Raw genomic sequence first — 223,991 nt, forward strand, 5'->3', positions numbered from 1 at the left:
ATGACGATGCCGGCCGACCCCGTCGAGGACCTCTGGTCATCCGTACTCGGACTCCTCGCCGAGGACCCCCGCATCACGCCGCAGCTCCACGGGTTCCTGAACCTGGTCGAGCCGAAGGGCGTGCTCGCCGGCACCCTGTACCTCGAGGTCCCGAACGACCTGACCCGGGGCATGCTCGAACAGCGCATCCGCATCCCGATCACCGAGGCGGTGGCGCGCATCGGGGACGACTCGGTCGCGAACTTCGCCATCACCGTCAACCCGGACATGGCGTCGGAGCCGCGGGTGGACCCGAACGTCCCCGAGTACGCCGAGCCCGTGCAGGAAGCCGTCGAGCAGAGTGCCGCGCCGCGCCAGTACATCGAGGCGCCGTTCGTCCCGAGCCAGATCGACTCTCCCGGCACCAGCGGTCGGCCCGAGTCGCGACTCAACCCGAAGTACAACTTCGACAACTTCGTCATCGGCTCGTCGAACCGGTTCGCACACGCGGCAGCGGTCGCCGTGGCCGAGGCACCGGCCAAGGCCTACAACCCGCTCTTCATCTACGGGGACTCCGGGCTGGGCAAGACCCACCTGCTCCACGCCATCGGGCACTACGCCGAGAGCCTCTACCCGGGGATCCGCGTCCGGTACGTGTCGAGCGAGGAGTTCACCAACGACTTCATCAACTCGATCGCGAACAACCGCTCGAACCAGTTCCAGCAGCGGTACCGCGACATCGACATCCTGCTGATCGACGACATCCAGTTCCTGCAGGGGAAGGACTCCACGCAGGAGGCCTTCTTCCACACGTTCAACACGCTGCACGACCACAACAAGCAGGTCGTCATCACGTCCGACGTCGCACCGAAGCACCTGACCGGGTTCGAGGACCGGATGCGATCGCGCTTCGAGTGGGGCCTGATCACCGACGTGCAGGCGCCCGAGCTCGAGACGCGCATCGCGATCCTCCGCAAGAAGGCACAGTCCGACCACCTGCAGGTGCCCGACGACATCCTCGAGTTCATGGCGTCGAAGGTGTCGAGCAACATCCGCGAGCTCGAGGGCACCCTGATCCGGGTCACCGCGTTCGCGAGCCTGAACCGGACGGCCGTGGACATGGCCCTGGTGCAGACGGTCCTCAAGGACCTGATCACCCTCGACGAGGACAACGTCGTCGCGCCGACGGACATCATCAACCACACCGCGGAGTACTTCAAGCTCTCCGTCGACGACCTGTACGGGTCGTCCCGCTCCCAGGCGATCGCCACGGCACGACAGATCGCGATGTACCTGTGCCGTGAGCTGACGAGCCTGTCCCTGCCCAAGATCGGGCAGCTGTTCGGCAACCGCGACCACACCACGGTGATGTACGCGAACAAGAAGATCACCGAGCTGATGAAGGAGCGTCGGTCGATCTACAACCAGGTCACCGAGCTCACCAGCCGCATCAAGCAGGACCGCCGTTACCGCTGAGATCGGCCCGTTCCCGGCCCCATCCACCATCTGAGACGGTTCCATGGGCCGGACTTCTCACAGTGTGGATAGCCTGTGGATAACTGTGGAGGACACGCCGCCCGGTTGTACACAGGTGGGGGGTCACCTGTGGAGACTGGGGATGGAAGTGGATAGATGAGATTCATTCATCCCGTTAACGCTCACACACCGCTCACAAGTCACAAGCGTGTAGTTCCCTACTGCGGAGCGGGATGCACAGGGTTATCCACAGTGTGCACAGGCGTTAACACCATTACTCCTGGTTAACGATCAATCTCCGCGGGACAACCTTGTGGACGGCGGGATGACAAGAAATCCGGCCCCCGTCCGCCTGTGCCAGAATGGGGCGGCCGGACAGTCCAAGCCGATCGACAGGGGTTCCAGCTGTGAAGTTCGAGGTCAACCGGGACGTCTTCTCCGAAGCCGTCTCCTTCGCAGTGAAGCTCCTCCCGCAGCGCACGACCCTCCCGATCCTCTCGGGCGTCCTCATCCACGCCGACGGAGATCGTCTGACGCTCTCGTCGTTCGACTACGAGGTGTCGGCGCAGACGTCGATCTCGGCCCAGATCGACGAACCGGGCACGGTCCTGGTCTCCGGTCGACTGCTGAACGACATCGCGAGCCGGCTGCCGAACGCCCCCGTGTCGTTCACCACCGAGGACGCCAAGATCTCCGTCTCCTGCGGGTCCGCGCACTTCACGCTGCTGTCCATGCCGGTGGAGGAGTACCCGACGCTGCCGGAGATCGGGCCGCAGACCGGTGTGATCCCCGGCGACGCGTTCTCCGAAGCGGTGTCCCAGGTCGCCGTCGCGGCCAGCCGCGACGACGTCACCCCTGTCATCACGGGCGTGCAGCTCGAGGTCGGCGACAACGACCTCTCCCTCATCGCGACGGACCGTTACCGCGTCGCCGTCCGCACCATCGCGTGGGACTCCGGCCGAGTCGGCTCGGACCCCCTGCACGCACTCGTCCCGGCCCGCACCCTGCAGGAGGTCGGCCGCACGTTCGGTTCGGCGTCCACGGTGTCGGTCTCGATCAGCGGCAACTCCGACCGCGAGCTCATCGCGTTCCACGCCGACGACAAGACCGTGACGTCGCTGCTCATCAAGGGCAACTACCCGCCGGTCCGCCGGCTCTTCCCCGAGACCGTCAACGACCACGCGGTGATCAACACCGCGGAGCTCGTCGAGGCGGTCCGACGGGTCTCCCTCGTCCTGGAGCGCGAAGCGGCGCTCCGGTTCTCCTTCACGGTCGACGGGCTCACGCTCGAGGCGATCGGATCCGAACAAGCGCAGGCGTCAGAGTCGATCAGTGCGTTGTTGACCGGCGAGGAAACGGTGGTCTCGTTGAAGCCCGCCTTCCTCCTGGACGGGCTGAACGCGGTGCACTCCGAGTTCGTCCGCATCTCCTTCACCAAGACGGAGAACCCCAACAAGCCGGGCCCGGTGCTGATCACCGGCCAGACTTCGCAAGAGGCCGCAGCGACCGATGGATACCGGTACCTGCTGCAGCCGAACCTGCTGCTGCGATAGGCGCAACAGGCAACCTGCGCTGGCGCACACCACCGGCAGCATCAGCGCGACGACGAACAGAAGAGGAAATCATGCACATCGGTCTTGTCGGCCTTGGTCGCATGGGCAACAACATGCGTGCCCGTCTCCGCAACGCAGGGATCGAGGTCACCGGGTACGACGCCAACCCCGCCGTCTCGGACGTCGCCGACCTCGGCGCCCTCGCCGCTGCCCTCCCGGAGGGCAAGCGTCTCGTGTGGGTCATGGTCCCGCACGGCAAGATCACCGACGACGTGATCACCGACCTGGCCGGTGTCCTCGGCGAGGGCGACCTGGTCATCGACGGTGGCAACTCGAAGTGGCTGGACGACACCACGCACGCCGAGCAGCTCGCTGCGCGCGGCATCCGCTACATGGACGCCGGCGTCTCCGGTGGTGTCTGGGGCAAGGACAACGGCTACGGCCTGATGGTCGGCGGTGACGCCGCCGACGTCGAGTTCGCGATGCCCGTGTTCGACGCGCTGCGCCCCGAGGGTCCCCGCGAAGAAGGCTTCTCGCACGCTGGCCCGATCGGCGCCGGCCACTACGCGAAGATGGTCCACAACGGCATCGAGTACGCGATCATGCAGGCGTACGGCGAGGGCTACGAGCTCCTCGAGGCCAAGGACCTGATCACCGACGTCCCCGCCGTGTTCGCCGGCTGGCAGCGCGGAACGGTCGTCCGTTCCTGGCTGCTCGACCTGATGGTGCTCGCGCTGAACGAGGACCCGAAGCTCGACGAGCTCGAGGGCTACGTCGAGGACTCGGGTGAGGGCCGCTGGACGCTCGAAGAGGGCATCGAGCTCGCCGTGCCGATGCCGGCGCTCTCGGCGTCGATCTTCGCGCGCTTCGTCTCGCGTCAGGGCAGCGCCTCGCCGACGATGAAGGCCGTCGCGGCGCTCCGCAACCAGTTCGGCGGTCACGCCGTCAAGAAGTCCTAGGACTTCCCGGGGGAACCCGGACTCGGCCCGCGTGCACGTCGACCATCTCCAACTGACCGACTTCCGGAACTACCGGGAGGCGGACGTCGACCTCGCACGCGGGCCGAACCTGTTCGTCGGGCGCAACGGACAGGGCAAGACCAACCTGGTCGAGGCGATCGGGTACCTCTCCACCCTCGGCTCGCACCGCGTCCCCACCGACGCAGCGCTCGTCCGTCAGGGATGTGACGCCGCGATCGTCCGGGCTCGTCTCGCGCACGAGGACCGCAGCATCCTCGCCGAGGTGCAGATCAACCGCACCGGTGCCAACCGTGCGCAGGTGAACCGGTCGGCGATCAAGCCACGTGAGCTGCCGCGCTACTGCACGAGCGTGCTCTTCGCTCCGGAGGACCTGGCGCTCGTCCGGGGCGAGCCGGCCGGGCGACGCCGGATGCTCGACGAGCTGCTCGGCCAGATCGCACCGCGGATGCAGGGCGTGCTCGCCGACTACGACCGCACGCTCCGGCAGCGGAACACCCTGCTGAAGTCTGCTCGTGCCACCGGCGCGAAGGCGAACGCCCTGTCGACGCTCGACGTCTGGGACGACCGGCTCGTCGGACTCGGCGCCGAGATCGTCGCGGCGCGTGACCACCTGACCCGGCGGCTCGCACCCTTCGTGGCCGAGGCCTACGCGACCGTCGCCGGCGAACACCACGACGCCTCGATCACCGGAGTCCTGTCGATCCGCGGTGGCGACCCCGAGTCCGCGGCAGCCACCGACCCCGTGCTCGGGACCCCCGACGAGCCCGTCACGGTCGCGTCGGCTGCCGAAGCGTTCGCGGCCGCCCTCGAGCGTCGTCGCCGTGACGAACTCGACCGCGGGCTCACCCTCGTGGGACCGCACCGGGACGACGTTCTGTTCCAGCTCAACGGGTTACCGGCTCGCGGGTACGCGAGTCACGGCGAATCCTGGTCCTTCGCGCTCGCCATCCAGCTCGCGAGCGCCTCGATCCTGCGCACCGAGTCGAACCTGGGCGACCCGATCATCATCCTCGACGACGTCTTCGCCGAACTCGACGAATCGCGGCGGGAACGGCTGGCGAACGCCGTCGCCGACTACGAGCAGGTCCTCATCACGGCTGCAGTCTTCGGTGACGTGCCCGGGAAGCTGGCGGCGCATACCGTGCGGATCGAGGCGGGCACGATCGTGACCGACGAGGCGGACGCGGCCCGGGCCTCCAGTCCGGCGACGGACGGGACCGACGCGATCGACGCGACGGACGGGACCGACGCGATCGACGCGACGGACGGGACCGACGCGACCGTCGCGGACAGCAAGACGGACCCGACCGAAGCCGACGTCTGATGCCGAAGCCCCGCAAGCCCACCGAACCCTCGCAGGTGTACCGCCACCTGCGCGCGGTGTTCGGCGACCCGTCCAAGCGCGGCACCGATGCCCGTCGCCGACGTGCCCGCGAGTTCGACGCCGACACCGTGCCGTACGGGCGCGGCCGCGAGCCGAAGGGCCTCGCGGACATCGTCGGTTCGCTCGCCCAGGAACTCGGTTGGACCGAACCCCTCGCCCGCTCCGAGCTCTTCGTGGACTGGCCGAGCGTCGTCGGCGAGGAGCTGGCGAAGCACTCCCGACCGGTCACCATCGAGGACGGCGCACTCGTCATCCGGTGCGACTCGACGGCCTGGGCGACCCAGCTCCGACTGATGCGTGCGACGGTCACGACGACCATCGCGGAACGGCACCCCGAAGCCGGGGTCGAGTCGATCAGGGTTTCCGGCCCGGACGCCCCCACGTGGAAACGCGGCCCCAGGACGGTCCAGGGGCGCGGTCCTCGCGACACCTACGGTTGAGCCGACGAAATCATCCTGGAGTGCCAGAAAAGCCCGTCTGCGGGGCAGATGAGCCCTCGAAAGAGGGGGCTCTGCGGTAGACTGGGAGGTGCAGTGCGCGGGCGTTCCGCGCGCAGGCAGGAGCACGCTCGACATGGCAGCAGAATCTGAAGACGACCGGCAGAACCCGCTCGGCGCGGAGACCCCGCAGAGCGAACCGTCCTACGGCGCAGACCAGATTCAGGTGCTCGAGGGGCTCGAGGCCGTCCGCAAGCGCCCGGGTATGTACATCGGTTCGACCGGCCCTCGCGGCCTGCACCACCTGGTCCAGGAGATCGTCGACAACTCCGTCGACGAAGCCCTCGCCGGGTACTGCGACACCATCGACGTGAGCATCCGTGAAGACGGTGGCGTCCGCGTCGTCGACAACGGCCGTGGCATCCCGGTCGACGTCCACGCGGCCGAGGGGGTCTCGACCCTGCAGGTCGTCCTCACCGTCCTGCACGCCGGCGGCAAGTTCGGCGGTGGCGGCTACGCCGTCTCCGGCGGTCTGCACGGCGTCGGTTCGTCCGTCGTGAACGCGCTGAGCTCCGAGCTCGACGTCGAGGTCCGTCGCCAGGGCCACGTCTGGCGCCAGAGCTACACCGACGGTGTCCCCGTCGCGCCCGTCTCCAAGGACGAAGAGACCGACGAGACCGGCACGACGATCACGTTCTGGCCGAACGCCGAGATCTTCGAGTCCGTCGTCTTCGACTACGAGACCCTGCGCACGCGGTTCCAGCAGATGGCCTTCCTGAACAAGGGCCTGCGGATCAACCTCCGCGACGAGCGCGCCCCGGAAGAAGGGGAAGAGGCCCGCAACGACACGTTCATGTACGAGCGTGGTCTCGCCGACTACGTCGAGTACATCAACGCGCAGAAGAAGGCCGACCTCGTCCACCCGGACGTCATCGGCTTCGAGTCCGAGGACCCGGAGCGCAAGATCGCACTCGAGGTCGCGATGCAGTGGAACACCTCGTACCAGGAGAGCGTCCACACCTTCGCGAACACGATCAACACGCACGAGGGCGGCACCCACGAAGAGGGCTTCCGTGCCGCGCTCACGACCCTCGTCAACCGCTACGCGCGCGACACGAAGATCATCAAGGAGAAGGACGACAACCTCACGGGTGACGACATCCGCGAAGGGCTGACGGCCGTCATCTCCGTGAAGCTCGGCGAGCCGCAGTTCGAGGGGCAGACGAAGACCAAGCTCGGCAACACCGAGGCGAAGTCGTTCGTGCAGCGCGTCGTCGGCACCGAGCTGACCCACTGGTTCGAGAGCAACCCGACGCAGGCACGCGACGTCGTCCGCAAGGCGATCCAGGCGTCGCAGGCGCGGCTCGCTGCCCGCAAGGCGCGCGAGACCACCCGCCGCAAGGGGCTGCTCGAGTCGGGCGGCATGCCCGGCAAGCTCAAGGACTGCCAGTCGAAGGACCCGACCGTGTCGGAGATCTTCATGGTCGAGGGCGACTCCGCCGGCGGTTCCGCCGTGCAGGGCCGCAACCCGATGACCCAGGCGATCCTGCCCCTGCGCGGCAAGATCCTGAACGTCGAGAAGGCCCGGCTCGACCGCGCCCTCGCCAACCAGGAGATCCAGTCGATGATCACGGCGTTCGGTGCCGGCATCGGTGAGGACTTCGACCCGGACAAGGCCCGGTACCACAAGATCGTGCTGATGGCCGATGCCGACGTCGACGGCCAGCACATCACGACGCTGCTGCTCACGCTGCTGTTCCGCTACATGCGTCCGCTCATCGAGCACGGCTACGTGTACCTCGCGCAGCCGCCGCTGTACCGCCTGAAGTGGTCGAACTCGGCGCACGAGTACGTGTTCAGCGACCGGGAGCGCGACGCCCTGATGCAGGCCGGCCTCGCAGCCGGCAAGCGCATCCCGAAGGACAACGGGATCCAGCGCTACAAGGGCCTCGGCGAGATGGACTACAAGGAGCTGTGGGACACCACGATGAACCCGGACACCCGCACGCTCCTGCAGGTCACGCTGGAGGACGCGGCTGCGGTGGACAGCACCTTCTCGACGCTGATGGGTGAAGACGTCGACGCACGTCGCCAGTTCATCCAGCAGAACGCCAAGGACGTCCGCTTCCTCGACATCTAACGGCCAGGAGGCGCGGCGTGAGCCGCGTCGACCAGTCCTGACCACCTGTGGTCGCGCCCGGCGCGACCAACGGAACCACAGCCTCCAGGCTGTCCAGAAAGGGAACGAAGCCACATGGCTGACGACAACGAGAACGGCGCCGACGAGCTGCCCGAGATCGTCCACGGCGACAGCGGGGACATCGTCGTCTCCGGTGACCGCATCTCGCAGGTCGACCTGCAGCTCGAGATGCAGCGCTCGTACCTCGACTACGCGATGTCGGTCATCGTCGGTCGTGCACTGCCGGAGGTCCGCGACGGCCTCAAGCCGGTGCACCGCCGTGTGATCTACGCGATGTTCGACGGCGGGTACCGCCCGGACCGTGCGTTCTCGAAGTGCTCCCGCGTCGTCGGTGACGTCATGGGCCAGTTCCACCCGCACGGTGACTCGGCGATCTACGACGCCCTCGTCCGCCTGGTGCAGCCGTGGTCGCTCCGCTACCCGCTCGCGCTCGGCCAGGGCAACTTCGGTTCGCCGGGCAACGACGGCGCCGCCGCCCCGCGGTACACCGAGACGAAGATGGCGCCGCTCGCGCTCGAGATGGTCCGCGACATCGACGAGGACACCGTCGACTTCCAGGACAACTACGACGGCCGCACCCAGGAGCCGGCGATCCTGCCGGCCCGGTTCCCGAACCTGCTCGTCAACGGCTCGGTCGGCATCGCGGTCGGCATGGCCACGAACATCCCGCCGCACAACCTGCGCGAGGTCGCCGAGGGTGCCAAGTGGGCGCTCGACAACCCCGATGCGACCCGCGAAGAGCTGCTCGCCGCGCTCATGCAGCGCATCAAGGGCCCGGACTTCCCGACCGGTGCGCAGGTGCTCGGCACCAAGGGCATCCAGGACGCCTACCGCACCGGCCGTGGCTCGATCACGATGCGTGCCGTTGTCTCGGTGGAGGAGATCCAGGGTCGCACCTGCCTCGTCGTCACCGAGCTGCCGTACCAGGTCAACCCCGACAACCTGGCGATCAAGATCGCCGAGCTGGTGAAGGACGGCAAGCTCGCCGGTGTCGCCGACATCCGTGACGAGACCTCCGGTCGTACCGGGCAGCGCCTGGTGATCGTGCTGAAGCGTGACGCCGTCGCCAAGGTCGTGCTGAACAACCTGTACAAGCACACCCAGCTGCAGGAGAACTTCGGCGCGAACATGCTCGCGATCGTCGACGGGGTGCCCCGTACCCTGCCGCTCGACGGCTTCATCTCGGCGTGGGTCGCCCACCAGGTCGACGTCATCGTCCGCCGCACGCAGTTCCGGCTGCGCGAGGCCGAGAAGCGCGCCCACATCCTGCGCGGCTACCTGGCTGCGCTCGACGCCCTCGACGAGGTCATCGCGCTCATCCGTCGCTCGCCCGACGTCGAAGAGGCCCGCACCGGCCTGATGGACCTGCTGTCCGTCGACGAGATCCAGGCGCGCGCGATCCTCGAGCTGCAGCTCCGTCGTCTCGCCGCCCTCGAGCGTCAGAAGATCCACGACGAAGCCGAAGAGCTCGAGCGCAAGATCGCCGACTTCCAGGACATCCTCGGGTCGGAGAGCCGTCAGCGCTCGATCATCCGCGACGAGCTGAGCGAGATCGTCGACCGCTTCGGCGACGACCGCCGTACCGAGATCATGTTCGGCTACGACGGCGACATGTCGATGGAAGACCTGATCCCCGAAGAGGAGATGGTCGTCACCATCACCCGCGGTGGCTACGTCAAGCGCACGCGCAGCGACCAGTACCGTTCGCAGCACCGTGGCGGCCGAGGTGTCCGCGGGGCCCAGCTCCGCGCCGACGACATCGTCGAGCACTTCTTCGTCACGACGACGCACCACTGGCTCCTGTTCCTCACCGACCAGGGCCGGGTCTACCGCGCCAAGGCATACGAGCTGCAGGAGGCCGGCCGCGACGCGAAGGGCCAGCACGTCGCGAACCTGCTCGCGATGCAGCCAGACGAGCAGATCCAGCAGGTGCTCGACATCCGCGACTACGAGGTGGCGCAGTACCTCGTCCTCGCGACCGAGCACGGTCTGGTCAAGAAGACCGCGCTCACCGAGTACGACACGAACCGCACCGGCGGCATCATCGCGATCAACCTGCGCGACGGCGACAAGCTCCGCCAGGCGCTGCTCGTCGACGAGCACGACGACCTGCTCCTGGTGTCCCGCCAGGGCATGTCGCTCCGGTTCACGGCGACGAACGACACCCTGCGTCCGATGGGTCGCTCGACCTCGGGTGTGAAGGGCATGTCCTTCCGCGACGGCGACTCGCTGCTCGCGGCCCGGGTCGTCTCCGACGACGGCTTCGTCTGGGTGATGACCGAGGGCGGCTACGCCAAGCGCACCGCGGTCGACCAGTACCGGGTGCAGGGCCGTGGTGGTCTGGGCATCAAGGTGGCCAAGTTGGCGCTCGACCGAGGCGATCTTGTGGGCGCTCTCATCGTCGGTGAGGACGACGAGGTGCTCGTCGTGCTGCAATCGGGCAAGGTGGTAAGGTCTGCCGTGGCCGAGGTCCCTGCCAAGGGCCGTGACACGATGGGCGTCGTCTTCGCGAGGTTCGCGGAGAACGACCGGATCATCGCGGTGGCCCGGAACACCGAGCGGAACCTGGACGACCAGGACGACGCCGAGATCGAGCCCGCGGGCCCGGTGGAGACGGTCAGCCCAGCCGAAGCGGCCCCGGATTCCACTGATCCCATCGACACCGAGCCCGTCGCAGACGAGGCCGGAGAGGACCAGTCAAGCAATGAGTAGTGTCGCCGAGAAGCTCCAGAAGAAGGCGAAGCGACCCGTCGGCACCCGCCAGGTGCGGTTGCGACTGGTCTACGTCGACTTCTGGTCGATGGTGAAGCTGAGCTTCCTCATCGCCCTGGCCGGCAGCATCGTGATCGTGGTCGCCACGGCACTGGTGTGGGTCATCCTCAACCAGACGGGTGTGTTCACCCAGGTCGACGCCCTGTTGAAGGACGTCACCGGGCAGAACAGTTACTCGATCATGGACCAGTTCTCGCTGGGCCAGGTGCTCGGGTTCTCCATCGTCGTGGGCATCCTCAACGTGGTCGTCGGCACCGTGCTCGGCGCCATCGTGAGCGTGCTCTACAACCTCAGTGTTCGGATCACGGGCGGTCTGCTCGTGGGCTTCACGAACAACTGACACACCCGGGCCGGATGGGCCCACTGCTCGATTTCGTTCCGGCGGGATCGTACGGTAGGCTTTCATCCGGTCTGAGGGGCTATAGCTCAGGCGGTTAGAGCGCTTCGCTGATAACGAAGAGGTCCAAGGTTCAAGTCCTTGTAGCCCCACCAGTTCTCCGGAACAGCACGACAATTCCATCCCGTCGCCGATCACCTCGGTGGCACTCGGGGCCTTAGCTCAGTTGGTAGAGCGCCTGCTTTGCAAGCAGGATGTCGGGAGTTCGATTCTCCCAGGCTCCACTCGCATCAGCCCCTGGTTGCCGACTCCGTCGTCTGTCCAGGGGCTTCGTTCTGTGCCCATGCGCGCCGCCGCCCCTGCGACGCGATCGTCGCGGGCGGCTCGGTCCGCCAATCTGCCTGCGGCCGGCATCTTGTCGAGTGGTCACGACATGCCGCGTGTGGTTCGCCGAGGTGGCTGGAACTGTCGTCTGCGTGTCCTCCGGACGACAGGTTGCGACCTTTCGGCGGCGTCCCCGGGGCGCGTCGCGTGAGCGCATGGCGGACGGGAGGCGCGGGGCCAGGCCGGCGCGGGCCTCCAGGTCGGTGGGTGGGTGCGTTCACGGCACGCGTGCGCGGGTTCAGCCCGTGACCGGAGAACGACGAAGGGCCCCGGCAGCAGCCGGGGCCCTTCGTACGAACCGGGAGGTCAGGCGGCGGGCTTCTCCGCCGTGTCAGCGTCGTCGGCGACCCACAGGTCGTCGTCGGCGCGGAGCGTCTGGTACGCGGCGTACGCAGCACCGGCGACGGCGACGACGCCGACGATGATGAGTGCGACTCCGCCGAAGCCGAGACCCTTCTTCTGCTGCGACGGGACGTACTTCGCAGCGGCCTTCTTGGCCTTCTTGCCCTTCTTCTGGGCGTTCTTCACGATCTTCTTGACCCGGGGGTCCTTCGCGAGGTCGGTCACGCTCAGCACCGAGCCAGCGGTCGAGACGAGTCCGGGGACCACCTCGGACTGGAACTTGTGCGAAGCGCTCTGCGCTGCCGAGGTGGCAGCGTGCACGCCGGTCGCGAACGCGGGACGGATCCCGTTGTCGATCGCGTTCTGCACGCGGGGTGCGATGTCCTTGCGAGCTGCGTCCGCGGCGTTCGACCGGGCCTCAGCCAGGATCGCGTTCGCGTGCTCGAGGACCTTGCGCTGCTCGCCGAGGAGCGAGGCGGTCTGGCCCTTGAGCTTCTTGATCTGCTTCCGACGCTTTCGCGGGATCTCGATCGTCGTCATCTGGTACCTCCATCGGATCGGCGTGACCCCATCCTGCCACCACACTGCCTGACAGGTCACGGAACCGCAGCTGTGCAATCCGTCCGCGGTCAGGAGTACATGCGAGAATCGGAACATGTCTCTGCACACCGCTGTCGCAACGATCCACACCAACAAGGGCGACATCCGCGTCAACCTGTTCGGCAACCACGCACCGAAGACCGTCAAGAACTTCGTCGACCTCGCCACGGGCCAGCAGGAGTGGACCCACCCCGGCACGGGCAAGGTCTCGACCGACAAGCTCTACGACGGCGTGATCTTCCACCGCATCATCAAGGACTTCATGATCCAGGGCGGCGACCCGCTCGGCCAGGGCATCGGTGGCCCCGGGTACCGCTTCGACGACGAGATCTCCCCGGAGCTCACGTTCCAGAACCCCTACATCTTCGCCATGGCGAACGCCGGCATCCAAGGCGGCCGCGGCACCAACGGCTCGCAGTTCTTCATCACCACGGTGGCGACGCCGTGGCTGCAGGGCAAGCACACCATCTTCGGCGAGGTCGCCGACGATGAGTCCCGCGCGGTCGTCGACGCGATCGAGGGCGTCCCGACCGACGGTCGTGACAAGCCCGTCGAGGACGTCGTCATCCAGAGCATCGACGTCGAAGGCGTCTGACCCGCACGTGACCGACCAGGCGTACAACCCGAACAACACCTGCTACCGGCATCCGGACCGGCAGAGCTTCGTGCTCTGCCAGCGCTGTGGGCGGACGATCTGCCCGGAGTGCCAGACGCCGGCGGCGGTCGGGGTGCACTGCCCGGAGTGCGTGCGTGAACAGCGCGCACAGTTCGCAGCGAACCGCCGAGCGTCCGGAGCCCCCAGCGGGTTGACGGTCGCTCGGCGGCGTTTCGCCATGCTCGACCAGAAGGGCACGACCGTCATCGTGGCGATCACGGTGGCGATCTGGTTGCTCGACCAGGTCAGCGGGCGGTTCTTCACGAGCTTGCTCGCCTACAACTCGTTCCTGCTGCCGACGCAGCCCTGGCGTGTGGTGACCTCGCTGTTCGTGCACTCGGGCATCTTCCACATCCTGTTCAACATGTGGGCGCTCTGGATCTTCGGTCGCATGCTCGAGAACATGCTCGGTACCTGGCGGTTCGTGGCGCTGTACTTCATCACGGGGATCTTCGGGTCCATGCTCGTCACCTTCCTGGCGCCGGGGACGACCGTGCTGGGTGCTTCGGGTGCGATCTTCGGGCTGTTCGCCGCGTTCTTCGTGCTGCAGCGCAGCCTGGGGAACAACGCCGTGCAGCTCCTCGTGCTCATGGGACTGAACCTGGTCATCGGGTTCCTGCCCGGCGTCAACATCTCGTGGCAGGCGCACGTCGGCGGGATCATCGGCGGCTTCCTGATGGGCTTCGTCTTCGCACAGACGCGCAACATCCGAAAGCGTCCGCGGCAGATCGCGCTGATCATCGGCGCGGCGGTGCTCGGCATCGCGCTCACCGCTGTCGGGTACGCGGTCACGATCGGCTGACACCGCCACAACGCTCCCCGAACGCCCCGTCGCATTGCGGCGGGGCGTTCGTCGTTCCCAGGGCTGTCTGCGTCCTGCTCGTCCACAGCTGTCCACAGCGCTACTGCAAGTTATCCACAGGTGTGGAGAAGTCGGTGAGTTACACCAGTGTGATTATCCCCACTGTGGAATCGGTTGTGGATAACTCCGGGGTCGGGGTGTGGATGACGGTGTGGAGAGTGGGGAAAAGTGTGGAGAACGCCGGGATCCTCGAGGATGTGCGTTCCCGGAACGCCCGAGCTTGTGGAGAACGACGACGCCCGCCGCACCTTGCGGTGCGACGGGCGTCGGCAGAACAGTGGGCTGGGGGTCAGCGCCACCGGGTGGTCATGAGGAAGCCGACGAACATGATGCCGAAGCCGACGACGATGTTCCACGAGCCGAGGCTCGGAACCGGCAGCGTGGCGTTCGAGATGTAGAAGACGATCACCCACACCAGACCGATGAGCATGAAGCCGAACATGACCGGCTTGAACCACACCGGGTTCGGGGCGTCCCCCGCGGTGTCGACCGAGTCAGCTCGGGTCGTCCGGGCGGGCTTGGTGCGGTCCTTGTCCTTGGCCATGGCCGGTATCCTACCGTGACCACGTGTGTGGATCGGCCCGCGGACCGCCGCACACATCCCCCACGAGTACGGTGAACCGCCATGACCAGGATCCTCGTCGTCGACAACTACGACAGCTTCGTCTACACGCTCAACGGGTACGTGCAGCAGCTCGGCGCTGAGACCGACGTCGTGCGCAACGATGCCTTCCCCGAGTCCGAGATCGCCGACCGCATCGCGGAGTACGACGGCGTGCTCCTGTCGCCCGGTCCGGGAACACCGGCGGCTGCCGGCGTCTCGATCCCCACGGTGCACGCGGCCATCGCCGCCGAGACCCCGCTGCTCGGTGTCTGCCTCGGACACCAGGCCATCGCGGAGGCACTCGGCGCCACGGTCACGCACGCCGAGGAGCTCATGCACGGCAAGACCTCCGAGGTCGACCACGACGACAGCGCGCTCTTCGCCGGCGTCCCGCACCCCTTCACGGCCACGCGGTACCACTCGCTCGCGATCGTCGACGGCACCGTCCCCGATGAGCTCACCGTGACCGCGCGGACCGAGGGCGGGGTCATCATGGGCGTCCAGCACCGCGCGCACCCCGTGTTCGGCGTGCAGTTCCACCCCGAGTCGGTCCTGACCGAGGGCGGGTACCGCATGGTCGGCAACTGGCTCGAGACCACCGGGCTGTCGGGAGCCGCCGAACGCGCCGCCGACCTCGGGCCGCTCATCGCGACGCACCGCGCCTGACGAACGCCCGCGGCGGCAGACGCCGTCGTGTCATCGAGACGCCGCCGGATCCGGCGGCGTCTCGTGCGTTCGGGGGCGTCTTACTGACACGACGGCGTCTCGCGGGCACTGGACCGGACGGTCTGCGTGACGTGCGGTCGGTTGCGGGCGTGCGCCGTGCCTCCAGGCCGTCAGGAGCGGAGGCGGCGAGCAGACGTGCCTGTGGGTACGGAGGACGGACTGGAGGCCCGTCACCCGTCCGTCAGGACGGTCCCATCAGGAGACGGTCGGCTCAGCGGCCGTCGTCACCCTGGTCGTCACCGCGATCGTCGTTCCCGCTGTTCCCGCCGCTGTCGTTGTTGTCGTTGTTCGACGACGGTGCCTTCGGTGGCGCCGCAGCTCGCGCGCAGTAGGTGAGCGTGACGGCACTGCCCTGGGCGACGTCTCCGGCAGGGGTGTCCTGCTGGGTCACGAGTCCGCCGGTGCACGAGTAGGACGGCGCCGGGTTCACGGTGAGCCCGAGCTGCTCGACGGTGGCCTTCGCCGCCGAGTACTGCTGCTGCGTGACGTCGGGCAGCTGCACCTTCCCGTTGGAGATCGTGAGGTTGATCACGATGCCCTTGGTGTGCAGGGAACCCGACTCGGGGTCGGAGCTCAGCACGGTGCCCTCGGGGACGTCGGCCGAGTAGTCGCTCGAGATCGCTCCGAGACGGAATCCGGCGTCGTCCAGGGACTGTTGCGCTGCCGCTTGCGACTGCCCGTTGAGCTCGGGCACGGGGACGCGTTCCGGGCCGAGGGAGACCACGACGTTGACGTTCTGGTTGCGCCCGACGTTCACGCCGGAGCCCGGGTCCGTCCGGATGACCGTGCCCTTGTCGACGCTGTCGGAGTTCTCCTCGACCCTGACGGGCTTGAGGTCCTTCTTGTCGAGGGCACTGGCCGCGGCGCTGTAGGTCGACCCCGCCACGTTGGGCACGCTGACCGAGGACGACACCGGCGGCTTGCCCGGCTGCAGGTTGGCGACGAAGAACACCACGGCGACGATGACCGCGACGGTGAGCAGGATGCCGACCCAGATCCACGCGACCGGAGGACGGTTCTGCGTGCGCTGCGGTCGGTGCTCGGCGGTGTCGTCGTCGAGTTCGCGGAACGCCGATGCGGCGTTCGTCGTCGTGCGGGGGTCGACGCCGAAGAGCACGGTCGAGGCGTCGTTCGCCGCGTTCTGCTGCTGCTTCTTCGTCGACGCGGGCACCCGGCCGGCTGCGGCCTGCTGCAGGTCCGAGCGGAACTCGGCCGCGTTCTGGAACCGGCGCGTGCGGTCCTTGACCAGGGCGTGGAGGGTCACGGCGTCGAGGGCCGGGGACACGTCGGGCGAGATCGTCGACGGTGCGACCGGCTGCTCGCTGACGTGCTGGTAGGCGACCGCCACCGGGGTGTCCCCGAGGAACGGTGCGCGACCGGTGAGGAGCTCGAAGAGCACGACGCCGGTCGAGTAGAGGTCGGTGCGGGCGTCGACGGTCTCGCCGCGGGCCTGCTCCGGTGAGAAGTACGAGGCGGTGCCGAGGATCGACGTGGTCTGCGCGACCGTCGCCGAGGTGTCGGTGATGGCCCGGGCGATGCCGAAGTCCATGACCTTGACCTGGCCGGTGTGGGTGACCATGACGTTGGCGGGCTTGATGTCACGGTGGACCACGCCGGCACGGTGCGAGTACTCGAGCGCGGTGAGGATGCCCTCGGTGATGCGCACGGCTTCGTCCGGGGCGACGGCGCCCTCGGCGATGATGTCGGAGAGCGGACGGCCCTCGACGTACTCCATGACGATGAAGGGGACCTGCACCTCGGCGCCCGACGGCTCGGAAACCGTCTCTTCGCCGGCGTCGTACACGCGGACGACGGTGGGGTGCGCCATGCGTGCAGCAGCCTGGGCTTCCTGCCGGAACCGCGTGCGGAAGGCCGGGTCGTTGGCGAGGCTCGGCTTGAGGAGCTTCACCGCGACCTTGCGGCCGAGGCGGGTGTCGTTGCCGAGGTGCACGGTCGCCATGCCGCCCCGACCGATGACGTCACCGATCTCGTAGCGATTGGCGAGGAGCGTGATCCCCGCGGTCACACCTTCTGGCACGTACTCCTCCGTCTGTTCGTCCGGGCTAGTGTACGGCAGCACCACCTGGTGAGACGCTGGTCAGGGAGGGGTCGACCGAACCGTTACCGAACGGTGTCGACAGTCCCCGTCCGGGGGTCGTTCACAGGTCGTCTTGCGGGGTCTCGGTCGGGTTGATCCCGTCGTCCGGGTTGGTCGTCTCCTGGTCCGTGGGCTCGGTCCACTCGACCTGCGCGCCCGGCGAGGACGCGGAGACCACCGAGGAATCGGACTGCGGCGACTTGCAGGTCACCTTGTACGACAGGGTCACCTTGCCGTACTGGGCGCCGGCGACGGTCACCGCAGTACCGGAGGTGGAGCCGGAGCTGCTGCCGTTCGAGGGGACGGTGCCGTTGTCGATCGTGTACGTGTAGCTGACGTCCGAGTACCCGGCGGGGCAGCTCGTGTACGCGGGCCAGCTGAAGGTCACACGACCGGACTCGCTGACGGTCCCGCCGGTGGCACGCTCGGGTGCCGCTGCGGTCAGCACGTCGCCGAACGCCTTGACGGTGACGAGGGTGCCGGGGGCCAGGCTGCCCTCGGGGCTGAGCGACTCGACGGTCCCGACCTGGTCGGACGACGTGGCGTTCGACCCGGCGACGACCTCGGCCTGCAGGCCCCGGGCGCGGAGCTGGTTCGCGACCTGCTCGGCGTTCTGCCCCTGGTAGTCGGCCGCCGAGACCGTGACGCGGGTCTCGGTCGGTTCGGGGGACGGGGTCTGTGTGGGCGTGCGGGTCGCCTTCGGCGTGCTCGAGGACTTCGTGGGCTCGGGTTCCGGGGCGTTGTTCGCGTTCAGGGCGTACGCGGCGCCGGCGGCGAGGGCGAGCACGACGATGATGCCGACGACCCACCAGATCCAGGCGCGCTTCTTCTTCGGTTCCTCGGGCTCGTCGGAGACGGGCGAGCGGGGGGTGCCCGGTCCGCCGGCCATCGCTCCGGCCTGGGTACCGAGGAGTGCGGTCGCGGCGTCGTTCCCCTGGCCCTGGGGCGGGTTGAACGCGACGGTGCCGTTCTGCGCGATCGCGGGGACGGCCACGGTGGCTGCGGCGACGTCACCACGACGGAGCGCCTGTGCGGCGCGTGCGAGGTTCGCGGCCGTCGCGGGACGGTCGGCCGGCTTCTTCGCGATGCACGAGATGACCAGGGCCGAGACCGGCTCGGGGATGTCCCCGGGCAGCGGCGGCGGCTGCTCGTTGATGTGCGCCATCGCGATCGCGACCTGCGACTCACCGGTGAACGGACGACGACCCGCCAGGGCCTCGTACGCGACGATGCCGAGCGAGTAGATGTCGGTCGACGGCGAGGCGGGGTGGCCGCTCGCCTGCTCGGGCGACAGGTACTGCACCGTGCCCATCACCTGACCGGTCGCGGTGAGCGGGACCTGGTCGGCGATGCGGGCGATGCCGAAGTCGGTGATCTTGACGCGGCCGTCGGGCGTGATGAGCAGGTTGCCGGGCTTGATGTCGCGGTGCACCAGGCCGACCGCGTGTGCGGCCTGCAGGGCGTTCGCGGTCTGCGCGACGATGTCGAGCACCTTGTCGACCGGGAGCGTGTGCTCGCGCTCGATCATGGTCGACAGGGCTTCGCCGGGGACGAGCTCCATCACGAGGTAGGCGCTGCCGTCCTCCTCGCCGTAGTCGAAGACGTTGGCGATGCCCTCGTGGTTGACGAGGGCGGCGTGCCGGGCCTCGGCGCGGAAGCGCTCGAGGAAGCCGGGGTCACCGAGGTACTCGTCCTTGAGGATCTTGAGTGCGACGGTTCGGCCGATGACGAGGTCGGTCGCCTGCCACACCTCGCCCATGCCGCCGATGGCGACCCGGGAGGAGAGCTGGTACCGCCCACCGAAGGTGAGTCCGCTGGTGGGTCTCATTTGTTCAGCACCGCCTCCATGACTTTCTTCGCGACCGGGGCCGCGACCGTGTTGCCGACTCCGGACTGCCCGAGCCCGCCGCCGTTGCCGACGACGACCGCGACGGCGACCTCCGGGTCCTTGGCGGGGGCGAACCCCGTGAACCAGAGCGTGTAGGGATCGCCGGTGCCACCTTCGGCCGTGCCGGTCTTGCCGGCGACGTCGACACCGTCGATCTTGGCATTGGTACCGGTCCCCGCGCTCACGACGCTCTGCATGGCCTCGGTGAGGTCAGCGGACTCGGAGGACGACAGCGGATCACTGTACTGCTTCGGGGAGAAGGACTCGACCGTCTTCAGGTCGCTCGTGGTGATCGAGTCGACGAGCGAGGGCTGCATGACCTTGCCGCCGTTCGCGATCCCGGCCGACACCATCGCCATCTGCAGCGGGGAGACCCGGACGCTCGCCTGGCCGAAGGCGCTCAGCATGAGCTGGGCCGTCGAGTCGACGTCGGGGTACTGGCTGGCGGTCGCCGCCATCGGGATCTCGATCGCGTCGCCGAAGCCGTACTTGTCGGCCATGCTCTTGATCGCGTCGTACCCGAGCTTCTGGCCGAGTTCGGCGAACGGGATGTTGCACGAGTACTGGATGGCCGTGCGGAGCTTGACCTTGTCGCCGCCACCGCAGGTGCCGCCCTCGGCGTTGTTGATGTACGAGCTCGTGCCGGGCAGCTGCAGTCGCGACGGGTTCGGGAACGTGGAGTCGAGGTTGTACTTGCCACCCTCGAGTGCCGCCGAGGCCACCACGAGCTTGAACACCGATCCGGGGGTGTACAGGTCGCCGCCGATGGCACGGTTCTGCAGCGGGGCGGTGTCGGCCCCGAGCAGCGCGTCGTACTGCCGCTTGACCTCGGCCGTGTCGTGCGAGGTGAGCGAGTTCGGGTCGTAGCTCGGCTTCGACACCATCGCGAGGATCTTGCCGGTCTTCGGCTGGATCGCGACGACGGCGCCGCTGTTGGTGCCGAGCGCGTCGTACGCGGCCTGCTGCACGTCCGGGTCGATGGTCAGGTTGACGTTGTCGCCCTGGACGTCCTGGCCGGTGAGGATCGAGTTGAGGTTCTGGAAGAACGAGGCGTCCGAGTTGCCCGAGAGCACGGTGTTCTCGGCGCTCTCGATGCCGGTGTTGCCCTGCCCGATCGTGAAGTACCCGGTGACCGCGGAGTACAGGTCGCCGTTCGTGTACTTCCGCTGGTACTGGTACTGGTCGTCCACCGGGGTCGACTCGGCGATCGGGCTGCCGTCCACGAGGATCGCGCCACGCTTCGTGGAGTAACTGTCCAAGATGGTTCGGGAGTTCCGGGAGTCGGCGCGCAACGAGTCGGCCGCGAAGAACTGGATCGACGTCGTCGACACGAAGAGTGCGACGAACATGAGCACGATGACGGTCGAGACACCGCGGAGCTGCCGGTTCATCGACGACGCTCCTTCCTGGTCGCGCGCGCAGATCGCCCGTTCGCAGCGGGGATCGCGCCCTGCTGGACACGCTGTTCGGCTGGGATGGAATCGGTGAGTCGCAGCAACATCGCGGCGATGATCCAGTTGGCGATGAGCGAGGAACCACCGGCGGCCATGAACGGCGTGGTCAGACCGGTCACCGGGATGATCCGGGTGATGCCACCGACGACGACGAACACCTGCAGGGCGATGATGAAGCCGAAGCCGACCCCGAGCAGCTTGCCGAAGTCGTCCTGCGCCATGAACCCGACGCGGATGCCACGCGAGGCGAACACGATGAAGAGGGCGAGGATCGCGAAGACGCCGATCAGGCCGAGCTCTTCACCGAGCGACGCGACGATGTAGTCGGCGTTGGCGACCGGCGTGATGTACGGCCGGCCCTGCCCGAGCCCGGTGCCGGTGATCCCGCCGTTCGCGAAGCCGAACAGGCCCTGCACGAGCTGGTAGCTCGCCTGGGTGTCGCGGCTGAAGACCTCTTGGTTGAACGGGTCGAGCCACTGTTCGAAGCGACCGCGGACGTACTCCAGGACGCTCTGCGCGACGAGGGCGCCACCGATGAACAGCGTGAGACCGATCGCGACCCAGCTGATCCGTGCCGTGGCCACGTAGATCATCACGAGGAACAGGCCGAAGTAGAGCAGGGCGGTGCCGAGGTCGCGCTGGAACACCAGGACGGCCATCGCGGCGCCCCACATGACCAGGATCGGGCCGAGGTCACGGGCACGCGGGAACGTCATGCCGAGGAACTTCTTGCCGACGATCGACAGCGAGTCGCGGGCGGTGACGAGGTACCCGGCGAAGAACAGCGCCATGGTGATCTTCGCGAGCTCACCGGGCTGGAACGAGAACGGGCCGATCTTGATCCAGACCCGCGCGCCACCGATGTTCGTGCCGATCCCCGGCAGCATCGGCAGGAGCAGCAGGACGATCGTCAGCGCCATGAAGATGTAGCGGTACCGCTGCAGGAACCGGTGGTTCCGGACGGCGACGAGCGTGATGATCGCCAGGACCATCGCGAGCATCGTCCAGACGATCTGCTTCACGCCGATGGCGTCCCAGCCGGACAGGCCGTTGTGGACGTCGATGCGGTAGATCTCGGCGATGCCGATGCCGTTCAGGACGAGCGCGATCGGCAGGATGAACGGGTCGGCGTTCTTCGCCACGACGCGCAGCACCACGTGCATGACGAGCGCGAGGCCGAGGATGCCGCCGCCGACCCAGAGCACCGACTGGTCGAACAGCCGGCCCTTGGTGCCGAGCTGCACGAGCACCATCGCACCCGCGCAGATGCCGCACGCGATGACGAGCAGGAAGAGCTCGAGGTTCCGCGCGCGTGCGGGCTCCCGGAGCTTGATCGTGATCGCCTGGGTGAAGGACTGGGCGGCCGTGGCGTTGCTCATCGCGGGCTCCGCGTGGGGCTCGGCGACGGCGAACGGGTCGGCGAGGGCGACGGGGACGAGCTGGCGTCGCCGTCCCCACCGGTGCCGGCCTGGTCCTCACCGGTCGCGGCGGCCTTGCGCAGGCGCTCGACGATGTCCCTGGCGTCGGAGAGTGACTGCGCGTTGATCGTCGAGCGGACGTTCTCGCGGGTGTAGTCCGGCAGCGACGAGACCGTGATGTCGCTGTCCTCGTACACGTCCGACAGCGCCAACGGCCCGATCGACTGCTGCACGCCCTTGTAGATCGCGACGGTGCCCCGGTCGGTGCCGACGTAGTAGTGGTCCTGCGTGATCCGCCAGCCGACGAACACCGCGCCGACGAGCACGGCGACGGCGACCACGAGCGCGACGGTCCAGGACACCCGACGGCGGATGCGGCGTCGGCGGTCCTCGGCGATGAGCTCGGCGAAGAACTGGTCGGACTCGGGTTCGAAGTGCGAGTCCTCGGGGGCGGTGGTGACCTTGAGCGGGTGCAGCAGGATCGTGGGGAGGCGGATCGGCTTGCGGCCGGTCGACGCCTCGAAGGTGAGCGGTGCCGCGGCGGAACCGACCGTGGTGGCCGCGTCGTCGTCGTCCTCGGGTTCGGTGTCCGTGACGTCCATCACCACGACGGTGACGTTGTCCGGGGCGCCGTGGTCGAGCGTCTCCTTCACCAGGCGCTGCGTGACCTGGTTGGCGTCCATGTTCGAGGCCAGGGCGTGGCGGATGCGTTCTTCGGCCAGGTACGAGGACAGGCCGTCGGAGCAGAGCAGCCAGCGGTCGCCCGGCTGGATGTCCATGATCGCCGTGTCGACCTCTGGAGCAGCGTCGACGTCGCCGAGCACGCGCATCAGCACGGAGCGACGCGGGTGGACCGCGGCTTCCTCGGGGGTGATCCGGCCGCTGTCGACGAGCCGCTGGACGAAGGTGTGGTCCGACGTGATCTGCTGCAGCTCGCCGTCGCGGTGACGGTAGATGCGGGAGTCGCCGATGTGCGCGATCGCGATCTGCTCGCCGACGCGGATCATCGCGGACACCGTGGTGCCCATGCCGGTGAGCTCCTGGTGCTCGAACACGGTCTCGGTGATCAGCTGGTTCGCCGCGATGAGCGCCGACTGCAGCGCGAACTCGGCGTCGTGCGCCGACGGGAACTCGCGGTCGACCTCGCGGATGCGTCGGATCGCGATCGCCGACGCGACGTCACCGCCGGCGTGGCCGCCCATGCCGTCCGCCACCGCGAACAGGTGCGCCCCGGCGTAGCCGGAGTCCTGGTTGTTCGCGCGGATGCGCCCCACGTGGGACACAGCGGCGCTCAGCGTGCGAGCGGTCATGCCGGGTTACCGCCGCAGCTCGAACGTCGTCGTCCCGATCGTGATGGGCGTGCCCTCTGCCACGAGGACGGGAGCGCTCACCTTCTGACCGTTGACGAAGGTGCCGTTCGTGGACTCGAGGTCGGTGAGGAGCCAGCCGTCGGCGCGGAGGTCGAGGCGGGCGTGGTTGGTCGAGGTGTAGTCGTCACGGATCACGACGTTCGACTCACTCGAACGCCCGATCGTGATGGGGCCGCCACCCAGCGGCATCTCCATGCCCTCGCGCGCACCCTCGGTGATGACGAGTCGGGCCGCGGCCGGCGAGGCGGGCCGCTGCCCACCACCCGGTTGACCGATCACGTCGGTGAAGGCACCGCTCGAGGCGGGCCCGGGGGCCGCCGCAGCGGGGACGGTGGGGGTGCTGGGCCCGGACGGCGCCGACTTGGGATCGGTCGGGATCGTGCGGACGCGCTGGCCGAAGAGATCGCTGCGCAGGGCGAACACGATCACGAAGACGAACAGCCAGAGCACCGCGAGGAACGCGAAGCGCAGGACGAGCAGGGTCAGGCCTGTGGTCATCGAGCACCTCCGTCGTTCTCCGGGATCACCCGGAACACCATACGGGTACGACCGATCTCGATGGTGGAGTCCGGCTCAACGATCGCCTGCTGGAAGTGCTGACCGTTCAGTTTCGAGCCGTTCGTGGAGCCGAGATCGGTGGCCTGGGCGTGCTTGCCGTCCCACAGCACCTCGACGTGCTTCCGGCTCGTCCCGGTGTCCGCGATGGTGATGTCCGCGTCGCTGCCGCGCCCGATCACCGTGCGCCCGCGGTGCAGTCGGTGTCGCTGCGAGCCGATGTCGAGCACCGGGATCCAGGCCACGTCGCGCTGGACGGTGGTGGAGTCGACCTGCAGGATGCCCGTCGAGAGCGTGCCGTCCTGTTGGAGCCGGATGGTGACCGGGCCGGAGAACGAGTAGTTCTGCGCGACGGCGTGTTGGTGCACCATCTGGGTCAGTTCGTCGATGAGCGGGCGACCGACGTCGTTCATGCGCGTGAAGTCGGGCGGCGCCAGGCGCACGGTGAACTCGTTCGGCACGAGGATGCGCTCGCGCGAGACCACCGCGGCCTTCGTGTCGAGCTCGCGCCGCAGGGCGCTCGAGATCTCGACGGGCTGCACCCCGGAGCGGAAGGTCTTCGCGAAGGCGCCGTTGACGGCGCGTTCCAACCCTCGCTCGAAGTTGTCCAGCAGGCCCATGCGTCTCCCGTGTCGTCGGTCGTCAACCACTGCATGGTAGTGGTTGGCGTTGACACCCGTCTGTGCGTGGTAGTGTTTCGGGGCTGGCGCGAGTGGCGGAATTGGTAGACGCGCACGGTTCAGGTCCGTGTGCTGGAAACGGCGTGGGGGTTCAAGTCCCCCCTCGCGCACCAGGCGAAAACAGGAAAGGCCCCGGAGGAATCCGGGGCCTTTCCTGTTTCTCGGGCGCGGGCCGGGGATGGCCGTCGACGCGTCCGGCCTCAGGCCCGGTCGGCGTCCGTCGTGTGGTCGGCATCCGGCCTGGAGGCACGGCTCGGCCCCGACACGCCGGTTCCGTCGAACCCGTGGTCGGCTCTCCGGGCCTGCTGCGGGGCGAAGAACGGGCGCGCGCTGGGCAGGAAGAGCAGGACCGCGGCGACGACCGACAGTGCGATCGTCAGGACCGCGAGTTCGCCGCCGGTGATGCTCAGGAGCGCGCGGAAGGCCGCGACGACGACGAGCACGATGCGCGCGACGCGGGAGCCCGCGGCCATCCGGAACACCGCCCACGTCACCAGGGCCCAGAGCACCAGGGCGACGATCCCGGCGAGGACCGGCGCCTGGCCGACCGCCGGGTCCGTCGCGAAGAACTGGAGCACCGTGGCGGCGACGCAGGCTGCCACCCACACCAACCACAGCACGAAGGACACGGTGACCACCTGCGGTCGGTCCGGTCGTCGGAGGATGAACGTCCTGGTCATGCTGCACCGTCCTCTGCCGCTCCCTGGTGTGGCACGTCGAGCGTACCGAGCGGACGGGGTCCTGCCGAGGTGCCCCGCTACGGTGACCGGGTGACCGACGAACGCACCACCGTCCAGCGCGCCGGAGTGGACGTCCCCGACGACCGTGGTCGGACGGGCCTCGACGCCGTGGGCCGTGCCCTCGACCGCAACCCCGACGTCGTCGTGCGGGACGTCGAGGTGGTGTCGAACGGGTGGCACGTGCTCCGTCGCACGACCCTCGACGTCCGGCGGCGCGACGGTCGGTGGGACCGGCAGCAGCGCGAGACCTACGACCGCGGGAACGGCGCGACGGTGCTGCCGTACGACGCCGAGCGGGGCACCGTCCTGCTCACGCGGCAGTTCCGGTGGCCCGCGTACGTGAACGGACACCCGGACGGCATGTTGATCGAGGCCGCGGCGGGACTGCTCGACGAGGACGACCCCGAGACCGCGGTCCGGCGTGAAGCCGCCGAGGAGCTCGGCATCCGGCTCGGCGCGCTCGAGCACCTGGGCGACGTGTTCATGAGCCCCGGTTCGGTCACCGAGCGGGTCCACTTCTACCTCGGCGCGTACACGCCGACCGACCGGGTCGAGGCCGGGGGCGGCATCGAGGACGAGGGTGAGGACATCGAGGTGCTCGAGGTGCAGCTCGACGAGGCGCTCGCGATGGTGGCGGACGGTCGGATCGCCGACGGCAAGACGATCATGCTGCTGCAGTGGGTGGCGCTGCGTCGGGTGTCACCCCGACAGGGCTGACCCGTCCAGGCCCACCGCTCGTGCGATCGTCGTGCGGACCAGGGCCTCGCGGGTCGGGCGGTCGAGGTAGTCGACCAGGGCGTACCCGTTGGTGGCGTCGACGAGCGCGAAGAGCAGGCGTCCGACGCCGTCCGGGTCGTCAGTGTGCAGCACCCCCGCGCGCACCCCGTCGACGACGACCGTGGTGGCGAGGAGCTGCCAGTCGTCCATGACGTCCCGTGCCGCGGTCGCCAGTGCCGCGTTCGTGCGGCCGATGCTCCACGCGTCGGCCCACAGGGTGGCGACGTCGTCGCGGGCGGGATCGGCGATGCAACCGAGCAGGGTGCGGAGACCGGCGACGGGGTCGGGCGCAGCGGCGACGAACGCGCGGACCTCGGCGACCTCGGCGTCCGCGACGGTGCGGAACGTCTCGCCGACCAGGTCCTCCATGCTCGGGCGGTAGTGGGCGACGAGCGAGGGCGCGACCCCGATCACGGCGGCGACCCCGCGGAGCGTCACCGCCGCGAGGCCCTCGGCACGCGCCAGGTCGACGGCGGCTGCCGTGATCTGGGATCCGCGTTCGGCCGGGCTCAGGCGCCGGCGGGCCGGTGTCGACGGCATCATCCCACCGTATCCGGGCGTCACGCGCCCTCGACCACGAAGGCTGCCCAGAGGTCGGCGCGGGTCGAGAAGACGGAGAGGTCACGGTCGAGGAGCCGACCGGCGTGCTCCACCCGGGCGCGGGCGGTGTGCCGGTGGATGCCGAGGACCCGTGCGGTGCGGTCGTACTCGCAGTTCTCCTGCAGCCAGGTCCGGACGGTGCCCGTGAGCTCGGTGCCGGCGGTGCGGTCGTGGTCGAGCAGCGGGGCGAGGAACGCGCGGGCGACCGCACCGGCGTCCACGTCGACGTGGGCGAGGTGGGCGAGCACCCCCTCTCGTGCGAGGTCGCCGAACTCGGTGGTGCCCGGGCGTCCTTCACGGCGTCGGTCGAGTGCCTGCACGGCCTCGGTGCGGGCGCGTCCGAACGACCGGTACGCCGCGCCGTCGGACAGGCCGGCGCGCAGGTCGAAGCGGTCGACGAGTTCGGCGACGATCGCGGTGTCGTCCGCGTTCACGCAGAGGAACACGGCGTCGTCGACCGCGAAGAACAGGTGCCCCGGACGGTCCTGCACCCACAGTTCGAGCAGGTCCACCACGGTGTCGAGTTCGTGGTCGGGGACGTCGACGGCCGCGATCCGGACGGGTTCGGCGGGCAGCGGCCCCCACACCTCGCGAGACGTCGCCTGCACCACCTCGGGTTCGCCGACGGACAGCATCGTGAGGAGTCCGGTCCGCAGGAGTCCCCGGGCACGGGCGAGCTCGCGGTTCTGCTGCAGGGCGAGGCCGGCCAGGGCGATCACGGCCGTGACGACCTCGCGTCCGGCCCGGTCGAGTGCTCCGCCGTTCGCGATCGCGAGCACGCCGCTCAGGTGCCCGCCGCTGCCGAGCGTCTGCAGGGTGTACCCGACGCCTCGGTCCGTGGCGACCGGCAGGCTCGCCCGCTGCCCGGAGCGCAGCAGCCGCAGCGCCTCGGTCCGCAGGAGGTCGAGGTCGGCGGCGGGCAGCCCGTCGGCGGGGTGTCCGCGGTCGAGCCGCCCGGAGACGTCGAACAGGCCGACCCACCCGTCGAGCTGGTGGGACAGCTCGGCGATGGTCGCGCCGAGTCCGTCCGGTCGCATCGCGGCGAGCGAGATGGCCCGCTGCGCGGCGAGGGCCCAGGCACCGCGTGCGTTGGCGTCCCGCGCGACCGCTTCGGCGTTGGCCTGCGCGACCGCGATGAAGGACGTCTCGTAGGGCACCTCGAACAGCGGCAGTCCGTGCCGGGTGCAGGCGGTGACCAGGACGTCGGGGGTGCCGGCGCGGACGACCTCGGTGCCGAACCCGAGCGCCACGACACCGCGGTCCACGAGCCGGCGGACGTAGGCCTCGGCGACGTCGTCGCGGACGTCGGCCTCGGCACCGAACTGCGTGCCGGTCGTGAGCAGCCCCTGACCCTCGGCGAGGAACGGCGTCGGGTCCTCGAGGTCCGAGCTGTGCAGCCAGGACAGCGGGGCATCGAGGGCGAGCTCGTCCGCGTCGGTGAGCGGGCGCAGGTGGAGTTCACGCCGGTGCAGCAGGGAGCGCAGCGTTGCGGGCATGCCGTCACCCTATCCACCGGGTCGATCCGCCCGGGGGCCGATGTACGCCGTGGACAGTAGGCGTGTGCGGTGGTGGCTCCTACCATCGCGGCATGTCCTCCACCGCAGCGTCCGCGACCCGAGCGACCACCGGCGGCCCCTCGCTGCCCCAGGAACGACGGCTCGTCACCGCCGTCCCGGGTCCGCGATCGCAGGAGCTGCTCGCCCGGAAGGCCGTCGCCGTCGCGGCCGGGGTCGGCGTCGCCGTGCCCATCGCGGTCGTCGCGGCCGGTGGCGGCGTGGTGGTCGACGCCGACGGCAACTCGTTCGTCGACCTCGGGTCCGGGATCGCCGTGACGTCGGTCGGCAACGCCCACCCCGGCGTGGTCGCCGCCGTCACCGAGCAGGTCGCCGCCTTCACGCACACGTGCTTCACCATCGCCGCCTACGACGGGTACGTCGCCGTGGCCGAGGCGCTCAACCGGCTGACCCCCGGCGACCACGAGAAGCGGACGGCGCTGTTCAACTCCGGGGCCGAGGCCGTCGAGAACGCCGTCAAGATCGCCCGGAAGCACACCGGTCGGCAGGCCGTCGTCGTGTTCGACCACGCCTACCACGGCCGCACGAACCTGACGATGGCGCTGACCGCGAAGAACCAGCCCTACAAGAACGGCTTCGGGCCGTTCGCACCCGAGGTCTACCGCGTCCCGATGTCGTACCCGTTCCACGACGGGCTGTCGGGGCCCGAAGCGGCGAAGCGTGCGATCAGCCAGATCGAGAAGCAGGTCGGCGCCGAGAACACCGCCGCGGTCCTGATCGAACCGATCCAGGGCGAGGGCGGCTTCGTCGTCCCGGCACCGGGGTTCCTCACCGCACTGTCCGAGTGGGCCACCGCCAACGGCGTCGTGTTCATCGCGGACGAGGTGCAGACCGGGTTCGCCCGCACCGGCGCGATGTTCGCCAGCGAGCACGAGGGGATCGTGCCCGACGTCGTCACGACCGCGAAGGGGATGGCCGGCGGACTCCCGTTGTCCGGTGTGACCGGGCGTGCGGCGATCATGGACTCCGCCCACGTCGGCGGCCTCGGCGGCACCTACGGCGGGAACCCGATCGCCTGCGCCGCAGCCCTCGCGGCCATCGACGCCTTCGAGCACGACGGACTCGTCGAGCGCGCCGGGGCGATCGGCACGGTCCTGCTCGACGGCCTGCGCAGCGCTCAGGCCGATGACCCCCGCATCGGCGACGTCCGCGGCCGCGGTGCGATGGTCGCGATGGAGCTCGTCGACCCCGCCACCGGTGATCCCGACCCCGGGCTCACCGGACGGGTGGTGCGGTACGCGTTCGAGCACGGCGTCATCGCCCTCACGGCCGGCACGTACGGCAACGTCGTCCGCTTCCTGCCGCCGCTGTCGATCGACGACGACCTGCTCCGCGACGGCCTGGCCGTCGTCCTCGACGGGCTGGCCGCGTCGTGAGCGCGACGATCCCCGCGACAGCCTGGCCCAGCGTCCCCGACGCCACCGGACCAGCCGCCGAACAGGCGGTGCTCGACCGCGTCCCCACGGGCCTCCTGGTCGACGGTGTCTGGCAGCCGGCGGCCGACGACGCGACCTTCGCCGTCGTCGACCCTGCCACCGGCGAAACACTGCTGCGCATCGCCGACGCCTCGCCCGAGGACGGCCGGAAGGCGCTCGCCGCCGCCGTCGCCGCACGGCACGGCTGGGCGACCACGCCCCCGCGGCAGCGCGCCGAGGTGCTGCGCCGCGCGTTCGACCTGCTGCAGGAGCGACGCGAGGAGTTCGCGCTCCTGATGACGCTGGAGATGGGCAAGCCCCTGGCCGAGGCCCGCGGCGAGGTCGCGTACGGCGGCGAGTTCCTCCGCTGGTTCTCCGAGGAAGCGGTCCGGATCAGCGGTTCGTACGGCACCAACCCCGAGGGGACCGGCCGTGCCACCGTCGCGCACAAGCCCGTCGGACCCGCGTTCCTGATCACGCCGTGGAACTTCCCGTTGGCGATGGCGACCCGGAAGATCGCTCCGGCGCTCGCCGCAGGCTGCACCGTCGTCGTGAAGCCGGCCGAACTGACGCCGCTGACCACCCTGCTGTTCGCCGACCTGCTCGTCGAGGCCGGTGTGCCCGCCGGCGTCGTCAACGTCGTCCCGACCACCCGGGCCGCCGACGTCTCCGCGCCCGTGATCGCCGACCGCCGCCTGCGCAAGCTGTCCTTCACGGGTTCCACGCCGGTCGGACGCATGCTGCTCGGCCAGGCGGCGCAGAACGTGCTGCGGACGAGCATGGAGCTCGGGGGCAACGCCCCGTTCCTGGTGTTCGCCGACGCCGACCTCGACCTCGCGGTGGAGGGCGCACTCGCCGCGAAGTTCCGGAACACGGGCCAGGCCTGCACCGCCGCGAACCGGTTCCTGGTGCACGAGGACGTCGCCGACGAGTTCACCCGCCGGGTCACCGAACGGGTCGCCGCGATGCGAGTCGGCCGGGGGACCGAGGACGGCGTCGCGATCGGGCCGCTCATCGACGCCCGCGCCGTGGACAAGGCCCACCGCCTGGTCACCGATGCGGTCGAGCGCGGGGCGACCCTCCGGACCGGCGGGCACCCGTTCGACGGGCCCGGCACCTTCTACGCGCCGACCGTCCTGACCGACGTGCAGCCGGGCAGCGCGATCCTCGACGACGAGATCTTCGGGCCGGTGCTCGCGATCCGCACGTTCCGCACGGAGGACGAGGCCGTGGCCGCCGCGAACGACACCGAGTACGGTCTGGTCGGCTACGCGTTCACCGAGGACCCGGCACGCGGGCAGCGCCTGATGGAGCGGCTCGAGACCGGCATGCTGGGGCTGAACACCGGGGTCGTGTCGAACGCCTCGGCACCGTTCGGCGGCGTGAAGCAGTCCGGCCTCGGTCGCGAGGGCGGCGGCGAGGGCATCGCCGAGTACCTCGAGACCATGTACACGCTGACCCCGGACCCGTTCCGGCACACCGACAGCACCACGACCGCACAAGGAGCAGCTCGATGATCGAGAAGGACGTCGTCGTCATCGGAGCCGGTGTCGCCGGTCTCACCGCCGCGAACCGCCTGCGGGCCGCCGGCCTGCGGGTCGCCGTGCTCGAGGCCCGCGACCGCGTGGGGGGCCGCACCTGGACGAACGACATCGACGGGGTGACCCTGGAGATCGGCGGGCAGTGGGTCTCGCCCGATCAGACCGCACTGCTCGAGACCCTCGACGAGCTCGGGCTGCAGACGTACGACCGGTACCGCGAGGGCTCCAGCGTCTACATCGACGCCGACGGCACCCGGACCGAGTACACCGGCGACATCTTCCCCCTGCCCGAGGCCACGGCGAACGAGATCGAACGCCTCGTCGCCGTCGTCGACGAGTACGTCGCGCAGGTCGACCCGGCGCGCCCCTGGGAGACCCCGGACGCGGCCGCCCTCGACGAGGTCTCGTTCCGCGCCTGGCTGCACGACCTCAGCCCGGACCGGGTCGCGACCGACAACGTCGAGCTGTTCATCGCCGGCGCGATGCTCACGAAGCCCGCGCACGCGTTCTCGGCACTGCAGGCGCTGCTGATGGCGGCGTCCGCCGGGAGCTTCACCAACCTGGTCGACGCCGACTTCATCCTCGACAAGCGGGTCGTCGGCGGCATGCAGCAGGTGTCCGAGCGGCTCGCCGAGCGCCTCGGCGACGACGTGCACCTGAACGCCCCGGTCCGGACGCTGCGCTGGGGCGACGACGGGGTCGTCGCGCTCGCCGACGGCGGGATCGAGGTGCACGCCCGACAGGCCCTCGTCGCGGTGCCGCCGCCCCTGTACTCGCGGATCTCGTACGAGCCGCCGCTGCCCCGACGCCAGCACCAGCTGCACCAGCACCTGTCGATGGGCTTCGTGATCAAGGTGCACGCCGTCTACGACCGTCCCTTCTGGCGTGCGGCGGGCCTGTCCGGCACCGCGTTCAGCCCGTACGAGGTCGTGCACGAGGCGTACGACAACACCTCGCACGGTTCCGAGCAGGGGACCCTGGTCGGGTTCGTCTCCGACCAGCACGCCGACGACCTGTTCGCGCTGTCGACCGAGGAACGGCGGGCCCGTGTGCTCGCCTCGCTGGCGCACTACTACGGTGACGAGGCCCTGTCGCCGGTCGTCTACTACGAGAGCGACTGGGGCACCGAGGAGTGGACGCGCGGCGCCTACGCCGCGAGCTTCGACCTGGGCGGGCTCGTCCGCTACGGCGCCGACCAGCGTGCCGCGGTCGGTCCGATCCGGTTCGCGTCGAGCGACCTGGCCGGGCAGGGCTATCAGCACGTCGACGGTGCCGTGCGCATCGGGCGGGAGGTCGCCGAGGAGATCCTGGCGGTCGTTCCGCAGGCCACTGCTGCGCGGTAACCACCTCGACCAGTCACTGCTGTGTGCTGTGCTCAGGCGCTCGCGCGTACCGTCCGGGCCATGAGTGACGCAGCGAACGGGTCCAGCGACCCCACCAAGGATCAGGAGCAGTACACCGAGGACCTGCCGGACGGGTCGCCCACGGGCGACGCGACGGAGGACCCGCAGCAGGACAGCGACACGGACTCCGGCGGCGAGCCCGCCGACCCGCAGCAGTAGCGGCGACCGACGGACGGACGGGAGGCGCGGTGCCAGCTGGCACCGCGCCTCCCGTCCGTCGTGGGCCGGCTGCAACACACCGGCGTCTTGATCGGACGCCGTCCCGTCAGCGAGACGCCGCCATGTTCGGCGGCGTCTTGCGCAGACACCGGCGTCTCCGCGTCGGTCAGCCGATGCGGATCAGCTTCTTGTTCACGAACTCGTCGGCCCCCAGGGGGCCGAGCTCGCGGCCGAAGCCGCTGCCCTTGACGCCACCGAACGGCAGCTCCGGGCTGTCCGCGCCGACGATGTTCACGTAGACCATGCCGGCCTCGATCCGATCGGCGACCCGGAGTGCCTGGTCGGCGTCGGTGGTGAACAGGTACGAGCCGAGGCCGTACGGGGTGTCGTTCGCCAGGGCGATCGCGGCGTCCTCGTCGGCGACGCGGTACACGGCGGCGACGGGGCCGAAGAACTCCTCGCGGTAGGCGTCGTTGTCCGGCGTGACGTCGGTCAGGATCGTCGGCAGGAAGGCGTTGCCCTGGCGGTCGCCGCCCGTGACGACGGTCGCACCCTGCTCGACGGCGCCAGCGAGCTGTTCCTGGAGCCGGTCGGCCGCGGCCGGGGACGACAACGGACCGAGTTCGGCACCGGGCACGCTCGGGTCCGTCGGTTCGACCGCCGACATCGCCGCGGTGAACTTCGCCAGGAAGTCGTCGTACAGGCCGTCGACCACCAGGAAGCGCTTCGGGGCGTTGCAGACCTGGCCGTTGCCCTCGAGCCGGGTGGTGACGGCGGACTCGACGACGGCGTCCAGGTCGTTGGTGGACAGCACGATGAAGGGGTCGGAGCCGCCGAGTTCGAGCACCACCTTCGTCAGGTTCCGGCCGGCGATCTCGGCGACCGCGGCACCGGCGCGCGCCGAACCCGTGAGTGAGACGCCCTGCACGCGGGGGTCGGCGATGACGTCGGCGACCTGGTCGTTCGTCGCGAACACGTTCGTGTAGGCCCCGGCCGGGAATCCGGCGTCGTGGAAGATCCGCTCGATGGCCAGGGCGGACTCCGGGCACTGCGGTGCGTGCTTGAGCAGGACGGTGTTGCCGATGACCAGGTTCGGTCCGGCGAACCGGGCGATCTGGTAGGCGGGGAAGTTCCACGGCATGATGCCGAGCACGACGCCGATGGAGGCCTTGCGGATGAACGCGGACCCCTCGGACCCGTCCGCCAGGGTGATCGGCTGGTCCGCCAGGAACGCCTCGGCGTGGTCCGCGTAGTAGTCGTAGATGTCGGCGCAGAAGTCGACCTCGCCCTCGGCCTGGTCGATCGGCTTCGCCATCTCGCGCACGATCGTGGCGGCGAGTTCGGCGTGCCGCTCCCGGTACAGGTCCGCGACCCGGTGGAGCAGGGCCGCACGGTCGGCGACCGTCGTCGCCCGAGACCACTCGGTGTGGGTGTGGTCGGCGGCTGCGACGGCGTCGTGCAGCTCGGCGTCGGTGATGGTCGGGTAGGTCTCGAGGGTCGTGCCCGTGGTGGGGTCGGTGACGGCGTACATGGCGTCCTCTCGTGGTGGCCGGTCAGGCCTGGTCGGTCAGCTGCTTGTTCACACCGGTGACGGGCTGGTTCTCGTCGAAGCCCTTCGGTGCGACCCGGAAGCCCTTCGTGATGACGAGCAGGTAGACGAACCCGATCGCCGCCCACACTCCTCCTGCGATCAGGGCGTCGGCATGGAGCTGTGACCAGAGCACCCCGGTCAGGAGCATCGCGACCCCCGGCAGCACGATGTAGCGCCAGCGGTCGCCCGCCGTGTGCCGACGCCCGTTCCGGATCGCGAAGTGCACGATCACGGTGGCGTTGACGAAGGTGAACGCGATGAGCGCGCCGAAGTTGATGTAGGCCGCGATCGTGTCGAGCGAGAAGCTCATCGCCAGCAGGGTGACCGCGCCGACGAAGACGACGTTGAACACCGGGGTGTGCGTGCGGGGGTGCACGTAGCCGAAGACCCGCTTCGGCAGCACGTTGTTCCGGCCCATCACCATGAGCATGCGGGCGACGCTGGCGTGCGACGCGAGACCCGAGGCGAGTGCGGCGACGAACCCGGCCGACACGAGGACCGCCTGGAACACCGGACCGCCGACGAGCAGGCCGATCTGGGGGAGCGGGTCGTCGGTGAACTCGCCGAACGGTGCGTTGGTGGGGAAGCGGAGCTGGGCGAAGTAGGCGGAGACCAGGAAGATCGCGCCGCCGAGCAGGACGGTCAGCATGATCGCCTTCGGCATGATGCGGATCGACTTCGCCTCTTCCGTGTACATCGTCACGGCGTCGAAGCCGATGAACGAGAAGCACACCACCGTCGCCCCGGTGAGCAGGGCCGACATCGTCACGCCGTCGTGCACGAAGGGTTCGGCGCTGACGATCGTGCCCGCACCGGCACCGTGGGTGAGCTCGATCACGGTGAAGACCACGAACGCGATCATCGCCAGGACCGCACCGATGAGCAGCACCATGTTGAGGTTCGACGTGCCACGCATCGACAGGCAGATCACCGTCGTCACGAAGACCGAGTAGACGACGACGGTCACCCACGGCGGCAGCCCCGGGAACACCTGCTCCAGGTAGAGCCGGATGATCAGTGCGTTCACCATCGGCAGCAGCAGGTAGTCGAGCAGTGACGCCCAGCCCACCATGAAGCCGAGGTTCGGGTGCATCGACTCCCGGACGTACGTGTACGCCGAACCGGCGGCGGGGTAGACGCGCACCATCTTCCCGTAGCTGATCGCGGTGAGCGCCATGATGACCAGGGCGATGAGGTACGCGCTCGGCACCGCGCCGTCGGTCTGCCCGGAGACGATGCCGAAGGTGTCGAACACGACCGTCGGGGTCATGTAGCCGAGGCCGAGTCCGACGATCGCCCAGAGCCCGAGGCTCCGCTTCAGCGACCCGCCGCGCACCGGTGCTGCCGGCGCGGTGACCGCGATCGGTGATGCCATGTGACTTCCCTGCTCTTCGGGGCCGGGCAGCGTCGCCCGGATCAGTTCGGAGCACCATACCGACGGGTCGGCAGTGGGCGGACCGGCCGCGGTGTACAGGTCATCGGGGCCCGCTGTACACCGCGGCAGTGGTTCAGGCCACCGGTTGCTGCTGCGTGATGCAGTGCAGCCCGCCGCCGCGCACGAACACCTGTCGCGCGTCGATCGAGCGGACCCGTCGGCCCGGGTACGCCTCGGCGAGGATGCCCCTGGCACGGTCGTCAGCGACCGGGTCGCCGAACGCGCAGGCGATCACGGCGCCGTTCACCACGACGTGGTTCACGTAGTTCCAGTCCACCGGTCCACCGTCGTCCGACAGCGTCGAGGGGGCCGGCAACTCGATGATCGTCGCGTCGGTCGCCTGCTCGAGCGCTCGCCGGATCTGGGGCATCACCAGGTGGTCCGGGTGGCCGGCATCCGGCTGGGCGTGCAGCAGGACCGTGCCCGGATCGACGAAGGTGGCCACCATGTCGACGTGGCCCCGGGTGCCGAAGCCGTCGTAGTCGCGCGTCAGACCACGGGGCAGCCAGACCACCCGCGTGGCGCCGATCGTGCGCGCCAGCTCCAGCTCGACGCGTTCCCGGTCGGCGTACGGGTTCCGGCGCGGGTCGAGCTGCACCGTCTCCGTCACGAGCACGGTGCCGGCACCGTCGACGTGGATCGCCCCGCCTTCGTTGACGAGCAACGACGGGATCCGCGTGGCTCCCGCAGCACCGGCGACCGTGGCGGCGACCGCGGCGTCACGGGTCCACGTCGACCAGGAGTTCGCGCCCCAGCCGTTGAAGACCCAGTCGACGGCGCCGAGCGCACCGGTCACGTCGTCGACGACGAACGTCGGCCCGGTGTCGCGCATCCAGAAGTCGTCGAGGGGCGCCTCGAGCACGTCCACGCCGGACGACAGCAGGCGACCGGCATCCGCCCGTGCGACCGGGTCCACGACGACGGTCACCGGCTGGTGCTCGCTGATCGTGTTGGCCGTGGTCGCCCACGCCAGACGCGCGGCGTCGGCGCTCGCCGCGTCGTCGCCGAGCGTCAGGCCGGGGCGCGGGAACGCCATCCAGGTGCGTTCCTGCGGAGCCGTCTCGGGAGGCATCACCCACGTCATGCGCTCGCCTCGCGCCCGGTGGTGGCCGGTTCCACGGCCAGGGCTGCGGCGATCGCGTCGCGTGCGCCGTAGGCGTGGCGTTCCTCGTCGACGGGTTCGACGAGTCCGGCGTACAGGTCGGGGCGCCGGGTCACGTAGAAGGGGAACAGCCGGAGCCACTCCGTCCGGGCGTCGAGGTCGAGGTCGGCGACGAGCACCACGCTCGCGTCACGGGGAGCCTCGACGAGCACGCGGCCGAACGGGTCTGAGATGAACGACGAGCCGTAGAACGTGATGTCGCCCTCGTCGCCCCACCGGTTCGGCACCACCATGAACTGTCCGGCGGTGATGCCGTTCGCCACGATCACCCGCTGCCAGATCGGCGCGGTGTCGAAGTCGGGGAAGGTCGGTTCGGAGCCGATGGCCGTCGGGTACACGAGCACCTCGGACCCGGCGAGGCCGTAGGACCGGGCCACCTCGGGGAACCACTCGTCCCAGCACGTCGGCAGTCCGAGGCGCGCGTCGAGTCCAGCGGGCTCGTACACCGGGAAGGCGTCGTCGTCGGTCCCCGGGCGGAAGTACGTGTCCTCGTGGTAGCCGGCGCTGATCGGGATGTGGGTCTTCCGGGTCTGGCCGACCAGGGAGCCGTCGGGGGCGACGAGGACGGCGGTGTTGTAGCCGCGGGGGTCGTCGGGTTGGTCGTCGACGTCCGGCCGCTCGTACAGCGACGCGTGCACGAACACCCCGTGCTCGATCGCCTGGGCACGCGCGAAGGTGACGGTCGGACCGTTCTGCAGCGACTCGGCGAGGTCCTTCGGGGTCCCGCTCGCCGGGGTGTCACCCGGGTAGCGGCGCAGCGTGAGTTCGGGCAGGAACACCGCGGTGGCTCCGTTCGCTGCGGCGGTTGCGATGCCGTCGGCGAGCTGGGCCAGGTGCTCGTCCGGGTCGGGGAGCCACCGCATCTGCACCAGGGCGACGCGGAGCGATCGGCGGGGTGCGCCGGTGTCGGCGTGCAGCGGCGACGGGAGCGAGGGTGCGGTGACGACGTCCATGCGCCATTGTTGATCACTTGGTCAATTGAAGCAAGACCCCGGCGCGGCTGTCGGATATCAGTATGCTGGTTCCGGGTTCCTGTCGTCGCCGGGACGTGGGCCCGGGCAGAGAAGAAGCCCACCACTGCAGCAACAGTGGTGGGCTTCGATTTGTCCTCCGAGTGGAGAACGAGGGACGAACTGGGTCCCGAGCCTGAAACTCGGAGCCAGTGTAACGCGCTCGTCGAGCGAGTTGCATCCCTCGGCCTTCACTTCTCGTGTCCGCCGGCGCTGACACGAAGGTGGTCCGATGTCGAACGACACCGAACCGCGTCGCGGCCGTCCGGTGCCGTGGCTGGGGATCGCGAGCTTGCTCGTGACCGTGGCCCGGTTCCTGGTCGAGCTGTGGCGCAAAGGCTGAGCCCCAGGGCACCCCGCGCATCTCGCGCGGGGTGCCCGTCGGGTGGGTCAGCTGATGATGTTGACCGCGCGCGAGATGACCAGCGCCAGCAGGATGAACCCGCTGAGCGCCTGGTAGGCCATGATCATCTTCGCCCGGACGGTCATCGGCATCGTGTCCGTCGGGCTGAACGCCATCATGTTCGTCATCGCCACGTAGAGGTAGTCGAGGTAGACCGGCCGCCAGTCCGCGGTCTTCGGGTCGGTCTCCTGCGGGAACTGGAAGTCCGCCTCGGCCGTCGACCACAGTTCGGGGCGCCGCCGTGCCACCGGACCCCCGCGGTCGAGCTCCCAGTAGACGAGCCCAAACACGATGATCGTGCTCACCCAGACCTGCAGCGCGGTGAGCAGCACGGCCGCACCGTCCGCGTGCCCGCCGAGCAGCTCGGTGATGGTCCGGATGACGGTGAGCTGACTGGCGACGGTGAGCAGGGCCGCCAGTGCGAACGACAGCCACCGGGACCAGGTGGTCTCGCGCGTCAGACGCCGCGGGTTGAAGACGATGAGTGGCGTGAGCAGCAGGACGCCCAGGACGGGCACCACCCACGACGGGAAGAACAGCACCTCGTCCGGCAGGAACAGGCTCAGCGCCAGGTTCACCAGGACCGCGACGGCGACCGGTGCCCGGTGTTCGTGTCGCGGTCGGGTCCTCGTCGGTGTCACGGAGCGAGTGTCGCACGCGCCGACACCGTGGGCAGCGGGTCGGCGAGCGAGAGCGGCTCGACCTCGGTGCCGAGCAACCGCCCGGCCGCCCGCAGCCCGGACAGCAGCGCACCGTGCACCGTCGCCGGGTCGTCGCTCCACGTGGCTTCGCCGGCGAGCTGCACCCGGCCGGACGGGGTGCCGAGCAGGTCGTGGTCGTCGGGTGACGCCCCGACGTGCAGGTACGAGTACGAGCCCCGTGAGAACGGGTCCTCGGCCCACCGGGTGATCCGGAACGCCTCGGGCTGGGGGACGGACGGGCCGAACATCTTCCGCAGCGCCGCCACCCCCTCGTCGACGACCATGGCGTCCGGCAGGGTCTCGAGCCGACGGGCTCCGGCGCCACCGACCAGGGCGGCGAGCACCGGCGCACCGGTCACCCGGGACATGTCGTACCAGGAGTGCCAGTCGACACCGGCGGACCCCTGCTGCCGGACCACCCACGAGTCGCCCCAGAACCGTGTGGGGAACCGCAGGAACACCTTGTCGTAGGTGCCCATCCCGAGCCGGTCGAGCGCTCCGGTCACCGGCGCGGACAGGGGCGGGTCGAAGACCACGTCGCCGGCCTGCAGCACCCCGAGCGGCACGGTGACGACGACCTGCGGTGCGACGACGGTGGTGCCGTCGGCGAGCCCCACGGTCACGGAGTCGCCGGCCTGGGTCACCGCCCGCACGACCGACGACAGCCGGACGTCGAGACCCTCGGCCAGCGCACGGGCGTACTGGGCGTAGCCGCCGGGGAACACCACCTCGTCACCGGGGACGTGCTCCTCGTCGAGGCCGTGCGCGTCGAGGACGGTGACGGGTGCGCCGCAGAGGTCCTCGGACCGGTGGGCCGTGTACTCGCGGACGCGCGCTGCTCGGTCGCCCTGCCACCGCAGCGAGCGGAGCACGGTGTCGACGGCGGCCGCGTAGGTCGAGGGCGGGGGAGCGTGCGCGACGACTGCGTCGAGCGCCGCGTCGACGGTGTGCAGGTCCGCGACGAACGCCGACGTGTCCTCGGCGGAGAGTGCGGCGCCGGACGGGTCGTGCCACGCGATCGGTCGGCCGTCGAACTGGAAGCTGCCGACCGTGAACTCGACGGTGTCGATGCCGAACCGGGGTGCCAGGGCCCAGAGCGGGTTGCCGTCGATCCCGTGGATCCACGAGGCACCGAGGTCGACCGGCACCCCGAGTGACGAATCCGTCCAGGTGCGCCCGCCGATCCGGTCGCGGGCCTCGAGCACGACGACCCGCTGCCCGCCGAGTGCGAGCGCCCGGGCGGCGGCGAGCCCGGCGATCCCCGCACCGACGACCACGACGTCGGCGTCGAGACCGGCAGCCATCAGTGTCCTCCGGTCAGCGGTGCCATCAGCCGGGCCGCCAGACTCGGCCGCCCGGTCAGTGCTTCTTCGCGGTCGGCCAGGTCGGTCGCGACGAGTCCCGCGTTCGCGCCGAGGAACCGCAGCGGCTCGGGCTCCCAGTCGGGCGATCGGTGGTTCACCCACGGCAGTGCGGTCAGTGCCGTCGACTCCCCGCGCACGAGGTCGGCGAGGGTCCGTCCGGCCAGGTTCGTCGTCGACAGACCGTCCCCGACGTACCCGCCGGCGCTCCCGACGTGGCCGTCCCAGGTCACCGAGGCGCACCAATCCCGCGGCACCCCGAGCGGTCCGCCCCACGTGTGGGTGACCGGGGCGTCCGCGACGACGGGGAACAGGTCGACCAGGGCCCTCCGCAGGTGCTCGAACACCCGCGGCACGCGGTCGTACCCGGGCGTGATCGAGGATCCCCAGTGGTAGCGGGCTCCGCGGCCGCCGAACGCCAACCGGTCGTCGGCCGTGCGCTGCCCGTACACGAGCAGGTGCCGGTAGTCGGAGAACGTCTGCCCGTGCTCGAGTCCGATGCGTTCCCACGCGGACGCCGGCAGCGGGGCCGTCGCGATCATGAGCGAGTACAGCGGCAGGATCCGCCGCTTCGTCTGCTCCAGCTGGGCGCCGTACCCCTCGACCGCGATCACCACGGCGCCCGCCGTCACGGTGCCACGCGACGTGACCACACGCCCGCGATCCCAGGACGAGACGGGCGTGTGCTCCGCGATCCGGACGCCACGGGCCTCCAGGGCGGCCGCGAGGCCACGCACCAACGCGGCGGGCTGCACGCGCGCGCAGTCCGGGGTCCACGCGACCCCCGCCGATCCGGCGGCGTCACCCGGTCGAGCGGGTCGCCACGTCATGTCGTCGCCCCATGTCGCGGAGGACGCGACCTCGTCGTGGGCGGCGCGTTCCTGCACGGCGGAGCGTGCGTACAGGACGGTTCCGCCCTTCACGTAGTCGCAGTCGACCTCGGCTTCGGCCGCTGCGCGGCCGACCTCGTCGACGGTGTCGCGCATGGCGGCCCGCAGTGCCAGCGCGGCGTCGCGCCCGTGCTCCTCGGCGACCGCGGAGGCGGACCGCGGGAACAGCGCCGAGCACCAGCCGCCGTTCCGACCGGACGCGCCGAAGCCGGCGATCGCGCGTTCCAGGACGACGATCTGGAGGCCCGGGTCGGCTCGGTGCAGGTACCACGCGGTCCAGAGACCCGTCAGTCCACCGCCCACGATCACGACGTCGGCTGTCGTGTCGCCGTCGAGCGGCGGCCGGGGCGTCAGGTCGTCGCGTCCGGTGGACGCGAGCTGGTCGAGCCAGAACGAGACGCCCCGGTAGCCGCCCACGGTCAGATCTTCGTCCAGGCCTCGGACAGGACGCTCCGCAGGATCGACGTCATCTCGCGGAACTCCGGCTGCCCGATGGTCAGCGGCGGTGCGAGCTGCACGACGGGGTCACCGCGGTCGTCGGCCCGGCAGTACAGCCCCGCGTCGAACAACGCCTTCGACAGGAACCCGCGCAGCAGCCGCTCGGACTCGTCGTCGTCGAAGGTCGTCTTGGTGGCCTTGTCCTTGACGAGCTCGATGCCGTAGAAGTAGCCGTCACCGCGGACGTCCCCGACGATCGGCAGGTCGAGCAGGGTGTCGAGCTCGGCGCGGAAGAGCGGGGCGTTCTGCTGCACGTTGGCGAGCAGCCCCTCTTCCTCGAAGATGTCGAGGTTCTCCATCGCGACTGCGGACGACACGGGGTGCCCGCCGAACGTGTAGCCGTGGTAGAAGGTCGTGTCCCCCTTGGAGAACGGCTCGAACAGCCGGTCGCTGATGATCGTCGCGCCGATCGGGGAGTACCCGGAGGTCATCGCCTTGGCGCACGTGATCATGTCCGGCACGAAGCCGTAGGTGTCGCAGGCGAACATCGTGCCGATCCGGCCGAAGGCGCAGATGACCTCGTCCGAGACGAGCAGCACGTCGTACTCGTCGCAGATCTCGCGCACCCGCTGGAAGTACCCGGGCGGCGGGGTGAAGCAGCCGCCGGAGTTCTGCACTGGCTCGAGGAACACCGCGGCGACGGTGTCGGGGCCCTCGAACTCGATCATCTCGCGGATCCGCTCCGCCGCCCAGAAGCCGAACTGCTCCTCGGTGCCCCCGGGGAAGCCCATCTCCTCGGCGCGGTACGAGTTCGTGTTCGGCACCCGGAAGCCGCCGGGGGTCAGGGGCTCGAACATCTCCTTCATCGCCGGGATGCCGGTGATCGCCAGGGCGCCCTGCGGGGTGCCGTGGTAGGCGACCGCGCGGGAGATCACCTTGTGCTTCATCGGCTTGCCCTGGAGCTTCCAGTAGTACTTCGCGAGCTTGAACGCCGTCTCCACCGCCTCGCCGCCGCCCGTGGAGTAGAAGACCTTGTTGAGGTCACCGGGGGCGTGCTCGGCCAGTCGGTCGGCGAGCTCGATCGCCGCGGGGTGCGCGTACGACCAGATCGGGAAGAAGCTCAGCGTCTCCGCCTGCTTCGCGGCCATCTCGGCCAGGCGCTTCCGCCCGTGCCCCGCGGCGACGACGAACAGGCCGGACAACCCGTCGATGTACTCCTTGCCGTGGCTGTCGTAGACGTGGTGGCCCTCGCCGCGCACCATGATCGGCACGTCGGCACCGGCCTGGTTCGCACCGTGCCGGGCGAAGTGCATCCACAGGTGGTCCCGGGACTTCCGCTGCAGGTCGGCGTCGTCGACCGGTGCGAACGGGTCGTAGGAGTGGAGGCGGGCGGCCGGGCCCGTCGAGGTCCGGCCTGTGGCCTGTTCGGAGATGGTCATCGCGTTCCCCAGTCGTAGAGCTGTTTGCGGAGTTGCAGGTAGACGAAGGTCTCGGTGCCGGCGACGCCCGGGATGGCCCGGATGGTGCCGTTGAGCAGTTCGATCAGGTCGTCGTCGTCCTCGCACACGACCTCGACCATCAGGTCGAAGCTGCCGGCGGTCATCACGAGGTAGTCGACCGCCGGCAGCTGTTCCAGGGCATCGGCGACGGTTCGGGTGTCGCCGCTGACCCGGATGCCGATCATCGCCTGGCGGTGGAAGCCCAGTTGCATCGGGTCGGTGACCGCGACGATCTGCATGACGCCGGTCTCGGTCAGCTTCTGCACACGCTGCCGGACCGCCGCTTCACTGAGACCGACGGCCTTGCCGATCTCGCCGTACGGGCGACGCCCGTCCGCCTGGAGTTGCTCGATGATCCGTTTCGAGGTGTCGTCGATCGGTCCCGGACGTCGTGGTGCTGCCGCCATGCCGGACAGCATGGCAGCGAGGTTCGGGGTGCGCAAGGGATTCCGTTGTGAACTCCGTGTTTCGCGACGATTTCCGTTGTTACAGTTCTCCACAACCTCCGGATCCTTCTTCCGCACCGCCGGAATCCGTGTCAGGATCACCGCCATGCTGGACGCACAGAGCACGGCGACGGCGGACACCGACACCCGGGTCCTGCGGAACTTCGTCGGTGGTACCTGTGTCGAGTCGACCGCCGACACCACGTTCGACCTGGTCGACCCGACCGACGAGCACGTCTACGGCACGTCCCCGGTGTCCACCCCCGCCGACGTCGACGCCGCCTTCGGTGCGGCCTCTACCGCGTTCGAGACCTGGCGCCGCACCACCCCCGGCGAACGGCAGCTCGCCCTGTTCCGGATCGCCGACGCGATGGAGCAGCGGGCGTCGGAGTTCGCCGACCTCGAGTCGCTCGACACCGGGAAGCCCCGCGCCACCCTGGTCGAGGACGAGATCCTGCTGTCCGTCGACCAGATCCGCTTCTTCGCCGGGGCCGCCAGGAACCTCGAGGGCCGGAGCGCGGGCGAGTACATGGCCGACCACACCTCGTTCGTCCGGCGCGAGCCCATCGGCGTCGTCGCCCAGGTCACCCCGTGGAACTACCCGCTCAACATGGCGGTGTGGAAGTTCGCGCCGGCGCTCGCCGCGGGGAACACCACCGTGCTCAAGCCGAGCGACACGACACCCCTGTCCACCCTGCTGCTCGCCGAGGTCGCCGCCGAGTTCCTGCCGCCGGGGGTCCTGAACGTCGTCGTGGGGGACCGCACCACCGGCGCCGCGATGATCGACCACCCCACTCCGCAGCTCGTGTCCATCACCGGCTCCGTCCGTGCCGGCATGGAAGTCGCCCGCGCCGCCGCCGGTGACCTCAAGCGCACCCACCTGGAGCTCGGCGGCAAGGCACCCGTGGTCGTGTTCGACGACGCGGACATCCCCTCGGCGGTGGCCGGGATCGTCGCCGCCGGGTTCTTCAACGCCGGACAGGACTGCACCGCCGCCACCCGGCTGCTCGTGCAGGACGGCATCCACGACGAGTTCGTGGCGGCGCTCGCCGCCTCGGCACGTGAGACCGCGACCACCGGCGCCGACACCCCGTACTACGGCCCCGTCAACAACGCGAACCAGCTCGCGCACGTGCAGTCGTTCCTGGACACGCTGCCCGACCACGCGACGATCGAGCTCGGCGGCGCACGACAGGGCGACCGCGGGTACTTCCACGAGGCCACGATCGTCGCCGGTCTGCGCCAGGACGACCGTGCCGTGCAGCAGGAGATCTTCGGCCCGGTGCAGACCGTGCAGCGGTTCTCGACGGAACAGCAGGCCCTGACGTGGGCGAACGGCGTCGAGTACGGCCTGGCCAGCTCGGTGTGGACGACCGACCACGCGCGGGCGATGCGCTTCGCCCGCGACCTGGACTTCGGCTGCGTGTGGATCAACACGCACATCCCGATCGTCGCCGAGATGCCGCACGGCGGGTTCAAGCACAGCGGGTACGGCAAGGACCTCTCCCAGTACGGCTTCGACGACTACACCCGCATCAAGCACGTCATGTCCTACATCGGCTGAGGCCGACCACCCCCTGGAGGCACCATGGCAATGACCGGAACGTTCGCCGAATCGGGAGCCGATCTCCGGCTCGACCAGATCACGAAGTCCTTCCCCGGCCACACCGCGGTGGACAGCCTCGACCTGACGGTGCCCGCCGGCTCGTTCTTCGCGTTGCTCGGTCCGTCGGGCTGCGGCAAGACGACGACCCTGCGGCTCGTCGCCGGGCTCGAGGAACCCACGAGCGGCACCATCACCATCGGCGGCCAGGACGTCACCGACACGAAGCCGTATCAACGGCCCGTCAACACGGTGTTCCAGAACTACGCGCTCTTCCCGCACATGAGCGTGCTCGACAACGTCGCGTTCGGGCTGAAGCGCCGGCGCATCCCGGACCCGATGGCGAAGGCGAAGGAGGCGCTGCGGCTCGTCGAGCTCGAGGGGTCGGCGTCGAAGCGGCCCGCCCAGCTCTCCGGCGGCATGCAGCAGCGCGTCGCCCTGGCCCGCGCGATCGTGAACCGGCCGGCCCTGCTGCTGCTCGACGAGCCCCTCGGCGCCCTCGACCTGAAGCTCCGCCACCAGATGCAGCTCGAGCTGAAGACGATCCAGGCCGAGGTCGGGCTCACGTTCCTGCACGTCACCCACGACCAGGAAGAGGCGATGACGATGGCGGACACCGTCGCCGTCATGAACGGCGGTCGGATCGAGCAGATGGGCAGCCCGCAGGACCTGTACGAGCTGCCGCGCACGGCGTTCGTCGCGAACTTCCTCGGCCAGTCGAACCTGCTCGAGGGCGAGGTGCGCGGCACCGACGCCGGCCTGCTCGTCGTCGCCACCGCGGCCGGCTCCATCGCGGTTCCGGCCGACCGAGCCGTCGCCACGACCGGTCGCGTCGTCGTCGGCGTCCGGCCCGAGAAGCTCAAGATCCGCACCGCCGAACCCACCCCCGAGGCCGGACGGAACATCCTCGGCCCCGGTCGGGTCGTGGACGTCTCGTTCTCCGGCGTCAGCACCCAGTACCTGGTCGACGTGCCGGGCGCCGGGCGCGTCTCGGTGTTCGCGCAGAACTCGAAGGGCGGGCCGCGGATCGCGACCGGCACCGAGGTCTGGCTCACGTGGGGCGTCGACCACGGTTTCGGCCTGGAGGCGCACCCCGCGTCCGACGCGACCGTCACCACCCAGGACGACCCGGGCCTCCAGGCCGTGCCCGCCACGGCAGGATCGCTCGCGTGACCGGCGCGGTGCCCGGTCCGGACCTGCTGCGCGGGCTGGCGTCGGCCCGCGTCAGCCGACGCGGCCTGCTGGCCGGCGGCGGGGCCGCAGCGCTGGCCGCCCTGCTCACCGGTTGCAGCATCAAGGGCTCCGCGGCCGCCGGCGCCGAGGACACCGTCGACTGGGCAGCGTTCTGGAAGGACGCGAAGGCGACCGGCACCCTGAACTTCGCGAACTGGCCGCTGTACATCGACTCCGACCACGGCAAGTCCGAGTCCCTGGCGCTGTTCAAGAAGGAGACCGGCATCGCGGTCGACTACCAGGCGGTCATCCAGGACAACGCGACCTTCTACGCGACCGTCTCACCGATCCTGCGGGCGCACGGTGCGACCGGCTACGACCTCGTCGTCATGACGAACGGGTTCGAGCTGACCCAGATGATCAAGAACGGGTTCGTGTGCGAACTCGACCACTCGCGGCTGCCGAACTTCGCCGCGAACGCCTCGGACTCCGTGAAGGACCCCATCTACGACCCGGGCAACAAGCACTCCGTCGTGTGGCAGACCGGGTTCACCGGGCTCGCCTACAACCCGAAGTACACCGGGCGGAAGATCACCTCGCTCAAGGACCTGCAGGACCCGGCCTTCAAGGGGCGCATCGGGCTGATGAGCGACAACACCGAACTCGGGTCGCTCGGACTGCTCGCGCTCGGCATCGACCCGGAGACCTCGACCCCTGCCGACTGGCGGAAGGCCCAAGCCTGGCTGCGCGAACTGCGGCCGAGCGTCACCGGCTTCTACGACCAGAGCTACATCAACCGGTTGGAGAACGGCGACACCTGGATCACCCAGGCGTGGTCGGGCGACGTCTTCCAGGCGCAGCAGTCCGGGTTCCCCGACCTGGAGTTCGTCACGCCGGAAGAGGGGCAGATGACCTGGCACGACAACATGCTCATCCCACGGCAGGCCGAGAACCCGGTGTCGGCGCTCGAGTGGATGAACTTCTACTACACGCCGAAGGTCGCCGGGATCGTCGAGGACTGGGTCAACTACGTCTGCCCGGTGCCCGCGGCCGAGGACTACGTGCGGGACGAACTCGACGACGCCACCGTGGCGGACAGCCCGCTCGTGTTCCCCTCTGCCGACGTGCTGGAGCAGTCGCACGAGTTCCGGGTGTTCGAGAACTACGACGAGTACTCGGAGTGGAACGGCATCTTCAACGCGGTGGTGCAGTCGTGAGCGCGGTCGGGGTGGCACCGGGGCTCGCTCCCGGTGGTCCCGGTGGTTCCGCCGGTCCGTCCGGTTCCGCGCCGGTGCGCCGGGGACGCCGTCGGAGCACGCCGTTCTTCCTGGCGCTCGTCGGCACCGCGTACCTCTGCGTGTTCTTCGTCATCCCGCTGGTGTCCGGACTGATCGTCTCGCTCATGACCGGCAACCCGGACGACGGCTACACGTTCACCTGGAACTTCGGGATCTACGGCTCGCTGTTCGTCGACCCGCAGGTGCCCTACCTGACGTTCCTGCTCCGGTCGCTCTGGTACGGCGCCGCCGCCACGATCGCCTGCATCGTCGTCGGGTACCCGGTGGCGTACTTCATCGCGTTCCGGGTGTCCCCGCGGTGGAAGAACCCGCTGCTCATGCTCGTGTTCATCAGCTTCCTGGTGTCGTTCATCATCCGGACCGACATGTGGGCGTTCGTGCTCGCGTCGCAGGGCCCGGTCGTCACGACCCTGCAGGCGCTCGGGCTGGCCGGCAAGGACTTCCACATCCTCGGCACCGGGGGCGCGGTGATCTTCGGTGACGCCTACAACGACCTGGCCTTCATGGTGCTGCCGATCTACGCCGCCCTCGAGCGCATCGACCCACGACTCGGTGAGGCCGCGAACGACCTGTACGCCGGCAAGTTCCGGGCGTTCTGGCACACCACGCTGCCGCTGTCCCGCTCGGGCATCTTCGCCGGGGTCCTGCTCGTCTTCATCGACAGCGTCGGCGACCCGGTGAACTCGGCCCTGCTCGGCGGCACGAACACGTACACGATCGGTCAGGCGATCCAGGACGCCTACTCCGGCAACCAGCAGTACAACGTCGCCGCGGCCCTGTCGACCGTGCTCATGGTCGTGCTCGGCATCATCCTGTTCATCTACGCCCGCGTCTCCGGCACCGACGACCTCGAGGACCTCGTATGACCGCCGTCGCACCGTCCCGATCCGCCGCAGCTCCGGCCTCGCCCGTGACCGGTTCCGTCGCCGGCCGTCCGCGTCGTCACGGGGTGAACCGTCGTGGGCCCTGGCTCGCCATCGTGTACTGGGTGACGATCGCGATCACCCTGGTGCCGATCGTCTACATGATCGTGTACTCGTTCAACGACGCCCCCACCAACCGGCTGTCGTTCGCCTGGAACGGTTTCACGACCTACTGGTACGCGAACCTGGTGAACGTGTCCGGGCTCGGGGCGGCGTTCGTCACCTCGGTGCTCGTCGCGTTCCTCGCCGCGATCATCTCCGTCGCGATCGGGTTGCCCCTCGCGCTGGCGCTGGAGCGGTACCGATTCCCGGGTCGCGGTGTCGTGAACACCGTCGTGTTCGCCGACATCGCGGCGCCGTCGATCGTCGTCGGTTCCGCGTCGCTCTCCTTCTTCCTGTCGGTGGGGCTCGGCACCGGGTTCCTGACCGTGCTCATCACGCACGTGGCGTTCGACGTCGCCTACGTGGTGGTCGTGCTGCGGGCGCGGATCGCGGGGACCTCGCGTGCACTCGAAGAGGCCGCAGGTGACCTCGGGGCGACACCGTTCCAGGCCTTCCGGCTCGTCACCCTGCCGCTGCTGGCGCCGGGGATGCTCGCCGCGGGGTTGCTGGCGCTCGCCATGTCGATCGACGACTACGTGATCACCTCGTTCGTCGCCGGGCCCGCGGTGACCTTCCCGCTGTTCGTCTACGGCGCTGCGAAGGCCGGGATGCCGCCGCAAGTGCTGTGCTTCGGGACGCTCGTGTTCGCGGTGGGGCTGCTCGTCGCGCTGCTGAACGGGGCGCTCAACCGGCGGTTGGCGCGCACGCGGGGGTAGGGCTCCGCGCGCGCTGGCACCGGCACGGTGCGGGGTGCGTGGGCTGGTGCGGGGTTGGCCGCGTGGTGCGTGCCTGTAGTGGCGCACGGTGCGTGGAACCTCGCACGGGGTGAAGAGGTGCGCACGGTGCGGACGGGAGGCGCGTGGCGGGCTGGCGCCGTGCCTCCCGTCCGCCTGTGCGGGGCGTTCACCGCACGGTGCGGGGTGCGTGGGCTGGTGCGGGGTTGGCCGCGTGGTGCGCGCTTGTAGCGGCGCACGGTGCGTGGAACCTCGCACGGGGTGAAGAGGTGCGCACGGTGCGGAGAGGAGGCGCGTGGCGGGCTGGCGCCGTGCCTCCCGAGTGCGGGTGGTGCGTCCACCGCACGGTGCGGGTTGCGCGGGCTGGTGCGGGGTTGCGCGCGTGGTGCGCGCTTGTAGCGGCGCACGGTGCGCGGAACCTCGCACGGGGTGGCGCGCCTCGCACGGTGCGGGCAGGAGTTCAGTGCTCGTGACGCTCGATGGACGGGCGTGTTACGGGCACGAGTCGGGGCGGTGTGCCGCAGTGCGCACCACAGCCGCCGCGCGTAGGTTCCAGCCATGAGTGCAGAGCTGACGCTCGGCGCCGAGGAAGAGCTGCACCTCATCGACCTCGAGTCCGGCCGACTTTCCGCGAAGGCCCCGCGCCTTCTGCCCAAACTGCCCACCGACCGCTTCGGCGCCGAACTGCAGCGCACGACGATCGAGACGAACACCCCGGTGGTGCGGACCCTCGACGACCTGCGGCGGGTGATCGTCGACCTGCGCAGTGAACTCAGCGCCGCGATCGCCCCGGCCGGGGTCACCATCGCCGCCGTCGGCACCGCGCCGAGGTCGGAGTACGCCGACTTCGAGCTGAGCTCCGGCGGTCGGTACGGCCGGATGCAGGAGCAGTACCGGATGCTCGTCGACGAACAGCTCATCTGCGGCCTGCAGGTGCACGTCGGGGTGAGCGACCGCGACCTGGCGGTGCTGATCGCTCAGCGGGTGGCGCCGGTGCTCCCGGTGCTGCTCGCCCTGAGCGCGTCGAGTCCGTTCTGGAACGGGCAGGACACCGGGTACGCCTCGTTCCGGAGCATCATCTGGCAGCGGTGGCCGTCGGCCGGCAGCTTCGGCCCGGTGGAGGACGCCGCCGAGTACGACCGGGTGCTCGACGACCTGATCGCCTCGGGCGTGATCGCCGACAAGAAGATGGCCTACTTCGACGTGCGGCCGTCGTCGCACGCGCCGACGCTCGAGCTGCGGGTCTGCGACGCGACCCCGGTGGTGGACGACGCCGTGCTCATCGCCGGACTCTTCCGCGCCGCGGTGCGCAAGGCCGAGAAGTCGGTCGTGTCCGGCGCCGAGTGGCACCCGCGCAGCGAACCCCTGCACCGTGCGGCGATGTGGCAGGCCGCCCGCTCCGGGTTGAGCGGGGAACTCGTCGGCCTCGGGCAGCACCCCGAACGGCTGCCCGCCGAAGTCGCGGTGCGCCAGCTCGTGTCCCGCCTGCGCCCGGAGCTCGAGGAGCTCGGCGACTGGGGCACGGTGACGGAGCTGCTCGACGCGACCCTCGCCCGCGGCAACTCCACCGACCGGCAGCGCACCGCGTACGCCGAGCGCGGGGAGATGGACGACGTCGTCGCCCTGGTGGTGGAGGACACCGCTGGGCTCCCGTCCGGACGCGACGAGGACCCGGTGGTCCCGATCCCCGGGTACCGCGTCCGTGCCGGTGACGAGGCGGTCGGCCCCGGGGCGCGCCCCCGTCCGGCGTTCCGTGACCTGGCGGCGTTCTTCGACGGCTGGGACGCCGAGACCGCGATCGAGCGCTGCACCGCCCGCGACGTCTGGACGCGCGAGCACCACGTCGGCTTCGTGGTGGACGGCGGGGCGCAGGCGTTCGGCTGCGACCTGGTGCCCCGGACGATCAGCGCGTACGAGTGGTCGCAGCTCGAGCGTGGCCTGGGGCAGCGTGCCCGCGCGATCGAGCTGTTCCTGCGTGACGCGTACGGCGACCGGCGGATCGTGGCCGACGGCGTGCTGGACGCGGACCACTTCGTCGGCGCGAAGGGCTGGGACCCGGACGCCACCCGACTGCCGGCGACCGCCGTCCGTGCGCCGGTACTCGGGTTCGACCTGGTGCGCAACGAGTTCGGCGGCTGGCGGGTGCTCGAGGACAACGTCCGCTCGCCCTCGGGCGTCGCGTACGGCATCGCCCTGCGCGAGCTGATGGACGACGTCGTGCCGGACGCCCCGCGCCCGGCGCACCTGCGCGACCCGCACGGCGTGATCGACCGGCTGCGCCGGACCCTCTGCGCGAACACCACCGCGGTGACGGGCGCGACCGACCCCGTGATCGCGCTGGTCAGCGACGGCCCCGCCGCCGGCGCGTGGTTCGAGCACCGCAGGCTGGCCGACGGGGCCGGGTTGCGCCTCCTGTCCGGGTCGGACCTGGACGTCCGTGACGGACGCGTGGTCGACGCGACGACGGATGACGTGCTCGACGGGCTGTACCTGCGGATCGACCGCGACGTCAGCGCGCTGACGGCGGAGCACGCTCCCGACCTGGGTGCGCGGATCCTCGACGCGGCGGAGGCAGGACGCGTCTACCTGGCGAACGCGCCGGGCAACGCGCTGGTCGACGACAAGGCGATGTACGTCACCGTGCCGGACCTGATCTGGTACTACCTGGACGAGAAACCCCTGCTGGCATCGGTGCCGACGTACCGCACGAGCATCGAGGTCGAACGGCTGTCGGTCCTGGACCGCGTCGGGGAACTCGTCACGAAGCCGGTCGACGGCGAGGGCGGCCGCGGGGTCCTGATCGGACCGAGCGCGAGCGCCCCCGAGGTGGCCGAGCGACGGCGCGAGATCGCGGCCGACCCCGCCGGGTGGGTGGGGCAGGAGGTGGTGCAACTGTCCTCGCACCCGACGATCGGACCGGCCGGACTCGACCCGCGGCACGTGGACCTGCGGGCCTTCGTCTACGCGACGGGGACCGGACCGGACGACGTGCACCTGGCCGACGTCGCCCTGACGCGCGTCGCGCCCGAGGGCAGCATGGTCGTCAACTCGTCGCAGGGCGGCGGCGCGAAGGACACGTGGATCGTCGGGAACGCCCCGGCGGACACCGACTCCGCTGTGGCGGACACCGAGGGAGAGCGCTGATGTGTGGACTCGCGGGTGAGATCCGGTTCGACGGCCGAGCGCCGGACGTCGGGGCGGTCGCCCGGATGACCGGCTGCATGACGCACCGCGGCCCGGACGGCGACGGCCTGTGGGCTCGCGGCCCGGTCGCGCTCGGGCACCGACGGCTGTCCATCGTCGACCTGTCCACCGCGGGCGCGCAGCCGATGGTGCTGGCCGAGGCGGGGCTGACGATCGCCTACAACGGGATGGTCTACAACTACCGGCAGCTCCGCGACGAGCTGCACGGCAAGGGGCACCGGTTCGCGTCGACGTCGGACACCGAGGTCATCGCCCTGGCGTACGCCGAATGGGGCACCGCGTTCGTCGACCACCTGATCGGGATGTTCGCCATCGCCATCTGGGAGCACGGCAGCGGCCGGCTGGTGCTGGCGCGGGACCGGCTCGGCATCAAGCCGCTCTACGTCGCACCCGTCCCGGGCGGCCTCCGGTTCGCGAGCTCCCTTCCGGCGATCCTGGCCGGCGACGCCGGCAACGCCGGCAGCAGAGGCAACGGCAGCACGAGCGGCAGCGGCGGCGCGAGCGGCTCCGGCACCAAGGAAGTCGACACGTCCATCGACCCCGTCGCCTTCGCCTCGTACATGAGCTTCCACTCGATCGTCCCCGCACCCCGCACGATCCTGTCCGGCGTCGGCAAGCTCCCGCCCGCGACCGTCCGGGTGATCGACCCCGACGGCACCGCGCACGACACCGTCTACTGGGAGCCGCGCTTCGAGCGTGACCCCGCCCGGGCCGACTGGTCGGAGCGGGACTGGGAGCAGGCGTTCATCGGCTCGCTCCGCACCGCCGTCGAGCGTCGGATGGTCGCCGACGTGCCGGTCGGGGTGCTGCTCTCCGGCGGGATCGACTCCTCGCTCGTCGTCGGGCTGCTCGCCGAGGCCGGGCAGCAGGACCTCGCCACGTTCAGCATCGGCTTCGAGGCGGCGGGCGGCGAGTCCGGCGACGAGTTCGAGTACTCCGACCAGGTCGCGAAGCACTTCGGCACCGACCACCACCGCATCCACATCCCCTCGTCGCGGCTGCTCGACGGCATCGACGGTGCGGTCGCCGCGATGAGCGAGCCGATGGTCAGCCACGACTGCGTCGCCTTCTACCTGCTGTCGCAGGAGGTCTCGCAGCACGTCAAGGTGGTGCAGTCCGGCCAGGGCGCCGACGAGGTGCTCGCCGGCTACGACTGGTACCCCCCGCTCGCCGACGTCCCGCGCGACCAGGCGGCCGAGGCCTACCGCTCCGTGTTCATGGACCGCCGCTGGCCGGCGCTGCAGGGCCTGCTCGGGGAGCGGTGGAAGAGCGACGACGACACCCCGTCGGCCTTCGTGGACCGCCAGTTCGCACGGCCGGGCGCGGAGACGAGCGTGGATGCCGCGCTCCGCAGCGACACCACGATCATGCTCGTCGACGACCCGGTGAAGCGGGTCGACAACATGACGATGGCGTGGGGGCTCGAGGCCCGCGTGCCCTTCCTGGACCACGAGTTCGTCGAGCTCGCCGCCGCGATCCCGCCGTCGATGAAGCTCACCGACGGCGGCAAGGGCGTGATGAAGCGCGCCTCGCGCGGGATCGTGCCCGACGCCGTCATCGACCGCAGCAAGGGCTCGTTCCCGGTCCCCGCCATCCGGCAGCTCGAGGGCCCGTACCTGGAGCGCGTCCGTGACGCGCTGCACGCCCCCGAGGCGCGGGAGCGCGGGCTCTTCGACTCCGCCACCGTCGAGCGGATGCTGCAGGACCCGAACAGCACCAGGACCGCGATCGGCGCGAACGCGCTCTGGCAGCTCGGCCTGATCGAGATGTGGCTACAGCAGCAGGGGGTGCGGTGACCGTGGGTTCCGTCCGGACTGGAGGCGCGCAGGGCGTCGCGTCGTCGGCCACCGTCGAGCCGTCGGTCACCACCAGGGCCGCGGCCGACCTAGGTGCGCGGCTCACCGCCGCCTGGGGGTCGTGGGGACCGACCATGACCCGGAACGCCCGACGGGTGGCGTTCGTGAGCGACCGGCACGGCACCCCCGAGGTGTTCGTGCAGGACGTCGTCGTCGACGGCGAGCTGCCGGAACCGGTGCGGATCGCGTTGTCCGACGATCCGGTGATCCGGGTGTCGTGGTCGTCCGACGGGGAGTGGCTCGCCGTCGCCATCGCGACCGACGGCGGCGTGAAGCAACAGGTCTGGGTGGTGCGGCCGGACGGCTCCGACGCCGCGCAGATCGCCGGCTCGCGGTACCAGCACGCCGAACTCGGACCGTGGAGCCGCAGCGGACACCGGGTCGTCATCACCCTGCCCTCGACCGAGCCCGAGCAGCCCGCCCGTGCGTACCTGGTCGATCCGGTCACCGGTGATCGCGACGACCTGGCCGTCGGGGAGCTCATCCACATCCTCGACCTGTCGGTGGAGGAACGGCTCGTCGTGCTGAGCGACGGGCAGCGCGGACAGGAGTTCGTCGTGGTGGTCGACCGGCTGACCGACGAGAGCCACGCCCTGTTCGCCGACGACCCCGACGGGTCCGCCGAGATCGCGTTCCTGCGGCCCTCGCCCGCGAGCGAGACCAGTCCGCTCGTCGCCTACGTCGCCACCGAGGCCGGACTGCCCCGCCGCGGACTCGTCGCGCAGCCGGTCGGCCCGCACGGCTGGCGCGGCACACCCCGGCGGATCGTCGAGCGGGACGACGCCGAGCTCGAGTACCTGGACGCCGACGACGCCGGCCGCACCCTGCTGCTCGTCTGGAACGTCGACGGTCGCAGCGAACTCGACCTCATCAACACGCACGACGCCTCGCGCACCCCCGTGCCGGACCTGCCCGGGTACGTCGTCACCGACCCCGTGCTCAGCCGTGACGGCCGGAGCGTGCTGCTCGCCGTCGAGGGACCGACCCGACCGCGCGAACTGTGGCGACTCGACACGAACGCGCTGACCTGGAGCCGGGTCACCGACGTGCCGGTGCTGCCGGACGTGCAGCTGGTCGAGCCGACGCTCGAGCGGTTCGCCGCCCGCGACGGACTGGAGCTGACCGGGTGGCTGTACCGGGCCGTGGAGCCGACCGCGTCGGGGACGGGAGCCGACGTCGGAACGCATGTCGGGCCTCCCGGCCGCGCAGCGCTCGTCCACCTGCACGGCGGACCGGAGTCGCAGGAACGACCCACGTTCTCGCCGCAGCACCAGGCGCTCGCCGCCGCCGGGGTGACCGTGTTCGCACCGAACATCCGTGGCTCCAGCGGGTACGGCCACGAGTTCGTGCACGCCGACGACCTGGCGCTGCGGTGGAACGCGCTCGCCGACGTCGTGGACTGCGCACGGTTCCTGGTGACCAACGGTTACGCCGAGCGGTCCCGGGTCGCCGTCGAGGGTCGCTCGTACGGTGGGTACGCGACGCTCGCGTCGTTGGCGTTCACGCCCGACGTGTTCGCGGCCGGGGTCGCGGTGTGCGGGATGAGCGACTTCGCGACCTTCTACCGGGACACCGAACCGTGGATCGCGGCCGCTGCCGCCACGAAGTACGGCCACCCCGTCGAGGATGAAGCCCTGCTCGCGGCACTGTCGCCGATGCGCGCGATCGAGGACGTCACGGCGCCGCTGCTCGTCGTGCACGGTGAGCTCGACACGAACGTGCCGATCGGTGAGGCCCACCAGGTCGTCGCGGCGCTGCGGGAGCGGGCGCACGACGTGGAGTACCTGGAGCTCGAGGGTGAGGGGCACGAGTACCGGCGGGCGTCGTCGCAGGCGCTGCTCGTGCGGCGGATGGTGGAGTTCGTGGCGGCACGGCTGGGGTGAGGCGGGGCGGGGCGCTCGGTCTGGTGCTCGGTCTGGTGCGAGGTTGCGTACTCCGTGCGGCGCACGTGCCCTCGCACCGAGTACGGAACCTCGCTCGGGTTGTGGGCCCCCTCGCACCGTGCGAGCCGCGGCACGGCGTCACCGGGTGCAACGATGCGTCGGCGGCGCTCGCCGCGGGCGGAGAATGGTGGCATGACGACGACTGCGCCGACCTCGACCGCGCTGCCCCGACCGGGAGAGGTCTTCGTGGCCTCGGCAGCGGAGGTCGAGCAGGTCGTCCACCGTGCCACGAACCAGTACGCCTCCGGTGTCGTCGCGGACACCGCAGGGTGGGCGGACGGCGATCGTCGGCGGATCGAGGACCTCGGGTTCCGTGGTGGTGATGCCCGCGGCGAAGCGCTCCGGACGCTCGACCTGACCATCGCCGACGACGGCACCCCGACGCGCATGCTCGACGCACCCGCCATGGCCGCACTGAACAGCCACCATGCGCGGTTCGCCGAGCGGCGCGGCGACGTCGTCCGCTACCAGACCGACGTGTCGGTGTGGACGGGGATCCCCGAGCAGCCCACCGAGCAGGACTGGGAGGACGTCCGGGCGCTGCTCGGGTCGGGCGGGATGCTCGGCGTCGGTGCGGCTGCCGTCCTGCCCGAGGGGTGGGAGCTCGTCGAGGGTGCCGGCGGCGTGCAGCTGACCGGTGAGGCGATCGAGGGTGCGCCGGACGACGAAGCCGTCGTGCTGACGCCCGACGACGTGCCGGAGATGACCGCCCTGGTGGAGCGGACGAAGCCGGGGCCGTTCCTGCCGCGCACGATCGAGCTCGGCACGTACCTGGGCATCCGGCGAGACGGGCGGCTGGTCGCCATGGCGGGGGAGCGGTTGCACCCGCCGGGGTGGACCGAGATCAGCGCGGTGTGCACGGACGAGGCGTACCGGGGGCAGGGGTTCGGGCGCCGGTTGGTGCTCGCCGTCGCGCACGGGATCCGGGAGCGTGGGGAGACCCCTCTGATGCACGCGGCCGCCGGGAACACCGGGGCGATCGGGCTGTACCAGCACCTCGGCTTCCGACTGCGGGACCGTGGGGCGCCGCGGTTCGTGCGGGTGCCGTGAGCTGCGTCCTGGTCTGACGGGTCAGAACGCGGCGAGGGCGCGGTGGAGCATGTCGTGGCCCTGGGCCTCGAAGCCCTCGTCGCCGACTACGTAGGCCCAGGTCGCGGTGCCCACTGCTTCGCGGAGTTGGAGCCAGCGCCACGCGTCCGGAGTGCGCGGATCGTCGCCGTACCCGTCGAAGAACGCCGCTTCGAGGGCGGGATCGTGCTGCCAGTGCAGCACCGCGAGGCGGGTGAGGTCGAAGGACGCGGGGCGCCAGCCGAAGCGGCCGAAGTCGATGACGCGGAGCCTGCGGTGGTGGTCGTTGCGGTCGTCGCGGGTGTCGCCGTCGACGATCCAGTTGCGCGGGTGGAAGTCGCCGTGGGTCGGAACGAGGGACTGCGTCGCGTGGTCGGTCGGGAGTGCGCGCAGTGCTGCTCGCGCGAGGGCGACCACGTCGTCGGGGATCCGGTGCGGGGCGTCGAGCGCGGCCAGTGCCTTCGCCTGCTCGTGCTGCAGGAACGTCGGGTCGTGGCGGGTGTCCTGGTCGTGCAGTCGTCGGAGCAGTGCTCCGGCCTGTCGGTGGACGTCGGGATCGTGCTCGTCCGGGGTCCCGAGGGCGAGGTGCCCGGGGACGCGTTCGAGCACGAGGACGCGGTGCTCCTCGTTCGCGGCGACGAGGGCACCGGTGTCCCCGCTGGCTCGGAGTGCGGCGGTGGCGGTGCGGTGAGCGTCGAGCTCGCGGGGGAAGTGCGTGTTGGTCGGGCCGGAGGCCTTCACGGTGAAGCCGTCGTCGCCAGCGCGGACGTGCAGGACCCTCGTGTCGAGGAGCCCCCACGACTCATCGGCCACGACGACGGCATCGGGGAGTGTTTGCTGCACGAACGCGATCTGGTCGTCGTCGAGTCCGGTGTCCCCCCAGTGCATGGCGGCACGTTACCGTCCTGCTCCGACCACTGGAACCCCTCGTCCACGTCTCGGTAGCCGATCCGCTGCCGGACGCCGCATGTCGACGTTGGGCGTGCCGGTTCGTCCTACGCTGGCGGTGTGGACGAGTGGTGGGGTCTTGTTGACGCGGCCGGGGTGCCGACGGCTGGGACGTTCCGGCGCGGTGACGCGGGTTGGCCGGGCGGGGTGTTCCATCTGGTGGTCACGGTGTGCGTCTACCGAGCCGACGGAACCGTCCTGCTCACGCAGCGGGCTCCGACGAAGGAGTTCGCCTTCGGGTGGGAGTTCCCCGGTGGGAGCGCGTTCGCAGGCGGGATCTAGAGTGCGAACTGTGCTCGTTCCGTACGATCCGTCCTGGCCCAACCAGTTCGATGCTGCCGCTGAGGGGATCCAGAAGCTGGGGGGCAAGTCAGGACCCCTCTCCGAACACGATCGGCAAGTGGCACAGGCGCTCCTGGACGATCTGCAGAACGCGATGGGAGGCTAAGCCTTGACGCCGACCGAATGGGGCGAACAGTTCGTGGTCAAGCACCCTGAATACAAGCAACTGCTCGACGACCCGGTCAATTGGGATGACAGCCATAATCTCATGGAGCACCTGTTCCTAGGCGACGTTGTCATCCAGATCTCCGCCGCATACCGGCTCGATCCCACGGGTGCACGCATTCAGATGACGCTTGACGATTTAGATATCGATTATGCCCGCGGCGAGGAATGGTTGCAGAATGCGATAGCTGTATCATTCGTCGAAAGTCTCGGTCGGCGATCCCCTATCGTCGAGATCCTCGGGCCGGAACTGCGCCAAGTTGCTCGGGAGATGTTGCACGTGAAGTAGGCGTCTGATAGTGCGATTTCGTCGTTCAGCTGCGTTTTCCCCTCATGTTTTCCTGAGGCCCTAGCCGATTACCAGTTGACACAAGAGCGCCCTATCGGCGCGCGGGGCGCGGCAATCGAGCAAGCCAATCGGCGACATGAGCGCGTGGTCGAGGCGACGTCAAAGCGGGTGACGGCCGTGATGGTGCAGCGTGGGCCGGGGGCCTCTCACCGAGCCCGAGTCGTGGATTCTCTAGGATCGACCCATGTCCACGACCATGCCCGGCTTCGGGACGGAGCGCATCACGCAGCTCGGCCTGCGTGACCGCGTCTACGACCGGGTGCTCGAGGTCCTGATGGGCCACGACGTCGAACCGGGCATGCGACTGTCGATCGACGGCCTCGCCCGCTCGCTCGGGGTCTCACCGACCCCGGTGCGCGAAGCCCTGGTGCAACTCGAACGCACCGGCCTCGTCACCCGTGAAGCGAACAAGGGCTACCGGGTCTCCCCGCCCCTGGCCGGCGACCAACTCGAGGCCCTGTTCGACGCCCGGCTCATCGTCGAGAGCGGTGCCGTCGAGCTCGCGGCCCGCGGCGACGTCGACGGCCTGCGCGAGCGACTGGCAGCAGCACTCGACGAGCAGGCTGCGGTGGCCGCCGAGGTCGCGTCCGTCGGTGCTGCGCACGCCCCGGAGGAGCTGATGGCCCGCTTCTTCCGCAGCGACTGGCAGTTCCACCAGCTGATCTTCGACGCGACGCGGAACCCGTTCCTCGAGGAGATGTCCGAGATCATCACGACGCGCGTGCACCGCATGCGGCAGATCGTCGAGGGTGGCGGGGACGACACGGATCGTGCGGTCCAGGAACACCGGGCAATCCTGGAGGCGCTGGCTGCGGACCCGACATCGGCCGTCGCCGCGATGCGGCTCCACATCGACGCCGTCCGGTTGCGTTCGCGAGCGGACGCCTCGCACACGAGCTGAGGCAGCGGGGTTGCGTTTCGGCGTCGTGCGAGTATCTTTCCTATAGGAAAGAGGTTCAAGGCTGAACCACCACGACATGCAAGGGAGCATTCCGTGACCACTCCACAGGACTGGGTCGACCAGGATTGGGACCCCACCACCTGGACGTCGGGGACCTGGCCGATCGCCGCCTGCCTGCACGGGTTCGCGCAGGTCACCCGCGACGGGACGGCCTTCCACGACGCCCCCGCCGAGGTGTGGGACGAGGTGTTCGGGCAGATCGAGGCCGTCGGCTTCTCGCTCGCCGAGCTCGCCGACAGCCACATCCGCCCCGCTGACCTCGAAGCCTCGCGCCGCGACGAGCTGTTCGCCGTCGCGAAGTCGCACGGCATCGGGATTCCCTCGGTGCACCTGCAGCGCAAAAGCGTCATCCAGCCCGGGCACGAGGAGGAGAACCTCGCCTACGCCCACCGCACCATCGACGCGGCGGCCGAGTGGGGCATGCAGGTCTTCTCGACCGGGCTGCACCAGCCGTTCACCGACGCCCAGAAGCGGGCGCTGTGGTTCTGGACGGCGCCGGGCCCGAAGGACCCGGACGACCCCGAGGTCTGGGCCGCCGCGGTCAAGCGACTGCGGGAGCTCGGCGAGCACGCTGCGAGCGTCGGGCTGCCGATGGCGCTCGAGCTGTACGAGGACACGTACCTCGGCACCGCCGACAGCGCGGTCCGCCTGGTCGAGGAGATCGGGCTCGACAACGTCGGCCTGAACGCGGACGTCGCGAACCTCATCCGTCTGCACCGTCCCGTCGAGGACTGGCGGGAGCTCTTCGCGAAGACGATGCCGCACACCAACTACCTGCACGTGAAGAACTACACGCGTGACGAGGCCGGCGACGGCAGCTGGGCGACGAGCGCGCCGAGCACCATGGAGACGGGCCTCATCAACTACCGCCAGGTCCTGCGCGACGCCGTCGCCGACGGGTTCCGCGGGATCGTCATGACCGAGCAGTACGGCGGGGACAGCCTCGGTGTCTGCGCCACCAACCAGCAGTACATCCGATCCGTCCTCGCGACGACGAAGCTCGACGCGACGGCGACCCCGACTGCAGCAACCAGCACCGAAGGAGCAATCCGATGAGCACCCTCGACATCGCCGTCGTCGGGTCCGGCTACATGGGCGGCGGGATCGCCCAGGTCCTCGCCCTCGCCGGCCACACCGTCCGGATCGCCGACGTCTCGGCCGAGATCGCCCAGCAGAACCTGGAGCGACTGCTCACCGAGACCGCACAGTTCGTCGCCGACGGGCTGTTCCCCGAGGACGCCGTCGAACGGGTCCGCGCACACCTGAGCGCTGCCGAGTCGATCGAGGCCGCCGTCGCCGACGCGGACTTCATCGAGGAGGCCGTGCCCGAGAAGCTCGAGATCAAGCACGCCACGCTCCGCCGCATCAGCGAGGCCGCTCGCCCCGACGCCGTGATCGGCTCGAACACCTCGACGATCCTGATCGAGTCGCTGGCCGAGGCGGTCGTGGGCCCGGAGCGGTTCCTCGGCGTGCACTTCTCGAACCCGGCACCGTTCATCCCCGGCGTCGAGCTCATCCCGCACCCGACCACGAACGAGCACGCGATCGAGGTCGGCGAGACCGTCGTCGCCGCGACCGGCAAGCAGTCCGCACGGGTGAAGGACTCGACCGGGTTCGTCCTGAACCGTCTGCAGTACGCGCTGTTCGAGGAGGCCACGAAGATCGCCGACGAGGGCATCGCGAGCCCCGACGACATCGACACCATCGTGCGGACCACGTTCGGGTTCCGCCTGCCGTTCTTCGGCCCGTTCGCGATCGCCGACATGGCCGGGCTCGACGTCTACGCGTTCTGCTTCGAGTCGCTGCAGACCCGCTGGCCCGAGCGCTTCGCCACCCCGCCGTCGCTGCAGCAGCACGTCGACGCCGGTGAACTCGGCACGAAGTCCGGCGCGGGGTACCTCGAGGTGCCGGCCGACCGCACGCCGGAACTCGTCGCCTACCGGAACAAGGCGTACGTGGCGATGCAGAAGCTCCTCGACGAACTCGGCCCGGCACCGATCCACTGAGGCGGGAGGGACACCATGAGCGACCAGAACCAGTCAGTCGGCCAGCACCAGGACCGCACCGTCGTCCTCACCGGGGCCGCCTCACCACGGGGCATCGGCCGCGCCACCGCCCACCACCTGGCCGAGGCCGGGTGGGACGTCGGGATCATCGACCTCGACCAGACGGCGAGCGAGCAGGTCGCCGCCGAGATCCGCGAACAGCACGGTGTGCGGGCCGTCGGTGTCGGTGCGAACGTTGCCGACGAGTCCGCCGTCCGTGCGGCCTTCGACACGATCGAGGCCGAACTCCGGCCGATCACCGCACTCGTGAACCTGGCCGGGGTCTCCTCGGCGCACGCCTACCTCGACCTGCCCGAGGGGGAGTGGCACCGTGTGCTGTCGATCAACCTCGACGGTGTGCACTTCGCCAGCCTGCGGGCGGCGGAGTCGATGGTGCGGTCCGGCTACGGGCGCATCGTGAACCTGTCGTCGGTCTCCGCCCAGCGCGGCGGCGGCACCTTCAGCAAGACCCCGTACACGGTGGCGAAGGCCGGCGTGATCGGCCTCACCCGTGGCCTGGCGCGCGAGCTCGGCCCGCGCGGCGTCACCGTCAACGCGATCGCCCCCGGTCCGATCGACACCGACATCATGGGCGGCACCCTGTCCGAGGAGCGGAAGGCCGAGATGGCCGCCGACGGCGTGCTGCCGCGCATCGGCACGCCGAGGGACATCGCCGCCGCGGTCGCGTACCTGATCAGCGAGGACGCCGGGTTCGTCACGGGCCAGACGCTCAACGTCGACGGCGGCCTGTACATGCACTAGGGCCAGCCGCCCACGGAACGCGCGCCGACCGGGCGACGCGATCCGTGCCTCCCGTCCGGACGACCGAACCGACCGCCGGACGCCAGAACGACCGCACCGTGCTCGCAAAGGAGCGAACCCGTGTCACTACCCCCTGCCCCCGCGCTCGGGTCGACGAACGACCCCGGCCTGAAGTCCGCCATCGGCAAGGCGACGAAGCACCTCATGCCGATGCTCGTCATCCTGTACTTCGTCGCGTTCCTCGACCGCACGAACGTCGGTTTCGCCGAAGAGGCCCTGCGCGTCGACCGCGGCATCTCGGACGCCGCCTTCGCCCTGGGCGCCGGCATCTTCTTCATCGGCTACGCGATCTTCGAGATCCCGTCGAACCTGCTGCTCAAGCGGTTCGGTGCGCGCTTCTGGCTCGCCCGCATCGCCGTCACGTGGGGCATCGTCGCCGCACTGTTCGCCTTCACGACGAACGACACGATGTTCATCATCCTGCGGTTCATCCTGGGTGTGACCGAGGCCGGGTTGTTCCCGGGCGTGATCATGTACCTGTCCGAGTGGTTCCCGAACAAGGTGCGCGTGCGCATGTTCGCGATCTTCTACCTGGCGCAGCCGTTCTCGCAGATGATCGGCGCCCCGCTGTCCGGTGGCCTGATCAGCGTCGGTGACCAGGTCACCCCGTTCCACGGCTGGCAGGTCATGTTCGCCGGCGAGGGGATCCTCGCGGTGCTGGCGGGCATCGCGGCCCTGGTGTTCCTGACGAACAGTCCGCAGCAGGCGAAGTGGCTCGAACCGGGCGAGAAGGCGTCGCTCACCGCGGCCATGGAGCGCGAGGACACCGCCCGCAGCGAGGACGGCCCGAAGGGCATCTGGCGCGCGATGGCGAGCGGGCGCGTCTGGTACTTCACGATCATCTACTTCTGCCTGCAGGTCGCCGTCTACGGCACGACGTTCTACCTGCCGCAGCAGGTGTCCTCGCTGCTCGGGCAGGACGTCGGCTGGCAGGTCGGTCTGGTGTCCGCGATCCCGTGGCTCGTCGGACTCGTCGCCTGCTACCTGATCGGGTCGCGTGCGGACTCCGTCGGACGCCGTCGTCGCTGGGGCACCCTGTTCTACGTCACGACCGGACTGTCGATCCTCGGCTCCGCGTGGGCGGGTGCGAACGGGCAGCCCGTGCTCGGCATCCTGTTCATCACCCTGGCCGTCGCGAGCTTCCTGGCCGTCGGCCCGATCACCTGGGCGTACCCGACGGCGTTCCTCACCGGTGCCGCAGCCGCCGCGGGCATCGGCCTGATCAACTCGCTCGGCAACCTCGGCGGGTTCGTCGCCCCGATCATGCGCACCGCGATCAACGAGGTGGTGCCCACCGACAGCGGTGCGTTCGGCATCGTCTCGCTCGGCGTCCTGGCGTTCGTCGCCGCGGTGATGATCTTCTGCACCAAGTTCTTCCGCGGGGCCAAGGCTGACGAGCTGCTCGACACCTCGCACGTCCGCACCACCGACCCGAAGGGCAGCAAGCGATGACCAGACTGTTCAACGACCCGGCGGACTTCGCCGACGAGGCGACCGACGGCTTCGTCGCCGCGAACGAGCGGTGGGTGCGCGGGGTGCACGGCGGGGTCGCCCGTTCCACCACGAGCCCCGACGGCACGGTCGCGGTCGTGATCGGCGGCGGCTCGGGGCACTACCCCGCGTTCGGCGGGCTGGTCGGACACGGCCTGGCCGCGGGTGCCGCGATGGGCAACCTGTTCGCCAGCCCCAGCGCCCAGCAGGTCACCGGGGTCGCGAAGGCCGCGGAACACGGGGGCGGGGTGCTGCTCAGCTACGGCAACTACGCCGGTGACGTCCTGAACTTCGACGCCGCGGCGCGCACGCTCGAGGCCGACGGCATCCCGGTCCGGACGGTCCGCGTCACCGACGACGTGACGAGCGCCCCGGCCGACGACCGCGCGAAGCGCCGCGGCATCGCGGGTGACCTCTGCGTCTTCAAGGTCGCCGGCGCCGCCGCCGAGCGCGGGGACGACCTCGACACGGTCACCGCCGTCGCCGAACGGGCGAACGACCGGACGCGGAGCTTCGGCGTCGCGTTCTCCGGGTGCTCCCTGCCGGGCCCCGAGGAACCCCTGTTCACGGTCCCCGAGGGCCGGATGGCGGTCGGCATGGGCATCCACGGCGAGCGTGGCATCGACGAGACGGACGTGCCGTCGGCCGACGGTCTGGCCGAGCTGCTGGTGTCCCGTCTGCTCGACGAACTGCCCGACGGCGTGACGCTCGAAGGCCAGCGGGTGGTCCCGATCCTGAACGGCCTGGGCTCGGTCAAGTACGAGGAGCTCTTCGTCGTCTACCGCTCGGTGCAGCGGCGCCTGGCCGACGCCGGGGTCGTCATCGTGGAGCCCGAGGTCGGCGAACTCGTCACGAGCTTCGACATGGCCGGGGTCTCCCTGACGCTGTTCTGGCTCGACGACGAGCTCGAGGAACTCTGGGCGGCACCCGCGGACACGCCCGCCTACCGCAAGGGCGGTGCCGTCGCCGAACAGCGCGTCGACCCGTCCACCGTGGCGGCGGACGCCGAGGGCGTCGGCATCGGCCCGGCGACCGACGAGTCCCGCGCGGTCGCCGAGCAGGTCGCTGCCGGGTTCGCCGCGGTCCGCGCCGTCCTCGACGAGCACGCCGACGAACTCGGGCGCATCGACGCCGTGGCCGGCGACGGTGACCACGGCATCGGGATGCAGCGCGGATCGCACGCCGCCGACGTCGCAGCCGCCGACGCGGTCACCCGCGGTGCCGGTGCCGGCACCGTCCTGCTGGTCGCCGCGGACGCCTGGTCCGACAAGGCCGGCGGCACGTCCGGTGCGATCTGGGGTGCCGCCCTGGAGGCACTGGGTCGCGTGGTCGGGGACGACTCGCGTCCGTCGGGTGCCACCGTCGCGCAGGGGGTCCGCGCGGCCACCGAGGCCGTGCTCGCGTTCGGCGCCACCGTCGGTGACAAGACGATGGTGGACGCCCTGGTGCCGTTCGACGAGGTGCTCCGCACCCGGCTCGACGCCGGGGCGGCGCTCGCCGAGGCCTGGGGCGACGCCGTCCGTGCCGCCCGCGACGCCGCCGACGCCACGGAGTCCCTCGTGCCGAAGATGGGCCGGGCGCGGACGCACGCAGACCAGGCCGTCGGCACCGCGGACCCCGGTGCGCTGTCCTTCGCCCTCGTCGTGGAGACGGTCGCGCCGTGATCACCGTCGGAGTGTCGCTGAAGACGTACTTCTCGCACGCCCGGACGCTGTCGTGGGCGGCCGAGGTCGCGGACATCGCCCGGCGACACCCCGCGACGCTGTCGGGAGCGGCGACGCTGTTCGTGGCGCCGACGTTCCCGGCGCTGGTGCCCGTCCGCGACGTGCTCTCCGGGTCGGGAGTGCTCCTCGCCGCGCAGGACCTGTCGTGGGCCGACGCGGGCGCATTCACCGGCGAGGTCTCCGGCGCCGAACTGCGGGAGATCGGTGTCGACCTGGTCGAGATCGGGCACGCCGAACGGCGTTCTCTGTTCCACGAGGACGACGCGACGGTCGCGGGGAAGGTGCACGCGGCCTTCCGCAACCACCTGCGTCCGCTGGTCTGCGTCGGGGAGCCGGACCGGGCCTCCGATCCGACCGAGGCCGTGGCGGCGGTGACCGCGCAGCTCGACCGGGCCGTCTCGACCGCCGTCGCGGACGGTCTCGCCGGACCCCTGACCGTCGCCTACGAACCGGTGTGGGCGATCGGCGCACCGGCACCCGCACCGGACGACCACATCGTGGCGGTGCTCGCCGGGATCGAGCAGCACCTCGCCACCCGGCCCGAGCTGCACGGCAGCACCGTGCTCTACGGGGGCAGTGCCGGACCGGGTCTGCTCACGCGGGGGCAGGGCCGGATCGGCGGGCTGTTCCTCGGACGGTTCGCCCACGACCCCGCAGCGGTCGAGGCGATCCTCGACGAGGTCGCAGCGCTCAGCTGAGCTGGTCGCGGACCGGCCGTGGGGCGCGACCGAGCAGCTCGCCGAGCAGCGGGTCGGTGCCGGCGAACAGGCCCCGCTCGGCGGCCTGGTACATGCCGAGCAGGAACGCGACCATGTGCGGGTCCTGCCCCGCGGCCAGCGCACGGGCACGCCACTCGTCCTCGCCCAGGGCCTCGAACCCGATCGTCCGACCGGACACCTCGGACGCCTGCCGAGCCAGGTCGGCGAAGGTCGGCGCGTCCGGAGCGGTGAGCGTCACCGGCCCGTCGAACGGCTGGTCGGTGAGCAGGATCGCGGCGGCTGCCTCGGCGGCGTCCTCGCGGGCGGTCCACGACACCGGGCCGTCGACGGGGACGGACACCGTGCCGGTCTCCTGCCACGGGCCCGTCATCCAGGCGGCGCTGTGCGCGTAGAAGCCGTTCCGCAGGCTCGTCCACGGCAGCCCGGAGTCGCGGAGCAGGTCCTCGGTGGCGGCGTGGTGCGCGGCGGGCACGAAGGGCGAACCGTGTGCGGCGCCCTGGTGGCTCGTGTACAGGACCCGGCCGACGCCGGCGTCCACGGCTGCGTCGACCGCGGCACGGTGCAGCGCGACGGCGTCGGCGGCCGGGTCGCTCGACGAGACGAGCAGGAGCTGATCGGCGCCCGCGAAGGCTGCCGGCAGGGTCTCCGGTTCGGCGTAGTCGCCGCGGCGGACCTCGACGCCGCGGTCCGCGAACCGCTGTGCTCGGGCCGGATCACGGGTCACCACCGCCAGGTCGGACGGCGCGAGGTGCTCGAGCAGGTGGTCGGCGGTCGCGCCGTTGAGGGCTCCGGTAGCCCCGGTGATGACGATCATGGCTTCTCCGTATCGGTGGAAACAGCGCGTCGGTATCGCTGGTAACACAGTGATAGCACAGATCCGTTATCGTTGTTCCGTGATCGAGCAGGGAAGCCAGCGCGACGAGACGCGTGCGCGCATCGTCGAGGTCGCCGGCACCATGCTGCGCGAACGCGGTGCCGCGGCGGTGACCACGCGGGCGGTCGCGGACGGCGCAGGCGTCCAGGCACCGACCATCTACCGGCTGTTCGGCGACAAGGACGGTCTGCTCGAAGCGGTCGCCGAGCACGCGATGGCGACGTTCTCGGCGATGAAGGCCGACGCCGTCCGGGCTGCTCGTGACGAGGCGACCGACCCCGTCGAGGACCTGCGCACCGGGTGGTCGATGACGATCGGCTTCGGGCTGGCGAACCCCGACCTGTTCGTGCTGTTGAGCGACCCGGAGCGCGGCCGTCGGTCGGCAGCCGCCCGCGCCGGCACCGCGCTGCTCGCCGAACGCATCCGGCGGGTGGCCGAGGCCGGGCGACTGGCCGTGCCGGAACACCGCGCGGTCGAGCTCGTGCACGCGGCCGGCACCGGTGCGGTGCTCGCGATCCTTGCTGCTCCGGCGGACGAGCGGGACCCGTCACTCGCCGATGACGTCCTCGACGCGGTGCTCGGGCGGATCCTCGTGCCGAGCGGGCCGACGACGGACGACGGCGGCGCGGCCCCGGGTGGTCAGGGCCGGGGGCGTGACGCCGTGACGAGCGCCGCGATCACGCTCCGTGCCGCAGCGCCCCGGCTCGATCGACTGTCGCCAGCCGAGCGGACGATGCTCGCGGAGTGGCTCGACCGGATCGCCGCGGACTAGTCCTCGCGGGTGCCCGCCAGCCCGTGGTCGTGGGCGTAGACGACGAGCTGCACCCGGTCGCGCAGTGACAACTTGCCGAGGATGCTCGAGATCTGGGTCTTCACCGTCGACTCGGTGACGTACTCCCTGGTGGCGATCTCGGCGTTCGAGAGCCCACGGGACGCCCACCCGAACACGACGCGCTCCCGCTCGGTCAGAGTCGCGAACTCCGGCGGCTGCGGTGCCGGGGCCCGCGCCACGTCGGTGCCGAACAGCTGCGCGAGGTCGTTCGGGGCGATGACCGAGCTGCCCTCGTGCACGGCACGCACCGCGGCGAACAGGAACGGCGGCGTGGTGTCCTTGAGCAGGAACCCGCTGGCGCCGAGCCGGATCGCGGTCGCCGCCGCCGGGTCGAGCCCGAAGGTGGTGAGCACGACGACGCGGGGGAGCGGGCCCGCGACGGCACCGGAGTAGAGCTGCCGGACGGTCTCCACGCCGTCCATGCCGGCCATCCGCATGTCGAGCAGCACCACGTCGGGGCGCACCTCGGGGATGAGCGCGAGCGCTTCGGCCCCGTCGGAGGCCTCACCGACCACGCGCATGTCGTCCTGGGCGTCGAGCACCACCCGGAGCCCGGCGCGGAACAGCGCCTGGTCGTCGGTGAGCAGGATCCTGATCGGTTCGGTCATCGGACGGGTCCCCCTTGGACGTCGAACGGGATGCGGGCGCGTGCCGTGAACACGTCGTCCAGCACGGCGGCGTCGAACGACCCACCGAGGGCGCCGAGGCGCGAGTCCATGCCGTCGATCCCGCGGCCCGAGCCGGCGGTGGTGCCGTCACCGGCGACGTTCTCGACCTCGAGCACCAGGTCGGCGTTCCGCCAGGTCTCCCGCACGACGACCGGGTTGCCGGGGGCGCCGTGGCGCAGGGCGTTCGTGAGCATCTCCTGCAGCACGCGGCGGGCAGCGGTGCCGGTGTCCGGGCGCAGGGCCAGCGGGACCCCGCGCACCGTGCGGTCGACGTCGACCCCGGCGTCGCGGATGCCCTGCACGATCTCCTCGAGCGACCCCGGGCCGGTCGCCTCGGCGGAGCCGTCGATGTGCCCGAGGACCTGTCGGACCTCGACCAGGGAGCTGCGGGCGGTGCTCGCGATGGTGGCGCTGACCGCTCGGATGCGCGCCTCGTCGTCGAGGAACGGCACCGAGTCGGCCTGCGCGATGATGACCGCGAGCGAGTGGCCGACGACGTCGTGCACGTCCCGGGCGATGTCCGCGCGGATGCGTTCGGACTCGGCGACGTCGATGGCGCGGGTGGCGGTGGCCTCGGCCTCGGTGGCGACGGCCTCGGCACGCGATGCTGCGGCCTCGGCGTCGGCACGGCGCTCCGACTCGCGGTCGCGGGAGCGGAAGGCCCGGACGGCGACCCCGCCCGCCCAGACCCCGAGCAGCGCGGTCACCGGGGCGGCCATCGCCAGGAAGGCCTGGTCGCGCGGGCCGTTGATGAGCACGAGGAACCGGAAGCCGGTCGACGCCAGGTAGACCGTCGCACCCGCTCCGGCGACGACCGCGAGCACGCCCGAGACGACGACCTCGGTGCGGGTGCCCACGACCGCGGCGGTGCCGATCACGACGAAGAGCGCGAGGTCCACCAGCGACGGACGCTCGCCGCCGCCGACCTGGATCACCCCGAGGACGACGACCATCGCCATCGCGGCGGACGGGGAGATGCGACGCAGGGCGATCGCCACCGAGGCCGACAGGACCGCGGCGAGGCTGGCGTGCTCGAGCTCGAGGTCGATGGGCAGCAGGAAGACGAACGCCGCCAGGACCGCCCAGGCCACGTCGATGACGATCGACCGGGTGGCGAGCGGCCGGAGGAACCTGCCCCGTTCGGTCACGAGAGCGATCCTCCCATGCCGTACCGGCGTCACGCGGGCGGGGCCATGGCCATCAGTGCGATGACGGTGGCGACCACGATCGCCGCGCAGAGCAGCAGGGTGGCGATCGTGTGCTTGGTCGAGGTCTGCATGCTCCCAGCCTGGGCAACCGGACGGCCGACGGCATCGGGCGGGGGACCGAAGGGCTTCGTCCTGCCGGGTGAAGCCGACGGTGGACCCGGAACCGTGGAACGGCGCATCCGGGACACCCTCTGCGTGATCCGGCCACCTTGGACGGCCGCTCAGTGCCCCCGGCGAACCATCGGCCGTGCAATCGCTCGATCGAGACGAAGGAGCACGATTTGTACTTCCACAAGCAGGAACTCCAGTTCAAGGCAACGCCCGACAAGCCCGACGCGATCTACGCCCGCAAGCTGCAGGAGGTGCTCGGTGGCCAGTACGGAGAGATCTCCGTCGCCATGCAGTACCAGTTCCAGGCGTGGAACATGCACATCCCCGGCAAGTACCGCGACATGGTGTTCGGCATCGGCGCCGAGGAGATGGGCCACGTCGAGATGCTCGCGACGATGATCGCGCAGCTGCTCGAGAAGTCCCCGCTCGGCATCACCGAGGACGCGCTGCAGGACGACCCCACGGTCGCCGCGATCGTCGGCGGCACCGACGTCCAGCACGCGATCGTCGCCGGTGCGGGTGCCCGCCCGGTGGACAGCAACGGCAACCCCTGGCAGGGCTCGTACATCACCGCCAGCGGCAACCTGCTCGCCGACTTCACGGCGAACGAGAACGCCGAGATGCAGGGTCGTGTGCAGGCCGCGCGGCTTTACCACATGACCGACGACCACGGCGTGCGGGACCTGCTGTCCTTCCTCATCGCCCGCGACACCATGCACCAGAACATGTGGGCGACCGCTGCCGCCGAGCTGCGCGAGAAGGGCGTCGAGGGCTTCCCCGTGCCGAGCAACTTCCCGCAGTCGAAGGAGAACCAGGAGGTCAACTACCAGTACCTCAACTTCTCCGACGGTGCCGAGGCGAAGAACGGCCCCTGGGCGAGCGGCCCCTCGTTCGACGGCAAGGGCGAGTACTCGTACCACGACGGCCCGACCACCTCGGTCCCGATGCCCCCGCCCACGCACCCCGACGTCCGGCTCTACGGCACCACCGAGCTGCCGAACGTCGTCGAGAAGACGGCCGGCCTGGTGCAGGACAAGCTGAACAAGGAGTAGTCCCGACGGTCGCCCACGCGACCGACGGATGACAGGAGGCCCGGCGCACGACGTGCACCGGGCCTCCTGTCCGTCAGGTGGTCACCGCACCGACGGGGCGGACCCGCCCACGGTCATCAGTGCCCCCGTCTCGGGTTCTTCGTCGCGCGGTGCCTCGAAGATGCCCGAGTAGGCGCGGACCGCGCTCCACCCCGCGATCAGCAGGGCCGTGCCGAGGACCGCCGCGACCCAGGGCGCCAGGAGTGACTGCTCGAACAGCCGGGGCGCGGCGACCCAGGTCAGGAACGTGCCGGTCAGGCTGCCGGTGGCCCCGAGGAGCACGGCGGTGCGCCGGTCCAGGCTCGTCAGCGCGAGCGCCGCGGTGACGACGAGGACCGCGACCACCGCGTTCAGCAGGACGGACGTCATCGCTCAGCTCCTCACTCGGCGGCGCCGGAACCGGCGGCACCGGAGCCGACCGCGAGCTGCTCGGACGCGCCACCGACGGTGACGGCGATCTTGCGCGGCTTCGCGGACTCCTTGACGGGGATCGTGACGCTCAGCACGCCGTTGTCGTACCCGGCGGTGATGCGCTCGGCGTCCAGGCCGTCGCCGAGCGTCAGCTGCCGGACGAACGTGCCGGGCTGGCGCTCACGGGTGAGCCACTGCGAGCCCTCGGGCGCGCCCAGGGTGCGCTCGGCGCGGATGGTCAGGACGGAACCGTCCACGTCGATGTCGACGGAGCCCGGGTCGATGCCGGGCAGGTCGACGTCGAGGACGTAGTGGTCCCCGGTGCGGTACAGGTCCATCGGCATCGAGCGCGGGCCGGCGGCGGTGCCGAGGAGCGAACCCGCGAGTCGGTCGAGCTCGCGGAACGGATCGAAGTTCATCGTCATCGAAATCAACTCCTTCGTGGTTCTCGTTGAGTCCCCTCGACTCAACTGCCACCGTTTTAGCACTCGACCCTGGTGAGTGCCAAAAGATCGCTCGGAGGACGCCGAGAACTCAGCCGAGCAGGGGCGCCAGGAACGGGTCGATGACCGCCCACGTCGCGTCGGGGGCCTCGAGGTGGGGCAGGTGCCCAGCCGCCGGGACCTCGGCGAACACCGCACCCGGCACGGCCGCCGCCACCGCGCGACCGTACGCCGGGGTCACGACCCGGTCGCTCGCGCCGAACACGACGAGCGTCGGCACCCGCACGGCCCCGAGTCGATCGAGCAACGTCGGGTCGCTCATCGACCGGCCGGCGACGACCGCCATGGTCTGCCCGTTCGACCGCTGCACCGCCCGCTGTTCCTCGCTGACGGACGCCGGGTCCTGGTACCCCCGCTCGGGATCGTGCCAGGCGACCTCGGCCAGCCCGCGGGCATCGAGGGCGAAGAAGTCGGCGATCGGTTCACCCTCGACCACCGCACCCACGCCGTCGATGTCGACGACAGCACCGACGACCCCGGCGAACCGGTCGTCGGCAGCTGCCTGCACGGCCATCTCGAGGGCGATCCAGCCGCCGATGGAGGACCCGACGACCACGACGTCCTGCTCCCCGGCGGCGAGGAGCTGCTCGAGGTACGCGGTCGCCAGGGCTGGGACGGAGTCGATGCCGTCCGGGCGCGGGGTGCCGTCCCACCCGGCGTGCGTCGGGGCGACGACGTGGAAGGCGGGTGCGAGGTGCGCGACGATCGGCGCCACGGTCCGGGGGCCGCCGCCACCGTGCAGGACGAGCGCGGTGCGGGTGCGGGTGTCGGTCATGGGTGCTCCGTATCAACATATTTATGTACGAGTGTTGATACCGTAGCACCATGCCGACCGACCTCGAAGCCCTGGGCCACGCCGTCAAGCGGGCGCAGTACCGCAACCACCGCACGATGGACGCCGCCCTGCGCGACCTCGGCGTGACGCTCGTGCAGTGGGACGCCCTGCGCGCCATCGACCGGATGCCCCACGCATCGGGGCACGACCTCGCCGTCGCGACGTTCCAGAGCGACCAGGCCTTCGGCACCCTGGCGAACCGGATGCTCGACCGCGGGCTCATTACCCGGACCGCCGGTCGGGGTCGGCGGATCGAGCACGCGATCACCGAGGACGGCCGGCGGGTGCTCGACGAGGGACGTCGCATCGCCGAGGGGGTGCTCGACTCCCTGTTCGCACCGCTCGGCGAGCCGCGACGAGCGGCGCTCCTGCAGCTCCTCACGACCCTGACGGGCTCCGCCGAACCGTTCGGCGCGCAAAACGTACACAGTGCGAATGGTTCGTTGAACTGACCGTTCACTTTGTGAAAGAGTTCAGCCGTCCGAAGGGGACACACGGCAAGCAAGAAGGGCGGGACACGACATGCACAGCACGTACTCCGGGATGCCTCGGACGGCACGGATCGGTGGCAGTCACACGCGCGTCGGTCTCACCGACCCGGCGATCATCGACGCCTACGTCGAGCGTCGCATCCAGGACCCCTCGCTGCTCGCCGGTCGTTCCGAACCGTCCTACGCGGACTTCTTCAGCACGCCTGCCGTTTAGCAAGGAGCGCATGACCCCATGCCGTTGACCGTCGTCCGTCGAGAGCACGTCCACCTCTACGCCCGCGAACCCGAGTCCGGGGTCGCGAAGACCGCCGTCGACGCGCTGCTCCGCCTGCAGCACGCCGAGGACCAGCAGATCGAGTCCGCCCGCATCGAGAGCGGCCTGTCGAAGAACGAGTTCCTCGCCGTCCGGTACATGCTCCAGGCACACCGGGACGGCCGCACGATGGGCCCGAAGGACCTCGCCGTGATGCTCGCCGTCTCGAACGCCTCGGTCACCAAGATCGTCGACGGGCTCGTGCAGAAGGGCCTGCTGTCCCGCACGGCGCACCCCACCGACCGTCGTGCGCAGGTGCTCGCCCCGACCGACCGGGCCGCCGAGAAGATCGACGCCTCGTACGCGCGCTTCCACGCGGCCGTCGTCGACGTGCTCGAGCAACTCCCCGACACGGACAACGCCGTCCTCGCCGACTCGCTCACGAAGATCGTCGACGCGCTCGCCGCGGGCACGCCCGCGCCGGTCGACGAGTACACGGTCGACGACCAGGACTGACGCGAGCGCACCCGGCTGACGCGACCAGGCGGGTGCGACGCGACCAGGTACGGACGGGAGGCCCGTGGTGCGCCCGCCACGGGCCTCCAGTCCGGACGGTGGCGAGAAAACCTTCCAGCGGTAAGTTGGGTGCATGACCCACCCCGCGGACGACGCCGACGCGGCCCAGCCGCGCCGCGGCGGGTACCGCAAGGGCGCCGAGCGGCGCACCCAGATCCTCGACGAGATGATCCGCATGGTCGCGGAGCAGGGGGTCGACGCATCGTCGCTCCGCTCGGTGGCCGAGGCCCTCGGGATCACGCACGCGGCACTCCGCCACTACTTCCCGAGCCGCGATGAACTGCTGCTCGCCGTCTACCGGGAGCACGAGGTCCGCGAGCAGGGCGCGCCCGACCGGATGAAGTCGGCGATCGGCGACATGCGCGAGAGCGCGTCGCGCAACCGGGCCGTGCCGGGGCTGGTGCAGCTGTACACGACCCTCGCGGCCGACGCCGTGCAGGAGGGCCACCCGGCCACGCGGGACTTCATGCGCGAACGCTTCGCCCGGCTGCGTGCTGAACTCGCCCTGCTCATCGAGGCGGACCAGGCGAGTGGCCGGATCCGCGCCGACCTGGACCCGGTCGACCTGGCGAGCCTGAGCATCGCGGCATCCGACGGACTGCAGGTGCAGTGGCTGCTCGACCCGGACGCCGTCGACGGTGAACGGGTGCTGCGGCTGCTCGAGCAGCTGGTCCCGCCGGTGCGCTGAGCGGCCAGGGGTACGTCCAGACCGCCGCTGGCACAGCGACCGGCCGGTAGAAGGGCAGCATGACCACTTCCACGCGCACCCCGCTCGGCGTCACGCTCGTCGACGGGGGCGCCAACGTCGCCCTGTTCTCGAGCACCGCCGAGCGCGTCGAGTTCTGCACCTTCGACGACGACGGCACCGAGCACCGCACCGAGCTCCGCAACCGCACCGGCTACACCTTCCACGACGTCGTGCCCGGCGTGGCCGTCGGCACCCGCTACGGCTTCCGCGTGCACGGTGCGTGGGACCCGGCGAACGGCCTGCGCCACAACGGCGCCAAGCTCCTGCTCGACCCCTACGCCACCGCGATCGACGGCGAGTACGAGTGGGGCCAGGCGCTCTTCGGTCACGACATGAACGAGCCCGAGCAGATCGACGAGACCGACTCGGCCAGCGCGATGCCCAAGTCCGTCGTCGCCGACCGCGCCTTCGACTGGGACGGTGACATCCTGCTGCGGACTCCGCTCGCCGACACCGTCGTGTACGAGGTGCACGTCAAGGGCTTCACGAAGCAGCACCCGGACGTCCCCGAGGAGATCCGCGGCACGTACGCCGGCATGGCCCACCCGGCGGCGATCAAGCACCTGACCGACCTCGGGGTCACCACGGTCGAGCTGCTGCCGACGCACCAGTTCGTGCAGGACTCGACGCTCCTCGACAAGGGCCTCCGCAACTACTGGGGCTACAACAGCATCGGCTTCTTCGCGCCGCACGACGAGTACTCGTCCTCCGGCACCGCCGGGCAGCAGGTCGCCGAGTTCAAGGCGATGGTGAAGGCCCTGCACGCCGCAGGGCTCGAGGTCATCATGGACGTCGTCTACAACCACACCGCCGAGGGCAACCACATGGGCCCGACGCTGTCGTTCAAGGGGATCGACAACCAGTCGTACTACCGGCTGGTCGAGGGTGACGAAGCGAACTACTTCGACACCACCGGCACCGGCAACAGCCTGAACGTCGGGCACCCGGCGGCCCTCGGACTCATCATGGACTCGCTCCGCTACTGGGTCGAGGAGATGCACGTCGACGGCTTCCGGTTCGACCTGGCCACGACGCTCACCCGCCAGGACGGCGAGGCCGAGAAGCACTCCGCGTTCCTCGACATCATCCACCAGGACCCCGTGCTGCGCGAGGTCAAGATGATCGCCGAGCCGTGGGACACCGCCGGCTACCAGGTCGGCGGGTTCCCGGCCGACTGGTCCGAGTGGAACGGCAAGTACCGCGACGACCTGCGGGCCTTCTGGCGCGGCGCCGAGGGCGCCCTCGGCGACGCCGTGCAGCGGGTCCTGGGCAGCCCGGACGTCTACGAGGGCTCGCGGCGCTCCCCGCTGTGCTCGATCGACTTCGTGACCGCCCACGACGGTTTCACCCTGGCCGATCTGACGATGTACGCCGACAAGCACAACGAGGCGAACGGCGAGGACAACAACGACGGCGAGAGCGACAACACCTCGTTCAACGGCGGCATCGAGGGCCCGACCGACGACGGGGCGGTGAACGACTACCGCGACCGGCAGCGCCGCAACTTCCTCGGCACCCTGCTGCTCTCCGCCGGCGTCCCGATGATCCTGGGGGGCGACGAACTCGCCCGGTCGCAGGGCGGCAACAACAACGCGTACTGCCAGGACGACGAGATCTCGTGGTTCGACTGGGCCGCCGCCGACCAGGACCTGCTCGCCTTCACCACGGCGGCCATCGCGTTCCGTCGGCAGCACCAGGCGCTGCGTCCGGAGTGGTTCCGCACCGCGCCGGGCGACTCGGAGTCGACGGTGACCGTGCTCCGTGCCGACGCCGCCGGGTTCGAGGACGGCGACTGGGCGGACGGGGGCAACCGGGCCGTGACGCTCGTGCTGCACCAGGGCGACGACACCGTGGCCGTGCTGCTGAACGCGTCGGACACCACGGTGGAGTTCACGCTGCCGGAGCGTCCGGGTGGGGGCAACTGGTCCCTCGGGCTGTCGAGCGACCCCGACCAGGCCGTGGTGGGCGACGCGGCGACGCTGCTCGTGCGCGACGCGTCCTTCACCGCGCTGGTCTGAGGCGTCGCGCGCGGGCGCGGTTTCGCTTGGTGAGCAGAAATGGTCGGGTTCCCGTTCGGGACCCGACCATTCCTGCTCACGAAGTGCTGCGCGTGGTGCTCGCGGCGCTCCTAGGCGTTCGCGCCCGCGGTCAGCACGGCTGCCGCGGGGTCGAAGTCCTCGGGCAGCGGCGGGACAGCGTCGACGGTCGACGTGATGTCGACGGCGGAACCCGACTCGGCCGCGTCACGGATGCCGAGCAGCACGTCGAGCACGTGCAGCGCGACGGCGCCGGAGGCACGCTCGGGGCGGTCCTCCGCGATGGCGCGGGCGAGCTCGACGACACCGGTGCCACGACCCCAGGTGGAGCCGACCGCCTCGAGCGTCTCGGGCTCTTCCTGGCCGTAGCGCCAGAGCTGCGACGAGCCCTCGAACGTGTTCGGGTCGGGCAGCGAGATCGTGCCGAGCGTGCCGTTGATCTCGACGAAGCCCATGCGGGGCAGGGCGTGCTGGAACGAGAACGTCGACTGGGCGGACTGCCCGCCGGCGAACTCGATCAGGGCAGCGTGGTGCGTCGGGACCTCGACCGGGAACGTCTCGCCGGCGCGGGGGCCGGACGCGATCGTGCGACGGTCGAGCGACTTCGACGAGACGGCCTGCACCCGCGAAGCGGTGCCGAACGCGTGCACCAGGGTCGTCACGTAGTACGGGCCCATGTCGAACAGGGGGCCGGCACCGGTGGCGAACAGGAAGTCCGGGTTCGGGTGCCACGCCTCGGGTCCGGGCACGTGGAACAGGGTCGTCGCGGACAGCGGCTCGCCGATGTCACCGCGGGCGATGGCCCGGAGCGCCGTCTGGATGCCCGCACCGAGCACGGTGTCCGGAGCGGTCGCGACACGCAGGCCCTTGGCCTTCGCCGACTCGAGCACCGCGGCGGCCGACGCGTGGTCGGTCGCGATCGGCTTCTCGCTCCAGACGTGCTTGCCGGCGTCGATGATCTGCTGGTCGACCTCGGCGTGTGCGGCCGGGATCGTCAGGTTGATCACGATCGAGATGTCGTCGCGGGCGAGGAGTTCCTCGACCGATCCCGACGAGGCGACGCCGTACGCAGCCGCCTGCTCAGCGGCCCGCTCGAGCAGCACGTCGGCGACGAAGCGGACCTCGACGTCGGCGAACTTGGTCAGGTTCTCGAGGTACTGGGTGGAGATGTTGCCGGCACCGATGATGCCGATCCCGACACGGCTCACTTGTCGTTGTCCTTGAGCCAGGTGAGGGACTCGGTGATGCCCTCGAAGACGTCGCCCTTGTACGCGTCGAACTCGACCACGCGGATCGCCTGCGGTGCGGCGGCGAGGATGGAGGTCACGTCGACGTCGCCCTGACCGGCCGGCGTCTGGTTCTCGAAGGCGCGCTGCAGTGCCTCGGGCACGATGAGGGCGCTCTCGGACGAGGGCAGCGCGGTGCGGATGTCACCGTCGACCTTGCCGTCCTTGACGTGGATCGCGACGACGCGGTCGCCCAGGCCCTTGAGCACGGCGGGAGCGTCGGCGCCACCGACGGTCGCCCAGAAGGTGTCGACCTCGAGGACGGTCTCCGGCGACAGCTGCGACACGAACAGGTCGTAGACGGTGCGGCCGTCGACCTTGTTCGTGAACTCCCACTGGTGGTTGTGGTACCCGAACTGCAGGCCACGGCCGGCGGCCTCGGCGGTCAGCTCGTTGACTCGCTCGGCGATCTTCGCGACGTCGTCGGCGGTCTGCCAGCGGTCGGTCGGGATGAAAGGGTCGATGACGGTGCGGATGCCGAGGCGCTCGGCAGCGTCCCAGATCGGCGCGGTGTCCTCAGCGTCGATCACGGCGACGTGGCCGGACGGAGCCTTGAGGCCGGTGGCCGCGAACGCACGCTCGAGGTCGGTGGCGCGCTCGACGAACGCGTAGGGCTCGACGTTCTCGTACCCGATCTCGGCGACACGGGCGATGGCCTTGTCGAGGTCTTCGGCGATGGCGTCGCGCAGCGAGTACAGCTGCACAGAAGTGGTGGGCATTGCAGAGGCTCCTTCGATCCTGTCTGGGTGTCGCGGCCCGTCGAGGAGCGATGCTCCGCGGCGAGATCGATGACGACGCTACCCCAAAAACCACCCGGTGTGTAGTTTTTGCTGCCCCGTGTGACGCGGCCGGTGTTGCAGACAACACGTGTCGATGTATGCTCGCGTCGGAAAAACCTTGTCAGGCAAGGTTTTCATCGACTCAAGGAGGCGTCATGAGCACACCCGAACCCGGCAGCCCGGCACTGCTCAACCCGGAAGAGGGCATCACCCAGCCCGTCAGCACGGTCAAGGTGGGCATCGGCTACCAGATCGCCCTGTTCCTCGGGCAGTTCGGCCTCTTCGTCGCGCTCATGGCGCCCGTCTACGTGAGCATGCAGCTCAAGGCGCAGGCCCTGGTCGGCGACGACGCTGCGAACGTCATCGGCTCGGTGCTGCCGATCGGCGCGTTCGGTGCGCTCATCATGAACCCCCTCGCGGGTGCCCTGTCCGACCGCACCCGCACGCGCTGGGGCCGTCGTCGCCCCTGGCTGCTCAGCGGTGTCGTGGTCTTCGCGATCGCTCTCGCGTGGATCGCCTACTCGCCCGACGTCCTCAACCTGACGCTGGCCTGGCTGCTCGCCCAGCTCGCCGCGAACGCCACGCTCGCCACCCTGCTCGCGAGCTTCGCCGACAACGTGCCGCAGCTGCAGCGCGGCCGGTCCTCGAGCATCATCGCGCTCGCGCAGAACATCGCCGTGCTCGCCGGCACCTACCTGTCGGTCTTCTTCGTCGCGAACCTGCCCGTGCTGTTCATCGCGCCCGGCATCCTGGCGATCATCCTGGTCGCCGTGTACGCCGTCGTCGCGCGGGACGACCTGCCCACGTACAAGCTCAAAAAGTTCACGTTCCTGAACCTCATCGCGTCGTTCTGGACGAACCCGGTCAAGAACCCGGACTTCGCGTTCGCGTGGTGGTCGCGCTTCCTCATCATCTTCGCGACCTTCATGTTCACGACGTACCGCCTGCTCTACATGGAGCAGCACCTCGGCATCGAGAGCGCGAAGGAGGCGACCGCCGCCGTCGCCTTCGGTGTGCTGCTCTACACGATCGCGCTGCTGGTCAGTGCGGCGCTGTCCGGCTGGGCCTCGGACAAGCTCGGTCGCCGCAAGGTGTTCGTCGGTGGCTCCACGGCGATGTTCGCCGTCGGACTCATCGTGCTGGCGCACGCCGACACGGTCAACGGCTTCTACGTCGCCGAGGTCATCATGGGCTTCGCGTACGGCATCTACTCCGCGATCGACACCGCACTCGTCGTCGACGTCCTGCCGAACGCTGACCGTCCCGGCAAGGACCTCGGCGTCATCAACATCGCCAACGCGCTGCCGCAGTCGCTCGCGCCGGCCGTCGCCCTGTTCTTCCTGAAGATCGGGTCCGGGGACGCCGCCGACAACTACACGCTCATGTGCTGGGCCGCCGGCGCGATCGCCATCATCGGCGCACTCGTCGTGATCCCCATCAAGCGGGTGCGGTAGCGCCCGTCGCGCAACGCGACAAAAGGACGGAGGAGAGGCCCGTGGCGACCCCGCCACGGGCCTCCCGTCCGTCTGCCTGGTTGCGTCAGCCGGCCCCGATACCGTGAGCCACATGCTCGCCGCCGCTCCAGCCCCGTTCGACACCCCCGCCGGCCGCATCGTCGGGACGGTCGACGGCGACGTGGTCCGGGTGCTCGGGATCCCGTACGCGCAGGCCGAACGGTTCGCCCCGCCGCAGCCGATGCCACCGTTCGAGGGCGAGCTGCACGCGTCCACCCCGTCGCCGGTCGCACCGCAGCCGCACGAGGAGTTCGTCGACCTGCTGCTCAACCCGATCCAGGGCATCGAGGTCGACGAGCACTGCCAGCGGCTCTCGATCACGCTGCCCGCCGACGTGCGGCCGGACGAGCAGCTGCCCGTGATGGTCTGGATCCACGGTGGCTCGTACGTCATCGGCGGCGGCGACCTGCCGATCTACGACGCCCGCGACCTGGTGACCGAGCAGCGCGTGATCGTGGTGTCGGTCACGTTCCGGCTCGGCGTGCTCGGGTTCCTCGGTGACGGCGAGACGATCCCGGCGAACCTCGGGCTCCTCGACCTGGTCGAGTCGCTGCGCTGGGTGCGCGCGAACATCGCTTCGTTCGGCGGCGACCCCGACCTGGTCACCGTCTTCGGGCAGTCGGCCGGCGGGGACGCGGCCGCGCACCTGATGATCAGTGCCGGCGCCGAAGGGCTCTTCCGCCGCGCGATCATCCAGAGCGCCCCGCTCGGGCTGTCCCGCCGTCGGGCACGGATGAACCGCGCGATGGTCCGGGCAGTCGGCACCGTGCACGCCGACACCCCGCTCGAGGACCTGCTCGACCGTCAGGCGCTCGGTACCCGTGCTGCAGCGCCCTACGGGCTCGCCGCCGGCATGCCCTTCGGCACCCAGTACGGCTTCGCGCCGCTGCCCGCCGAGCGTGACCTCGACGCCGCGTGGAGCCGGGTCGCCCCCGACGTCGACGTCCTGATCGGGTCCGGTTCGGACGAGGCCGGCATGTACGTGCCGCTCGTGCCCGGGCTGCGTCGGGTCACCCGGTCGCGGGTGCTGCGGTCGGCCCTGCGGTGGTGGGTCGTCCGTCCGCTGTCCGACGTCATCTACGGGCGTGACGCCCGACGGTTCACCGAACGGCACCGACGCGCCGGCGGCCGGGCGACCTCGTACCGACTGCACCGCGGTGTCACGAGCGCCCCGACCGGAGCCGTGCACATGAGCGACCTGCCGCTGCTGTTGGGAGGCCGCGAGGCCTGGGCCGGCACCCGGTTCGTCCCCGAACGCGACTGGCCCGAGGTCGAGCGCCGCGGCCGGGCCTTCCGGGCGATCTGGGCCGACTTCGCCCGCACCGGCGAGGTCCGGGCGCCCGACGACGAGACGCTGACGTTCGACCGCGGCTGACCGGGAGCCGGCGACGGTGGCCGCGCCCCCTGAACTGGCGGTCGCGGGCCGCTGACCGGCCCCGCACAATCGTCAGCATGCCCACGACCGATGTCGACCTCCGCGCACGCATCGTCGCCGGGGCGATCAGTGCCTACCGAGCCGGGGACTTCCACCGTGTCGGGCCCGACGAGGTCGCCGAGCACGCCGGGGTCACGGCCGACGAGTTCCACCGGGCGTACCCGATGTGGGAACTCCTGGTGGTCGCGGTCATGGACAAGTGGAACAACGGCAGCCGACTCGAGCTCTGGCCGATCGCGGAGCGGGACGGCACGGTCGCCTACCTGCGTGCCCGGCTCGCCGCGGGCGTCGAGGACCCGGCCCTCGTGCGCCTCCGGGTCGCCGTGCTCAGCGCCGCCTCGAACCCCCACCATCCCGCCGCCGGATGGTTCCGCACCCAGTACACGCGGGCGTTCGAGGACGTCACCCTCGCCCTGGTCCGTGACGTCGTCGCCGGCCGGGAGTCCCGTGGCGCCTCGCCCCGGCACGCCGCCGAGCAGCTCATGGCGCTGTACGAGGGGCTCCAGCTGCAGTCCGTCATCCGAGACGACGGGGAACCGCTCAGCGCCTTCGACCGGGCGGTCGCCCGGATGCGGGTCGGCTGGGCAGCGGCACGCGTCGACGCCTGATCCGGGTCGGGCGCGCACGTCGGGTGTGGGGCCTTGCGCGGCGAGCGGTCGCGACACACCGCACGTGCTGCGTCGCGTGGTCACGTTCCGTCGTCCGCGGGCGGCGGGGCCGACGGTCTGTGACCGCTCGGCGTGCGGGCCGCGGGGGGTCGTGACCGGTGGCGGGCTGGTTGAGCGTCCGCACCACCCCGGTCCACGGCCTGGAGGCCCGGCGCGGCTGGCAGACGTCGGTGCACCCACCTGGCATGGTCGGCCCATGGAGTACACGGACTACGACACCCGGCTCGCCGCCTACGGCGTGATCACGGACGGTGACCGCGTGCTCCTGGCGAAGCTGCGTCACCCCGACGCGGGCACGTGGACGTTACCGGGCGGCGGGGTCGAGTTCGACGAGACCGTCGAGCAGGCCGTCGTGCGCGAGATCCGCGAGGAGACCGGGTACGAGGCCCAGGCCGGTGCCCTGCTCGGGGTCCGGCACCACATCGTCCCCGCCGAACGCCGCATCCACGCCAACGGTCGCCCGATGAAGGCCGTGCAGGTGGTGTTCCGGGCGACGATCACCGGGGGAGCCCTGCGCCACGAGCTCGACGGCTCGACCGACGAGTCGCGGTGGATCCCCGTCGCCGAGCTCCCGCACCACCGCCACGGCCTGCTCGTGCCGATCGCCCTCGGCTGGGCGGGTGCCCTGTCCCGCTGACCGCATCACCCGGCGGTCAGGACGGCGAACTGCGGCGGGACCTCGGCGGGCACAGGAGGCTGGACGTCCCAACCGAGATCACGGAGCGCCTGCGCTGTCTCAGCCGGGAACTGCCGCGTGGTCGCAGCAGCTTCTTCACGGCGCCACCGATTCCGGAACCCGTGCACGGCCTCCCGCCACGTCGGCAGCGCATCCACGCCGCACTCGACGATGACGAACTCGACCACGTCGGCGAGGCTCGGCCGGAAGTGCGGGCCGCCGAGCGGAAAGTGCAATGACGACAACCTCGCCGCGTCACGCTGCCCGGAACCGTGGTCGCGGGCTCTGGCCAGCAGCGAACTGAACGCGCCGCGCTCGGCGTGCAGGTGCCAGTGCGACTGCGGAGTGGCGGTCAACGCTTCCTGGAACTCGAAGCGGACCAGTGGTTGTCGTTCGTCCGCGAGGAGCAGGGTGAACCGGCTCTCGTTCATTGTGAGGACCTCGAGTCGATCGCTCCACCTGAAGCGGATCGACAGCGTGAGGTCCGCGGTGTGGATGCCGCCGACCGTCAGGCGGACCGGCGGTGTCTTGTCCGACACGGCAGCAGGTTGGACGACTGCCGTTCCGTTCGGGACGTCGAGGTCGTAGTCGAACCGCACCCCGTGACCAGGCAGGGAAGCGTCGAGGAGGCTCTGCGCGATCTCCGCCTGTTGCTCAGCCGCGGCAGTCGACTGCCCGGTCATCGCTCACCGAGCAGGAACGAAATGCTGTCCAGCCAGTCCTGTGCGAGGTACTCGTCGGTGAACAGGTCGCGCCACTGCTCGGTGGGCGCGAACTCCCGCTCGTCCAGGTTCCACTCTGCGCGGACGCGTTCGCGCTCGGCGAGGAGCCCCTCGCGGGTCCAATGCCGTCCCAGCACCTTCGTCATGGCCGTCCTCTCGTCGGTGAGAGGACGGTATGACGATCAGCAGCGCCGACGCGAGCTTTCGGAATACAACATGTTCACTCCTCGATGACGCTGAAGACGTTGCCCGAAGGGTCGGTGAACCAGGCGATGAGCGGCCCGCCCTTCCGGTTCACACCCCGCTCGTCGGTCACCCCCTCGTACTGCAGGAACACGACGCCCTTCGCGGTGAGCTCGTCGACCGCGGCGTCGATGTCCGGCACCGGGAAGTTCAGCACCGTGAAGGCCGCCGGTTCGTGACCCGGGCCCTTCGGGTAGACGAGCACCTGGTGTCCACCGCCGAGCTGCAGGAAGAGCATGCCGTGGTCCTCGGTGACCTCGACCCCCAGGACGTCCTCGTAGAACGCCTTCGCCTCGGGCACGTCACGCACCGAGAACCCGCTGAACGCCTTCGTCGCATCGACCATGCGGCAAGTGAACCACCGCGGCCCAGCGTCGGTGCGCTCTGCGAGGATGAAGCCGTGAGCGACTCCGGCACGACCGTCGACCAGGCCGTCGAGCGCGCCGTCGAACTGGCCCGTTCGAGCGAGCGCACCGTGCTCGGGATCGCCGGAGCACCGGGTGCCGGCAAGTCCACGCTCGCCCGCCGCATCGTGACCGCAGTCGACGATCGCCTGGATGCAGGCACGGCGGTGCAGGTCCCGATGGACGGCTTCCACCTGTCGAACGCGGCGCTCGACGCCCTCGGCCGGCACGACCGCAAGGGCGCGGCGGACACCTTCGACGCCGACGGCTACGTCGCGCTCGTCCGCCGACTCGTCACCGCCGACGAGGACGTGGTGTGGGCACCGGACTTCGACCGTCGCGTGGACGAACCCGTCGCCGGCAGCATCGCGGTGCCCCGCGCAGCCCGACTCGTGGTGTCCGAGGGCAACTACCTGCTCGACGACACCGCACCGTGGTCGGCGCTGCCCGCACTCTTCACCGAGACCTGGTTCTGCGCCGTCGCCGACGACGTGCGGCTCGACCGCCTGGTCGGCCGGCACATGCGGCACGGCCGCGACCACGACGCCGCCCGCGCATGGGCGGTGGAGGTGGACGGCGTGAACGCCGCGAGGGTCGCGCCCACGGTGATCCGGGCCTCCAGGACGGTGTGGACGTGACCACCGACCAACGCGACGCGAAATCGACACCGACACCGACACCGACACGAGGAGCGACCATGACCATCGCCATCACCGGAGCGACCGGCAACATCGGGGGCGCCGTGAGCGCTGCGCTCGCCGCGGACGCCGTGCCGTTCCGGATGCTCGTGCGCGACGCCTCGCGTGCGCCGGAGCTTCCGGGTACCGAGGTCGCCGTCGCGACCTTCGCCGACGCCGACGCGAGCCGGACCGCCCTGCAGGGCGTCGAGGTGCTGCTCATGGTCTCGGCGGCCGAGGCCCAGGACCGCCTCGACCAGCACCGCGCGTTCGTCGCCGCGGCGGCCGACGCGGGCGTGCGGCACGTCGTCTACACGTCGTTCCTCGGCGCGGCTCCCGACGCGACCTTCACGCTCGGACGCGACCACTGGGCGACGGAGCAGGCGATCCGCGAGAGCGGGATGGCGTTCACGTTCCTGCGCGACAGCTTCTACCTGGACTTCGTCGAGGACCTGGTCGGTGAGGACGGCGTGATCCGCGGCCCGGCCGGCGACGGCGCGATGGCCGCGGTGGCCCGTGCCGACGTCGCCCGCGTCGCGACCGCGGTGCTGCACGACCCGGACGCGCACCGAGACCAGACGTACGAGCTGACCGGCCCCGAGGCGATCACCCTGGCCCAGGCGGCGGCGATCGTGTCCGAGGTCCGCGGCCGGACGATCAGCTACCACCCGGAGACCCTCGACGAGGCGTACGCATCACGTGCGCAGTGGAACCCGGAGCCGTGGCAGGCCGACGCCTGGGTGAGCACCTACACGGCCATCGCCGAGGGGGCGCTCGCGCACGTGTCCGGCGACGTCGAACGCATCACCGGGCGTCCGCCGATGTCCCTGCGCGAGGTGCTCGCCGCGAGCTGAGCCGTGGTGGCGGTGCGCACCGGGTCCGACGGACGGCCCGGGCAGCCCGCAGTGCCACACGGTCCAGGCGATGCCGTCCGCCCGGCGCGGCTGCCTCGGCAGGTGTGCGTGCCGGGTGCCGCTGGTGAGTGCTCGGCAGCCCCCGGCCAGTGCGGCGCGCAGGACCGGGTCGGTGCGGGGCGCGTGGGCCTCGACGACGAGGACGCGCAGACCGTCGGCGATCCTCCGGCGGATCTGGTGCGTCGTGAAGACGGGCACGGTGCCCGAGAACCCGCCGTCCGTCAGCACGGGGAGTCCGGTCGCGTCGATGACGGGTGCGGAGATGTGCCACGTGTCCGTCATGAAGAGCGGTTCGTCGTGCCGGTACCCCTCCAGGCGTCGCGCGGTCGAGACGAGTCGGCTGAGGGCCCGCGGGTAGGGCGTCGACCCGCCCCACGGGTCCGGGCGCGACACGTGGAAGACGTCCGGGCTGCCGACCGGGATCGGCCAGCGCGCGGGCCACGGCCCGACCGACGCGTCGACGCCGCTGCCGTCGCGGGTCGCGTCGAGGGCCTGCAGTGAGAACGCGGCGGGTCCGGCGACGAGCGCGAGCCCGGCTGCCAGCGCGATGACCGTCCGGGAGGCCCGGTGCCGGTCCGGCCCGCGCGTCGCCTCCCAGCGGGGTCGCCGCCACACCGCCACCAGCGTCGCGACGACGGCGACCGTCGAGACCGTGATCGCGGGTCCGGCGAGCACGCTCGGCATCGCGGTGCCCCGCGCGAGGAACACCACCCAGCCGAGCTGCGCCGCGGCGAGGACGACCGGGAGCGCCCGGAGCCCTCGAGCCTGCGCCCGGACGAGCCCGACCGCACCGCGCCACCCGAGGGCGGCGAGCAGGGCGAGCTGCACGCCGATCGCGGCGACGTAGGCGGTGTGCGGCACGGCGGCCACCGAGAGCACGGCCGCCGCGGTGGCGAACCAGACCACCAGGACGGCCAGGGTGGCGGCGCCGGCACGGGTGTCGAAGGCGTGCCCGAACGGGGAGCCGAGGGCACCGGGTCGCTCCGCACGGCGGCGGACGAGCACCACGGCCGCGACCAGCACACCGAACACCGCCGCCGGCAGGAGCCAGGCCACCTGTGACGCCAGGTGCGGTCCGAGCAGCTTGCCGAACCCGGCCGGACCTCCGCGCCAGGTGTGCGGGCCGAACGGCACGGCGAACGACCGGACGGACCCGGGCACCGCGCCGGGCAGGAACCGGTCGATGCCGTTGTACCCGAACACCATCGCGAGCGGACTGTCGTCGGTGGAGCCGTCGGCCCACGGCCGCGAACCCGACGGCGTGAGCGCCAGCGCGGTCACCCACGACAGCGAGGCCACGACCGCGACGATCCCGAGCACCCCGGCACGGACCACCCGGGTGCCGAAGCGGAAGGGACGGCCGTCGTGCCGGGCCGAGGCCAGCAGGGTGCCGAGCAGCAGGGCCGGCAGGACGAACCACGCCTGCACCATCTTCGCCTGGAACCCGACGCCGACGGCCAGGCCCGCGGCGACGAGCGGCCACCAGCGCCCGGTCAGTGCCGCGTGCTGCCAGCACAGCAGGGCGACGGCCAGCGCGGCGGTGACCATGCCGTCCTCCATCGGGTGCGCGAACATCGACACGAAGACCGGCGTCGACCCGGCTGCCGCGGCGGCGACGAGGCCCGTCCCGACGCCGGCCCAGCGGAGTCCGACCAGGGAGCAGGCCCACAGGGTGACGAGGCCCTCGACGACCTGCGGGAACGCGAGCGCGGCGGTGGAGTGCCCGAACAGCCGGAGGCTCAGCGCCTGCGGGACGGCGAAGCCGCTGAGCTTGTCGAGCGTCACCGTCGCCGAGGGGTCGAACGCGCCCGAGAACAGTGCCGGCCACGACTCGGACATCGACCGCGCCGACGCCTGGTAGAAGCTGAAGTCCCCCCCACGGCCCAGGTTCCAGGCGAGCAGCACGGTCGTGCCGGCAGCGATCACGAGCAGGGTGAGCCGTGCCGCGAGCGGCTGGTCCCGCCACCGGGCGGGTCGTCGGATGTCCACTCTCCGGACCTTGGCCGTCCGGGATGACGACCGGCCGGGACCGTGCCGCCAGCTGGCCGCGAAGCGGGTCCGCGCGCTGAGGGGTCGTGCGGGTGCGGCCCCCGTCGGTCAGCGCCTCGGGGGTCGAGCCGGAGCGGGGTCTCAGCCGGCGTCCGGGTTCGGGGTCAGGACACCCGTCGCGCGGCGAACGTCCCGACGACACCGAGGGTGAGCACCGCGACGAGCACGACGAGCAGCGGCGCCGTCCAGTTGCCCGTCGCACCGTGCAGGGCACCGGCGACGAGCGGCCCTGCCGACCCGAGCAGGTACCCGCCGCCCTGCACGAACGCGGACATCCGGCGGGCGTCGGCGTCGCTCGAGACGATCCGCACGATGACGATGAAGATCACGGTGATGCCACCGCCCTGGGCTGCGCCGCCGAGCACGGACCACAGCAACCAGAGCTGCGGGGCGAACAGCAGCCCGAGCGGCATCGCCAGCCACAGGGTGCCGACCAGTGCGATGATCGCCGCCGGACGCCACCGGGTCGCGAGCAGCGGGACACCGAGCGCCCCGACGACGGCCAGGATCTGGAACACCGACGAGCTCGCGCCCGACGACGCCTTCGAGAAGCCGATCTCGTCGTGCAGCAGCGTCGGGATCCACGCGGTGAGTGCGTAGTACGAGAACGCCTGACCGCCGAACGCGAGCGTCAGGCCCCAGGTGATGAGCCGTCGTGCCGGTCGGATGGGCTCGGCGGCGGCGACCCGTGCGGCCTCGGCGGCGCGGGCGGTCCGGATCGCCCCGGTGTCGAGCACCTGGTCGATCGGGCCGGTGACGGGCAGTGGTTCGTCCCGCTCGGAGGGCAGCGGGCGTCGCCAGGCGGCGCGAGCACCGACCGTGTAGGTCCAGGCCGCGGCGGCGATGAGTGCGAAGACCGCCCAGATCGCGATGGCGACCGGCCACCCCCACAGGGCGGCCAGGGGAGCGGTGCCGAGCGACGTGATCATCGACCCGACGTTGAGCGCCGACGTGTAGACGCCGGTGACCAGGCCGACGCGTTCCGGCGAGGTGTCCCGCCGGATGACCACCGGGATCACCACGTTGCCGATCGTGATGCCGATGCCGATGACCGCGGTGCCGATCAGCAGCGCCGCCGACGAGGGCATCGAGCGCACGACGGTGCCGGCGAGCACGATGACGAGCGACAGCGAGACCGCGCGCTCGGGGTCGGCCTTCGCGATGACCCAGCTGGCGAACGGCGTCGCGAGGGCGAAGCACAGCACCGGGATCGTCGTCAGCAGCCCGGCGATCGTCGCGGTCAGACCGAGGTCGGCGCGGACGTCCCCGATGACCGGGGCGGTCGCGACGATCGGGCCGCGGAAGTTCAGGGCGATCAGGACGATGGCCGCGGGCAGCAACCAGGCGGCGCCGCGGAGGCCCCGGCGTGCAACGTCGTTCATGCGGACGGCGTCGCGGACGGCAGCAGGATCGGCAGCAGGTCGAGCGGGGTGGCGGCGCGGGCGATGGTGCCCTCGGCCTCGTCGGGGGAGCCGTAGCCCCACTCGGCGAAGACGACCGGGACGCCGTGCACGGTGGCGCCCTCGACGTCGTGCTTCCGGTCGCCGATCAGCACCGGGCGACTGGCGTCGAAGCCGTGGGCCTCGAGGCGTCGCAGTGCCTCTTCGACGACGTCGGCCTTGCTCGACCGCACCTCGTCGTCGCTCGCACCCGTGATGATGTCGATGTCCCCGGTGAGCCCGTAGTGCTCGAGGATGTAGGTCGCCGGGGTCTCCGGCTTGCTCGTCGCCGTCGAGATCGGCAGCCCCGCCTGGTGCAGGGTGCGCAGCACGACGTCGATGTCCGGGAACATCGCGGAGTCGAGCGCCCCGTGCGAGAAGTAGTGCTCGCGGTAGACGGCGAGGGTGCGGTCGGCCAGTTCGTCGTCCATGCCCATCGCGATCCGGAACGTGTCCATGATCGGCGGACCCACGAACGACATCAGGGTGTCGTGGTCCGGCACCGGGACGCCGACGGTGCGGAAGGTGTGCGTCAGGCTCTCGAGGATGCCCGGCGCGGAGTCGCTGATGGTGCCGTCGAGGTCGAACAGGATGGCGGAGAACGGGCTGGTCATGTCCTGCCCACCCTAGCCGGGACGTGGCGGCGACCATCCGGGATCCGTCGGCGGCGGGGCGGGGGTGCGCCGTGCCTCCAGGCCGGACGGCCGGACGGCTGGACGGCCCAACGCGGCTCAGAACAGGCGGGTGTGCCCGCCCTCGATGCCGCGCATCGCGTCGTAGTCGAGCACGAGGACGCGGATGCCGCGGTCCTCGGCGAGGGTGCGTGCCTGCGGTGCCACCGTCTGCGCCGCCAGCACGCCCTGCACCGGGCGCAGGTGCGGATCGCGGTTCATGAGCTCGAGGTAGCGGGTGAGCTGCTCGACCGCGTCGATGTTGGCGTTGCGCTTCATCTCGACCGCGACGCTCGCCCCCGCGTCGTCGCGGGCCAGGATGTCGACCGGCCCGATCGCCGTCATGTACTCGCGGCGGACCAGGGTGTGGCCGTCACCGAGGAGCTCGATCTGCTCGGCCAGGAGCTGCTGCAGGTGCGCCTCGACCCCGTCCTTCACCAGGCCCGGGTCGACGCCAAGGTCGTGGGTCTCGTCGGACACGACCTCGTACAGGGAGACGATGAGCTTGTCCTGCGTCTTCTTCTGCGTCACCGTCCAAACCTGCGTGATGCCGGCGACCGACTGCTCCTCGTCCGGCTCGGTGATCTCGATCGAGCAGGGCGGGCTCATCCAGTTCAGCGGCTTGTAGCTGCCGCCGTCGGAGTGCACGAGCAGGGAGCCGTCCGCCTTCAGCATGAGCAGGCGGGTCGCGAGCGGCAGGTGGGCTGAGAGCCGGCCCGCGTAGTCGACGGAGCACCGGGCGATGACGAGACGCACCCCGGAAGCCTAACCGGCGTGGTGTCGTCGGCCGGACCGGGCGCGCGGCCCGTGCATCGTGCACGGATTCACATGCCCGTAACGACGTTCTGCACATGTACCGCAATCCGAAGCCGTCCTACCGTGGCTGACACCCCGATCGGCCCACGCCGACACCCCTCCCCGAGGAGCCACGATGGCCAGCGAGACCGCAGTGTCAGCACCACGAACCCCCCGTTCCGAGTCGGTCGCCGTCGACGACTACTCGCTCAGCCGAGTCCCGATGTCCGCGCGCTACGGCTGGTTCCAGGTCGCCGTGCAGCGCTTCGGGCAGATCTCGGCCCTGTCCCAGTTCCTGCTCGGTGCGACGCTCGGCTTCGGCATGAGCTTCTGGGACGCCTTCTGGGCGATCACCCTCGGTGCCGTCATCCTGGAGATCGTCTCGGTCCTCGTCGGCGTCATCGGCGTCAAGGAGGGCCTGAACACCTCGGTCATCGCCCGCTGGACCGGGTTCGGCAAGGCCGGCTCGGCGCTGGTCGGACTGGCGATCGGGCTGAGCCTGATCGGCTGGTTCGGCATCCAGTCGGGCGTCTCGGCGGCCGGCCTCGTCTCGATCCTGCCGATCCTGCCCGCCTGGGCGTGGTCGCTCGTGTTCGGGCTGCTCGTCACCGCGATCGTCCTGCGCGGGTTCCACTCGATGCAGTGGCTGGCGAACGTGACCGTGCCGCTGTTCCTGGTGCTCGTCGGCTGGGCGGTCATCGTCGAGCTGAGCCGGCACTCGATCGCCGAGCTCGCCGCGCGTGCCCCGGCCGGTCCGGAGCTGAGCTTCGTGGCCGGCACCACCCTGGTGGCCGGCGGGTTCATCGTCGGTGCGGTGATCACGCCGGACATGACGCGCTTCAACCGCTCGGTCGGCGACGTCGTGAAGCAGACGCTGCTCGGCGTGACGCTCGGCGAGTACGTCATCGGCCTGGCCGGTGTCCTGCTCGCCCACGCCGTCGGCTCCGCGGACATCACCCGCGTGATCACGTCGAGCGTCGGCTGGGTCGGCATCCTCGTGATCCTGCTCGGCACGTTCAAGATCAACGACTGGAACATCTACAGCTCGAGCCTCGGCGTCACGAACTTCATCGACGCGGTGTTCGGCAAGCAGGTGAACCGCGGGCTCGTGACGCTCGTGATGGGTGTCGTCGGCTCGGTGCTCGCCGCGGTCGGGTTCCTCGGGGCCCTGACACCGTTCCTGTCGGTGCTCGGGGTCGTCTTCCCGCCCATCGCCGGGATCATGGTGGCGGAGTACTTCGTCGTGAAGCGCTGGCGCCGCGAGCTGAGCGACGCCGAGAACATCCCGGCGACCTCGCCCACCTGGGTGCCGGCCACCCTGGTCATCTGGGCGGTCGCCTCGCTCATCGGGTACTTCGTCGCCGTCGGCATCCCGTCGATCAACTCCGTGGTCATCGCCTTCGTGCTCTACGTGGTCGCCGGCAAGGTCGGGCTGATCCGCGGCGTCGGTGTCAGTCGGACCGAGGCCGCGCCGGCTGCCACCGAGGCCCCGGTCGCCGAAGCACCGGCCACCCCCGCCGCCTGACCCGGGCGCTCCCCGAACGGCCGGTCGCGTCGCCGCACCCCTGATCCGCGCGACGGCGCGGCCGGTCCCCACCCGCAACAAGCACCACCCCACGACCCAGCACCACCCCGCGAACACCCCGCACCCGCACCACCGCACCCGCACCCGCACCACCGAAGGGAACCCCCATGCGCATCGGCATCGACGTCGGCGGCACCAACACGGACGCCGTCCTGATGGACGGCAGCGCCGTCCGTGCGGCGGTCAAGCGGTCCACCACCCCCGACGTCACCTCGGGCATCGTCGCCGCACTCGACGGCCTGCGCGAGCAGCACGCCTTCGGCCCCACGGACATCGACGGCGTGATGATCGGCACCACCCACTTCATCAACGCCCTGGTCGAGGCACGCGGCCTCGCCCCGACCGCCGCGGTCCGTCTGGGCCTGCCGGCGACGGCGTCGCTGCCCCCGTTCACGGACTGGCCCGGGCACCTGGTGTCGGCCGTGCACGCGCAGCCGTTCCTGGCCCACGGCGGCCACGAGTTCGACGGCCGCGTCATCTCCGAGCTCGACCCCGAGGAACTCAAGCGGCACGCCGGTGCCATCGCCGCCGCGGGCATCCGTTCCGTCGCGATCTCGTCGGTGTTCTCGCCGATCAACGACGAGTTCGAGCAGCGCGCGCAGGAGATCATGGCCGCCGAGCTGGGGCCCGACGTGGCGTTCTCGCTGTCGTCCGAGATCGGTCGCATCGGCCTGCTCGAGCGCGAGAACGCGACGATCATCAACGCGGCGCTCCGTGAGCTCGCCGACCGCATCGTCGACGGCCTGTCCGGGTCGGTCACGGGCAGCGGCATCGACGCACCGCTCTTCCTGAGCCAGAACGACGGCACGCTGATGGACGTCGAGTACGCCCGTCGCTACCCGGTCGCGACGTTCGCCTCGGGCCCGACGAACTCGATGCGCGGCGCAGCGGTGCTGTCCGGCTTCGACACCTGTGCGGTCGTCGACGTGGGCGGCACGACGAGCGACGTCGGCGTCCTGACCGCGGGCTTCCCGCGTGAGGCCACCGGCGAGGTCGCCGTCGCCGGCATCCGCACGAACTTCCGGATGCCCGACGTCCTGTCCGTCGGCATCGGCGGCGGCTCCCGCATCCGCGAGGACGGCAGCGTCGTCGGCCCGGACTCCGTCGGGTACCGCCTGACCGAGGAGGGCCTGGTCTTCGGCGGCTCCACCCTGACCGCCACCGACGTCGCCGTCCGCGGTGGCCGCGGTGCGATCGGGGACCCGTCACTCGTCGCCGGGGTGCCGGCCGAGGTCGCCGCCCGCGCGCTCGACGTCATCGCGGAGCGCGTCGCCGACATCGTCGAACGGATGCGCACCTCGTCCGACCCGCTGCCCGTCGTGGCGGTCGGTGGCGGCTCGGTGCTGCTGCCGGACACCCTGCCCGGACTCGGCACCGTGCACCGCCCGGAGCACTACTCGGTCGCCAACGCCATCGGTGCGGCGATCGCGCAGGTCAGCGGCGAGGTCGACAAGGTCTACGCGATCAGCGACGGTCGCCGGTCCGCCGTGGTCGACGAGGCCCGGCAAGAGGCGGTCGACCGTGCGATCGCGGCCGGCGCCGACCCCGGCTCGGTGGACATCGTCGACTTCGACGAGGTCCCGATCCCGTACCTGCCGGGCAACGCGACGCGGATCCGCGCCAAGGCCGTCGGCGACCTGGCACTCGGGGCGTTGGTCCGATGAGCGCCACGCAAGCCGCGCCCCGCGCCGCAGCCGCGCAAGCCGCAGCCACGCAAGCCGCCCCCACAGCACCCCTCCTCACCGCCATCGGCGCCGACTGCTCCGCCCTCGCCCGCGGCGCCGCGATCCTCGGCACCGGCGGCGGCGGTGACCCCTACATCGGACGCCTGCTCGCCGAGGCCGCCGTCCGCACCCACGGCCCGGTCGAGATCGTCCAGGTCGAGGACCTTCCCGACGACGCCGTGGTGCTCTCGGTCGCGATGATCGGCGCTCCCACCGTGATGGTCGAGAAGCTGCCGTCCGCCGGCCAGTTCGCCGAGGCCATCCGCAGCCTGTCGGCGTTCCTCGGGGTCACCCCCACCCACCTGGCCTGCATCGAGGTCGGCGGCGTGAACTCGACGACCCCGATCGTCGCCGCGGCCGAGCTCGGCCTGCCCCTGGTCGACGGCGACGGCATGGGCCGCGCCTTCCCCGAGGTGCAGATGGTGCTGCCGACCCTGTCCGGGGTCAGCGCGACACCGATGGCCCTGGCCGACGAGAAGGGCAACACCGTCGTCTTCGACACGGTGGACAACCGGTGGGCAGAGCGGCTCGCCCGCACGGCGACGGTCGAGATGGGCTGCTCCGCGATCACGGCGCAGTACGCCATGTCCGGCGCGCAGGTGAAGGAGTCGTTCGTCCGCGGCAGCCTGTCGCTGAGCGTCCGGCTCGGCGAGACGCTGGTCCGCGCACGCAGCGAGAACGCGGACCCCGTCACGGCGGTCACCGAGGTGCTCGGCGGCACGGTCGTGTTCGAGGGCAAGGTCGCCGACATCGAGCGCAAGACCGTCACCGGGTTCGCCCGTGGCACGGCCCGCATCGCCGGTTCCGGCAGCGACACCGGCCTGGAGGCGGTGCTCCGGTTCCAGAACGAGCACCTGCTGGTCGAGGTGGCCGGCCAGGTCCGCACCACGGCTCCCGACCTCATCATCACCCTGGACGCCGAGACCGGCGAGCCGATCACCACCGAGGCCCTGCGGTTCGGCGCCCGCATCCGGATCGTCACCGCACCGGCCGACGAGCGCTGGCACTCCCCGGACGGCCTGCGCCTGGCCGGCCCGCGGTACTTCGGCTACGACACCCCCGCGGTCCGCCACGACGGCACCACGAGCGCGGGCGAACTGAGCAGCGGAGAGAACCGATGAGCTGGATCCTCGACGTCGACGACCTGCCCGACCTGGCCCGCGGCGCCGCGCTGCTCGGCACCGGCGGCGGAGGCGACCCCACCATCGGGATGCTCCTGGTCCGTGCCGCGATCGAACAGCACGGCCCCGTCACGATCCTCGACCCGTCCGAGGTGCCCGACGACGCCCTCGTCATCCCCACCGCGCAGATGGGCGCCCCGACGGTGGTGCTCGAACGCATCCCCGCCGGACCGGAACCCCTCGGCGCCCTCCGTCGGCTCGAAGCCCACCTGGGCCGGACGGCGACCGCGACGATGCCCATCGAGTGCGGCGGCATCAACTCGATGATCCCGCTGCTCGTCGGTGCCACCGGTGGCCTCCCCGTGGTCGACGCGGACGGCATGGGCCGCGCGTTCCCCGAGCTGCAGATGGAGACGTTCTCGGTCTACGGGGTCCCCGGCAGTCCGCTCGCGATCAGCGACGAGAACGGCCACGGCGTCATCATCGAGACCGGCACGGACAACAAGAAGATGGAGTGGCTCGCCCGCGGGGTCACCATCCGGCTCGGCGGCGTCGCCTACATCGCCGAGTACGCCATGTCCGGCCGCCAGGTGCAGGAGACCGCCGTCCCGCGCACGCTCTCCCTGGCGCTCGCCGTCGGTCGGGCCATCCGGGTCGCCCGCGAAGCCCACCGCGACCCCATCGACGCGCTCGCCGAGGCCCTCGGCACGACGATCTACACGCACCTGCGCGAGCTGTTCGACGGCAAGGTCGTCGACGTCGAGCGACGCACGGTCGACGGGTTCGCCCGCGGTCGTGCCACCGTGCAGGGGACCGACGGCTCCGAGCTCGAACTCCGGTTCCAGAACGAGAACCTCGTCGCCCGGCGGGACGGCCGCCTCGTCGCCGTCGTGCCCGACCTGATCTGCGTCCTCGACGCCGAGACCGCCGAGCCGATCACCACCGAACGTCTGCGCTTCGGCCAGCGCGTCCGGGTCATCGGGATCTCGACGCCCGACCTGATGCGGACCCCGGAGGCGCTCGCCGTGTTCGGGCCGTCGTGCTTCGGACTCGACGAACCGTTCGTCCCGGTCGAGGACCTGCACGAGCACGTCCGCCCGGCCGCCCCGGCGGTCGGCTGACGAACGGCCGCGCGCCGACCCCGGCGTCCGGCCCGTGCACCCGACCCCCGGCCCCACGCACCCGACCACGGCAGCAGAATGGACCCATGGACCAGGGTGAGCGGCGGGGCGGCGGTGTGACGGGCCTCCAGGCCGACGCCGCGACCGTCTTCGGACGCGGCACCGCCCTGCTCGGCTGCGGTGGTGGCGGCCGCGTCGACCACATGGTCAGCGCGCTCCGCTTCGCGCTCGGCGACCGCAGCGTGCCGGTCGTCGACCTCGACGACCCCGCGCTCGGCTCGGTGGTGGCGGTCGGGCTGATCGGGTCGACGACCGTGCTCGAGGAGAAGATGCCGAGCGGCGAGGAGCTGCCGGCCGCGCTCGCGGCGGTCGAACGCTGGACGGGCACCCGTGCCGACGCCGTCGTCGCCGCGCAGATCGGCGGCGTGACCGGACCGGCCGCGGCCCTCACCGCCCACGCCGCCGGACTGCCGCTCGTCGACGCGGACCTGGTCGGCCGCGCGGTCCCGCGCATCGACCAGCTGTCGGTCTTCGTCGGCCCGACCACGACGGTCACGGCGGCGGCGGCGACCACGAGCGGTCTGCGGATCGTCGTCGACGCCCGGCACCCCCACGACGTCGAGACGGTCTGGCGCGAGGCCGTCTCGCACAGCGGCGGCTGGGCGGCCTTCGCGATCGGCCCGGTCCCGGTCGCATTGCTGCGCGAGCGAGCCGTCGTCGGCAGCGTGCAGCGCGCCCTCCGGATCGGACGCGCAGCCGGCGGCGCACGCGACGCGGCGGAACTCGCCGCGCTCATCGGCGGCCGCGTCGTCGCGCAGGGCCGAGTCATCGACGTCCAGCGCGAGGGGGACGCGCTCGCGTTCGTGCGCAGCAGCCTGGCCATCCGCGACGCCGGCACCGGCGCGGTCGCCCGGGTCGAGGCGGGCAGCGAGTACGTGCACTGCCTGGTCGACGGCCTGCCGGTCGCCAGCACCCCGAGCGTCATCACCGTCGTCGACGCGCGCTCGCTCGCGCCGGTGGCGACCGACCGCACGCGGGTCGGCAACGAGCTCGCCGTGCTCGTGCTGCCGTCGGCGCCGTGGTGGTGGGCGGACCCCGACCGCACCGCGAGCATGGGACCGCGGGCGTTCGGCATCGACGCCGACGTCGTCCCCGAGGCCGTGGGCCAGGTGCTCGCGTGAACGCCGTCGGCGACCTGTTGCCGCTCCTGCCGCCCGGCACCCGCCTGCTCGTCGGCTCCGGCAGCACCGCGGTCCGGAGCGTCCGCGGGGTGGTGGGGACCCCCGACCAGGTCGGCCGGTCCCTGTCGCAGGGCGACGACGTCGTCGTGCTGCTCACCCCCGTCGACCGCGCGGACGCGCGCTTCGACGTGCTGCTGCGCCGGGCGTCCGCGGCCGGCACCACCCTGCTCGTCGTCGACGGGGCGCTGGAACTCGGCCCCGGCACCACGACGCTCGCCGACCGGCTCGGCGTCGCCGTGCTCGCCACCCCGGACCCGTGGGCGACCTCGGTCCGCCTGCACGAACTCATCGGCACCGGGATGGGGCCGGCGGCCCGGGCAGCCCTCGACGCCTCCCGCGTCGCGCTCGACGCCGGCCCCGAACTCGACGACCTGTTCGCCCGGCTCGACCGCTCGCTCGGCCACCCGGTGCGGTTCCTCGACGCCTCGGGCCTGGCACTCCGCGGAGCCGCCGTCGACGACGCGGCCCGCGCCGTGCTCGTCCGCCGCGCCGGCACGAGCGACGTGCTGACCGCCGAGGGCGTCGACGAGACGCTCGTGGCGATCCCGGTCGGCACCGGCATCGGACCGCGCGCCTGGTTGGCCGTCGGCCTGCCCGTCCCGATCGCCGCCGAACAGCAGGTGGTCGCGAGTGCCCTGCAGGTGGCCGCCGTCGCCGTCGGGCACCGGCTGCTGCTCACCCGGCTCGACGACGAGCGCGACGCCCGCTACCGGATGGCGATGCTCGACGAGCTCCGTGCGGCCGACGGGGCGCCCGCCCCGCAGCTCGTGCAGCGCACCATCGCCGCCGGGTGGCGGCTGGACGCCTGGCACGTCGGAGCGCGCGTGGTCGCGCGGCAGGGCGTCGACCTGGTCGCGCTCCGCCAGCAGGTCGACGCCGCGGTGCGCGCCGAGGGACTCGACGCGGTCGTCGTCGAACAGGCGGACGGCTGGGTGCTGTGGCTGTCGGAACCCGACGAACCCGGCCGGGAGGCAGTGGCCGACATCGCGGGTCGGCTGCGGCGCGCGCAGAACACGCTCCGCACCACCGTGGAGACCAACGTGGGCGTCGGCAGTCTGCAGGCGGGCCCTGCCGGGCTGGTCCGGACGCTCGGCGAGGCGGGCGACGCCGCCCGCCTCGCTGCGAGCCGTCCGGAGTCCGGGCACTTCGTGCACGTCGACCGGCTCGGGCTCGCGCAGCTGCTGCTCGCGTGGACGCAGACGGACACGTTCCTGCCGGCCTCGCGGCAGTTGCTCGCACCGCTCGAGCGCGGCGGCGGTGCGCTCCTGACGACGCTCGCCGCCTACCTGGACGCGGAGTCGTCGATCGCCGAGACCGCCGCGGTGCTCGGCGTGCACCGGAACACCGTGTCCGACCGCATCGCGCGGGTGGAGCGGCTGCTCGGGGTGGACCTGTCCGACCCGGAGACCCGCCTCGCCCTGCACCTGGCGACGCGGGCGCGGGCGGGCGACGGCGGCTGAGGGCGGGGTGCGTCAGCTGCGGTCGCTGGCTCGCTCGGTCTCGCTGGTCGCGGTGTCGTGCTCGTGCTCGGTCTCGCGCTTCGTGGTCCCGCTCGTCTTGTCGGTCCCGCGGGCGGGCCGGGCGGCGGCACCGGTCTCGCGCGCCGCACCCGAGGCCAGGCCGGCCGCGATGATGAACACGAAGACGATCAGCAGCGCCCCGAGCAGGCCGATCTCCTCACCGAGGAACCCGATCAGCGGCGGCCCGGCCAGGAACGCCACGTAGCCGATCGTCGCGACGGCGCTGACCTTGGCGGCCGCGGTGCGGGGGTCGTCGGCCGCGGCGGACATGCCCATCGGGAAGCCCAGGCTGGCACCGAGACCCCAGAGCACGACGCCCACGATCGCGAGCGGCACGTTGTCGATGAAGATGAGCATGCCGAGGCCGACCACCGCGACGGCGGCGCTGATGCGCAGGATCGGCACGCGGCCGAACTTGTCGATCAGCGGGCTGCCGGCAACACGACCGGCGGTCATCGCGGCGAGGAACACCGTCAGCACGGCAGCACCGCCGGCGTTGTCGAGCCCGTGGCCGTCGATCATCGCGAGGGGCAGCCAGTCGTTCGCGGACCCCTCGGCCAGCGCCATGCCGAGCACGATCACGCCGATGAGCAGCGTGGAGGGCTGTGCCCAGACCTGCCAGCGGGTGAGCGGCGTCGCGACCGGGCTCGTGTCGGTGGACACCGGCTGTTCGACGAGGTGCTCGTCCTGGAACTTCGCGACGGCGACGAGCATGGCGGCGCTCGTGATGACGACGAGCACGATGAAGTGCCACGACACCGGGATCTCGAGCTTCTCGGCCAGGGCGCCGAGGCCCGCGCCCGCGAGCGTGCCGAGGCTGAACGCGGCGTGGAACAGCGGCATGATCGTGCGCCCGCCGGCCTTCTCGGCGGCGGCGCCGGAGACGTTCATCGACACGTCGCACAGGCCGTTGCCGAAGCCGAACGCGATGAGCGCGATCCAGATGGCGGCGAAGCCCCACCCGAGCGTGACCGCCACACCGGCGAAGATCATCCCGACCGCCAGGCACGCCGCAGCCACCTGCACGCCCCGCCTCGCACCGAGCTTCGCGACGATGTGCCCGGCGAAGGTCAGACCGCCGATCGAGCCGACGGCCATGCCGAGCACGAGCAGACCCATCTCGAACGTGCTCGCCCCGAGGGAGTCGCGGACGCTCGGGATCCGCCCCAGCCACGTCGCGATGTCGAGCCCGGACAGGGTGAACACCACGAACACCGCGATGATCCAGGCCTTGGTGGTCGGGACGGTGCGGGTGGACGGCGTCGTCATGGTGGTTCCCATCGTGCTGCGGCGCGCTCGGTGCTGCGCGTTCTGGTGCGTGTCGGTGCTGGTCTTGCGGCTGTCGAATCGATTCGACCGCTCGTTCCGGCTACGCTAACGGGCGATGGACGAACCGGCAACAGGACCCGGCGCGTCGCCTTCCCGCGGCGGCGTCACCCGTTCGTCGCGCCCGACGCTGGCAGCGGTCGCCCGTGCTGCCGGTGTCGCGCCGTCGACGGCCTCGCTCGCCTTCAGTGGTCTCGGCCCGGTGTCCGAGGACGCCAAGGCCCGCGTGCTCGCCGCTGCGGCCGACCTCGGTTACGGCGGCCCCGATCCCCGTGCTCGCTCCTTGCGCCGCGGTCGTTCCGGCGTCATCGGTGTCGTGATGGACGAGCGTCTGAGCGATGCCTTCCGTGATCCGGTCAACGTCCTGACGCTCGACGGCATCGCCGAGGTCGCGGGTGCGGCCGGTGCTTCGCTGTTGCTCGTCCGGAGTCCGCTCGACGACGAGCAGGGTGCCGGCCCGCTGGTCGACGCCCCGATGGACGCCGTGGTGCTCGTCGGGTGCAACGTGCGGATCGACCCGGCCGTCGCGGTGCTGCGCCGTCGGCAGATCCCCGTCGTCGCGATCGAGGCGGACGAGATCGAGGGTGCCGTCCCCGTCCAGCTCGACAACCGGGATGCCTCACGCCGTGCTGCGGAGTACCTGCAGGGGCTCGGCCACCGGGACGTGACCGTCGTGACCCTGCCCCTCGATGCCGCACGCCGCCGTGGCCCGATCGACGCAGCCCGGCAGGACGAGGGCATCGCCTTCACCACGCTCGAACGCCTGCGCGGTGTGCGCCTGGTCTACCCGGACGCCGTCGCGATCGAGACCGCCGGCAGCTCGGTGGAAGAGGGACGTCTCGCCGGCACGGAGCTCTTCGCGCCGGACGGTCCCCGCCCCACCGCCGTCATCGCGCAGAGCGACCTGATCGCGGTCGGGGCGATCTCGGCCGCACTCGATGCCGGACTCCGTGTCCCCGAGGAGGTCAGCGTCGTCGGCTTCGACGGCATCACCGTGGACGACAGCCTGCTCCACCGCACCCCGATCCGGCACCTGACCACCCTGGTGCAGCCCTTTGTGCAGAAGGGCCAGGCCGCCGCACGCGCCGCCCTGGCCATGCTCGAGGGTGCGGAGCCGCAGCCGGCGTCGTTCACCTCGGAGTTGCGGGTGGGGGACACGACGGGGCCGCCGCCCCCTTCGCGCTGATCTCACGTCGTCCGAATACGCCGTACCGAGGACCCGGCGGACGGCGGACCGGTTCCGTGTGCGCCTTCAGCGTCCGAACCTGCGGGTGGGGCGTTCGGGCCCCCGGCTCCTACGCTGGCGGTGTGGACGAGTGGTGGGATCTTGTTGACGCGGCCGGGGTGCCGATGGGTGGGACGTTCCGGCGCGGTGACGCGGGTTGGCCGGGTGGGGCGTTCCATCTGGTGGTCACGATGTGCGTGTACCGGGCCGACGGAACCGTCCTGCTCACGCAGCGGGCTCCGACGAAGGAGTTCGCCTTCGGGTGGGAGTTTCCCGGTGGGAGCGCGTTCGCAGGCGAGACTGGTCCTGCAGCTGCGTGCCGAGAGCTGCTCGAGGAGACCAACGTCACAGTCGAGCCCGAGGTGCTGCGCCGCGTCGGCCGCTTCATCGAGGAGACGGCACTCGTGGACCTCTTCGTCGTACAGGAGCCGAGTGGTTCAGCGGTGCGAGCGGATCCTGCCGAGGTGATGGATTCGCGCTGGGTCTCCCTGTCGGAGGTCATCGCGCTTCGTCAGAGTGGGGTGATGGCAGAACCATGGGGGCCGCGGCTGGATGCGCTGTGGCCAGCGGCGATGGCATCGATCCTCGCTGCCGCCGGCTCACGAAGGCGCACTTCGAGATAGCCGATCCGCTTTCGGACCCGTGTGCGGGAGCAGATCGGCGGGGTCAGTGATCTGGATGGCCTTGGCGGTCGATGCAGCGGTAGACGGTCGCTCCTCCGATGCCGAATAGCTCGGCGAGTTCAGCAACGAGTGCGTGCCGGCTTGGTGCACCTCGAGGAGATGTCGTTGCTGTGCAGCGCTGAGCTTGGGCCGGCGACCGCGGAGATGCCCCTTCGCTTTGGCTATCTGCATCCCTTTGCGTGTCTGGGTTCGGATCAGGTCCGATTCGAACTCGGCAACCATCGCGAGGACGTTGAACAGCAGCCGACCCACGGGGTCGTTCGGATCGTGGACCGAACCACCGATGTTGAGCTTCACGTTCTTCGCGGTGAGCTCATCGACGATGTCCTTCGCATCGCGGAGGCTCCGGGCCAACCGGTGCAGCTTCGCGATCACCAGCGTGTCTCCATCACGGCAAGAAGCGAGCGCTTCGCGGAGACCGGGTCGTGAACGATTCGTGCCGGCCAAGCCATGGTCAGGGTGGTTGTTGATCGGAAGAACTCCAAGCCGTTCAAGCGCGACGCGCTGAGCGGTGAGGTCTTGTTCGTACGTTGAGACGCGGGCGTACCCGATAAGTAGAGCGTTCATGCCGCGAGGACCGACTTGCTGCCCCTGGTTTACGTCGTCTCACACCCGATCCTCTTCCGGGCCACGGCGCTGGCGCCTGTGCGATCCTGTGGACATGCGGTACCGGCTCATGAACGACTACAGCGCGGATTGGCCGATCCGGCGGGATGACGGTGGAGCGCCGGATGGGGAGCCCCAGCTACCGGCGTGGCTGCAGGCTGACATCCGCAAGTGGGCTGCGACATTCGAGTCGCTGTACTCCTACGAGACTGGCTGGCCGGATGCACGGACCGGCCAGGAGCAGCGACTCAAGGGTGAGCGCCTGGCCGCGGCGGTCGCTCGGGAATTGAGCCTGGGCGATTCAATCGTCTTCGCGCACTGGGAGACGAACGTTGCAGGGCGGGAACCCCGAGAAGTTTGAGCAGCCGACCGAGGCTCATTCAGGCTCTCTGCGGACGCCGGCAGTTGTCTCGGGAGGCCATCGCTGACCGGGCACGGTACGCGTAGCTAGGGTGCTTTGAGTGCTGATCGTTCTTCGTGGCAACTCGGGCTCTGGAAAGTCGACCGTCGCACGGCTCCTGCAAACGCAGCTCGCCGGACCGGTTGCTGTCCTGCACCAGGACTACTTCCACCGAGTCATCTTCCGCGAACAGGGCACGGCAGGCATGGCTCACGCCGATCTACTCGAGGCCGCGGCCGTCCATTGCCTTGACGCCGGTCAGCACGTGGTGATGGACGGCATCTTCAACGTGCGCCAGTACGAGGACCTGCTCGCTCGGACCGCTGAACATGCGACTGACGCCCGCTTCTACGCCTTCGATCTCACATTCGAGGAAACGGTCCGTCGACACGCCACGAGACCGAAAGCTGCTGAGTTCGACGCCGATGAGATGAAGGCGTGGTACCACGGTTGGCAGCCGTTGACCTTCGTGCAGGAGCGCCCAATCGGGGCTGAGGAACCAGCCGAACGTGTAGCGGAGCGGATCTTGTCTGAAGGGCCGAACGAGTGGTACCGCGGGTAGGCAGCCCCATTCGGTTGACGATCGGCTACCGGACGACGGAGTGGGCGACCACAGCTGTGCTCTCAAACGAAAGAACATTGGAAGGGGCCTCCCGCGCCGCTGCGTCCGTGAACACAGCCTGCATCCGTTGACGGCCTTCGTCGGTCTGGCTCATGTACGTCTGACCGATCGTTGCGATCCCTGCCGTCACCGCTGCCCAGAGGTCGTCGGGACGGATACGGAAGGTGTACGAGAACAGGCTGCAGTCGACGGTGGTTGCGCCGGCGTTGCAAAACAGCTCGCGGAAGCCGCCGACGTTTCTCGGAAAGTCGTCCTTTGGAGGCAATCGGTGTCCGGCCGGCACCGCGACGTCCGCTGCCCTGGTGATCATGTTCCAGAACTGGTTGAGCGCTCCGACCGGTTCGGACGGCCAAATCGTCGCGGCGACGGTTCCACCAGGACGGGTGACTCGAAGGAGCTCACGAGCCGATGTGAGCGGGGTTGGTACGTGGTTGAGGACGAAGTTCGCGGTCGTGACCGCGAACGAGGCGTCGTCGTAGGGCAGTGAGGGCAGCGCCGCAGTTCCGATGTCAACCGCCGGGTAGCGTCTTGCAGCGAACCGCACCATGGATGGTTCCTTGTCGCATGCGGTGACCGCGAATCCGCGTCGGATGAGGGCGCCCACGACGGATCCCGTCCCTGTTCCGACGTCGAGAGCGGGCCCGTCGCCGACGCTCACGTGGTTCCCAAGCAACCCGTCGATGGCCCCTGCGCAGAGTCGCGCGAAAGACCTGTCGTAAGCAGTCGCAGTATCAGACCATCGGTCGAGCATGTCTCGACGCTACCCACACAACCGGTCCCCAAGGAGGGATCGGCCAGCGGGACATCGCGAGCCCGTAACGTTTGACGCCGCGCTCGTACCGTTGAGAAATGGATTTCGATCAAGTTTGGCCCTTGTTCGGGCTGCGCCTCATCACTCCTCGGCTGGAACTGCGGCCCCTGCGCGACGAAGATCTTCCTGGGCTCGTCGACTCGGCCCTGTCCGGTGTCCACGACCCCGCTCGGATGCCGTTCGGGGTCCCGTGGACGGACGCAGAACCGACAACGTTGGCTCGTTCTCTGGCGCAGTACCACTGGAAGCTCCGGTCCGCGGTGAGCCGTGACTCGTGGGGTGTGAGCTTCACCGTGCTCCACGAGGGGACGCCGGTCGGGGTTCAGGAACTGCATGCTCGCCGCTTTGCCGCCCGCAAGACCGTCGAGAGCGGCTCATGGCTTGCCCTCGCGCATCAGGGCCGAGGGCTTGGGACCGAGATGCGGGCGGCGCTGCTGCTGTTCTCGTTCGACCATTTGGGAGCTGAGTGGGCGGAGTCGAGCGCAGTCGCTTGGAACGAGCCATCCCTTCGGGTGTCCGCGAAGCTCGGTTACGAGGTCAACGGTGTCACTCGTGCCCAGACTCGCGCCGATGAGGTCGTTGACGAGGTCAGGGTGCGCTTGAGGCGGGAGGACTTCGCTCGGCCGAGCTGGAGCCTGATGACTGAAGGGGTCGAAGCAGCGACCGAGTTCTTGATGTAGTCGAGCAGGCGAGGACACAGCCGCCCGGTAGCCGATGGCTGACCGGACGGCCCGGCGACGCCGGGAAGTCGACGGCCGCCGTTTGGGTGTCAGCATGTACCCCGGTCCGGCACGGAGTGCACATCGCCTCGGCGTTCGGTGGGGTGAGTGAGCAACAATCTTCGACTCCGCGGCGCTGTGCGCGGTGGTGCTCTCCGGAACGACGGCGGCCCTGCGAACGAGGTGTTCCTGGAGCAGTACTGGGCGCACGTCGTCGCGCACGCCCGGTTCGTGCTCGACCTGCCGGGCGCCTCGTCAAACCCGGGCGTGCGCGAGGCGACGGAGCAGTACCTGGAGGCCGCGCGACGGCTCGTCCCGTCCGCGCACCGGATCGCACAGGTCGATGCCGAGCTGCCACCGATGGTGCAGCGCGCGTCGGCGTTCATCCGCGACAACCTGCACCGGCCGGTCTCCGCCACCGAGATCGCCGAGGCCGCGGGCTCCTCATTGCGTGCCGTGCAGGGCGCGTTCAAGATCACGCTCGGCATCACGCCGATGCAGTACCTCCTCAACGCGCGGATCGAGGCGGCACACGCGCAGCTGCTGGCCGACCCCACGCTCTCGGTCGGCTCCCTGGCTCGACGGTGGGGCTTCTCCAACCACGGCCGCTTCAGCATGCGGTACCGCGAGGTCTACGGCGAGTCGCCGGCCGAGACCCGGCGCCGCCTGGAGTCCGCCGGGGCGATCCCGTCGGCCGCCTCGCTCAGCACTCCCCCGGCAGCGTCTGCAGGAGCCTCCGGCTCGGATCGGTGATCCTCGGCGGGCGACCGAGGACGTTCGCCCGACCGCGGACGGTCGTCACGACCGCGGCGTCCGCTCGCCCAGGACCGCGTCGACGGCGAGTCGGAGTGAGCGTCCTTCGAAGGGGACACGGGAACGCGCCCCGGGAAGCGCACGTTCGAGCGCGAGGCCGTTGACGACGGTGAGCAGGAACCGCGCCGGCTCCTCGAGGTCGTCGGGAAGCCCGACGCCCTCCTGACGGAGCGTGTCCAGCCAGCGCTCGACACGGCTGACGCCCAAGCGCTCCATCGCGAGGAACGTGTTGCCGGACTCGTCAGGCGCGCGGGAAGCGATGTAGGCATCGTGCATCGCGATCCAGTTCTCGCGGGCGGCCGCGCCGGTGCCGACGCTCGTGAGGAGCAGCTGCAGGCAGGCTTCGAGACGATCCGCCGGACTCCTCGACGGGTCGGCCATCGGGTCGTCCGCTATCTCGACCGTCTGCAGGCCTTCCACGACCGTGTCGAGCAACTGCTGCTGCGTCGGGAAGAAGTGCCGGAGTGATCCCGTGCTCACACCCGCCCGCGCCGCCACCGCGCGGACGGTGAGACGCGCCGTCGGGTCCTCACCGAGCATCGTCGCCGCAGCGATCAGGATCTTCGACCTCGTGTCCGTGCTGGGCGAATCCGTCATCCGCGATCACTTCTCTTCCATCTGACTAACACGCTGTGCTAGCGTCCCAAACGAACTATTACATCGTACTAGCCCGCAGTGGGCACCCGGACAAGGAGCATGACAGGTGACGCAGCCACCAGACCGAACACCCCGGATGCCGGCCCGCACGACTGCGGACCCGTCGGCGACGGACACCGTGCCGCTCTGGCGGCGCCCCTTGCAGATCGTCCGGGAGAACGCGCGGGTCTACCTCGTCCTCAACACCGCGACGTACGGGCTGTTCGTGCTCGGGTTCGTGGCGGGGCTGCTGTTCCCCGGGCTCAGCCAGGCGCGCGCGACCGCACTGGAGGACGACGGCACGGCGGCGCTCGTCGGAGCCGTGGTGCGCACGCCGCCGCTGTTCGCCCTGCTGATCCTCGCCGTGAACGTCTTCCGCCTCAGCCTGCTCACCATCGTCGTGCCGTCGCTGATCGTCCCGTTCGCCGGCCTGGCGTTCTTCGGGTACTGGCTCGTCCAGACCGGGGTCACGCTCGTGCCCGGCAGCCCCGAGGGGTGGGTGGCGCTGATCCCGCATTCGCTGACCCTCGTGATCGAGCTGCAGGCGTACGTCGTCGTCACCCTCGGCGTCTTCCTCATCGGGAAGTACTGGACCCGCCCGGAAACCGCGCAGGTGTCACGGCGACGGCAGGGCTACCTGGTCGGGCTACGGAAGACGGGCCTCCTCGCCCTGCCGGCCCTGGCACTGCTGGTCGTGGGAGCCCTCTGGGAGGCGTACTCCCTCCGGTACTTCGTGTACCCGCTCGGCCAGTGGCTGCTCTGACCGGGCCGTGCTCCGCCCCGCACCGTCCCGGGTCCACCCCACTCGACTCCACGGCCATCGCGCCCCGAACAGCACCAGTGAGGAAAGCATGTCGACCGCACACACGTCGCCGCGGAACGGTTCCCGCGTCACTCGCCCGTCGAGGGTCACCTGGGCGGACTTCTGGATCGCCGCCGCAGGGACCGTCGCGCTCTACGCGGTCGGGATCGCGCTCTACCGCTTGATCCCCGACGACGCCGGGCTGTCCCGGGGCCTGGCGCTGTACGCGGTGTCCGGGCTGGCGCCGCTCGGCGGCACACTGATCGCCATCGCACTCCGTCTTCGAGACCGCGGGCTGTTCGGACTGCGCGGGGTCGCACCGAAGTGGCTCCTCATCGGGTTCGCCATCGGGCTCGGGGTCGTCGCGCTGAACATCGGCATCAGCAGCATCGTCGCCGCAGCCACTCCGGCGCAGGACGTGCAGACGGACTACCGGTCCGCCGCCACGAGCGGCGTACTCGGTTTCCTCGGCACCATCCTCCTCGGCGCCGTCCTCACGCCGATCGGCGAGGAGTTCTTCTTCCGGGGAGTCGTGTACAACCTCCTCGCCCGGTACGGTGCGTGGATCGCGACGCTGCTGAGCGCCCTCGTCTTCGCCCTGACCCACGGCATCAACCTCACGACGCCCGTCGCGTTCATCGTCGGCGTCTCGGCAGCGCTCCTCGTGCGACGGACCGGGTCGGTGTGGCCGGGTGTCGTCGTGCACGCGGTGAACAACGCGTCCTCGTCGGTGATCTCCGTGATCGCCCTCCAGGTCACGACCACCTGATGCTGTCCGGAACGATCACGCCGCCGACCTCGTGGTCCGGCTCGTTGCTCGTCGCGGACGGCGCCGGACCGGAGCGGGACGCCTCCGGCGGCTTCGCGCACGGCCCGGGCTCTGCGCCCTGCACGCCGGACACGCGGTTCCAGGTCGGCTCGATCAGCAAGCAGGTGATGTCCGTCGTGGCGCTCGCGCTCACCGAGCGCGGGCTGCTGCAGCTCGACCGACCGGTCGGCACGTGGCTGCCGCAACTGCCCCCGACCTTCCGTCCGGTCACGCTGCACCATCTCCTCAGCCACACGTCCGGCATCGGGCACTGGGGCGACATCCCAGGGCTGCCCGCCGTCCTGGAGGAGCCCCCGGAACGCGCAACCCTGGTCCAGATGATCCTCGACACGCCACCCGTCGGAAGCCCAGGCGAGTCCTGGCGCTACAGCGGACCGGGGTTCGTCGTCGTCGCCCTCGTGATCGAGGCGGTGACCGGCCGGCCGTACGGCGAGGTCGCCGCGGACATCGTGTTCACCGGCGTCGGGATGCGGTCCACGAGCTCTGGCAGGTATCCGGTGGGCGATGCTGACGTCGCGGTCGGTCACCGGGACGGGCAGCCGATCAGTGTCCAGCGGACGTTCACGGACATCCCGGGGACCGGCGACCTCTGGACGACGGCCCGTGACCTCGTCCGGTACGTCCGTGCACTCCGTGGCGGAGCGCTGCTGACCGAGACCGCTGCGAGCCGGTTGCTGACCCCGCAGGCGCACCTGGCGCCTCCGGCCCCGGGCGACGACCTCGCCGCCGTCTCGTACGGCTACGGGGCCTTCCTCGGTCGGGTCCTGTCACGGGATGCGTGGTTCGTGCCCGGCGACAACCCCGGGTACCAGTCGCTCCTCGCGTCCTTCCCCGCGACGGACACCGATCTCGTCATCCTCAGCAACGACGTCGAGGGCGTCCAGGTCGGCCTGCACCAGCTCAGGCGACTGCATCCCTGAACGGCCCACCGACACCGAAGGCGACGTCGCTGAAGCGTTCGCCCATGGTCCGGTGCGACGTCGCACTCGGGTGCAGGGCGTCGGGCAGCGGATCCGACTCGGCGTCGTCCGGGCCGTGGAGCATCCGTCCGTCGAGGGAGTGCAGGGCACCGTCGGAGCGGGCGGCGACGATCTCCTCCAGCTGGTCCCGGATGATCCGCAGCGTCAGGCGCCCCTGACCGGTGTCCGCAGGGTTCCCGGTGGCGGTGAACCGCACGGTCCCCCGGGCGAGCGCGTCCTGGTCGAACGCGCCGGGTCCGGGCGTGTCCTCGTGGATGGCGCAGTGGATCGGCGAGACCAGGAGCAGCGGCGTCGTCGGGTGTCCGTCCCGGATCGTGTCGAGGAACCCGTGGACCGCGGGCACGAAGCTCCGCAGTCGCATCGCGTCGAGGTTGACCACGTTGATGCCGAGTTTCAGGCTGATGACGTCCGCCGGGGTGTCGCGGATCAGGCGCGCCGTGAACGGGTCGACGAGGGCGCTGCCGCTGAAGCCGAGGTTGGTGAGTTCCACCCCGGCTCGGCGGGCGGCGACGACCGGCCAGACACCGGTCGGGCGCACCGCGTTCGACCCGTGGCTGATCGAGCTGCCGTGGTGCACCCAGACTCGCCCCTCCGGGTGGGCGGCTTCCACGGGTTCATCCGAGTGGAGCGCGATCAGTTCGACCTGTTCGTTGTGGGGCAGCCAGAACTCGATGCGCTTCACACCGGGATCGAGGTCGGTCACGGCGAGCACGTCGGTGTCCCCGGCACGTGTGGTGCCCGCGCCGGTGGAGAGGTCGACCTCGACGCTGTCGCCGTGTTCGAGCGTGTGTCCGCGGGCGGGACCCCCGTCGACGACGACGTCGACGACCCCGCGCGGGCGCTGCACTCCGCGGTACGTGACCCTGCTGGCTCGGAGCTCGAGGGAGACCCGACGGGCCGTCGTGGTGACGACGACACGGACACCGGACGGTTGCGCCTCCGCTGCGAGCAACTGTGCGTCCGCGTCACGCGACCGGATCCCGACCGGGAGCAGGTGCGGGCGGACGCCCGATCGCGTCTCCTCGACGTCGAGCGCTCCGTGGATGTACTCCGCGGTGAGTGGGGTCCTGATCATCTGCGTGCTCCGTCTGGTCGCCGTCCGGGTGCGCGCCGGGAAGTCGCACCCGACGCACCGCCTGTCTATCACAATGTGCTAGTTTCCCAGCATGCGCTATCACGGCGTACTAGCAACGAGGGAAGCGGGAACGGGATGCGGTTCGCGAGTTGGCGGAGTCGTCGTGCACGGACCGGCTCCGGTGAGCCCCTCCGTCGGTTCCGCTGGTGGCAGGTGTTCAGCCGGTCGCTGCGCTCGATCACGATCGCCGGCCCGGACGGAACGGCCTCGGTCTACACGGTCGACGTCCGCCACGGCGGTGACGCTGGCGACGGTGCGGTGCGCGCGAGGCTCTTCGTCGACGGATCGCTGCGGTCGTACTCGACGATGCCGGCCGTCTTCACCGTGCCGGGTGGTCGCATCGAGGTCGCGATCACCGGTTTCGGGCTGAAGCGCTGCCACTACGTCGGGTCGGACGGGACCGAGCAGCAGCTCGCACCGGATCCACTGTCAGCGGAGGGCCGCCGCGCTCGTCTGCACCGAGAGCACCCCGCCGTGAGCCGTGTCATCGGCCTCGTCTCGATCGCGCTCGTGGCCGTCGGTCTCGGTGTCACGGTCCCCCAGCTCGTCGAGACGATCTCCCAGATCCCGCCCGTCGCGGACTCGATCGGGACATTCACCTCGCCGGTGCAGCTGCCGCTGCCCCTCAACCTGCTCGTCGGTCTCGGCGCGGTCATCGGGAGCACCGAGCGTGCCCTCCGGATGCGGTCGAGCTGGATCGACGAGCTCGCCAGTTGACCGCCGTCGCCGGACGGACGCGTCGGCCGAACCCCGACAGGAAGACGACCATGCAGACCACCTCCACCTCCACCTCCACGTCCGCGACCCCGAGCTGGCTCCTCGAGACCGACGCGCCCGCCGTACTCGCCGACGTCCCCGCCGGCGTCGAGTACCACCGCGTCCTCGCTGCCGACGACCGCCGGGTGGTCCGGGGGATCGTCGCGATCGTCCTGCTGTTCGCCGGCCTGGTCGGGTCCGCCCGGCTGTTCCTGTTCCTGGCGACCCTCATCGACACCGAACTCCTCGGCCGGACCGGGTTCACGCCGCTGCAGCAGGCGGCCGGCGCACTCTCGCTGGGCCTGCTGATCCCGTACTGCATGCTGCTGCAACGCGCGATCTACGGCGTCCCGTTCCGCTCGCTCCACTCGGTGGCCGGGCGGTTCCGGTTCGGCGTCTTCGGCCGGGCCCTGCTCGTGTTCGCCCCGCTGGTCCTCATCGCGATGTCCGTCCTGTCGATGACGGGAGCGAGTGAGCCGATCCCGTGGACGACAGCCGACCTCGTCGCGTTCTTCGTGATCGGGATGGTGCTGACGCCGCTCGCCGCCGCGGGCGAGGAGTACGGCTTCCGGGGGTTCATGTTCCGCGTCGTCGGGGGATGGAGCAGACGTGCGGGAATCGGCGCGGTCGCCGGCATCACCACGACGACCGTGGTCTTCTCGCTCGTCCACGGCTCGCTCGACCCGTACATCCTCGCCTCGTACCTGGTGCTCTTCGCGTCCCTCGGGATCATCACCTGGCGCACCGGAGGGCTCGAGGTCGCCGTCGCCCTCCACGGCGTCTACAACCTCACCGCACTCGTGCTCGGTACCACCCTCCACGTCGATCTCGGCGGCGAGCTCAGCAGCCGGTCCGACGCGTCAGGGTCGATCGCGAACCTCATCCCCAGCGCAGCGCTGGTCCTCGTCACCGCCGCAGCCTGGTGGACCACACGACGGACGGGCCCGGCGCGCACGCCGTCCGCCCAGAACTAGCCCCGGACAGCGATTCGCGACGCCCTCCCCGCAGCCCCGGTCGAGCTGCGACCTCCGCGAGCGCCACGAGGAACGTGTCGACATCGGTCATCCTGTGACCAACGTTGCCCCGCAGCACCCCAAGGCGTACTGATCGAACCGCGACGGGACCGATGCCTGATCACTCACCGGCCGCGGAAGCTCGTCGCGCTGGTGCGAGCGCCGACCAAGGTCGCCCAGCTCACTTGCCGATCCTCATACGGCGATTGGGCGCTTCCTGCGGCCCTTGGTGACCGTATCCACTTAGCGGTGAGAGGGGGCGGCCGTGTTAGCCACAGCCAGACGCCGCCAACAGCGCCAGCCACGAAATGCTTATGCCGTCCTATGGAGGATCCGTGCTTCGGCTTCGTTTTTCCCGATCACGCTGGCGACGTGCGCGACGCCGAGAACGGCGTTCATCCGTGAGTACTGCCGCCCACGCCCCACGGCGTGAGCGCTTCCGTGTCGGTTGAAAGTTGATGGGACGGGACCGTCCCAGAAGCTTTCGTAGATGCTTTGCAGTTGTGTGAGGTGGAAGAAGTTCCGGAACCCGCCTGGTTGGTCGTCGGCGCCAGGCTTGTGAACCCAACGACGCTGCTCCTTCTGGGTGTAGGTCTTCTGGACGATGGAGTCGAGGATGCTGGCGGCATAGGACTGTCCGAGGTCGGCGTAGCCGTTCCTGATGCCGTCGATCGCGCGTCGAGTGGGCTGAACGAAGTTGTTCATCTCACTTGAGGTGACGTCGCTGAGGAGGTCCTCGCACGCGTTGAGGACGTGCGTCCAACGTCGACCGTAAACAGCCCGGCGCTGGGCAGGTGTTCCAGCAGCAGCGACTAGCTCGAGTGTTCGCGGGTCAGGCACCCACGCGATCGGAAGACCCTCCTGCATCCAGAGGTTCCATGCTTCGAGGTCGTACTCGATGTCAGCGTCAGCGATGTTGGGCGGTAGCGCAGCTCGCCGGAGCTGTGCGATGTCGGGGAGCGAGATGCGCGTGCTCGCACGCAGCGCCTCGAAAAAGCTGCCCATCTTCCACTGCAGACGGGCTCCGATGGGCAGCTTGAGTGGGCCGAGAGTTGGTGGCTTGAGCGCGGTTGCAAGAACCTCCTGGCGTGCGGCGTTCAGCGCATTGTTGTAGACCGCCGATCGAATAGTGACGGCAGGCAGCGAGGACATGGCTTGGGTCAGGTTCAGCTTCGCTGGCTTCACCATGTCGAGCCACGTCTGCGACCGCAACGGGACTGACCATGACCAGGGCTGGTTGTTCGACATACTCGAACGGTACCGATGTACGGACGCGACGATTCATGGTCGTGAGCAGCGCGCGATCTGTTCAACACGACTACCGGGCCTGTAAGCAGTCGCGCTCGGTCAACGATCGACCAACGAGACGCACCTCGACCAACGCGCCCGTAGTCTGAACTAGTGCGAGATGTCCTGTTCCCGGTGGCGAGTGTGGCGGTGCTCGTGCTCACCGCCGCAGGAATCGTCTGGCGTGCTCGGAACAAGCGATGGTTCCATGACGCGCAGCTCGCATTCAACGCTCAACCTCGTCTTAGCCTGATCCTGCCCGTGTTCCTCGTGCTGGGCGCTGGAGTAACCGTCATCCTCGGAGTTGGGTCGCTCGAAGCCGAGTTCGCACTCGGATGGGGCTACTTTGTCCTCGCTCTCGATGCGCTCCTCATCGTTGGTTTCACTGTGTGGATCGCACGTCGTCCGTTCCCCATGGACTGACACGGCGCGCCGCCCGGTAGAGGATCGGTCACCGAGCCTGACTCTTGGGAGGATGACGGGGTGCGCACCTCTCCTTGGCCCGCTCGGAGCGGGGCTCTCCTCCTCCGCGACCCTCAGCCCGAGGACGCAGACCAGCTCGTCGCGCTGCGGAACAACCCGGTCGTCAACCGGTTCATGCTCCGTACCCACGTCGACCCGGACGCCTACGTCCAAGAGTGGGCGAGCATCCCCGACAGCGACACCGACTTCTCGTGCATCGCCGAGCTGGACGGCCGGCTCGCCGGCCTGGGCTTCCTGGACGTCACCGATGGCCTCGGACAACCTGGCATGCCCCGGGCGACGCAAGGCGTCATCGGCTACATGCTGCAACCCGACCTCGCCGGACAGGGACTAGGAACGGACCTGGCACGCGGCCTCCTGACCGCGGCGTTCGAAGCGCTCCAGCTCCGGCGCGTCACGGCGAGCTGCAACGCCGACAACATCGCCTCAGCTCGCGTCCTCGAAAAGAACGGCATGCGACGTGAGCAGCACGGCATCGAGGACTCCTGGCACGCCGACCTGGGCTGGGTCGATGGCTACCAGAACGCCATGCTCGATCGCGAGTGGGCCGTCGCTCGGAACGTCCGATAGCCGATCGCTCACCGTACGGTCTGCATGAGCCACTGGGTGCTGGGCACGGACCGGAGGATCGTTATCTCCACTCCGGCCCGCACGGGAGCTGGTGAGACCCCCGCGCTTGACCGTAGACCCTGCACCCGATATCGGCTCAGGAACGCCCGCGGCGTGTGGGGCCCCTGCGCCGCTTCGATCACCGTGTGGCTGAGGATTCGCGAAGCCGGTTGGGGTGCACCGTCATCTGACCAGGTGTTTTGCGCGATCCACGTGGATGTCCCCCAAACGACGGACTTCTGCTGATTTGGGCGGAAGCTCACACTGCTGACGACTGCAGTCCGACCTATTGGTGATGGAATCGGGGTAAGCAATGAAGCACAAGTCAGCGTTTCTCACGCTCGGAGCGGCGGCACTCGTCGTGGGCTCGGTGTTCGGTTCAGCCACCGCAGCGCAGGCGTTCGAGCCGGGCAGCGCAGTCGCAAGCAAGCCGACGTATAACGCCGCACTCGGGCGGTACTCGTGGAAGTGCGTGTACTCCGGCTGGGCACTCGGGAAGAAGGACGCATCGTGCGATCTCTACGACCCGGTTCTGCAGGTATCGATCTCGAAGCACAACTACACGTTCGACGGGTCGGGCTACACGACGGCAACGTACTACGCCGTCAAGGTGTCAGGTGAAACGATCTGTACCGAGGCGTTTGCGGAGTACGCCCACAGTTCGGGTCGCGACAAGAGCCAGGCCTGTTCCTAGATGATGACGCACAGGCCAGCTCGCCTCGCCGTGTCGTGGGGCGCGCTGGTCTGTGCCTTCACCATCGGGCTTGCGGTAGCCGGAACACCCGTGGCGCCGGCCGCGATCAAGACGGCAACACCCGCCCCCGTCAGCACAACCCCGCTTCGCAAGTGCACCGCTTCGCAAGGATCGATCTCCGCGTCGTTAACCGGCGGAACGACATGGCAGCTGTGCTGGGACATCAACCTCAGCACTGGACTCGAGGTCACCGACGCTTCCTACACGCCGGCCGGGGCCTCGCCGTTGACGGTGATCCGAAAAGCCGCGCTCGCCCAGATCGATGTTCCCTACGACAACGGGACCAAGGAACACCTCGACCTCCCCGCGTTCGGGACCCTCACCACGGCCAGCGATATCCGCCCTTCGGATTGCCCGGACGGGAAACTGGTCGCCGCGACCGCCGACCAGCCGGCGCTGCTCTGTGAAGCAATCGTGTCCGACGGGGCGGCGTACGAGTGGGACGACTACGACTTCGGGCTCACCACGCACCGAGCGGCCAGCCAGTGCCTCGAGATCTACACTGTGACGCCAGCAGACTGGTACACCTACATGAACACGTGGGACTTCTGCGGCGACGGACGAGTTGTCGGGAAAGTAGGTGCCTCCGGCACGCTTGCGCCCTCGCCGAACGGCTACGGGGACGCCCACGACGGCCAACCAATCGGCTCGGGCAACACCCGATACGCCCTGAACCACTACCACAACGTGTTCTGGCGGCTCCAGTTCGGACTCGACGATGGCGGCCCCGCTTCGATCGCGACAGTAGGAAGCACCGGCGGTGCTCACCGCGTCACAACGGCGACACCGATCCGTTCCGAGACAGCGATGCAGTCAGCCCCGGACCGGATGTGGATGGTCACGGATCCAGGGCGCCGGAACGCTGATCATCACGCGGTCGGATATGACATCGAGCTGCACAACGACAGCCCGTATCGGGGCGTCCCAAACCACGCGTACACGGACAACGATTTCTACGTCACCCAGAATCGAGCCTGCGAGGTTCTCGCTGCTGGGAACAGCGCGGCACGCAATTGTTCGACGTCTGTTGATCGCTTCGTCAGCGGTGACAAGCTCTCGTCGCCGGTCATCTGGATGCAGACCTCGTTCCACCACCTGCCCCGAGACGAGGACGAATCGGTGGTCGACGAGCACTGGCAAGGCTTCACACTCATGCCACGGGACGTCACCGCGACGAATCCGCTCGGAACTGGACTACCGCAGAACTAGTGAGACGTCGTGATGGGCCGGTAGATGAACGCCCGCTCCTGCCGCGGACCGTCTGCAGTATCGGACCACTGAACGGTCACGACGAGCGCTGACCTGCCGTCGTTGTTTGGAGCGTCGAACTTGATCGGCCCGTCGCCGACTGTTGCCAGGTCGGCACCGGGCAACGTGACGTCAAACCCGAGTGTCCCATTCTCCGCAAGAGGACGTTGCGGGCCCGGCCCATGCGGCACCGGCTGGCGCACTTCGGAATCCGTGGTCGACAGCACAAGCTCGACCTGATGCGCCAGCCCACCCCGTCGCGTCAGCAAGCAAGAAACCACCCGCGAACCTGGAGCACCAGGCTCAGACCAGTCAACGTCCCAAGAAGCCATGATCGAAGGCTACGCCGCATGAAAGGCACGAGAGCACTCCCCCACACCGTCTCAGTAGCCGATCGGCTACCGGACAGCCGCAGCCTTGATCGCTTCGACGATGGCTGCGATGGCCACTGAGTCGCTCGTGGAAGTCGCGTCGATGACCCACGGGTCCTCCGACACCGGTGGCTCGAAGCTCGCGCCGTGCTCTTGGAGCACCGCGTCCGTAACGTCGGGCCGCACCTGCCCCAACCTGTTGGCCAGGACCCGTTCCCGCTGCAACTCCGGACTGATCTGCACCCACACGAGTACGAACGGAACCCCTGCAGCTGATGCGGTCGCGCGCCATTCATCGCGGATGAAACGCGGCGATCCTGTGTCATCGACCACGACGTGGCGGCCAGCGGCAAGGAGCACACCCGCACGCGCGTGCGCGATCCGGTTCGTGGCCGCCCATTCCTCCAACGGGATGCCCTGTCCGCCGTGAAGTCCGCGCTCCTCGTTGATCTGGTCAAGGCTCAATAGCTCGCCCGCCAATGCGTTGGACAGTCCAGCAGCCAACGTGCTCTTACCGGAGAACGACAACCCACACGTCAGCACCAGCGCCATGCCTCGGACCCTACAACTGCCCATGCCGCCGGGCACCACAAAGCTAAGTGGATACCTCCACGAGCGCCGGCTGCAGGCGCCCGGTAGGCGGACTCTTCCCTGAGGCCGTCCCGCTGGATACCGTGGCCGCATGGACTGCTTCGCGAGCTGGCGCACGCGCTACTGAAGGGACGACCCCGGCCGTCGCTCTCCTCCACCCCGATCACGGGCGTGGATCCTTCAGCCTGCTCACGAAAGAAGCACACCATGTACATCCGCGATTCCACCCCGCTCGATCTTCCTGCTCTGACCGACTTGACGATCGAGGTCTTCCGGCCGCTTCTTGCCGGCTCGCTCGTCCTCCTTCGACCCGAAGTGACCGCGCACGACCACGGCCGCTGGGAGGACGACTATCGCCACGAGGTCCCGTCCTTACTCGCTCCCAACGAGGGTCGGTTCATCACGCTGGCGGAAGAACACGGCAAGCCGCTCGGATACGTCGGCTGGAACACCACGGGCGACTCGTCCGGGCGTCTAGAGATGGTCGCTGTCCATCCGGACGCTCGTCGTAGAGGAGTCGCGCGAGCCCTCTGCTCGACCGTCCTGAGCAGCCTCGACCAGCTCGGAGTGACCGTCGTGCACATCGGGACCGGTGGTGACGAGTTCCACGCGCCGGCACGAGCGCTGTACGAATCCCTCGGCTTCATCCCGTACCCAACTGTCGACTACGCCCGGGCAATGTGAGCTAGGCCGGGAGGATCGCGCTCATCGGTCCTTCCGGTCCTACCGGCCCTTTCGGTGACGTCTCGATAGCCGATCGGTGACCGGACAGGTCGGTGCGGGTCGTCAGGTTGTGGCGGCGGACTGGTGGCGGAAGCGGGACCACCCTGCGCAGATGAGTGCGATTCCTGCGGCGAACGCCCATCCGACCGATGGGGTCGATGCGGTCGCGATGAGGATGACGACGGCGGTCCCGATCGCTGTTCCAAGCTGCGCTCCGGTATTCACAATGCCTGCTGCGCTGCCGGCCAAGGCTGCCGGGACGCTGGTACCCAGGCCGGTCGCTGCGACCGAAGCTGCTGCAAGGCCAAGGCCGATCACGGCGACGCCGGCAGCGATCCACGGCCATGAGTGGCCCAGAACAGCGAGGATCGCGTTGCCGCACGCGATCGTCGCAGCCCCCACTGCGGCCAACCGGTCTGGCCCGAGTCGGGGAGCGATTCGGCCGGTTGCGACGGACCCTCCGATGACGGCGAGGCTGAATGCCATGAGGACCATCCCGGACAGCAGTGCTGGTATGCCGAGGCGGTCCTGGAGCACGAGTGTTGCCAGCACCGAGGACGAGCTGGTGGTCGCGGTGTTGACGAATGACTGCACCGACCCACGTCGGAGGTTGGTGATGCGGAATGCATCCCGCGGCACGAGCGGTGCACGTGCGCGGCGGAATCGCCAGGCCAACAACCCAGCGATTGCCAGACCGAGGAGGACCAGTCCAACACCCTGCGGCTGCGTGGCCGGCGCCTCGAGCAGGGCCGTTCCTGCGATGACCGGCATCACGGCCGCGACGAGGAGGACTGCGCCGAGAACATCAAGCCGTTCGGCCCGATCCGGCTCCGGCTCCTCCCGCACGACGAGGGCCACTCCGACGAACAGGAGAGCAGCGACCGGTGCGTTGACCCAGAACACCGACGGCCAGCCGAGCACCGTCGTCAGCAGTCCACCGATAAGGAACCCGGTTGCGCCGGCTGCGGCACCGACGGCGCTCCAAGCTGCGAGAGCTCGTGACCGGCCCGGTCCAGCAGCCGTTGCGTGGAGGATCAGCCGGAGCGCTGACGGAGCAGATACAGCTGCCGCGGCTCCCTGGACAGCGCGCGCAATGAGCACCTGCGGGAGCGCCTGCGCGGTACCGCCGATGATCGACACCACGCCAAAGACGACGATCCCGACGAGAAGGATCCTCCGGTGACCGTAGCGGTCCCCGAGTCGCGCGCCGAGGATCAGCATCGCCCCGAAGAACATCGCGTACGTCGTTGCAAGCGGGCCAGCGTCCGCCGGATCAGCGCCGAGACCATTCAGGATCGACGGAATCGCCGTGACGACGCTTGTGACACCCAGTACGTCAACGAACTGAACGAGACAGAGCACGGTCACTACCCCGGGACGCATGCATGCACCGTACGTGAAACGTCGTCAAGACGACGAGCTGCGAGTCCAGTAGCCGATCGGCTATCGAACGGACGCGGGGTGAGCTTGCCAAAGCCAGCGCAGAGCGTCGGGGAGGAGTACTCCGCCGTGGTTGGGTGAATGGTTGCCGTCGCCGACAACGAGGCGAAAGTCGTAGCCCGCGCGTCCGAGCGCAGCCGCGGTGTCCAGGCTCTCGGCGAACCAATTCCACTCAGGCTCGTTCCAGTGCAAATCGCGGTGAGCGGCGTGGAGGAACAGACGTGTCTGCCTGCGGGGTTCGGTAGCAAAAAGGGCCGGGTACGGATTGCCGCCGGGCATCTGCGCGAAGCTCGGATTGAAGGCGATCGCTCGACCCAGGCCCTCGGGTCGGCTCCACGCCGCGGTGACGGCAGCGTTCCCGCCGCTACTGCCACCACAGATGCCGCGCATCATCGGATCGTCCGAGACCGCGTAGCGCTCTCGCACGATGGGGAGTACCTCGTCGAGGAGGAAGCTGGCGTACGTGTCGTTGAACGCGTCGTACTCAGCGTTGCGGTGCTTCGTCGGCGTTCCGTTGACATCGAGCACGCCAGGGTCCACAAATACGCCAATCATCTGTGGCAAGTCACGCTTGGCAGCGAGGTTGTCGAGGACGATCCCACCGCGGACGTCGCCGTCGGGATCGAGGTACCACCAGCCGTCGTTGAAGAACATGACCGCGCTCGGCTCGTCGGCCCGATGCCCTGCTGGGCGGTGCACCCACACACTTCGCGTGGTACCCGGGAAACGCTGGCTCTCTTCGAGCTCGAACTGTTCGACCGAGCCTGGCTCAACGCCGACGCGTGTCACAGAGTCAGGTCCGTACTCGTACGAGACGTTGTCCTGAGACAGCGGCAGAGCAGCGAATGGTTGCGGCGTCGACACGCTCGGATGCTACCGGGATCGCTTCGTCCCCCATAGCGATCCACTACCGGGCGGCGTCGGTCAGCACCTGGTCGATCCACTCGTGACGATCGAGTTCGGTGAGCTCGGCGAGAGTCGCCCACCGGGTCTCGAGCACTTCGTCCTCGTCGAGGAGGAACGACGACGTATGCAGTGAGCAGAGGTACGCCACCGTCACGTACCCAACTTGGTCGCCGTTGGGATAGACGTTCTCGAGGGCGGCGCCGCCGTAAGCCCCGATGATCCGGATGACGTCGCTGCCCACACCGAGTTCTTCTCGCACTTCGCGCAGCAGCGCCACGCGGGGGTCCTCGCCGGGGTCGATGCCGCCCCCTATCGGGCTCCATCGCCCGGAGTCGCGCTGCCGCGCCAGCAGGAACCGATCGTCGTCTCGGATGACCGCGGTCACGCCCGGAAGGAGGAGGTAGCTGCTCCCGATCCGCTCGCGCAGCAATCGAACGTACTGAGAGGCCGGCATGCTCCGAAGCTACCGTGCGCCGTTCCCGCAGAGGGATCGGCCACCGGCTCCTACCTCAGGCGCTTCCGCCTGATCCAAGTGCCGAGCCCTTGCGCGAACACGACGACCCCACACACGACGAGAACACCGACCAGCACCGGCGTCGGAATCATGTTCAGAGGCCCTTGATTCACGCGATCTTCCGGAACCGCAACCATCGGTCCGACGACGACGCCCATGATGACGAAAACCGCCCCGAGCCCCATCTCTGCCGCTGGATGAGGCGAGTTGAAGAACTTAGCCATCCGATGCGTTCCTATCCTCGAACTTCGCGCCCGTGCGAGCGCACGACCCATCGAACCATGGAGTCCCGGTAGCCGGTCGTCCGCCGTGACCTCTCCTCGGGTGGTTCAGTTCTCCTGCCGTCTCGTGCCTTCTGACCAGGGGATTCTCGAATAGCTCGTCCGCATTGATTCTCATTAGGGGGACGCCAAACGTCGCGACGCGCGAGCGCTACCTATGTGCGCAGCGGTCAGCGCCGCCGCACCCCGATCCCCACCACCGCAACCAGGTTCACTGCACTCCCCACCAAGAACCCGGTCGTCCCACCCGCGACACCAGCGACGGGTCCGAGTACCGCCATGAGCCCAGCCCCGACGACGAACCCCGCGACCGAGGCCAGTGCGACCTGGCGCGAGCATCCGGCGGCGAGCAGCAACGCGGCGGGCACGAGCCCGACGGTGAACACCCACACCGCGACCATCAGGTAGCGCAGGTCCGCGACGGCAGCGGCGCCCTCGGCGGGGTAGACGATCGGCAGGAACCACCCGGCGAGCAGGGCGACCAGGCCGAAGACGACGGCGGAGGCAGCAGCGAACCCGACGACGAGCAGCAGGGCGCCGCGGGAGCGCAACGATCCACCGTCGGTCCGGTGCGCGAACGCCGGCACGAGCACCTGCCCCAAGGCCTGCCCGAGCATCGACGCCGGCGTCGCCAGGGTGAAGGCGGCGGCGTAGACACCGGCGTCGTGCGCCGACGACGTCACCTGCGCCGAGATCATCGTCAACTGCAGCAAACCGTTCGAGGTCACGACCGCCAGCACGTTCCATGCCGCGAACCCGAGCACCCCCGCAGCGGGTTCGCGAGCTGCAGCAGCGAAGCCGTTGCCCCGCGGCCAGCACGCGATCGCGAACACCGTGTACCCGATGGCCAGGGGCAGCAGCACGAAGGGCTCGAGCCGCGCGACACACGCCACCACGAGCAACCCCAGCGCCAGCACGCTCGTCACGGAGTCCCACAGCGCGACCCGCGGGGCCCGGTCGTAGCCGAGCTGCGCGCCGCGGGCGTAGCAGTAGAGGCCGTAGCCGACGACGACCGCGGCACCGCCGAGCACCATACCGGGGCCGTTGCCCCAGGCCAGCGCGATCGGCACGGTGACCGCCGCGAGCACCACGCTCGAGACGAGCATCGACACCCCGAGCAGCCGGTTCACCGCGGCGTCCGAGCGTCGACCCCGCAGCGCGATCGCCAGGAACCGCGACGCGGTGTTGCCCGCGGCGTTCGGCCAGAGCAGGGCGACGAACACCGAGAGCGACAGCAGCGCGGTGGTCTGCCCGAGGGTCTCGGTGCCGAACACCCGACCGACGACGACGGTCACGAGCAGCTTCGCGACGCCCTGCACCCCGATGCCGACCGTGGCGAGCACGGCCGACGAAGCCACCGAAGACGACGGCGCCCCAGAAGCAGACGGCCCGCTCACCGCGCCAACGCCTGTTCCACCCATCCGCGTCGGTGCGCCCGCACCCCGAGCGTCACCGCCCGGACCCCGATGTACCCGAGGGCGAAGGCCGCCCACAGCCCCGCGAGCGTCCCGCCGGCCCACCAGAGCAGCGGCAGGTACACGACGAGGTTCACGCCTCCGGCGATGGCCAGGTACCGCGCATCACCGGCACCGATCAGCACCCCGTCGAGCACGAAGACGTACCCAGCGACGGGCATCCCGACCGCGATGAGCACCAGCACGACGGGCAGCGCGTCCCGCACCGCCTGCGAGTCCGAGAACACCGGCCCGAGCACGCCGCTCAGCGCCAGGGTCAGCACCCCGAGCAGCACACCGCCGGCGATCCCGAGCAGCACGAGCCGTCGCGTCACCAGTCGCACCCGCTCCGGGTCACGTCCGCCGAGTCCGTGCCCGACGAGCGCCTGTCCGGCGATCGCCAGGGCGTCGAGCGCGAACGCCAGCGTCGAGAAGACGGTCAGCCCGACCTGCGTCGTCGCCAGCCCGGTGGTCCCCAGCCCGGCAGCGGCCCCGACGGTCGCGAGCATCGCGATCCGCAGCGACGCGGTCCGCAGGAACAGCCAGGCACCCGACCGCAGTGCTCGTGCGACGCCCGAGGCGCCGGGTCGCAGCGGCGCCCCCGACGACCGAGCGGCCCGCACCGCGATGCGCACGTAGACGACGGCCATCGCCCACTGCACGATGACGGTGCCGGCGGCGGATCCCTCGACGCCCCAGCCGGCGCCGTAGATCAGGACGGCGTTGAGCACCCCGTTCGCGACGAAGCCGATGGTCGCGACGACGAGCGGGGTCTTCGTGTCCTGCAGCCCACGCAGCAGTCCGGTCGAAGCGGTGACGACCAGGATGCCGGGCAGCCCGATCAGGGAGATGGTCAGGTACGCGGTCGCGGCGGCCGACACCTCGGCCGAGGCGCCGAACAGGTCGACGAGCGGCCCGGCGAGCGGCCACCCGACCAGCGCCAGCACCACCCCCAGCACGAGCGCGAGCCACATCCCGTCGATGCCCGCGTGCACGGCTCCGCGACGGTCACCGCCACCGAGCGCCCGTGCCACGGCCGGGGTCGTCGAGTACGCCAGGAACACCAGCAGCCCGGTCACCGTCGACAGCACGGCACTCGCGAGCCCGACGGCCGCCAGCGGCGTCGCCCCGAGGTGCCCGACGAGCGCGGTGTCGGTCAGCAGGAACAGCGGCTCGACCACGAGCGCTCCGAGCGCCGGCACCGCCAGCCGCACGATGTCGCGGTCGACCGCGCGCCGCTCAGCGGTCACAGCGGGTCGAGTCGGTCGGTGCACCGACCCATTCTGTCGGCGATGCCGACACGTCGTGGTCGCCGGGCGGGGTGGACGCAACGCCACGACGAACTGGAGGCCCGTGGCCGTGTCCGCCACGGGCCTCCAGTCCGGTGGGTACCACGTCCTCGGGCTTGCGCCACGGACGACCTCGTTGCACGACGAGCCGATCCGCTGGCGTCTGTAACGCTGGAGCCATGACCGGACATTCCAGAGTGTGAAGGACGAACAGGACGACGGCCCGCTGTGGACGCGAGCGGTCCGTGATGACGGGGCTGCGTTCGCCGCGCTGTTCGACCGGCACCGACCGCGCATCTACCGACGGGCGTTGAGCCTGACGGAGCACTCGCACGACGCCGAGGACATCACAGCGGCGGCGTTCTACGAGCTCTGGCGCAAGCGCAAGAGCGTCACTCTCGTAGCGGGCTCCATCGCTCCGTGGTTGCTGGTCACGACGGTCAACCTGACCCAGAACCATCGACGCGCAGCGGCGCGGTACCGGAAGCTCCTCGACGCACTCCCTCGGGACGATCCCCACGCTCCTGCCACGGACGCCGAAGACCTCGAGGCCCGCGAACGCCTCAGGACGACGATCCGGGGACTCGCGCCGCAGGACGCCGCGCTGCTGGTGCTCACCGGGGTCGAGGAGATGCCGGTCTGGCAGGCCGCGCAGGCGGTCGGTCTCAAACCGCCGGCGGCACGCGTGCGGTTGCACCGGATGCGGCAGCGCCTGCAACGCGACCTGCACGACCTCCGTCCCAGTGTCCGCAACGCACCGGAAGGCACCTACTGATGAGCATCGACATGAACCCCGACGCTGCAGCAGCGGTCCGCTCGGAGCTGGCCGCCATCGGGACACGACGGAGCGCCCTGCAGCGCCAGCAACGACGTGCACGCATCGGCGTCTCGATCGTCTCCGTCGCGGCGATCGCGGTGACGACGAGCGCCGCCGCCCTGGTCGTCGCCGGGCTCCCGGGGACCACGACGACGGCAGCAGTCGGGCGCACGACCACTGCGACGCACACCGGCCCCGCACTGATCGACATCGGGCCGGCTCCCGACACCGCGGGTGCCGTGATCGTCGACATCACGTGCCGCAACGACGTCGGCATGGTCCGGGTCCTCACCGTCGGAAGGGGCGCATCCGGCCTGAGTTGTCGGGACGAAGGGACGATGCGCGTCGTCGACGGCCGGCTCCCGGAGCGAGGGACCACGACGTTCAGCATCGAAGCGTCGGCGGGGACGCGGTGGACGGCGACGCTGCAGTACGCCACCGCGGTCACGTCGGATTGGGCGGTCAACGACAAGGGCCAGACCTACGGAGTCCCGAACGCGTCGGGTCACCCGGATCTGGTCCCCGGGAGGGCGGACAACGGCCGCAAGGGCTGGGTTCTGTGGAGTGAGCCGGACGGCGGCGACGTGTACGAGTCCGACGGCACGACCGTGGTCGGGCAGTGGACCCCGGGGGTCGCCGATGAGGTCCCGCTCGATCAGCGGTACATCGACGAGCAGAAGTCGGTGCAGACCGCGACCCCGTCGCCCAGCGCGCCCCGCTGAACCGGGCGAAGAGCGCGTGCGGACCGGAGCGACCAACTGGGGGGCGTTCCGGTCCGCAACGCACCACTTGACGGACTGGAGGCCCGTGTCGGCGTCGCCACGGGCCTCCAGTCCGGTGGTCCCACGTCGTCAGGCCGGACGCGCGTTCCGGCCGACCACTCGCGTCAGTCGGCGCGCGGTTCCGCGGGGACGGCGCCGGTGGCGGCGTGTGCGGGGTCGGCGGCCTCGGTCGAGGGCTCGTCGGTGCCGCGGGCCCGGCCGATGACGTCCATCAGGTGGTAGACGACGATCGCGGCGATCGTGCCGACGATGATGCCGCCGAAGCTCGCCTGGCCGAAGCGGAACGTGAAGTCGGCGATGCCGATGATCAGGGCGATGCCCGCGGTCAGCTGGTTCTTCGGCTTCGAGAAGTCGACGCGGTTCTCGACCCAGATGCGGATGCCGATGATGCCGATCAGGCCGTAGAGCGCGGTGGTGGCGCCGCCGAGCACGCCGGCGGGCACCGACGAGATGACGGCGCCGATCCTCGGCGACAGGCCGAGCAGGACGGCCGCGATCGCGGCGACCCAGTAGGCGGCGGTGGAGAAGACGCGGGTGGCGGCCATGACGCCGATGTTCTCGCCGTAGGTGGTGGTGGCGGAGCCGCCGCCGACGCCGGCCAGGACGGTCGAGATGCCGTCAGCGAAGAGCGCGCGACCGGTGAGCGGCGTGAGGTCACGGCCGGTCAGCTGCCCGACGCCCTTGACGTGGCCGACGTTCTCGGCGACCAGCGCCAGGACGACCGGCACGAACGCCAGGTAGATCGGGAGCTGCGACGGGTCGAACGCGGGAGCGGTGAAGTCCGGCAGACCGATCCACGGCTTGTCGCCGACCTTCGAGAAGTCGACCTGACCGCCGATGAGCGCGGCGACGTACCCGACGAGCACGCCGATGACGATCGACAGGCGGCCGATCAGGCCCCTGAACAGGACCGTGACCAGGATGATCGTCGCGAGGGTGATGACCGCGATGACCGGGGCCGCCGTGAAGTTGTCCCGGGCCGACGGAGCCAGGTTGAAGCCGATCAGGGCGACGATCGCGCCGGAGACCACCGGGGGCATCAGCCGGTCGATCCACCCGGCACCGGCCAGGTGCACGACGAGCCCGACGATCGCGAGCAGCGCACCGACGACGATGATGCCGGACAGGGCGAGCGGGATGCCGCCGATCTTGGTCGCCGCACCGATCGGGGCGATGAAGGCGAACGACGAGCCGAGGTAGCTCGGCAGGCGGTTGCCCGTGATGAGCAGGAACAGGATCGTGCCGATGCCGCTGAACAGCAGCGTCGTCGACGGCGGGAACCCGGTGATCAGGGGCACCAGGAACGTGGCGCCGAACATCGCGACGACGTGCTGCACGCCGAGGCCGATGGTCCGGGGCCAGGTGAGCCGTTCGTCGGGTGCCACGATCGTCGTCGCGGAGACGGTCTTGCCGTCGCCGTGCAGCTTCCACGGAAGTCCCATGCGATGACCGTACCGGCAGCCGTGTGCCGGTGACGACCCGGATCGACCTGCCCCATGGGGTCGGTGGCTATCGTGGACCGCATGACCGACGTCGCACGTGCCTCCGGCATCCACACTGACGAACTCGACCCCGCGGTGCGCCCCCAGGACGACCTGTACCGCCACGTGAACGGGACCTGGATCGAGGCGACGCCGATCCCCGACGACAAGGCCCGGTACGGCTCCTTCACGGTGCTGGCCGAAGCCGCCGAGATCGCCGTGCGCGACATCATCGAGCGCTCGCAGCAGGCCGCCCCCGGCACCGAGGAGCGCAAGGTCGGTGACCTCTTCACCTCGTTCACCGACGAAGCCCGGCTCGAGGAGCTCGGCACCGCACCGATCGAGCACCTGCTCGCCGAGATCACCGAGATCCAGTCCGTGCCCGAGGTCATCGCCGCCGTCGGCCGCTTCGAGCGCATCGGCCTGCCGAGCTTCCTGCAGCTCTTCGTCGACAACGACCCGGGCGACCCCGAGTCCTACGTCGTGTTCCTGGAGCAGTCCGGCCTCGGGCTGCCCGACGAGTCGTACTACCGCGAAGAGCGCTTCGCCGACATCCGCGAGAAGTACCGCGAGTTCGTCGCGGCGATGTTCCCGCTCGCCGGGTTCGACGACGGCGGCGCCCGCACCGAGCACGTCATCGCGCTCGAGACGGCACTGGCGTCGAAGCACTGGGACAACGTCACCACGCGTGACAGCCAGAAGACCTACAACAAGCTGCCCTGGGCCGAGGTCGCCGCGCTCGCGAAGGGCGTCGACCTGCAGACCTGGTGGCAGGCCATCGACGCCCCGGCCGGCGCGTTCGAGACCGTCGTGGTGCGCGAGCCCTCGTTCATCACCGGCCTGGCCGACCTGCTGAACGACCAGCCGCTCGAGGTCTGGAAGGACTGGCTGCGCTGGCAGGTCATCCGTGGCTCCGCCGCGTACCTGACGAGCGCGTTCTCGGCCACGAACTTCTCGTTCTACGGCACCGCACTGACCGGTGCGCCCAAGCAGCGCGAGCGCTGGAAGCGTGGCGTCTCGCTGGTCGAGGGTGCGATGGGCGAGGCCGTCGGCCGCATCTACGTGCAGGAGCACTTCGACGAGACCTCGAAGGCCAAGATGGACGACCTCGTCGCCAACCTGGTCGAGGCGTACCGGCAGAGCATCACGGCGCTCGACTGGATGACCGACGAGACCCGTGCCCGTGCGCTCGACAAGCTCGACAAGTTCACGCCGAAGATCGGCTACCCGGTGAAGTGGCGCGACTACTCGGCGCTGCCCGTCCTGTCCGACGACCTGGTCGCGAACGTCCGCGCCGTCGCCTCGTTCCAGGTCGACCGCGAGCTCGGCAAGATCGGCAAGCCGATCGACCGTGACGAGTGGTTCATGACCCCGCAGACGATCAACGCGTACTACAACCCCGGCTTCAACGAGATCGTGTTCCCGGCCGCGATCCTGCAGTTCCCGTTCTTCGACGCGGACCGCGACGCCGCCGCGAACTACGGCGCGATCGGTGCCGTCATCGGGCACGAGATCGGCCACGGCTTCGACGACCAGGGGTCGCAGTACGACGGCGACGGCAAGCTCGAGAACTGGTGGACCGAGGCCGACCGCGCGGCGTTCGAGGAGCGCACGAAGGCCCTCATCGCCCAGTACGACGCCCTGGTGCCGACCGAGGTGCCCGACAGCCACGTGAACGGTGCCCTGACGATCGGCGAGAACATCGGTGACCTCGGTGGCCTGTCGATCGCGTGGAAGGCGTACCTGCTGTCGCTCGACGGCCAGGAGCCCCCGGTCGTCGACGGCCTCACCGGTGCCGAGCGCTTCTTCCTGAGCTGGGCCCAGGCCTGGCGCATGGCGATCCGCCCGGAAGAGGCGGCTCGACTGCTGAGCATCGACCCGCACTCGCCCAACGAGTTCCGCTGCAACCAGGTCGTGCGGAACATCGACGTCTGGTACGACACCTTCGGCGTGACCGAGCAGGACGCGATGTACCTCGACCCCGCCGAGCGCGTCGCGATCTGGTGATGACGGAGCCGGACGCGGCCCGGTCGTCGCGCCGCCGGCGACCGGACGACCGCCCAGCAGGTGGCGGCCGCGGTCGTGGGCGGCACAGCGGCCGGGCCGACGACCGCTTCACCGCCACCACCGAGGCGCTCGGCGCCCTCGCGCTCGAGGGCGCCGGGGTCAGCGCCTCGGTGATCGACACCTCGAGCGGCAAGGCCCTGCTCGCGATCGACGACACCCTGGTGCAGCCGGTCGCGAGCCTGGGCCGCGTCCTGCTGCTCATCGAGGCCGCCGCTCAGCTCGAGGACGGCCGCCTGCACGGTGACCGGCTGCAGCGCATGGCCCGCGACACCGCGACCGGTGCGGGCCTGTGGCAGTTCCTGCAGGAGCCGACCATGCAGGTGCCCGATCTGGCGACCCTGGTCGGGGCCACCGCCGACGCCTGGGCCATGAACGCACTGCTGTCGACCGTGGGCATCGACGCCGTCCGGGAGCGTGCGGAGTCCCTGGGCATCGAGCGCACGGCGTTGATCGACCGCGTGCGGGACCGCCGCGGTCCGGACGACGCCCCCGACGCCTCCGTCGCACCGACCGGGGAGCTGTCGTGGGTGATGCGTGGACTGGCGCTCGGCGAGGTCGTCGACGAGGCGGTGTCGAACCGGGTGCTCGGCTGGTTGTCCCTGGCGAGTGACCTGAACCTGGTCGCCGGTTCCTTCGGGCTCGATCCCCTGGCACACCGTGCGCTCGACCACGGGTTGCAGGTCGTCGCGGTCACCGGGTCGAGCACGGGGGTGCGGGCGGAGGCGGGGATCCTGCGGGGGCCCGGGTCGTCGGTCAGCTACGCCGTGACCGTCACGTTCGACGACGCTTCGTTGCAGCGGCGGTTGGCCGTGGTCGAGGCGCTGCGGACCATGGGGACCGAGGTGCTCGAGGCGGTGCACGCCCCGGCTCGTCGCTGAGGCCGCTCGCCGATCGCCGCTCGGCGCCCGCGGGGAGCGTGGACACCCGGTGTTGTTCGTGGCGGGTGCGGTGTCGCCGGGTCAGGGCCGCGGGACGCAGACCGACTCCGCGCGCAGGCTCAGGCCGTCGACCGTGCCCCGGATGCTCGCCGTGGCTGGATCCGCATCCGTGGACGACGACCAGTAGTCCCGCCCCATCGCCCGGCCGCTGACCTCGAAGCCCTCGGAAGTCCACAGCGCGGTAACGGCGTCGAACGGCCCCTGCGCGTCGTCGACGATCTGGAACACGGGCACGATGCTGAACGCCGTCGCGCGGGTGCCGGTCGCATCGGGTGACCAGGTCGATCCGGGTGGCGCGCACTGTTCGGTGCCCGTGGTCACGGTCGCCGGGACTCCGGCGGCCTCGGCCGAGCGCTCGAGGAACGCCCGGAGCGTCGCTGCGTGGTCGCTCACGTCGGCGGCCACCCAGGGGGTCGGCGACGGTCCCGACGTCGGGGTGCCCGGGGCAGTGGCGTCCTGCGGCTTCTCGGCGTCGAGGGGGAGTCCGAGCCAGCCGCTCGTCCCGTCGAGGCCGACGGAGAACGCGGTGCGCGGAGCGCGATGTGCATCGGCGGCTTCGTCCTTCGTCCGGACGAGGACGTCGGCGACGGCGCCGAGTCGTTCGCCGTCGATCGACAGGTACGGGCGTTCGGCCTCGGCGGCCGTGTCGGTGGCAGCCTGCGCCGCGTCGGCCGAGGCTTGCGCAGCGTCGGCGTAGGTCGTGCCCGGTGAGTAGTACAGGCCCTCGACGTCTTCGTCACCGTCGCGGTCGAACCCGTCGATCGCGCGCAGGAGTGCTCGCCCGGGGTGCGTCGCCGTGATCCCCACCGAAACGTCACCACGGATCAGGGAGGCCGGGTGGTCACCGACGATCGGACGGGCCTGCGCGACGGCGTCGGTGAAGCTGACGCCCGGCACGAGCCAGATCGTGGAACGTGACGGGGTCGCCCACAGCCGGTGCACGAAGGGCTCCGCGCGCAGCCGTGCGGCCAGGTCGACGACGTCGGGGTCCATCGGGTCGACTGCGACCGGCGCCGACGCCCGGCCGCGGGGCACGTCCACGGTCACCGACAGCGTCGTGCCGGTGACACCCCTCGCTGCCGTGTGCCGGATCCGTTCGGCGACGGCGAGGTCCGTCGTGTCGGCCTGCACCTCGAGCGAGGTGATCCAGTTCTGCGGGTCGTCCTTCGCGTCGACCTGACGGATCTCGCCCTCGGCCGTGTCGACCCCGGGCAACCGCTCGACCCGGGTGATGAGCTTCGCGAGCGCCGGTTCCGACCCGGCCGGCGGTGGTGGCGACGTGCACGCGGCGAGGGCGAGCACGACGCCGAGCGCGGTCGCGAGGGCTGCCGCTGAACGTGTCCGTGCGCGAGCCCCCATGCGTCCGAGTCTAGGAACGGCGCCGTGCGGGCGGAATCGGTCGCGGGACCCATCCGTGCTCAGCGCAGGAGCACGAAGGAGCGCAACGGCTGTGGTTCGACGTCGTGGGCCTCGACGAAGCCACGTGACTCGTAGAACGCCCGCTGCCCCGGCTCCGCGTCGGTGAGCAGGGCCGTCTGGCGAACGCTGGCGTACCGCTGCAGGACGGCGTCGAGGAGTGCGCCGCCGATGCCGGACCGGTGCGCGGACGGCAGGACGAGGACGTCCTGCACGTACACGATCGTCACCCCGTCGGAGACCGTGCGGACCAGGCCGAGCAGGTGTCCGTCGTCGTCGCGGGCGGTCAGCACGGTGTGGGAGCCGGCGATCGCCGCTGTGAGGGCTGCGGGGTCCTGCGTGTACGCGGTCCACCCGACGGCGTCGTACAGCGCCACCAGCTCGTCCATGCCCGATTGTTCGTCGCTGATCGTGGTGGTCACGGTGCCCATCGTGCCCGAGCCGGACGCGTGATGCGGCCTCGGGATCGCAGCGGGGCGACCGTCAGCGATCGGCGGAGTCCGCTTCGCCGGACTCGACCTCGCGCATGGACGCGGTGATGTCGATCCGTCGGGTGTCGGGGAGCGTGATGTCCTCGGGGCGGATGGGACGCATGCTCACGCCTCCTCGTGGTCGATCACGCGTCGGGCACCGGCTTCGACGCCCATCGCGACGAGCAGGGTCATGAACCCGGCGAAGCGGACGACCTCGGAGACACCCATCAGGGCGGCCCACGCGGTGAGCTGCGGTGCGCGGGTGAGCGAGTGCCGTCGGGCCGTCGGAGCGGAACGGGGAGCGGTGATGGTCGTCATGGGGTGCCTTCCGGTGGGGTCGGTGCCAATCCTCCGGATCAGGACGCGGCGCCTCGTCGTCGTCGCGGATCGTCGAACCTACTGCGTCCGCAGTACGTGTCGACGGGGTGGAGGCAGGAGACTCGGGGGATGACGAACGACGGCGATCTCGTGCTGCCACCGAACCCGTGGTGGCTCCGGTCCCCGGCGCTCCTGCCCGAGCTGGCCGCGGGCCTCGCCGTGGCCGGTGCAGCGGTGGAGATCGTCCGAGTCATCGTCGCGGGCGCCGGGGTCTTCCCGTTGGTCGGCGTGCTGCTCGGCATCGCCGGTGTGGCCGTGGCTCGTCGGTACCCGTGGCCGGGGGTGCTGCTCACCGTGGTCGGCTGTGCGGTGGCAGCGGTGCAGGGGTGGGACCCGATCGTGGGGTGGACGATCGTGGTGTTCGCGCTGTTCTCCGTCACCCTCCGCGGTGCGGCCCCGTTCCGCATGGTCGTCGCGACCGCGCTGCCGCTCTACCTCGTGGTCGCGGTGGAGTCCGGTGCGGGGCTGGTCAGTCCCGACGCGTTGGCGGCGGTCGCGGCGTGTGCGGCTGCCGGCGCCACGGGGGCCGCGGTCTGGGCGCAGCTCCGGTACTGGTCGGCCCTGCGGGAGCAAGCCCGCGAGGCGATCGCGTCACGGGACCTCGAAGCGCGCCGACGCGTGGACGCCGAGCGGCTCCGCATCGCCCGCGACCTGCACGACGTCGTCGGTCACCAGATCGCGGTGGCGAGCATGCACCTGGGGGCGGTCGAGGTCACCGTCGACCGCGACCCGGTGACGGCGGCACGGGCAGCAGGTGACGCGCGAGAGGCGTTGCGGATGGTCACCGCCGAGACGCAGCAGATCCTCGAGCTCCTCCGGTCACGGGATGCCGCTCCCGACCAGACGGTCGCCGGGCTGGGCTCGCTGCCCGCGTTGGTGTCGTCGTTCACGTCGATCGGGCTCGACGTCGTGGCCGACGTCGAGCTGCCGGACGAACCGGTCGCCCCGTGGTCGAGGTCACGGTGTACCGCGTCGTGCAGGAGGCCCTGACCAACGCGCACCGGTACGGGATCGGCACGGTGACGATCACCGTCCGCGCCGAGCAGGGTCGACTCCACGTGGTCTCCGACAACCCACGCGCGCCGCGGACCAAGCAGACGCAGGGTTCGGGGTTCGGGCTCGTGGGCATGCGCGAACGCGTCGGGGCAGCAGGCGGGACACTGGACGTCGACGAGCGACCCGATCGGTTCGTCGTGCACGCCGTGCTGGCGCTGGACGGAAGGAAGCTGTCGTGACGACGATCCTGCTGGTCGACGACCAGGCGATGATCCGCGTCGGGCTCCGCACCATCCTCGAGGCGCACGACGACCTCACCGTCGCCGGCGAGGCCGGCGACGGCTTCGAGGCCCTGCGGTTCCTCGAGACGACGACGGTCGACGTCGTCCTGTTGGACGTGCGGATGCCGGGGATCGACGGCGTCGAGACCACACGCCGCCTCCGTGAGCGGTTCTCCGCCGAGCAGCTCCGCATCGTCATCCTGACGACGTTCGAGCAGGACGAGATCGTGGTCTCGGCGCTCCGGGCCGGTGCGAACGGCTTCCTCGGCAAGACCGTCGGACCCCGCGAGCTCGTTGCGGGCATCAACGAGGTCGTCCTCGGTGGTGGAGCACTCTCCGCGGCTGCGCAGGCCGCGGTCATCGCGCAGGTCAGCTCCCAGTCCGACCGCGTCATCGACACCGATGCGCAGGAACGTCTCCGAGCGCTGACCCCGCGTGAACACGACGTGGTGGTGGCGATCGCCCGCGGTGGCGACAACGACCGGATCGGCCGGGAGATGTTCGTCTCGCCCTACACCGTGAAGACCCACGCCAACCGCGCGATGGCGAAGCTCGGCGTCCGTGATCGTGCGCAGCTGGTGTCCCTCGCCTACCGCGCCGGACTCGTCGACTGACCCGGACCTACTGCGGACGCAGTAGGTCCGTCGCTCCGACGGGACGACGGCCGGACGGAGCGTTGCTCGGAGCATTGAGGAGTACCCGCCGCGACGGTCTCCGCGTGGCTTCCTCTTCTTCTCTCCGGGAGCATCATGCCCAAGGTCCTCGCCGCGATCGGACGCTTCAGCGCCCGGCACCGGCTCATCATCGTCGCCGTCTGGTTGGTGCTCTTCGCGGGCCTCACCGCGGTCACCGCCGCCGGTATGGACACCAGTGCCACCGGCTCGGCCGGCAACACGACCGCCGCCGCGAAGGCGCTCACCGTCGTCAACGAGAAGTTCGACCTCGGTTCCTCGTCGTCGGGTGACGCCAAGACGCTGCAGCTCGTCCTCCAGGCGCGCGACGGAGCGAAGGTCACGGACCGGGCCACCGCCGCCGAGGTGCAGGCAGTCCTCGCCGACGCGAAGAGCCTTCCGCACGTGCAGACGGTCTCGGACCCGTTCGCCCAGCGGAACCCGATGGTCTCGAAGGACGGCACCACCGTCATCTCCACGCTGACCTTCTCCGGCGTCACCGAGGCGAACCAGGAGAAGACGTACGACACGGTCCTGGACTTCGCAGCCGACCACCGTGCTGCCTTCCACGCCGAGGTCGGCGGGCACCTGTTCGGGGACACCTACGCCACCTTCGGTCCCGGCGAGGTCATCGGGATCCTGGTCGCGTTCCTGGTGCTGTTCCTGACGTTCGGTTCGCTCCTGGCCGCCGGAGCGAACATGCTCGTCGCGATCTCCGGGGTCGCCGTGGGGACGGTCGGTGTCCTCGCGTACTCCGCGATCAACCCGATCCAGGGGACCACCCTGACGCTCGCGACCATGCTCGGCCTCGCCGTCGGGATCGACTACACGCTGTTCATCCTCACCCGGTTCCGCTCGGAACTCCGCGAGGGACGCAGCGTCGTCGACGCGGTCGCCCGGGCCACCGGCACCGCGGGCACCGCAGTCGTGTTCGCGGGCCTCACGGTCATCATCGCCCTCGTGGGTCTCGTCGTGACCGGCAACGAGGTCATCACCGTGATGGGCTTCGCCGGAGCGTTCAGCGTCCTGATCGCGGTGCTGATGGCCCTCACGCTGCTCCCGGTCATCCTGGGGACCCTCGGGTTGCGCGCCCTGCCCCGGAGGCACCGGGAACTCCTCGCCGCCGGCCAGCCGATCCCGCAGCGTCCCGCGAACCGCAAGAACTTCCTCCGCGGGTGGGCCAGGTTCGTCACCGGGCGCCCGTGGCTCGCACTCTTCGGCGCCGTCGTCGTCCTCGGGCTCGTCGCCGCACCGGTCCTCGACATGAAGACGGCCTCCAACATCCCCGGGGGCTCCGACCCGACGTCGTCCGAGCGGAAGGCCTACGACCTGATCGTCGACGAGTTCGGCGGCATCCAGTCCCCGCTGCTCGTGCTCGTGCAGGGCGACGACGTCACCAGCAACCTCACCGCGGTCGAGGACGAGATCACGGGCCTCGACCACGTCGAAGCCGTCGTCCCCGGCCAGGTCACGAAGAGCGACGACGCCGCACTCCTCACCGTCATCCCGACCGGCGGTCCGATCGCCGAGAGCACGAAGCAGCTCGTCACGGACATCCGCGACGAGACCACGGCGATCAGCGGCGTGCGCGTCGAGGTGACCGGCGAGACCGCGATCGGGCTCGACGACACCGCGCAGATGAACCGGGCACTGATCACCTACATCATCGTGATCGTCGCGCTGTCGTTCCTGCTCCTGATCGTGATGTTCCGGTCCCTGCTCGTGCCCCTGTTCGCCACCCTCGGGTACCTGTTCTCCGTCGGGGCGGCGTTCGGCGCATCGGTCGCGATCTTCCAGTGGGGCTGGCTCGACCCGCTCATCGCCGCACCCCAGGGTGACCCGATGTTGAGCCTGCTGCCGATCATCCTGGTCGGGGTCCTGTTCGGGCTGGCGATGGACTACCAGGTGTTCCTCGTGTCCCGGATGAAGGAAGAACACTCCCGCGGGCTGAGCCCGAAGGACGCCGTGTTCTCCGGGTTCACCAAGTCCGGCACCGTCCTCGTCGCAGCAGCCACGATCATGGCCGTCGTCTTCGCCGGCTTCGCCACGAGTGAGATGGCCGTCGCAGCGTCGATCGCCGTCGGGCTGCTCGTCGGGGTCCTCGCGGACGCCTTCCTGGTGCGGATGATGATCATGCCGGCGCTCCTCACGCTCTGCGGGGAAGCAGCCTGGTGGATGCCGAAGTGGATGCAGAAGGTTATCCCGAACCTGGACACCGAGGGCCACGGACTCGACCGGGCTCCCGAGCACGACCGGGGGACCGGGGCCGTCCCGGTGCCGGTCAGCTAGTCGGCCAGCACCTCAGGACGGACGGAGCCGTCCCGCTGCGATCGCAGCGGGACGGCTCCGTCCGTGGCGGCAGCAGCCCGCGCTCGGGACCCGCCGAGACCGCCCGGCTGACCGCTACGAGGTCGCCTGCCCCTCCGGCACGAACGCCTGCACGGACAGCAGTGAGGCATCGGTCGACGCACATGCCTGGAAGTCGGTGTCCTTCACGAACAGGGACTGCTTCGACCCGGGCGGGTACACGCGGAAGCCGTCCGGCTTCTCGGGCGAGCAGTCGCCCGCCGAGTAGTTCTCGGCCCGGACGATCTTGAGCGGCGCGACGGCGGTCTTGCCGGGAGCGAGGGTCACGGTCGGGTGCGGCGCGCTCTTCTCCTGCGTCGCAGCCGCTCCGATCTGCTTGCCGGTGCCACCCCCGACGAACGAGACGCCGGGCCACCCCTGCACCGTGCAGGTCGTCGACCCGGTGTTCTCGAGCACCAGGTGCACGATGACGCTGCCGGCGGCACCACCGCTGCCGGCCTCGATGCGTCCGGCGAGCGATGACACCGCGCACCGGTCGCCGGCAGCCTGGCCGGTGGCACCGGATCCGGCGGACGGCCCAGAACCGGACCCGGACCCGGACGACGGTGCCGCCGAGGCGGACTCCTCGGACGACTGCGGCGTGGACGCCGACGCGGACGGCGACGGCGCGGGCGCCGTGACGGTCTCGGTGGCGGCGGGCTGCCCGTCCGAGGCGCACCCCGCCAGTGTCCCGACGGCGACGAGCCCGGTCACGACGAGCAGGAACTTCGATCGGCTGCTGCGTTGCATGGTGCACAGGCAACCACCGAACGCCGCATCCGGTTCGGTCGGCGTCCAGGGACCCCGAGCACACTCCGAGGCAAGCAACCCGAGCAGCGGAGGTCGGACATGACGGGCAAGCACGAACAGGCACGAGGCGACGAGGGTCGCGCGGACGGGGTCGAGCCCCGGGCCGGAGCCTTCACGGACAGCGAGATCCCGGGCGACGAGCACGTCGAGTCGACGGAGCCCGTCGGCGAGTTCGTCTCGAGCGACATCCCCGGCGAGACGCGTCCGACCGGAACCGGACCCGACGGCGAGTACGTCGACTCGGACATCCCCGGCGAGGCCGAGCCGGCCCAGAACGGCGAGGTCGGGGAGTACACCGACACCGACAAGGCCTGACGAACCCGAGTGGAACGCATCCCATGATCAAGGATAGGCAGTCATCCTTGATCATGGGATGATCCATGTATGGCTTCGTACGAGACGATCCGCCGCACGGGCGACCCGGCAGCCGCGACACGCGCCTTCCGGATGCCGATGGTCTTCGACGCCTACGTGCCGGATCCGCTGCAGGGCCGAACGGTCGATCTCGGACCGACCGAACAAGCGGCCGTGCTCGAGGCCACCGCTGCGGTGACGGAAGCCGAGACGAGATCCACGCTGCTCGGCAGTGGAGACGCACTGGGTCGGATGCTCCTCCGAGCCGAAGCGGTCGGGTCGTCGATGATCGAGGGCCTCGAGGTCTCCCCGCGGAAGCTGCTCGAAGAAGAGGCGCGCGGACGGAGCCCGCTCGGGCAGTGGAGCACCGCAACCGAGGTCCTCGGCAACATCGATGCCATGACCTTCCTCACCGAGTCGGTCGGTCCGGGTTCCCCGGTGACCCTCGACCTGCTCCTCGAGGCGCACCGGCGTCTGATGGAGGCTTCGACGACACCCGAGGTCGGGGGCACGGTCCGAGCGGCCCAGAACTGGATCGGCGGACCGACGCCTGCCGCAGCGGCGTTCGTTCCGCCCGTGCCGGAGCGGGTGCCAGGGCTCCTCGACGACCTGCTGGAGTTCGTGAACTCGAGCACGCTGCCGACGATCGCCATCGCCGCCGTCGCACACGCGCAGTTCGAGACGATCCACCCGTTCGCCGACGGCAACGGTCGCATCGGACGTGCACTGATCCACGCTGTCCTGCGGTCACGGGGGCTGACCATCGAGTCGTCTCCACCGGTGTCCCTGGTCCTGGCGACCCGTGCTGTCGACTACGAAGCGGGGCTCCAGCGGTTCCGGTCCACCGATCCGCCGGCATCGGAGCCAGCGCAGCGGGCCGTCGGGCAGTTCGTCCGGCTCTTCGCCGAGGCGATGGCCGAGGTCGTGGACCGGATGACGCAGTTCGAGCACGAGCTCGTCCGGATCAAGGAGTCCTGGCGATCTGCGCTCGCCGGAGTCCGCTCTGACTCCGCTGCATGGTCGGCGCTCGAACTCGCGCCCCGGATGCCCGTGCTCACCGCGCAGACGTTCGCCGCCGCAACGGGCCGGAGCGAGCAGGCCGCGAACACGGCCTTGGGGGTCCTCGTCGAGCGTGGAGTCCTGACACAACGATCGGCGGGACGGCGGAACCGCGTCTTCGAGGCAGACGCCGTGATCGGCGCGCTGGCACTGCTGGAACGCCGTCTCGCCTCTCCGGCTGGTGACACCGGCGTCGTGCCGCCGACCAGACACGTGCCGGCAGCTCCGCCGCGAGCCTGACGGTCAGTCGATGAGCTCCGCCGCCACCAGGCGGCGGAGCGTCTCCACGCCAGCAGGCGGGCAGCGGTCCGCGTCGGCGGAGGTGACCCACTCGACCTCGTCCACCTCGGCCGAGGCGACGGGCGTGGCGGAGTCCAGCGGGCCTCCCGGCCGGACCAGGAACAGCGTCATCGCGACCATGGTCCCCGGAGCCTGCCCGTGGGCGGGCTCGAGCACGACGCCGAACGGGTCGACGTCGTCGGCGGTGAGCCCCAGGCCGGTCTCCTCGTACGCCTCGCGCACCGCGGCCTCGACGTCGGTCTCGTGCGGCTCCGCCTTGCCGCCGGGCAGGTAGAGCACGTCGCGCGCCCGGGCGCGCACCATCAGGACACGTCGGTCACGCACCAGCAGCAGCGCACTCACGCGCAGCGTGGGTGGTTGCGAGCCTGTCTGGAGGCTCAGCTCGCGTCCGCCTGGTCGTCGCGATCCGAGGCGGTCGGGTCCAGTGCCGTGCGGTCGGCCAGCGGGACGACGGGCGACGGCAGCTCCGGCTCGGCCTCCGGCCGGACGCCGTACAGGGAGTCGATCGCCCCGACGAACTCCTCGCCGCGACCGGCGCGACCGAGCTCACGAGCGCGGACCGAGGGACGGTGCAGCAGGACGCCGACCAGGTGCCGGAGCGCCCGCTCGGTGTGCTCGACGGACTCGCCGTCGGCGTCCGCGCGGCGCTTGGCCCGCTCGATCTCGTCGTCGAGGATGTCGAACACGTGCTTGCGGAACGCCACGAGCGCCGGGGTCGTCGACTGCTCCATCGCCTGCGCGCGGAACCGGGACACGGCGTCGTCGACCATCGCGCGGGCCTCGGACTCGGCGTTCAGCTCGGAGATCGGGGCGTGGATGCTGATCGTCTCGAGGTCGAGCAGTTCGACGCCGTCGACGCCGGCGGCTGCGGGGTCGACGTTGCGGGGGAGCCCGAGGTCGATGACGATGCGGCGGACCCCGTCGTCGAGGTCGGCCGGTGCGACGACCGGGACCTCGCTCGAGGTGCAGGTGATCAGGACGTCGCTCTCGCCGATGGCCTGGCGCAGGTCACGGGCGGCGACGAGGTCGTGCTTGGCGGCGAACCAGGGTGCCCGGCCCGAGGGCGAGAACACCTGGATGTTCGTGGCGCCGCGGTCACGCAGGGCGGCGATGGTGGTGGCCGCGTAGCTGCCGGTGCCGACGAGCAGCACGCGGGTGCGGGCCCAGTCGGTGACCCGCGACGAGGCGAGTTCGAGGCCGAGGCGCACGAGCGACCGGCCGGCGGCGCCGATGCGGGTGCGGGTCTTGACGCCGCGCGAGGTGTGCGCGGCCTCTTGGAACAGGCGCTCGAGGTCCGAGGTGGTGGTGCCGTTCGACCGGGCGTCCTCGAGCGAGCGACGGACCTGGCCGGAGATCTCGGTCTCGCCGACGACGACGGACTCGAGACCGCTCGACACGGCGAACAGGTGCTGCACGACGTCCTTGCCGTCCAGCACGTTGACGGAGTCCAGGACCTCGGTGGCGTCCAGGTCGCTCGCGGCGGCCACGGCCTGCACGGTGGCGGAGACGGCGGAGTCGCTCTCGTCGCCCGCGATGTCGAGGTACGCCTCGAAGCGGTTGCAGGTCGCGAGGACCACTGCACCGTCCAGGACGCCGGCATCCGTGACGAGTCGGCTGGCTGCCGCGGGTGCACCGATGCTCAGTCGCTCCAGGAGATCGAAGCTGGCGTTGCGATGCGACGCCGTGAGACAGATGAGCACGTAGTCAATGGTAACGCGCTCGATGGGAGAATCATCCGGTGACCGAAGCGACGACCACATCCCTCCCCGACTCCCACCCCCTGGCATCAGGGCGGACGAGTGGTTCCCGCCTGGTGCGGGCCCTGCGGGGTGACCGTCCGGAGACGCTCCCGGTGTGGTTCATGCGGCAGGCCGGACGGTCCCTGCCGGAGTACCGGGAGCTTCGGATCGGCACAGCCATGCTCGACGCGTGCCTCGACCCGGAGATGGCGTCGGAGATCACCCTGCAGCCGGTCCGCCGGCACGGGGTCGACGCGGGCATCTTCTTCAGCGACATCGTCGTGCCGATCAAGCTCGCCGGTGTGGACGTCGAGATCGTCCCCGGTCGTGGCCCGGTGCTCTCATCGCCGATCCGGACCCCCGCCGACGTCGACGCCCTCGAGCAGCTCGACCCCGCGGCCCTCGCCCCCATCGAGCAGGCCGTCCGGCGCACGGTCGAGCAGCTCGGCGACACCCCGCTGATCGGCTTCGCGGGGGCACCGTTCACCCTCGCCGCCTACCTGGTCGAGGGTGGCCCGTCCAAGGACCACATCCGCGCCCGCACGCTCATGCACGCCGACCCCGAGACCTGGTCGCGCCTGCTCGCGTGGGCCGCCGAGGTGTCCGGGATGTTCCTCCGGGCACAGGTGCTCGCCGGGGCCTCGGCCGCGCAGCTCTTCGACTCGTGGGTCGGGTCGCTCTCCCGCGCCGACTACGTCCGGTCCGTCGCACCGCACTCCGCGCAGGCGATGTCGCACGTCGCCGAGCTCGGGGTGCCGCGCATCCACTTCGGCGTCGGCAGCGGCGAGGTCCTGGCCGACATGACGACCTTCGGCACGGACACCGTCGGCGTCGACGCGGTCGGGGTCGACTGGCGCCTGCCGCTCGACCAGGCGGTCCAGCGTGTCGGCACCGGGGTCAGCGTGCAGGGCAACATCGACCCGGCGATGCTCTCGGCGCCGTGGGATGTCCTCGAAGCGCACGTCCGCGACGTCGTCCGTCGGGGTGGTGCCGCACGTGCCCACGTCGTGAACCTCGGCCACGGGGTCCCGCCCGAGACCGACCCGGACGTCCTGACCCGCGTGGTCGAGCTGGTCCACTCGCTCGGCGACGGCCGCTCGGACGACGGTGCAGCGCAGGACGGAGCCGGCGCGTGACCGACGTCGTCGTGGTCGGCGGCGGGATCGCCGGGCTCGTCACCGCCCGTGACCTCGCCAAGGGCGGCGCCCACGTGGTGCTCGTCGAGTCCTCGGGTGAGCTCGGCGGCATGATCCGTCGGCACACCGTCGGCGGGATCGACCTCGACATGGCGGCGGACTCCTTCGCCACCCGCACGGACGCCGTCGGCCGCCTGGCGATCGAGCTCGGGCTCGGCAACGACGTCGTCGCCCCCGACCCGCGCGGCGCCTGGCTGATGACCCGCGACGGTCGGACCTCCCCGATCCCGGCGACCGGACTCCTCGGCATCCCGAGCACCCCGATGGCCGCCGACGTGCTGGCCGTGGTCGGGCAGAAGGGTGGCCTGCGCGCCCAGATGGACTCGTTGCTGCCGGCACCGGTGGGCGCCAAGGCGTCCTCGCTCGGCGAACTCGTCCGCCGGCGCATGGGGGAGCGGGTGCTCGACGACCTCGTGGTGCCGATCGCCGGTGGCGTGCACTCCACCCACCCCGACCAGCTCGACCCCGACCGGGTCGCTCCGGGCCTGCGCGCTGCACTGCTGCGCGAGGGCTCGCTCGCCCGGGCCGTCCTGTCGCTGCGGGCACGCGCGGCCGCCGGCACCCCGGTGCAGGGGATCCGCGGTGGGACGGTGCGCCTGGTGGACGAGCTCGTCGCCGACATGGCGACCTACGGGGTGGACGTCCGGCTGCACACCCGGGCGACCCGCATCGAGGCGCACGCGGTCGAGATCGTCGGCGCCGACGGCACGACCGAACGGCTGCCGGCCCAGCACACCCTGTCCTCCGTCGCCGACCCGGAGCGCACCGCTGCCCCCGACCGGACGGGCATCCAGCTCGTCACGCTCGTCGTCGACCAGCCCGAGCTCGACGCCGCCCCGCGTGGCACGGGGATGCTCGTGCACCCGGACGCGCAGGCCGTGTCGGCGAAGGCCCTCACGCACGCGACGGTGAAGTGGCCGTGGCTGGCCGACGTGGCGGACGGACGCCACGTCCTGCGGCTCAGCTACGCGACCACCGCGACGGACCCTGCGGGCGTGGCCACGAGCCTCCCGGTCGACCCGACCGACCCCGTCGGCAGCCGTGCGCTGCATGACGCGTCCACGCTGCTCGGTGTGCCGATCACGGCCGACCGCGTCAGCGGCGCCGCACGCGTCGGCTGGTACGGACCGGACCTGGCAGCGTCCGGGCTGGCCGAGGGCGTCGTCGGGATCGGCGAGGCCTCGACCGGACGCGGCCTGGCGGGCATCATCGGCGCCGCTCGGAAGGCAGCCGACGAGATCCTCGCTTCCTGAGCGGACCGCGCAGCCCCTGAGGGCTACTGTTGGTGAGACCGCCGGACGTATTCCGTTCGGTGCATGACCACCGCACAACCAATGCACGGAGGAATCGCACATGCGCGGAAAGCTCCTGTTCGTCGCCGGCGCCGCACTCGGGTACGTCCTGGGATCGCGAGCCGGACGGGCGCGGTACGAGCAGATCAAGACCGTCAGCGGCAAGGTCTGGAACAGCAACGGCGTCCAGAAGGGCGTGCACGTCGCCGAGGACTTCATCGCCGACAAGACCCCGGACGTCGCCGAGTTCATCGGTGAGACGACCAAGAAGGCCGTCCGCAAGGTCGGCCAGAAGAAGGACACCACCACCTCATGACCGACACCCGCGATCGCAAGTCGCGTTCGCTGTTCGGCCTGGTCGGCGACGTCCCGAAGCTCGTCAAGGGCCTGGTCAAGGGCGAGATCGACCTGCTCAAGGCCGAGATGCTCGCGAAGGCGAAGATCTTCGGCCTCGCAGCCGGTCTGCTGGTCGGTGCGCTTGTCGTCGTGCTCTACGCGATCGGCGTCCTGCTGACCGCAGCCGTGATGGGTCTCGCGACCGTGATGCCGGCGTGGCTGGCAGCACTGGTGGTGGCCGTGGTGATGCTGATCATCGCCGCGATCCTCGGCCTGATCGGCTGGAAGCGCCTGAAGAAGGGCCTGCCGATCACGCCGAAGCGCACGATCGCCAGCGTCAAGGACGACATCAACGCGGTCAAGGGCCTCGGCAAGAAGCCGACCCCGCCGACGCAGTACGGCAGCCGCAAGCCGGACGTCGACGGCCGCTCCTGAGCCCCGACAGCCCCGACAGCCGCACCACCGACGGAGGAACCGTGACCGACCCGCACGACGATCTCGCTGCTCGCGTCGCCGCGACCCGCGCCCAGCTGTTCGACACCCTCGACGCGATCGAGGACAAGCTCAACGTCCCGAAGCAGATCGGGATCGCGGCGTCGAAGTTCAAGCGCGGCCTCGACGAGAAGCCGGTGCCCTACCTGGCTGGTCTCGCAGCCGGTGTGGCGGTGGTCGGGGGTATCGTCGTGCTGGTGCTCCGACGGCGGTAGACCGCCCGAGCGCGGTCCACCGGATGCGGGGCGGCCAACACCCTGGCAACCGATAGGACAATGGATCCATGAGCTCCGACGCGCCCACGAACACCGGGCCCGTGCCCGCGCACGACCACCCACACACGGAACCCGCCGAGACCGGCCAGCCGGACTCCGGGATCGACCCGAACCTGCTGACGGCCTACGCCCTCTGGGCAGTGTTCCGCCGGCCCCTCGGTCCGGTCCACCGCGTCGGCGACGACGCCGTGGCCGAACTCGACACCGTGATCGCCAGCGCCGCCGAGCGCGGGGTCACGATCCGTGGCTTCTACGACGTCTCGGCCTTCCGTGCCGACGCCGACGTCATGGTCTGGCTGCACGGCGACGACGCACAGGCGATCCAGGCCGTGCTGCGCGAGATCCGTCGCACCGGCCTGTTCCAGGACGCCGAGCCGGTCTGGCACGTCATGGCCATGCACCGCGAGGCCGAGTTCAACAAGCGGCACACCCCCGCGTTCCTGCGCGGCAAGGACCCCGAGGCGTGGATCACGGTGTACCCGTTCGTCCGCTCCTACGAGTGGTACCTGCTGCCGGAAGAGGAGCGCTCGAAGATGCTCCGCGACCACGGCATCGCCGGCGCGAAGTACCGTCGCGTGCTCACGAACACCATCGCGACCTTCGCCCTGAGCGACTACGAGTGGATCCTGCCGCTCGAGAGCCCGGACCTCGTCGACCTCGTCGACCTGATGCGCGATCTCCGCTACACCGAAGCGCGCATGCACGTGCGCGAAGAGGTCCCCTTCTTCACGGGTCGTCGTGTGACGACCGCCGAACTCCCGGAGGTGCTGTCATGACCGACACCAGCATGATCACGAACGGCCAGGTCCTCGCCGCCACCCCCGCGGCGGCGTCCGGTCCCGAGCACGTCGAGACCCCGACCGCCTACGACGCGATCCTGCTCGCCGGCTTCGGTGGCCCCGAGGGCCAGGACGACGTCATCCCCTTCCTGCGGAACGTCACCCGTGGCCGCGGGATCCCGGACGAGCGCCTGGAGGAGGTGGCGCACCACTACCGCCACTTCGGCGGCGTGAGCCCGATCAACGCGCAGAACCGTGCGCTCAAGGCCGCGCTCGAGGCCGAGCTGGCGTCGCGCGGCATCGACATGCCGGTCCTCTGGGGCAACCGCAACTGGGAGCCCTACCTGGAAGAAGCCTTCACCGAGGCCGCGGACAAGGGCTACACGAAGCTCGTCGCCATCGCCACGAGCGCGTACTCGTCGTTCTCGAGCTGCCGGCAGTACCGCGAGGACTACGCCCGCGTGCTCAACGAGACCGGTCTGATCGACACCATCCAGATCGACAAGGTCCGCCAGTTCTTCGACCACCCGGGCTTCGTCCGCCCGTTCATCGACGGCGTCCGCGACGGCATGGCCCGCGCGATCGCCGAGAACGAGGGCCTGGACGTCGCGACCGAGCTGCAGGTGCTCTTCTCGACGCACTCCATCCCCTCGACCGACGCCGCCCGCTCGGGCCCCGACTACCGCGGGTTCGACGAGCACGGCGCGTACGAGGCGCAGCACCTGGCCGTCGGCGAGGTCGTGCTCGACCAGGCCTGGGCCGAGCTCCTCGAGCAGCCCGAGCACGCCCACCTGCAGGGCACGTCGAAGCCCGCCTGGAAGCTCGTCTACCAGTCGCGCTCCGGCCCCCCGACGCAGCCGTGGCTCGAGCCCGACATCAACGACTACATGAACGAGGACCTCAAGGGCGGCCCGACGCGTGCCGTGCTGATCGTCCCGCTCGGCTTCGTCAGCGACCACATGGAGGTCATGTGGGACCTCGACGAGGAAGCCACCGAGACCGCCGGTGAGCTCGGCTTCTGGTCGCTCCGCACGCAGACCCCCGGCATCGACCCGGCCTACGTGTCCGGTCTCGTCGACCTGGTGCTCGAGCGGGTCAACGGCACGCCCAAGGCCGAGCGCCCGCACATGACCGACATCGGCCCCTGGTACGACGTGTGCCGTCCGGGCTGCTGCGAGAACGTGCGAGCGGGGTTCAAGCCCGCCGCCGCGGGCGTCGCTCCGTGACCGACACGACCGTGAACGACCCCAGCGCCACAGCGCCCGACGGCCCGGTCCCGATCCGGCTCGGCACCCGTGCCAGCCGGCTCGCGGTCGCGCAGTCGCAGGACGTCGCCGACCGCCTGGCGAAGGCGGCCGGCCGACCCGTCGAACTCGTCACCGTCACGAGCGAGGGCGACACGAACCGTGCGTCCCTGGCCTCGCTCGGCGGCACCGGTGTCTTCGCCAGTGCCCTGCGTGAAGCCCTGGTCGCGGGCGAGGTCGACGTGCTCGTGCACTCGCTGAAGGACCTGCCGACCGCGCCGTACCCGGGCCTGACGATCGGTGCCGTGCCGAAGCGTGCGGACGCCCGTGACGTCCTCGTCGCCCGGAACGGTGCCACCGTCGACACGCTGCCCGAGGCGGCGAAGGTCGGCACGGGTTCGCCCCGCCGTGCCGCGCAGCTCCGTGCGGCACGACCGGACCTCGACGTCGTCGACATCCGCGGCAACATCGACACCCGCCTCGGCCGGGTGGACGACGACCTCGACGCCGTGGTGCTCGCCGCCGCCGGCCTCGGGCGCATCGACCGCCTGTCGGCCGCCACGGAACTGCTCGACCTCGGCTTCTGGCCGAGTGCTCCCGGACAGGGTGCGCTCGCGGTGGAGATCCGCACGGACGAGACCGACCGTGGGCTGCTCGCCGCACTCCGCAAGATCGAGCACGCCCCCACCCGCCTGACGGTGACGGCCGAGCGCGAGGTCCTCGCCAAGCTCGAGGCCGGCTGCTCCGCCCCGATCGGTGCGACGGCCGTCGTGGACGCCGAGCTGCTGCTCGTGTCCGCGACCGTCTACCGCCCCGACGGCACCGAGTACCGCACCGCGTCGCACGCGGCCGTGCTCGACGGGTCGGCGCAGGAGCGTCTCGACGAGGCACTCGCGGTCGGTGGACGTGTGGCGACCGAGCTGCTCGAGAACGGCGCCGCTGACCTCGCCGACCTGGCGACCACCGTCGCCGAGGACACCACGGACGGGCCGTACACCGCGGGTCCCGGCCTCGCGACACCGGCCGAGTAGGCGGTCACCACGGAACCCCCCACCACCGCGACGGACGAGGCACGACCCCCGGTCGTCCTCGTCCCGCGTGGCGGTGCGTGGGGGGACCGGGTCGCCGCAGAGGCGCGGGCCCGTGGGCTCGCCCCCGTCGTCGTCCCCCTCATCACGGACGCTCCGCCGTCTGACCCCGCCGCGCTCGACGCTGCGGTCCGCCGCCTGGTCGCCTCCGGAGCGGCCTGGGCCCACGACGCCGGTTCCGGACCGACGCGCCAGCGGCGGGCCGGCCGTGCCGGTGGGGAGAGGCCCGGATCACCGGATACCGTCGGTGACCGGACCCCTGTGGCTGGTTACGCATGGGTGGTGGTGACCAGTGCGACGGCCGTGACGGTCCTGTCGGAACGCGTGGCGGGCCTCCCGGCCGGGGTGCGCGTCGCTGCGGTCGGCGAGCCGACCGCCCGTGCCGCGCGCGCTGTGGGCTGGGTCGTCGACCTGGTGCCGACCGAGACGTCCGCAGCCGGCCTGGTGCAGGAGTTGCCGGACACCGACGGCACCGTGCTGTTCCCCCGCTCCGAGATCGCAGCACCCACGCTCGTCGACGGCCTCCGTGCCCGCGGCATCGACGTGGACGACGTGGTCGCGTACCGTACCGTGGGGACCGGCGACGAGCCGATCACCCTCGAGACGGCGCCCGCTGCGGTGCTCGTGACGAGCGGCAGCGTCGCCCGCGAGATCGCCCGCCGGATGACCCCGCTCGACCCCCGCACCATCGTGGCCTGCATCGGCCCCGGGACCGCGACCGACGCCCGTGCGGCCGGACTCCCCGTGCACGCCGTCGGACGCACACGGTCCGCAGAAGCCCTGCTCGACGCCGTCGTCGAGGCACTGAACCCAACCACCCCCCACCAGGAAGGTCACCCGTGACTGGACGCTTCCCCCAGGTCCGCCCCCGTCGGCTCCGCGCCACCCCCGCGATGCGACGACTCGTGGCCGAGACCCGGCTCCACCCCGCCGAGCTCGTGCTGCCGATGTTCATCCGCGAAGGCGCGACCGACGCCGTGGACATCTCGAGCATGCCGGGCGTGCAGCAGCACTCCCTCGACTCGTTCCGCCGCGCGCTCGTCGACGCCGCGTCGGTCGGTGTGGGTGGCGTGAACCTCTTCGGCGTCCCGACCACGAAGGACGCCGAGGGCTCCGGCGCGACCGACCCGGACGGCATCCTCAACGTGGCGATCCGCGTCGCTCGCGAAGAGGTGGGGGATGCCCTCGTGGTGCAGTCCGACCTGTGCCTCGACGAGTTCACCGACCACGGACACTGCGGTGTGCTGGCCGCCGACGGCTCCGTCGACAACGACGCCACCCTGCTGCGCTACCGCGACATGGCGGTCGCGCAGGCCGAGGCCGGTGCCGAGCTCGTCTGCATGAGCGGCATGATGGACGGCCAGATCGCCGCCGCACGTGACGCCCTCGACGGTGCCGGACACAGCGGCACCGCGCTGCTCGCCTACGCCGCGAAGTACGCCTCGGCGTTCTACGGCCCCTTCCGCGAGGCCGTGTCGTCGTCGCTCGTCGGTGACCGCCGGACGTACCAGATCGACGCCGCGAACGGTCGACAGGGCCTCCGCGAGGTCGAGCTCGACGTCGACGAGGGCGCCGACATCGTGATGGTGAAGCCCGCGATGAGCTACCTCGACGTGCTCGCCGAGACCGCTGCGACCTCGCCGGTCCCGGTCTGGGCGTACCAGATCTCGGGCGAGTACGCGATGATCACCGCAGCAGCGCAGAACGGGTGGATCGACCGCGACGCCGCCGCGATGGAGTCGCTCGTCGGCATCAAGCGCGCCGGTGCCGACGCGATCCTGACCTACTTCGCCGTCGACATCGCGCGGAAGCTCAACGAGGAAGCGGGCCTCCGCACCTCGGGCAGCACCGCGGACGTCGCCGGCATCGCCTCGACCGGGAAGGCCCCCGAATGACCACGAACGACCAGCTCTTCGGCCGTGCCAAGAACGCGATCCCGGGTGGCGTGAACTCCCCGGTCCGCGCCTACGGATCGGTCGGCGGCACCCCGCGGTTCCTGGTGTCCGCGAAGGGCGCCTACGTCACCGACGCCGAGGGTCGCGAGTACGTCGACCTCGTCGCGTCGTGGGGCCCCGCGATCCTCGGGCACGCCCACCCCGGCACGGTCGAGGCCGTGCAGCAGGCCGCCGCGCGCGGACTGTCGTTCGGGGCGTCGACCCCGGGTGAGACCGAGCTGGCCGAACTCGTGAAGCAGCGGGTGTCGGTGGACGGCGACGGCCCCATCGAGAAGCTCCGCATGGTGTCGACCGGCACCGAGGCCACGATGACCGCGATCCGGCTGGCCCGCGGCTACACCGGTCGCGACCTGCTCGTGAAGTTCGCCGGGCACTACCACGGGCACTCGGACTCCCTGCTGGCCGAGGCCGGCTCGGGCGTCGCGACCCTGGCCATGCCGGGCAGCGCGGGCATCACCGCCGAGACCGCCGCGCAGACCCTCGTGCTGCCGTACAACGACCTCGACGCCGTCCGTCGGGCCTTCGACGAGCACTCCGAGCGCATCGCCGCCGTCATCGTCGAGTCGGCCGCCGCGAACATGGGCGTCCTGGCACCGGAGCGCGGCTTCAACCGTGCACTGGCGCAGATCACCCGGTCGCACGGCGCGCTGCTCATCGTCGACGAGGTCCTGACCGGGTTCCGCGTCGGCGCTGCCGGCTGGTGGGGCCTCGAGGCGTCCAAGGTCGTGCCGGACGGTGCCGGGTGGAAGCCCGACCTCATCACGTTCGGCAAGGTCATCGGTGGCGGTATGCCGCTCGCCGCACTCGGCGGTCGGCGGGAGGTCATGGACTTCCTCGCCCCGCTCGGGCCGGTGTACCAGGCGGGCACGCTGTCGGGGAACCCGTTGGCCGTCGCCGCCGGCATCGCCACGCTGCGGGCCGCGACGCCGTCCGTGTACGAGTCGCTCAACCGCACGGCTGCGGTCATCTCCGCGGCCACGTCGGAGGCCCTGTCGGCCGAGGGCGTCGCCCACACCGTGCAGCGCGCCGGCAACCTGTTCTCGTTCGCGTTCACCGAGCAGGCACCGCGGAACTACGACGACGTGCGGGCGCAGGACGTGTTCCGCTACGCGCCGTTCTTCCACGCGATGCTCGACGCCGGGGTGACCCTGCCGCCGAGCGTCTTCGAGGCGTGGTTCGTCACTGCCGCGCACGACGACCGCGCCGTCGGACGGATCCTCGACGCCCTGCCCGCGGCCGCGAAGGCTGCTGCCGCCGCGGCCGCGTGACGTCAGGGCTCAGGAGCAGTCGGCCTTCGTGAAGGTCGTGTCCACGGTCTTCGACGAGCCCTCGAACTTGTACGTGTAGCGCATGTCGACGTCCTCGTCGAGGAGCTTCTTCGTCTCGCTGTTCGAGCAGAGGTTCGGCCCGACGGCGTCGCGGATGGCCCCCTCGGTGATCGAGGCCGGATCGACGTTCGACGACACCGTGTAGTCGTAGTGGATCGCGGCGCCCTCGGCCTCGATCCCGGTCCACGTCGTGACGGAGTCGACCTGCTTGGGCAGGTCGCTCTGCTCGCGGATCTGCTCGACGGCCTTGGAGACCTTCTCTTCCGTGGAGTCGCTGAAGGCTGCGTTGAGGCCCTGGCGGACGAGGAACGCCACCACCACGGCCACGACGACGCCGAGCACCGAGATCAGGACGCGCTTGCCCCGGGAGGACGACGACGTGGGCGGGGGTGCGTAGGGCGCGGCGCCGGCGGGGGCGGCCTGGGCGTACGGCTGGCCGGCGGGCTGCTGCTGCTGCTGCGTGTAGGGCTGGCCGACGGGCTGCTGCTGCGCGTACGGCTGGCTTGCGGGCTGCTGCTGGGGCTGGCCTGCGGGCTGCTGCGGGTACTGCTGGCCGTTCGGGTGGCCGGCGTTGGGCTGCCCGTCGTTCGGCTGCGACTCGGACCCCGGGTAGGGCGGCGGCGTGTTCGTCATGGTTCCCCCTGGTGACGGTCCGCGGCGTGACACCGTGGTGCGGTGCCGGGTCCCTCCCCGACACGGGCCGCGGACACTGAACAGCCATTCAAGCACGCGTCAGGCGGATCGGCGCGCGGCCCAGCGCCCCTCTGCCCGCAGGATCGCGAGCGGGAAGTCGAACGCGTGCGACACCGCCGACGACGTGATGACCTCGTCCGAGGTCCCCTGGGCCACGACGGCACCGTCGCGGAGCAGCATCGCGTGCGACGTCGAGGCCGGCAGGTCCTCCAGGTGGTGGGTCACCATGACGCTGCCCAGCTCGGGGTGCCGGTGCCGCAGCGCATCGACGGTCTCGAGCAGGTGCTCCCGTGCGGCGACGTCGAGCCCGGTCGCCGGTTCGTCGAGCAGGAGCAGCTGGGGTTCGGACATCAGGGCACGGGCGATGAGGGCGCGTCCCCGCTCACCCTGCGAGAGCACCGGCCAGCGGGCGTCCCGTCGTGCGGTGAGCCCGACGTCGGCGATGTGCTGCTCGGCCAGCGCGACCTGCTCGGCCGAGGGGTCCCACCGCATCATGAGGTCCGTCGTGCCGGTCAGCCCGGTGAGCACCGTCTCGAGCACCGTGAGCGGTGAGAGCATCCGGTGGCGGGGGTCGACGTGGCCGATGTGCTCCCGGAGTTCGCGGACGTCGACGCGTCCGAGCCGGCGGCCGAGGACCTCGACCGTGCCCGCGGTGGGGTGTCCGGTCGCGCCGAGGACGGCGAGCAGCGTGGACTTGCCGGCACCGTTCGGTCCGAGCAGCGCCCAGTGCTCCCCGCGCCGGACGGTCAGGTCGACGTCGTGCAGCAGGTCGCGGCCGGAGCGCGTGACGCGGACCCCGGTGGCGTGGATCAGGACGTCGTCGCGCGCGTCGGTCATGACCCCATCGTGCCCCACCGGGCCGTGACGTCGTCCACGTGCGCTCGTGCGACGTCGACGAACCGGCGGGCCGCGACCCGGGCGGCACCGACGTCTCCGCTGCCGGCCGCTGAGTCGAGCGCCAGCCAGAGCGCTTCAGCGTCCCACTGGCGGAACGCCGGGGCCTCGGGCAGCGCGTAGGCGAGCCGGGCCATCGCGAGGCGGAGGGCCTGCCGCGTCCAGCGGTTGCCGGACTGCTCGGCCAGGAACCGGGTGACGGCGAACGCGCTCTCCGTGTACCGGTGGTCGCGCACCTGGCCGTCCGCCCGCGCCCGTTCGACGAGCGCGCGGAACTCCTCGAGCGCGGGTCCCTGCAGACCGGGCAGGACGTGGACGGCACCGTGCGTGAAGACGCCGGGGAGCAGTTCCATGGTGTCGCGCCAGGTCGCGAGCGACGGTTCCACGACGCGGTACCGACCGCCGTCGTCCTCGACGAGCCCGAGGTCGTGCAGCCAGCGCAGCCCGTCGAGGACCTGCTCGGGTGGAGCACCGGTCCGTGTCACGAGGTCCTCGAGCGTGTGCCTGGACCCGACCGCCAACGCGTCGGAGCGGACGTCGCGGAGCAGGGCGCGGCCGACCGGGCCGACACGCTGTTCGGTGGTGTCGTCCGCCGAGCGGCTCGTCCGCGGGACCCCGACGTTCCGCCGGTGGATCTCGAACAGCCCGTCGATGACCTCTGCCGCGGTGGTCGCGACTGCCGGGTCGCCGGTGCCCACGGCACGGCCGGTGGTCACGAACCACGCGTGCACGTCGTGGACCGACCAGGTCTGGGTGGGGACGCGTGCCCACCGCATCCGCTCGAACGCACGCAGGCCCAGGCTGCGCACCAGGGTGTTCGGGGAGTGCTCGAACCAGAACTGGCAGGCGGCGGAGAACGCTGTCGGGTACTCCGGCAGCCGGAGGGCAGCGGTGGTGCGAGCCCGTGCGACCCGGCGATCGAGCTCGGCGTGCAACTCCGGGGTGAGCGCCGGGATCGTCGCGCGGAGGGCCGGGCCGACCAGGGACACCCAGAAGTCCAGTGTGTCCGAGAGGTCGGCGTCCGAGAGCTCCTCGTACCACCACGTGCCGTCCGGGCCCCGGGACAGGATGCCGAGGTCCTCGAGCCGAGCGGCCGCTGCACGGACGCGGCCGCGGGACGTGCCCCACTCCCAGCTCAGTGCTTCGAGGTCGACGGCCACGGGCCCGCGGGGGCCGGTCCGGACGTGGGCGAGCAGGGACGCGTAGGCGTCGTCGTTCGCCGCCGCCCAGGGGTCGGCGTCACCCCACTCGCCGGCGACCACGGGTCAGCCGCGGTCGGCGCGGACCGCCTCGATGTGCTGTTCGAAGTTGCGGGTGAGGGCGCGGCCGGCCTCGGCAGCGCCTTCGCCGTCGCGCTCGGTGAGTGCTTCGCGCAGGATCGAGAAGAACGCCTCGGACCCGTACTGCTCGAACGCCGGCGTGGGGTTGAGCGTGAAGCGGACCCGCTCCATGGCACCGACCGCGGCGTTCTGCACCAGGGGGTTGCCGGAGTGCTCGACCGCGAACTCGATGATCTCGTTGAGGGCGCCGCTGAAGCCGTAGTCCCGCACCTTGCGCATGCGGTCGGCCTTGTCGAGCAGCGCAGTGAGGGCTTCGACGTCCTCGTCGCTGTACTCGGGGACGCCCCAGCGCAGGCTGAGCTCGAAGAACCCGGCGGTCGCGCGGGTCGCGGTGACCCAGTCCTCGAAGGTCGGGGTGGCGACGCGGGTGTACCGGTTCGCCTCCATCTCGACCAGGCCGATGTCGACGAGCTTCGCGATCGCCTCGCGGATCGGGGTGCGACTCACACCCAGCCACTGGACCAGCTCGTCGTCGTTCAGGCGCTCGCCATGCTGCAGTGTGCCGTCGCGGAGGGCCGCGAGCATCTTGTCGTACACGACGTCGCGCAGGAGCTTCCGGGGAGAGCTCTCCACGGTGGACTTGGGGACCGGCATGTCATCTCCTCGAGGACGAAATCGACACTCGAAATCCTAGCGTGCCAATATGCAAACGTTTGCTAAATGAATCGCTCGGAAAGCACGCCGGATCAGCCCGTGACGGCGACGATCGTCCGTCCGTGCACCCGTCCCGCGACGACCTCGGCCCCCACGGCGATGGCCTGCTCGGGCGTCACCGTTCGGGTGACGTCGGCCAGGAGCGCCGCGTCGAGGTCGGTCGCCAGTCGGTCCCACGCCCGACGACGGAGCTCGAGCGGGGCGTCGACGGAGTTGATCCCGAGCAGCGACACCGACCGCAGGATGAACGGCAGCACGGTCGTCGGCAGTGCGGAGTCCTGCGCCAGCCCGCACGCTGTCACGGCACCACCCCACCGGGTCGAGGCCAGGACGTTCGCCAGCGTGGCCCCGCCGACGCTGTCCACCGCTCCGGCCCAGGTGGCGCGCTGCATCGGCTTGCCCGGCTCGGACAGGGTGCCGCGGTCGACCACCACGGTCGCCCCGAGTCGGCGGAGCGAGTCCGTGTTGGCCGCGCGACCGGTCGACGCCGTGACCCGGTACCCGCGGGCCGCGAGGAGCGCGATCGCCACGGTGCCGACCCCGCCGGACGCCCCGGTCACGAGCACCGGCCCGTCGTCCGGCGCGACGAAGCGCTCCAACGCCAGCACACTCAGCATCGCCGTGAACCCCGCGGTGCCGATGGCCGCCGCGAACGAGTCGTCGATCGCCTCGGGCAGTGCGACGAGCGACCCGGACGGCACCACGGCCTGCGTTGCCCACCCCCCGTGCCGGGTTTCACCCAGGCCGGCGCCGTTCAGCACCACCCGGTCACCGATCGCGACCTCGTGCACGCCCGGTCCGAGCCCCGACACCGTGCCGACGACGTCGATCCCGGGCACCAGTGGGTCGAGCCGGGCGACGCCGGGGTTCCGCGCGAGGGCCAGCCCGTCCTTGTAGTTGACGCTCGAGTACGTGACGTCGACGAGGGCCTCGCCCTCGGCCGGATCCGGCAGGTCGACGTCGGTGACGGTGGGCGGGGCTGTACTGGACACGAGGACGGCGCGGGTCATGCGCCGGACGCTACCCCGGGCCTCCCGGCCTTCGGTCCGTTCTTTCCCAGAACGCGCGATGGCTGGTGGATTCGGGCGTACCGGGGCGGAACAACCGACCAGGTACGCCCGATTCGACCAGGTACGCCCGATCTGACCGGGCGCAGACTCGGCGTGCTCGGCGGCGTGCCCGTTCTTTCCCAGAACGCGCGCGATCCCTGGTGGATTCGGGCGTACCGGGGCAGAACAACCGACCAGGTACGCCCGATCTGACCGGGTACGCCCGATCTGCCCGGGCGCAGAGTCGGCGGGTCCGTCGGCGTGCCCGTTCTTTCCCAGAACGCGCGCGATCCCTGGTGGATTCGGGCGTACCTGGGCAGAACAACCGACGAGGTACGCCCGATTCGACCAGGTACGCCCGAAACAGCCCCGCCGCCCCCGCCGCCCCAGCCCGCCCCGCCCCACTCAGCCGAACATGATGGCGGCCTCGTCGAACCGCGCCTGCGGCACCGTCTTGAGCTCCCCGAGCGCCTCCTCGAACGAGACGTGCTCGATCTCGGTGCCCCGCAGCGCCACCATCCGGCCCCAGCGCTCCTCGACGACCGAGTCGATCGCCGCCAGCCCGAGCCGGGTCGACAGCACCCGGTCGTACGCGGTCGGCGTGCCACCGCGCTGGATGTGCCCCAGGGTCGTGGCCCGCGTCTCGATGCCCGTCATCTCCTCGATGAGCGGCGCGAGGCGCTCGCCGATGCCACCGAGTCGCGGGCGCCCGAAGGCGTCGAGCCCGCGCTCCGTGTGCGCCGTGTCCTCGTGGTCGGGGACGAAGCCCTCGGCCACCACCACGAGCGGTGCGCGACCACGGTCGTAGGCGGCCCGCACCCACTTCGCGATCTGTTCCATGCTCGTCTTCTGCTCCGGGATGAGGATCGCGTGCGCGCCCGCGGCCATGCCGGAGTGCAGCGCGATCCAGCCCACGTGCCGGCCCATCACCTCCGCGACCATGCAACGCGAGTGCGACTCGCCCGTGGTGCGCAGGCGGTCCATCGCTTCGGTCGCGATGGCGACGGCGGTGTCGAAGCCGAACGTGTAGTCGGTCGCGCCCAGGTCGTTGTCGACCGTCTTCGGCACGCCCACGATCTGCAGGCCGGCGTCGGTCAGGCGCTTCGCGGCGGCCAGGGTGCCCTCGCCGCCGATCGCGACGATGGCGTCGATGCCGTGCCGCTGCAGGGTCGCGGAGATGTTCTCGACCCCGCCGTTGGGGCCTTCGAACGGGTTCGTGCGGCTGGTGCCGAGGATCGTGCCGCCCTGCTTCGCGATGCCCTGGATGTCCTTGCGGCCGAGCGGGACGATGTCGCCGTCGACCACCCCGCGCCACCCGTCGCGGAAGCCGACGAAGTCGTGTCCGTAGATGGCGATGCCCTTCAGGACGATCGCGCGGATGACCGCGTTCAGGCCGGGGCAGTCGCCTCCGGAGGTGAGGATGCCGATGCGCATGGGAACTCCGTCGTCGAGTGGTGGGGATCAGTGCCCATCATGACTGACGGTGGTTCCGCATTACCATCCCCGTGTGTCCCTGCTCGCTTCCGCCGCCGTCGACGCCGCTGGTGCGTCCGGCGACGCGTCTCGCGTCGACACGGTGTACCGGCCTGGAGGCGCGGTGGACGTCGCGTCGACCCTGCGGCCCCTGCAGCGCGGCTCCGGCGACCCGGCCTTCCAGATGGTCGGCGGCGTCGTGTGGCTCGCGCTGCGCACGCCCTCCGGTCCCGCTTCCGTGGCGATCCGGCGGGCCGGCGACACCATCGCGGTGTCGGCGTGGGGGAGCGGTGCGTCGTGGGCGGTTTCCCACGCTCCGGAGATGCTCGGTCGCGGCGACGACTGGGACGGGTTCGACGTCACGCGCCACGAGTTCCTCGCCGCTGCCCGCCACAAGCAGCCCGGGCTCCGGCTGCTCCGCACGAACACCGTGGTCGCGATGCTCGTGCCGGCGATCATGGAGCAGAAGGTGACCTCGCGGCAGGCGTGGGGCGCGTGGCGGTACCTGCTCCGTCGGCACGGCACCCCGGCACCCGGCCCGGCACCGGCGGGCATGATGGTGCCTCCGGACGCTCCGACGTGGGCACGGATCCCGAGCTGGGAGTGGCACCGCGCCGGCATCGAACCGGGGCGCTCGGCCACCGTGATGCGCGCCGTGAAGCTCGCGCCGGCACTCGAACGGACCCTGGCGCACGGGCGCGGTGGCGAGGTCGTCTCCACGAAGCTGCAGTCGATCCCCGGGGTCGGCCGGTGGACCGCCGCCGAGACCGCCCAGCGCTCCCACGGCGACCCGGACTCGCCGAGCGTGGGGGACTTCCACGTGCCGGCACTCGTCGGGTGGGCACTCACGGGCGCCCCCGTGGACGACGACGGGATGCTCGAGCTGCTCGAACCCTGGCGCGGGCACCGGGAGCGGGTCGTGCGGTTGATCGGTGGCTCCGGGTTCCGGAAGCCCGCGTTCGGACCGCGGATCACGATCCAGGACCACCGCGGCCACTGAGCGCGGTGGTCCGCAGGGTGTCAGGGGTGGCGGGTGCCCTCGCCGGCCAGCACGGCGCGGTAGCCCTCGCGGAACGTCGGGTACTGCGGTGTCCAGCCCGTCGACCGGAGCAGGGCGTTCGACAGGCGCTTGTCGCCGCCGGCCTGCCGCGCGTCACCGTCGCCCGTCGACGGCTCGGCGACGTGGAGTTCGTCGGCCAGGAACCGCAGCACGTCGTCCAGCCGGCTCGGCTCGTCGTCCGTCCCCAGGTAGAGCGGTGCCGGGTCCGGCAGGGCCGCCAGGTGCACGAGTGCTGCTGCGGCGTCGTCGCGGTGGATGCGGTTCGTGTGCGGTGAGGTGCCCGGCGCCAGCCGTGCGGACCCGGACCGGACCTGGTCGATGAGCCGCTCGCGGCCGGGGCCGTAGACGCCCGACAGCCGGACCAGCACGGCGCCGGGAGCGCGCTCGCGCAGCAGGACCTCGGCCTCGACCAGGACCTCGGCGGTCGGGGTCGCACCGCGCGCCGGAGTCTCCTCGGTGACTTCGCTGCCGTCCGAGACGTCGTACACGGCGGTCGAGGACACGACGAGCACCCGTGGGTCGGCCTCCGAGGCGTCGATACCGTCGAGCACGTTGCGCAGCCCGTCGACGTAGGTGGCGCGGTACTCGTCGACGTCGCGGCTGCCCGCGGCGAAGGCCACGACGACGACGCTCGTGTCGGCGGGGATCTCGGGGACCTCGTGGCGCAGGTCGACGCTGCGGCCGGTGATCGGTGCGGGGACCAGCTCGGCACGGCGGCGGAGTCCGATCACGCGGTGGCCCAGGTCGGCGAAGCGCAGGCCGGCTTCGGTCCCGAGGTCGCCGCATCCGGCGATGACGACTGTCGTGGAGTTCTGCACGGCTCGACCCTGGCACGCCCGGTTGGTGGAAGGCGGGGAAGCGCGCACATCACGGATCACTAGGGTCGGCGCATGGGGTGGCAGCGGCGACGGGTGGTGCGTGACGTCGCGATCGCCCTGCCCCCGGTCGTCGAGATCGTGCTCGTCGTCGCCGGCTCGATCGTCTCCGTCGGAGCCGTGGGGGAGAGCGCGGAGTCGTGGGCGCCGTTGTCGTGGCCGCTGTACGCCGTGCTCGTGACGTTCCCGTTCGCGGTCGTCGCGCTCGTCGCGGCGGTGCGGCTCCGCGGACTGGAGGCCAGGACACCGGCGATCTGCTTCGCTGCCCTGTCGGTGGCCGTGGGTGCCATCCCCTTCGTCGGGATGCTGAGCGTCTTCGTACAGTTCTGGAGCATCTCGTCTAGTTGAGAACGGTTATCGTCTAGATGACCCTCATCCGACACTGCACCCCAGGAGCCCCATGTCCGCTCGACCTCCACGTCTCCTCCCCGCCCTCGTCCTCGCGGGGCTCGTCCCCCTCGTCGCCACCGCGATCGCCGTCCCCGCGTCGGCTGCACCCGCCGTGACGCGGACCGCCCACCACAGCTGGCTCGTCACGGCTGACCCGACGGCGAAGCGCGTGTACGTCAACGACGCCGTGACCGGTCGGCGGACCGCCACCCTGAGCGGGATCGAGTTCGGCACCCACGCGGGCTCCGTGCAGCTCGGCCACGGGCAGATCGCGTTCATGGACGAGTCGAAGCCGCAGCTCGACGTGCTCGCCATCGGCCCCCGCGGCACGGCGCGCATCGCGCAGCACTACGCGATCCCCAACGCCGACAAGCGCTGGGAGCGTGCCGGCTGGCTGTCGACCGACACCGCGCGCCGGCACCTGGCGGTCGGCTCCGACTTCGACGGCTCCGAGCGCCAGCGGGTCACGGTGATCGATCTGCGGCGGAAGACGGAGCACACCGCTCGGATCGACACCTCGGCCGTGCAGCTCGCCACGACGGGCAAGCGCGGCACCGAAGAGGTCGAGACGTTCCTGGTCGGCAGCCCCCTGCGCCTGGTGGTCACCGCGGGCGGACGACTCGACGCCTACTCCGTGTCCGCGATCATGCAGGGTGCGACCCACCCGCGCCCCGTCGCGACCACGCCCCTCGGCGCCTACCCGCACGGCCCGATCGTCAACGCCACCGGGACGGTGATCGGCTCCGACCTGGCCGCCGGCGTGCAGACCGTGCGGGTGACGCGGACCGGCTTCACGGGCTCCCGGTCCGTTGCGTACCCGAAGCCGAGCGTGCAGAGCTACCGGCCCCGCATGGCGCCGGACGGGACGACCGTGGTCGGCACGCAGGCCGGCAGCACGGCTGCGGGCACCCCGTGGAACGCCGTCCCCGCGTACCTGACCACCTCGTCGACGGCGTCCAGCAGGATCGGCAGCGTCGACCTCGGCACCGGGTCCTTCACCCGCGTCGCCGTCACCGCCCGGTTCGCCGCCGTCGCGCTGACGTCGGGCACCGGGGACTCGCTCGTCCTGGTGCGGAAGCAGGCCGACGGTGTCTACTCCGGCCGCACGACCTCGGTCGCGCTCACGCCGCTCCGCAAGGGCCCCGTCGCCGGACAGCCGGCCACCGGGGCATCGGTGCGGTTCACCGCGGCGACCGACGACGGCCGCAGTGTGTTCGTGACGCGGGGCGACGAGGGGAAGATCACCCAGATCGACACCACCGGCACGAAGCCCTCCGTGCTCCGCACCATCACGCTGCCCACGGCGCTCGCCGGGGGTGGGTACCTGACGACGGTCGACTCGACGGTGGCCCCGTACGACCTCAGCGGTCGCTGACCGTTCGGTCGATCGACAACCAGCCGCCGACCGCCCCTCGGGGTGGTCGGCGGCTAGGGTCCTGGTGTGATCGTCTGGTTGAACGGAACCCACGGGGCGGGCAAGACCACGACGAGCCGACTGCTCCAGCCGCTGCTGCCCGGCTCGCGGATCCTCGATGCCGAGAAGGTCGGCGAGGTGTTGATGGACGTCACACCGGGGCTGCCGGAGAGCGACAACTTCCAGCACTGGGACCCGTGGCGGCCGCTCGTGGTCGAGACCGCTCGCCGGGTGCACGACTACGTGGGCGGGCCGCTCATCATGCCGATGACGGTCCTGGTCGAGGCGTACTGGCGTGAGATCGCCGCGGGGCTCGCGGACCACGGCATCCCGGTCCGGCACTTCGTGCTGCACGTCGACGAGTCGACGCTCCGCGACCGGATCCAGAACGACCCGATCGTGGGGCCGTCCACGTTCCGGTTCGCGTACGTCGACGCCTACGCCGAGGCGGCGCGCGGCTGGCTGCACGACGAGGCCGAGGCCATCGACGCGACCGACGTGCCCGCCACCGAGGTCGCACGGGCCGTCGCGGACGCGGTGACGTCAGCGCGCTGACAGCACGGCTCTGTCCGCCCGACGCAGCCCCCGGGTTCGCCACCGCCCGGATCATGCCGGAGACTGGTGCGGGTCGCTCACGAAGCCGCCCGCCCCACCACCAGCAAGGAAGGCTCCGCATGCCCGAGCTCCCCGTCGTGTTCGAAGTCGGCTCGATGATCGCCCTGGTCGCGATCCTGCTCGCCGACCTGCTCATCGTCGCGCGTCGCCCGCACGTGCCGACGCTGCGCGAATCCGGCATCTGGGTGGGCATCTACGTCGGGCTGGCGCTGATCTTCGCGGTGCTCATGCTGGTCTTCGCCGGTGGCGACTCCGCGGGGCAGTTCCTGGCGGGCTGGCTGACCGAGTACAGCCTGAGCATCGACAACCTGTTCGTGTTCGTCATCATCATGGCGCGCTTCTCGGTGCCGAAGAAGATCCAGCAGGAGGTGCTGCTGCTCGGCATCATCATCGCGCTCGTGCTCCGCGGGATCTTCATCCTGGTCGGCGCACAGCTCATCGAGAACTTCTCGTGGATCTTCTACATCTTCGGCGCCTGGCTGATCTGGACGGCGATCCAGCAGCTCCGCGGCGAGGACGAGGACGACCAGAAGGACACCTTCATCGTCCGGCTGCTGCGCCGCCGGGTCCGTCTCACCGACACGTACGACGGCATGAAGTTCCGCACCCACCACGACGGTGTCCGGCACTTCACGCCGCTGCTCATCGTGCTCATCGCGATCGGCACCACGGACCTGCTGTTCGCGCTCGACTCGATCCCGGCGATCTTCGGCATCACCGAGAGCCCCTTCATCGTGTTCACCGCGAACGTCTTCGCGCTGATGGGTCTGCGCCAGCTCTACTTCCTGTTGGGCGGCCTGCTCGAGCGTCTGGTCTACCTGAAGTACGGCATCGCCGTGATCCTGGCCTTCATCGGCGTGAAGCTCGTCCTGCACGCGCTGCACGACAACGAGCTGCCGTTCCTGAACGGCGGCCACCACATCGAGTGGGCGCCGGAGATCAACACGTGGGTGTCCCTGCTGGTGATCGTCGCCGCGATGGCCGTGTCGACGCTAGCGAGCCTCGTGCGCATGCGTGGAGAGACCCCCGCCGCCGACGACGACGCAGCTGCGATCGACGACGACCGATCCGACCAGGACCGCGCCGACCAGGACCGCGCCCGCACCTCCGACTGAAACCCGTTTGAACGATCCGCCCGGCTGCCTCGTCGTCTGGGTATGGCACTCCGCAAACGCACCAAGGTCATCATCGGGATCTCCGCCGGCGTCGTCGTCGTGGCGGCAGCAGCCGTCATCGCCGGCCCGGTCATCTACGCGAACACCGTCAACGGCCAGGCCGCCGCAGCACCCTCGCTGTCGGCGTCCTCGTCCGGCACCCTCGACGCGAAGGACGCCGACGGCACCTGGACCAGCACGAGCAGCTCGTACGCCGGGTACCGGGTGCACGAGGTCCTGCAGGGGAATGATGTGAACGTGGTCGGTCGCACGAAGGACGTCAAGGGCACCGCCGTCGTCGACGGTGGGTCTCTCACCAAGGCGTCCGTCACCGTGCAGGTCGGCAAGATCAGCACCCCGGAAGCCGCCCGCGACGAGTACTTCCGCTCCACCGCGCTGCAGACCGACAAGTACCCCACGGCGACGTTCGAGCTCACGAAGCCCGTCGACGTCACGAAGGCGCTCGACGGCTCCACGCAGGACGTCACCCTGACCGGCACGATGGACCTGCACGGCGTCGAGAAGCCGGTCACGGCCGACGCCCAGGTCGCGGTCGGCAAGGGCGGGACCGTCCAGGTCGCCGGCACCGTGCCGATCACCTTCGCCGACTACGGCGTGAAGGCCCCCTCGCTCGGCTTCGTCACCGTGGACGGGAAGGGCTCCGTCGAGTTCTCCCTCGACCTCGGGAAGTGACCGTGACGAGTCGTTCCGCGGACGAGCTGCTCGCGACGCTGTACCGCGAGCACGGTGACGCGCTCACGCGGTACGTCCGGCACCTCACGCGGGACGGCTCGACGGTCGAGGACGTCGTGCAGGAGACGATGGTCCGCGCCTGGCAGCGCCCGGCCGTGCTCGAACGGGCACCCGACAGTGCACGGGCGTGGCTCTTCACGGTGGCGCGCAACCTGGTGGTCGACGACGCGCGGTCGGCCCGCAACCGCCGTGAGCACGGCACCGAGCACCAGGTCGAACGGATCGAGTCGGACAGCACGGACGCCGTGCTGGACCGGATCGTGGTCGCCGACGCACTCGCGTCGCTGAGCCCGGACCACCGTCGCGTGGTGGTGGACGCGTACTGGCTCGGGCACACGGTGCCGGAGATCGCACGACGACACGACATCCCAGAGGGCACCGCCAAGTCGCGGTTGCACTACGGGCTGCGAGCCCTGCGGCTCGCACTGCAGGAACGAGGAGTGACCCGATGAGCGACGACAAGTACGCGGAGTGGGATGCGGCGTACGTCCTGGGGTCGCTCCCGGCCAGTGAGCGGCTGGAGTACGAACGGCACCTCGAGACGTGCGACCGCTGTGCGGCCGCCGTCGCGGAGCTGGTCGGTCTGCCGGGGCTCCTCGGCAAGCTCCCGGCAGACCAGGCGATCGAGATCGCGGAACCGGACGGGAGGCCCGACACCCGTTCCGAGAGCGACCTCGCCTCCGTCGCGCACCGCGTCCGACACCGTCGCCGCCGTCGCCGGGTCTGGGTCGCCGCAACCGCGGGGCTCGCGGTGGTCGCCGCCGTCCTGGGCGGGCTCGCGGTCGGCGCCGCGGGGGAGCGCACCACGGTGCAGGCCGGTGCCGCTCCGACGGCAGCTGCCACCGCCGACCGCTACGACATGACCGGCGTGCAGGGACTCGACGTCCAGCTCGCCATCAGCGGCGAGCAGTGGGGCACCCGCTTCGACTGGGGGTGCTCGTACGGCGGCAAGGAGTGGTCGCCGGACGGGTCGATCCTCTACGACCTCGTCGTCGTCCGGACCGACGGCTCGACGCAGACCGTGGGCTCGTGGACGGCTGCCGGTGCCGATGCGCGCGGACTGTCGGCGTCGACCGACATCCCGAGGGACGAGATCAAGAGCGTGCAGGTCCGCCTGCGCGGTGAGCGCGGCGCGCTCGCCGTCGTCACCCTCTAGCCGACGTCGGCCTCGTCCGAGGCGTCGTCGGGGCCGATGGCGTCCTGGACGCGCGCACTGACGGACCGCAGCGTCTCGGCGTCGGTCCCCACGGGCCTCCAGAACAGGTCCTCGAGCGCGCCGGTGTGCGCGCGGATGCCGGCGAGCACCGCGCGACGGCCGTCCGCGGTCATCACCACCCAGCTGCCGCGGGCGTCGCTCGGGCAGTCCGCCCGCTCGACCAGGCCGCGGGAGACCATCCGGGTGACCTGGTGGCTGACCCGCGACTTCTCCCAGCCGATCCCCGCGGCGATGTCCCGGACGCGCAGACGGTGGTCGGGGTCGCGGTGCAGGCCGATCAGGATCTCGAACTCGGGGACGGAGATGCCGGCGCCCGCCTGGACGGCCCGGTCGAGCGCCCGGTCGAGTCGTCGCCAGGCGTCGTGGTACGCGTCCCAGGTGGCCCAGTCGTGGCCACCGTTGCCCTCCGTCGACATGCCGACCAGCGTATCCACCGGGCGGACGATCGGACCGCGCCGCGAGCCCTTTCATCCGCTCGGATGACTCCTGGCCGACGTACGGCGTGCTCCGAGGTCGCGTCGGACGTGCGGCATACGATCGGGGGATGCCGAGCGCTCGCCTCCAGGACACCACCGATGACGCCGTCGCGCTCGTGCGCCGGTGGCTGGCGGCGTCCGCCGGGGTGAAGCCCGACCCAGGTGCGGTCCGTCTGGCCGAGGTCCTGCGCGACGAGCAGGGCCTCGACTTCACGCGGGGGTTCGTGGACAAGGTCATCCGCCCCGAAGACCCCCGGGTGGCGGCACGCAACCTCGAGCAGCTGAGCCGTGACGTCCCCGACTTCCTCGCCTGGTACCTGCGCGGGGCGGTGACGCTCGGCGGCGGGTTCGCCACCATGGCGCCCTGGGCCGTGATCCCGACCGCGCGCCGGATCCTGCGCCGGATGACCGGGCACCTGGTCATCGACGCCAGCACGAGCAAGCTCGGACCGGCCCTCGCCAAGGTCCGCGGTCCGGGCACGCGACTGAACGTGAACCTGCTCGGCGAAGCCGTCCTCGGCAGCGCCGAGAGCGACCGACGCCTGCAGGGCACCATGGACCTGCTCGCCCGCGACGACGTCGACCACGTGTCGATCAAGGTGAGCGCCGTCGTGCCGCAGACCTCGCCGTGGGCCTTCGACCAGACGGTCGAGCGCGTCGTCGACCGGCTCGTCCCGCTGTACCGCCTGGCCGCGGCACCGACGGCCGCCGGGCGCCCCGCCAAGTTCATCAACCTCGACATCGAGGAGTACCGCGACCTCGACGTCACCCTCGCCGTGTTCCGGGCGCTGCTCGACCGTGATGAGTTCGCCGACCTGCCGGCCGGCATCGTGCTGCAGGCCTACCTGCCCGACGCCGCGGGAGCACTCGACGCGCTGACCGCGTGGGCGCAGGAACGCCGGGCGCGCGGCGGCGCCCCGATCACGGTGCGGCTCGTCAAGGGCGCGAACCTCGCCATGGAGCACGTCGACGCGATCCTGCACGGGTGGCCCCTCGCCACCTGGGGCAGCAAGCGGGAGACCGACACCGCGTACCTCCGGATGCTCGACGCCGCACTGACGCCGGAGCGCACCGACGCCGTGCGGATCGGGGTCGCCGGGCACAACCTGTTCGACCTCGCCACCGCGTGGGTGCTCGCCCAGCGCCGCGGGGTCACCGACGCCGTCGACGTCGAGATGCTGCTCGGCATGGCGTCCACCCACGCCCAGGCCGTCCGGGCCGACGTCGGGCAGATCCTGCTCTACACGCCCGTCGTGCAGCCGGACGAGTTCGACTCGGCCATCGCGTACCTGGCCCGTCGCCTGCAGGAGAGCGCGAGCCCCGAGAACTTCATCGCCGCCGCGTCCGACATCGACCACGACGCCAGCGTGTTCGAGCGGGAGCACAGCCGGTTCCTGGCGTCCGTCGCCGCACTCGACGAGCCCGTGCCCGCCACCCACCGCACGCAGGACCGCCACCGCGCGCTCGGCGAACCCGTCCTGCGCGACGCGTTCCGCAACGCCCCCGAGACCGACCCGTCCGTCGCCGCCAACCGGGCCTGGGCGCTCGACGTCCTGCGCCGGGTGCCGCGCTCGCAGCTCGGCGCGCAGACGATCCGCGGTGCGAAGGTCGCCGACCGCTCCAAGCTCGAGCGGATCATGGCGCGCACCGCCCAGGCCGGCGTGAACTGGGGACGGCAGGACCCGTCCGACCGTGCCGAGCTCCTCGACCTCATCGGGCACGAACTCGAGACCCGCCGCGCCGACCTGATCGAGGTGATGGCCGCCGAGACGGGCACGACCTTCGCCGAGGCCGACGCCGAGGTGACCGAGGCCGTCGACGCCGCGCACTACTACGCCGAGAGCGCCCGCCGCCTCGGGGACATCGAGGGCGCGCAGTACGTGCCGCCGCGGCTGACCGTCGTCGTGCCGCCGTGGAGCTCCCCCGTCGCCATCCCCGCCGGTGGCGTGCTGGCGGCGCTCGCCGCGGGCAGCGGTGTCGTGCTCAAGCCCGCGCCCGAGGCCAAGCGGTCCGGTGCCGTGCTCGCCGACGTGCTCTGGGACGCCGGGGTGCCGCACTCGCTGCTGCAGCTCGTCGACCTGGCCGAGGACGAACTCGGCCGCGACCTCATCGGCCACCCCACGGTCGACCGCATCATCCTGACCGGCTCGTCCGACACCGCCCGTTCGTTCCGCTGGTGGCGTGCCGGACTGCCGCTCACCGCCGGGACGAGCGGCAAGAACGCCATCGTCGTCACGCCGAGCGCCGACCTCGACCTGGCGGTGCAGGACATCGTGCAGTCCGCCTTCGGGCACGCCGGACAGCAGTGCTCGGCGGCGTCCCTCGTGATCCTGGTCGGGTCGGTGGGGGAGAGCGAGCGCTTCCAGCGGCAGCTCGTCGACGCCACCCGCACGCTCCGGGTCGCGTGGCCCGACGACCCCACGGCGCAGGTCGGCCCGCTCATCGCCGAACCGCAGGGCGCCCTCCGTCAGGGCCTGACCGAGCTCGGCCCGGGGGAGTCCTGGCTCGTGCAGCCCGAGGCGGTCGACGACTCCGGCCGCCTCTGGTCACCGGGCATCCGCGACGGCGTCCGCCCCGGCAGCGACTTCCACCAGACCGCGTACTCGGGCCCGGTGCTCGGCATCATGCGCGCCGAGACCCTCGAGCAGGCCATCGCCATCCAGAACGGCACCGACTTCGGGCTGACGGCGGGCATCCACTCGCTCGACGTCGACGAGGTGTCCGAGTGGCTGGCCCGGGTCCGAGCCGGCAACCTCTCCGTCAACCGCGGCATCACCGGTGCCGTCGTGGGACGCCAGCCGTTCGGCGGCTGGAAGGGCTCCTCGGTCGGCACCGGCACCAAGGCCGGCGGGCCCATGTACGTCGCGACCCTCGGCCGCTGGCTGCCCACGCCCCGCACCGTGCACAAGAGCATCCAGCTGCACGGCCTGCCCCCGCGCGTCACCGCGGTGATCGAGGCCGCGCGCAGCGGGCTGTCGTTCGAGGAGTTCGACCGCGTCCGCGCCGGGGCCCTGAGCGACGTCCGTGCGCGAGAGACCCTCTTCCGGTCGCGGGACCTGTCCGGGCTCGTGGTGCAGCGGAACGTGCTGCGCCACCGACCCCAGTCCGTCATCGTGCGCCAGGCCGAGGACGCCTCGACCGTGGACCTCGTCCGGACGCTCGTCGCCGCGACCTCGGCACGTGCGCACGTCCTGCTCAGCACGGCTCGGCCGCTGCCCGGCCCGCTCACGCAGCTGCTGGCGGGGAACCGGTCGCCGCTCGACGTAGTCGACCACCTGGTGGAGTCCGACCAGGAGTTCCACGCCCGCGCGTCGTCGGGGGCCGTGTTCCAGGCGGACTGGTCCACCGACCAGGACGACCAGCCCGTCGACGCGCTCGAGGCCGTGTTGTCACAGGGGCAGGACCGCCCGGCGCACACGGCGTTCGGTGGTCCCGGTGCCCGGATCCGGTTGCTCGGTGGTGACCCACTCGCCCTCGAAGAAGCCCTGGGTGCGAGCATCGACGTCGCGATCCACGACGCCCCCGTGGTCGAGGCCGGCGTGATCGAGATGCTGCCGTACCTGCGGGAGCAGTCGGTGTCGATCACGGCGCACCGGTTCGGCGACGTCGACAGCGACTTCTCCGAGTTGCGCGTGTAGGCGCTTCCGCTTGGTGAGCAGAAGAGGTCGGGTCCCGTGTGGGGACCCGACCTCTTCTGCTCACGAAGTGCCCCGAGGATCAGTCCTCGGCGTCACCCGCTTCTTCGTCCTCGACGCCGGTCTCGTCCATGCGGTCGCGCAGGTGGTCGGCCATCGCGCCGGCACCCTCACCGGCGTGGTCGTGGTCGACCTGCTCGATCAGGCCCTGCAGCTTCTCGTGGTTCGTGGCATCGGTGGCACCGTCCATGACGGGCTCGGTCTGCTCGTTGTCGCTCATGCTCCGGACGCTACGCCGCGGTTGCTGCGGAACGGTAGTGGAGCTCGACCGCCCCGCCGTCGAACTGCGTGGTGCCGACGAGCTCGAACACCGGGGTCGGTGCGGCCACCGGCAGCAGGGGCGCTCCGGCGCCGAGCGCGACCGGCATCACGGTGACCCGCAGCTCGTCGAGGATGCCCGCCTGCTGGTACTGCGCCGCGAGCAGTCCGCCGCCGACGACCCAGACGTCACGGCCGTCGGCCACGCGCTCGAGGTCGGCCTGGTGGTCGCCGACCTCGCCGGAGACGAAGCGCACGTCGGCACCGTCCGGCACCGGCAGGTCTCGCGTGGTGAACACCCACGTCGCCAGGTCCGGGTACGCCCACGTGTCGTCGTGCTCGAGCAGCCACTCGTACGTCGTCGACCCCATCGCGATCGCGCCGACGCCCGCGTAGAACCGGTCGTGGTGCTCCTGGAACGGTTCGAACCCGAACTGCAGCAGCCAGTCGAGGTCGTCGTCGGGCGCTGCGACGAAGCCGTCCAGCGAGGACGCGACGGAGTAGATCGTGCTCATGCCGGGGACGCTACCGAGCACCCCCGACAGGACTCAGCGGCGCCCTCCGCGACCGACGACCGCTGCCTCGGCGATCGCCAGGACGGCGGCGATCCAGAGCTGGTCGACCGCGAACCGGCGTCGACGCGGATCGCCGACGGCCAGCGGCACCATCGTCGCGCCGTGCAAGGTGTCCACGACGGCGCTCAGGGTGTGCGCGTTGCCGGAACCCACCCGCGCGACGAGCGCAGCCTGTGCGAGCTGCCGGACCCCGAGCACACCGTGCAGCACCGCCTGGTCGGACCCTCGGGCCGCACGGCTCAGGTGCCACAGGCCGAGCCCGGCACGGGCCAGCTCGACGACGGCTGCCCCGTTGCTGGCAGACGACCGGCGGCTCATCGTCGGCGTCCCGCGACGAGTGCAGCGGCCCCGGCGGCACCGAGCACGGCACCGATGATGCCGTTGCCGACCCGGCGGTGCTCCACCCACCAGGTCTGCGGCGACCAGGCGTGTGCGGACTCGTCGAAGACCCCGTGCGCACCGTGGTCGCCCGGCACCGGCTCGTACAGGTTGTCCCGCATCTCGAGGCCGTCCTTGTCCGGTGCCTGCTGCCCGTCGACCAGGGTCTTGGCGGCGTACCAGTCGGCGAAGCGTCCGCTGATCCGGTTGCCGATGATCGTGTAGACGGTCGACTCGCCCACCCAGGTGCGGCTGCGCGGCCGTTCGGCCACGGCGGCGATGGCGCGGGCGCCGACCTCGGGCTGGTAGATCGGGGCGACCGGCTGCGGGTGGTGCGGCAGCTTCGACTTCACCCACTGGAACTGGATCGTGTTGAGCGCCGGCATGTCCACGCGGGACACCTTGACCTTGCTGCCCTGTTCGCGCAGCTCGGAGACGACGGACTCGGTGAACCCGACGATCGCGTGCTTCGCACCGCAGTACGCGGCCTGCAGGGGGATCCCGCGGAACCCGAGCGCCGAACCGACCTGGATCACGTGTCCACGACCGCGGGGGACCATCCGCGACAGCGCCGACCGGGTGCCGTTCACGAAGCCGAGGTAGGTCACGTGCAGCGCCCGCTCGAAGTCCTCCGGGGCGGTGTCGAGGAACTTCCCGAACACCCCGACCATCACGCCGTTCACCCACAGGTCGATCGGTCCGAGCTCCTGCTCGACCCGGTCAGCCGCGGCTTCGACGGCGTCGCGGTCGGAGACGTCGGCGACCAGGGCCAGCCCGCGGCGCCCGGCGGCCTCGACCTCGGCGACGGCGGCGTCGACGCCCTCCTGCCCGCGGGCCAGGACGGCCACGTCCCACCCCCGTGCGGCGAGCTCCCGGACGGTCGCCCGTCCCAGTCCTGCGGATCCACCGGTCACCACTGCCACTCGAGTCATGGCTCCCTTGTACCTGCGGCCGACCGCGCACCACTCAGCCGCTGTCCCCCGAAGTCGCCGTCCCGGACCACGCAGGCACCGATCGGACATCATGGCGAGGTGGAGACCCGAGACCCCGACACCGCCGGCCCTGCCGAGGAGGCGCCGCCCGGTTGGGTGCTCAACACACCGACCCGGCCGCGCGAGGTCTGGACGTACCCGGTCCTCGCGCTGCTCCTCGCCGCCGCACACGTCGTCTTCGGGATCGCCTTCGGTGGTGCGTTGGCGCTCGTCGTCGGGGTGTCCGCCGCAGTGGTGACGACCGTCGGCGCAGTTGCCCTGTTCGTGACGGGTCGGCGCGCGTACGACGAGCAGAGCCGCGGAGCCTCGTGGCGGTCCCACGTCACCCGCGTGGTCGTCGCGGTCGTGAGCGTCGGCATCGTGTCGGTCACCACCCTGACCGTCGGGTTCCCCTTCGGCGCCCTGTTCGGTGCGGTCGCCGGCGTCCCGACGGCGTTCCGCTTCACGCGCTCGGTGCCGCGGATCGATCGCCTCGTCGTCGCGTGGACAGCACTCGCCGTCGCCGTGTGCTGCGTCGTCCTGGCGATCCTTGGCCTGACGCTCGCTGATCTCCCCGACTACCGGAGCACGACCTGGACGTTCGGCGCTGCCTTCGCGGTGATCAGCGCCGTGATGGCCGTCCATCAGTTCGTCGTCGCGCGTCGGTCACCCCACGACTGACGTCGTCCGGCCTCAGCGCCCCCGACCGAACCGCGTCGTGACCCCCGGCGAGTAGAGCACCGAGTCCGGCTCGAGCTCCGTCAGCCCGAAGGGCAGTCCGGCAGCCCCGACCAGGTCGTCCCGCAGCGACACCACCGAGGCCCGGTGCAACGGCCACGACTCGTGCTCGTTCGGCCAGAACCGCGTCCGCCCCGCCCGGTGCACGTGCATGCCCCACCGCGCGGTCAGGAACGTCTCGAGGGGCCCCGGCTCGTCGAGTGCCTCGCCGATCCGGACGTCGAGCATCGACCGCAGGTGGGTGCCGTGCCGCCGCATCGCGTACCCCACGCGGCCGTCACCGCTGCGCGACTCCGCGACCGCCCACCGGTACGGCAGTCCGGTCGCGACGCGTGCGCCGATGGTCGGCAGGAGCTTGCCGGCGTCGAGCGACAGGAACACCACCCCGCGTTGCCCCTGCTCGTCGACCGTGTAGACGCGGACGTTCAGCTCGACGAAGTCGCCGATGCTCCCGGTCGAGAACGGCGGGAACCGCGTGTCCTCGAACCGGAACGCGATGAGGCCCACCCAGGTGGTCACCCCGTCGTCGGTGCCGTCGAGCGCCATCGTGTCGGGCCGCGTGCCGGCCGGCAGCAGCGGGGCCACCGCCGACACGTCGACGCGCCAGTGCACGAAGACGACGTCGAGCCAGTCCTGCGAGATCCAGGGGCGGCCCGGCAGGCCGGGGGCGACGGCCGGGAGGCCCGGGGTCACGTGGGTGGGTCGGGTGTCGGTCACGATGTGGTCGCCTCCGGTTCGATGTGGGCTGCGACGGGTGCGTCGTCCCACCCGCGCTGCGGGGTGTCGCAGGTGCCGCGGAACACGTACTGCGAGGGTCGCTTCCGCTCGCTCGACGTCCAGTCGATGGCCGGACGTCGTCGTTCCGGGGGCAGGTACCCGATCCGGTAGACGGCCATCAGCTCGAGCGACTCGGGCACGCGGAGCAGTCCCTCGATCTCCTCCCACGCGCCGGGGGTCTCCATCGGGAAGGACACGAACTGGATCCCCAGGCCGAGCTCGGTCGTCGCGAGCCAGATGTTCTCCATCGCCGCGCCCATGCTGAACACCGAGTAGAAGCCGGACAGCTCCTCCTTCCGGTACTCGTGGCGGTCGAGCATCACGCCGAGCAGCAGCGGTGACCCGGCGACGAGCTTCCGGTTCTCCTCACCCAGGGTCTGCGGCACCCGGAGCGTGTTCATGAGCAGCTGCCCGCGCTTCGTGAACACCTGCTTCGTGAACGGCCGCAGCGGCCCGGGGAGCTTGTCGAACAGCATGCCGTCGCGTCGCTCGTCCATCTCGGCCTTGGAGAACCGGAAGTACGGCTTGTACCGCTCGAAGAACGTGCCCTCGGCCATGGTGCGGGTCATCGAGCTGCCGCTGATCTCGGCGACGCGGTCGATCGTCTGGCGCTCCTCGATCAGCACGAAGCGCCACGGCTGGCTGTTGAGCTGCGACGGCGCCCGGCCGGCGAGCTCCATGAGCAGCCGCTGGTGCTCGTCCGACACCGGATCGGGCAGGAACGGCCCGTTCGTCGTGCGTCGTCGTCGGATGGCCTCGAACAGCTCCACTGCTCACCTCTCTGATCGCCTGCGTGCGAGCACGGCCCCCAGGTAGGACGGTGCGGCGGCGACCGCGACCTTCCAGTGTGCTCCGGAGCGCGGGTCGGTGCGTGGAGCGACCGCCAGGGGCACGAGTGCCGGCAGCAGGAACAGTGCGGTCCGGTCGCGCGTCCACGCGGGGGTCGTCGCGGCGACGCCGGTCAGGGTCGCGGTCACGACGAACAGCCCGTGGTGCACGACGCGGAGCTTCTTCGTGCGGATCAGCCGCACGGCGACCGCGGTGCCCCACAGGCAGTTCGCGACGTAGGCGAGGCCCGCAGTGGTGACCAGCTGCCGGGCCGGACGCGATCCCGTGGGCGGTGATCCGCGCCTCCCGGCCGTCTTCCGTCCCATGCGTGGGACGTTACGCGGTCTCTCGACTGACGAGCTTGGAGAGCACGATCGCGGAGCGGGTGTGGTCGACCTGGGGTGCGAGGCGGACCTTGTCGAGCGCTTCCTCGAGCGCGGACAGGTCCTTCGAACGCATGTGCACGACGGCGTCGGCGCTGCCGGTGACCGTGCCGGCGTCGATGACCTCGGGGACGGTGTCGAGCAGGGCACGCAGCTCGTCGGGCGAGACGGTGCCGCGGCAGTAGAGCTCGACCCAGGCCTCGGTTCCGCGGTCCTCGACGGCGGGGTCGACCTTGATCGTGAAGCCCTGGATCACGCCGTCACCGACCAGCCGGTCGACACGGCGCTTGACGGCCGAGGCCGAGAGTCCGACCACCGACCCGATGTCGCCGTAGCCGGCGCGGGCGTTGTCCCGGAGTTGATCCAGGATGCGGTGGTCGAGCGTATCCATTTGTCCCCATCGTACGCGGACTTGTTGCGAGACTGGTGGGTCTCGCGCACGAAACGTGCGTCACCCGAACGGGTGTCACGGTCCCGCAGGCGGGGGACTGCACTCGGTGGACGGTCTGTGCCAGGACCGACTCGGCGTCGATGCTTGAGTGTCACTGTTCCGCTGCGGTGAGTCTGTGGAAGGATCGACTCGGCGTCGACCTGGTCCGCTGCGGTGAGTGAGCCTGCATCTCACCGGAGCTCTTCTCCTCGTTCCGTTTCGGTTCCTGGCAGGCTCGGGCCCCGGTCCCTTCCAGGAGGACTGATGTCGAACACCGCACCCGCCCCCGAGTCCGTCGTCACCCCGGCCCGTGTCGCCACCAAGCGCACGATCCTCATGTGCAAGCCGGACTTCTACACCGTGAGCTACCGGATCAACCCGTGGATGCACCCGGAGGAGCCGACCGACACGTCGAAGGCCGTCGAGCAGTGGGAGTCGCTCGTCGCCGTCTACGAGCAGCTCGGCTTCGACATCTCGTACATCGACCCCATCGACGGCCTGCCGGACATGGTCTACGCGGCCAACGGCGGGTTCGTCCTCGACGGCATCGCGTACGGCGCGAAGTTCCAGTACCCCGAGCGCCAGCCCGAGGGCCCCGCGTACATGGACTGGTTCCGACAGGCCGGTCTGACCGTAGGCGAGCCGGAGCAGACCAACGAGGGCGAGGGCGACTTCCTGCTCATCGGGGACACCATCTTCGCCGGCACCGGCTTCCGGTCGGACAGCACCTCGCACGACGAGCTCGCGAAGATCTACGGCCGCGAGGTCGTCACGCTCAAGCTCATCAACCCGAGCTTCTACCACCTCGACACCGCCATCGCCGTGCTCGACCCCGAGCCCGCCGTCGACGGGACGAGCAACATCGCGTACCTGGAGAGCGCCTTCGACGAGCCGTCGCTGGCGATCCTGCGCGAGCGCTTCCCGGACGCGATCATCGCCACCGAAGAAGACGCCGCGATCCTCGGCCTGAACTCCTACTCCGACGGGTACAACGTCGTGATCGCCGCCCGGGCTGTTCGGTTCGCCGAGCAGCTGCGCGAGAAGGGCTACAACCCGATCGGCGTCGACCTGTCCGAGCTGCTGCTCGGCGGTGGCGGCGTGAAGTGCTGCACCCTCGACCTGCACCCGGTCGGCACCGGCACCTCGGTCGCGCGTTCGCTCGGGGTCAGCTGATGTCGGCGGCAGCGTCGCTCGGGGTCAACACCGCGGCGGCGCTGGCCGTCGAGGACCGCGCCCTCGCGCACAACTACAGCCCGCTGCCCGTCGTCATCGCGTCGGGTGCCGGAGCGACCGTCACCGACGTCGACGGCAAGCAGTACCTGGACGGCCTCGCCGCGTACTCGGCGGTGAACTTCGGTCACGGCAACCCGCGGCTGCTCGACGCCGCACGGGCGCAGCTCGACCGCGTGACGCTCACGAGCCGTGCGTTCGTGAACGACCAGCTCGGGCCGTTCGCCGCAGCACTGGCAGCGTTGACGGAGACCGAGATGGTCCTGCCGATGAACACCGGTGCCGAGGCCGTCGAGTCCGCGATCAAGGTGTCCCGTGCCTGGGGCTACCGGGTCAAGGGCGTGCCGGCCGAGCGGGCGACGATCATCGTCGCGTCCGGGAACTTCCACGGTCGCACCACGACGATCATCTCGTTCTCGGACGACCCATCGGCCCACGACGACTTCGGGCCGTTCACGCCCGGCTTCCGCACGGTGCCGTACGGCGACGCTGCGGCCCTGCGCGAGGCGATGGACGAGACCGTCGTCGCCGTGCTGCTCGAACCGATCCAGGGCGAGGGCGGCGTGGTCATCCCGCCGGAGTCGTACCTCCCTGAAGTCCGGGCGGTCTGCGACGAGTTCGGTGCGCTGTTCATCGCCGACGAGATCCAGTCCGGCCTCGGTCGTACAGGGCACACGCTCGCGGTGCAGCGCGTCGGGGTGCGTCCCGACCTGATCACGCTCGGCAAGGCCCTCGGTGGTGGCATCGTGCCGGTGTCCGCGGTGGTGGGCTCGCGCGATGTCCTGGGCGTCCTGCGTCCCGGCGAACACGGATCGACCTTCGGCGGCAACCCGCTCGCCGCAGCCGTCGGCGCCGAGGTCGTGGCGATGCTCGGAGAGGGCACGTTCCAGCAGCGGGCCCTCGACGGCGAACCGCTGTTGCGCGGCCTGCTCGACGACCTGCTCGGCAAGGGTGTCGTCTCGCACCGGGTCGCCGGACTCTGGGCCGGGATCGACATCGACCCCGCGCTCGGCACCGGCAAGGCGATCTCGAAGGACCTCGCCGACCGCGGGCTCCTGGTGAAGGACACCCACGGGTCGACGATCCGCTTCGCGCCGCCCCTGGTCGTCACCGACGACGAGCTGCGTTTCGGGATCGGAACCCTGGCCGACGTGCTGGCCGCGCGGGCCTGACGCGCTCGCGCGCCCGCGCCGCGGGCTCGCTCGCACGCGCTTCGCGAGTTTCGTGAGCAGAAATGGTCGGGTCGCCACACGGCACCCGACCATTTCTGCTCACCAAGCGCGGCTCACACGGCCCAGCGCGCCGCCAGCTCGTCCATCAGGGCATCGAGCCGCTCGTCGATAACCTGCTCCTCGGGGTGCGCCTCGTACCAGGCAATGACCTCGCGCACACCCTGCCGGTAGGTCGTGCGCGGCCGGTACCACGGCACGAGCGACCGGACCTTGCTGTTGTCGAACACCGAGCTGTTCGCCTTGTCGCCGAGCAGCGCCGCGCCCCACTCGGGGTCGACGGCGTTGATCGCGTCCGCCGGCACGTGCACGATCCGCAGGTCCTCGACCCCGGCCGCCGCAGCGATCTCGTGCGCGATGGCGTTCCACGTCGGCGCCTCATCGCTCGTGATCGTGAAGGGCTCACCGATCGCCTCGGCCCGGTCGAGCAGCCCGGTGAACCCGACCGCGAAGTCACGGCTGTGCGTCAGGGTCCACAGCGAGGTGCCGTCGCCGGTGATGATGACCGGCTTGCCGGCACGCATCCGAGCGACCGCGGTCCAGCCGCCGGTCAGCGGCAGCTTCGTCTCGTCGTAGGTGTGCGACGGCCGCACGATCGTCACCGGGAAGTCCTGCTCCCGGTACGCCTCCATCAGCAGCTCCTCGCACGCGATCTTGTCGCGCGAGTACTGCCAGTACGGGTTCTTCAGCGGCGTCGACTCGGTGATCGGCAGGTGCGTTGCCGGCGTCTGGTACGCCGAGGCCGAGCTGATGAACACGTACTGCCGCGTCCGCCCGGCGAAGAAGTCCACGTCGGCATGCACCTGGTCCGGCGTGAAGGCGATCCAGTTCACGACCACGTCGAAGCGCTGGTCGCCGAGTGCGTCCGCCAGGGCGCTGCGGTCCGACACATCGGCCTGGAGGCGCGTCACACCCTCCGGGATCGGCCTGCCCCCGGTGGTCCCCCGGTTGAGCACGGTCACGTCGAACCCCTGCTCGACGGCTTCCCGGACGCAGGCGGCGCTGATGACGCCGCTCCCGCCGATGAACAACACGCTCGCTCCGGTCATGGATGCTCCCTCGCTTCCGGCGGCACCGCTCCGTGCCGCAACTCTTTCGATCCTGCACCTACCCGTCGGGGCGGGCACGGAGCACGGCTTCGATCGAAGTGGCGCCCTCAGTCCAGGATGCCGCGTGCGGACTGATCCAGCCGAGCAGTTCGAGTGCGAAGTCGTGGTCCCGCTGCAGGTGCCGCGCGTGGATGGGTTCGTGGTGCGCGGCGCGGTTCCGCACGAAGTGCAGCTGCTGGAGCCGTCGCGCCACCTCGCTCCGTCGGATGCGCAGGTTGTCCGGCCCGTGCGGAAAGGCTCGATGCAGGCCGGGCACCCAGAGCGAGGTGTGGTACCGCGATTCGACGAGGTACCGCCAGAACCCGAAGCTGAGCTCCGCGATGACCCGTCCGTGTACTTCGGGACGTCGACCTTCTCGACCCGCCCGTGCCCGTGCCTTCGCGAGGTCGGCACGCCCGCGGCTGTCGAGTGGTGCGATGTCGAACCAGGGCGGCCCGGTGCGGCTCGATGCCCACGCGCAGAGTTCACGGTCGAGCGCATTGCGAGCGAACACCTCGACGACGCCGGTTCGCTCCATGACTGCCGCCGCGGCTCGCATGTTCCACTCGTAGAGCCGCAGTGCTTCAGTCGACGACCCCGTCCGCCCTGCGTACGAACGGAGCCGATCGGCTGTGATGAGCCGCTCGAGCTCGTCTTCCTGCATCCCGCCTCGCCTGCTACCGTTGTTCACGAAGACCCCGGAACGATCCCTGGCTCAGGCCACATCGCCGGGGTTTCGTCTTTTTCGATCGTCTCTGAAACATCAGCGTACAGGCGTGCACTCGCAGGCCGAGTGCTCCTGGGGGCGACGGGACTACCGTCACGGTTCGGGTCGCACCGACGCGCCCCACGACAGGAGTGACACGCACATGGAGTACCGCTACCTCGGCAACTCGGGCCTCAAGGTCTCCGAGATCACCTACGGCAACTGGCTCACCCACGCATCCCAGGTCGAGAACGACGCGGCGATCGCCTGCGTCAAGGCCGCCCTCGAGGTCGGCATCTCGACGTTCGACACCGCCGACGTCTACGCCAACACCGGCGCCGAGACGGTCCTCGGCGAAGCACTCAAGGGTGAGCGGCGCCAGTCCCTCGAGATCGCCACGAAGGTCTTCGGGCCGACCGGTCCGAAGGGCCACAACGACACCGGGCTGTCCCGCAAGCACATCCTCGAGTCGATCGACGGCTCGCTGCAGCGGCTGCAGACGGACTACGTCGACCTGTACCAGGCGCACCGCTACGACCACGAGACCCCGCTCGAAGAGACGATGCAGGCCTTCGCGGACATCGTGCGCCAGGGCAAGGTCCTGTACGTCGGCGTCAGCGAGTGGACCGCGGACCAGCTGCGTGCCGGTGCTGCGCTCGCGAAGGACCTCGGCTTCCAGCTCATCTCGAACCAGCCGCAGTACTCGGCGCTGTGGCGGGTCATCGAGGACGAGGTCGTCCCCACCTCGAAGGAACTCGGCATCTCGCAGATCGTCTGGTCCCCGATCGCCCAGGGCGTGCTCACCGGCAAGTACAAGCCGGGTCAGCCGCTGCCCGAGGGCTCGCGTGCAACCGACGACAAGGGCGGCGCGGACATGATCAAGCGGTTCATGCGCGACGAGGTGCTGTCCTCGGTGCAGGAGCTGCAGCCGGTCGCCGACGAGCTCGACCTGTCGATGGCGCAGCTCGCCGTCGCCTGGGTCCTGCAGAACGACAACGTCGCGAGCGCGATCATCGGGGCGTCGCGTCCGGAGCAGGTGCACGACAACGCGGGCGCTGCCGGCGTCACGATCCCGGCGGAGCTCCTGTCGCGGATCGACGATGCCCTGGGCGCCGTGGTCGAGCGCGACCCCGCGAAGACGAACGACAGCAGCCCGAAGACCCGCGAGGCCTGACCGCCGAAGCCGGCTGGACAACGGAAAAGGCCCCCTGCCGAAGCAGGGGGCCTTCACCGGTGGCTGGACACGGCATCGATCCGTGGACCTTTCGATTTTCAGTCGAACGCTCTACCAACTGAGCTATCCAGCCGTGGCGACCCTGACGGGACTTGAACCCGCGACCTCCGCCGTGACAGGGCGGCACGCTAACCAGCTGCGCTACAGGGCCATGTTGTGTTGTGTCTTGCTGTGGTGTTGTTCAGTACTACTTGCTCGCTCACTCAAGGAGTGACCCCAACGGGATTCGAACCCGTGCTGCCGCCGTGAAAGGGCGGTGTCCTAGGCCACTAAACGATAGGGCCGCAAGCAGTGCATCGCGCTACCGATGGACAAGCATACGGATGCCCCCCGGGTTTCACAAATCCGACCCCGCCAACCGTGCATCCCCGGCGTGTCGCGGCGTCAGCGCACGGGTCTCCGATGCTGTCGGTGCGAGCATCGTCGGCGGCCGCACCCCTCGTCCGAGGGGCTGTCGAGCCTGCGACCCGTGTTGTTACTGTTGCACCTGTTAACAGTGTTACGTGCGTGAGCCTTGCCGCGCTGTTACGAAATCGAGATACATGTCGACCTCCACTCCCTTCTCCCTCCGCTCCCGCAGCCGCCTGATCGCCGCCGCGGTCGCCGTCGCGCTCACGGCCGGCACGCTCGCGGTCCTCGCCCCGGCGTCGTCCGCCAGCGCTGCGAGCTACCCCAGCTGGGACGAGGTGCAGCGGGCGAAGTCGTCGACCAGTGCCCAGCAGGCCAAGGTCAGCGAGATCAAGTCGCTCATCTCGTCGCTGAAGAGCGAGGCCGCTGCCAAGCAGAAGGCCGCGCAGGCCGCGGGCGAGGCGTACCAGGCCGCGCAGAACAAGTACGACGAGGCGACGCTCAAGCAGAAGAAGTTCCAGTCGCAGGCCGATGAGGCCAAGCAGACCGCCGCACGGTCCGAGGAGCAGGCCGGTCAGCTCGCCGCTCAGCTCGGTCGCACCAGCGGTGACGACGTGACGACGGACATCCTCACGCACCCGTCCGACTCCGGCGACCTGCTCTACGAGCTCGGCGCCATGTCGAAGCTCAGCGAGCAGTCCGAGGGCATCTACGCGCAGGCCTCGCAAGACCGCGGTGTGGCCCAGGGCCTCGCCGACAAGGCCGACCGCGCCAAGCAGGCCCTCGGGGACCTGGCCGACGCCGCACAGTCGAAGATGCAGCAGGCCCAGGGTGCCGCCGACGCCGCACAGACCGCGGTGGACGCCCAGAACGACAACGAGTCCCGGCTCGAGGCACAGCTGACCGCGCTCACCTCGAAGCAGCGCGGCGTCGAGGCCGACTACCGCAAGGGCGTCGCCGCCGAGAAGGCCCGCCAGGCCCGCCTCGCAGCAGCCGCCGCGAAGGCAGCAGCCAAGGCCGCGGCGACCAGCCAGGGCGGCACCGGTGGCGGCAGCGCCAACCCCGCCGGGTGGGTCCGCCCCGCGGGCGGGTTCCAGACCAGCCCCTACGGCTACCGCGTCGACCCCTACACGCACGTCAGCGCCCTGCACGCCGGCGTCGACCTGGCCCCGGCCTGCTACGCCCCGATCTACGCGGCGCACGACGGCACCGTCACCTTCGCCGGCAACGGTGGCGGGTACGGCAACGAGGTCATCCTCGACAACGGCGGCGGCATCTCCACCGCGTACGGCCACGTCGTCGACGGCGGGATCATGGTCACCGCCGGCCAGCACGTCACCGCGGGACAGCAGATCGCCAAGATCGGCTCGACCGGCTGGTCGACCGGGTGCCACCTCCACTTCGAGACCCGGATCAACGGCGCTGCCGTCGACCCGGTCCCCTTCATGGCAGCGCGGGGGATCTCGGTATGAGCATCAGCGCCACCAGAAGGCGTCGACCCACGTCATGACCACCTCCGCTCGCTCGTTCTCCTGCGGGATCGCGACCATCGCCGTGCTCGGCATCGGCCTCTCGGTCGTCATCGCCGGACCAGCCCAGGCCGCACCCTCGGGTCCGTCCTGGAACGACGTCAAGGCCGCCAAGTCCGATGCGGCCGACGCCCAGCAGACGGTCGACGAGCTGAGCGACCGGCTCGGCACGCTGCAGGACGCCGCCGACCAGGCCGGTGTCGCCGAGCAGCAGGCCGGGCAGGCGTACGCCCTCGCGGCGTCGCAGCAGCAGGAGGCGAAGGACACCCTCGCCGACCTGTCCGCGCAGTCGAAGCGTGCGAAGGCCCGGGCGGACGACTCGGCCGGCCAGGTCGCCGGGCTCGTGGTCGAGCTGTCCCGCACGGGCGGCGGTGACCTGTCGACGACCATGCTCATGGACTCGTCGGACTCGAAGGACCTGCTCTACCGCGTCGGCACGATGTCGCACCTGTCCGAGCGCTCCGCGACCGTCCTGGCCGAAGCGCGCGCCGACCAGAAGACCGTCGAGTCCCTGGCGGCCCAGCAGTCCGCCGCCGAGAAGGCCCTGCGCAAGGCGACCGAGGCGACGAAGACCACCTTCGCGACGGCCAACGACGTGGCCGCGGGCGCCCAGGCCCGGGTGCAGAAGGAACAGGACCAGCAGGCCGAAGTCCTGCGCCAGCTCGCGTACCTGAAGGGCACGAGCGTCGCGACGGAGACCGCGTACTGGAGTGCGCAGCAGGCGAAGGCCGCCGCGGCGGCCATCGCGAAGCAGACGCGCGACGCCGGCACCGGCACCGGGAACGCCACCGGCGGCGGCACGAGCGGCGGCAACACCGGCGATACGGGCAACACGGGCAACACGGGCGGCACCGGCAGCACCGGCGGCGGGACCTCCACCCCGGCGGTCCCGAGCACGCCGTCCAAGCCCAGCACCCCGTCGAACCCCGGCACCCCCGCGAAGCCGAGCACCCCGAGCAAGCCGGCACCCGCGCCTGCTCCCGCCCCCGCGCCGGCACCGGCGCCCGCTCCGGCCCCGAGCAGCCCCTCGAAGGCCGCCGGCGCCATCGCGTTCGCCCGTGCCCAGCTCGGCGAGCCGTACGTCCTGACCGGCGCCGGCCCGAACACCTGGGACTGCTCCGGCCTCGTGATGATGGCCTACAACTCGCAGGGCATCGCGACCGGCGGACACAACGTGGTCTGGCAGTACAACTACTTCAAGTCGATCGGCCGCCTCGTCCCGCTGTCCCAGCGCCAGCCCGGCGACATCCTGTTCTACTCGTCGAACGGCACGGCCTCGGGGGCGTACCACGACTCGATCGTGACGAGCTACGGCACCATGGTCGAGGCCGCCCGCCCCGGCGTCGGCGTCGTCGAGCGCGCGATCTGGCTGCCGAACCAGCTCATGCCGTACGTCGCCCGCCCGAGCGGTTCCCTGTAGCCCGCTCCCGGAGTGCCCGTTCTTTCCCAGAGTGGCTGCGGTACCAAGCGAGATCGGGCGTACCTGCACGGATCAACGCACCAGGTACGCCCGTTTCCACCCGGTACGCCCCCGGCATGCCCCGCGCCGCCTCCGCAAGCCCCCGGCCCCCCCGCCCCCCGCACGCCCCGCGCGACAGCACCACCACAGAACGGCGCCCGCCCTCCGGATGGAGAGCGGGCGCCGTTCGTCGTCAGGGGATCGTCAGTGCGAGCCGGGCACGTACGCGGCCTGACCGGCCTGCACGATGCGCTCGGCCTCGGCGGCGTCGCCCCAGCCCTCGGCCTTGACCCACTTGTTCGGCTCGAGGTCCTTGTAGCGCTCGAAGAAGTGCGCGATCTCGGCCTTCGTCTGCTCCGGCACGTCCGCGATGTCCTGGATGTGTGCCCAGCGCGGGTCCTTGGCGGGGACGACGAGGACCTTCTCGTCGTTGCCGGCCTCGTCGCTCATCTTGAAGACGCCGACGGGGCGGACCTTGACGCCGACGCCGGGGAACGTCGGGAACTCGAGCAGCAGCAGCGCGTCCACGGGGTCACCGTCGTCGGCCAGGGTCTTCTCGAAGAACCCGTAGTCGGTGGGGTAGACGAACGAGGTGAACAGCACGCGGTCGAGGTAGACGCGACCGGTCTCGTGGTCCACCTCGTACTTGTTGCGGCTGCCCTTGGGGATCTCGACGACGACGTCGTACGCGGCCATGTTGCGCTCCTGTGTCTGCTTCGGGGACTGTCGTGTGTTGCGAAAGCGCGGCTAACGTTACCGGGTGAACTCTCCGCGTCCCCGGCTCGACCCCGCCGTCGCCGAGACCCGCCTGGCGGTCCGCGACCTGCTCGCCGCAGCCGTCGACGACGGCGTGGTCGCCGCAGGCGACCTGGTGCTCGTCGCACTGAGCGGCGGACCGGACTCGCTCGCCCTGGCGGCGGCCACCGCGTTCGAAGCGGGCAAACAGGATCTGCGGGCCGGGGCAGTGGTCGTCGACCACGCGCTCCAGGCGGGCTCCGAGGCGGTCGCGAGCCGCGCCTCCCGGCAGGCATCCGAGCTGGGACTCGACCCGGTGACGGTCCGCAGGGTCACGGTCGGCTCCGACGGTGGTCCGGAAGGCGCCGCCCGGGAGGCCCGCCACGCGTCGATCGCCGAGGTCGCGGCCGCCACCGGGTCACCCCTGGTGCTGCTGGGCCACACCCTGGACGACCAGGCCGAGACGGTACTGCTCGGCCTGCTGCGCGGCAGCGGGCCGGACAGCCTGTCCGGCATGCAGCCGCTCGCTCGGCGCGACGGCGGTCCGGCCTACGGCCGGCCGCTCCTGTCGGTCCGGCGCCACGCGACCCGGCAGGCGTGTGCCGCAGCGGGGCTCGCGCCGTGGCGCGACCCGCAGAACGACGACCCCGCGTACGCACGGGTGCGGGTGCGGAACACCCTGCTGCCGGTGCTCGAACGGGAGCTCGGTGCGGGAGTGCCCGAGGCCCTGGCCCGCACGGCCGACCAGCTGCGCGAGGACTCCGCTGCGCTGGACCACTTCGCCGAGGAGATCGCGGAGGACATCGCCGAGCACTCCGAGGCGGGCATCTCGCTGTCGGTGCGGGCGCTCGGGGCGAACCCGCCGGCGCTCCGGCAGCGACTCGTGCGCCTGGCGGTGGAGAGCGAGTTCGGGGTGACGCTGTCGCGCGTCCAGACGCTGGAGGTCTGCCGGTTGGTCACGGACTGGAGCGGACAGGGCCCGATCGACCTGCCGGGCGTCCGTGCCACGCGGACCGGCGACCGCATCGAGTTCAGCGCCGGTTAGGCTGGCGTGGTGGAACTCTCCGACGTCCAGGCAGACCTGTCCGAAGTGCTCTTCACCCCCGAGCAGATCGACGAGAAGCTCGCCGATCTCGCGGCGGTCGTCGACGCCGACTACGCGGGCCGCGACCCGCTGCTCGTCGGGGTGCTCAAGGGTGCCGTCATGGTGATGGCGGACTTCTCGCGCCACCTCAAGATGCAGGCGCGGATGGACTGGATGGCGGTGTCGTCGTACGGCTCCGGCACGAAGTCGTCCGGCGTGGTGCGGATCCTCAAGGACCTCGACACCGACCTGCACGGGCGCGACGTCCTGATCGTCGAGGACATCATCGACTCCGGTCTGACCCTGTCGTGGCTCAAGCAGAACCTGCAGTCCCGCGGTGCCGCGAGCGTCGAGATCGTCGCCCTGCTGCGCAAGCCCGAGGCCGCCAAGGTCGAGGTCGACGTGAAGTACGTGGGCTTCGACATCCCCGACGCCTTCGTGGTCGGGTACGGCCTGGACTACGACGAGCGCTACCGCAACCTGCGCGGCGTCGGCGTCCTCGCTCCGCACGTCTACTCCTGACGGGCGGCCCGCCGCGCTCGGGTCGCACTCGGCCGACTCTGGCCCGGGGGTGAGTTCGCCCGCAGAGGACACCCATTCTCGCCACAGAATCGCGGCCGTATGCTGACCTGCACGCAACTTCGGCAGAGAAAGGTGTCGGGCACTCGCGCCCGGATCACATGAACTTCAAGCGCATCTTCCGCGGCCCGTACCTCTACGTGCTGATCGCGCTGGCGGGCATCTTCATCGGCTGGAGCGTCATCAGCCAGGGCAGCACGCAAGAGATCGACACCCAGAAGGGTCTCGAGCAGCTCTCCGATGACAAGGTCTCGTCCGCGACCATCAACTCCACCGAGCAGCGGGTCGACCTCGTCCTGAAGGACGGCGACAAGCAGGAGCAGTTCTACTACTCCACGCCCCGCGGCGAAGAGGTGGTGCAGGCCGTCAACGACGCCAACCTGCCCGACGGTTACAACGACCGCGTCGCCCAGGGCAACTGGTTCCTGTCGCTGCTCGGCATCCTGCTGCCGTTCCTGATCATCGGTGCCCTGTTCTGGTTCCTGCTCTCGAGCGCCCAGGGTGGCGGCTCGAAGGTCATGCAGTTCGGCAAGTCGAAGGCCAAGATCAACAACAAGGAGAACCCGCAGGTGTCGTTCGCCGACGTCGCGGGTGCCGACGAGGCGATCGAGGAGCTCCACGAGATCAAGGAGTTCCTCAAGGAGCCCGCGAAGTTCCAGGCCGTCGGGGCGAAGATCCCGAAGGGCGTGCTGCTCTACGGCCCTCCCGGAACCGGCAAGACCCTGCTCGCCCGCGCCGTCGCAGGTGAAGCCGGCGTGCCGTTCTACTCGATCTCCGGTTCGGACTTCGTCGAGATGTTCGTCGGTGTCGGTGCGAGCCGTGTCCGTGACCTCTTCGAGCAGGCCAAGGCGAACTCGCCGGCCATCGTCTTCATCGACGAGATCGACGCCGTCGGTCGTCACCGTGGTGCCGGCATCGGCGGTGGCAACGACGAGCGCGAGCAGACGCTGAACCAGCTCCTGGTCGAGATGGACGGCTTCGACGGCAAGACGAACGTCATCCTCATCGCCGCGACGAACCGTCCCGACGTGCTCGACCCCGCGCTCCTGCGCCCCGGCCGTTTCGACCGCCAGATCGGCGTAGACGCCCCGGGCCTCGCCGGCCGCAAGCAGATCCTCGAGGTGCACGCGAAGGGCAAGCCGCTCGCCGCGAGCGTCGACCTCGAGCTTCTCGCCCGCAAGACGCCGGGCTTCACCGGTGCCGACCTGGCGAACGTCCTGAACGAGGCGGCCCTGCTGACCGCCCGCTCGAACGCGCAGCTCATCGACAACCGTGCCCTCGACGAGGCCGTCGACCGCGTGATGGCCGGCCCGCAGCGCCGGACCCGGATCATGTCCGACCAGGAACGCCTGATCACCGCGTACCACGAGGGCGGCCACGCCCTGGCGGCAGCGGCGATGCGGCACACCGACCCGGTCACGAAGATCACGATCCTGCCCCGCGGCCGTGCCCTCGGCTACACTATGGTGCTCCCGCTCGAGGACAAGTACTCGGTCACCCGCAACGAGCTCCTCGACCAGCTCACCTACGCCATGGGTGGTCGCGTCGCCGAGGAGATCGTGTTCCACGACCCGACCACGGGCGCCTCGAACGACATCGAGAAGGCCACCGGCACCGCCCGCAAGATGGTGACCGAGTACGGCATGAGCCAGGCCGTCGGGTCCGTGAAGCTCGGGTCCGGTTCGAGCGAGCCGTTCGTCGGCCGTGACATGAGCGGTGGCACCGGTCGCGACTACTCGGAGACCATCGCCCAGACGGTCGACGCCGAGACCCGCGCCCTGCTCGAGGCCGCGCACGACGAGGCCTACCAGGTGCTCAACGACAACCGCGACATCCTCGACCGCCTGGCCGGCGAGCTCCTCGAGAAGGAGACGCTCGACGCCCCGGAGCTCGTGGAGATCTTCAAGGACGTCCGCAAGCTGCCGGAGCGCCCGCAGTGGCTCTCCAGCGACAAGCGCCCGGTCAGCAACCTGCCCGCGATCGACGTGCCCGGCAAGGCCGCCTCGACCGCAGCGGACCCGTCGGACTCCGAGTCGACCTCGAAGACCCGTCGTCGCCCGTTCGGCAACCCGGGTATCGCCCCCGCGTAGGCCGGCATGACCGAGCTGCCGACGCGACGAGAGCGTCGACTCGCCGAGGTGAGTCGTGCCCGCGCCGCCGCCGCCGAACCGGCGACGGTCGCGATCGACCTCCGTGCACCCCAGCCGGTGCCGGAGGTCGTGACCGGCCGTCGCCGTGACCGCGGTGGTCCGGCCGAGGAACGCACCCGGGTGCTCGGCATCCTCAACGTCACCCCCGACTCGTTCAGCGACGGCGGGCTGCACCAGGCCTACGACGCCGCCGTGCAGCACGCACGGGACCTCGTCGCCGCCGGTGCGGACGTCATCGACGTCGGTGGCGAGTCCACACGCCCCGGTTCGGAGCGCGTGCCCGTGCCGGTCGAGCAGGAACGGGTGCTGCCGGTCGTGCAGCAGCTCGTCGCCGAGGGCATCCCGGTCAGCGTCGACACGATGAACGCCGCGACGGCCGAACGTGCCGTCGACCTCGGTGCCGCCATCGTCAACGACGTCTCCGGCGGACTCGCCGACCCGGACATGGCCCGGGTCGTGGCTTCGACGGGCGTCGGCTTCGTCGTCATGCACTGGCGCGGCCACAGCGACCGGATGTACCGCAACGCCGAGTACACCCACGCGGTCGAAGAGGTCCGGCGCGAGGTCGAACTCCGGGTCGCCGAACTCATCGTGCTCGGCGTCCGGCAGGAGCAGGTCGTCATCGACCCGGGCCTCGGCTTCGCCAAGCACGGCGTGCAGAACTGGGAGATCCTGGCCGGCTACGAGCGCTTCGCCTCGATCGGCCTGCCGGTGCTCGTCGCCGCCTCACGCAAGCGGTTCCTCGACGGTGTCGGGAGCCCCGAGGGCGCCCCGCCCAGGGAGCGCGACCTCGCCACCGCCGCCATCAGCCTGCTCGCCGCCGAACGCGGCGCGTGGGGTGTGCGCGTGCACGACCCGGCACCGACCCGTGCCGTGCTCGACGTCTGGGACGCCTGGAGGGCAGCTCGATCGTGAACGACACCATCCGACTCACCGGGGTCCGCGCCCGCGGACACCACGGCGTCTTCGACCACGAGCGCGAGGACGGCCAGGACTTCGTCGTCGACGTCGCCGTGGAGCTCGACGCCCGCGCCGCCTCGGGCAGCGACGACCTCGACGCCACCGTGCACTACGGCGTCCTCGCCGAGCAGGTCGTCGCCGAGATCGAACGCGACCCGGTCGACCTGATCGAGACCCTGGCCGAGCGCATCGCCGCCGCCGTGCTGACCCACCGAGCCGCACTCGCGACCGAGGTCACGGTGCACAAGCCGCAGGCCCCGATCACCGTGCCGTTCACCGACGTCTCGATCACCATCCGACGCACCCGCGGCGCCACGGTGCCGGACGAGGAAGAAGAATGACCCACCGGGTCGTCGTCGCCCTCGGAGCGAACCTCGGCGACCGGGGGAGCACGCTCCGCGCCGCCGCCACCGCGATCGCCGCCCTGCCCGGGGTCGAGCCGGTGGCCTCGAGCCGCGAGGTCGAGTCGGTCGCCGTGACCCTCGAGGGCCTCGACGCGTCGAAGCCCCGCTACCGGAACGCCGTCGTGGTCGTCGACACCGACCTCGAGCCGCAGGCCTTCCTCGACGCCCTGCACGGCATCGAGGACGTCCACGGCCGCACGCGCGAGGTCCGGTGGGGCGACCGCACCCTCGACCTCGACGTCGTCGCGGTGGACGACCTGCGGATCGCCACGGACACCCTGGTCGTGCCCCACCCCCGGGCAGCGGAGCGCGCGTTCGTGCTCGCCCCGTGGCTCGACGCGGACCCCGAGGCCGTCCTGCCCGGTGCCGGGCCGGTGGCCGACCTGCTCGCCGCGGTGGGGGACGACACCGAGCGCGTCGACGAGCCGCGCCTGTTCGCGGAGCCGGCACGGGCCTCCAGGCCGACGGGGAGCGCGACCAGCGCATGAAGCCCACCCGCGCCTCCACGCTGATCAGCATCGCCGTCGTGACGGTGGTCGCCGGCTTCGCACTCGACGCCGTCCTGGCGTCGCGCCAGCTGCCCACGTTCCTGTTCTCGATCCCGCTCGGCGTCACGCTCGCGTTCATCGGCGTCGCCGTCGTGCTCATGGCACGCCCGGTGCGCCGGCACGCGCGCGACGGCGCCGGACGCCAGCGGCCGGTCGACCCGCTCTACGCGACGCGGGTCGTCGTGCTCGCGAAGGCGTCCAGCATCTGCGGCACGCTGCTCGGCGGGTTCGCCCTCGGCCTCGTGCTGTACCTGCTGACCCGTTCCGCGACGCCTTCGCTAGGCTCGACCCTGCCGAACGTGATCGCCGTCGGGGGCGGGATCGTCCTGACGGTCTGCGCACTCGTGGCGGAGCGCATGTGCATCGCACCCCCGGGTGACGACGACGACCGTGACGATCCCCGCAACGGTTCGACGACGGTGAACTGACCGAGCAACCCCAGGAGGCCCGCGATGCCGCGTGAACGACTCGACGAGCCCGGCCTCGGCCTCGGTGGGATCGCCTGGCAGCGGGTGTCCGCGAAGCTCGTGTGGACCGAACTCATCACCACGCTCGTGATCGGTGTCGTGCTCACCGCTGGCTGCGTGCTCATCGGGATCGTCACCGACGGCTTCGGTTCCGGGGCCGGCACGGTCTGGCTCTCCATCGGCATCGTCGTCGCCGTCACCACGGCGATCACCGCCGCGCTCACGCCCCGACGGGTCCGGGCCATCGGCTACGCGCTCCGCGACGACGACCTGGTCGTGCGCCGCGGCCTCATGTGGCAGCGCTTCACGGCGGTCCCGTACGGCCGGATGCAGCTCGTCGACGTCGCCCGCGGGCCGCTCGACCGGGCGCTCGGCATGAGCGAGCTCAAGTTCGTCACCGCCGCGGCCGCGACGAACGTCCGGATCCCGGGTGTCCCGGCAGCGGACGCCGACGAGCTGCGCGACCGCCTCGTCGAGCTCGCCGAGTCCCGTCGCGCCGGACTGTAGGGGTCGTCCGTGACCTTCCGACCGGGCACCCCGCCACCCGCTCCGCCCGCGCCGCCCACCCGGGGCAACGCGGCCGCCGCGGCACCCCTGACCGACGGCGAGTGGCACCGCCTGCACCCGCTCACCCCGCTGCTCAAGGGCGGGATCTTCCTCATCGTCATCCTCGGCTACGTGCTGAACAGCCTGCGGGACCAGCTCGTCGAGTTCTTCATCCCGGGCGAGCAGCAGGAGGACGGTGACCCCGTCCGGTACGTGTACGAGCACGGCGTCGTCGGCTGGGTCCTGCTCGGCATCGTGGTGCTGCTCCTGGTGCTGATCGGGCTGTTCTACCTGTCCTGGCGCATGCACGAGTTCCGCGTCACCGGCGAGATCGTCGAGGTGCGCTCGGGCGTGCTGTTCCGGAACCACCGCAAGGCCCGGCTCGACCGGATCCAGGGCATCAACATCCAGCGGCCGCTCGTGCCCCGGGTGTTCGGCACCGCCAAGCTCGAGATCGCGCAGGCCGGCAATGACGCCAACGTGCAGCTCGCCTACCTCGGGGCCCGCGCCGCCGACGACCTGCGGCAGCGGATCCTGGTGCTGGCGTCCGGCGCGAAGGACGACGACGGCCACGGCGGTCCGTCGCGGCAGTCGCACGGAGCGCTGCAGGACCGCGTCGACGAGATGTTCTCGCCCGAGCTCGACCCGGCGGCCGTGCACGCGACCCGCATCGTCAAGGTGCGCCCCGGTCGGCTCATCGCGTCGATGCTGCTGTCCGGCACGACGCTGTTCCTGCTGCTCGTCATCGCCGGCATGATCGTCAGCGTCGCCCTCACCGGTGAGTTCGCGGTGCTGTTCGGGCTGTTCCCCGCCGTGCTCGGTGCCGGCGGCTACTACGTCCGCAAGTTCTCCCGTTCGCTGCAGTACACGATCGCCGAGACCCGCGACGGCATCCGGATCGGCTTCGGGCTGGTCTCGACGTCGAACGAGACGCTGCCGCCCGGGCGCATCCACGCCGTCAGCGTCGCCCAGCCGCTGCTGTGGCGTCCGTTCGGCTGGTGGGACATCCGCATCAACCGTGCGACGAGCGCCGGCAACGGGGCGTCGAGCAACCAGCAGGTGTCCTCGATCGTGCTGCCCGTGGGCACCACGGCGGACGTCCGCGAGGTCCTCGACATCATCCTGCCCGGGCTCGTCGGCACCGTGGTCGCGGGCCCCGAGGCCTCGCAGGAAGCCCTGCGCGAGGGTGCGGCCGAAGCCGTGGACGTCGTCGACGACAGCCTCACCACCTCGGGCGACCGCGGTGGCTTCGTGCACTCCCCACGCCGTGGCGCCTGGCTCCGTCCGTTCGCGTTCCGGCGCAACGGCTACCGGTTCGTGCAGGGTGCGGTGCTGCTGCGGCTCGGTGCCGTGTGGCGGTCGCTCGTCATCGTGCCGCTGCCCCGGGTGCAGAGCGTCAAGGTCGAGCAGGGTCCCCTCGAGCGTGCCCTTCGGCTCGCAGCCGTCCACGTCCACACCGTGGCCGGCCCGGTCTCGGCCCGCGTCGGTGCGCTCGACGCGCGGGACGCGCAGCGCCTGTGGGCGGAGACGACGCAGCGTGCCGTCGAGGCGGCCGCGGTCGACACGACCCACCGCTGGCGCGAACGGGAGGCCCGTCCCGCGTCCGCCACGCACGCTGCGTCCGACACCGTGCCCGGGTCCGGGGCCCCTGCCGGGCAGGCGGCGGACCACCGGTCCGGCGCCGTCCCCGCCGGCTGGGACGACGTCCCACCGACCGGAGCCGCACGATGAGGGCCGGGCGTCTCGGGGTCGGCATCGTCGGTGCCGGACGGGTCGGACCCGTCCTCGGAGCAGCCCTGGCGAACGCGGAGCACGCCGTCGTCGGGGTGACCGCCGTGTCCGACGAGGGCCGTGACCGCGCCGAGGCGATGCTGCCGGGCGCACCGGTGCTCGCGACGCCGGACCTGGTCGAGCGGAGCGAACTCGTGCTGCTCGCGGTGCCGGACGACCAGCTCGCCTCGCTGGTGCAGGGACTGGCGGACGCCGGGATCTGGCAGCCGGGGCAGCTCGTCGTCCACACCAGCCCGGACCACGGCGTCGGCATCCTCGCCCCGGCGATGGCGGCCGGTGCCATCCCGTTGGCGATCCACCCCGCGATGGCCTTCACGGGCACGAGCGTCGACCTGTCCCGGCTGCGCGACGCGTACTGCGCGGTGACCGCCCCGGCGCCCGTGCTGCCGATCGCGCAGGCGCTCGTGGTCGAGATGGGCGCCGAACCGTTCGTCGTGGCCGAAGGCGACCGGCCCGCCTACGCCGATGCGGTGCGGGCCGCCGTGAGCTTCTCGACCGCGATCGTCGACCAGTCGGCGGGCACCCTGTCCGGCATCGGCGTCGAACACCCCGGACGTGTCCTCGGTGCGCTCGTCCGCTCCGCCGTCGACAACGCACTCACCGCCGCCGACGGGCAGTCGACGCTCTAGCGGTTCGGGGGCGGGACCGCGGCGCGGGTAGCATTTCCCCCGACCCCCACGACCATCGGAGCCGCACCCGCATGACCGACGAGACCGTCACCCCCGACACCGCGATCGCCGACGCCGCCGCACTGGCCGAGCAGGAGACCAGCGAGCAGCGACAGGTCCGGCTCGACAAGCGGGCGAAGCTGCTGGAGTCGGGCATCGAGGCGTACCCCGCCGAGCTCCCCATCACCACGACGATCCCGGCCGTGCGCGAGCAGTACGCGCACCTGGAGACCGGCGAGGAGACCCAGGACGTCGTGGGCATCGCGGGTCGTGTGGTGTTCTCGCGCAACACCGGCAAGCTCTGCTTCGCGTCCCTGCAGTCCGGCGACGGCTCGCGCATCCAGGCGATGGTCTCCCTGGCCGAGGTGGGGGACGAGTCCCTCGCCCGCTGGAAGGAGTTCGTCGACCTGGGCGACCACGTGTTCGTGCACGGCCGTGTGATCTCCTCGCGCCGCGGCGAGCTGTCGATCATGGTCGACGACTGGGCGATCGCGGCGAAGGCGATCCTGCCGCTGCCGAACCTGCACAACGAACTCAACGAGGAGACGCGGGTCCGCCAGCGCTACCTCGACCTCATCGTCCGCGACGAGGCCCGCGCCACCGTGCGTGCCCGCGCCGCCGTGATGGCGTCGCTCCGCCAGACCTTCACCGCGCACGAGTACCTCGAGGTCGAGACCCCGATGCTGCAGACCCAGCACGGCGGCGCCTCGGCACGACCGTTCGTGACGCACTCGAACGCCTTCGACACCGAGCTGTTCCTGCGCATCGCACCCGAGCTGTTCCTGAAGCGCGCCGTCGTCGGCGGCATCGACCGGGTGTTCGAGATCAACCGCAACTTCCGGAACGAGGGTGCCGACTCGTCGCACTCGCCCGAGTTCGCGATGGTCGAGGCGTACCAGGCGTACGGCAACTACGAGCAGATGGCCGACCTGACCCAGGAACTCGTGCAGAACGCGACCCGCGCGGTCACCGGTGGTGCGCTCGAGGTCACCCTGCCCGACGGCAGCACCTACGACCTGGGTGGTGAGTGGCCCCGGATCGACATGTACGGCTCGCTGTCCGAGGCCGCGGGGCGCGAGATCAGCCCGGAGACCCCGCTGTCCGAGCTGCAGGCGCTCGCCGAGGCCGAGGGTGTCGAGGTCGCCCACGCCACGCACGGCAAGTACGTCGAGGAGCTCTGGGAGCACTTCGTCATCGACTCGCTCGACCGCCCGACCTTCGTGATGAACTTCCCGGTCGACACCTCGCCGCTCACCCGGCAGCACCGCACCCGTCCGGGCGTCGTCGAGAAGTGGGACCTGTACGTCCGCGGCTTCGAGCTCGGCACGGCGTACTCCGAGCTCGTCGACCCGGTCGTGCAGCGGGAGCGGTTCGTCGAGCAGGCGAAGCTCGCGGCCGGTGGTGACCTCGAGGCGATGCGCGTCGACGAGGACTTCCTGCGGGCCCTGGAGCACGCGATGCCCCCGTCGGGCGGCATGGGCATGGGGATCGACCGCCTGCTCATGGCGATCACGGGCCTGGGCATCCGCGAGACGATCCTGTTCCCGCTGGTCAAGTAGCTCCCGGCCCACCGGGGTACGATGCTCGGGTGCCTGAAGGAGTCGTAAGCGGGATCGTCTTCGCCCTGACGCCGACCATCGTCGTCGGCCTGATCTTCTGGTTCGTGATGCGCGCGATCATGCGTGCTGACCGGACCGAGCGTGCCGCGTACGCCAAGGTCGAGGCCGAGGAACGCGCCCGCTTCGAGCGTGAGCACGGTCGCCCCGCGCCGGCTCCGACGTCGGCCGAGTAGCCGCCCGCGCCCGATCCACTTCACCCCGTGTTCACCGCGCGGTGTGATCCTGTCGCGCATGCCCACCATCCCGGAGTCCGCCACCGGCGTCGATGACCTCGACGACCTCGACGTGGAGGACGCCTTCGGACACCCGGCGTCCGGGGCGTCCGTCTCGCCCGTCGGCAGCGTCGATGGACCCCTCGACGACGAGGGCGACGTCGACGACCTCGACGTCTGAGCGCCGACGGACCGTCACACACCGTTCACCTCGCCGACGCGTGCCGGGGTGAGCATCGTCCGCATGGCAACCACCGCACATCCCTTCACGGGCCGCAGCCTCGTCGGTGACATCGAGAGCGAGTACGACGAGTTCGACCGAGACGCAGACCTCGAGGTCTCCAAGCGCCGGGACGGGTGGCTCGAACCCTCCTGGTGACCCCCACCCATTCGGTATTCGGGGTACGACGACCAGATCGCACTGATCCGGTCGGACGTACCCCTTTTGCATGTCCGGAGTGCGCAGTCGCTCGGGGTACAGGGTTGGAAACGCTGGTGAAACACGCCTGCAACGCCGGAAACACGGCGCTGACGGCTTGATCCGGGGCCGGATGGGGGACCAGACTGTCGGTGGGCTGTACCCCGCGGGGGACGCTTTCGATGACGAAGCACGGAGAACCCTGAGAATCGCTCCGAACGATTTGTGGGGTACACCTCCGGGCCGCTTTACTCATCAGCACCCCCCGGCAACGCCCCACGAAGCCATCACCGTCGAACGCAGGGAGAAACACCATGACGATCGCAACGGCTGCACCCAGCACCACCCGCCGCACCGCCACCAAGAAGGCATCGGCATCGAAGACCGCGACCGCCGAGTCCGCCACCACCTCCCTCGACACCGAGGTCGAGGCCGACGAGCAGCTCGCCGGTGTCCGCGGTGCCTCGGTCGACCAGGTCGGCGACTACCTCCGTCACATCGGCCGTCTCTCGCTCCTCACCGCCGAGGAAGAAGCTCAGATCGCACGCCGCATCGAGGTCGGGCTCTTCGCCGAAGAGAAGCTCGCCACCGAGAAGGGTCTCGCGAAGACCCTGCAGCGTGAACTCCGCTGGCTCGTCCGTGACGGTGAGCGCGCCAAGGAGCGCATGATCACCTCGAACCTCCGCCTCGTCGTGAGCATCGCCAAGCGGTACTCGCAGCGCGGCCTGCCCTTCATGGACGTCATCCAGGAAGGCAACCTCGGCCTGGTCCGTGCCGTCGAGAAGTTCGACTTCACGCAGGGCTACAAGTTCTCGACCTACGCCACCTGGTGGATCCGCCAGGCCATCTCGCGTGGTCTCGCCGACAAGGCGCGCACGATCCGCATCCCGGTACACACCGTCGAGCTCATCAACAAGATCTCGCGCACCGAGCGTGACCTGACCGTCGACCTCGGCCGTGCGCCGATGCCGGAGGAAGTGGCCGCCGAGCTGAGCATGAGCGTCGAGGAACTCGTCGACCTCAAGGGCCGCTCGCACGAGCCGGTCTCGATCCACACCGTGGTCGGCGACTCCGACGACAGCGAACTCGGTGACTTCATCGAGGACGAGGACGCCGCGAGCCCGAACGAGCTCACCGAGACGACGCTGCTGCACCGCGACATCCGCTCCATCGTCGCCGAGCTGCCCAGCGACGAGGCGAACGTCATCCGCATGCGCTACGGCCTGGACGACGACAAGCCGATGACCCTCGACGAGATCTCGAAGATCGTGCACACGACCCGCCAGGCCGTCAGCCGGGTGGAGTCGCGCGCCAAGCTGCGGCTGTTCGCCAAGGCGGTCTCGCAGGACATGCAGCTGTACCTGACCGACTAGGTCAGAGGACTTCGGCCGGCACGTTCACCCGTGCCGGCGCGGGGAAACCGGGTCGTTCTGTGGGAAGACGATCCGGTGGGGTGATGGGACGGCCCGCTCGAGCACTGCTCGAGCGGGCCATTCACGTTCCCGGGGTCAGGGCCAGCGGCGTCAGTCGTCGATCTCGCGCCGGAGCTTCTGCCGCAGGTCACTCGGGATGAGCTCGACCAGCTGGTCGGGCCGCACCGGCAGGTCGAGCAGACTCAGCTTCACGCGTCCGGTGCGCCCGTGCCGCTCGGCGTCGAGGCGCACCACGCTGCCGGCGTCCTTCCGGAGCCGCATGTCGATCTGCGCCCCGGTGGCCACCTCGCCGACCACGAGCCCGTCGACCTCGAGCGCGGCGCTCCTGGTGCCCTCGGCGATGTCGAACCGGTAGCGCTCCCGCGCGGCGAGCACCACCGAGCGGTCGATCCCGGCCATCGGCGCGACCGGCGTCACCACGGAGCCGGACAGCGCGGGGGAGAGCACCGGCCCACCGGCGGCGTAGTTGTACGCGGTGGAGCCGGCCGGGGTGGCGGCCACGATGGCGTCGGCCCGGTAGTACCCGTACCCGAGGCCCCCGACGCTGAGGTCGGCCGACACCTGCCCGGAGCCGGGTCGTCGCACGATGGTCAGGTCGTTGAACGCCAGGTAGTCGGTGCGGGCGCCACCCCAGGACAACCGGGCCTCGAGCGCGTGGTGCGGTTCGAGCTGGTACTCGCCGGCGGACAACCGCTCCAGAGCGCTCTCGAGCTCGGGCGGCTCGATCTCGACCAGGAACCCGACGTTGCCGTAGTTCACGCCGAGGACGGGCACCGGGCGCTTCGCCACGAGCCGCATCGCGCCGAGCATGGTGCCGTCGCCACCGAGGGCCACGACCAGGTCGACACGGTCGGTGAAGTCGTCGTCGTCCACCACGTCGACCCCGCCGCCGATGCGCTGGGCATCCGCGCGCCGGGCGAGCAGCTCGCCCTGCCCGGACGCGTTCCAGCGCTGCAGGGTCGTCACGGACTCCTGCACGTTCTTGGTCGGGTGGACGACGAGGCCGACGACGGGCTGCTCCATGAGCGGATCGTACCGAGCGCACCTCCGATACGGGCTGTCCCTTCGCAGCGGCATGCGATATTCTGAATACATGCAGACTGCTCAGCTCTCCGTTGCCCTCCCCTCCGTCCGGCACGGTCGCGAGATCGTGCTGCTCGCCGACCTCGAATCCCACGAGTCCGGCTTCGGCTTCGTCGACGCCGAACACCTGCTGCTGGCCGCCGTCACGCTCTGCGCCGGCATGCCCCGCTTCCGGCCCGTCCTCGACGCCCACCGGATCTCCCCGGACACCGTCCGCTCCGGCATCCGCGCCTTCGTCGGCGCCCACACCACCTGCCCCGGCGAACACGACCGCGTCGCGTGCACGCCCGCCGCGATGCGCGTGCTCGCTCGCGCCGCGACGATCGCCGGCCGCTCGGAGCGCATCCGGCCACCGCACGTCGTCCTCGCCGTGCTCGAATCGGTCGACGATCCGCTCGCCGGATCGGCGCACGACGTCCTCGACGCCCTGGGTGTCGACGCGCGCCGCTTCCGACGCGACCTGCGTCGCGCAGTGCGGCGCGGCTGACCCGGCGCGACCGACAAGCGGACTGGAGGCCCGTGGCGATCCCGCCACGGGCCTCTCCCACCGGCACGGCCGACCCGCCGCTGGCGCGTCGGTCCGGTACTGGCGGCGGGGCCCAGTCCGTCTCGTCGTTCGCTCACTGCGCACAAGACGCACCCTGGTCACGCCCACGGCGAACAGGGGCAGCCCCCGGGGGGAGCGCTGGTTACTCTCGAAGTACTTGGCCGGACTCACACGAGACCGGCACAGCGTCGGCTCCGCTCATCAGGGGCCAAGGGAGAGCACATGTTCGAGAGATTCACCGACCGGGCCCGTCGTGTTGTCGTCCTCGCTCAAGAAGAAGCGAAGATGCTCAACCACAACTACATCGGCACCGAGCACATCCTCCTCGGCCTCATCCACGAGGGCGAGGGCGTCGCCGCCAAGGCGCTGGAGTCGCTGGGCATCTCGCTCGACGCCGTGCGCGAGCAGGTCCAGGACATCATCGGGCAGGGCCAGCAGCAGCCGACCGGGCACATCCCGTTCACGCCGCGCGCCAAGAAGGTGCTCGAGCTGTCCCTGCGCGAGGCGCTGCAGCTCGGCCACAACTACATCGGCACGGAGCACATCCTGCTCGGCCTGATCCGCGAGGGCGAGGGTGTCGCAGCCCAGGTCCTCGTGAAGCTCGGCGCCGACCTGAACCGGGTGCGCCAGCAGGTCATCCAGCTCCTGTCCGGTTACCAGGGCAAGGAAGCGGTCGCCGTCGGCGGCGAGCAGCAGCAGAACGCGCAGCAGGGTTCGCAGGTCCTCGACCAGTTCGGTCGGAACCTCACCCAGGCCGCGCGTGACGGCAAGCTCGACCCCGTCATCGGGCGCGAGAAGGAGATGGAGCGGGTCATGCAGATCCTCTCCCGCCGCTCCAAGAACAACCCCGTCCTGATCGGTGAGCCCGGCGTCGGCAAGACCGCCGTCGTCGAGGGCCTCGCCCAGGCGATCGTCAAGGGCGACGTGCCCGAGACGCTGAAGGACAAGCAGCTCTACTCGCTCGACCTCGGGTCGCTCATCGCCGGGTCCCGCTACCGCGGTGACTTCGAGGAGCGCCTGAAGAAGGTCACGAAGGAGATCCGCACCCGCGGCGACATCATCGTCTTCATCGACGAGATCCACACGCTCGTCGGTGCCGGTGCAGCCGAGGGTGCGATCGACGCGGCCTCGATACTCAAGCCGCTCCTCGCCCGCGGTGAGCTCCAGACCATCGGTGCCACCACGCTCGACGAGTACCGCAAGCACTTCGAGAAGGACGCTGCACTCGAGCGTCGCTTCCAGCCGGTGCAGGTCAACGAGCCGTCGCTGCCCCACGCGATCAACATCCTCAAGGGTCTGCGCGACAAGTACGAGGCGTTCCACAAGGTGTCCATCACCGACGGCGCGATCGTCGCCGCGGCGAACCTGGCGGACCGCTACGTGCAGGACCGCTTCCTGCCGGACAAGGCCATCGACCTGATCGACGAGGCCGGCGCTCGCCTGCGTCTGTCGATCCTGTCGGCGCCGCCGGAGCTCCGCGAGTTCGACGAGAAGATCTCGACGGTCCGCGGATCGAAGGAAGCCGCCATCGAGGAGCAGGACTTCGAGAAGGCCGCGAGCCTGCGCGACGAGGAGAAGAAGCTCCTCGGCGAGCGTCTCCGCCTCGAGAAGCAGTGGCGTGCGGGTGACGTCGCCGCGTCCGGCACCGTCGACGAGGGCATCATCGCCGAGGTCCTGGCCCAGGCCACGGGCATCCCGGTGTTCAAGCTCACCGAAGAGGAGACCTCGCGTCTCGTCTTCATGGAGAAGGCACTGCACGAGCGCGTCATCGGTCAGGAAGAGGCCATCTCGGCCCTGTCCAAGACCATCCGCCGGACCCGTGCCGGCCTGAAGGACCCGAACCGTCCCTCCGGCTCGTTCATCTTCGCCGGCCCCACGGGCGTCGGGAAGACCGAGCTCGCCAAGGCCCTCGCCGAGTTCCTGTTCGACGACGAGGGCGCGCTGATCTCCCTCGACATGTCGGAGTTCGGTGAGAAGCACACCGTGTCCCGCCTGTTCGGTGCCCCTCCCGGGTTCGTCGGGTTCGAGGAGGGCGGCCAGCTCACCGAGAAGGTGCGCCGCAAGCCGTTCTCCGTGGTCCTGTTCGACGAGATCGAGAAGGCCCACCCGGACATCTTCAACTCGCTGCTGCAGGTGCTCGAGGAAGGCCGTCTCACCGACGGTCAGGGCCGCGTGGTCGACTTCAAGAACACCGTCATCATCATGACCACGAACCTCGGTTCGCAGGGCATCGCCGGTGGCCCGGTGGGCTTCCAGGTCGAGGGTGACTCGGCCGTCGGCTACGACCGCATGCGTGGCAAGGTCAACGAGGAGCTCAAGAAGCACTTCAAGCCCGAGTTCCTGAACCGCGTCGACGACACGATCGTGTTCCCGCAGCTGTCGCAGCCCGAGCTGCTGCAGATCGTGGACCTGTTCGTGAAGCGTCTGGCCGACCGCCTGCTCGACCGCGACATGACCGTCGAGCTCACGCTGCCGGCCAAGGAGCAGCTCATCAAGGTCGGGTTCGACCCGTCCCTCGGTGCTCGGCCCCTGCGTCGCGCGATGCAGCACGAGGTCGAGGACCAGCTGTCCGAGCACATCCTGCAGGGTGAGCTCAACGCTGGCGACCACGTGAAGGTCGACTTCGTCGACGGTGCGTTCCACTTCGAGACCGGGCGTCAGCCGGGCCGCGAAGAGGTCCTCGCCGGTGCAGCCGCGGTCGAGGCCGCGACCGACACGCCCCAGGGCGAGATCGAGTCCTAGGACCTGACACCCCACGGACAGGAGGCTCGGTGCCAGCTGGCACCGGGCCTCCTGTCCGTTCCCGGGTCGCGTTCAGATCCCGCCTCGCCGATCTGCGCGTCCTTGCGGCCACGGACCCCCGTCCGGGGGTACTGTGATGACAACGCGCGAGACGTTCCCCCCAACTCCTCGCGCGTCGCGCTCGATCGGTTCCCCCCAACGGATCGAGACGCAGCCGGCCCCGGTCTGTTCGCAGACCGGGGCCGTTGCACGTCCGGGGGTGGTTCGTTCGGGCCGGTCGGCCGCGCGGACGGGCTCCCGCCGCGTCAGGCGGCGTCGGGCAGCTGTGCGGCGAAGTCGCGGACGGCGCGCTCCCAGCGCTCCGGGTCCTCGTTCCACTCGAGCGTGTGCGGTGCCGTGCGGAACGTGACCGTGGTGGCTCCCTGCCGTGCGGCGACGTCGTCGGCCGCGACCAGGGCGTCGGCCTCTGAGTGGATCAGCAGCGTCGGCGTCGACGAGTCCTGCCAGGTGGTCGTCGTGACGGGAGTCGGGGCCCCGGCGAGCCGCGACAGCACGTTCGTGGTCGCGATGCGGGCGGCGACGGTGCCGACGAACGCGGGCAGGTGCGCGCCGCGGACGGCCCCGCGGAGTGCCGAGGCGACGTCGAGCAGGGGCGAGACCGCCACGAGGCCGTCGACGTCGACGCGTGCGGCGGCGACGGAGCAGGCGAGCGCACCGGCGGACCAGCCCTGCAGCACGACGCGCTGAGCGCCACGGGCCCGGGCGGCGCGCACGGCGGCGACGATGCGGTCCGCTGCCCCGGCGTCGAGGGAGCGGAGCGGCAGGTCGGTGGTGTCGACGACCTCGGACGAGGCGCCGAGCGAACGCCAGACCCCGACACCGCGCAGGACCTGGCGCGGGCCGAGGGACTGCCCGTGCACGTGGACCACGTGGGTCGTGGCGGCCTCGGGCTCGGTGCCGGGCACGTCGTCCGGTCCGTCGTACCGCAGGGCGTCCCAGGCCCACGCACCGGGCGCCACGGGGACGGTGACACTGCGGCGGACGGTGTCGCCGTCGCTACCGGCCCCGGTCGCCGTGCTCGCGGTGGTGATCGCGCCGACCTGCACCCGGGTGTCGTCGCGCTGCAGGTCGTAGGTGCCCGGCAGGCGGGTGTCGCGGGTGGCGGTCAGCTCGACCTCGGTGTCCGTGGCGCTGCGGACCGTCGCGGTCGCCGTGTACGGCGTCGGGAACAGCAACCGTCGTGCGACGAAGGCGCCGAGTCCGAGCGTGCCGACCGCTCCTGCCGCGGTACCGAGTGCCGTGATGCGTGCGCCGGTCATGTGATCTCCCTGAGTCGTGCCGTGGTGAGCGTCGCAGCGGCCGGGACGTCCTGCCCGGCCTCGCGCGCGCGGTCTTCGATCTCGACGGACAGTCGGTGCTGCCGACTCCGCCACTGGCGACGCTGCCACACGATCGTGAAGTAGAGCCCGGTGTTGCCCGATGCCGTCTCGAGCCGCCGGAGTTCCGGTTCGAGCACGCGGAACCGGCGTCGGGCGGCCCGCCAGTCGCGGAACTCCCGTGCGGCGTCGGGCAGCACGCCACCGGCGGCGCCGATGGCGAGCAGGACCATCGAGCCGAGGAACACCGGGGTGTAGAGCGTCGACAGGACCCCGACCGCACCGTCGGCACCGGCGACGTGCACGGCGTCGAGGGCGATGGCGATGCCGGCGAGCAGCACGAGGCCGGCGGCACCGACGACGAAGAGCCAGTACAGGCGGCCGAGTCCGTCACCGCTCCGGAACCCGCGCAGTACGGCGACGGCCGACCGGGCGATAACGATGGCGATGTAGGTCATCTCGACCGCCGAGTACAGCGCGGTCGGCAGCTGGTCGCCGTAGGCCACCATGAACTGCGCCGTCGGGGTCGGTGCGTCGATCAAGCTGAACAGCACGACCAGGGCGACGAGCACGAGCACGCAGCCGATGATGCGGCTGGCGCGCAGGAGCTTGGCGGAGCGTGCTGCGGCCTCGACCGACTGCGCGAGGGCGAACATGCCGCACACCATCAGGCAGCGGCCGATCAGGTCGGCGATGTTGGGCACGTGCGTCACACCGGCGAGGAACGTCGTGACGTCGGGCTGGTTGATGGTGAGCCCGACGGCGACGCAGCTGCAGCAGACCATCAGCCAGGTGACGCTGGCCGACTGGGTGCGCACCAGGAGCAGCCGGGCGACCAGCACCGCCAGGATCAGCCAGACCGGGATCGACCCCCAGACGTGCAGCGTCACCGCGTCACCGGAAGATCCCGGGCTGGCCCTCGGGGTCGAGCAGCCCGATCCGCAGCGCGAGCTGGTCGGCGACGAGCTCGACGGCCTGCTCGTGCGGGGTGTCCAGCGAGCGGGTGAACGCCGTCCGGCCGCTGAGCAGCCCCGTGTACGCCTGGTGGTCGCAGCCGGTGTCGTCCATGAACACGTGGGCGAGTTCGTGCAGCACGCACGCCACCCGGGAGCGTTCGGACAGCCCGGGGCGGGTCTCGAGCAGGGCGTGGTCGGTGCGCTGGATGAGCCGCGCGGACAGGTCGCCCGGCAGCTCTGTGGTGCGCACATGGATCGGTTTGCCGAGCGCCGCCTCGGCACGGGCGGTCAGCTCCGGCAGGGACAGCCGACGGGGGAGCCCGAGGCGCTGCACACGGCGACGGGCCTCGGTCTGCCGACGCAGGGCGTCGAAGCGGTCGCGGTACCCGCTCACGGGGTGCCGCCCGACTCGTCGAGGCGACGCAGGTGGTCGGTGAAGTCGCGGATCTCGTCCGCCGAGGCGAACTCGCCCAGACGCCGGGTCGCGAACGCGACGACCTCGCGCTTGCGGAGTTCGAGCACGAGCTCCAGCTGCGCCTGCACCCGCTCCGGCACGTCCGTGTTGCCGGCCGCGTCGGTCAGGTACTCCGCCGGGACGCCGAAGTAGGTCGCCAGGGCGGCCAGGAGTCGCTGGTCACGGACGGCCGGACCGTTGCCGCCGAGCATGTAGCCCCAGCGCGGTCGGCTCATCGACGCACCCTGCGCCTCGATCTCGGCGGCGATCTCCTTGTACGGGGGTCGCTGGCCCGAGTTGGCCTCGACGACGTCCATCAGGAGCTGCAGTTTGCGCGACAGTTCCCGACGGTGTGCGTCGTCGTCGTTGTACTCGATCACGTGTCCCCACTCTCACATCTGTCTCAGACATGATAAAACTGATCCAGCGCGTCGGCCGGTGTCACCACTCTGCCAGGCTCGCGCTCGCTCGTCAGGTCGGCATTTCGATGGGGGGATGCCGAACGGGGGACGAACGAACGGGAGGCGCGGTGCCAGCTGGCACCGCGCCTCCCGTCCGTCGTGTGGTGCGGACTACGCCTGCACGTCGCCGCGCCAGCCCGGCTGGGTCGGTGCGTTCTCGACGCGCTCCTTGTAGTTCTGCAGGTCCTTCTTGACGGCGTGGCCACCGACGCCCACGGCGGAGCCGAGCTTCTCGAGGATGCCGGAGGGCTCCCAGTCAATCTGCACGGTGACGCGGGTCTCGGCGTCGGAGAGCTTGTGGAAGGTGACGACACCGGCGTGGTCGGTCTCGCCGTCCTTCACGGTCCAGGCGACACGCTCGTCGGGGTGCTGCTCCGTGATGAGGGCCCGGAACTCGCGCTCCTGGCCGGCGATCTTCACGGTCCAGTCGGTGGTCTTGTCGTCCACCTGGACGATCTTCTCGACCTCGTCGAGGAAGTGCGGGAACTCCTCGAAACGGGTCCACTGGTCGTAGGCCTGGCGGACGGGGACGTTGACGTCGACGGTTTCGATGATCTGAGGCATGCACCGGACGGTAGGCCGATCGACCTGGGCGGCACTCAGCAGCGCTGTCCCCCTGCGGCTTCGGCGGATGCGGGTCCGTCCGGCGCTGCGCAGTAGTGTGGGGCGGATGACAGAGCACGGCAAGCACGCGTTCCACGAGCGCGACGACCACGGGATCCTCGTGCGTCCGGCGCTCGCCTCGGACGTCCCGCACATCCAGCGGCTCATCGCCCCCTACGTCGACCGGCGCATCCTGCTCGGCAAGGAGAACGTCGCCCTGTACGGCTCGATCCAGCAGTTCCGGATCGCCGAAGGGCCCGACGGCACCCCCATCGGGTGCGGCGCGCTCGCCGTCTTCTGGGACGACATCGCCGAGGTGCGCACGCTCGCCCTCGACGAGCAGTGGATCCACAAGCGCGTCGGGCACCGGATGCTCGAGGCGCTCGAGCACGACGCCCGCGAACTCGGCGTCGCCCGGATCTTCTGCCTGACCTTCGAGGTCGACTTCTTCGCGAAGCACGGGTACCTGGAGATCGGCGAGAGCGTCGTGTCACCGGACGTCTACGCCGAACTGGTCCGCTCGTCGGACGAAGGGGTCGCCGAGTTCCTCGACCTCGCCCGGGTCAAGCCGAACACCCTCGGCAACACCCGCATGCTGAAGAACCTCTGACGCTTTCTCGTGCCGCCCGGCGGGGTGGCCGTGTGCGGCCCGCGCCGTTGTCTACCCTGTGCGCATGTCGTCGTTGCGTCACCCCGTCGGGCCCGAGAAGCCGGTCGTCTACTGGCGCCGCCGGGCGCTCGTGCTCGGGGCGCTGCTGGTCGTCGTCCTCGTCGTGGTGCTCATCGTCGTCGGGCGGGGGAGCGGGGCCACCTCGGCGGCGCCGAGTGCGTCGGCGTCTGCCGGGTCTGGTGCCGATGCATCGTCTGCCGGTTCTGGGTCCGGTTCCGGGTCCTCGCGGTCTGCTGCGCCGAAGCCGTCGGCTTCCGCCTCGGCTTCTGCGTCCAAGCCCGCAGCTGCCGACGGCTCGACCTGCACGAAGGACCAAATCGTCCTGACCCCGGTGCTCGACAAGTCGGCCTACGGCCCCACCGAGGACCCGAAGATCGCGATGTCGATCAAGAACTCCGGCACGAACTCCTGCCACCTGGACCTCGGATCGGCGCAGCAGGTGCTGACGATCAGCTCCGGCCAGGAGCAGTACTGGTCGTCGAAGGACTGCCAGACCGGCGGCACGAACCAGGACGTCACGATCAAGTCGGGTCAGACGCTCACGACCCCGGCGATCGCCTGGGACCGGACCCGCTCGTCCACGTCGACGTGCGACTCGTCACGGCCGGCCGTCACTGCCGGGGGAGCGAGCTACCACCTGCAGGTCGCCGTCGGGAACCTCGAGTCGAAGAGCTCGGTGCAGTTCATCCTGCAGTAGGCGGCGGCGGGTTCGCGGTTCCGATCCGTTCCGCACAACCGAAGTGCATTCGCGCCAGGCGCGCGCGTGGTTCGGCGTGGCTTTGATTCTGCGAGATGCCGAGCAGGGCGCCGGGAACAGCAACAGGCCCCGTCGTCCGAAGACGACGGGGCCTGTTCAAGCTGATGTGATCAGCCGAGGACGGTGATGTTCTCCGCCTGCGGGCCCTTGCGGCCCTCGGTGATGTCGAACTCCACCTTCTGGTTCTCCTCGAGCGACTTGTAGCCGTTGCCAGCAATCGCAGAGAAGTGCGCGAAGACGTCAGCGCTGCCGTCGTCCGGGGCGATGAAGCCGAAGCCCTTTTCGTTGTTGAACCACTTGACGGTACCGGTAGATGCCATGATGGCGTTTCCTTAGCTTTCTTGCTTCCGCCAAGGTGCAGATGCACCGACGGAGACCCCGACGTACGTCGACGGGGGTGATGCGCCACGCGGGCAGGTGCCGGCGGGACGGGTTCGGGGCCAGGCCTGTCGGCCAGTGACCCTGGGGCCCGGGTTGAGGGGCAAACCACCTCGCCCGGACGTTGAGCGCCGCCGAAGCGGTTCCATCAGGCTAGCGTGCTCTGGGCCGACTGGCTACCCGTGCGTCACGGAACGACGAAAATCTGGTGGAATTGAGCTGATGGCAGACAAGGAACAGCGCTTCCGGAGCGAACAGCTCGAGGAAGCCCTCGCGAAGCAGGACGTCGCTGCGGTGGCGTTCGCGCTCCGCCACGACATCGTGATCGTCCCCCGACTCGTCACCGGCAAGAAGGACATGCAGGTGCGGGTGTTCGGCCGTGAGGGGTCGGACAAGCGCATCCTGCTGCTGTTCTCGTCGGCGGACGCCTACACGGCGATGGTGCCGGACGAGAAGATCCGGCAGGTCATGGTCTACGACGGGCCGCGACTCGAGGAGTTCCTGGCCGCCCACCTCGACATGCTCGAGGGCGTGTTCTTCGACATCGCCGGCCCGCACACCATGCAGGCCGCGCCGGCGGACCTGCTGGCCGCTTTGCGCGCGTAGCGCCTCAGAACGCGCGGTCGAGCTCGCGTTCGCGTGGCGACTGCGTCATCGAGAACGCCACACGCAGGGCCTCGCGCAGGTGCCCGGAGTCCGAGCCGAGCACGGTGGTGAACCCGAGGCGGGTGGCCTCGTTCACGCGCTGCTTCGTGCCCGTGGCCGGACGGATCTCGCCGGCGAGGCTGATCTCACCGACGGCCGCGAGCGTGTGCGGGTACGGACGGTCTCGTGCGGCGCTCGCGAGGGCCAGCGCGATGGCCAGGTCGGCACCGGGCTCCGTGAGCTTCATGCCGCCGACCGTGGACACGTAGACGTCGGCGTCGGACAGCTTGAGGCCGGCGCGGCGTTCGAGCACCGCGAGCAGCATCGCCACGCGCGAGGCATCGACACCGTTCACGACCCGGCGTGGCTGCGGCGCCGAGCTCGGGACGATGAGGGCCTGCACCTCGACCGGCAGCGCCCGACGCCCCTCGAGTGCGACGGTGACGCAGGTGCCGGACACCGGGGTGGCGTTCTTCGACATGAAGAGGCCGCTCGGGTCGGGGACCTCGTGGATGCCGTCGCCGCCCATGTCGAAGCACCCGACCTCGTCGGTGGGGCCGAAGCGGTTCTTGAGCGCCCGGACGAAGCGCAGCGCGGTCTGCCGGTCGCCCTCGAAGTGGCAGACGACGTCGACCAGGTGCTCGAGCAGCCGCGGGCCGGCGATCGTGCCGTCCTTCGTGACGTGGCCGACGATGAGGACGGGCAGGGCGCGGTCCTTCGCGATGCGGATCAGGGTCGAGGCGACCTCGCGCACCTGGGACGTGCCACCCGCGATGCCGTCGATCGAGCTCGACGAGATGGTCTGCACGGAGTCGGCGATGAGCAGGTCGGGCTGGACCTGGTCGATCTGGCCGATGATCACGCCGAGGTCGACCTCGCTCGCCAGGTACAGGTCGTCGTGCATCGCACCGGTGCGTTCGGCACGGAGTCGGACCTGGTCGACGGACTCTTCGGCGCTGACGTAGAGGACGCGCTTGCCCGAGGCTGCGGCTCGGGAGGCGACCTCGAGCAGCAGGGTCGACTTGCCGACACCCGGCTCGCCGCTCAGCAAGACCGCCGCACCGGGCACCACGCCGCCGCCGAGGACACGGTCGAACTCGCCGATGCCGGTCTGCCAGCGCTGCACGGAGGTGCCGCGGGCTTCGGTTATCGGTCGCGCGGCCCGGGCGCCGGTGACGGCGACCGCTGACGTGCCGCGGGTGCTCGCCGACGCCGCAGAGCTGTCCTCGACGGTGCCCCAGGTCTGGCACTCACCGCACCGGCCGACCCACTTGATGCTGGTCCAGCCACACTCGGTGCAACGGTAGAGGGACTGCGGGCGCGCCATGTCGTCGAGGCTAGGCCGTACGGCCGACATCGCCGGCGTGGTCGCCCGGCTCGTCTGGTCCGCTTGGTTCGTCCGGCCGGTCTCGTTCGTCGGGCAGCGCGATCGACCCGGTCATCCGGTGGCGCAGGCGCTCGACCGGCCCCGGACCCTGACGCGAGGCGTGGTCGAGTGCCTCGGCGCCGTCGGTGTCCTGCTCGGCGCGGGCGTTCGCCACCGCCCCGGCTTCACGACCGAGGTTCTCGGCCTCGCGCACGGACAGGTAGTGCCGGATCGCCGCCACCGTGTCGACCCGCGCGTCGACCGCCGGCTCGAACGCGCTCGCCCAGACCTCGTAGCCGCGGTCGTTCGGGTGGAACAGGTCGCCGTAGCTGTTGAAGAAGGTGCGGCGGACCCCGACGCGCTTCGTGATCGTGTGCAGCGGCGCCACCGTCAGCCCGAACTCGTCCGCCACCCGGTGCACGATCTCGTTCGCCACCGCCACCTTGCGCTCCCGGTCCGGCACGAACATGCACGGCAGCTCGGCCACCACGGCGTGCGACGGGACCGCGCCGTAGATCGCCCGGATGTTCCGCTCGAACTTGTCCGGGTCGAAGTCCGCGATGTCGTTCGCCCCGATCGACACCGTGCAGATGTCTGGCGCGTAGTGCCGGAGCTTCGGCAGCTGGTCACGTTTCGCACCCCACGTGGTCGAGCCGGAGACGCTGAGGTTCACCACCCGCACCGACATGTGGGAACGGTGCCGGATGCGCCGCGCGAGCAGCCCCACGTAGCCGCGGCCGGGTGCAGTCGCGCCGACGCCCTGCGCTGCCGAGTCACCGATCGCCACGTAGAGCAGCTGCCCCTCGTGCTGCTGTCGTTCGCGCCACCAGTCAGCGTGGATCGGGAGCATGTCGACGACCCGTTGCGCCGCTGCCCGTTGGCCCTTCACGCCGGCGCGGGCACCGACGGCTGCGGCACCGACGACGCCGAGGCTGCCGACGACGGAGGTGAGGAGTGCGATGAGCGTGCGGGATCTCATGCCGTGGACGGTACGCCCGCCGGTCTTGCCGGAGACGAGGGGGACCTGTGGGTGTGGGGAGAGCCCTGCAGGTGACCGCCTGTGGGGGGCGATCCGACCCGGGGTGTCATCACGGGCCTCCCGGATCGTGTAAACTCTTTCCCGGTACCGTGTCCGAGCGGCCGAAGGATCATGTCTCGAAAACATGTGTGGGGGCAACTCCACCGTGGGTTCAAATCCCACCGGTACCGCCACAGAAAACCCCCGTTCACGCGGGGGTTTTCTTGTTTCTGGGAGTGCCCGCGGTGCGTCTTTGGTGCAGATCCTGCTCGGGACGTCCCGTGCTGCGGAGCCGCCGAGGGAGGCGCTTGCAACCGGTTTCAATGGAAAGATCTACTGCATCTGTTGCGTTTTCGCGTACACTGGAAGCATGTCCCAAGCTACCGATGCTGCGATCGCCGCTCTGGCGAGTAGCCAGTGGGGCATGATCACCGCTGCGCAGGCGCAGGCAAACGGGGTCGCTCGGAGCACTCTGCACCGTCGAGAAACGGCCGGTTCTCTCGAGCGTGTCCGGACCGGTGTGTATCGGTATGCCGGTGCTCCGGCGAGCCAGCTCGATGACGTGCGTGCCGCATGGCTTGCGAGCAGTCCCTCGACGCCGGCGTGGGAGCGGCTCGACGACCCTGATGTTGTCGTCGGGGGATCGGCCGCGGCTTGGGTGCATCAGATCGGTGACCTCTACCCGTCGACGGTGCTGCTTTACACGCGGACGCGGCGGCAGTCGAAACAGGACGATATTCGATACAGCCTCCGTCAGCTGCCCGGAGGAGACGTCACGGCTGTCGATGGGCTCCCGGTGACGACTAGGGAGCGAACGATCGCGGACCTGCTCGCTGAGCCGGGCGCCGATCTGTCGATCGTCGCGGACGCTCTGCGCGATGCCGAGCGCGCGGATGACGACCTTGACACGGACCGGCTCATTGAGCTGCTCCGCCCACATGCGAAGCGTCTTGGGCAGCGGACCGGCGTGGAGCTCTACGAGCAGCTCCGCGCTATGACGCATGTCGATGAGGAACGCGTCCGGAACCTCCTGGTGCACACAAACCTGCCCGACCTTATCGCCTCGCTCGCGAACGAGCGGACCGAGGCCGTGCTGCAGTCGCTGCTGGGGGCGGTGGCGGACAACGAGGTGAAGACGGTGATGGCGGCGCTCCGCGGACCGCTGATGGCGGACCTCAACGCGCAGGTCAAGGACGCGATCATGCCGATGAAGGGCGCCAGTGTGCGGTTGGACTCGTTTGTAACTCCGCGGGTGCAGCTGCCAGCGGGGCTGCTGTCGAAGGCGGTGCTGGGGGAGTCGACGAGGGCTGCTCTCGCAAGCCTCAAGATGCCACCGATCACCACGGAGGTGCACAAGCGCATCTCGGAGCTCGTGAAGGGCCCGGCGGTGACTCTGCCGAAGGTCAAGCTTCCGAAGCCGACCGTGCCGAAGGTCGTCATGCCGAAGACGCCGATCCTGCCGAATGTCGTCGTGCCGACCGTGCCGAGGGCCGTCATGCCGAAGACGCCGATCCTGCCGAATGTCGTCATGCCGACCGTGCCGAATGTCGTCCTGCCGAGAATGCCGACCCTGCTGTCGAAGCCGGTGCTGCCAAGAGTCATTGTTCCGGCGAACCTGCTGCCCGCGGTGCGGATAACTGCGCCGGACATGCCGCCGGTGGTGCAACAGATCATCAACGATGCGGCGCGCCGGACGACGCGTCCATCACAGCGCGGCGATCACACCGAACAGGCCGAGCCTGACGAACAGGACCGCGAGTGACTCGTCCCGACGGCTATGCCACTCCGGCCGCGTTTTGGACGGCCGTTCGCGCTGCAGTTCGCAACGACGGGGGGAAGTCGGGCGTGCCCGCCCGTGACCTGGTGCAGTTGCAACTCTTCGACCGGTTCCTCAGTCGCGTTAACGCCGATCCAGACACCACTCCGTTCCGCCTCAAGGGCGGCACTCGCATGCTTGCTTTCATCCCAAGCGCCCGCGCCACGGTAGACATCGACCTCGAGGTAGCGAGGTACGACGTCGACGCGGCCGTGGACGCACTATCCGAGCTCGTGCGTGTCGACAACGGCGATCGCCTCCAGTTCGTCCTCACCAAGCGACGACGAAGCCACGGCAGCGACGATCAACCAGGCATCGCGATGGTGGCGCTGACCTTTACCGCTGTTGGCATCAATCAGCAGGTGAAAATCGACCTCGCCGTCCACGACCGCGTCGGTTCACGGGTCGTCCGGGCCGCACCAAAGTTCCGAGTACCGCTGGGGCGCGACGTGCCCGCGTCGGACTACGTGATGATTGCGGTCGAAGAGCAGATCGCGGACAAGGTTGCGGCGATGATGGAGCGTCGGCACGGTGACGGAAACGGCGATGGGCGTTCATCGAGGGCGAAGGACCTCGTCGACCTCGCCCTGATTGCTCAGCACCTTCCAGTCGACGCGGTCGCCCTACGCGCCGCGTTGGCCACCCAAATCGCCGAACGGCAGCTGGAACCATTCACCGTGGTGGACGCGTCGCCCACGATCCAAGTTGGATATGCCACCGTCGCTCAGAAGGCCCGAGGGTTGACTCTGACTTGGCGGGAAGCTGAGGCGCTGACGAACCGGCTGATCGAACCGGTTCTTAACGGCCGCGTGAGCTCCGGACGGTGGGATCCCAGCATCGGATCCTGGGAAGCGACCGTCCGAGCTGACGGCGGTTGATCAAAGATAGGTCCTGGCACAAGCGACCGTTTGTGGCACATCGGCCGAAGTGAGCTCGGCGAGGGCGCTCGTTGCTGATTCCGGAGAAGCGGTCGATGCATGATATGGCAGGTCTCACTAGCCTTTGACCTGCGAACCTCCATCAGCGCCAGCGTGACGGTCAACGAGAGGTGAGCTGCCACTCTTCGACATCTTGCGGCGGATCGGCTGCAGATCGGCGTGCGTCTCCGGTCGCCACCGCCTGATAGCTGAGGTGCGCTAGCGCCATGCTCGTCGCGCGTGCTCGCAGGGTCCGTCGGTGAGGGCGCCGTTCTCTGTGACGTAGGACGTGACTCGTCAGTACCGAGCCAGCCTCGAATACCGCTAGTCTCTCACCATGCAAACTTCAGGGGGCCCGAAAATCAAGGCAGTGAAACAGCCGGAAAAAACGCCAGCAGATGTAAGCGGAGCAAGCGCGAGAGTATCTTCCGGCTCCGCGCAGGTTAACGCCAAAGAGGGATCAGAGCTGCGTCTGACGACTGATTCGAAGAGCATCAAAAGCGGCCGCGGCACCACGACAATCACTGTCGGTGAAGGTTCGTATCTACGCCTCGCGGCCGGTTCGACGGTGACAAATCTGCAGGTCAGTGACGTCAAGCGAAAAAAGTGGGAGCTTGGTGGTGCGCTAATTGCAGGCATTATCGTTGCCGTTATTGGAGTAGTGCTCGTGGTACTCAGTTTCGACGCCACGCACGGGCCTTGGGTCGTCGGATGCTTTGGCGGCCTTACATTGCTAACTCTTTTTATCAAAGAGGCCTGTACCACATTCTCAAAGGACACTGGGTTGTCCAAGAAAGCAATCGACCGCCTCACCATGTTTGCTGCGGCCGCGTCGATCTATGTAGTGGCATTCGGAGCGCCCGCCGCGGTTTGGACCACCATCAAGGCGGTCAGTGCAGTCGTAGAAGCGAACAAGTGATCGGATAGCTACAGAGGATCCTGTTGCACGAAAGGCGACCCCCTGGACGGGGAGAGAGTCTTCACCGATGGGTGCGGGCAGGATCAGAGTTAGCGGAATATCGGCGCGATTGACGGAGGCTGGCACCTACCACGGGATGCAGGCCTTCGTCGTTCGTAGAGGTAGGCGTCAGTGAGCGGCGTCGTACGCGTCGCGGACGGCCTGGCTGATGCGGCCGCGGCTGGAGACCTCGTGGCCGTTAGCGTTGGCCCACTCGCGGATCTTCGCGAGCTCGTCCGAGTTGCCGCGCTTGGGCGCGCTCGTCCCGCCGCTGGTTCGGCTCGGGCGTCCGCTCACCTTCCCGGCGGCAGCGACGTAGTCAGAGAACGCTTTGCGGAGCGCATCTAGGTTGTCGTCGGAAAGGTCGATCTCACAGTGGTTGCCATCGAAGGAAAAGGACACGGTACGGCCCATGCCCTCGTCGATGGTGTCGCCGGTGAGGCCATCGACCATGTGCGTGGTGACTTTCTGCGCCATCTCAACGCCGCCTTCCATAAGTTGGGAACTGGGAGCGGTGCGCGCGAGTTCCTCGTGCGCGGATGGACGCGGGATGACTTGCTCACACTTGACCACCCCATCCGTCCGCCGTGGGCCGGTGGCAAGGGACGTGACTCCGGGGTCGACGCACCTGGCTACGCGAACGAGGGTGACCTGCTCTACGGCCGGGCCAACGTTGTCGCCCTTCAGCCCCGTGCCGTCGAGGAGTGACCCGAGCGCCGTGCCTCTGATGTCAGGAGAGCGGAATCCGTTCCTGATGTCAGGAGAGCGGAATCCGTTCCGCATTGGTGCGTGGAAGGAGAGCTACGGGGTGGGTACTCGGCGACTGCCCCGTAAGGTGCTCATTCACGCGCAGCTGCTCACGAGGGGGGATGTGGTGCGTTTCAGGGGATGTGTGCTGCTAGCAGGCTTGGTGAGTGCGAGCGCCGTGGCGCTCACCGGATGCGCAGCGCTCCCTCCGGCTCCGGGCGCGGTGGGCGCAGCCTGGCCGAGCGCCGGGGTGCCCACAGCCGTGCGGTGGCCGTCGGACTGGATCTACGGCATCTCGGGTGAGTCCGAGGCCGTGGCCAGTCCGATCGTCGGGCTTCGCCTCGAGTACGTGTCGGAGCACTGGGTCTGGCGGATTCGCAGTACCAACCCGGAACGGACGGATCTCCTCGGCGAGGCTAACGCAGAACCGACCAGCGGTGTGGAGGCGCCTATCGACGCCACGGACCTCAGCTTTGTGGGTCAGCGAGCAGTCACCTTAGCCAAGGCTCAAGCCACTGACGCTGACACCAGCTACTAGGACCGCGCTCGTCAGCGGTCGACAACTTGGCAGCGTCGACGCGCGCTCCGTGCGAGGCGTCCCAGCCGAGGTTCTGCGAACCTATCTCGCCGGCGCACGCAAGCGCGCGTGGCGATCAGATACTGAGACGCCTGACTGTTCCGACAAGGTCAGAAGTAGCAGGTCGACGCCTTGTGTGGCACAGAACTAGTTTCTGTGGCACAATATGCCCATGGGCATCGAGTTCACGAACAGCGCCGGCAAGCACGGCATCACCGAGCCCGATGCCTTGTACGCGATCCATAACGCGGAGTGGACCTCCACCCGCGTGAAGGTGCACGACGGAGATCCGGGCAACAAGCGCCGGGTGTTCATCGGCCCACAGCATGCGCAGACGGAGCGACTCATCGAGGTGCTTGTCGAGCTGGTTCCGGGCGGTTTCGTCTATCACGTAATGCCGCTCGGGTCGTATTATCGACGGGTGATGGAGGAAGAGCAATGACTCTCTCGAAGAAAGACCAGGACCGGTACGACCGTATGGCGGCGGAAGAAGAGACGGCTGTCGGTGCGTCGCTGCCGGGGGAAAGTAGCCACGGTGCGGATGCAGCCGCAATCGGCCAGCAGATGCTGCTCGACGCACTCGGAACTGAGAGTGCGGTAGCGAAAGCTGTCGGGCGGCCGCGCCTTGATGGTGGGCAGTCAGATGGTGAGTACTCTCCGACGATTCGCGTCCGTGTACCGAAGGATCGGAAGGATCGCTTAGAGCAGTTGCGGAAGGCGCAGCACCGCAAGTACGCGTCCGATCTGGTTCGCGACGCGATCGATGAGTACCTCGAGCGGCACGAAGCTGACATGCACCCCATGGCTAGCTGAGGCGTCGCGGTGGGGAAAGCGTCGCGGGGAAAGCGAGCGGACAGGGCGGTGGCGGCCGGCCCCGTTCGTGGGGGCGTGACTTTGGTCATCGCTACGGCGCCGGATACGACCGGCGGTGCCCTGTCGGTTGCCGAAGATGTGCGCCTGACGCGTGCGGGCTTGTTGTACGCGGACAAGGTTGAACTGTGGTCACCTGCAGCCTCATTGTTGGCAACGATCGCCGCGGGAGCCCGTGATGATCCGCTGGCAGTGTTCGAAGGTCTGCTGGTGCTCAACAATGATCAGCTCGCGAGACTGGGCATCAAGGACCCGCCACAAGCCCGAGCGGCACTCGATGCGCTACGGCAGTTTCGGGCACTACCTCGGCAGCAGCGCCGCACGCTCCCTGCCGAAGCGCAGGCAGCGTTCTCGCAGGCGGGCTCAGTCATTGATGGCTTGACTACGGGCGGGAATGACGCGATCAGCAAGCTCGACGAGCAATGGACGTCTGCCGGGGGGAGGGAGCTGACAGAGGCCTCAGATGCAGGACTGCTTGACGTGCGCCGCCCGGATTGGCTAACGGCTGACCAGCAAATCGAAACGTATGTCGAACAACTCGCGGCGCTAATCGAAGACCCGCGCCGGCACATGCTCTTCGACGAGCCAACGGCGGAGCTGGTCTCGCATCTTCGGGAGGAGGGCCGCGTTGCTGCTGCGCCCAGGGCTCTGCTAAACGCACGCGAGGCGGGTGCCGGTACGCGCTTCATCGAGTACCTCCAGGCGTTCCCGCAGGCGCCGATGTCGTCCGTAATCAGCGCACGAGGCGCCCTCCACGATGAGCTTGTCCGATATCGGCGGGCTGTTGCAGCCCTGTCGATGAAGTTGGACGCCAACGTCACCGACAGCAACTTCGACGCCGAACTTGAGCACCTATGGCGAACCGAGGTGCAACCAGCATTGATTGATCTCCGCGCTGCGGTCCGTAGTTCTCGTGTCGCGAAGGACGCAGCCGTAACGCTTGGACAGGACAAAGCCACACTGACGACAGCGGCCGCTGGCGCATCGATGATGGTGCTCGGCATTGCTGGGATCGCGCCGTTGGGACCAGGGATAGTCGCCGGCGCCGGTGCTGTCGCGACGGCAGTGGCTGCGGCCGGTGTGAAAGCAGTCGCGGAACGTTCCAAGCAGCGGGAGACGCATCCGCAGCGAGACTTGCAGTACCTCCTATCACTTGAGCATCGATTCAAGTAACGCATCCAGGGCCGCTCGCTGCCGACAAGTGGCCTGCCTCCGGTGGTGGTGAAGCGGCGTCGGGTGGCGCCGGTGCCCGTTGGTTTCGTTCCGCTGGCGCTATACGAAGCCCACCGTCCATTGAGAGACCACGTACATCAGCCGCTTATCGCGCTGTCTGCCCAGACGAGGGGGACATCAGTGGGGACGATCAAGCAGCAAGGCCAGTCACCGGACTGACGCAATCAATATTACGGGCGCCAGGTGGACTTGGGCTTGCTATTTGGACTGGGCCGCACGATGCTGCGGATATCCGCCTTGGTCGGGTTCCAGTGCCGGGCGGCAGGACGTCATCAAGGAGGCTTGGGGCGGCATAGGAGCAGACGTGACGCGGCATCATCAGGATGCGCAACGCCGCGCGAGGGGAAGCAGAACCCGCCGCGCGTTCGTTTGCGGTGCCGCGCGGTTCATGACAGCTGGCTCAACCATCTATGCCCGTCGACCCTTATCTCCCCGCCGGAGTTTCGGGATCGCACTCCGGGCCGGTCCCGCGGCGTACGAGGCGGAGCGCACCGGGAGGGCTTGCGGGGTCTGTCTCACATAGGTGGTTCGCAAGCAGTCTCGGTGAGCAGGCGCTACTCAGCGGTCCTCCGGGATCGAACGCTGCGATCGCGGCTGCCTCTGGGCGGGGTCGTCCACGTCGGCGTGCGGTGCATTTTGGTGCACCGCCACCTGTCTCAAGCTGGCTTAGCGGGGCTTGACGGGTCGGTGCAGGCCCCGACGTTACAGCGATCCGACCTTCGCCTCCACTCGTGCTAAGGTCCGGCGATGGGTTCAAATCCCACCGGTACCGCCAGCAACACGACGAAGAGCCCCCGGTTTTTACCGGGGGCTCTTCTGCTTCTCCGGGGCCGTTTCGTGTCGCGTGTCGGCACTCATCGAGGAACTGTGCTCCGGCGCGGGTCGGCCCGCTATGCCAGCAGCAAACCTTAAGGTTCTTCTGCCGATCGGGGACGTTCGTCGACTGGCTGCGGACGCGGTCGGCTTGCTCGCCGGGGGTCGCGTTCTTCTACAGCTCACGGAGCGGGCCAGACGCGGTCGACGGCGGTGCCGCCCAGACGCCGCGTGTGGTCGACATCGATCCGGGACTCTAATACCTTTCTGCCGGTCGAAGTAGTCCTTGACGACAGGGAAATCGTCTCGGAGTTGTGAGTAGGCGCGGTCGAAGCTCAGCCGCGTCAGCTTGTATGCGCGAGCTTCTAGAGAATCGACCCTGGAGTGGGCTTATCCGCTTGTCGCCGAAACTAATATGCCGCTGCGCTCCCTCACGATCAATGCAGTTGATGCAGCAGCTGCCATTCACTGAAACCGACGAGAAGGGTCGCTGTGCCAGTGAGTACTGCTGCACATGCACCCAGGAACGACGCTCGTTTGCCGAGGGTCGGAACTTTCGGGGTGACCCCGAGCGGATTCGTTCCGAAAAGGCTTTCAAGGATCGCGATCCCGGTCGTCGGGGAGGTGAAGTACCGCATGTGCTGGTGGATCCAGTGCCGCTTCTTCGGAAGCGCTACGTAACGCACCACTGCGTTCTCGTTGCTGGTTCCGAAACAGACCGGATCGATCAGGGATTTCACGACCAGGACTGCGCCGTTTGGCTGCTGCAGCACGTCAGCAGGGTGACGGGCCGCTTTCGCCGTCATCAGTCCCATGCCGATCGTGACGGCGCCGAGGGTGAGCTGCGGCAGCGTTGAGGGCCATACCCCGGCCAACAGCGCATCTGATGCCGCCCGCATGACCTCATCGATTTGTACGGTCGTCGCGGTCGGATGCGTAAGCAATTCGAGGAAAGCAGTAAATACCGAGGTGAGGAGCTCGAGCGACGCGGTGAACGACCAGGTGAACAGTGCGGGGAAAACGATGAGGTACGGCCACAGCAGGTACGGCAGCAACCGGCTCCGGCGCAACGTCCGCAGCATCCCCAATTGCGCTTCACCCGAACCGACCCACACGTGACCGTCAACCAACTCCGTCAAGGCAACGCGTCGAGCGATCTCCGCACCCTGGGAGTGACCAACCAGCACGACAACATCGGCTGCGTCTCGTTCGGCAGCGACCTCGCCACGCATCGGACCGATTACTTCCTCGTCCAGCTGATCCGACCGGTAGTTCCAAGCGTCACCGATGTACCGCTGGAGAATACGCTGCGCCAATTGTCGTGTGGGCGGCAGGATTAGCGAGGCGCTGAGAAGTGGCAGCCCAATAAGCATCAGTGTCGGCGCGCCGACGATCGCGAGCGCGAGGCCCGAGAATGCCAGCAGCGGGACCGGGAAGCCGTCACGACGACCATGCTTAGCACTTGCGATTGCTGCAAGATCGGTCATCCAGAGCGTCGCCGTCCCCCAAAGCGAGAAGGGGGCCACGCGGAACACCCACAAGAGCACTCGCCACGCAGACGGCATGACAGCGCGCTCATCCCACCAACCGTCCCGGTACCTCAGTCGAAGCGTCATCCCAGCAACAGTGACGACGTCCTCGATGGCGGCAGGAACTCCCTGCACCGGGGTGGCAGTGCTAGGCCGATGTGTGCCACCCAACGCTGTCAGCCCCAGGTGAGTCGCTTCTCGCACTTCTCCCGCGGTCTGTCCATCCGCTTGCATCCCAATGCCGTGGACGCAGAAGAGCGACACGAGAGGAAGGGAGTCGTCGTCGGCAAGGCCGCATTCGTCCTTGATTGTCTGCGGCTCGCCCGCTCCCACGCGAGCAACTCCATCTTCTGACATGCCAACCCCTAGTGTCGTCGGGATCGCTCCAGGCGCCCCTCCTCGACAGCACCCCAGTCGAGGTCATCAGGTTACAAAGGCGCGTCGGCGGTTTCAAGAACAGGCTCGCGGACGTCCCGCTTAGGACTGCTGGACGTTCAGTTGACTCTGACGGGCCCTACGATCTGGTTAGCCGTTTCACCGTGAACATCAGGGGATAGGCGCTGCGATGAAGCGTGGTTCGTACTCGATGGCTGTGGCGTGTCCGAGTGTCGAGTGTCGTCGTTGGCACAGTGATCGGCAGCAGCGAGTACGGCAGCGGTTCACGCAGGTGCCACTTCCGGTTCACGGGCCTGCGCCACGCTTCTGCTCTGTGTCACCGAGTCGTGTGGCCACGCCCCGAGTGGAGAGAACGCCATGCGCCGGTTCCAGATCGCTGTTCCCAGTCGTCGGGCCCGCACGGTGCTGGGGGTCCTGGCGGTGGCGTGCGCCGTGTCCTTGATCGCTCCGGCGGGAGCGTCCGCGGCGACATCGGGGACCGCGCCGCGTCCAGGGGCCTACGGGTACTTCGTGGACACCTACAAGACGAACACCCCTGCCGCCACGACGCCGGAGACGAACGCCGCGACCGGGATGCTGTCGCAGTTCGGCACCCTGTGGAGCCCGGGATCGTCGTGGGACAACGGGGTCGCAACCAGTGCCGCAGCGCAGCGGATCCTGGACTCGAACATCGCGCAAGCAGCGCGGACCACGCAGACCCGCACGGAGGCGCAGGGGCACGAGGCGTACCTGATCGACCGACGGAACCAGAGCTACTCGGCCATCGCGGGGTTCGGTGACCTGTCCGACGCGGTGCGGACCGCGACGAACGCCGGCACCACGATCCCCGACGAGATCCCGGCGGATGCCACGACGAAGCAGTACGTCGACCAGGGCAACGCGAAGGGGTCGTGGGCGGACACCGATTCGGAACTCGGCGACGTCGTCCAGCTGGTGAACACGCTGCGGGGCGACTACTCCTCGGCCAGCAACGCGAAGAAGTACTACCAGTACGCGCGGCCGTACCGGCAGAGCCAGGACGTCAAGGTGCCGCCGCAGCTCGTCCCCGAGAAGTCCCCGACGCCCGCCACCGACGGCGGGTTCCCCAGCGGACACACCAACGCCGGCTACCTGGCCTCCCTGGCGTTCGCGTACGCGTACCCGGAGAAGTACACCGAGCTCCTCGCCAACGGCTCGGAGATCGGCAACAGTCGGATCGTCGCGGGGATGCACTCGCCGCTCGACGTCATGGGAGGACGAGTCCTGGCGACTGCGCTGGCGGCAGCCATCCTGGACGACCCGGCCAACACGCAGCTCGAGCAGCAGGCGCACCAGCAGGCGGAGAAGGTGCTCGCCGCTGCCAGCCCGAGCGCCGTCGATCGGGACGCGGACTACGCGTCGGACAAGAAGGACTACCGCGGGCGTCTGACGTACGGGTTCACGCGGACCGGCACGAAGACGATCCCCGCCACGGTGCCGAAGGGTGCTGAAGCGCTCCTGCGGACCCGCCTGCCGTACCTCAGCGACGCCCAGATCCGAGAGGTGCTCCGGACGACCGCGCTGCCGTCGGGCTACCCCCTGCTGGACGACGCGGAAGGGTGGGGGCGCCTCGACCTCTTCTCGGCAGCGTCCGGCTACGGAGCGTTCGACAGCGCGGTGACGGTCTCGATGGACGCCGCCGAGAAGGGACTCGCCGCCGCCGACACCTGGCGCAACGACATCGGCGGGAACGGGTCACTGACCAAGCGGGGGACCGGCACCCTCACCCTTGCCGGCTCGAACCGCTACACCGGCGGCACCGTCGTCCGCGGTGGGACGCTGACCGCGGACTCCGCTGCTGCCCTGGGCAAGGGGTCGGTGACCACGGTCTCCGGCACGCTCGCCGAGGCCAGCACGAGGGTGATCCGAATCGGCGGCAACCTGACGCAGCGCTCGCACGCCGCACTGTCGCTGAGTGTCTCCGGACCCCGTCCTGCCCTGCGCGTCGAGGGCACGGCATCGTTCGGCGGGACGCTGCGAGTGCACGTCGCCACGGGCACGGCCGTGGCGAACGACCTGGTCCTGATCACGGCGGACCGGATCGCGAAGGGCTCGAGTTTCGGCCGGGTCCGCGTCGCCGGCCTGCCCGCCGGGTACAAGCCCGTGGTGGAGCGCCACGGCAACGAACTGCACCTCTTCAACGCCAACGCGACGAAGCACGGCCACGGCCGGGGCCACGGCGCCGCCTGAAGCGGAGCGCGTCAGGTCGGCTGCGAGTGCGGCGGGCACGACGGGCTGTGCTCAGGCCGCCCCGTCACCGAGGCCGAGCAGCAGCTTCCGGAGGAGCCCGGCCAGCTGCTGCTCCTCGTCGCTGCTCAGGGTGCCGAGGAGCGCCCGTTCGTTCTCGACGTGCCGGGCCAGTGCCGCGTCCACCACCTTCAGGCCGTGATCGGTCAACGTGACGAGCACGCTCCGTCGGTTCGCGGGGTCGGTCTCCCGCGTGACGTAGCCCTTCGCGACGAGCCGGTTCAAGCGGTTCGTGACGGCGCCGGAGGTCACCATCGTGGCGGCGAGCATCTGTCCGACGGCCAGCCGATGTGGTGATCCCGAACGTCGGAGGGTCGCGAGGAGGTCGAACTCACCCGGCAGCAGGTCGTGCTCAGCGAGGACGGCACCGACCTTCCGGTCGAGGATCGCTTCGGCGCGCCCGATGCGCCCGATGACGGCCATCGCGCGGACGTCGAGGTCTGGTCGTTCCCGGCCCCACTGGGCCACGACTCGATCGACGGCATCCTCCATCAGAGCA

At 70.2% G+C, this 223,991-nt stretch carries 219 protein-coding genes, 7 tRNA genes and 1 pseudogene; 136 read left to right on the forward strand and 91 right to left on the reverse strand.

All coding sequences use genetic code 11. The features are described from left to right. The 10 genes from dnaA to DEI96_RS00050 all read left to right on the forward strand — a co-directional run bounded on the left by dnaA (position 1) and on the right by DEI96_RS00050 (position 11,402). Positions 1-1,455: a chromosomal replication initiator protein DnaA gene (dnaA, locus tag DEI96_RS00005; RefSeq protein WP_027466915.1), complete on the forward strand. Its 1,455-nt coding sequence runs from the start codon at positions 1-3 to the stop codon at positions 1,453-1,455. Positions 1,456-1,862: 407 nt separating this feature from the next. After that, positions 1,863-3,008 (forward strand): DNA polymerase III subunit beta, encoded by a 1,146-nt coding sequence (gene dnaN, locus DEI96_RS00010; protein WP_027466916.1) that lies wholly within the window; start codon positions 1,863-1,865, stop codon positions 3,006-3,008. A 71-nt stretch (positions 3,009-3,079) separates the two neighbouring features. Continuing rightward, positions 3,080-3,967, forward strand: coding sequence for a phosphogluconate dehydrogenase (NAD(+)-dependent, decarboxylating) (gene gnd, locus DEI96_RS00015; protein ID WP_110863683.1), 888 nt, complete (start codon positions 3,080-3,082; stop codon positions 3,965-3,967). 31 nt (positions 3,968-3,998) lie between these two features. Further along, complete coding sequence (gene recF, locus DEI96_RS00020) at positions 3,999-5,312, forward strand: DNA replication/repair protein RecF (protein WP_111022499.1); 1,314 nt, start codon at positions 3,999-4,001, stop codon at positions 5,310-5,312. After that, a complete protein-coding gene (locus tag DEI96_RS00025; protein WP_027466919.1) occupies positions 5,312-5,812 on the forward strand; it encodes a DciA family protein in 501 nt (166 codons plus the stop codon). Before recF ends, DEI96_RS00025 begins: the two co-directional genes overlap by 1 nt. Before the next feature lie 133 nt (positions 5,813-5,945). Then, entirely contained in the window at positions 5,946-7,949 is a 2,004-nt protein-coding gene (gene gyrB, locus DEI96_RS00030) for a DNA topoisomerase (ATP-hydrolyzing) subunit B (RefSeq protein ID WP_111022498.1), read from the forward strand. Positions 7,950-8,063: 114 nt separating this feature from the next. Next, positions 8,064-10,721 (forward strand): DNA gyrase subunit A, encoded by a 2,658-nt coding sequence (gene gyrA, locus DEI96_RS00035; RefSeq protein WP_111022497.1) that lies wholly within the window; start codon positions 8,064-8,066, stop codon positions 10,719-10,721. Continuing rightward, entirely contained in the window at positions 10,714-11,121 is a 408-nt protein-coding gene (locus tag DEI96_RS00040) for a DUF3566 domain-containing protein (RefSeq protein ID WP_027466922.1), read from the forward strand. Before gyrA ends, DEI96_RS00040 begins: the two co-directional genes overlap by 8 nt. A gap of 75 nt (positions 11,122-11,196) precedes the next feature. Continuing rightward, positions 11,197-11,273, forward strand: a tRNA-Ile gene (locus DEI96_RS00045). A 56-nt stretch (positions 11,274-11,329) separates the two neighbouring features. Continuing rightward, a tRNA-Ala gene (locus DEI96_RS00050) sits at positions 11,330-11,402 on the forward strand. Between the two features lie 406 nt (positions 11,403-11,808). Here the strand turns inward: DEI96_RS00050 and DEI96_RS00055 are convergent. After that, positions 11,809-12,384, reverse strand: a complete 576-nt coding sequence (locus DEI96_RS00055) for a hypothetical protein (protein WP_111022496.1) — start codon at positions 12,382-12,384, stop codon at positions 11,809-11,811. Positions 12,385-12,499: 115 nt separating this feature from the next. On the opposite strand from DEI96_RS00055, the gene DEI96_RS00060 reads away from it, so the two are divergent. Then, positions 12,500-13,039 carry a peptidylprolyl isomerase gene (locus tag DEI96_RS00060; RefSeq protein WP_027466924.1) on the forward strand — a complete coding sequence of 180 codons (540 nt, stop codon included), beginning with the start codon at positions 12,500-12,502 and terminating at the stop codon, positions 13,037-13,039. 238 nt (positions 13,040-13,277) lie between these two features. After that, entirely contained in the window at positions 13,278-13,901 is a 624-nt protein-coding gene (locus DEI96_RS00065) for a rhomboid family intramembrane serine protease (protein WP_258372712.1), read from the forward strand. Positions 13,902-14,250: 349 nt separating this feature from the next. On the opposite strand, the gene DEI96_RS00070 is transcribed toward DEI96_RS00065, so the two are convergent. Then, entirely contained in the window at positions 14,251-14,505 is a 255-nt protein-coding gene (locus DEI96_RS00070; protein WP_071404137.1) for a cell division protein CrgA, read from the reverse strand. Positions 14,506-14,586: 81 nt separating this feature from the next. Between DEI96_RS00070 and DEI96_RS00075 the strand changes: the two genes are divergently transcribed. Then, on the forward strand, positions 14,587-15,231 hold the full coding sequence (locus tag DEI96_RS00075; protein WP_111022494.1) for an anthranilate synthase component II: 645 nt from the start codon (positions 14,587-14,589) through the stop codon (positions 15,229-15,231). A 271-nt stretch (positions 15,232-15,502) separates the two neighbouring features. On the opposite strand, the gene pknB is transcribed toward DEI96_RS00075, so the two are convergent. From pknB to DEI96_RS00110, 7 genes are all read right to left on the reverse strand, one after another. Then, positions 15,503-17,329, reverse strand: coding sequence for a Stk1 family PASTA domain-containing Ser/Thr kinase (pknB, locus tag DEI96_RS00080; RefSeq protein WP_258372711.1), 1,827 nt, complete (start codon positions 17,327-17,329; stop codon positions 15,503-15,505). 121 nt (positions 17,330-17,450) lie between these two features. Next, positions 17,451-19,217: a serine/threonine-protein kinase gene (locus DEI96_RS00085; protein WP_111022492.1), complete on the reverse strand. Its 1,767-nt coding sequence runs from the start codon at positions 19,215-19,217 to the stop codon at positions 17,451-17,453. Continuing rightward, the gene (locus tag DEI96_RS00090) at positions 19,214-20,668 is read right to left on the reverse strand and encodes a peptidoglycan D,D-transpeptidase FtsI family protein (RefSeq protein WP_110863675.1); all 1,455 of its coding nucleotides are present in this window, start codon (positions 20,666-20,668) and stop codon (positions 19,214-19,216) included. The genes DEI96_RS00085 and DEI96_RS00090 overlap by 4 nt, the downstream gene beginning before the upstream one ends. Continuing rightward, positions 20,665-22,110 carry an FtsW/RodA/SpoVE family cell cycle protein gene (locus DEI96_RS00095; protein ID WP_071248670.1) on the reverse strand — a complete coding sequence of 482 codons (1,446 nt, stop codon included), beginning with the start codon at positions 22,108-22,110 and terminating at the stop codon, positions 20,665-20,667. The genes DEI96_RS00090 and DEI96_RS00095 overlap by 4 nt, the downstream gene beginning before the upstream one ends. Beyond that, positions 22,107-23,459 carry a Stp1/IreP family PP2C-type Ser/Thr phosphatase gene (locus DEI96_RS00100; protein ID WP_071404143.1) on the reverse strand — a complete coding sequence of 451 codons (1,353 nt, stop codon included), beginning with the start codon at positions 23,457-23,459 and terminating at the stop codon, positions 22,107-22,109. Before DEI96_RS00100 ends, DEI96_RS00095 begins: the two co-directional genes overlap by 4 nt. A gap of 6 nt (positions 23,460-23,465) precedes the next feature. Then, positions 23,466-24,017, reverse strand: a complete 552-nt coding sequence (locus DEI96_RS00105; protein WP_111022491.1) for an FHA domain-containing protein FhaB/FipA — start codon at positions 24,015-24,017, stop codon at positions 23,466-23,468. Continuing rightward, entirely contained in the window at positions 24,014-24,694 is a 681-nt protein-coding gene (locus DEI96_RS00110; RefSeq protein WP_110863674.1) for an FHA domain-containing protein, read from the reverse strand. The genes DEI96_RS00105 and DEI96_RS00110 overlap by 4 nt, the downstream gene beginning before the upstream one ends. A gap of 86 nt (positions 24,695-24,780) precedes the next feature. Here DEI96_RS00110 and DEI96_RS00115 point away from each other — a divergent pair. After that, a tRNA-Leu gene (locus DEI96_RS00115) sits at positions 24,781-24,867 on the forward strand. An 87-nt stretch (positions 24,868-24,954) separates the two neighbouring features. On the opposite strand, the gene DEI96_RS00120 is transcribed toward DEI96_RS00115, so the two are convergent. Continuing rightward, the gene (locus DEI96_RS00120; protein WP_111022490.1) at positions 24,955-25,434 is read right to left on the reverse strand and encodes a hypothetical protein; all 480 of its coding nucleotides are present in this window, start codon (positions 25,432-25,434) and stop codon (positions 24,955-24,957) included. A gap of 90 nt (positions 25,435-25,524) precedes the next feature. On the opposite strand from DEI96_RS00120, the gene DEI96_RS00125 reads away from it, so the two are divergent. Next, a complete protein-coding gene (locus DEI96_RS00125) occupies positions 25,525-26,211 on the forward strand; it encodes an NUDIX domain-containing protein (protein WP_111022561.1) in 687 nt (228 codons plus the stop codon). Here the strand turns inward: DEI96_RS00125 and DEI96_RS00130 are convergent. Continuing rightward, a complete protein-coding gene (locus DEI96_RS00130; protein WP_181440450.1) occupies positions 26,194-26,811 on the reverse strand; it encodes a TetR/AcrR family transcriptional regulator in 618 nt (205 codons plus the stop codon). The genes DEI96_RS00125 and DEI96_RS00130 overlap by 18 nt on opposite strands. A 20-nt stretch (positions 26,812-26,831) precedes the next feature. After that, entirely contained in the window at positions 26,832-28,367 is a 1,536-nt protein-coding gene (locus tag DEI96_RS00135; RefSeq protein ID WP_111022488.1) for a PucR family transcriptional regulator, read from the reverse strand. A gap of 92 nt (positions 28,368-28,459) precedes the next feature. Here DEI96_RS00135 and gabT point away from each other — a divergent pair, with 92 nt between their 5' ends. From gabT to DEI96_RS00155, 4 genes are all read left to right on the forward strand, one after another. Continuing rightward, positions 28,460-29,821: a 4-aminobutyrate--2-oxoglutarate transaminase gene (gabT, locus tag DEI96_RS00140; protein WP_111022487.1), complete on the forward strand. Its 1,362-nt coding sequence runs from the start codon at positions 28,460-28,462 to the stop codon at positions 29,819-29,821. A 68-nt stretch (positions 29,822-29,889) separates the two neighbouring features. Next, on the forward strand, positions 29,890-31,377 hold the full coding sequence (locus tag DEI96_RS00145; RefSeq protein WP_111022560.1) for an NAD-dependent succinate-semialdehyde dehydrogenase: 1,488 nt from the start codon (positions 29,890-29,892) through the stop codon (positions 31,375-31,377). After that, positions 31,374-32,744, forward strand: coding sequence for a flavin monoamine oxidase family protein (locus tag DEI96_RS00150; RefSeq protein ID WP_111022486.1), 1,371 nt, complete (start codon positions 31,374-31,376; stop codon positions 32,742-32,744). The genes DEI96_RS00145 and DEI96_RS00150 overlap by 4 nt, the downstream gene beginning before the upstream one ends. Before the next feature lie 60 nt (positions 32,745-32,804). Next, positions 32,805-32,963, forward strand: coding sequence for a hypothetical protein (locus DEI96_RS00155; protein ID WP_155896911.1), 159 nt, complete (start codon positions 32,805-32,807; stop codon positions 32,961-32,963). A 166-nt stretch (positions 32,964-33,129) separates the two neighbouring features. Here DEI96_RS00155 and DEI96_RS00160 read toward each other — a convergent pair whose 3' ends face one another. The 9 genes from DEI96_RS00160 to DEI96_RS00200 form a co-directional block, all read right to left on the reverse strand. Next, complete coding sequence (locus tag DEI96_RS00160; protein WP_111022485.1) at positions 33,130-34,494, reverse strand: NAD-dependent succinate-semialdehyde dehydrogenase; 1,365 nt, start codon at positions 34,492-34,494, stop codon at positions 33,130-33,132. A gap of 22 nt (positions 34,495-34,516) precedes the next feature. Next, a complete protein-coding gene (locus DEI96_RS00165) occupies positions 34,517-35,929 on the reverse strand; it encodes an APC family permease (RefSeq protein ID WP_111022484.1) in 1,413 nt (470 codons plus the stop codon). A gap of 133 nt (positions 35,930-36,062) precedes the next feature. Further along, positions 36,063-37,073: an agmatine deiminase family protein gene (locus DEI96_RS00170; RefSeq protein ID WP_111022483.1), complete on the reverse strand. Its 1,011-nt coding sequence runs from the start codon at positions 37,071-37,073 to the stop codon at positions 36,063-36,065. Beyond that, entirely contained in the window at positions 37,070-38,104 is a 1,035-nt protein-coding gene (locus DEI96_RS00175; RefSeq protein ID WP_111022482.1) for a nitrilase-related carbon-nitrogen hydrolase, read from the reverse strand. Before DEI96_RS00175 ends, DEI96_RS00170 begins: the two co-directional genes overlap by 4 nt. Before the next feature lie 447 nt (positions 38,105-38,551). Then, complete coding sequence (locus tag DEI96_RS00180) at positions 38,552-39,205, reverse strand: DUF1345 domain-containing protein (RefSeq protein ID WP_071404403.1); 654 nt, start codon at positions 39,203-39,205, stop codon at positions 38,552-38,554. Then, on the reverse strand, positions 39,202-40,569 hold the full coding sequence (locus DEI96_RS00185; protein ID WP_111022481.1) for a flavin monoamine oxidase family protein: 1,368 nt from the start codon (positions 40,567-40,569) through the stop codon (positions 39,202-39,204). The genes DEI96_RS00180 and DEI96_RS00185 overlap by 4 nt, the downstream gene beginning before the upstream one ends. Beyond that, a complete protein-coding gene (locus tag DEI96_RS00190; RefSeq protein WP_111022480.1) occupies positions 40,569-41,933 on the reverse strand; it encodes an NAD(P)/FAD-dependent oxidoreductase in 1,365 nt (454 codons plus the stop codon). The genes DEI96_RS00185 and DEI96_RS00190 overlap by 1 nt, the downstream gene beginning before the upstream one ends. 2 nt (positions 41,934-41,935) lie before the next feature. After that, positions 41,936-43,393, reverse strand: coding sequence for an aspartate aminotransferase family protein (locus tag DEI96_RS00195; protein ID WP_111022479.1), 1,458 nt, complete (start codon positions 43,391-43,393; stop codon positions 41,936-41,938). After that, positions 43,390-43,872, reverse strand: a complete 483-nt coding sequence (locus DEI96_RS00200) for an Lrp/AsnC family transcriptional regulator (protein WP_035809531.1) — start codon at positions 43,870-43,872, stop codon at positions 43,390-43,392. Before DEI96_RS00200 ends, DEI96_RS00195 begins: the two co-directional genes overlap by 4 nt. A 133-nt stretch (positions 43,873-44,005) precedes the next feature. On the opposite strand from DEI96_RS00200, the gene DEI96_RS00205 reads away from it, so the two are divergent. From DEI96_RS00205 to DEI96_RS00245, 9 genes are all read left to right on the forward strand, one after another. After that, positions 44,006-45,463 carry a gamma-aminobutyraldehyde dehydrogenase gene (locus tag DEI96_RS00205; RefSeq protein WP_111022478.1) on the forward strand — a complete coding sequence of 486 codons (1,458 nt, stop codon included), beginning with the start codon at positions 44,006-44,008 and terminating at the stop codon, positions 45,461-45,463. 30 nt (positions 45,464-45,493) lie between these two features. Further along, positions 45,494-46,675, forward strand: coding sequence for an ABC transporter ATP-binding protein (locus tag DEI96_RS00210; RefSeq protein WP_375342440.1), 1,182 nt, complete (start codon positions 45,494-45,496; stop codon positions 46,673-46,675). Then, a complete protein-coding gene (locus tag DEI96_RS00215; RefSeq protein ID WP_220039104.1) occupies positions 46,672-47,892 on the forward strand; it encodes an ABC transporter substrate-binding protein in 1,221 nt (406 codons plus the stop codon). Before DEI96_RS00210 ends, DEI96_RS00215 begins: the two co-directional genes overlap by 4 nt. Beyond that, a complete protein-coding gene (locus tag DEI96_RS00220) occupies positions 47,889-48,839 on the forward strand; it encodes an ABC transporter permease (protein WP_111022476.1) in 951 nt (316 codons plus the stop codon). Before DEI96_RS00215 ends, DEI96_RS00220 begins: the two co-directional genes overlap by 4 nt. Further along, positions 48,836-49,714, forward strand: a complete 879-nt coding sequence (locus DEI96_RS00225) for an ABC transporter permease (RefSeq protein ID WP_027466954.1) — start codon at positions 48,836-48,838, stop codon at positions 49,712-49,714. The genes DEI96_RS00220 and DEI96_RS00225 overlap by 4 nt, the downstream gene beginning before the upstream one ends. 576 nt (positions 49,715-50,290) lie before the next feature. Beyond that, positions 50,291-52,876: a carboxylate--amine ligase/circularly permuted type 2 ATP-grasp protein gene (locus tag DEI96_RS00230; RefSeq protein WP_111022475.1), complete on the forward strand. Its 2,586-nt coding sequence runs from the start codon at positions 50,291-50,293 to the stop codon at positions 52,874-52,876. Further along, the gene (locus DEI96_RS00235) at positions 52,876-54,732 is read left to right on the forward strand and encodes an N-acetylglutaminylglutamine amidotransferase (RefSeq protein ID WP_111022474.1); all 1,857 of its coding nucleotides are present in this window, start codon (positions 52,876-52,878) and stop codon (positions 54,730-54,732) included. The genes DEI96_RS00230 and DEI96_RS00235 overlap by 1 nt, the downstream gene beginning before the upstream one ends. Positions 54,733-54,866: 134 nt before the next feature. Beyond that, positions 54,867-56,675 (forward strand): S9 family peptidase, encoded by a 1,809-nt coding sequence (locus DEI96_RS00240; RefSeq protein WP_284183621.1) that lies wholly within the window; start codon positions 54,867-54,869, stop codon positions 56,673-56,675. 192 nt (positions 56,676-56,867) lie between these two features. Continuing rightward, positions 56,868-57,785 (forward strand): GNAT family N-acetyltransferase, encoded by a 918-nt coding sequence (locus DEI96_RS00245; protein ID WP_220039103.1) that lies wholly within the window; start codon positions 56,868-56,870, stop codon positions 57,783-57,785. 21 nt (positions 57,786-57,806) lie between these two features. Here the strand turns inward: DEI96_RS00245 and DEI96_RS00250 are convergent, their stop codons facing one another. Next, positions 57,807-58,691 (reverse strand): aminoglycoside phosphotransferase family protein, encoded by an 885-nt coding sequence (locus tag DEI96_RS00250; RefSeq protein WP_111022472.1) that lies wholly within the window; start codon positions 58,689-58,691, stop codon positions 57,807-57,809. A gap of 120 nt (positions 58,692-58,811) precedes the next feature. On the opposite strand from DEI96_RS00250, the gene DEI96_RS00255 reads away from it, so the two are divergent. The 9 genes from DEI96_RS00255 to DEI96_RS00295 all read left to right on the forward strand — a co-directional run bounded on the left by DEI96_RS00255 (position 58,812) and on the right by DEI96_RS00295 (position 67,348). Then, positions 58,812-59,033 (forward strand): NUDIX hydrolase, encoded by a 222-nt coding sequence (locus DEI96_RS00255; RefSeq protein ID WP_111022471.1) that lies wholly within the window; start codon positions 58,812-58,814, stop codon positions 59,031-59,033. Positions 59,034-59,202: 169 nt separating this feature from the next. Continuing rightward, positions 59,203-59,547, forward strand: coding sequence for a DUF7674 family protein (locus tag DEI96_RS00260; RefSeq protein WP_146246850.1), 345 nt, complete (start codon positions 59,203-59,205; stop codon positions 59,545-59,547). A gap of 244 nt (positions 59,548-59,791) precedes the next feature. Continuing rightward, the gene (locus DEI96_RS00265; protein WP_017887786.1) at positions 59,792-60,508 is read left to right on the forward strand and encodes a GntR family transcriptional regulator; all 717 of its coding nucleotides are present in this window, start codon (positions 59,792-59,794) and stop codon (positions 60,506-60,508) included. A 93-nt stretch (positions 60,509-60,601) separates the two neighbouring features. Next, positions 60,602-61,624 carry a sugar phosphate isomerase/epimerase family protein gene (locus DEI96_RS00270; protein ID WP_111022468.1) on the forward strand — a complete coding sequence of 341 codons (1,023 nt, stop codon included), beginning with the start codon at positions 60,602-60,604 and terminating at the stop codon, positions 61,622-61,624. After that, positions 61,621-62,574, forward strand: coding sequence for a 3-hydroxyacyl-CoA dehydrogenase family protein (locus DEI96_RS00275; RefSeq protein WP_027466963.1), 954 nt, complete (start codon positions 61,621-61,623; stop codon positions 62,572-62,574). The genes DEI96_RS00270 and DEI96_RS00275 overlap by 4 nt, the downstream gene beginning before the upstream one ends. 15 nt (positions 62,575-62,589) lie before the next feature. After that, a complete protein-coding gene (locus tag DEI96_RS00280) occupies positions 62,590-63,375 on the forward strand; it encodes an SDR family NAD(P)-dependent oxidoreductase (protein ID WP_111022467.1) in 786 nt (261 codons plus the stop codon). 120 nt (positions 63,376-63,495) lie between these two features. Continuing rightward, on the forward strand, positions 63,496-64,887 hold the full coding sequence (locus DEI96_RS00285) for an MFS transporter (protein WP_035809316.1): 1,392 nt from the start codon (positions 63,496-63,498) through the stop codon (positions 64,885-64,887). After that, on the forward strand, positions 64,884-66,590 hold the full coding sequence (locus DEI96_RS00290) for a dihydroxyacetone kinase family protein (RefSeq protein ID WP_111022466.1): 1,707 nt from the start codon (positions 64,884-64,886) through the stop codon (positions 66,588-66,590). The genes DEI96_RS00285 and DEI96_RS00290 overlap by 4 nt, the downstream gene beginning before the upstream one ends. After that, a complete protein-coding gene (locus DEI96_RS00295; protein WP_111022465.1) occupies positions 66,587-67,348 on the forward strand; it encodes a triose-phosphate isomerase family protein in 762 nt (253 codons plus the stop codon). Before DEI96_RS00290 ends, DEI96_RS00295 begins: the two co-directional genes overlap by 4 nt. Here the strand turns inward: DEI96_RS00295 and DEI96_RS00300 are convergent. Further along, entirely contained in the window at positions 67,341-68,183 is an 843-nt protein-coding gene (locus DEI96_RS00300) for an NmrA family NAD(P)-binding protein (RefSeq protein ID WP_111022464.1), read from the reverse strand. The genes DEI96_RS00295 and DEI96_RS00300 overlap by 8 nt on opposite strands. A 79-nt stretch (positions 68,184-68,262) precedes the next feature. Between DEI96_RS00300 and DEI96_RS00305 the strand changes: the two genes are divergently transcribed. Then, positions 68,263-69,015, forward strand: coding sequence for a TetR/AcrR family transcriptional regulator (locus tag DEI96_RS00305; protein WP_244993308.1), 753 nt, complete (start codon positions 68,263-68,265; stop codon positions 69,013-69,015). Here DEI96_RS00305 and DEI96_RS00310 read toward each other — a convergent pair. Next, positions 69,012-69,683: a response regulator gene (locus tag DEI96_RS00310; RefSeq protein WP_111022462.1), complete on the reverse strand. Its 672-nt coding sequence runs from the start codon at positions 69,681-69,683 to the stop codon at positions 69,012-69,014. The genes DEI96_RS00305 and DEI96_RS00310 overlap by 4 nt on opposite strands. Further along, positions 69,680-70,891 (reverse strand): sensor histidine kinase, encoded by a 1,212-nt coding sequence (locus tag DEI96_RS00315; protein ID WP_244993310.1) that lies wholly within the window; start codon positions 70,889-70,891, stop codon positions 69,680-69,682. Before DEI96_RS00315 ends, DEI96_RS00310 begins: the two co-directional genes overlap by 4 nt. Positions 70,892-71,232: 341 nt before the next feature. Here DEI96_RS00315 and DEI96_RS00320 point away from each other — a divergent pair, with 341 nt between their 5' ends. After that, the gene (locus DEI96_RS00320) at positions 71,233-72,114 is read left to right on the forward strand and encodes a manganese catalase (protein ID WP_111022461.1); all 882 of its coding nucleotides are present in this window, start codon (positions 71,233-71,235) and stop codon (positions 72,112-72,114) included. Positions 72,115-72,195: 81 nt separating this feature from the next. On the opposite strand, the gene DEI96_RS00325 is transcribed toward DEI96_RS00320, so the two are convergent. The 3 genes from DEI96_RS00325 to DEI96_RS00335 all read right to left on the reverse strand — a co-directional run bounded on the left by DEI96_RS00325 (position 72,196) and on the right by DEI96_RS00335 (position 73,842). Then, on the reverse strand, positions 72,196-72,522 hold the full coding sequence (locus DEI96_RS00325) for a hypothetical protein (protein WP_071248763.1): 327 nt from the start codon (positions 72,520-72,522) through the stop codon (positions 72,196-72,198). An 11-nt stretch (positions 72,523-72,533) separates the two neighbouring features. Then, entirely contained in the window at positions 72,534-72,989 is a 456-nt protein-coding gene (locus DEI96_RS00330; protein WP_071248766.1) for an Hsp20/alpha crystallin family protein, read from the reverse strand. A gap of 109 nt (positions 72,990-73,098) precedes the next feature. Beyond that, entirely contained in the window at positions 73,099-73,842 is a 744-nt protein-coding gene (locus DEI96_RS00335) for an alpha/beta fold hydrolase (RefSeq protein WP_111022460.1), read from the reverse strand. A 50-nt stretch (positions 73,843-73,892) separates the two neighbouring features. Between DEI96_RS00335 and DEI96_RS00340 the strand changes: the two genes are divergently transcribed. From DEI96_RS00340 to glgX, 5 genes are all read left to right on the forward strand, one after another. Continuing rightward, entirely contained in the window at positions 73,893-74,354 is a 462-nt protein-coding gene (locus DEI96_RS00340) for a MarR family winged helix-turn-helix transcriptional regulator (protein WP_111022459.1), read from the forward strand. 70 nt (positions 74,355-74,424) lie between these two features. Then, a complete protein-coding gene (locus DEI96_RS00345; RefSeq protein ID WP_071248776.1) occupies positions 74,425-74,607 on the forward strand; it encodes a hypothetical protein in 183 nt (60 codons plus the stop codon). Between the two features lie 18 nt (positions 74,608-74,625). After that, a complete protein-coding gene (locus DEI96_RS00350; protein ID WP_111022458.1) occupies positions 74,626-75,162 on the forward strand; it encodes a MarR family winged helix-turn-helix transcriptional regulator in 537 nt (178 codons plus the stop codon). A gap of 133 nt (positions 75,163-75,295) precedes the next feature. Next, complete coding sequence (locus tag DEI96_RS00355) at positions 75,296-75,910, forward strand: TetR/AcrR family transcriptional regulator (RefSeq protein WP_111022457.1); 615 nt, start codon at positions 75,296-75,298, stop codon at positions 75,908-75,910. A gap of 59 nt (positions 75,911-75,969) precedes the next feature. Further along, a complete protein-coding gene (gene glgX / locus DEI96_RS00360; protein ID WP_111022456.1) occupies positions 75,970-77,988 on the forward strand; it encodes a glycogen debranching protein GlgX in 2,019 nt (672 codons plus the stop codon). 110 nt (positions 77,989-78,098) lie between these two features. Here the strand turns inward: glgX and DEI96_RS00365 are convergent, their stop codons facing one another. Both DEI96_RS00365 and DEI96_RS00370 read right to left on the reverse strand, forming a co-directional pair. Continuing rightward, positions 78,099-79,214 carry a Gfo/Idh/MocA family protein gene (locus DEI96_RS00365; RefSeq protein WP_111022455.1) on the reverse strand — a complete coding sequence of 372 codons (1,116 nt, stop codon included), beginning with the start codon at positions 79,212-79,214 and terminating at the stop codon, positions 78,099-78,101. After that, positions 79,211-80,011: a sugar phosphate isomerase/epimerase family protein gene (locus tag DEI96_RS00370; RefSeq protein WP_181440449.1), complete on the reverse strand. Its 801-nt coding sequence runs from the start codon at positions 80,009-80,011 to the stop codon at positions 79,211-79,213. Before DEI96_RS00370 ends, DEI96_RS00365 begins: the two co-directional genes overlap by 4 nt. Positions 80,012-80,226: 215 nt before the next feature. Between DEI96_RS00370 and DEI96_RS00375 the strand changes: the two genes are divergently transcribed. The 4 genes from DEI96_RS00375 (at position 80,227) to DEI96_RS00390 (ending at position 84,325) form a co-directional block, all read left to right on the forward strand. Then, positions 80,227-81,525, forward strand: coding sequence for an MFS transporter (locus tag DEI96_RS00375; RefSeq protein WP_051597042.1), 1,299 nt, complete (start codon positions 80,227-80,229; stop codon positions 81,523-81,525). A gap of 112 nt (positions 81,526-81,637) precedes the next feature. Then, positions 81,638-82,960 (forward strand): carboxylesterase family protein, encoded by a 1,323-nt coding sequence (locus DEI96_RS00380; RefSeq protein WP_111022453.1) that lies wholly within the window; start codon positions 81,638-81,640, stop codon positions 82,958-82,960. Positions 82,961-83,037: 77 nt separating this feature from the next. Continuing rightward, a complete protein-coding gene (locus tag DEI96_RS00385; protein ID WP_111022452.1) occupies positions 83,038-83,628 on the forward strand; it encodes a TetR/AcrR family transcriptional regulator in 591 nt (196 codons plus the stop codon). A gap of 256 nt (positions 83,629-83,884) precedes the next feature. Further along, complete coding sequence (locus tag DEI96_RS00390) at positions 83,885-84,325, forward strand: NUDIX hydrolase (RefSeq protein ID WP_027466986.1); 441 nt, start codon at positions 83,885-83,887, stop codon at positions 84,323-84,325. Positions 84,326-84,330: 5 nt separating this feature from the next. On the opposite strand, the gene DEI96_RS00395 is transcribed toward DEI96_RS00390, so the two are convergent. The 3 genes from DEI96_RS00395 to DEI96_RS00405 form a co-directional block, all read right to left on the reverse strand. Then, positions 84,331-85,047: a hypothetical protein gene (locus DEI96_RS00395; protein WP_111022451.1), complete on the reverse strand. Its 717-nt coding sequence runs from the start codon at positions 85,045-85,047 to the stop codon at positions 84,331-84,333. Beyond that, on the reverse strand, positions 85,044-85,232 hold the full coding sequence (locus DEI96_RS00400) for a hypothetical protein (RefSeq protein ID WP_111022450.1): 189 nt from the start codon (positions 85,230-85,232) through the stop codon (positions 85,044-85,046). Before DEI96_RS00400 ends, DEI96_RS00395 begins: the two co-directional genes overlap by 4 nt. 74 nt (positions 85,233-85,306) lie before the next feature. After that, on the reverse strand, positions 85,307-85,675 hold the full coding sequence (locus DEI96_RS00405) for a VOC family protein (protein ID WP_181440447.1): 369 nt from the start codon (positions 85,673-85,675) through the stop codon (positions 85,307-85,309). Positions 85,676-85,729: 54 nt separating this feature from the next. On the opposite strand from DEI96_RS00405, the gene DEI96_RS00410 reads away from it, so the two are divergent. Continuing rightward, entirely contained in the window at positions 85,730-86,371 is a 642-nt protein-coding gene (locus DEI96_RS00410) for a nucleoside/nucleotide kinase family protein (protein ID WP_111022449.1), read from the forward strand. A gap of 59 nt (positions 86,372-86,430) precedes the next feature. Continuing rightward, positions 86,431-87,264 (forward strand): SDR family oxidoreductase, encoded by an 834-nt coding sequence (locus tag DEI96_RS00415; protein ID WP_111022448.1) that lies wholly within the window; start codon positions 86,431-86,433, stop codon positions 87,262-87,264. A gap of 1,353 nt (positions 87,265-88,617) precedes the next feature. On the opposite strand, the pseudogene DEI96_RS00420 reads toward DEI96_RS00415, so the two are convergent. The 4 genes and pseudogenes from DEI96_RS00420 to nucS form a co-directional block, all read right to left on the reverse strand. Next, positions 88,618-89,163, reverse strand: a pseudogene (locus tag DEI96_RS00420) (ArnT family glycosyltransferase); the annotation flags it as partial. Between the two features lie 314 nt (positions 89,164-89,477). Continuing rightward, positions 89,478-90,755: an MFS transporter gene (locus DEI96_RS00425; RefSeq protein ID WP_111022446.1), complete on the reverse strand. Its 1,278-nt coding sequence runs from the start codon at positions 90,753-90,755 to the stop codon at positions 89,478-89,480. Further along, entirely contained in the window at positions 90,752-91,426 is a 675-nt protein-coding gene (locus DEI96_RS00430; RefSeq protein WP_111022445.1) for an HAD hydrolase-like protein, read from the reverse strand. The genes DEI96_RS00425 and DEI96_RS00430 overlap by 4 nt, the downstream gene beginning before the upstream one ends. A 117-nt stretch (positions 91,427-91,543) precedes the next feature. Next, positions 91,544-92,239: an endonuclease NucS gene (nucS, locus tag DEI96_RS00435; protein ID WP_017887754.1), complete on the reverse strand. Its 696-nt coding sequence runs from the start codon at positions 92,237-92,239 to the stop codon at positions 91,544-91,546. Positions 92,240-92,414: 175 nt separating this feature from the next. Between nucS and DEI96_RS00440 the strand changes: the two genes are divergently transcribed. From DEI96_RS00440 to DEI96_RS00465, 6 genes are all read left to right on the forward strand, one after another. Continuing rightward, complete coding sequence (locus DEI96_RS00440) at positions 92,415-93,803, forward strand: purine-cytosine permease family protein (protein WP_111022444.1); 1,389 nt, start codon at positions 92,415-92,417, stop codon at positions 93,801-93,803. Between the two features lie 167 nt (positions 93,804-93,970). After that, entirely contained in the window at positions 93,971-95,527 is a 1,557-nt protein-coding gene (locus DEI96_RS00445; protein ID WP_111022443.1) for a hydantoinase/oxoprolinase N-terminal domain-containing protein, read from the forward strand. Next, positions 95,524-96,708, forward strand: a complete 1,185-nt coding sequence (locus tag DEI96_RS00450; RefSeq protein ID WP_258372707.1) for an S-methyl thiohydantoin desulfurase family protein — start codon at positions 95,524-95,526, stop codon at positions 96,706-96,708. Before DEI96_RS00445 ends, DEI96_RS00450 begins: the two co-directional genes overlap by 4 nt. Continuing rightward, complete coding sequence (locus DEI96_RS00455; RefSeq protein WP_111022442.1) at positions 96,705-97,829, forward strand: S-methyl thiohydantoin desulfurase family protein; 1,125 nt, start codon at positions 96,705-96,707, stop codon at positions 97,827-97,829. Before DEI96_RS00450 ends, DEI96_RS00455 begins: the two co-directional genes overlap by 4 nt. An 86-nt stretch (positions 97,830-97,915) precedes the next feature. After that, positions 97,916-99,010 carry a DUF917 domain-containing protein gene (locus tag DEI96_RS00460; protein ID WP_111022441.1) on the forward strand — a complete coding sequence of 365 codons (1,095 nt, stop codon included), beginning with the start codon at positions 97,916-97,918 and terminating at the stop codon, positions 99,008-99,010. Then, positions 99,007-100,530, forward strand: coding sequence for a helix-turn-helix domain-containing protein (locus DEI96_RS00465; RefSeq protein ID WP_111022440.1), 1,524 nt, complete (start codon positions 99,007-99,009; stop codon positions 100,528-100,530). Before DEI96_RS00460 ends, DEI96_RS00465 begins: the two co-directional genes overlap by 4 nt. Positions 100,531-100,542: 12 nt before the next feature. Here DEI96_RS00465 and DEI96_RS00470 read toward each other — a convergent pair whose 3' ends face one another. Next, positions 100,543-101,859 carry an MFS transporter gene (locus DEI96_RS00470; RefSeq protein ID WP_111022439.1) on the reverse strand — a complete coding sequence of 439 codons (1,317 nt, stop codon included), beginning with the start codon at positions 101,857-101,859 and terminating at the stop codon, positions 100,543-100,545. Positions 101,860-101,974: 115 nt separating this feature from the next. Here DEI96_RS00470 and DEI96_RS00475 point away from each other — a divergent pair, with 115 nt between their 5' ends. Together DEI96_RS00475 and DEI96_RS00480 are read left to right on the forward strand one after the other, a co-directional pair. Next, positions 101,975-103,102, forward strand: coding sequence for a substrate-binding domain-containing protein (locus tag DEI96_RS00475; protein WP_111022438.1), 1,128 nt, complete (start codon positions 101,975-101,977; stop codon positions 103,100-103,102). Between the two features lie 122 nt (positions 103,103-103,224). After that, positions 103,225-103,764, forward strand: coding sequence for an NUDIX domain-containing protein (locus DEI96_RS00480; RefSeq protein ID WP_146246849.1), 540 nt, complete (start codon positions 103,225-103,227; stop codon positions 103,762-103,764). Here DEI96_RS00480 and DEI96_RS00485 read toward each other — a convergent pair. After that, complete coding sequence (locus tag DEI96_RS00485; protein WP_502866288.1) at positions 103,741-104,391, reverse strand: recombinase family protein; 651 nt, start codon at positions 104,389-104,391, stop codon at positions 103,741-103,743. The genes DEI96_RS00480 and DEI96_RS00485 overlap by 24 nt on opposite strands. A 500-nt stretch (positions 104,392-104,891) precedes the next feature. Here DEI96_RS00485 and DEI96_RS00490 point away from each other — a divergent pair, with 500 nt between their 5' ends. Next, on the forward strand, positions 104,892-105,392 hold the full coding sequence (locus DEI96_RS00490; RefSeq protein ID WP_111022435.1) for an AAA family ATPase: 501 nt from the start codon (positions 104,892-104,894) through the stop codon (positions 105,390-105,392). Positions 105,393-105,417: 25 nt separating this feature from the next. On the opposite strand, the gene DEI96_RS00495 is transcribed toward DEI96_RS00490, so the two are convergent. After that, complete coding sequence (locus tag DEI96_RS00495; RefSeq protein ID WP_111022434.1) at positions 105,418-106,203, reverse strand: class I SAM-dependent methyltransferase; 786 nt, start codon at positions 106,201-106,203, stop codon at positions 105,418-105,420. Positions 106,204-106,301: 98 nt separating this feature from the next. On the opposite strand from DEI96_RS00495, the gene DEI96_RS00500 reads away from it, so the two are divergent. Next, entirely contained in the window at positions 106,302-106,943 is a 642-nt protein-coding gene (locus DEI96_RS00500) for a GNAT family N-acetyltransferase (protein WP_111022433.1), read from the forward strand. 147 nt (positions 106,944-107,090) lie between these two features. Next, positions 107,091-107,735: a helix-turn-helix transcriptional regulator gene (locus DEI96_RS00505; RefSeq protein ID WP_146246848.1), complete on the forward strand. Its 645-nt coding sequence runs from the start codon at positions 107,091-107,093 to the stop codon at positions 107,733-107,735. Positions 107,736-107,780: 45 nt separating this feature from the next. Here DEI96_RS00505 and DEI96_RS00510 read toward each other — a convergent pair whose 3' ends face one another. Beyond that, complete coding sequence (locus tag DEI96_RS00510) at positions 107,781-108,392, reverse strand: TetR/AcrR family transcriptional regulator (protein ID WP_111022431.1); 612 nt, start codon at positions 108,390-108,392, stop codon at positions 107,781-107,783. A 106-nt stretch (positions 108,393-108,498) separates the two neighbouring features. Between DEI96_RS00510 and DEI96_RS00515 the strand changes: the two genes are divergently transcribed. The 3 genes from DEI96_RS00515 to DEI96_RS00525 all read left to right on the forward strand — a co-directional run bounded on the left by DEI96_RS00515 (position 108,499) and on the right by DEI96_RS00525 (position 110,982). Beyond that, complete coding sequence (locus DEI96_RS00515; RefSeq protein ID WP_220039102.1) at positions 108,499-109,194, forward strand: hypothetical protein; 696 nt, start codon at positions 108,499-108,501, stop codon at positions 109,192-109,194. Between the two features lie 88 nt (positions 109,195-109,282). Continuing rightward, positions 109,283-110,002 (forward strand): type II CAAX endopeptidase family protein, encoded by a 720-nt coding sequence (locus DEI96_RS00520; RefSeq protein WP_111022429.1) that lies wholly within the window; start codon positions 109,283-109,285, stop codon positions 110,000-110,002. Next, on the forward strand, positions 110,002-110,982 hold the full coding sequence (locus DEI96_RS00525; protein WP_111022428.1) for a serine hydrolase domain-containing protein: 981 nt from the start codon (positions 110,002-110,004) through the stop codon (positions 110,980-110,982). The genes DEI96_RS00520 and DEI96_RS00525 overlap by 1 nt, the downstream gene beginning before the upstream one ends. Here DEI96_RS00525 and DEI96_RS00530 read toward each other — a convergent pair. Beyond that, positions 110,963-112,117, reverse strand: coding sequence for an SGNH/GDSL hydrolase family protein (locus DEI96_RS00530; RefSeq protein ID WP_111022427.1), 1,155 nt, complete (start codon positions 112,115-112,117; stop codon positions 110,963-110,965). The two genes, DEI96_RS00525 and DEI96_RS00530, sit on opposite strands and share 20 nt — an antisense overlap. Positions 112,118-112,252: 135 nt before the next feature. Between DEI96_RS00530 and DEI96_RS00535 the strand changes: the two genes are divergently transcribed. Further along, positions 112,253-112,894 (forward strand): hypothetical protein, encoded by a 642-nt coding sequence (locus tag DEI96_RS00535; RefSeq protein WP_111022426.1) that lies wholly within the window; start codon positions 112,253-112,255, stop codon positions 112,892-112,894. Between the two features lie 50 nt (positions 112,895-112,944). Further along, positions 112,945-113,907 (forward strand): CPBP family intramembrane glutamic endopeptidase, encoded by a 963-nt coding sequence (locus DEI96_RS00540; RefSeq protein WP_111022553.1) that lies wholly within the window; start codon positions 112,945-112,947, stop codon positions 113,905-113,907. A gap of 351 nt (positions 113,908-114,258) precedes the next feature. Here the strand turns inward: DEI96_RS00540 and DEI96_RS00545 are convergent, their stop codons facing one another. After that, entirely contained in the window at positions 114,259-115,194 is a 936-nt protein-coding gene (locus DEI96_RS00545) for a hypothetical protein (RefSeq protein WP_146246847.1), read from the reverse strand. 153 nt (positions 115,195-115,347) lie between these two features. On the opposite strand from DEI96_RS00545, the gene DEI96_RS00550 reads away from it, so the two are divergent. From DEI96_RS00550 to DEI96_RS00565, 4 genes are all read left to right on the forward strand, one after another. Further along, entirely contained in the window at positions 115,348-115,656 is a 309-nt protein-coding gene (locus DEI96_RS00550) for a hypothetical protein (RefSeq protein ID WP_111022424.1), read from the forward strand. Positions 115,657-115,716: 60 nt separating this feature from the next. After that, positions 115,717-116,286 (forward strand): GNAT family N-acetyltransferase, encoded by a 570-nt coding sequence (locus DEI96_RS00555; protein ID WP_111022423.1) that lies wholly within the window; start codon positions 115,717-115,719, stop codon positions 116,284-116,286. 352 nt (positions 116,287-116,638) lie between these two features. Then, the gene (locus DEI96_RS00560; protein WP_111022422.1) at positions 116,639-117,019 is read left to right on the forward strand and encodes a hypothetical protein; all 381 of its coding nucleotides are present in this window, start codon (positions 116,639-116,641) and stop codon (positions 117,017-117,019) included. Next, positions 117,020-118,288 carry a copper amine oxidase gene (locus DEI96_RS00565; RefSeq protein ID WP_111022421.1) on the forward strand — a complete coding sequence of 423 codons (1,269 nt, stop codon included), beginning with the start codon at positions 117,020-117,022 and terminating at the stop codon, positions 118,286-118,288. Between the two features lie 437 nt (positions 118,289-118,725). Here the strand turns inward: DEI96_RS00565 and DEI96_RS00570 are convergent, their stop codons facing one another. Next, positions 118,726-119,250: a P-loop nucleotide/nucleoside kinase family protein gene (locus DEI96_RS00570; protein WP_111022420.1), complete on the reverse strand. Its 525-nt coding sequence runs from the start codon at positions 119,248-119,250 to the stop codon at positions 118,726-118,728. A 246-nt stretch (positions 119,251-119,496) separates the two neighbouring features. Here DEI96_RS00570 and DEI96_RS00575 point away from each other — a divergent pair, with 246 nt between their 5' ends. Beyond that, positions 119,497-119,973, forward strand: coding sequence for a GNAT family N-acetyltransferase (locus tag DEI96_RS00575; protein WP_111022419.1), 477 nt, complete (start codon positions 119,497-119,499; stop codon positions 119,971-119,973). Between the two features lie 102 nt (positions 119,974-120,075). Here the strand turns inward: DEI96_RS00575 and DEI96_RS00580 are convergent, their stop codons facing one another. From DEI96_RS00580 to DEI96_RS00605, 6 genes are all read right to left on the reverse strand, one after another. Beyond that, positions 120,076-121,395, reverse strand: coding sequence for an MFS transporter (locus DEI96_RS00580; protein ID WP_111022418.1), 1,320 nt, complete (start codon positions 121,393-121,395; stop codon positions 120,076-120,078). A 60-nt stretch (positions 121,396-121,455) separates the two neighbouring features. Continuing rightward, positions 121,456-122,316: an alpha/beta hydrolase gene (locus tag DEI96_RS00585; RefSeq protein ID WP_111022417.1), complete on the reverse strand. Its 861-nt coding sequence runs from the start codon at positions 122,314-122,316 to the stop codon at positions 121,456-121,458. Positions 122,317-122,359: 43 nt separating this feature from the next. Then, positions 122,360-122,812 carry an NUDIX domain-containing protein gene (locus DEI96_RS00590; protein ID WP_111022416.1) on the reverse strand — a complete coding sequence of 151 codons (453 nt, stop codon included), beginning with the start codon at positions 122,810-122,812 and terminating at the stop codon, positions 122,360-122,362. Positions 122,813-122,862: 50 nt separating this feature from the next. After that, entirely contained in the window at positions 122,863-123,096 is a 234-nt protein-coding gene (locus DEI96_RS00595; protein WP_111022415.1) for a hypothetical protein, read from the reverse strand. A gap of 227 nt (positions 123,097-123,323) precedes the next feature. Next, complete coding sequence (locus DEI96_RS00600) at positions 123,324-124,496, reverse strand: lipopolysaccharide biosynthesis protein (RefSeq protein WP_146246845.1); 1,173 nt, start codon at positions 124,494-124,496, stop codon at positions 123,324-123,326. 50 nt (positions 124,497-124,546) lie between these two features. Next, positions 124,547-125,857, reverse strand: a complete 1,311-nt coding sequence (locus DEI96_RS00605; protein WP_111022413.1) for an MATE family efflux transporter — start codon at positions 125,855-125,857, stop codon at positions 124,547-124,549. A gap of 238 nt (positions 125,858-126,095) precedes the next feature. Here DEI96_RS00605 and DEI96_RS00610 point away from each other — a divergent pair, with 238 nt between their 5' ends. Next, the gene (locus DEI96_RS00610) at positions 126,096-126,671 is read left to right on the forward strand and encodes an RNA polymerase sigma factor (protein WP_111022412.1); all 576 of its coding nucleotides are present in this window, start codon (positions 126,096-126,098) and stop codon (positions 126,669-126,671) included. Then, positions 126,671-127,435, forward strand: coding sequence for a hypothetical protein (locus tag DEI96_RS00615; RefSeq protein WP_111022411.1), 765 nt, complete (start codon positions 126,671-126,673; stop codon positions 127,433-127,435). Before DEI96_RS00610 ends, DEI96_RS00615 begins: the two co-directional genes overlap by 1 nt. Before the next feature lie 164 nt (positions 127,436-127,599). Here the strand turns inward: DEI96_RS00615 and DEI96_RS00620 are convergent, their stop codons facing one another. Further along, positions 127,600-128,937, reverse strand: a complete 1,338-nt coding sequence (locus DEI96_RS00620) for a uracil-xanthine permease family protein (protein ID WP_111022410.1) — start codon at positions 128,935-128,937, stop codon at positions 127,600-127,602. Between the two features lie 81 nt (positions 128,938-129,018). On the opposite strand from DEI96_RS00620, the gene DEI96_RS00625 reads away from it, so the two are divergent. Together DEI96_RS00625 and DEI96_RS00630 are read left to right on the forward strand one after the other, a co-directional pair. Next, positions 129,019-130,983 (forward strand): M13 family metallopeptidase, encoded by a 1,965-nt coding sequence (locus tag DEI96_RS00625; protein WP_111022552.1) that lies wholly within the window; start codon positions 129,019-129,021, stop codon positions 130,981-130,983. Further along, complete coding sequence (locus tag DEI96_RS00630; RefSeq protein WP_111022409.1) at positions 130,983-131,921, forward strand: serine hydrolase; 939 nt, start codon at positions 130,983-130,985, stop codon at positions 131,919-131,921. The genes DEI96_RS00625 and DEI96_RS00630 overlap by 1 nt, the downstream gene beginning before the upstream one ends. Before the next feature lie 81 nt (positions 131,922-132,002). Here the strand turns inward: DEI96_RS00630 and DEI96_RS00635 are convergent, their stop codons facing one another. From DEI96_RS00635 to DEI96_RS00645, 3 genes are all read right to left on the reverse strand, one after another. Continuing rightward, entirely contained in the window at positions 132,003-133,340 is a 1,338-nt protein-coding gene (locus DEI96_RS00635; RefSeq protein WP_111022408.1) for a hypothetical protein, read from the reverse strand. Positions 133,341-133,399: 59 nt separating this feature from the next. Beyond that, complete coding sequence (locus DEI96_RS00640) at positions 133,400-133,819, reverse strand: GNAT family N-acetyltransferase (protein ID WP_284183622.1); 420 nt, start codon at positions 133,817-133,819, stop codon at positions 133,400-133,402. Between the two features lie 174 nt (positions 133,820-133,993). Further along, positions 133,994-134,188, reverse strand: a complete 195-nt coding sequence (locus DEI96_RS00645) for a hypothetical protein (protein ID WP_111022407.1) — start codon at positions 134,186-134,188, stop codon at positions 133,994-133,996. Between the two features lie 129 nt (positions 134,189-134,317). On the opposite strand from DEI96_RS00645, the gene DEI96_RS00650 reads away from it, so the two are divergent. The 4 genes from DEI96_RS00650 (at position 134,318) to DEI96_RS00665 (ending at position 138,485) form a co-directional block, all read left to right on the forward strand. Further along, positions 134,318-135,238: a sensor histidine kinase gene (locus DEI96_RS00650; RefSeq protein WP_111022406.1), complete on the forward strand. Its 921-nt coding sequence runs from the start codon at positions 134,318-134,320 to the stop codon at positions 135,236-135,238. After that, entirely contained in the window at positions 135,196-135,483 is a 288-nt protein-coding gene (locus DEI96_RS00655; protein WP_111022405.1) for a sensor histidine kinase, read from the forward strand. Before DEI96_RS00650 ends, DEI96_RS00655 begins: the two co-directional genes overlap by 43 nt. Continuing rightward, complete coding sequence (locus DEI96_RS00660) at positions 135,480-136,139, forward strand: response regulator transcription factor (RefSeq protein ID WP_111022404.1); 660 nt, start codon at positions 135,480-135,482, stop codon at positions 136,137-136,139. Before DEI96_RS00655 ends, DEI96_RS00660 begins: the two co-directional genes overlap by 4 nt. Positions 136,140-136,274: 135 nt before the next feature. Then, a complete protein-coding gene (locus DEI96_RS00665) occupies positions 136,275-138,485 on the forward strand; it encodes an MMPL family transporter (RefSeq protein ID WP_111022403.1) in 2,211 nt (736 codons plus the stop codon). 114 nt (positions 138,486-138,599) lie between these two features. On the opposite strand, the gene DEI96_RS00670 is transcribed toward DEI96_RS00665, so the two are convergent. Further along, positions 138,600-139,292: a DUF4232 domain-containing protein gene (locus DEI96_RS00670; RefSeq protein ID WP_111022402.1), complete on the reverse strand. Its 693-nt coding sequence runs from the start codon at positions 139,290-139,292 to the stop codon at positions 138,600-138,602. A 99-nt stretch (positions 139,293-139,391) separates the two neighbouring features. On the opposite strand from DEI96_RS00670, the gene DEI96_RS00675 reads away from it, so the two are divergent. Together DEI96_RS00675 and DEI96_RS00680 are read left to right on the forward strand one after the other, a co-directional pair. After that, positions 139,392-139,667: a hypothetical protein gene (locus DEI96_RS00675; RefSeq protein WP_111022401.1), complete on the forward strand. Its 276-nt coding sequence runs from the start codon at positions 139,392-139,394 to the stop codon at positions 139,665-139,667. Between the two features lie 69 nt (positions 139,668-139,736). Then, positions 139,737-141,005: a Fic family protein gene (locus DEI96_RS00680; RefSeq protein WP_209049144.1), complete on the forward strand. Its 1,269-nt coding sequence runs from the start codon at positions 139,737-139,739 to the stop codon at positions 141,003-141,005. Positions 141,006-141,008: 3 nt separating this feature from the next. Here the strand turns inward: DEI96_RS00680 and DEI96_RS00685 are convergent, their stop codons facing one another. Both DEI96_RS00685 and DEI96_RS00690 read right to left on the reverse strand, forming a co-directional pair. Further along, on the reverse strand, positions 141,009-141,407 hold the full coding sequence (locus DEI96_RS00685) for an NUDIX hydrolase (RefSeq protein WP_111022400.1): 399 nt from the start codon (positions 141,405-141,407) through the stop codon (positions 141,009-141,011). A gap of 35 nt (positions 141,408-141,442) precedes the next feature. Continuing rightward, complete coding sequence (locus tag DEI96_RS00690; RefSeq protein ID WP_110863603.1) at positions 141,443-142,765, reverse strand: glutamyl-tRNA reductase; 1,323 nt, start codon at positions 142,763-142,765, stop codon at positions 141,443-141,445. 38 nt (positions 142,766-142,803) lie between these two features. Here DEI96_RS00690 and hemE point away from each other — a divergent pair, with 38 nt between their 5' ends. The 11 genes from hemE to hemL all read left to right on the forward strand — a co-directional run bounded on the left by hemE (position 142,804) and on the right by hemL (position 152,729). Continuing rightward, positions 142,804-143,940, forward strand: coding sequence for a uroporphyrinogen decarboxylase (hemE, locus tag DEI96_RS00695; RefSeq protein ID WP_111022399.1), 1,137 nt, complete (start codon positions 142,804-142,806; stop codon positions 143,938-143,940). Next, a complete protein-coding gene (locus DEI96_RS00700) occupies positions 143,937-145,253 on the forward strand; it encodes a protoporphyrinogen/coproporphyrinogen oxidase (RefSeq protein WP_111022398.1) in 1,317 nt (438 codons plus the stop codon). The genes hemE and DEI96_RS00700 overlap by 4 nt, the downstream gene beginning before the upstream one ends. Before the next feature lie 100 nt (positions 145,254-145,353). Further along, a complete protein-coding gene (locus tag DEI96_RS00705) occupies positions 145,354-145,608 on the forward strand; it encodes a hypothetical protein (RefSeq protein ID WP_017887727.1) in 255 nt (84 codons plus the stop codon). Continuing rightward, positions 145,605-146,063 carry a phage holin family protein gene (locus DEI96_RS00710; protein ID WP_071404474.1) on the forward strand — a complete coding sequence of 153 codons (459 nt, stop codon included), beginning with the start codon at positions 145,605-145,607 and terminating at the stop codon, positions 146,061-146,063. Before DEI96_RS00705 ends, DEI96_RS00710 begins: the two co-directional genes overlap by 4 nt. A 41-nt stretch (positions 146,064-146,104) precedes the next feature. Continuing rightward, the gene (locus tag DEI96_RS00715; RefSeq protein ID WP_071404475.1) at positions 146,105-146,335 is read left to right on the forward strand and encodes a DUF3618 domain-containing protein; all 231 of its coding nucleotides are present in this window, start codon (positions 146,105-146,107) and stop codon (positions 146,333-146,335) included. A gap of 68 nt (positions 146,336-146,403) precedes the next feature. Beyond that, positions 146,404-147,171 carry a hydrogen peroxide-dependent heme synthase gene (gene hemQ, locus DEI96_RS00720; RefSeq protein WP_175330816.1) on the forward strand — a complete coding sequence of 256 codons (768 nt, stop codon included), beginning with the start codon at positions 146,404-146,406 and terminating at the stop codon, positions 147,169-147,171. Then, entirely contained in the window at positions 147,168-148,400 is a 1,233-nt protein-coding gene (locus DEI96_RS00725; protein ID WP_111022397.1) for a ferrochelatase, read from the forward strand. Before hemQ ends, DEI96_RS00725 begins: the two co-directional genes overlap by 4 nt. Beyond that, a complete protein-coding gene (gene hemC, locus DEI96_RS00730) occupies positions 148,397-149,449 on the forward strand; it encodes a hydroxymethylbilane synthase (protein WP_244993316.1) in 1,053 nt (350 codons plus the stop codon). The genes DEI96_RS00725 and hemC overlap by 4 nt, the downstream gene beginning before the upstream one ends. A gap of 318 nt (positions 149,450-149,767) precedes the next feature. Further along, positions 149,768-150,349 (forward strand): uroporphyrinogen-III synthase, encoded by a 582-nt coding sequence (locus tag DEI96_RS00735; protein ID WP_258372699.1) that lies wholly within the window; start codon positions 149,768-149,770, stop codon positions 150,347-150,349. Continuing rightward, on the forward strand, positions 150,346-151,401 hold the full coding sequence (hemB, locus tag DEI96_RS00740; protein ID WP_258372698.1) for a porphobilinogen synthase: 1,056 nt from the start codon (positions 150,346-150,348) through the stop codon (positions 151,399-151,401). The genes DEI96_RS00735 and hemB overlap by 4 nt, the downstream gene beginning before the upstream one ends. Beyond that, on the forward strand, positions 151,398-152,729 hold the full coding sequence (gene hemL, locus DEI96_RS00745; protein WP_111022395.1) for a glutamate-1-semialdehyde 2,1-aminomutase: 1,332 nt from the start codon (positions 151,398-151,400) through the stop codon (positions 152,727-152,729). Before hemB ends, hemL begins: the two co-directional genes overlap by 4 nt. Before the next feature lie 9 nt (positions 152,730-152,738). Here hemL and DEI96_RS00750 read toward each other — a convergent pair whose 3' ends face one another. From DEI96_RS00750 to DEI96_RS00775, 6 genes are all read right to left on the reverse strand, one after another. Further along, the gene (locus tag DEI96_RS00750; protein ID WP_111022394.1) at positions 152,739-153,422 is read right to left on the reverse strand and encodes a hypothetical protein; all 684 of its coding nucleotides are present in this window, start codon (positions 153,420-153,422) and stop codon (positions 152,739-152,741) included. A 99-nt stretch (positions 153,423-153,521) separates the two neighbouring features. Continuing rightward, positions 153,522-154,319 (reverse strand): ABC transporter ATP-binding protein, encoded by a 798-nt coding sequence (locus DEI96_RS00755; protein ID WP_111022393.1) that lies wholly within the window; start codon positions 154,317-154,319, stop codon positions 153,522-153,524. Then, positions 154,316-155,638 (reverse strand): GntR family transcriptional regulator, encoded by a 1,323-nt coding sequence (locus DEI96_RS00760; protein ID WP_111022392.1) that lies wholly within the window; start codon positions 155,636-155,638, stop codon positions 154,316-154,318. Before DEI96_RS00760 ends, DEI96_RS00755 begins: the two co-directional genes overlap by 4 nt. 3 nt (positions 155,639-155,641) lie before the next feature. Beyond that, the gene (locus tag DEI96_RS00765; protein ID WP_111022391.1) at positions 155,642-156,310 is read right to left on the reverse strand and encodes a GntR family transcriptional regulator; all 669 of its coding nucleotides are present in this window, start codon (positions 156,308-156,310) and stop codon (positions 155,642-155,644) included. Positions 156,311-156,402: 92 nt separating this feature from the next. Further along, complete coding sequence (locus tag DEI96_RS00770) at positions 156,403-157,380, reverse strand: MDR family oxidoreductase (RefSeq protein ID WP_111022390.1); 978 nt, start codon at positions 157,378-157,380, stop codon at positions 156,403-156,405. 444 nt (positions 157,381-157,824) lie between these two features. Further along, entirely contained in the window at positions 157,825-158,853 is a 1,029-nt protein-coding gene (locus DEI96_RS00775) for a 6-phosphofructokinase (RefSeq protein ID WP_111022389.1), read from the reverse strand. A gap of 73 nt (positions 158,854-158,926) precedes the next feature. Between DEI96_RS00775 and DEI96_RS00780 the strand changes: the two genes are divergently transcribed. Next, positions 158,927-159,892, forward strand: coding sequence for a DNA-3-methyladenine glycosylase family protein (locus tag DEI96_RS00780; RefSeq protein WP_111022388.1), 966 nt, complete (start codon positions 158,927-158,929; stop codon positions 159,890-159,892). 20 nt (positions 159,893-159,912) lie between these two features. On the opposite strand, the gene DEI96_RS00785 is transcribed toward DEI96_RS00780, so the two are convergent. After that, positions 159,913-160,770: an NAD-dependent epimerase/dehydratase family protein gene (locus DEI96_RS00785; protein ID WP_111022387.1), complete on the reverse strand. Its 858-nt coding sequence runs from the start codon at positions 160,768-160,770 to the stop codon at positions 159,913-159,915. A 72-nt stretch (positions 160,771-160,842) separates the two neighbouring features. On the opposite strand from DEI96_RS00785, the gene DEI96_RS00790 reads away from it, so the two are divergent. From DEI96_RS00790 to DEI96_RS00820, 7 genes are all read left to right on the forward strand, one after another. Next, positions 160,843-161,175: a hypothetical protein gene (locus DEI96_RS00790; protein ID WP_111022386.1), complete on the forward strand. Its 333-nt coding sequence runs from the start codon at positions 160,843-160,845 to the stop codon at positions 161,173-161,175. Positions 161,176-161,227: 52 nt separating this feature from the next. Next, positions 161,228-162,592, forward strand: a complete 1,365-nt coding sequence (locus DEI96_RS00795) for a hypothetical protein (RefSeq protein ID WP_111022385.1) — start codon at positions 161,228-161,230, stop codon at positions 162,590-162,592. 66 nt (positions 162,593-162,658) lie between these two features. Next, complete coding sequence (locus tag DEI96_RS00800) at positions 162,659-163,186, forward strand: ATP-binding protein (protein WP_111022384.1); 528 nt, start codon at positions 162,659-162,661, stop codon at positions 163,184-163,186. A 119-nt stretch (positions 163,187-163,305) separates the two neighbouring features. Beyond that, positions 163,306-164,361 (forward strand): TerC family protein, encoded by a 1,056-nt coding sequence (locus DEI96_RS00805; RefSeq protein ID WP_111022383.1) that lies wholly within the window; start codon positions 163,306-163,308, stop codon positions 164,359-164,361. 42 nt (positions 164,362-164,403) lie between these two features. Further along, complete coding sequence (locus DEI96_RS00810) at positions 164,404-165,093, forward strand: YceI family protein (RefSeq protein WP_111022382.1); 690 nt, start codon at positions 164,404-164,406, stop codon at positions 165,091-165,093. After that, positions 165,090-165,605 (forward strand): sigma-70 family RNA polymerase sigma factor, encoded by a 516-nt coding sequence (locus DEI96_RS00815; RefSeq protein ID WP_071404491.1) that lies wholly within the window; start codon positions 165,090-165,092, stop codon positions 165,603-165,605. Before DEI96_RS00810 ends, DEI96_RS00815 begins: the two co-directional genes overlap by 4 nt. After that, positions 165,602-166,309: an anti-sigma factor gene (locus DEI96_RS00820; RefSeq protein WP_111022381.1), complete on the forward strand. Its 708-nt coding sequence runs from the start codon at positions 165,602-165,604 to the stop codon at positions 166,307-166,309. The genes DEI96_RS00815 and DEI96_RS00820 overlap by 4 nt, the downstream gene beginning before the upstream one ends. Here the strand turns inward: DEI96_RS00820 and DEI96_RS00825 are convergent. Beyond that, positions 166,306-166,785, reverse strand: a complete 480-nt coding sequence (locus DEI96_RS00825) for a MarR family winged helix-turn-helix transcriptional regulator (RefSeq protein ID WP_071404493.1) — start codon at positions 166,783-166,785, stop codon at positions 166,306-166,308. The genes DEI96_RS00820 and DEI96_RS00825 overlap by 4 nt on opposite strands. A 128-nt stretch (positions 166,786-166,913) precedes the next feature. Between DEI96_RS00825 and DEI96_RS00830 the strand changes: the two genes are divergently transcribed. After that, a complete protein-coding gene (locus DEI96_RS00830; RefSeq protein ID WP_111022380.1) occupies positions 166,914-170,483 on the forward strand; it encodes a bifunctional proline dehydrogenase/L-glutamate gamma-semialdehyde dehydrogenase in 3,570 nt (1,189 codons plus the stop codon). Between the two features lie 79 nt (positions 170,484-170,562). Here DEI96_RS00830 and DEI96_RS00835 read toward each other — a convergent pair whose 3' ends face one another. From DEI96_RS00835 to DEI96_RS00850, 4 genes are read right to left on the reverse strand one after another with little or no spacing between them, the layout of a single operon-like run. After that, entirely contained in the window at positions 170,563-170,760 is a 198-nt protein-coding gene (locus tag DEI96_RS00835; RefSeq protein WP_071404495.1) for a hypothetical protein, read from the reverse strand. Between the two features lie 10 nt (positions 170,761-170,770). Then, positions 170,771-171,313 carry a dihydrofolate reductase family protein gene (locus tag DEI96_RS00840; protein WP_111022379.1) on the reverse strand — a complete coding sequence of 181 codons (543 nt, stop codon included), beginning with the start codon at positions 171,311-171,313 and terminating at the stop codon, positions 170,771-170,773. A gap of 33 nt (positions 171,314-171,346) precedes the next feature. Beyond that, positions 171,347-171,691, reverse strand: a complete 345-nt coding sequence (locus DEI96_RS00845; protein ID WP_111022378.1) for a hypothetical protein — start codon at positions 171,689-171,691, stop codon at positions 171,347-171,349. Further along, positions 171,688-172,683 carry an SDR family oxidoreductase gene (locus tag DEI96_RS00850; protein WP_111022377.1) on the reverse strand — a complete coding sequence of 332 codons (996 nt, stop codon included), beginning with the start codon at positions 172,681-172,683 and terminating at the stop codon, positions 171,688-171,690. Before DEI96_RS00850 ends, DEI96_RS00845 begins: the two co-directional genes overlap by 4 nt. A gap of 99 nt (positions 172,684-172,782) precedes the next feature. On the opposite strand from DEI96_RS00850, the gene DEI96_RS00855 reads away from it, so the two are divergent. Beyond that, the gene (locus DEI96_RS00855) at positions 172,783-173,403 is read left to right on the forward strand and encodes a hypothetical protein (RefSeq protein ID WP_111022376.1); all 621 of its coding nucleotides are present in this window, start codon (positions 172,783-172,785) and stop codon (positions 173,401-173,403) included. A 12-nt stretch (positions 173,404-173,415) separates the two neighbouring features. On the opposite strand, the gene DEI96_RS00860 is transcribed toward DEI96_RS00855, so the two are convergent. Genes DEI96_RS00860 through DEI96_RS00875 form a run of 4 tightly spaced genes read right to left on the reverse strand, consistent with a single transcriptional unit; the run spans position 173,416 to position 175,839 of the window. Then, positions 173,416-174,177, reverse strand: a complete 762-nt coding sequence (locus tag DEI96_RS00860) for a YqjF family protein (RefSeq protein WP_258372695.1) — start codon at positions 174,175-174,177, stop codon at positions 173,416-173,418. Continuing rightward, on the reverse strand, positions 174,174-175,007 hold the full coding sequence (locus DEI96_RS00865) for a nitroreductase family protein (protein ID WP_027467047.1): 834 nt from the start codon (positions 175,005-175,007) through the stop codon (positions 174,174-174,176). The genes DEI96_RS00860 and DEI96_RS00865 overlap by 4 nt, the downstream gene beginning before the upstream one ends. A 3-nt stretch (positions 175,008-175,010) precedes the next feature. Further along, positions 175,011-175,391: a hypothetical protein gene (locus tag DEI96_RS00870; RefSeq protein WP_111022375.1), complete on the reverse strand. Its 381-nt coding sequence runs from the start codon at positions 175,389-175,391 to the stop codon at positions 175,011-175,013. A gap of 10 nt (positions 175,392-175,401) precedes the next feature. Continuing rightward, a complete protein-coding gene (locus tag DEI96_RS00875; protein WP_017887694.1) occupies positions 175,402-175,839 on the reverse strand; it encodes an Lrp/AsnC family transcriptional regulator in 438 nt (145 codons plus the stop codon). Between the two features lie 303 nt (positions 175,840-176,142). Here DEI96_RS00875 and ddaH point away from each other — a divergent pair, with 303 nt between their 5' ends. After that, the gene (gene ddaH, locus DEI96_RS00880) at positions 176,143-177,051 is read left to right on the forward strand and encodes a dimethylargininase (protein ID WP_111022374.1); all 909 of its coding nucleotides are present in this window, start codon (positions 176,143-176,145) and stop codon (positions 177,049-177,051) included. Then, positions 177,051-178,280, forward strand: a complete 1,230-nt coding sequence (gene rocD, locus DEI96_RS00885) for an ornithine--oxo-acid transaminase (RefSeq protein WP_111022373.1) — start codon at positions 177,051-177,053, stop codon at positions 178,278-178,280. The genes ddaH and rocD overlap by 1 nt, the downstream gene beginning before the upstream one ends. A gap of 113 nt (positions 178,281-178,393) precedes the next feature. Here rocD and DEI96_RS00890 read toward each other — a convergent pair whose 3' ends face one another. Then, entirely contained in the window at positions 178,394-179,386 is a 993-nt protein-coding gene (locus tag DEI96_RS00890; RefSeq protein ID WP_111022372.1) for an NAD-dependent epimerase/dehydratase family protein, read from the reverse strand. 58 nt (positions 179,387-179,444) lie between these two features. Next, positions 179,445-180,089 (reverse strand): hypothetical protein, encoded by a 645-nt coding sequence (locus tag DEI96_RS00895; RefSeq protein ID WP_111022371.1) that lies wholly within the window; start codon positions 180,087-180,089, stop codon positions 179,445-179,447. Between the two features lie 205 nt (positions 180,090-180,294). Between DEI96_RS00895 and DEI96_RS00900 the strand changes: the two genes are divergently transcribed. Then, complete coding sequence (locus tag DEI96_RS00900; protein ID WP_111022370.1) at positions 180,295-181,305, forward strand: aldo/keto reductase family protein; 1,011 nt, start codon at positions 180,295-180,297, stop codon at positions 181,303-181,305. A 60-nt stretch (positions 181,306-181,365) separates the two neighbouring features. Here DEI96_RS00900 and DEI96_RS00905 read toward each other — a convergent pair. The 3 genes from DEI96_RS00905 to DEI96_RS00915 form a co-directional block, all read right to left on the reverse strand. After that, positions 181,366-181,438: transfer RNA gene (locus DEI96_RS00905), tRNA-Phe, on the reverse strand. Position 181,439: 1 nt separating this feature from the next. Next, a tRNA-Asp gene (locus tag DEI96_RS00910) sits at positions 181,440-181,516 on the reverse strand. 60 nt (positions 181,517-181,576) lie between these two features. Then, positions 181,577-181,649, reverse strand: a tRNA-Glu gene (locus DEI96_RS00915). 258 nt (positions 181,650-181,907) lie between these two features. On the opposite strand from DEI96_RS00915, the gene DEI96_RS00920 reads away from it, so the two are divergent. Then, positions 181,908-183,185, forward strand: coding sequence for a M23 family metallopeptidase (locus DEI96_RS00920; RefSeq protein ID WP_071404505.1), 1,278 nt, complete (start codon positions 181,908-181,910; stop codon positions 183,183-183,185). 34 nt (positions 183,186-183,219) lie between these two features. Further along, positions 183,220-184,662 carry a C40 family peptidase gene (locus tag DEI96_RS00925; protein WP_146246844.1) on the forward strand — a complete coding sequence of 481 codons (1,443 nt, stop codon included), beginning with the start codon at positions 183,220-183,222 and terminating at the stop codon, positions 184,660-184,662. A gap of 243 nt (positions 184,663-184,905) precedes the next feature. Here DEI96_RS00925 and DEI96_RS00930 read toward each other — a convergent pair whose 3' ends face one another. Further along, positions 184,906-185,397: an inorganic diphosphatase gene (locus DEI96_RS00930; protein WP_111024013.1), complete on the reverse strand. Its 492-nt coding sequence runs from the start codon at positions 185,395-185,397 to the stop codon at positions 184,906-184,908. Between the two features lie 64 nt (positions 185,398-185,461). On the opposite strand from DEI96_RS00930, the gene tilS reads away from it, so the two are divergent. From tilS to DEI96_RS01005, 15 genes are all read left to right on the forward strand, one after another. Then, the gene (gene tilS, locus DEI96_RS00935; protein WP_111024014.1) at positions 185,462-186,481 is read left to right on the forward strand and encodes a tRNA lysidine(34) synthetase TilS; all 1,020 of its coding nucleotides are present in this window, start codon (positions 185,462-185,464) and stop codon (positions 186,479-186,481) included. A gap of 9 nt (positions 186,482-186,490) precedes the next feature. Beyond that, positions 186,491-187,042, forward strand: coding sequence for a hypoxanthine phosphoribosyltransferase (gene hpt, locus DEI96_RS00940; protein WP_111024079.1), 552 nt, complete (start codon positions 186,491-186,493; stop codon positions 187,040-187,042). Between the two features lie 158 nt (positions 187,043-187,200). Next, positions 187,201-189,189 (forward strand): ATP-dependent zinc metalloprotease FtsH, encoded by a 1,989-nt coding sequence (gene ftsH, locus DEI96_RS00945; RefSeq protein ID WP_027467057.1) that lies wholly within the window; start codon positions 187,201-187,203, stop codon positions 189,187-189,189. Between the two features lie 6 nt (positions 189,190-189,195). After that, positions 189,196-190,164, forward strand: a complete 969-nt coding sequence (gene folP, locus DEI96_RS00950) for a dihydropteroate synthase (RefSeq protein WP_173032459.1) — start codon at positions 189,196-189,198, stop codon at positions 190,162-190,164. Then, a complete protein-coding gene (gene folB, locus DEI96_RS00955) occupies positions 190,161-190,550 on the forward strand; it encodes a dihydroneopterin aldolase (RefSeq protein ID WP_027467059.1) in 390 nt (129 codons plus the stop codon). Before folP ends, folB begins: the two co-directional genes overlap by 4 nt. Then, positions 190,547-191,101 carry a 2-amino-4-hydroxy-6-hydroxymethyldihydropteridine diphosphokinase gene (folK, locus tag DEI96_RS00960; protein ID WP_111024015.1) on the forward strand — a complete coding sequence of 185 codons (555 nt, stop codon included), beginning with the start codon at positions 190,547-190,549 and terminating at the stop codon, positions 191,099-191,101. The genes folB and folK overlap by 4 nt, the downstream gene beginning before the upstream one ends. Then, on the forward strand, positions 191,098-191,589 hold the full coding sequence (locus tag DEI96_RS00965; protein WP_071404509.1) for a DUF3180 domain-containing protein: 492 nt from the start codon (positions 191,098-191,100) through the stop codon (positions 191,587-191,589). Before folK ends, DEI96_RS00965 begins: the two co-directional genes overlap by 4 nt. Positions 191,590-191,613: 24 nt before the next feature. After that, positions 191,614-192,135, forward strand: coding sequence for a PH domain-containing protein (locus DEI96_RS00970; protein WP_110863569.1), 522 nt, complete (start codon positions 191,614-191,616; stop codon positions 192,133-192,135). Positions 192,136-192,144: 9 nt separating this feature from the next. Beyond that, positions 192,145-193,905, forward strand: coding sequence for a PH domain-containing protein (locus tag DEI96_RS00975; protein WP_111024016.1), 1,761 nt, complete (start codon positions 192,145-192,147; stop codon positions 193,903-193,905). Continuing rightward, on the forward strand, positions 193,902-194,594 hold the full coding sequence (locus DEI96_RS00980) for a Rossmann-like and DUF2520 domain-containing protein (RefSeq protein ID WP_181421243.1): 693 nt from the start codon (positions 193,902-193,904) through the stop codon (positions 194,592-194,594). The genes DEI96_RS00975 and DEI96_RS00980 overlap by 4 nt, the downstream gene beginning before the upstream one ends. Positions 194,595-194,665: 71 nt before the next feature. After that, positions 194,666-196,192: a lysine--tRNA ligase gene (gene lysS / locus DEI96_RS00985; protein ID WP_110863567.1), complete on the forward strand. Its 1,527-nt coding sequence runs from the start codon at positions 194,666-194,668 to the stop codon at positions 196,190-196,192. A gap of 29 nt (positions 196,193-196,221) precedes the next feature. Beyond that, a complete protein-coding gene (locus DEI96_RS00990) occupies positions 196,222-196,425 on the forward strand; it encodes a hypothetical protein (protein ID WP_071245264.1) in 204 nt (67 codons plus the stop codon). 58 nt (positions 196,426-196,483) lie between these two features. Then, positions 196,484-196,645 (forward strand): hypothetical protein, encoded by a 162-nt coding sequence (locus tag DEI96_RS00995; protein WP_181440550.1) that lies wholly within the window; start codon positions 196,484-196,486, stop codon positions 196,643-196,645. A gap of 63 nt (positions 196,646-196,708) precedes the next feature. Beyond that, positions 196,709-196,843: a hypothetical protein gene (locus tag DEI96_RS01000; RefSeq protein ID WP_258320880.1), complete on the forward strand. Its 135-nt coding sequence runs from the start codon at positions 196,709-196,711 to the stop codon at positions 196,841-196,843. 353 nt (positions 196,844-197,196) lie between these two features. Then, positions 197,197-198,255: a sigma-70 family RNA polymerase sigma factor gene (locus DEI96_RS01005; RefSeq protein ID WP_035809350.1), complete on the forward strand. Its 1,059-nt coding sequence runs from the start codon at positions 197,197-197,199 to the stop codon at positions 198,253-198,255. Between the two features lie 150 nt (positions 198,256-198,405). Here the strand turns inward: DEI96_RS01005 and DEI96_RS01010 are convergent, their stop codons facing one another. Then, positions 198,406-199,338: an NAD(+)/NADH kinase gene (locus DEI96_RS01010; RefSeq protein WP_071404515.1), complete on the reverse strand. Its 933-nt coding sequence runs from the start codon at positions 199,336-199,338 to the stop codon at positions 198,406-198,408. A 70-nt stretch (positions 199,339-199,408) separates the two neighbouring features. On the opposite strand from DEI96_RS01010, the gene DEI96_RS01015 reads away from it, so the two are divergent. Together DEI96_RS01015 and DEI96_RS01020 are read left to right on the forward strand one after the other, a co-directional pair. After that, positions 199,409-199,885, forward strand: a complete 477-nt coding sequence (locus DEI96_RS01015) for a Clp protease N-terminal domain-containing protein (protein ID WP_181440551.1) — start codon at positions 199,409-199,411, stop codon at positions 199,883-199,885. A 282-nt stretch (positions 199,886-200,167) separates the two neighbouring features. Beyond that, entirely contained in the window at positions 200,168-202,687 is a 2,520-nt protein-coding gene (locus DEI96_RS01020; protein WP_027467068.1) for an ATP-dependent Clp protease ATP-binding subunit, read from the forward strand. A gap of 305 nt (positions 202,688-202,992) precedes the next feature. On the opposite strand, the gene DEI96_RS01025 is transcribed toward DEI96_RS01020, so the two are convergent. From DEI96_RS01025 to DEI96_RS01045, 5 genes are all read right to left on the reverse strand, one after another. Next, positions 202,993-204,006, reverse strand: a complete 1,014-nt coding sequence (locus DEI96_RS01025; RefSeq protein WP_111024018.1) for a DUF8805 domain-containing protein — start codon at positions 204,004-204,006, stop codon at positions 202,993-202,995. Next, positions 204,003-204,953, reverse strand: a complete 951-nt coding sequence (locus DEI96_RS01030; RefSeq protein ID WP_111024019.1) for a hypothetical protein — start codon at positions 204,951-204,953, stop codon at positions 204,003-204,005. Before DEI96_RS01030 ends, DEI96_RS01025 begins: the two co-directional genes overlap by 4 nt. Before the next feature lie 4 nt (positions 204,954-204,957). Then, positions 204,958-205,413, reverse strand: coding sequence for a hypothetical protein (locus DEI96_RS01035; protein WP_111024020.1), 456 nt, complete (start codon positions 205,411-205,413; stop codon positions 204,958-204,960). After that, positions 205,410-205,853: a hypothetical protein gene (locus DEI96_RS01040; protein ID WP_035809351.1), complete on the reverse strand. Its 444-nt coding sequence runs from the start codon at positions 205,851-205,853 to the stop codon at positions 205,410-205,412. Before DEI96_RS01040 ends, DEI96_RS01035 begins: the two co-directional genes overlap by 4 nt. Before the next feature lie 192 nt (positions 205,854-206,045). Then, positions 206,046-206,498: an SRPBCC family protein gene (locus DEI96_RS01045; RefSeq protein ID WP_027467072.1), complete on the reverse strand. Its 453-nt coding sequence runs from the start codon at positions 206,496-206,498 to the stop codon at positions 206,046-206,048. A 106-nt stretch (positions 206,499-206,604) separates the two neighbouring features. Here DEI96_RS01045 and DEI96_RS01050 point away from each other — a divergent pair, with 106 nt between their 5' ends. Continuing rightward, a complete protein-coding gene (locus DEI96_RS01050) occupies positions 206,605-207,147 on the forward strand; it encodes an amino-acid N-acetyltransferase (RefSeq protein WP_071245253.1) in 543 nt (180 codons plus the stop codon). A gap of 64 nt (positions 207,148-207,211) precedes the next feature. Continuing rightward, positions 207,212-207,904 carry a hypothetical protein gene (locus DEI96_RS01055; protein ID WP_111024021.1) on the forward strand — a complete coding sequence of 231 codons (693 nt, stop codon included), beginning with the start codon at positions 207,212-207,214 and terminating at the stop codon, positions 207,902-207,904. A 170-nt stretch (positions 207,905-208,074) separates the two neighbouring features. Here the strand turns inward: DEI96_RS01055 and cspE are convergent, their stop codons facing one another. Next, positions 208,075-208,284, reverse strand: a complete 210-nt coding sequence (cspE, locus tag DEI96_RS01060) for a transcription antiterminator/RNA stability regulator CspE (RefSeq protein ID WP_017887662.1) — start codon at positions 208,282-208,284, stop codon at positions 208,075-208,077. A 280-nt stretch (positions 208,285-208,564) separates the two neighbouring features. On the opposite strand from cspE, the gene DEI96_RS01065 reads away from it, so the two are divergent. Further along, positions 208,565-208,948 carry an SseB family protein gene (locus DEI96_RS01065; protein ID WP_017887661.1) on the forward strand — a complete coding sequence of 128 codons (384 nt, stop codon included), beginning with the start codon at positions 208,565-208,567 and terminating at the stop codon, positions 208,946-208,948. A 4-nt stretch (positions 208,949-208,952) separates the two neighbouring features. Here DEI96_RS01065 and radA read toward each other — a convergent pair whose 3' ends face one another. Further along, on the reverse strand, positions 208,953-210,314 hold the full coding sequence (gene radA, locus DEI96_RS01070; RefSeq protein ID WP_027467076.1) for a DNA repair protein RadA: 1,362 nt from the start codon (positions 210,312-210,314) through the stop codon (positions 208,953-208,955). Between the two features lie 10 nt (positions 210,315-210,324). Then, entirely contained in the window at positions 210,325-211,332 is a 1,008-nt protein-coding gene (locus DEI96_RS01075) for an SGNH/GDSL hydrolase family protein (RefSeq protein ID WP_111024022.1), read from the reverse strand. Between the two features lie 143 nt (positions 211,333-211,475). Here DEI96_RS01075 and DEI96_RS01080 point away from each other — a divergent pair. The 4 genes from DEI96_RS01080 to DEI96_RS01095 all read left to right on the forward strand — a co-directional run bounded on the left by DEI96_RS01080 (position 211,476) and on the right by DEI96_RS01095 (position 215,023). Beyond that, positions 211,476-211,565 (forward strand) — tRNA-Ser (locus DEI96_RS01080). Between the two features lie 176 nt (positions 211,566-211,741). Then, positions 211,742-213,133: a type IV toxin-antitoxin system AbiEi family antitoxin domain-containing protein gene (locus DEI96_RS01085; RefSeq protein ID WP_181440552.1), complete on the forward strand. Its 1,392-nt coding sequence runs from the start codon at positions 211,742-211,744 to the stop codon at positions 213,131-213,133. Next, positions 213,130-214,065: a nucleotidyl transferase AbiEii/AbiGii toxin family protein gene (locus DEI96_RS01090; protein WP_111024024.1), complete on the forward strand. Its 936-nt coding sequence runs from the start codon at positions 213,130-213,132 to the stop codon at positions 214,063-214,065. Before DEI96_RS01085 ends, DEI96_RS01090 begins: the two co-directional genes overlap by 4 nt. 409 nt (positions 214,066-214,474) lie before the next feature. Beyond that, on the forward strand, positions 214,475-215,023 hold the full coding sequence (locus DEI96_RS01095; RefSeq protein ID WP_146246924.1) for a hypothetical protein: 549 nt from the start codon (positions 214,475-214,477) through the stop codon (positions 215,021-215,023). A 168-nt stretch (positions 215,024-215,191) separates the two neighbouring features. Here the strand turns inward: DEI96_RS01095 and DEI96_RS01100 are convergent, their stop codons facing one another. Further along, positions 215,192-215,539: a histone-like nucleoid-structuring protein Lsr2 gene (locus DEI96_RS01100; protein ID WP_111024082.1), complete on the reverse strand. Its 348-nt coding sequence runs from the start codon at positions 215,537-215,539 to the stop codon at positions 215,192-215,194. Between the two features lie 78 nt (positions 215,540-215,617). Here DEI96_RS01100 and DEI96_RS01105 point away from each other — a divergent pair, with 78 nt between their 5' ends. The 4 genes from DEI96_RS01105 (at position 215,618) to DEI96_RS01120 (ending at position 218,429) form a co-directional block, all read left to right on the forward strand. Next, the gene (locus tag DEI96_RS01105; RefSeq protein WP_181440554.1) at positions 215,618-215,770 is read left to right on the forward strand and encodes a hypothetical protein; all 153 of its coding nucleotides are present in this window, start codon (positions 215,618-215,620) and stop codon (positions 215,768-215,770) included. A gap of 788 nt (positions 215,771-216,558) precedes the next feature. Continuing rightward, positions 216,559-216,828 carry a hypothetical protein gene (locus tag DEI96_RS01110; protein WP_111024083.1) on the forward strand — a complete coding sequence of 90 codons (270 nt, stop codon included), beginning with the start codon at positions 216,559-216,561 and terminating at the stop codon, positions 216,826-216,828. After that, positions 216,825-217,199 (forward strand): CopG family ribbon-helix-helix protein, encoded by a 375-nt coding sequence (locus tag DEI96_RS01115; protein WP_111024026.1) that lies wholly within the window; start codon positions 216,825-216,827, stop codon positions 217,197-217,199. The genes DEI96_RS01110 and DEI96_RS01115 overlap by 4 nt, the downstream gene beginning before the upstream one ends. 75 nt (positions 217,200-217,274) lie before the next feature. Continuing rightward, positions 217,275-218,429, forward strand: a complete 1,155-nt coding sequence (locus tag DEI96_RS01120) for a hypothetical protein (protein WP_146246925.1) — start codon at positions 217,275-217,277, stop codon at positions 218,427-218,429. A gap of 1,310 nt (positions 218,430-219,739) precedes the next feature. Here DEI96_RS01120 and DEI96_RS01125 read toward each other — a convergent pair. After that, a complete protein-coding gene (locus tag DEI96_RS01125; protein ID WP_146246926.1) occupies positions 219,740-221,188 on the reverse strand; it encodes a hypothetical protein in 1,449 nt (482 codons plus the stop codon). A gap of 549 nt (positions 221,189-221,737) precedes the next feature. On the opposite strand from DEI96_RS01125, the gene DEI96_RS01130 reads away from it, so the two are divergent. Next, entirely contained in the window at positions 221,738-223,435 is a 1,698-nt protein-coding gene (locus tag DEI96_RS01130) for an acid phosphatase (protein WP_111024029.1), read from the forward strand. Positions 223,436-223,486: 51 nt separating this feature from the next. Here the strand turns inward: DEI96_RS01130 and DEI96_RS01135 are convergent, their stop codons facing one another. Further along, positions 223,487-223,984, reverse strand: coding sequence for a MarR family winged helix-turn-helix transcriptional regulator (locus tag DEI96_RS01135; protein WP_111024030.1), 498 nt, complete (start codon positions 223,982-223,984; stop codon positions 223,487-223,489). Positions 223,985-223,991: the final 7 nt, after the last annotated feature.

Origin of the sequence: Curtobacterium sp. MCLR17_031 (assembly GCF_003234775.2) — a bacterium.
GTDB classification, from domain to species: domain Bacteria; phylum Actinomycetota; class Actinomycetes; order Actinomycetales; family Microbacteriaceae; genus Curtobacterium; species Curtobacterium flaccumfaciens.

Bases quoted from the DNA above. Each gene is read 5' to 3' on its own strand.
- dnaA (WP_027466915.1), top strand. From the start codon at position 1: ATGACGATGCCGGCCGACCCCGTCGAGGACCTCTGGTCATCCGTACTC.
- gnd (WP_110863683.1), top strand. From the start codon at position 3,080: ATGCACATCGGTCTTGTCGGCCTTGGTCGCATGGGCAACAACATGCGT.
- DEI96_RS00025 (WP_027466919.1), top strand. From the start codon at position 5,312: ATGCCGAAGCCCCGCAAGCCCACCGAACCCTCGCAGGTGTACCGCCAC.
- gyrB (WP_111022498.1), top strand. From the start codon at position 5,946: ATGGCAGCAGAATCTGAAGACGACCGGCAGAACCCGCTCGGCGCGGAG.
- gyrA (WP_111022497.1), top strand. From the start codon at position 8,064: ATGGCTGACGACAACGAGAACGGCGCCGACGAGCTGCCCGAGATCGTC.
- DEI96_RS00040 (WP_027466922.1), top strand. From the start codon at position 10,714: ATGAGTAGTGTCGCCGAGAAGCTCCAGAAGAAGGCGAAGCGACCCGTC.
- DEI96_RS00055 (WP_111022496.1), bottom strand. From the start codon at position 12,384: ATGACGACGATCGAGATCCCGCGAAAGCGTCGGAAGCAGATCAAGAAG.
- DEI96_RS00060 (WP_027466924.1), top strand. From the start codon at position 12,500: ATGTCTCTGCACACCGCTGTCGCAACGATCCACACCAACAAGGGCGAC.
- DEI96_RS00065 (WP_258372712.1), top strand. From the start codon at position 13,278: ATGCTCGACCAGAAGGGCACGACCGTCATCGTGGCGATCACGGTGGCG.
- DEI96_RS00070 (WP_071404137.1), bottom strand. From the start codon at position 14,505: ATGGCCAAGGACAAGGACCGCACCAAGCCCGCCCGGACGACCCGAGCT.
- DEI96_RS00075 (WP_111022494.1), top strand. From the start codon at position 14,587: ATGACCAGGATCCTCGTCGTCGACAACTACGACAGCTTCGTCTACACG.
- DEI96_RS00085 (WP_111022492.1), bottom strand. From the start codon at position 19,217: ATGAGACCCACCAGCGGACTCACCTTCGGTGGGCGGTACCAGCTCTCC.
- DEI96_RS00090 (WP_110863675.1), bottom strand. From the start codon at position 20,668: ATGAACCGGCAGCTCCGCGGTGTCTCGACCGTCATCGTGCTCATGTTC.
- DEI96_RS00095 (WP_071248670.1), bottom strand. From the start codon at position 22,110: ATGAGCAACGCCACGGCCGCCCAGTCCTTCACCCAGGCGATCACGATC.
- DEI96_RS00100 (WP_071404143.1), bottom strand. From the start codon at position 23,459: ATGACCGCTCGCACGCTGAGCGCCGCTGTGTCCCACGTGGGGCGCATC.
- DEI96_RS00105 (WP_111022491.1), bottom strand. From the start codon at position 24,017: ATGACCACAGGCCTGACCCTGCTCGTCCTGCGCTTCGCGTTCCTCGCG.
- DEI96_RS00110 (WP_110863674.1), bottom strand. From the start codon at position 24,694: ATGGGCCTGCTGGACAACTTCGAGCGAGGGTTGGAACGCGCCGTCAAC.
- DEI96_RS00120 (WP_111022490.1), bottom strand. From the start codon at position 25,434: ATGACCAGGACGTTCATCCTCCGACGACCGGACCGACCGCAGGTGGTC.
- DEI96_RS00130 (WP_181440450.1), bottom strand. From the start codon at position 26,811: ATGCCGTCGACACCGGCCCGCCGGCGCCTGAGCCCGGCCGAACGCGGA.
- DEI96_RS00135 (WP_111022488.1), bottom strand. From the start codon at position 28,367: ATGCCCGCAACGCTGCGCTCCCTGCTGCACCGGCGTGAACTCCACCTG.
- gabT (WP_111022487.1), top strand. From the start codon at position 28,460: ATGTCCTCCACCGCAGCGTCCGCGACCCGAGCGACCACCGGCGGCCCC.
- DEI96_RS00150 (WP_111022486.1), top strand. From the start codon at position 31,374: ATGATCGAGAAGGACGTCGTCGTCATCGGAGCCGGTGTCGCCGGTCTC.
- DEI96_RS00155 (WP_155896911.1), top strand. From the start codon at position 32,805: ATGAGTGACGCAGCGAACGGGTCCAGCGACCCCACCAAGGATCAGGAG.
- DEI96_RS00160 (WP_111022485.1), bottom strand. From the start codon at position 34,494: ATGTACGCCGTCACCGACCCCACCACGGGCACGACCCTCGAGACCTAC.
- DEI96_RS00165 (WP_111022484.1), bottom strand. From the start codon at position 35,929: ATGGCATCACCGATCGCGGTCACCGCGCCGGCAGCACCGGTGCGCGGC.
- DEI96_RS00170 (WP_111022483.1), bottom strand. From the start codon at position 37,073: ATGACGTGGGTGATGCCTCCCGAGACGGCTCCGCAGGAACGCACCTGG.
- DEI96_RS00175 (WP_111022482.1), bottom strand. From the start codon at position 38,104: ATGGACGTCGTCACCGCACCCTCGCTCCCGTCGCCGCTGCACGCCGAC.
- DEI96_RS00185 (WP_111022481.1), bottom strand. From the start codon at position 40,569: ATGGCTGCCGGTCTCGACGCCGACGTCGTGGTCGTCGGTGCGGGGATC.
- DEI96_RS00195 (WP_111022479.1), bottom strand. From the start codon at position 43,393: ATGACCATCTCCGAACAGGCCACAGGCCGGACCTCGACGGGCCCGGCC.
- DEI96_RS00200 (WP_035809531.1), bottom strand. From the start codon at position 43,872: ATGCTGTCCGGCATGGCGGCAGCACCACGACGTCCGGGACCGATCGAC.
- DEI96_RS00205 (WP_111022478.1), top strand. From the start codon at position 44,006: ATGCTGGACGCACAGAGCACGGCGACGGCGGACACCGACACCCGGGTC.
- DEI96_RS00210 (WP_375342440.1), top strand. From the start codon at position 45,494: ATGACCGGAACGTTCGCCGAATCGGGAGCCGATCTCCGGCTCGACCAG.
- DEI96_RS00225 (WP_027466954.1), top strand. From the start codon at position 48,836: ATGACCGCCGTCGCACCGTCCCGATCCGCCGCAGCTCCGGCCTCGCCC.
- DEI96_RS00230 (WP_111022475.1), top strand. From the start codon at position 50,291: ATGAGTGCAGAGCTGACGCTCGGCGCCGAGGAAGAGCTGCACCTCATC.
- DEI96_RS00235 (WP_111022474.1), top strand. From the start codon at position 52,876: ATGTGTGGACTCGCGGGTGAGATCCGGTTCGACGGCCGAGCGCCGGAC.
- DEI96_RS00240 (WP_284183621.1), top strand. From the start codon at position 54,867: ATGACCCGGAACGCCCGACGGGTGGCGTTCGTGAGCGACCGGCACGGC.
- DEI96_RS00245 (WP_220039103.1), top strand. From the start codon at position 56,868: ATGACGACGACTGCGCCGACCTCGACCGCGCTGCCCCGACCGGGAGAG.
- DEI96_RS00250 (WP_111022472.1), bottom strand. From the start codon at position 58,691: ATGCACTGGGGGGACACCGGACTCGACGACGACCAGATCGCGTTCGTG.
- DEI96_RS00265 (WP_017887786.1), top strand. From the start codon at position 59,792: ATGTCCACGACCATGCCCGGCTTCGGGACGGAGCGCATCACGCAGCTC.
- DEI96_RS00275 (WP_027466963.1), top strand. From the start codon at position 61,621: ATGAGCACCCTCGACATCGCCGTCGTCGGGTCCGGCTACATGGGCGGC.
- DEI96_RS00280 (WP_111022467.1), top strand. From the start codon at position 62,590: ATGAGCGACCAGAACCAGTCAGTCGGCCAGCACCAGGACCGCACCGTC.
- DEI96_RS00290 (WP_111022466.1), top strand. From the start codon at position 64,884: ATGACCAGACTGTTCAACGACCCGGCGGACTTCGCCGACGAGGCGACC.
- DEI96_RS00300 (WP_111022464.1), bottom strand. From the start codon at position 68,183: ATGATCGTCATCACCGGGGCTACCGGAGCCCTCAACGGCGCGACCGCC.
- DEI96_RS00310 (WP_111022462.1), bottom strand. From the start codon at position 69,683: ATGACCGAACCGATCAGGATCCTGCTCACCGACGACCAGGCGCTGTTC.
- DEI96_RS00325 (WP_071248763.1), bottom strand. From the start codon at position 72,522: ATGACGTCCGTCCTGCTGAACGCGGTGGTCGCGGTCCTCGTCGTCACC.
- DEI96_RS00330 (WP_071248766.1), bottom strand. From the start codon at position 72,989: ATGACGATGAACTTCGATCCGTTCCGCGAGCTCGACCGACTCGCGGGT.
- DEI96_RS00335 (WP_111022460.1), bottom strand. From the start codon at position 73,842: ATGACCGACACCCGCACCCGCACCGCGCTCGTCCTGCACGGTGGCGGC.
- DEI96_RS00340 (WP_111022459.1), top strand. From the start codon at position 73,893: ATGCCGACCGACCTCGAAGCCCTGGGCCACGCCGTCAAGCGGGCGCAG.
- DEI96_RS00345 (WP_071248776.1), top strand. From the start codon at position 74,425: ATGCACAGCACGTACTCCGGGATGCCTCGGACGGCACGGATCGGTGGC.
- DEI96_RS00350 (WP_111022458.1), top strand. From the start codon at position 74,626: ATGCCGTTGACCGTCGTCCGTCGAGAGCACGTCCACCTCTACGCCCGC.
- DEI96_RS00355 (WP_111022457.1), top strand. From the start codon at position 75,296: ATGACCCACCCCGCGGACGACGCCGACGCGGCCCAGCCGCGCCGCGGC.
- glgX (WP_111022456.1), top strand. From the start codon at position 75,970: ATGACCACTTCCACGCGCACCCCGCTCGGCGTCACGCTCGTCGACGGG.
- DEI96_RS00370 (WP_181440449.1), bottom strand. From the start codon at position 80,011: ATGCCCACCACTTCTGTGCAGCTGTACTCGCTGCGCGACGCCATCGCC.
- DEI96_RS00375 (WP_051597042.1), top strand. From the start codon at position 80,227: ATGAGCACACCCGAACCCGGCAGCCCGGCACTGCTCAACCCGGAAGAG.
- DEI96_RS00380 (WP_111022453.1), top strand. From the start codon at position 81,638: ATGCTCGCCGCCGCTCCAGCCCCGTTCGACACCCCCGCCGGCCGCATC.
- DEI96_RS00385 (WP_111022452.1), top strand. From the start codon at position 83,038: ATGCCCACGACCGATGTCGACCTCCGCGCACGCATCGTCGCCGGGGCG.
- DEI96_RS00390 (WP_027466986.1), top strand. From the start codon at position 83,885: ATGGAGTACACGGACTACGACACCCGGCTCGCCGCCTACGGCGTGATC.
- DEI96_RS00395 (WP_111022451.1), bottom strand. From the start codon at position 85,047: ATGACCGGGCAGTCGACTGCCGCGGCTGAGCAACAGGCGGAGATCGCG.
- DEI96_RS00400 (WP_111022450.1), bottom strand. From the start codon at position 85,232: ATGACGAAGGTGCTGGGACGGCATTGGACCCGCGAGGGGCTCCTCGCC.
- DEI96_RS00405 (WP_181440447.1), bottom strand. From the start codon at position 85,675: ATGGTCGATGCGACGAAGGCGTTCAGCGGGTTCTCGGTGCGTGACGTG.
- DEI96_RS00415 (WP_111022448.1), top strand. From the start codon at position 86,431: ATGACCATCGCCATCACCGGAGCGACCGGCAACATCGGGGGCGCCGTG.
- DEI96_RS00425 (WP_111022446.1), bottom strand. From the start codon at position 90,755: ATGAACGACGTTGCACGCCGGGGCCTCCGCGGCGCCGCCTGGTTGCTG.
- DEI96_RS00430 (WP_111022445.1), bottom strand. From the start codon at position 91,426: ATGACCAGCCCGTTCTCCGCCATCCTGTTCGACCTCGACGGCACCATC.
- DEI96_RS00440 (WP_111022444.1), top strand. From the start codon at position 92,415: ATGGCCAGCGAGACCGCAGTGTCAGCACCACGAACCCCCCGTTCCGAG.
- DEI96_RS00445 (WP_111022443.1), top strand. From the start codon at position 93,971: ATGCGCATCGGCATCGACGTCGGCGGCACCAACACGGACGCCGTCCTG.
- DEI96_RS00450 (WP_258372707.1), top strand. From the start codon at position 95,524: ATGAGCGCCACGCAAGCCGCGCCCCGCGCCGCAGCCGCGCAAGCCGCA.
- DEI96_RS00455 (WP_111022442.1), top strand. From the start codon at position 96,705: ATGAGCTGGATCCTCGACGTCGACGACCTGCCCGACCTGGCCCGCGGC.
- DEI96_RS00460 (WP_111022441.1), top strand. From the start codon at position 97,916: ATGGACCAGGGTGAGCGGCGGGGCGGCGGTGTGACGGGCCTCCAGGCC.
- DEI96_RS00470 (WP_111022439.1), bottom strand. From the start codon at position 101,859: ATGACGACGCCGTCCACCCGCACCGTCCCGACCACCAAGGCCTGGATC.
- DEI96_RS00475 (WP_111022438.1), top strand. From the start codon at position 101,975: ATGGACGAACCGGCAACAGGACCCGGCGCGTCGCCTTCCCGCGGCGGC.
- DEI96_RS00485 (WP_502866288.1), bottom strand. From the start codon at position 104,391: ATGAACGCTCTACTTATCGGGTACGCCCGCGTCTCAACGTACGAACAA.
- DEI96_RS00495 (WP_111022434.1), bottom strand. From the start codon at position 106,203: ATGCTCGACCGATGGTCTGATACTGCGACTGCTTACGACAGGTCTTTC.
- DEI96_RS00500 (WP_111022433.1), top strand. From the start codon at position 106,302: ATGGATTTCGATCAAGTTTGGCCCTTGTTCGGGCTGCGCCTCATCACT.
- DEI96_RS00510 (WP_111022431.1), bottom strand. From the start codon at position 108,392: ATGACGGATTCGCCCAGCACGGACACGAGGTCGAAGATCCTGATCGCT.
- DEI96_RS00520 (WP_111022429.1), top strand. From the start codon at position 109,283: ATGTCGACCGCACACACGTCGCCGCGGAACGGTTCCCGCGTCACTCGC.
- DEI96_RS00525 (WP_111022428.1), top strand. From the start codon at position 110,002: ATGCTGTCCGGAACGATCACGCCGCCGACCTCGTGGTCCGGCTCGTTG.
- DEI96_RS00530 (WP_111022427.1), bottom strand. From the start codon at position 112,117: ATGATCAGGACCCCACTCACCGCGGAGTACATCCACGGAGCGCTCGAC.
- DEI96_RS00535 (WP_111022426.1), top strand. From the start codon at position 112,253: ATGCGGTTCGCGAGTTGGCGGAGTCGTCGTGCACGGACCGGCTCCGGT.
- DEI96_RS00540 (WP_111022553.1), top strand. From the start codon at position 112,945: ATGCAGACCACCTCCACCTCCACCTCCACGTCCGCGACCCCGAGCTGG.
- DEI96_RS00545 (WP_146246847.1), bottom strand. From the start codon at position 115,194: ATGTCGAACAACCAGCCCTGGTCATGGTCAGTCCCGTTGCGGTCGCAG.
- DEI96_RS00560 (WP_111022422.1), top strand. From the start codon at position 116,639: ATGAAGCACAAGTCAGCGTTTCTCACGCTCGGAGCGGCGGCACTCGTC.
- DEI96_RS00565 (WP_111022421.1), top strand. From the start codon at position 117,020: ATGATGACGCACAGGCCAGCTCGCCTCGCCGTGTCGTGGGGCGCGCTG.
- DEI96_RS00570 (WP_111022420.1), bottom strand. From the start codon at position 119,250: ATGGCGCTGGTGCTGACGTGTGGGTTGTCGTTCTCCGGTAAGAGCACG.
- DEI96_RS00575 (WP_111022419.1), top strand. From the start codon at position 119,497: ATGTACATCCGCGATTCCACCCCGCTCGATCTTCCTGCTCTGACCGAC.
- DEI96_RS00580 (WP_111022418.1), bottom strand. From the start codon at position 121,395: ATGCGTCCCGGGGTAGTGACCGTGCTCTGTCTCGTTCAGTTCGTTGAC.
- DEI96_RS00590 (WP_111022416.1), bottom strand. From the start codon at position 122,812: ATGCCGGCCTCTCAGTACGTTCGATTGCTGCGCGAGCGGATCGGGAGC.
- DEI96_RS00595 (WP_111022415.1), bottom strand. From the start codon at position 123,096: ATGGCTAAGTTCTTCAACTCGCCTCATCCAGCGGCAGAGATGGGGCTC.
- DEI96_RS00615 (WP_111022411.1), top strand. From the start codon at position 126,671: ATGAGCATCGACATGAACCCCGACGCTGCAGCAGCGGTCCGCTCGGAG.
- DEI96_RS00620 (WP_111022410.1), bottom strand. From the start codon at position 128,937: ATGGGACTTCCGTGGAAGCTGCACGGCGACGGCAAGACCGTCTCCGCG.
- DEI96_RS00625 (WP_111022552.1), top strand. From the start codon at position 129,019: ATGACCGACGTCGCACGTGCCTCCGGCATCCACACTGACGAACTCGAC.
- DEI96_RS00630 (WP_111022409.1), top strand. From the start codon at position 130,983: ATGACGGAGCCGGACGCGGCCCGGTCGTCGCGCCGCCGGCGACCGGAC.
- DEI96_RS00635 (WP_111022408.1), bottom strand. From the start codon at position 133,340: ATGGGGGCTCGCGCACGGACACGTTCAGCGGCAGCCCTCGCGACCGCG.
- DEI96_RS00645 (WP_111022407.1), bottom strand. From the start codon at position 134,188: ATGACGACCATCACCGCTCCCCGTTCCGCTCCGACGGCCCGACGGCAC.
- DEI96_RS00650 (WP_111022406.1), top strand. From the start codon at position 134,318: ATGACGAACGACGGCGATCTCGTGCTGCCACCGAACCCGTGGTGGCTC.
- DEI96_RS00665 (WP_111022403.1), top strand. From the start codon at position 136,275: ATGCCCAAGGTCCTCGCCGCGATCGGACGCTTCAGCGCCCGGCACCGG.
- DEI96_RS00670 (WP_111022402.1), bottom strand. From the start codon at position 139,292: ATGCAACGCAGCAGCCGATCGAAGTTCCTGCTCGTCGTGACCGGGCTC.
- DEI96_RS00675 (WP_111022401.1), top strand. From the start codon at position 139,392: ATGACGGGCAAGCACGAACAGGCACGAGGCGACGAGGGTCGCGCGGAC.
- DEI96_RS00680 (WP_209049144.1), top strand. From the start codon at position 139,737: ATGGCTTCGTACGAGACGATCCGCCGCACGGGCGACCCGGCAGCCGCG.
- DEI96_RS00705 (WP_017887727.1), top strand. From the start codon at position 145,354: ATGCGCGGAAAGCTCCTGTTCGTCGCCGGCGCCGCACTCGGGTACGTC.
- DEI96_RS00710 (WP_071404474.1), top strand. From the start codon at position 145,605: ATGACCGACACCCGCGATCGCAAGTCGCGTTCGCTGTTCGGCCTGGTC.
- hemQ (WP_175330816.1), top strand. From the start codon at position 146,404: ATGAGCTCCGACGCGCCCACGAACACCGGGCCCGTGCCCGCGCACGAC.
- DEI96_RS00725 (WP_111022397.1), top strand. From the start codon at position 147,168: ATGACCGACACCAGCATGATCACGAACGGCCAGGTCCTCGCCGCCACC.
- hemL (WP_111022395.1), top strand. From the start codon at position 151,398: ATGACCACGAACGACCAGCTCTTCGGCCGTGCCAAGAACGCGATCCCG.
- DEI96_RS00750 (WP_111022394.1), bottom strand. From the start codon at position 153,422: ATGACGAACACGCCGCCGCCCTACCCGGGGTCCGAGTCGCAGCCGAAC.
- DEI96_RS00755 (WP_111022393.1), bottom strand. From the start codon at position 154,319: ATGACCGACGCGCGCGACGACGTCCTGATCCACGCCACCGGGGTCCGC.
- DEI96_RS00765 (WP_111022391.1), bottom strand. From the start codon at position 156,310: ATGCCGGTCCCCAAGTCCACCGTGGAGAGCTCTCCCCGGAAGCTCCTG.
- DEI96_RS00770 (WP_111022390.1), bottom strand. From the start codon at position 157,380: ATGACCCGCGCCGTCCTCGTGTCCAGTACAGCCCCGCCCACCGTCACC.
- DEI96_RS00775 (WP_111022389.1), bottom strand. From the start codon at position 158,853: ATGCGCATCGGCATCCTCACCTCCGGAGGCGACTGCCCCGGCCTGAAC.
- DEI96_RS00790 (WP_111022386.1), top strand. From the start codon at position 160,843: ATGGGGTGGCAGCGGCGACGGGTGGTGCGTGACGTCGCGATCGCCCTG.
- DEI96_RS00795 (WP_111022385.1), top strand. From the start codon at position 161,228: ATGTCCGCTCGACCTCCACGTCTCCTCCCCGCCCTCGTCCTCGCGGGG.
- DEI96_RS00805 (WP_111022383.1), top strand. From the start codon at position 163,306: ATGCCCGAGCTCCCCGTCGTGTTCGAAGTCGGCTCGATGATCGCCCTG.
- DEI96_RS00810 (WP_111022382.1), top strand. From the start codon at position 164,404: ATGGCACTCCGCAAACGCACCAAGGTCATCATCGGGATCTCCGCCGGC.
- DEI96_RS00820 (WP_111022381.1), top strand. From the start codon at position 165,602: ATGAGCGACGACAAGTACGCGGAGTGGGATGCGGCGTACGTCCTGGGG.
- DEI96_RS00825 (WP_071404493.1), bottom strand. From the start codon at position 166,785: ATGTCGACGGAGGGCAACGGTGGCCACGACTGGGCCACCTGGGACGCG.
- DEI96_RS00830 (WP_111022380.1), top strand. From the start codon at position 166,914: ATGCCGAGCGCTCGCCTCCAGGACACCACCGATGACGCCGTCGCGCTC.
- DEI96_RS00835 (WP_071404495.1), bottom strand. From the start codon at position 170,760: ATGAGCGACAACGAGCAGACCGAGCCCGTCATGGACGGTGCCACCGAT.
- DEI96_RS00840 (WP_111022379.1), bottom strand. From the start codon at position 171,313: ATGAGCACGATCTACTCCGTCGCGTCCTCGCTGGACGGCTTCGTCGCA.
- DEI96_RS00845 (WP_111022378.1), bottom strand. From the start codon at position 171,691: ATGAGCCGCCGGTCGTCTGCCAGCAACGGGGCAGCCGTCGTCGAGCTG.
- DEI96_RS00850 (WP_111022377.1), bottom strand. From the start codon at position 172,683: ATGACTCGAGTGGCAGTGGTGACCGGTGGATCCGCAGGACTGGGACGG.
- DEI96_RS00870 (WP_111022375.1), bottom strand. From the start codon at position 175,391: ATGGGACGGAAGACGGCCGGGAGGCGCGGATCACCGCCCACGGGATCG.
- DEI96_RS00875 (WP_017887694.1), bottom strand. From the start codon at position 175,839: ATGGATACGCTCGACCACCGCATCCTGGATCAACTCCGGGACAACGCC.
- ddaH (WP_111022374.1), top strand. From the start codon at position 176,143: ATGTCGAACACCGCACCCGCCCCCGAGTCCGTCGTCACCCCGGCCCGT.
- rocD (WP_111022373.1), top strand. From the start codon at position 177,051: ATGTCGGCGGCAGCGTCGCTCGGGGTCAACACCGCGGCGGCGCTGGCC.
- DEI96_RS00890 (WP_111022372.1), bottom strand. From the start codon at position 179,386: ATGACCGGAGCGAGCGTGTTGTTCATCGGCGGGAGCGGCGTCATCAGC.
- DEI96_RS00895 (WP_111022371.1), bottom strand. From the start codon at position 180,089: ATGCAGGAAGACGAGCTCGAGCGGCTCATCACAGCCGATCGGCTCCGT.
- DEI96_RS00900 (WP_111022370.1), top strand. From the start codon at position 180,295: ATGGAGTACCGCTACCTCGGCAACTCGGGCCTCAAGGTCTCCGAGATC.
- DEI96_RS00920 (WP_071404505.1), top strand. From the start codon at position 181,908: ATGTCGACCTCCACTCCCTTCTCCCTCCGCTCCCGCAGCCGCCTGATC.
- DEI96_RS00925 (WP_146246844.1), top strand. From the start codon at position 183,220: ATGACCACCTCCGCTCGCTCGTTCTCCTGCGGGATCGCGACCATCGCC.
- DEI96_RS00930 (WP_111024013.1), bottom strand. From the start codon at position 185,397: ATGGCCGCGTACGACGTCGTCGTCGAGATCCCCAAGGGCAGCCGCAAC.
- ftsH (WP_027467057.1), top strand. From the start codon at position 187,201: ATGAACTTCAAGCGCATCTTCCGCGGCCCGTACCTCTACGTGCTGATC.
- folP (WP_173032459.1), top strand. From the start codon at position 189,196: ATGACCGAGCTGCCGACGCGACGAGAGCGTCGACTCGCCGAGGTGAGT.
- folK (WP_111024015.1), top strand. From the start codon at position 190,547: ATGACCCACCGGGTCGTCGTCGCCCTCGGAGCGAACCTCGGCGACCGG.
- DEI96_RS00965 (WP_071404509.1), top strand. From the start codon at position 191,098: ATGAAGCCCACCCGCGCCTCCACGCTGATCAGCATCGCCGTCGTGACG.
- DEI96_RS00970 (WP_110863569.1), top strand. From the start codon at position 191,614: ATGCCGCGTGAACGACTCGACGAGCCCGGCCTCGGCCTCGGTGGGATC.
- DEI96_RS00980 (WP_181421243.1), top strand. From the start codon at position 193,902: ATGAGGGCCGGGCGTCTCGGGGTCGGCATCGTCGGTGCCGGACGGGTC.
- lysS (WP_110863567.1), top strand. From the start codon at position 194,666: ATGACCGACGAGACCGTCACCCCCGACACCGCGATCGCCGACGCCGCC.
- DEI96_RS00995 (WP_181440550.1), top strand. From the start codon at position 196,484: ATGCCCACCATCCCGGAGTCCGCCACCGGCGTCGATGACCTCGACGAC.
- DEI96_RS01000 (WP_258320880.1), top strand. From the start codon at position 196,709: ATGGCAACCACCGCACATCCCTTCACGGGCCGCAGCCTCGTCGGTGAC.
- DEI96_RS01005 (WP_035809350.1), top strand. From the start codon at position 197,197: ATGACGATCGCAACGGCTGCACCCAGCACCACCCGCCGCACCGCCACC.
- DEI96_RS01010 (WP_071404515.1), bottom strand. From the start codon at position 199,338: ATGGAGCAGCCCGTCGTCGGCCTCGTCGTCCACCCGACCAAGAACGTG.
- DEI96_RS01015 (WP_181440551.1), top strand. From the start codon at position 199,409: ATGCAGACTGCTCAGCTCTCCGTTGCCCTCCCCTCCGTCCGGCACGGT.
- DEI96_RS01020 (WP_027467068.1), top strand. From the start codon at position 200,168: ATGTTCGAGAGATTCACCGACCGGGCCCGTCGTGTTGTCGTCCTCGCT.
- DEI96_RS01025 (WP_111024018.1), bottom strand. From the start codon at position 204,006: ATGACCGGCGCACGCATCACGGCACTCGGTACCGCGGCAGGAGCGGTC.
- DEI96_RS01045 (WP_027467072.1), bottom strand. From the start codon at position 206,498: ATGCCTCAGATCATCGAAACCGTCGACGTCAACGTCCCCGTCCGCCAG.
- DEI96_RS01050 (WP_071245253.1), top strand. From the start codon at position 206,605: ATGACAGAGCACGGCAAGCACGCGTTCCACGAGCGCGACGACCACGGG.
- DEI96_RS01055 (WP_111024021.1), top strand. From the start codon at position 207,212: ATGTCGTCGTTGCGTCACCCCGTCGGGCCCGAGAAGCCGGTCGTCTAC.
- cspE (WP_017887662.1), bottom strand. From the start codon at position 208,284: ATGGCATCTACCGGTACCGTCAAGTGGTTCAACAACGAAAAGGGCTTC.
- DEI96_RS01065 (WP_017887661.1), top strand. From the start codon at position 208,565: ATGGCAGACAAGGAACAGCGCTTCCGGAGCGAACAGCTCGAGGAAGCC.
- radA (WP_027467076.1), bottom strand. From the start codon at position 210,314: ATGGCGCGCCCGCAGTCCCTCTACCGTTGCACCGAGTGTGGCTGGACC.
- DEI96_RS01075 (WP_111024022.1), bottom strand. From the start codon at position 211,332: ATGAGATCCCGCACGCTCATCGCACTCCTCACCTCCGTCGTCGGCAGC.
- DEI96_RS01085 (WP_181440552.1), top strand. From the start codon at position 211,742: ATGTCCCAAGCTACCGATGCTGCGATCGCCGCTCTGGCGAGTAGCCAG.
- DEI96_RS01100 (WP_111024082.1), bottom strand. From the start codon at position 215,539: ATGGCGCAGAAAGTCACCACGCACATGGTCGATGGCCTCACCGGCGAC.
- DEI96_RS01110 (WP_111024083.1), top strand. From the start codon at position 216,559: ATGGGCATCGAGTTCACGAACAGCGCCGGCAAGCACGGCATCACCGAG.
- DEI96_RS01115 (WP_111024026.1), top strand. From the start codon at position 216,825: ATGACTCTCTCGAAGAAAGACCAGGACCGGTACGACCGTATGGCGGCG.
- DEI96_RS01125 (WP_146246926.1), bottom strand. From the start codon at position 221,188: ATGTCAGAAGATGGAGTTGCTCGCGTGGGAGCGGGCGAGCCGCAGACA.
- DEI96_RS01135 (WP_111024030.1), bottom strand. From the start codon at position 223,984: ATGGAGGATGCCGTCGATCGAGTCGTGGCCCAGTGGGGCCGGGAACGA.